The organism is Streptomyces sp. NA02950 (genome assembly GCF_013364155.1).
Classification (GTDB): domain Bacteria; phylum Actinomycetota; class Actinomycetes; order Streptomycetales; family Streptomycetaceae; genus Streptomyces.
Genome location: NZ_CP054916.1, coordinates 1087535 through 1313130, shown reverse-complemented (window position 1 = coordinate 1313130; position 225596 = coordinate 1087535). Strand labels below are relative to the sequence as shown.

213 protein-coding genes, 6 pseudogenes and 1 riboswitch (2 of these 220 running past the window's edge) are annotated in these 225596 nt (G+C 71.9%); of the genes and pseudogenes, 92 read left to right on the top strand and 127 right to left on the bottom strand.

Annotated features, from left to right (window positions below; translation table 11 throughout):
- The 3 genes in view from HUT19_RS05415 to HUT19_RS05405 are tightly spaced (at most 44 nt apart) and all read right to left on the bottom strand, a layout consistent with a single transcriptional unit that may run on beyond the window.
- Positions 1-825: the 5' portion of a serine hydrolase gene (locus HUT19_RS05415; protein WP_254885451.1), read on the bottom strand. 540 nt of this gene lie to the left of the window's left edge; 825 of the gene's 1365 nt are visible here — the first part of the coding sequence; its start codon is at positions 823-825; the stop codon falls past the left edge of the window.
- A gap of 44 nt (positions 826-869) precedes the next feature.
- The gene (locus tag HUT19_RS05410) at positions 870-2090 is read right to left on the bottom strand and encodes a copper amine oxidase (RefSeq protein WP_254885450.1); all 1221 of its coding nucleotides are present in this window, start codon (positions 2088-2090) and stop codon (positions 870-872) included.
- A gap of 14 nt (positions 2091-2104) precedes the next feature.
- Positions 2105-2824, bottom strand: coding sequence for a Tat pathway signal sequence domain protein (locus tag HUT19_RS05405; RefSeq protein ID WP_176179341.1), 720 nt, complete (start codon positions 2822-2824; stop codon positions 2105-2107).
- Positions 2825-3450: 626 nt separating this feature from the next.
- Here HUT19_RS05405 and HUT19_RS05400 point away from each other — a divergent pair.
- The 6 genes from HUT19_RS05400 (at position 3451) to HUT19_RS05375 (ending at position 7279) form a co-directional block, all read left to right on the top strand.
- Positions 3451-3741, top strand: a complete 291-nt coding sequence (locus tag HUT19_RS05400; RefSeq protein ID WP_176179340.1) for a helix-hairpin-helix domain-containing protein — start codon at positions 3451-3453, stop codon at positions 3739-3741.
- 128 nt (positions 3742-3869) lie between these two features.
- The gene (locus HUT19_RS05395) at positions 3870-4184 is read left to right on the top strand and encodes a hypothetical protein (RefSeq protein WP_176179339.1); all 315 of its coding nucleotides are present in this window, start codon (positions 3870-3872) and stop codon (positions 4182-4184) included.
- A gap of 90 nt (positions 4185-4274) precedes the next feature.
- A complete protein-coding gene (locus HUT19_RS05390) occupies positions 4275-5138 on the top strand; it encodes a helix-turn-helix transcriptional regulator (RefSeq protein ID WP_176179338.1) in 864 nt (287 codons plus the stop codon).
- Positions 5135-5566, top strand: coding sequence for a VOC family protein (locus tag HUT19_RS05385; RefSeq protein WP_176179337.1), 432 nt, complete (start codon positions 5135-5137; stop codon positions 5564-5566). Before HUT19_RS05390 ends, HUT19_RS05385 begins: the two co-directional genes overlap by 4 nt.
- 402 nt (positions 5567-5968) lie before the next feature.
- Complete coding sequence (locus HUT19_RS05380; RefSeq protein WP_176179336.1) at positions 5969-6592, top strand: flavin reductase family protein; 624 nt, start codon at positions 5969-5971, stop codon at positions 6590-6592.
- A 48-nt stretch (positions 6593-6640) separates the two neighbouring features.
- Entirely contained in the window at positions 6641-7279 is a 639-nt protein-coding gene (locus HUT19_RS05375; protein ID WP_176179335.1) for an HAD family hydrolase, read from the top strand.
- Positions 7280-7617: 338 nt separating this feature from the next.
- Here HUT19_RS05375 and HUT19_RS05370 read toward each other — a convergent pair whose 3' ends face one another.
- Entirely contained in the window at positions 7618-8490 is an 873-nt protein-coding gene (locus HUT19_RS05370) for an undecaprenyl-diphosphate phosphatase (protein ID WP_176179334.1), read from the bottom strand.
- 258 nt (positions 8491-8748) lie between these two features.
- On the opposite strand from HUT19_RS05370, the pseudogene HUT19_RS05365 reads away from it, so the two are divergent.
- Positions 8749-10265: pseudogene (locus HUT19_RS05365) on the top strand (MFS transporter).
- 24 nt (positions 10266-10289) lie between these two features.
- Here HUT19_RS05365 and HUT19_RS05360 read toward each other — a convergent pair.
- Positions 10290-11024, bottom strand: coding sequence for a TVP38/TMEM64 family protein (locus HUT19_RS05360; RefSeq protein WP_176179333.1), 735 nt, complete (start codon positions 11022-11024; stop codon positions 10290-10292).
- 233 nt (positions 11025-11257) lie between these two features.
- Between HUT19_RS05360 and HUT19_RS05355 the strand changes: the two genes are divergently transcribed.
- The 4 genes from HUT19_RS05355 (at position 11258) to HUT19_RS05340 (ending at position 15122) form a co-directional block, all read left to right on the top strand.
- Positions 11258-11434, top strand: a complete 177-nt coding sequence (locus tag HUT19_RS05355; protein WP_176179332.1) for a hypothetical protein — start codon at positions 11258-11260, stop codon at positions 11432-11434.
- A gap of 96 nt (positions 11435-11530) precedes the next feature.
- Positions 11531-12712: an elongation factor Tu gene (tuf, locus tag HUT19_RS05350; RefSeq protein ID WP_176179331.1), complete on the top strand. Its 1182-nt coding sequence runs from the start codon at positions 11531-11533 to the stop codon at positions 12710-12712.
- 177 nt (positions 12713-12889) lie between these two features.
- Entirely contained in the window at positions 12890-13735 is an 846-nt protein-coding gene (locus tag HUT19_RS05345) for a spermidine synthase (protein WP_176179330.1), read from the top strand.
- Positions 13736-13943: 208 nt separating this feature from the next.
- Positions 13944-15122 carry an abortive phage infection protein gene (locus HUT19_RS05340; protein WP_176179329.1) on the top strand — a complete coding sequence of 393 codons (1179 nt, stop codon included), beginning with the start codon at positions 13944-13946 and terminating at the stop codon, positions 15120-15122.
- On the opposite strand, the gene HUT19_RS05335 is transcribed toward HUT19_RS05340, so the two are convergent.
- Together HUT19_RS05335 and HUT19_RS05330 are read right to left on the bottom strand one after the other, a co-directional pair.
- Positions 15101-16516, bottom strand: a complete 1416-nt coding sequence (locus tag HUT19_RS05335) for an MFS transporter (protein ID WP_176179328.1) — start codon at positions 16514-16516, stop codon at positions 15101-15103. The genes HUT19_RS05340 and HUT19_RS05335 overlap by 22 nt on opposite strands.
- A 56-nt stretch (positions 16517-16572) precedes the next feature.
- The gene (locus tag HUT19_RS05330) at positions 16573-17649 is read right to left on the bottom strand and encodes a hypothetical protein (protein WP_176179327.1); all 1077 of its coding nucleotides are present in this window, start codon (positions 17647-17649) and stop codon (positions 16573-16575) included.
- An 84-nt stretch (positions 17650-17733) separates the two neighbouring features.
- On the opposite strand from HUT19_RS05330, the gene HUT19_RS05325 reads away from it, so the two are divergent.
- Together HUT19_RS05325 and HUT19_RS05320 are read left to right on the top strand one after the other, a co-directional pair.
- Entirely contained in the window at positions 17734-18186 is a 453-nt protein-coding gene (locus HUT19_RS05325) for a DUF4442 domain-containing protein (RefSeq protein WP_176179326.1), read from the top strand.
- 147 nt (positions 18187-18333) lie between these two features.
- Entirely contained in the window at positions 18334-19014 is a 681-nt protein-coding gene (locus tag HUT19_RS05320; protein ID WP_176179325.1) for a DedA family protein, read from the top strand.
- 37 nt (positions 19015-19051) lie between these two features.
- On the opposite strand, the gene HUT19_RS05315 is transcribed toward HUT19_RS05320, so the two are convergent.
- On the bottom strand, positions 19052-19609 hold the full coding sequence (locus tag HUT19_RS05315) for a gamma carbonic anhydrase family protein (protein WP_176179324.1): 558 nt from the start codon (positions 19607-19609) through the stop codon (positions 19052-19054).
- A gap of 49 nt (positions 19610-19658) precedes the next feature.
- Between HUT19_RS05315 and HUT19_RS05310 the strand changes: the two genes are divergently transcribed.
- Positions 19659-20495 (top strand): alpha/beta hydrolase, encoded by an 837-nt coding sequence (locus tag HUT19_RS05310; protein ID WP_254885449.1) that lies wholly within the window; start codon positions 19659-19661, stop codon positions 20493-20495.
- A gap of 83 nt (positions 20496-20578) precedes the next feature.
- Here the strand turns inward: HUT19_RS05310 and HUT19_RS05305 are convergent, their stop codons facing one another.
- Positions 20579-21445, bottom strand: coding sequence for an EamA family transporter (locus tag HUT19_RS05305; protein ID WP_176179323.1), 867 nt, complete (start codon positions 21443-21445; stop codon positions 20579-20581).
- Between the two features lie 102 nt (positions 21446-21547).
- Here HUT19_RS05305 and HUT19_RS05300 point away from each other — a divergent pair, with 102 nt between their 5' ends.
- Positions 21548-22120 (top strand): helix-turn-helix domain-containing protein, encoded by a 573-nt coding sequence (locus HUT19_RS05300; protein WP_176179322.1) that lies wholly within the window; start codon positions 21548-21550, stop codon positions 22118-22120.
- Positions 22121-22231: 111 nt separating this feature from the next.
- Positions 22232-22786 (top strand): YbaK/EbsC family protein, encoded by a 555-nt coding sequence (locus HUT19_RS05295; RefSeq protein WP_176179321.1) that lies wholly within the window; start codon positions 22232-22234, stop codon positions 22784-22786.
- Positions 22787-22837: 51 nt separating this feature from the next.
- On the opposite strand, the gene HUT19_RS05290 is transcribed toward HUT19_RS05295, so the two are convergent.
- Positions 22838-23245, bottom strand: coding sequence for a CoA-binding protein (locus HUT19_RS05290; RefSeq protein ID WP_176179320.1), 408 nt, complete (start codon positions 23243-23245; stop codon positions 22838-22840).
- 190 nt (positions 23246-23435) lie between these two features.
- On the opposite strand from HUT19_RS05290, the gene HUT19_RS05285 reads away from it, so the two are divergent.
- Together HUT19_RS05285 and HUT19_RS05280 are read left to right on the top strand one after the other, a co-directional pair.
- Positions 23436-24062 carry a YigZ family protein gene (locus tag HUT19_RS05285; protein ID WP_176179319.1) on the top strand — a complete coding sequence of 209 codons (627 nt, stop codon included), beginning with the start codon at positions 23436-23438 and terminating at the stop codon, positions 24060-24062.
- A gap of 176 nt (positions 24063-24238) precedes the next feature.
- A complete protein-coding gene (locus tag HUT19_RS05280) occupies positions 24239-25069 on the top strand; it encodes a DUF899 domain-containing protein (RefSeq protein WP_176179318.1) in 831 nt (276 codons plus the stop codon).
- Here the strand turns inward: HUT19_RS05280 and HUT19_RS05275 are convergent.
- Together HUT19_RS05275 and HUT19_RS05270 are read right to left on the bottom strand one after the other, a co-directional pair.
- Positions 25066-26565: a HAMP domain-containing sensor histidine kinase gene (locus HUT19_RS05275; protein WP_176179317.1), complete on the bottom strand. Its 1500-nt coding sequence runs from the start codon at positions 26563-26565 to the stop codon at positions 25066-25068. The genes HUT19_RS05280 and HUT19_RS05275 overlap by 4 nt on opposite strands.
- A complete protein-coding gene (locus HUT19_RS05270; RefSeq protein ID WP_176179316.1) occupies positions 26562-27329 on the bottom strand; it encodes a response regulator transcription factor in 768 nt (255 codons plus the stop codon). The genes HUT19_RS05275 and HUT19_RS05270 overlap by 4 nt, the downstream gene beginning before the upstream one ends.
- 313 nt (positions 27330-27642) lie before the next feature.
- Between HUT19_RS05270 and HUT19_RS05265 the strand changes: the two genes are divergently transcribed.
- Together HUT19_RS05265 and HUT19_RS05260 are read left to right on the top strand one after the other, a co-directional pair.
- Positions 27643-28854: an exonuclease SbcCD subunit D gene (locus HUT19_RS05265; protein ID WP_176179315.1), complete on the top strand. Its 1212-nt coding sequence runs from the start codon at positions 27643-27645 to the stop codon at positions 28852-28854.
- Positions 28851-32420 (top strand): AAA family ATPase, encoded by a 3570-nt coding sequence (locus tag HUT19_RS05260; RefSeq protein WP_176179314.1) that lies wholly within the window; start codon positions 28851-28853, stop codon positions 32418-32420. The genes HUT19_RS05265 and HUT19_RS05260 overlap by 4 nt, the downstream gene beginning before the upstream one ends.
- 144 nt (positions 32421-32564) lie before the next feature.
- Here the strand turns inward: HUT19_RS05260 and HUT19_RS05255 are convergent, their stop codons facing one another.
- Together HUT19_RS05255 and HUT19_RS05250 are read right to left on the bottom strand one after the other, a co-directional pair.
- On the bottom strand, positions 32565-34247 hold the full coding sequence (locus HUT19_RS05255) for a DUF885 domain-containing protein (protein ID WP_176179313.1): 1683 nt from the start codon (positions 34245-34247) through the stop codon (positions 32565-32567).
- Positions 34248-34539: 292 nt separating this feature from the next.
- Positions 34540-35034, bottom strand: coding sequence for an Lrp/AsnC family transcriptional regulator (locus HUT19_RS05250; protein ID WP_176179312.1), 495 nt, complete (start codon positions 35032-35034; stop codon positions 34540-34542).
- A gap of 59 nt (positions 35035-35093) precedes the next feature.
- On the opposite strand from HUT19_RS05250, the gene HUT19_RS05245 reads away from it, so the two are divergent.
- Positions 35094-36311 carry a PLP-dependent aspartate aminotransferase family protein gene (locus HUT19_RS05245; protein WP_176179311.1) on the top strand — a complete coding sequence of 406 codons (1218 nt, stop codon included), beginning with the start codon at positions 35094-35096 and terminating at the stop codon, positions 36309-36311.
- On the opposite strand, the gene HUT19_RS05240 is transcribed toward HUT19_RS05245, so the two are convergent.
- From HUT19_RS05240 to HUT19_RS05225, 4 genes are all read right to left on the bottom strand, one after another.
- On the bottom strand, positions 36241-37656 hold the full coding sequence (locus HUT19_RS05240; protein WP_176179310.1) for a GNAT family N-acetyltransferase: 1416 nt from the start codon (positions 37654-37656) through the stop codon (positions 36241-36243). The two genes, HUT19_RS05245 and HUT19_RS05240, sit on opposite strands and share 71 nt — an antisense overlap.
- A 125-nt stretch (positions 37657-37781) precedes the next feature.
- Positions 37782-38264 carry a DUF1990 family protein gene (locus HUT19_RS05235; RefSeq protein WP_254885448.1) on the bottom strand — a complete coding sequence of 161 codons (483 nt, stop codon included), beginning with the start codon at positions 38262-38264 and terminating at the stop codon, positions 37782-37784.
- 169 nt (positions 38265-38433) lie between these two features.
- A complete protein-coding gene (locus tag HUT19_RS05230) occupies positions 38434-40008 on the bottom strand; it encodes an alkaline phosphatase (protein ID WP_176179308.1) in 1575 nt (524 codons plus the stop codon).
- Between the two features lie 195 nt (positions 40009-40203).
- On the bottom strand, positions 40204-41034 hold the full coding sequence (locus HUT19_RS05225) for an alpha/beta fold hydrolase (RefSeq protein WP_176179307.1): 831 nt from the start codon (positions 41032-41034) through the stop codon (positions 40204-40206).
- 147 nt (positions 41035-41181) lie between these two features.
- Between HUT19_RS05225 and HUT19_RS05220 the strand changes: the two genes are divergently transcribed.
- A complete protein-coding gene (locus HUT19_RS05220; RefSeq protein WP_176179306.1) occupies positions 41182-42063 on the top strand; it encodes an RNA polymerase sigma-70 factor in 882 nt (293 codons plus the stop codon).
- A 51-nt stretch (positions 42064-42114) separates the two neighbouring features.
- On the opposite strand, the gene HUT19_RS05215 is transcribed toward HUT19_RS05220, so the two are convergent.
- Positions 42115-42861, bottom strand: a complete 747-nt coding sequence (locus tag HUT19_RS05215; RefSeq protein WP_176179305.1) for an SDR family oxidoreductase — start codon at positions 42859-42861, stop codon at positions 42115-42117.
- Between the two features lie 194 nt (positions 42862-43055).
- Between HUT19_RS05215 and HUT19_RS05210 the strand changes: the two genes are divergently transcribed.
- The gene (locus HUT19_RS05210) at positions 43056-43802 is read left to right on the top strand and encodes a GntR family transcriptional regulator (RefSeq protein ID WP_176179304.1); all 747 of its coding nucleotides are present in this window, start codon (positions 43056-43058) and stop codon (positions 43800-43802) included.
- 21 nt (positions 43803-43823) lie between these two features.
- Here the strand turns inward: HUT19_RS05210 and HUT19_RS05205 are convergent, their stop codons facing one another.
- Positions 43824-45026, bottom strand: a complete 1203-nt coding sequence (locus HUT19_RS05205; RefSeq protein ID WP_176179303.1) for an ROK family protein — start codon at positions 45024-45026, stop codon at positions 43824-43826.
- A 228-nt stretch (positions 45027-45254) separates the two neighbouring features.
- On the opposite strand from HUT19_RS05205, the gene HUT19_RS05200 reads away from it, so the two are divergent.
- A complete protein-coding gene (locus tag HUT19_RS05200) occupies positions 45255-45701 on the top strand; it encodes a hypothetical protein (RefSeq protein ID WP_176179302.1) in 447 nt (148 codons plus the stop codon).
- On the opposite strand, the gene mug is transcribed toward HUT19_RS05200, so the two are convergent.
- The 3 genes from mug to HUT19_RS05185 are packed head-to-tail and all read right to left on the bottom strand — an operon-like array spanning position 45698 to position 48537.
- Positions 45698-46234: a G/U mismatch-specific DNA glycosylase gene (mug, locus tag HUT19_RS05195; protein WP_176186506.1), complete on the bottom strand. Its 537-nt coding sequence runs from the start codon at positions 46232-46234 to the stop codon at positions 45698-45700. The two genes, HUT19_RS05200 and mug, sit on opposite strands and share 4 nt — an antisense overlap.
- Before the next feature lie 28 nt (positions 46235-46262).
- On the bottom strand, positions 46263-47696 hold the full coding sequence (purB, locus tag HUT19_RS05190; RefSeq protein WP_176179301.1) for an adenylosuccinate lyase: 1434 nt from the start codon (positions 47694-47696) through the stop codon (positions 46263-46265).
- A gap of 58 nt (positions 47697-47754) precedes the next feature.
- Positions 47755-48537 (bottom strand): SGNH/GDSL hydrolase family protein, encoded by a 783-nt coding sequence (locus tag HUT19_RS05185; RefSeq protein WP_176179300.1) that lies wholly within the window; start codon positions 48535-48537, stop codon positions 47755-47757.
- Between the two features lie 113 nt (positions 48538-48650).
- On the opposite strand from HUT19_RS05185, the gene HUT19_RS05180 reads away from it, so the two are divergent.
- A complete protein-coding gene (locus HUT19_RS05180; protein ID WP_254885447.1) occupies positions 48651-48869 on the top strand; it encodes a hypothetical protein in 219 nt (72 codons plus the stop codon).
- Positions 48870-48957: 88 nt separating this feature from the next.
- Positions 48958-49182, top strand: a complete 225-nt coding sequence (locus tag HUT19_RS05175; protein ID WP_176186502.1) for a hypothetical protein — start codon at positions 48958-48960, stop codon at positions 49180-49182.
- A 42-nt stretch (positions 49183-49224) separates the two neighbouring features.
- On the opposite strand, the gene HUT19_RS05170 is transcribed toward HUT19_RS05175, so the two are convergent.
- The 5 genes from HUT19_RS05170 to HUT19_RS05150 all read right to left on the bottom strand — a co-directional run bounded on the left by HUT19_RS05170 (position 49225) and on the right by HUT19_RS05150 (position 54185).
- The gene (locus tag HUT19_RS05170) at positions 49225-50229 is read right to left on the bottom strand and encodes a hemolysin family protein (protein ID WP_176179299.1); all 1005 of its coding nucleotides are present in this window, start codon (positions 50227-50229) and stop codon (positions 49225-49227) included.
- Positions 50226-51647 carry a hemolysin family protein gene (locus tag HUT19_RS05165; protein ID WP_176179298.1) on the bottom strand — a complete coding sequence of 474 codons (1422 nt, stop codon included), beginning with the start codon at positions 51645-51647 and terminating at the stop codon, positions 50226-50228. Before HUT19_RS05165 ends, HUT19_RS05170 begins: the two co-directional genes overlap by 4 nt.
- A 231-nt stretch (positions 51648-51878) precedes the next feature.
- On the bottom strand, positions 51879-52370 hold the full coding sequence (locus HUT19_RS05160; protein ID WP_303332569.1) for a GNAT family N-acetyltransferase: 492 nt from the start codon (positions 52368-52370) through the stop codon (positions 51879-51881).
- A 23-nt stretch (positions 52371-52393) separates the two neighbouring features.
- Entirely contained in the window at positions 52394-53293 is a 900-nt protein-coding gene (locus HUT19_RS05155) for an LLM class F420-dependent oxidoreductase (protein WP_176179296.1), read from the bottom strand.
- An 82-nt stretch (positions 53294-53375) separates the two neighbouring features.
- Entirely contained in the window at positions 53376-54185 is an 810-nt protein-coding gene (locus tag HUT19_RS05150) for an ABC transporter ATP-binding protein (protein WP_176179295.1), read from the bottom strand.
- Between the two features lie 101 nt (positions 54186-54286).
- Between HUT19_RS05150 and HUT19_RS05145 the strand changes: the two genes are divergently transcribed.
- Both HUT19_RS05145 and HUT19_RS05140 read left to right on the top strand, forming a co-directional pair.
- Positions 54287-54526, top strand: coding sequence for an antitoxin (locus tag HUT19_RS05145; RefSeq protein ID WP_176179294.1), 240 nt, complete (start codon positions 54287-54289; stop codon positions 54524-54526).
- Positions 54523-54894, top strand: a complete 372-nt coding sequence (locus HUT19_RS05140) for a fic family toxin-antitoxin system, toxin component (protein WP_176179293.1) — start codon at positions 54523-54525, stop codon at positions 54892-54894. Before HUT19_RS05145 ends, HUT19_RS05140 begins: the two co-directional genes overlap by 4 nt.
- A gap of 29 nt (positions 54895-54923) precedes the next feature.
- Here HUT19_RS05140 and HUT19_RS05135 read toward each other — a convergent pair whose 3' ends face one another.
- The 4 genes from HUT19_RS05135 to bioB form a co-directional block, all read right to left on the bottom strand.
- Complete coding sequence (locus HUT19_RS05135; RefSeq protein ID WP_176179292.1) at positions 54924-55622, bottom strand: class I SAM-dependent methyltransferase; 699 nt, start codon at positions 55620-55622, stop codon at positions 54924-54926.
- Between the two features lie 84 nt (positions 55623-55706).
- The gene (gene bioD / locus HUT19_RS05130) at positions 55707-56411 is read right to left on the bottom strand and encodes a dethiobiotin synthase (protein WP_176179291.1); all 705 of its coding nucleotides are present in this window, start codon (positions 56409-56411) and stop codon (positions 55707-55709) included.
- Between the two features lie 81 nt (positions 56412-56492).
- Positions 56493-57809, bottom strand: a complete 1317-nt coding sequence (locus HUT19_RS05125) for an adenosylmethionine--8-amino-7-oxononanoate transaminase (protein WP_176179290.1) — start codon at positions 57807-57809, stop codon at positions 56493-56495.
- The gene (bioB, locus tag HUT19_RS05120) at positions 57802-59022 is read right to left on the bottom strand and encodes a biotin synthase BioB (protein ID WP_176179289.1); all 1221 of its coding nucleotides are present in this window, start codon (positions 59020-59022) and stop codon (positions 57802-57804) included. Before bioB ends, HUT19_RS05125 begins: the two co-directional genes overlap by 8 nt.
- A 160-nt stretch (positions 59023-59182) precedes the next feature.
- Here bioB and HUT19_RS05115 point away from each other — a divergent pair, with 160 nt between their 5' ends.
- Positions 59183-60361, top strand: a complete 1179-nt coding sequence (locus HUT19_RS05115) for an 8-amino-7-oxononanoate synthase (protein WP_176179288.1) — start codon at positions 59183-59185, stop codon at positions 60359-60361.
- A gap of 4 nt (positions 60362-60365) precedes the next feature.
- Here HUT19_RS05115 and HUT19_RS05110 read toward each other — a convergent pair whose 3' ends face one another.
- Both HUT19_RS05110 and HUT19_RS05105 read right to left on the bottom strand, forming a co-directional pair.
- Positions 60366-60605, bottom strand: a complete 240-nt coding sequence (locus tag HUT19_RS05110; protein WP_176186500.1) for a DUF397 domain-containing protein — start codon at positions 60603-60605, stop codon at positions 60366-60368.
- A 36-nt stretch (positions 60606-60641) separates the two neighbouring features.
- The gene (locus HUT19_RS05105; protein WP_176179287.1) at positions 60642-61511 is read right to left on the bottom strand and encodes a helix-turn-helix transcriptional regulator; all 870 of its coding nucleotides are present in this window, start codon (positions 61509-61511) and stop codon (positions 60642-60644) included.
- A gap of 261 nt (positions 61512-61772) precedes the next feature.
- Here HUT19_RS05105 and HUT19_RS05100 point away from each other — a divergent pair, with 261 nt between their 5' ends.
- Positions 61773-62201, top strand: coding sequence for an ATP-binding protein (locus tag HUT19_RS05100; RefSeq protein WP_176179286.1), 429 nt, complete (start codon positions 61773-61775; stop codon positions 62199-62201).
- A 31-nt stretch (positions 62202-62232) separates the two neighbouring features.
- On the opposite strand, the gene HUT19_RS05095 is transcribed toward HUT19_RS05100, so the two are convergent.
- Positions 62233-63438 (bottom strand): hypothetical protein, encoded by a 1206-nt coding sequence (locus HUT19_RS05095; protein ID WP_254885446.1) that lies wholly within the window; start codon positions 63436-63438, stop codon positions 62233-62235.
- 522 nt (positions 63439-63960) lie between these two features.
- Between HUT19_RS05095 and HUT19_RS05090 the strand changes: the two are divergent.
- Positions 63961-65002, top strand: a pseudogene (locus tag HUT19_RS05090) (IS30 family transposase).
- 38 nt (positions 65003-65040) lie between these two features.
- On the opposite strand, the gene HUT19_RS05085 reads toward HUT19_RS05090, so the two are convergent.
- The 4 genes from HUT19_RS05085 to HUT19_RS05070 form a co-directional block, all read right to left on the bottom strand.
- The gene (locus HUT19_RS05085; protein WP_176179284.1) at positions 65041-65430 is read right to left on the bottom strand and encodes a VOC family protein; all 390 of its coding nucleotides are present in this window, start codon (positions 65428-65430) and stop codon (positions 65041-65043) included.
- 76 nt (positions 65431-65506) lie between these two features.
- The gene (locus HUT19_RS05080) at positions 65507-65980 is read right to left on the bottom strand and encodes a C40 family peptidase (protein ID WP_176179283.1); all 474 of its coding nucleotides are present in this window, start codon (positions 65978-65980) and stop codon (positions 65507-65509) included.
- A gap of 270 nt (positions 65981-66250) precedes the next feature.
- Positions 66251-66559: a hypothetical protein gene (locus tag HUT19_RS05075; RefSeq protein ID WP_176179282.1), complete on the bottom strand. Its 309-nt coding sequence runs from the start codon at positions 66557-66559 to the stop codon at positions 66251-66253.
- A gap of 6 nt (positions 66560-66565) precedes the next feature.
- On the bottom strand, positions 66566-67201 hold the full coding sequence (locus HUT19_RS05070; protein WP_176179281.1) for an ATP-dependent Clp protease proteolytic subunit: 636 nt from the start codon (positions 67199-67201) through the stop codon (positions 66566-66568).
- A gap of 75 nt (positions 67202-67276) precedes the next feature.
- Here HUT19_RS05070 and HUT19_RS05065 point away from each other — a divergent pair, with 75 nt between their 5' ends.
- Positions 67277-67579, top strand: coding sequence for a type II toxin-antitoxin system Phd/YefM family antitoxin (locus tag HUT19_RS05065; protein ID WP_176179280.1), 303 nt, complete (start codon positions 67277-67279; stop codon positions 67577-67579).
- Between the two features lie 36 nt (positions 67580-67615).
- Here HUT19_RS05065 and HUT19_RS05060 read toward each other — a convergent pair whose 3' ends face one another.
- Entirely contained in the window at positions 67616-68575 is a 960-nt protein-coding gene (locus tag HUT19_RS05060; protein WP_176179279.1) for a M28 family metallopeptidase, read from the bottom strand.
- Positions 68576-68960: 385 nt separating this feature from the next.
- On the opposite strand from HUT19_RS05060, the gene HUT19_RS05055 reads away from it, so the two are divergent.
- Positions 68961-70568 (top strand): alpha/beta hydrolase, encoded by a 1608-nt coding sequence (locus HUT19_RS05055; RefSeq protein ID WP_176186498.1) that lies wholly within the window; start codon positions 68961-68963, stop codon positions 70566-70568.
- A gap of 66 nt (positions 70569-70634) precedes the next feature.
- On the opposite strand, the gene HUT19_RS05050 is transcribed toward HUT19_RS05055, so the two are convergent.
- Together HUT19_RS05050 and HUT19_RS05045 are read right to left on the bottom strand one after the other, a co-directional pair.
- Positions 70635-71690, bottom strand: coding sequence for an NAD(P)-dependent oxidoreductase (locus tag HUT19_RS05050; RefSeq protein WP_176179278.1), 1056 nt, complete (start codon positions 71688-71690; stop codon positions 70635-70637).
- Between the two features lie 63 nt (positions 71691-71753).
- Positions 71754-72455, bottom strand: coding sequence for a 1-acyl-sn-glycerol-3-phosphate acyltransferase (locus HUT19_RS05045; RefSeq protein ID WP_176186495.1), 702 nt, complete (start codon positions 72453-72455; stop codon positions 71754-71756).
- A 302-nt stretch (positions 72456-72757) separates the two neighbouring features.
- Here HUT19_RS05045 and HUT19_RS05040 point away from each other — a divergent pair, with 302 nt between their 5' ends.
- From HUT19_RS05040 to HUT19_RS05020, 5 genes are all read left to right on the top strand, one after another.
- Positions 72758-74299 (top strand): ATP-binding protein, encoded by a 1542-nt coding sequence (locus HUT19_RS05040; RefSeq protein ID WP_176179277.1) that lies wholly within the window; start codon positions 72758-72760, stop codon positions 74297-74299.
- On the top strand, positions 74292-74708 hold the full coding sequence (locus HUT19_RS05035; RefSeq protein ID WP_176179276.1) for a roadblock/LC7 domain-containing protein: 417 nt from the start codon (positions 74292-74294) through the stop codon (positions 74706-74708). The genes HUT19_RS05040 and HUT19_RS05035 overlap by 8 nt, the downstream gene beginning before the upstream one ends.
- Entirely contained in the window at positions 74705-75079 is a 375-nt protein-coding gene (locus HUT19_RS05030; protein ID WP_176179275.1) for a DUF742 domain-containing protein, read from the top strand. The genes HUT19_RS05035 and HUT19_RS05030 overlap by 4 nt, the downstream gene beginning before the upstream one ends.
- Positions 75060-75719, top strand: a complete 660-nt coding sequence (locus HUT19_RS05025) for an ATP/GTP-binding protein (RefSeq protein WP_254885445.1) — start codon at positions 75060-75062, stop codon at positions 75717-75719. Before HUT19_RS05030 ends, HUT19_RS05025 begins: the two co-directional genes overlap by 20 nt.
- A gap of 77 nt (positions 75720-75796) precedes the next feature.
- The gene (locus HUT19_RS05020) at positions 75797-77233 is read left to right on the top strand and encodes a cytochrome P450 (protein WP_254886120.1); all 1437 of its coding nucleotides are present in this window, start codon (positions 75797-75799) and stop codon (positions 77231-77233) included.
- A 21-nt stretch (positions 77234-77254) separates the two neighbouring features.
- On the opposite strand, the gene HUT19_RS05015 is transcribed toward HUT19_RS05020, so the two are convergent.
- From HUT19_RS05015 to HUT19_RS04995, 5 genes are all read right to left on the bottom strand, one after another.
- Complete coding sequence (locus HUT19_RS05015) at positions 77255-77410, bottom strand: hypothetical protein (protein ID WP_176179273.1); 156 nt, start codon at positions 77408-77410, stop codon at positions 77255-77257.
- A 227-nt stretch (positions 77411-77637) separates the two neighbouring features.
- Positions 77638-78588: a cytochrome c oxidase assembly protein gene (locus tag HUT19_RS05010; RefSeq protein WP_176179272.1), complete on the bottom strand. Its 951-nt coding sequence runs from the start codon at positions 78586-78588 to the stop codon at positions 77638-77640.
- 71 nt (positions 78589-78659) lie between these two features.
- Positions 78660-79685, bottom strand: coding sequence for a 6-phosphofructokinase (locus HUT19_RS05005; protein WP_176179271.1), 1026 nt, complete (start codon positions 79683-79685; stop codon positions 78660-78662).
- 307 nt (positions 79686-79992) lie between these two features.
- A complete protein-coding gene (locus HUT19_RS05000; protein ID WP_176179270.1) occupies positions 79993-80730 on the bottom strand; it encodes a type 1 glutamine amidotransferase in 738 nt (245 codons plus the stop codon).
- 22 nt (positions 80731-80752) lie between these two features.
- A complete protein-coding gene (locus HUT19_RS04995; protein WP_176179269.1) occupies positions 80753-81991 on the bottom strand; it encodes a MurT ligase domain-containing protein in 1239 nt (412 codons plus the stop codon).
- A 185-nt stretch (positions 81992-82176) separates the two neighbouring features.
- Between HUT19_RS04995 and def (HUT19_RS04990) the strand changes: the two genes are divergently transcribed.
- Positions 82177-82725 (top strand): peptide deformylase, encoded by a 549-nt coding sequence (gene def, locus HUT19_RS04990; protein WP_176179268.1) that lies wholly within the window; start codon positions 82177-82179, stop codon positions 82723-82725.
- A gap of 40 nt (positions 82726-82765) precedes the next feature.
- Here def (HUT19_RS04990) and HUT19_RS04985 read toward each other — a convergent pair whose 3' ends face one another.
- Positions 82766-83419, bottom strand: a complete 654-nt coding sequence (locus tag HUT19_RS04985) for a TetR family transcriptional regulator (RefSeq protein ID WP_176179267.1) — start codon at positions 83417-83419, stop codon at positions 82766-82768.
- A 169-nt stretch (positions 83420-83588) separates the two neighbouring features.
- Between HUT19_RS04985 and HUT19_RS04980 the strand changes: the two genes are divergently transcribed.
- Complete coding sequence (locus tag HUT19_RS04980) at positions 83589-84815, top strand: acyl-CoA dehydrogenase family protein (RefSeq protein ID WP_176179266.1); 1227 nt, start codon at positions 83589-83591, stop codon at positions 84813-84815.
- A 46-nt stretch (positions 84816-84861) separates the two neighbouring features.
- Here the strand turns inward: HUT19_RS04980 and uppS are convergent, their stop codons facing one another.
- The 5 genes from uppS to HUT19_RS04955 form a co-directional block, all read right to left on the bottom strand.
- A complete protein-coding gene (gene uppS, locus HUT19_RS04975) occupies positions 84862-85689 on the bottom strand; it encodes a polyprenyl diphosphate synthase (RefSeq protein ID WP_176179265.1) in 828 nt (275 codons plus the stop codon).
- A 136-nt stretch (positions 85690-85825) separates the two neighbouring features.
- The gene (locus HUT19_RS04970; protein ID WP_176179264.1) at positions 85826-86638 is read right to left on the bottom strand and encodes an SAM-dependent methyltransferase; all 813 of its coding nucleotides are present in this window, start codon (positions 86636-86638) and stop codon (positions 85826-85828) included.
- A 64-nt stretch (positions 86639-86702) separates the two neighbouring features.
- Positions 86703-87296, bottom strand: a complete 594-nt coding sequence (locus HUT19_RS04965; RefSeq protein WP_176179263.1) for a hypothetical protein — start codon at positions 87294-87296, stop codon at positions 86703-86705.
- Between the two features lie 190 nt (positions 87297-87486).
- Positions 87487-87726: a DUF397 domain-containing protein gene (locus HUT19_RS04960; RefSeq protein ID WP_176179262.1), complete on the bottom strand. Its 240-nt coding sequence runs from the start codon at positions 87724-87726 to the stop codon at positions 87487-87489.
- A 1-nt stretch (position 87727) separates the two neighbouring features.
- Positions 87728-88594: a helix-turn-helix transcriptional regulator gene (locus HUT19_RS04955; protein WP_176179261.1), complete on the bottom strand. Its 867-nt coding sequence runs from the start codon at positions 88592-88594 to the stop codon at positions 87728-87730.
- 276 nt (positions 88595-88870) lie between these two features.
- On the opposite strand from HUT19_RS04955, the gene HUT19_RS04950 reads away from it, so the two are divergent.
- On the top strand, positions 88871-90274 hold the full coding sequence (locus HUT19_RS04950; protein WP_176179260.1) for a hypothetical protein: 1404 nt from the start codon (positions 88871-88873) through the stop codon (positions 90272-90274).
- Between the two features lie 120 nt (positions 90275-90394).
- On the opposite strand, the gene HUT19_RS04945 is transcribed toward HUT19_RS04950, so the two are convergent.
- Entirely contained in the window at positions 90395-91210 is an 816-nt protein-coding gene (locus tag HUT19_RS04945; protein ID WP_176186491.1) for an SDR family NAD(P)-dependent oxidoreductase, read from the bottom strand.
- Between the two features lie 538 nt (positions 91211-91748).
- On the opposite strand from HUT19_RS04945, the gene HUT19_RS42805 reads away from it, so the two are divergent.
- Together HUT19_RS42805 and HUT19_RS04935 are read left to right on the top strand one after the other, a co-directional pair.
- On the top strand, positions 91749-92174 hold the full coding sequence (locus HUT19_RS42805) for an ATP-binding protein (protein WP_254885444.1): 426 nt from the start codon (positions 91749-91751) through the stop codon (positions 92172-92174).
- On the top strand, positions 92171-92683 hold the full coding sequence (locus HUT19_RS04935; RefSeq protein WP_176179258.1) for a hypothetical protein: 513 nt from the start codon (positions 92171-92173) through the stop codon (positions 92681-92683). Before HUT19_RS42805 ends, HUT19_RS04935 begins: the two co-directional genes overlap by 4 nt.
- A gap of 28 nt (positions 92684-92711) precedes the next feature.
- On the opposite strand, the gene HUT19_RS04930 is transcribed toward HUT19_RS04935, so the two are convergent.
- A complete protein-coding gene (locus HUT19_RS04930) occupies positions 92712-93533 on the bottom strand; it encodes a uracil-DNA glycosylase family protein (protein WP_176179257.1) in 822 nt (273 codons plus the stop codon).
- A gap of 153 nt (positions 93534-93686) precedes the next feature.
- Here HUT19_RS04930 and HUT19_RS04925 point away from each other — a divergent pair, with 153 nt between their 5' ends.
- The 3 genes from HUT19_RS04925 to HUT19_RS04915 all read left to right on the top strand — a co-directional run bounded on the left by HUT19_RS04925 (position 93687) and on the right by HUT19_RS04915 (position 98426).
- On the top strand, positions 93687-95330 hold the full coding sequence (locus HUT19_RS04925) for an amidohydrolase family protein (RefSeq protein ID WP_176179256.1): 1644 nt from the start codon (positions 93687-93689) through the stop codon (positions 95328-95330).
- 28 nt (positions 95331-95358) lie between these two features.
- Positions 95359-96213, top strand: a complete 855-nt coding sequence (locus HUT19_RS04920) for a caspase family protein (RefSeq protein WP_176179255.1) — start codon at positions 95359-95361, stop codon at positions 96211-96213.
- A gap of 86 nt (positions 96214-96299) precedes the next feature.
- A complete protein-coding gene (locus HUT19_RS04915; protein ID WP_176179254.1) occupies positions 96300-98426 on the top strand; it encodes a SpoIIE family protein phosphatase in 2127 nt (708 codons plus the stop codon).
- Here HUT19_RS04915 and HUT19_RS04910 read toward each other — a convergent pair.
- Positions 98390-99391 carry a GlxA family transcriptional regulator gene (locus tag HUT19_RS04910; protein WP_176179253.1) on the bottom strand — a complete coding sequence of 334 codons (1002 nt, stop codon included), beginning with the start codon at positions 99389-99391 and terminating at the stop codon, positions 98390-98392. The genes HUT19_RS04915 and HUT19_RS04910 overlap by 37 nt on opposite strands.
- 47 nt (positions 99392-99438) lie before the next feature.
- A complete protein-coding gene (gene ligD, locus HUT19_RS04905; protein WP_176179252.1) occupies positions 99439-100449 on the bottom strand; it encodes a non-homologous end-joining DNA ligase in 1011 nt (336 codons plus the stop codon).
- A gap of 80 nt (positions 100450-100529) precedes the next feature.
- Between ligD and HUT19_RS04900 the strand changes: the two genes are divergently transcribed.
- Positions 100530-101597, top strand: coding sequence for an ATP-dependent DNA ligase (locus HUT19_RS04900; protein ID WP_176179251.1), 1068 nt, complete (start codon positions 100530-100532; stop codon positions 101595-101597).
- Positions 101598-101612: 15 nt separating this feature from the next.
- On the opposite strand, the gene HUT19_RS04895 is transcribed toward HUT19_RS04900, so the two are convergent.
- Complete coding sequence (locus tag HUT19_RS04895; protein ID WP_176179250.1) at positions 101613-102281, bottom strand: dienelactone hydrolase family protein; 669 nt, start codon at positions 102279-102281, stop codon at positions 101613-101615.
- Between the two features lie 34 nt (positions 102282-102315).
- The gene (locus HUT19_RS04890; protein ID WP_176179249.1) at positions 102316-103101 is read right to left on the bottom strand and encodes a SigB/SigF/SigG family RNA polymerase sigma factor; all 786 of its coding nucleotides are present in this window, start codon (positions 103099-103101) and stop codon (positions 102316-102318) included.
- 161 nt (positions 103102-103262) lie between these two features.
- Between HUT19_RS04890 and HUT19_RS04885 the strand changes: the two genes are divergently transcribed.
- Positions 103263-103850, top strand: a complete 588-nt coding sequence (locus tag HUT19_RS04885) for an HhH-GPD-type base excision DNA repair protein (RefSeq protein ID WP_176179248.1) — start codon at positions 103263-103265, stop codon at positions 103848-103850.
- A 15-nt stretch (positions 103851-103865) separates the two neighbouring features.
- Here HUT19_RS04885 and HUT19_RS04880 read toward each other — a convergent pair whose 3' ends face one another.
- Positions 103866-104849: an alpha/beta hydrolase gene (locus HUT19_RS04880; protein ID WP_254885443.1), complete on the bottom strand. Its 984-nt coding sequence runs from the start codon at positions 104847-104849 to the stop codon at positions 103866-103868.
- Positions 104850-104897: 48 nt separating this feature from the next.
- Positions 104898-105191: pseudogene (locus tag HUT19_RS04875) on the bottom strand (DUF1348 family protein); the annotation flags it as partial.
- Positions 105192-105982: 791 nt separating this feature from the next.
- On the opposite strand from HUT19_RS04875, the gene HUT19_RS04870 reads away from it, so the two are divergent.
- Entirely contained in the window at positions 105983-106543 is a 561-nt protein-coding gene (locus HUT19_RS04870; RefSeq protein WP_176179247.1) for a hypothetical protein, read from the top strand.
- Positions 106544-106595: 52 nt separating this feature from the next.
- Complete coding sequence (locus HUT19_RS04865; RefSeq protein ID WP_176179246.1) at positions 106596-107405, top strand: endonuclease I family protein; 810 nt, start codon at positions 106596-106598, stop codon at positions 107403-107405.
- Positions 107406-107414: 9 nt separating this feature from the next.
- Here HUT19_RS04865 and HUT19_RS04860 read toward each other — a convergent pair whose 3' ends face one another.
- Entirely contained in the window at positions 107415-108107 is a 693-nt protein-coding gene (locus HUT19_RS04860) for a ScbR family autoregulator-binding transcription factor (protein WP_254885442.1), read from the bottom strand.
- Between the two features lie 91 nt (positions 108108-108198).
- On the opposite strand from HUT19_RS04860, the gene HUT19_RS04855 reads away from it, so the two are divergent.
- A complete protein-coding gene (locus HUT19_RS04855) occupies positions 108199-109131 on the top strand; it encodes a ScbA/BarX family gamma-butyrolactone biosynthesis protein (RefSeq protein ID WP_176179245.1) in 933 nt (310 codons plus the stop codon).
- Positions 109132-109453: 322 nt separating this feature from the next.
- On the top strand, positions 109454-110131 hold the full coding sequence (locus tag HUT19_RS04850; protein WP_176179244.1) for an HAD family phosphatase: 678 nt from the start codon (positions 109454-109456) through the stop codon (positions 110129-110131).
- Positions 110132-110169: 38 nt separating this feature from the next.
- On the opposite strand, the gene HUT19_RS04845 is transcribed toward HUT19_RS04850, so the two are convergent.
- The 4 genes from HUT19_RS04845 to HUT19_RS04830 form a co-directional block, all read right to left on the bottom strand.
- Positions 110170-110700, bottom strand: coding sequence for a hypothetical protein (locus HUT19_RS04845; protein ID WP_176179243.1), 531 nt, complete (start codon positions 110698-110700; stop codon positions 110170-110172).
- 84 nt (positions 110701-110784) lie between these two features.
- Positions 110785-111780, bottom strand: coding sequence for an SCO0930 family lipoprotein (locus tag HUT19_RS04840; RefSeq protein WP_176179242.1), 996 nt, complete (start codon positions 111778-111780; stop codon positions 110785-110787).
- Between the two features lie 198 nt (positions 111781-111978).
- Entirely contained in the window at positions 111979-113490 is a 1512-nt protein-coding gene (locus HUT19_RS04835) for an NADH-quinone oxidoreductase subunit NuoF family protein (protein ID WP_176179241.1), read from the bottom strand.
- Positions 113487-114200, bottom strand: coding sequence for a hypothetical protein (locus HUT19_RS04830; protein ID WP_254885441.1), 714 nt, complete (start codon positions 114198-114200; stop codon positions 113487-113489). The genes HUT19_RS04835 and HUT19_RS04830 overlap by 4 nt, the downstream gene beginning before the upstream one ends.
- 561 nt (positions 114201-114761) lie before the next feature.
- On the opposite strand from HUT19_RS04830, the gene HUT19_RS04825 reads away from it, so the two are divergent.
- On the top strand, positions 114762-115943 hold the full coding sequence (locus HUT19_RS04825) for a CdaR family transcriptional regulator (protein ID WP_176179240.1): 1182 nt from the start codon (positions 114762-114764) through the stop codon (positions 115941-115943).
- 102 nt (positions 115944-116045) lie between these two features.
- Here the strand turns inward: HUT19_RS04825 and HUT19_RS04820 are convergent, their stop codons facing one another.
- The 4 genes from HUT19_RS04820 to HUT19_RS04805 form a co-directional block, all read right to left on the bottom strand.
- Positions 116046-116960, bottom strand: coding sequence for an RNA polymerase sigma factor (locus tag HUT19_RS04820; protein WP_176179239.1), 915 nt, complete (start codon positions 116958-116960; stop codon positions 116046-116048).
- Positions 116960-118486 (bottom strand): DUF1996 domain-containing protein, encoded by a 1527-nt coding sequence (locus HUT19_RS04815; RefSeq protein WP_176179238.1) that lies wholly within the window; start codon positions 118484-118486, stop codon positions 116960-116962. Before HUT19_RS04815 ends, HUT19_RS04820 begins: the two co-directional genes overlap by 1 nt.
- Positions 118487-118499: 13 nt before the next feature.
- Positions 118500-119150, bottom strand: coding sequence for a DUF4142 domain-containing protein (locus HUT19_RS04810; RefSeq protein WP_254885440.1), 651 nt, complete (start codon positions 119148-119150; stop codon positions 118500-118502).
- A gap of 328 nt (positions 119151-119478) precedes the next feature.
- Complete coding sequence (locus HUT19_RS04805; RefSeq protein WP_254885439.1) at positions 119479-122460, bottom strand: BTAD domain-containing putative transcriptional regulator; 2982 nt, start codon at positions 122458-122460, stop codon at positions 119479-119481.
- 222 nt (positions 122461-122682) lie between these two features.
- Here HUT19_RS04805 and HUT19_RS04800 point away from each other — a divergent pair, with 222 nt between their 5' ends.
- Together HUT19_RS04800 and HUT19_RS04795 are read left to right on the top strand one after the other, a co-directional pair.
- Positions 122683-123255 carry a sigma-70 family RNA polymerase sigma factor gene (locus HUT19_RS04800; protein ID WP_176179236.1) on the top strand — a complete coding sequence of 191 codons (573 nt, stop codon included), beginning with the start codon at positions 122683-122685 and terminating at the stop codon, positions 123253-123255.
- A 336-nt stretch (positions 123256-123591) separates the two neighbouring features.
- Positions 123592-125058: a DNA-3-methyladenine glycosylase 2 family protein gene (locus HUT19_RS04795; RefSeq protein ID WP_176186479.1), complete on the top strand. Its 1467-nt coding sequence runs from the start codon at positions 123592-123594 to the stop codon at positions 125056-125058.
- Positions 125059-125076: 18 nt separating this feature from the next.
- Here HUT19_RS04795 and HUT19_RS04790 read toward each other — a convergent pair whose 3' ends face one another.
- Positions 125077-125586 (bottom strand): hypothetical protein, encoded by a 510-nt coding sequence (locus tag HUT19_RS04790; RefSeq protein WP_176179235.1) that lies wholly within the window; start codon positions 125584-125586, stop codon positions 125077-125079.
- Between the two features lie 237 nt (positions 125587-125823).
- On the opposite strand from HUT19_RS04790, the gene paaI reads away from it, so the two are divergent.
- The 5 genes from paaI to HUT19_RS04765 all read left to right on the top strand — a co-directional run bounded on the left by paaI (position 125824) and on the right by HUT19_RS04765 (position 129715).
- Complete coding sequence (gene paaI / locus HUT19_RS04785; RefSeq protein ID WP_176186477.1) at positions 125824-126249, top strand: hydroxyphenylacetyl-CoA thioesterase PaaI; 426 nt, start codon at positions 125824-125826, stop codon at positions 126247-126249.
- A 44-nt stretch (positions 126250-126293) separates the two neighbouring features.
- A complete protein-coding gene (paaK, locus tag HUT19_RS04780; RefSeq protein WP_176186475.1) occupies positions 126294-127553 on the top strand; it encodes a phenylacetate--CoA ligase PaaK in 1260 nt (419 codons plus the stop codon).
- Positions 127554-127672: 119 nt separating this feature from the next.
- A complete protein-coding gene (locus HUT19_RS04775) occupies positions 127673-128254 on the top strand; it encodes a TetR/AcrR family transcriptional regulator (RefSeq protein ID WP_176179234.1) in 582 nt (193 codons plus the stop codon).
- A 121-nt stretch (positions 128255-128375) separates the two neighbouring features.
- Positions 128376-129365: a pirin family protein gene (locus tag HUT19_RS04770; protein WP_176179233.1), complete on the top strand. Its 990-nt coding sequence runs from the start codon at positions 128376-128378 to the stop codon at positions 129363-129365.
- Positions 129362-129715 carry a M48 family metallopeptidase gene (locus HUT19_RS04765; RefSeq protein ID WP_176179232.1) on the top strand — a complete coding sequence of 118 codons (354 nt, stop codon included), beginning with the start codon at positions 129362-129364 and terminating at the stop codon, positions 129713-129715. The genes HUT19_RS04770 and HUT19_RS04765 overlap by 4 nt, the downstream gene beginning before the upstream one ends.
- A gap of 101 nt (positions 129716-129816) precedes the next feature.
- Here the strand turns inward: HUT19_RS04765 and HUT19_RS04760 are convergent, their stop codons facing one another.
- The 6 genes from HUT19_RS04760 to HUT19_RS04735 form a co-directional block, all read right to left on the bottom strand.
- Positions 129817-130647 carry a 1-acyl-sn-glycerol-3-phosphate acyltransferase gene (locus tag HUT19_RS04760; protein WP_176179231.1) on the bottom strand — a complete coding sequence of 277 codons (831 nt, stop codon included), beginning with the start codon at positions 130645-130647 and terminating at the stop codon, positions 129817-129819.
- Positions 130644-131402 (bottom strand): GNAT family N-acetyltransferase, encoded by a 759-nt coding sequence (locus HUT19_RS04755; RefSeq protein ID WP_176179230.1) that lies wholly within the window; start codon positions 131400-131402, stop codon positions 130644-130646. Before HUT19_RS04755 ends, HUT19_RS04760 begins: the two co-directional genes overlap by 4 nt.
- Before the next feature lie 258 nt (positions 131403-131660).
- On the bottom strand, positions 131661-132308 hold the full coding sequence (def, locus tag HUT19_RS04750; protein ID WP_176179229.1) for a peptide deformylase: 648 nt from the start codon (positions 132306-132308) through the stop codon (positions 131661-131663).
- 261 nt (positions 132309-132569) lie between these two features.
- Positions 132570-133094, bottom strand: coding sequence for a GNAT family N-acetyltransferase (locus HUT19_RS04745; RefSeq protein ID WP_176179228.1), 525 nt, complete (start codon positions 133092-133094; stop codon positions 132570-132572).
- A 46-nt stretch (positions 133095-133140) separates the two neighbouring features.
- The gene (locus HUT19_RS04740) at positions 133141-133629 is read right to left on the bottom strand and encodes a DUF2267 domain-containing protein (RefSeq protein ID WP_176179227.1); all 489 of its coding nucleotides are present in this window, start codon (positions 133627-133629) and stop codon (positions 133141-133143) included.
- Positions 133630-133777: 148 nt separating this feature from the next.
- A complete protein-coding gene (locus HUT19_RS04735; protein ID WP_176179226.1) occupies positions 133778-134293 on the bottom strand; it encodes a helix-turn-helix domain-containing protein in 516 nt (171 codons plus the stop codon).
- Between the two features lie 109 nt (positions 134294-134402).
- Between HUT19_RS04735 and HUT19_RS04730 the strand changes: the two genes are divergently transcribed.
- The 3 genes from HUT19_RS04730 to HUT19_RS04720 all read left to right on the top strand — a co-directional run bounded on the left by HUT19_RS04730 (position 134403) and on the right by HUT19_RS04720 (position 137506).
- Positions 134403-135173 (top strand): bifunctional 2-polyprenyl-6-hydroxyphenol methylase/3-demethylubiquinol 3-O-methyltransferase UbiG, encoded by a 771-nt coding sequence (locus HUT19_RS04730; protein WP_176179225.1) that lies wholly within the window; start codon positions 134403-134405, stop codon positions 135171-135173.
- A 69-nt stretch (positions 135174-135242) separates the two neighbouring features.
- Positions 135243-135734, top strand: a complete 492-nt coding sequence (locus HUT19_RS04725) for an NUDIX domain-containing protein (RefSeq protein WP_176179224.1) — start codon at positions 135243-135245, stop codon at positions 135732-135734.
- 59 nt (positions 135735-135793) lie between these two features.
- On the top strand, positions 135794-137506 hold the full coding sequence (locus tag HUT19_RS04720; protein ID WP_176186473.1) for a GAF domain-containing protein: 1713 nt from the start codon (positions 135794-135796) through the stop codon (positions 137504-137506).
- A 69-nt stretch (positions 137507-137575) separates the two neighbouring features.
- On the opposite strand, the gene HUT19_RS04715 is transcribed toward HUT19_RS04720, so the two are convergent.
- Both HUT19_RS04715 and HUT19_RS04710 read right to left on the bottom strand, forming a co-directional pair.
- Positions 137576-138574, bottom strand: a complete 999-nt coding sequence (locus HUT19_RS04715) for a hypothetical protein (protein ID WP_176179223.1) — start codon at positions 138572-138574, stop codon at positions 137576-137578.
- Positions 138575-138694: 120 nt separating this feature from the next.
- Positions 138695-139432, bottom strand: coding sequence for a response regulator transcription factor (locus HUT19_RS04710; protein ID WP_176179222.1), 738 nt, complete (start codon positions 139430-139432; stop codon positions 138695-138697).
- Between the two features lie 217 nt (positions 139433-139649).
- On the opposite strand from HUT19_RS04710, the gene HUT19_RS04705 reads away from it, so the two are divergent.
- Positions 139650-140228, top strand: a complete 579-nt coding sequence (locus HUT19_RS04705) for a hypothetical protein (RefSeq protein WP_176179221.1) — start codon at positions 139650-139652, stop codon at positions 140226-140228.
- A gap of 104 nt (positions 140229-140332) precedes the next feature.
- Here the strand turns inward: HUT19_RS04705 and HUT19_RS04700 are convergent, their stop codons facing one another.
- The 9 genes from HUT19_RS04700 to HUT19_RS04660 form a co-directional block, all read right to left on the bottom strand.
- Complete coding sequence (locus HUT19_RS04700) at positions 140333-140998, bottom strand: CBS domain-containing protein (protein ID WP_176179220.1); 666 nt, start codon at positions 140996-140998, stop codon at positions 140333-140335.
- Between the two features lie 73 nt (positions 140999-141071).
- Positions 141072-141530, bottom strand: a complete 459-nt coding sequence (locus tag HUT19_RS04695; RefSeq protein ID WP_176179219.1) for a cyclic nucleotide-binding domain-containing protein — start codon at positions 141528-141530, stop codon at positions 141072-141074.
- Positions 141531-141594: 64 nt separating this feature from the next.
- Positions 141595-143067 (bottom strand): nicotinate phosphoribosyltransferase, encoded by a 1473-nt coding sequence (locus HUT19_RS04690; RefSeq protein ID WP_176179218.1) that lies wholly within the window; start codon positions 143065-143067, stop codon positions 141595-141597.
- 22 nt (positions 143068-143089) lie between these two features.
- Positions 143090-143971 (bottom strand): universal stress protein, encoded by an 882-nt coding sequence (locus HUT19_RS04685; RefSeq protein ID WP_254885438.1) that lies wholly within the window; start codon positions 143969-143971, stop codon positions 143090-143092.
- A gap of 50 nt (positions 143972-144021) precedes the next feature.
- Positions 144022-144705: a pyridoxamine 5'-phosphate oxidase family protein gene (locus HUT19_RS04680; RefSeq protein ID WP_176179217.1), complete on the bottom strand. Its 684-nt coding sequence runs from the start codon at positions 144703-144705 to the stop codon at positions 144022-144024.
- Between the two features lie 6 nt (positions 144706-144711).
- A complete protein-coding gene (locus tag HUT19_RS04675) occupies positions 144712-145779 on the bottom strand; it encodes an alcohol dehydrogenase catalytic domain-containing protein (protein ID WP_176179216.1) in 1068 nt (355 codons plus the stop codon).
- 55 nt (positions 145780-145834) lie between these two features.
- Entirely contained in the window at positions 145835-146689 is an 855-nt protein-coding gene (locus HUT19_RS04670; protein WP_176179215.1) for a universal stress protein, read from the bottom strand.
- A gap of 829 nt (positions 146690-147518) precedes the next feature.
- A complete protein-coding gene (locus tag HUT19_RS04665) occupies positions 147519-148421 on the bottom strand; it encodes a universal stress protein (RefSeq protein ID WP_176179214.1) in 903 nt (300 codons plus the stop codon).
- Positions 148418-149089 carry a CBS domain-containing protein gene (locus tag HUT19_RS04660; RefSeq protein WP_176179213.1) on the bottom strand — a complete coding sequence of 224 codons (672 nt, stop codon included), beginning with the start codon at positions 149087-149089 and terminating at the stop codon, positions 148418-148420. The genes HUT19_RS04665 and HUT19_RS04660 overlap by 4 nt, the downstream gene beginning before the upstream one ends.
- A gap of 212 nt (positions 149090-149301) precedes the next feature.
- Between HUT19_RS04660 and HUT19_RS04655 the strand changes: the two genes are divergently transcribed.
- From HUT19_RS04655 to HUT19_RS04625, 7 genes are all read left to right on the top strand, one after another.
- Positions 149302-150351: a universal stress protein gene (locus HUT19_RS04655; RefSeq protein WP_176179212.1), complete on the top strand. Its 1050-nt coding sequence runs from the start codon at positions 149302-149304 to the stop codon at positions 150349-150351.
- Positions 150305-152689 (top strand): phosphoketolase, encoded by a 2385-nt coding sequence (locus HUT19_RS04650; protein WP_176179211.1) that lies wholly within the window; start codon positions 150305-150307, stop codon positions 152687-152689. Before HUT19_RS04655 ends, HUT19_RS04650 begins: the two co-directional genes overlap by 47 nt.
- A 106-nt stretch (positions 152690-152795) precedes the next feature.
- A complete protein-coding gene (locus HUT19_RS04645; protein ID WP_176179210.1) occupies positions 152796-153644 on the top strand; it encodes an MIP/aquaporin family protein in 849 nt (282 codons plus the stop codon).
- Positions 153645-153680: 36 nt separating this feature from the next.
- Positions 153681-155198 (top strand): glycerol kinase GlpK, encoded by a 1518-nt coding sequence (glpK, locus tag HUT19_RS04640; RefSeq protein ID WP_176179209.1) that lies wholly within the window; start codon positions 153681-153683, stop codon positions 155196-155198.
- Between the two features lie 78 nt (positions 155199-155276).
- Positions 155277-156422, top strand: coding sequence for a glutathione-independent formaldehyde dehydrogenase (locus tag HUT19_RS04635; protein ID WP_176179208.1), 1146 nt, complete (start codon positions 155277-155279; stop codon positions 156420-156422).
- Positions 156423-156539: 117 nt separating this feature from the next.
- Positions 156540-157121, top strand: a complete 582-nt coding sequence (locus HUT19_RS04630) for a hypothetical protein (protein ID WP_176179207.1) — start codon at positions 156540-156542, stop codon at positions 157119-157121.
- Between the two features lie 6 nt (positions 157122-157127).
- Positions 157128-158126 (top strand): SRPBCC family protein, encoded by a 999-nt coding sequence (locus HUT19_RS04625; protein WP_176179206.1) that lies wholly within the window; start codon positions 157128-157130, stop codon positions 158124-158126.
- A gap of 41 nt (positions 158127-158167) precedes the next feature.
- Here the strand turns inward: HUT19_RS04625 and HUT19_RS04620 are convergent, their stop codons facing one another.
- Entirely contained in the window at positions 158168-158689 is a 522-nt protein-coding gene (locus tag HUT19_RS04620; protein ID WP_176179205.1) for a GNAT family N-acetyltransferase, read from the bottom strand.
- Positions 158690-159022: 333 nt separating this feature from the next.
- Positions 159023-160603 carry a fatty acyl-CoA synthetase gene (locus HUT19_RS04615; protein ID WP_254885437.1) on the bottom strand — a complete coding sequence of 527 codons (1581 nt, stop codon included), beginning with the start codon at positions 160601-160603 and terminating at the stop codon, positions 159023-159025.
- A gap of 359 nt (positions 160604-160962) precedes the next feature.
- Between HUT19_RS04615 and HUT19_RS04610 the strand changes: the two genes are divergently transcribed.
- Together HUT19_RS04610 and HUT19_RS04605 are read left to right on the top strand one after the other, a co-directional pair.
- A complete protein-coding gene (locus HUT19_RS04610) occupies positions 160963-161418 on the top strand; it encodes a lamin tail domain-containing protein (RefSeq protein WP_176179203.1) in 456 nt (151 codons plus the stop codon).
- A gap of 119 nt (positions 161419-161537) precedes the next feature.
- Positions 161538-163946, top strand: coding sequence for a glycoside hydrolase family 65 protein (locus tag HUT19_RS04605; protein WP_176179202.1), 2409 nt, complete (start codon positions 161538-161540; stop codon positions 163944-163946).
- Between the two features lie 33 nt (positions 163947-163979).
- On the opposite strand, the gene recQ is transcribed toward HUT19_RS04605, so the two are convergent.
- Positions 163980-165845, bottom strand: a complete 1866-nt coding sequence (gene recQ / locus HUT19_RS04600; RefSeq protein WP_176179201.1) for a DNA helicase RecQ — start codon at positions 165843-165845, stop codon at positions 163980-163982.
- An 86-nt stretch (positions 165846-165931) separates the two neighbouring features.
- The gene (locus HUT19_RS04595) at positions 165932-166480 is read right to left on the bottom strand and encodes a YceI family protein (RefSeq protein ID WP_176179200.1); all 549 of its coding nucleotides are present in this window, start codon (positions 166478-166480) and stop codon (positions 165932-165934) included.
- A 286-nt stretch (positions 166481-166766) separates the two neighbouring features.
- Here HUT19_RS04595 and HUT19_RS04590 point away from each other — a divergent pair, with 286 nt between their 5' ends.
- Positions 166767-167321, top strand: a complete 555-nt coding sequence (locus HUT19_RS04590) for a snapalysin family zinc-dependent metalloprotease (protein WP_176179199.1) — start codon at positions 166767-166769, stop codon at positions 167319-167321.
- Positions 167322-167404: 83 nt separating this feature from the next.
- On the opposite strand, the gene HUT19_RS04585 is transcribed toward HUT19_RS04590, so the two are convergent.
- The 8 genes from HUT19_RS04585 to HUT19_RS04550 form a co-directional block, all read right to left on the bottom strand.
- The gene (locus HUT19_RS04585) at positions 167405-168781 is read right to left on the bottom strand and encodes an NAD(P)/FAD-dependent oxidoreductase (RefSeq protein ID WP_176179198.1); all 1377 of its coding nucleotides are present in this window, start codon (positions 168779-168781) and stop codon (positions 167405-167407) included.
- A gap of 122 nt (positions 168782-168903) precedes the next feature.
- Positions 168904-169893, bottom strand: a complete 990-nt coding sequence (locus tag HUT19_RS04580) for a zinc-dependent alcohol dehydrogenase family protein (protein WP_176179197.1) — start codon at positions 169891-169893, stop codon at positions 168904-168906.
- Positions 169890-170768: a carbohydrate ABC transporter permease gene (locus tag HUT19_RS04575; RefSeq protein WP_176179196.1), complete on the bottom strand. Its 879-nt coding sequence runs from the start codon at positions 170766-170768 to the stop codon at positions 169890-169892. Before HUT19_RS04575 ends, HUT19_RS04580 begins: the two co-directional genes overlap by 4 nt.
- On the bottom strand, positions 170765-171730 hold the full coding sequence (locus tag HUT19_RS04570; RefSeq protein WP_176179195.1) for a carbohydrate ABC transporter permease: 966 nt from the start codon (positions 171728-171730) through the stop codon (positions 170765-170767). Before HUT19_RS04570 ends, HUT19_RS04575 begins: the two co-directional genes overlap by 4 nt.
- On the bottom strand, positions 171723-173078 hold the full coding sequence (locus tag HUT19_RS04565; protein ID WP_176179194.1) for a sugar ABC transporter substrate-binding protein: 1356 nt from the start codon (positions 173076-173078) through the stop codon (positions 171723-171725). The genes HUT19_RS04570 and HUT19_RS04565 overlap by 8 nt, the downstream gene beginning before the upstream one ends.
- 76 nt (positions 173079-173154) lie before the next feature.
- Positions 173155-173916, bottom strand: a complete 762-nt coding sequence (locus HUT19_RS04560; RefSeq protein ID WP_176179193.1) for a DeoR/GlpR family DNA-binding transcription regulator — start codon at positions 173914-173916, stop codon at positions 173155-173157.
- A gap of 453 nt (positions 173917-174369) precedes the next feature.
- A complete protein-coding gene (locus HUT19_RS04555) occupies positions 174370-175746 on the bottom strand; it encodes a 6-phospho-beta-glucosidase (RefSeq protein WP_176179192.1) in 1377 nt (458 codons plus the stop codon).
- Positions 175743-176504, bottom strand: a complete 762-nt coding sequence (locus HUT19_RS04550; RefSeq protein ID WP_176179191.1) for a DeoR/GlpR family DNA-binding transcription regulator — start codon at positions 176502-176504, stop codon at positions 175743-175745. Before HUT19_RS04550 ends, HUT19_RS04555 begins: the two co-directional genes overlap by 4 nt.
- Positions 176505-176732: 228 nt before the next feature.
- Between HUT19_RS04550 and HUT19_RS04545 the strand changes: the two genes are divergently transcribed.
- Genes HUT19_RS04545 through HUT19_RS04530 form a run of 4 tightly spaced genes read left to right on the top strand, consistent with a single transcriptional unit; the run spans position 176733 to position 181056 of the window.
- Positions 176733-177815 (top strand): carbohydrate kinase family protein, encoded by a 1083-nt coding sequence (locus tag HUT19_RS04545; protein WP_176186471.1) that lies wholly within the window; start codon positions 176733-176735, stop codon positions 177813-177815.
- A gap of 42 nt (positions 177816-177857) precedes the next feature.
- Entirely contained in the window at positions 177858-179288 is a 1431-nt protein-coding gene (locus tag HUT19_RS04540) for an extracellular solute-binding protein (protein WP_176179190.1), read from the top strand.
- The gene (locus HUT19_RS04535) at positions 179285-180235 is read left to right on the top strand and encodes a carbohydrate ABC transporter permease (RefSeq protein ID WP_217712240.1); all 951 of its coding nucleotides are present in this window, start codon (positions 179285-179287) and stop codon (positions 180233-180235) included. Before HUT19_RS04540 ends, HUT19_RS04535 begins: the two co-directional genes overlap by 4 nt.
- The gene (locus tag HUT19_RS04530) at positions 180232-181056 is read left to right on the top strand and encodes a carbohydrate ABC transporter permease (RefSeq protein ID WP_176179189.1); all 825 of its coding nucleotides are present in this window, start codon (positions 180232-180234) and stop codon (positions 181054-181056) included. The genes HUT19_RS04535 and HUT19_RS04530 overlap by 4 nt, the downstream gene beginning before the upstream one ends.
- 6 nt (positions 181057-181062) lie before the next feature.
- Here HUT19_RS04530 and HUT19_RS04525 read toward each other — a convergent pair whose 3' ends face one another.
- Both HUT19_RS04525 and HUT19_RS04520 read right to left on the bottom strand, forming a co-directional pair.
- Positions 181063-181833 (bottom strand): DUF72 domain-containing protein, encoded by a 771-nt coding sequence (locus HUT19_RS04525; RefSeq protein WP_176179188.1) that lies wholly within the window; start codon positions 181831-181833, stop codon positions 181063-181065.
- Positions 181830-182069 carry a hypothetical protein gene (locus tag HUT19_RS04520; protein WP_176179187.1) on the bottom strand — a complete coding sequence of 80 codons (240 nt, stop codon included), beginning with the start codon at positions 182067-182069 and terminating at the stop codon, positions 181830-181832. Before HUT19_RS04520 ends, HUT19_RS04525 begins: the two co-directional genes overlap by 4 nt.
- A 145-nt stretch (positions 182070-182214) precedes the next feature.
- On the opposite strand from HUT19_RS04520, the pseudogene HUT19_RS04515 reads away from it, so the two are divergent.
- A pseudogene (locus tag HUT19_RS04515) lies at positions 182215-182841 on the top strand (phosphoribosyltransferase); the annotation flags it as partial.
- Between the two features lie 53 nt (positions 182842-182894).
- Entirely contained in the window at positions 182895-183164 is a 270-nt protein-coding gene (locus HUT19_RS04510) for a DUF1876 domain-containing protein (protein ID WP_176179185.1), read from the top strand.
- Positions 183165-183282: 118 nt separating this feature from the next.
- Here the strand turns inward: HUT19_RS04510 and HUT19_RS04505 are convergent, their stop codons facing one another.
- Entirely contained in the window at positions 183283-184446 is a 1164-nt protein-coding gene (locus HUT19_RS04505) for a transglycosylase family protein (RefSeq protein WP_176179184.1), read from the bottom strand.
- Positions 184447-184451: 5 nt separating this feature from the next.
- Positions 184452-184630: riboswitch (cyclic di-AMP (ydaO/yuaA leader) on the bottom strand.
- Between the two features lie 492 nt (positions 184631-185122).
- Between HUT19_RS04505 and HUT19_RS04500 the strand changes: the two genes are divergently transcribed.
- The 3 genes from HUT19_RS04500 to HUT19_RS04490 all read left to right on the top strand — a co-directional run bounded on the left by HUT19_RS04500 (position 185123) and on the right by HUT19_RS04490 (position 188042).
- The gene (locus HUT19_RS04500; RefSeq protein ID WP_176179183.1) at positions 185123-185818 is read left to right on the top strand and encodes a DUF4232 domain-containing protein; all 696 of its coding nucleotides are present in this window, start codon (positions 185123-185125) and stop codon (positions 185816-185818) included.
- 171 nt (positions 185819-185989) lie between these two features.
- The gene (locus HUT19_RS04495) at positions 185990-186181 is read left to right on the top strand and encodes a hypothetical protein (protein ID WP_176179182.1); all 192 of its coding nucleotides are present in this window, start codon (positions 185990-185992) and stop codon (positions 186179-186181) included.
- A 34-nt stretch (positions 186182-186215) separates the two neighbouring features.
- Positions 186216-188042: an HEXXH motif domain-containing protein gene (locus HUT19_RS04490; protein ID WP_176179181.1), complete on the top strand. Its 1827-nt coding sequence runs from the start codon at positions 186216-186218 to the stop codon at positions 188040-188042.
- 19 nt (positions 188043-188061) lie between these two features.
- Here HUT19_RS04490 and fxsT read toward each other — a convergent pair whose 3' ends face one another.
- From fxsT to HUT19_RS04445, 9 genes are all read right to left on the bottom strand, one after another.
- A complete protein-coding gene (fxsT, locus tag HUT19_RS04485) occupies positions 188062-192468 on the bottom strand; it encodes an FxSxx-COOH system tetratricopeptide repeat protein (RefSeq protein WP_176179180.1) in 4407 nt (1468 codons plus the stop codon).
- Positions 192465-193643, bottom strand: a complete 1179-nt coding sequence (locus HUT19_RS04480; protein ID WP_176179179.1) for a MoxR family ATPase — start codon at positions 193641-193643, stop codon at positions 192465-192467. The genes fxsT and HUT19_RS04480 overlap by 4 nt, the downstream gene beginning before the upstream one ends.
- Positions 193640-195130, bottom strand: coding sequence for a hypothetical protein (locus tag HUT19_RS04475; protein WP_176179178.1), 1491 nt, complete (start codon positions 195128-195130; stop codon positions 193640-193642). Before HUT19_RS04475 ends, HUT19_RS04480 begins: the two co-directional genes overlap by 4 nt.
- 182 nt (positions 195131-195312) lie before the next feature.
- Complete coding sequence (locus HUT19_RS04470; RefSeq protein WP_176179177.1) at positions 195313-196437, bottom strand: hypothetical protein; 1125 nt, start codon at positions 196435-196437, stop codon at positions 195313-195315.
- Between the two features lie 102 nt (positions 196438-196539).
- The gene (locus HUT19_RS04465) at positions 196540-197097 is read right to left on the bottom strand and encodes a hypothetical protein (RefSeq protein ID WP_176179176.1); all 558 of its coding nucleotides are present in this window, start codon (positions 197095-197097) and stop codon (positions 196540-196542) included.
- Between the two features lie 112 nt (positions 197098-197209).
- Positions 197210-198025, bottom strand: a complete 816-nt coding sequence (locus tag HUT19_RS04460; protein WP_176179175.1) for an ABC transporter permease — start codon at positions 198023-198025, stop codon at positions 197210-197212.
- Between the two features lie 25 nt (positions 198026-198050).
- On the bottom strand, positions 198051-198935 hold the full coding sequence (locus HUT19_RS04455; protein WP_176179174.1) for an ABC transporter permease: 885 nt from the start codon (positions 198933-198935) through the stop codon (positions 198051-198053).
- Between the two features lie 7 nt (positions 198936-198942).
- Positions 198943-200130 carry an ABC transporter substrate-binding protein gene (locus HUT19_RS04450; RefSeq protein ID WP_176186467.1) on the bottom strand — a complete coding sequence of 396 codons (1188 nt, stop codon included), beginning with the start codon at positions 200128-200130 and terminating at the stop codon, positions 198943-198945.
- An 80-nt stretch (positions 200131-200210) separates the two neighbouring features.
- Positions 200211-201248 carry an ABC transporter ATP-binding protein gene (locus tag HUT19_RS04445; protein ID WP_176179173.1) on the bottom strand — a complete coding sequence of 346 codons (1038 nt, stop codon included), beginning with the start codon at positions 201246-201248 and terminating at the stop codon, positions 200211-200213.
- Between the two features lie 116 nt (positions 201249-201364).
- On the opposite strand from HUT19_RS04445, the gene HUT19_RS04440 reads away from it, so the two are divergent.
- The 3 genes from HUT19_RS04440 (at position 201365) to HUT19_RS04430 (ending at position 203512) form a co-directional block, all read left to right on the top strand.
- Positions 201365-202141 (top strand): FadR/GntR family transcriptional regulator, encoded by a 777-nt coding sequence (locus tag HUT19_RS04440; RefSeq protein WP_176179172.1) that lies wholly within the window; start codon positions 201365-201367, stop codon positions 202139-202141.
- On the top strand, positions 202134-202940 hold the full coding sequence (locus HUT19_RS04435) for a cache domain-containing protein (protein ID WP_176179171.1): 807 nt from the start codon (positions 202134-202136) through the stop codon (positions 202938-202940). Before HUT19_RS04440 ends, HUT19_RS04435 begins: the two co-directional genes overlap by 8 nt.
- A gap of 86 nt (positions 202941-203026) precedes the next feature.
- Positions 203027-203512 carry a glutathione peroxidase gene (locus HUT19_RS04430; RefSeq protein ID WP_176179170.1) on the top strand — a complete coding sequence of 162 codons (486 nt, stop codon included), beginning with the start codon at positions 203027-203029 and terminating at the stop codon, positions 203510-203512.
- A 233-nt stretch (positions 203513-203745) separates the two neighbouring features.
- On the opposite strand, the gene HUT19_RS04425 is transcribed toward HUT19_RS04430, so the two are convergent.
- Positions 203746-205578, bottom strand: coding sequence for a glycoside hydrolase family 9 protein (locus HUT19_RS04425; protein WP_176179169.1), 1833 nt, complete (start codon positions 205576-205578; stop codon positions 203746-203748).
- Between the two features lie 225 nt (positions 205579-205803).
- Here HUT19_RS04425 and HUT19_RS04420 point away from each other — a divergent pair.
- Positions 205804-206683: pseudogene (locus HUT19_RS04420) on the top strand (sigma-70 family RNA polymerase sigma factor); the annotation flags it as partial.
- Between the two features lie 91 nt (positions 206684-206774).
- Here the strand turns inward: HUT19_RS04420 and HUT19_RS04415 are convergent.
- The 6 genes and pseudogenes from HUT19_RS04415 to HUT19_RS42800 form a co-directional block, all read right to left on the bottom strand.
- Positions 206775-208286, bottom strand: a complete 1512-nt coding sequence (locus HUT19_RS04415; protein ID WP_176179168.1) for an MFS transporter — start codon at positions 208284-208286, stop codon at positions 206775-206777.
- Positions 208287-208444: 158 nt separating this feature from the next.
- The gene (locus HUT19_RS04410; RefSeq protein ID WP_176179167.1) at positions 208445-209506 is read right to left on the bottom strand and encodes an alcohol dehydrogenase catalytic domain-containing protein; all 1062 of its coding nucleotides are present in this window, start codon (positions 209504-209506) and stop codon (positions 208445-208447) included.
- Between the two features lie 63 nt (positions 209507-209569).
- Entirely contained in the window at positions 209570-210361 is a 792-nt protein-coding gene (locus HUT19_RS04405; protein ID WP_176179166.1) for an SDR family oxidoreductase, read from the bottom strand.
- 186 nt (positions 210362-210547) lie between these two features.
- Positions 210548-211717 carry an amidohydrolase family protein gene (locus tag HUT19_RS04400; protein ID WP_176179165.1) on the bottom strand — a complete coding sequence of 390 codons (1170 nt, stop codon included), beginning with the start codon at positions 211715-211717 and terminating at the stop codon, positions 210548-210550.
- Between the two features lie 3 nt (positions 211718-211720).
- Positions 211721-213079 carry a glutamine synthetase family protein gene (locus HUT19_RS04395; protein WP_176179164.1) on the bottom strand — a complete coding sequence of 453 codons (1359 nt, stop codon included), beginning with the start codon at positions 213077-213079 and terminating at the stop codon, positions 211721-211723.
- Between the two features lie 100 nt (positions 213080-213179).
- Positions 213180-213557 (bottom strand): annotated as a pseudogene (locus tag HUT19_RS42800) (hypothetical protein); the annotation flags it as partial.
- A gap of 325 nt (positions 213558-213882) precedes the next feature.
- Between HUT19_RS42800 and HUT19_RS04390 the strand changes: the two are divergent.
- Complete coding sequence (locus tag HUT19_RS04390; protein ID WP_176186465.1) at positions 213883-215367, top strand: SDR family NAD(P)-dependent oxidoreductase; 1485 nt, start codon at positions 213883-213885, stop codon at positions 215365-215367.
- A 40-nt stretch (positions 215368-215407) separates the two neighbouring features.
- Here the strand turns inward: HUT19_RS04390 and HUT19_RS04385 are convergent, their stop codons facing one another.
- Positions 215408-216661: a glycosyltransferase family 4 protein gene (locus tag HUT19_RS04385; RefSeq protein ID WP_176179163.1), complete on the bottom strand. Its 1254-nt coding sequence runs from the start codon at positions 216659-216661 to the stop codon at positions 215408-215410.
- Between the two features lie 175 nt (positions 216662-216836).
- On the opposite strand from HUT19_RS04385, the gene HUT19_RS04380 reads away from it, so the two are divergent.
- Both HUT19_RS04380 and HUT19_RS04375 read left to right on the top strand, forming a co-directional pair.
- The gene (locus HUT19_RS04380; RefSeq protein ID WP_176186463.1) at positions 216837-217538 is read left to right on the top strand and encodes a response regulator transcription factor; all 702 of its coding nucleotides are present in this window, start codon (positions 216837-216839) and stop codon (positions 217536-217538) included.
- Between the two features lie 4 nt (positions 217539-217542).
- Complete coding sequence (locus HUT19_RS04375) at positions 217543-218967, top strand: HAMP domain-containing sensor histidine kinase (RefSeq protein WP_176179162.1); 1425 nt, start codon at positions 217543-217545, stop codon at positions 218965-218967.
- 138 nt (positions 218968-219105) lie between these two features.
- Here HUT19_RS04375 and HUT19_RS04370 read toward each other — a convergent pair whose 3' ends face one another.
- From HUT19_RS04370 to HUT19_RS04355, 4 genes are read right to left on the bottom strand one after another with little or no spacing between them, the layout of a single operon-like run.
- Positions 219106-219894, bottom strand: coding sequence for an SAM-dependent methyltransferase (locus HUT19_RS04370; RefSeq protein ID WP_176179161.1), 789 nt, complete (start codon positions 219892-219894; stop codon positions 219106-219108).
- Entirely contained in the window at positions 219891-220100 is a 210-nt protein-coding gene (locus tag HUT19_RS04365; protein ID WP_176179160.1) for an SAM-dependent methyltransferase, read from the bottom strand. Before HUT19_RS04365 ends, HUT19_RS04370 begins: the two co-directional genes overlap by 4 nt.
- 46 nt (positions 220101-220146) lie before the next feature.
- On the bottom strand, positions 220147-220419 hold the full coding sequence (locus tag HUT19_RS04360) for a DUF397 domain-containing protein (protein WP_176186461.1): 273 nt from the start codon (positions 220417-220419) through the stop codon (positions 220147-220149).
- Between the two features lie 32 nt (positions 220420-220451).
- Positions 220452-221309 carry a helix-turn-helix transcriptional regulator gene (locus HUT19_RS04355; RefSeq protein ID WP_176179159.1) on the bottom strand — a complete coding sequence of 286 codons (858 nt, stop codon included), beginning with the start codon at positions 221307-221309 and terminating at the stop codon, positions 220452-220454.
- Positions 221310-221549: 240 nt separating this feature from the next.
- On the opposite strand from HUT19_RS04355, the gene HUT19_RS04350 reads away from it, so the two are divergent.
- Positions 221550-221984 carry an ATP-binding protein gene (locus tag HUT19_RS04350; protein ID WP_254885436.1) on the top strand — a complete coding sequence of 145 codons (435 nt, stop codon included), beginning with the start codon at positions 221550-221552 and terminating at the stop codon, positions 221982-221984.
- Between the two features lie 342 nt (positions 221985-222326).
- A complete protein-coding gene (locus tag HUT19_RS04345) occupies positions 222327-223262 on the top strand; it encodes a TAXI family TRAP transporter solute-binding subunit (RefSeq protein WP_176179157.1) in 936 nt (311 codons plus the stop codon).
- Here the strand turns inward: HUT19_RS04345 and HUT19_RS04340 are convergent.
- From HUT19_RS04340 to HUT19_RS04330, 3 genes are all read right to left on the bottom strand, one after another.
- Positions 223253-223534: a hypothetical protein gene (locus tag HUT19_RS04340; RefSeq protein WP_176179156.1), complete on the bottom strand. Its 282-nt coding sequence runs from the start codon at positions 223532-223534 to the stop codon at positions 223253-223255. The genes HUT19_RS04345 and HUT19_RS04340 overlap by 10 nt on opposite strands.
- A gap of 152 nt (positions 223535-223686) precedes the next feature.
- Positions 223687-225075 (bottom strand): HAMP domain-containing sensor histidine kinase, encoded by a 1389-nt coding sequence (locus tag HUT19_RS04335; RefSeq protein ID WP_176179155.1) that lies wholly within the window; start codon positions 225073-225075, stop codon positions 223687-223689.
- Positions 225057-225596 carry the 3' portion of a response regulator transcription factor gene (locus HUT19_RS04330; protein ID WP_176179154.1) on the bottom strand. Its footprint extends 141 nt past the window's final position, so the window shows 540 of its 681 coding nt (coding positions 142-681); its start codon lies off the right edge, out of view; it ends in the stop codon at positions 225057-225059. The genes HUT19_RS04335 and HUT19_RS04330 overlap by 19 nt, the downstream gene beginning before the upstream one ends.

Sequence of the window (225596 nt, the reverse complement as noted above, 5' to 3'; positions counted from 1 at the left end):
CACCGGACGGCGCACCCGCGCCGCCAGCTCCGGAGGCAGCAGCCCCGGCGGACCGTCGCCGGTGTGCACCCGGGCCAGCGCCACCAGATCGAGGGCACTGGCCGCGAGGGCCCCGGCCGCGGCCTCCGCCGGGGCGAGGTTCTGGCGCACCGGCCGGGTTCTGCCCGTGGCCGTGTTGCCCGCGTGGCCGAGCGCCACCGGACGGCGCGCGGTGCCGGTGGCGCCGACGAAGCACGGCACGGTGCCCAGCGGTTCCAGCAGGACCGACCGTATGGCCTCCGCCCAGCTCATCCCGGTGACCGTCTCGATGAGCCGGCCCGCCGCCACATACCCGGCGTTGGAGTAGGAGAAGTCGGTGCCGGGCGCCATCACCAGGCTCCGGTCGGTGCAGTGGTCCAGCAGATAGCGCGACGCGGTCAGCGCGGCCACCTGGTCGGAGTCGGGGCCGGACGGCAGCCCGGCGGTGTGGCTGAGCACCTGGCGCACCGTGCACGGCGGTCCGGCCCGCCGCAGCTCCGGTACGTGGTCGCCGAGCTGGTCGTCGAGCTCCACGTCGCCGTCGGCCACCAGCAGCATCACCACCGTCGCGGTGTAGCACTTGGTGATCGAGCCGATGGGCACCGCCGCCCCGGCGGTGAACGGCTCCGCGGTGTCCGTGTCCAGCACACCGGTCTCCACGGCGAGTGTGAACCCGCCGTCGTACACGGCGAGTTGGGCGCCCGGCACCCGGTGGGCGCGGGCCAGGGCGGCCAGACGGTCTTCGAGGAGACGGCGCTCCTTGGGGCGCCGCTCGTCTCTGGGGAGGGTGTCGGAGCGGTGCAGCACGGTGTACTCCTTGGCACACGAGGGGACGGACGGTCTGCCGGGGGTCACGGCAGCCGGCTGGTGGCGGTCACATCGCGGGGGACGATCCGGAAGCCCTGCCAGTGCGTGGGCATGGGGTCCTGGTCCTCGTCCCGGGGTACGTGGTGGAAGTCGACACTGACCCAGGCCACCGGGTCGGTGAGCTTCTCACCGTTGACGAACCTGTCCACCGAGGCGGCGCAGCCGGACGCGGTGGTGCCGTAGGAGTTCGCGGCGTTGCCGTACGCCAGCCGCTCGCACGCCCGGTAGCGGGTGAAGTACATGTCGTGGTGGGTGAAGTCCTCGGTGTGGTCCGGCCCCCGGTACTGGTCGCTCTCGTGGTTGTCGATCTCCCACGACTTCGGGTGGCCGTCGGCGTTCTCGGCGGTCGGGTTCACCACCCGCCAGAAGCGGGTCGGTGCGAGGTCGGCGGCCGTCTCACGGGAGAGCACGGTGCGTTCGGTGGTGCGCTTCGCGGCGCCGCCGCCGGGGAAGTCGTACTGCTCGACGGCGTTCTTCCGCTCCCCGTCGACATCGAAGTCCAGCCGCCAGAAGATGTTGTGCGTGTGGTTCTCGCTGAACCGGGTGGAGCCGACCCCGGTCGGCCAGCCACTGGTCGCGTCGGAGAACTGGAACGGCGACAGGGAGCCGGTGGCGCCCGCCCTCGGGGTGATCGAGCCGTCGTCGGCGAAGCGCCACTCGACGATGTAGTCGTACCAGCCGATCTCCGATACCGAGAAGACGGTGAGATCGCTGCCGTGCAGCACCCCCTTCTCCACCGCGCTCTTGTACGCGAAGGGCCGCGGCTGCTCCTCGCTGCACAGCACGGCGGTGTCCCGGAAGCTCCCGAGCCGCCCCGTGGGGCAGTCCTTCTTCGTCAGCCGGGTGAGGGTGCCCTGCTCCAGGTCGCCGAAGCCGATGGAGGACACGTCGTAGAAACGCGGCTGCCCACTGTCGTAGGGCACATGCACCTCGGCCAGCGACGCGCTCTTCAGCACCCGGGTCGGAGTGCCGCGCAGGGGGGTGTACGTCACATCGCTCAGCACCACACCGGTGTTGCGGTCGACATCCCAGCACATCTGCCAACGGGCGCCGTTCTTCAGGGTCTTGTCGACGCGGTTGGCCGCGGGGCAGTCGGCGGCCGCCGAGGGTTCCCGGGGGGCGGCGGACGCCGGCCCCGGCATCCCCAGCACCAGCAGAACCGCGGCGGCCACGAGCATCCGGGCACGCCAAAGGACACGGAACACGAACGGGGCTCCCCTCAGAGGCCGATGACGGCGGCGCGCCGGGCCGACAGATCGATGACGATGCGGCTGGTGTCGATCCACTTGCCACCCGGAACGCGTACGAAGAGCTGGATACATCGGTGGGCGCCGCACCGGGACACCTGCCGGGCTCCCTCGACGCCGTCGGCGCGGGCGGCCAGGAACGCCATGCCCTGGAGCTTGAGTTGGGCAGGCGAGGTCAGCTTCTTCTTTGTCGCGGACGCGTACGACGCGCGCATCCCCGGACCCAGGCGGCGGTCGGCGAGGACGATCTTCACGGCCTGCCGGGCCTCCGCGAGACTGGGCGGCGGCTGCACACCGTGGCGGCGTTCCGTGGCCAGCACCTTCCCGGAGCGCAGATCGACCCGGCGGGTGATCAGGCTGTCCGAGGCGTAGTCGTAGAGCTGGACCTCGGCCTCACCGTCCGGCGCCGCGGCCTTCGACGTGGCCCGCGGCGGGCGGTGGGTGTCCAGCAGCTCGGCCCCGGCCGCGCCCGCGGCGTTCTCCTCACGGCCGTTGCCGGTGGCCTTTCGGCCCGAGGTGGCCTGCTCGATGGCGATCCGGGCGGCCTTGCGGGACTCCTCCGAGGTCAGCGGAGCGTTGTGGGAGGCGATCACGGCGGCGGGGGCGGGGGTGTGCCCGGGCGCGGAGGACCCGGTGGCCTTCACCGCCGCGGTGCCCCCGGCGGCCAGCAGCGCCGTCAGCCCCAGGGCCACGGGTATTCGCCATCGTCGTGCCCGGCCGCCTTTCGCACCGGCCGCACCGTTGTGAGTGGCGTTGTTTCTCATCACCCAGCCGTTCCCGTTGTCGGTCGGTCGAGCCCGGGTGGGGCTCGGGAGGACAGCACGGCGATCGCCGTCCCGGGCCGCGGGGTTATGAGTCCGGAGGCGGGTGTCCGCTGTCCGCATGGGAACCGCCGTCCGCGTGAGATCCGCTCACGTCCGGGCTTACGTCGCCGGTGCCCGTGGCGTCGGCACTCCCGGTACCGGCGCGTTTCGAGACGCTTCCGACGGCTCGCCCGGACACCCCCGAGGCTCTCCGCTGTCCACTGTCCGCTCACGCTTTCACCACTCCGGGCGGCGTAACAGTTGCTTTTGTAATCAAGCGACTGTGAGAAACGCATGTTCCGGTCGGAATGCGGTGCGGGCGGGGGAGACTGAAAGCGACTACGCAGAAAGCCCGTTGCCACACCGTCTGCCATCATGCACAGATGAGCCATTGGATCATCATTCGATGTGACATCTGTGGCGCCACTCATTCATCTCGCGCGGCCGACAGCGTGAGCGCGGTACGGGAGGCCATGGTCCTCATGAGCTGGGCCAGAGCGCGACAGGATGGCCGGATGATCGATGTGTGCTCCGCGTGCACCACCACCCGGCAGAACACGCCCAAGTCCCCCGGTGGGAAGTCCCGATGTTCCTGCGAGGGCGGTGAACTCTTCGACGCGCTCGGCCACGACAGAATCGGGCACCGCCTCGCCAATACCCTGTTGCGGGCCGGCGTCGACAATCTCGAACTCCTGTCCAGTTTATCGGCGCGGCAACTCCTCAGCCTGGACGGGATCGGCACCGCCGGGGCCCATCACGCACTCAGCCGGCTGCATCCGGAACCGGAACGGGACGGGCCGAGTTGAGGCGTTTTCTCGAAGCACATCCACGATGCCCACCCCGCCCACGACACCCGTCCACGACGCTCGCGCGGTGTTCCCGCGCGCGGTGTTCCGGCCCGGGCGCGTGGGCCCCGACGGCCGAGAGGTGGCCCATGACCGACGTTCCCGCCCGCACGACCGCACCCTTCTACGCCACCCGCCGGAGCCGGGTGCTGTGGGTGCTGGGCGTGGTGTTCTCCGCCGGACTGCTCGGTCCGCCGCTGTTCGTCGCCGCCGCCCGGAAGGGTGTCGTCCGCCCGTCCGTCCCCGCGGTGTACGCGGCGGTCGTCTACCCGGTCGCGCTGGGCCGGACGTGGCTGCCCAACCCCGGCAACTGGATCCCCTGGGTGCTCGCGGCGGCGGTGCTGACGGCGGCGGCACACGCCGCGCTGCTGGACACGGCGGAGCGCCGGGACCCGCGGGTGTGACGAGCCGGGCCGTGGTCCGTACGCCACGACCCGGCCACCAGCCGCACCGGGGCCGGACCCCGCGGCCGAGCGGTGGCCCATACTGGGTCCATGAGCACCCGCGAGTTCGTGCGGGCCACTCCAGGGCTCGACGGCATGGTCGTGTCCGCGGTCGGCTACCGCTCCGCCGGGGTCCTCCCGGCGCTGCACCGCGGGCTGCCCTCGCCGTATCTCACGCTGATCTTCTCCCTCGAGGGCCCGGTCGTCACCGGCCGCACCCCGGAGCATGCGTACGGCACCGACGCCGCGCGGACCGACATCGTGGTCGCCGGGCTGCACCAGGACCCGGCCTATGTGGTCCAGGACAGCCACGAGGCGGGTGTCCAACTGGCGCTGCATCCCCTGGCCGCCCGTGCGCTCCTCGGGCTGCCCGCCGGTGAACTCACCTCCCAGCTGGTGGTCTCCGGGACGGATCTGCTCGGCGCACAGGCCGCCGAGGTGCGTGAGCGGATGTGCGCCGAGGACCGCTGGGACGAACGCTTCGCCACCCTCGCCACCTATCTGCGGCAGCGCGCGGAGGCGACCCGGCACACCGCGGTGCGCCCCGAGGTCGCCGAGGCATGGGCCTGGCTGGCCCGCCACCGCGGTACCGGCACCCTGTCCGGTCTCGCGGACCATGTGGCGCTCAGCCCGCGCCGGCTGACCACCCTGTTCCGCGCCGAAACGGGGCTGGGCCCCAAGCAGGCCGCCCGGCTGATGCGCTTCCAGCACGCCAGGTCCGCGGTGGCCCGCGCCGCCGCCCACCGCCCGCCGGAGCTGTCCCGTATCGCCGCCGAGTGCGGCTACTACGACCACTCCCACCTCGTCCGCGACTTCCGCCGGTACACCGGCGTCAGCCCGACGGCCTGGCTTGCCGAAGAGTGCCGGAATATCCAAGCCGGGGCCCATGGCGGCGGCGAAGACTGGGGCCCATGAACACTACGCACACCACCGAGAAGCCTCAGCTCCGAGCCCCCGATGTCTGGCCCACCTTCCAGGCGCACGACGCCCCCGCCCTGATCGACTTCCTGGTCGACACGGTCGGCTTCCAGCGCACGGCCGTCTACCGGGACGGCGACCGCGTCGCCCACGCCCAGCTCGACTGGCCCGAGGGCGGCGGGATCATGCTCGGCTCCTACGACCCGTCCGGCGAGAAGGGATGCCTCCAGCCGGGCACCTCCGGTGCCTACATCGTCACCGCACACGTCGACGCGCTCCACGCGCGGCTCACCGCGGCCGGGGTGACGCTCGTCCGCGAGATCGAGGACCAGCCCTACGGAAGCCGGGAGTTCGCGATAGCGGACCCGGAGGGCAACACCTGGTCCTTCGGCACCTACCCCGGCGAACCCCGCGGCCAGGACTGACGGGTGGGTGACGCCTTCCCGGCCCCCGGTGCCGGGAAGGCGTCATTGTCGACAAGGCGTCAAGACCGCGGCCCACCGCGTCGGGACTACTGGAGGGGGCCGGTCCAGTGGGGGTCTTCGGCGAGGATGTCCGAGTCCTCGCTCATGCGGGTGACGCTGACGAGCATCTGGGTCCCGTACTGCTTGTCGAGAACATGCTTGTCGAGAACACCGTCGGGGTGGTGGTGACGCGGCCGTTCCTATGGCCCCTCAGGTTGACTCCGACATGTGAAGGACTTGTGAGGGGCTGGAATGGTTGCACGCTAAATAAAATCGTCTCCGCGGTGGAGACGGGACGTGGCTGGGGAGCGCAGGAGCGGCCCGTGGTTGGGCTCCCCGGCGTGGGCGCGGATACTGGGCGGCATGCGTATCGACTTTGATCCCGAGGCCATGGACCGGACCCCCTTCTACAAGCTGCTGACCTCAGTCGTGGTGCCCCGGCCGATCGCCTGGGTGTCGACGGTGTCGGGGGGCGGGACGGCCAATCTGGCGCCGCACTCGTTCTACTCCGTCTCGTGTGTGTCCCCGCCGATCGTGCAGTTCACCTCCGTCGGGCGGAAGGATTCGCTGCGCAATGTCGAGGAGACCGGCGAGTTCGTGGTGAACTTCGCCCCCGAGCAGCTCTTCGAGCAGGTCAACGCGACTGCGACGGACTTTCCGCACGGGGTCAGCGAGTTCGAGGAGGTGGGGATCGAGCAGGAGACGAGTCTGCGGGTGAAGCCGCCGCGGGTGGCGGCGTCGCCGGTGGCGCTCGAGTGTGTGCTGCACGGCACGCTGGGGCTGGGGGACTCCACGGTGGTCTTCGGGCGGGTGGTGCACGCCGTGGTCGACGAGGCCGTCATGACCGACGGGCACCCCGGGATCGACCGGCTCAAGCCGCTGGCCCGGCTGGGCAGGAACGAGTGGGGGACAACGGGCGAGGTGCTGGACCGCGCCCGGATCCGGTACGCGGACTGGCCGGCCGGCCGGGGTGAAGGCAAGGGCTGACGGAGCGCCCGCGGGGCGGGAGGGCCGTGGGGTCGTAGGGTGCTGCCGGTGATGGAGACCTTCGTGTTCGACGTCGGCTCGACCCTCATCCGCGAGGACCGCCACTGGGCCGCGTGGGCCGACTGGCTCGGTGTCCCGCGGCACACTCTTTCCGCCCTGGTGGGAGCCGTCGTCGCGCAGGGGCGCGCGGACGCGGACGCGCTCCGTCTGCTGAAGCCGGGGATCGACATCGCCGCCGAGTGGCGGGCGCGCGAGGCGGCCGGGCGCGGGGAGCGGCTGGCCGAGGCCGATCTGTATCCGGACGTCCGGAGCGCGCTCGGTCGGCTGCGGGGGACCGGCGCGCGCGTCGTGGTGGCCGGGAACCAGACGGTCCGCATGGGCGAGCTGCTGCGGGCGCTGGAGCTGCCGGCCGACGCCGTCGCCACCTCGGGCACATGGGGCGTCGCCAAGCCCGAGGCCGGATTCTTCCACCGGGTGCTGGAGCTCGCGGGCAGCGCGCCGGACCGCACCGTGTACGTGGGGGACTGTCCGGCGTTCGACATCCGCCCGGCGAAGGCCGCCGGGCTGAGGGCCGCGCATGTCCGGCGCGGGCCATGGGGGCATCTGTGGGCCGGGACGGCCGACGCGGCCCTGGCGGACTGGCGGATCGACTCGCTGGACGAGCTGGTCGGCATCGCCGCCGGATGAGCGTGCGGGTGCCGTCGGACGGGCATGAGGAGAGACGCGCGTCATGAGGAGAGACGCGCGTGACGAGGGCCACGCGTGAGGAAGAAGAGAAAGTGCGCAGCTAGGGGCAGGGACTCACGGTGTGTGATCTATTCACACCCCGTGTGGCGAGAGTGCTTGCATATATCTACCGCACACCCTTCCCGGCCCGCACCACGGGACGGTTGACTCTTCCCATGCCGCTCAGGGGGCGCCAGACCTGGGCGAAGGGGCCGCCGGACTCCTCCCTCCTCGGCCGGCGGCCCATCTCCCTGCCCGTGTCACGGGTCTCCCCGCCGATGCCACGGGGGTCAGGAACGTCAGCCTGCCGACTCGGCCGCGTGCGCGCTCAGCACACCGAAGCCGATCAGGGCGAAGAGGACCAGACCCAGCAGGATCCGGTAGATCACGAACGGCATGAAGCTCTTGGTGGAGATGAACTTCATGAACCAAGCAATAACCGCATATCCAACAACAAAGGCGATAACGGTTGCGAAGATGGTGGGGCCCCAGGAGGTGTGCCCCTCGGACGCGTCCTTCAGCTCGAAGAGCCCGGACGCCAGGACCGCCGGTACGGCGAGGAGAAAGGAGTAGCGGGCGGCGGCCTCGCGGGTGTAACCCATCAGCAGACCGCCGCTGATGGTCGCTCCCGACCGGGAGACGCCCGGGATCAGAGCCATCGCCTGGCAGGCGCCGAATATGAGCCCGTCCTTGACCCCGAGTTCCTCGAGCGTCTTGCGCTGCTTGGCGACCCGGTGCCGCCCGCCCGATTCGTCGCGCGCCGCCCGCCGGTCGGCGAAGCCCAGCACCACACCCATGACCACGAGGGTGGTGGCGATCAGCCGCAGATCACGGAACGGGCCCTCGATCTGGTCCTGGAGCGTGATGCCGAGCACACCGATGGGTATGGATCCGACGATCACCAGCCAGCCCATCTGGGCGTCGTGGTCGGAACGCCGTTCCTTGCTGTAGAGCGAGCGGAACCAGGCCGAGACGATACGGGCGATGTCTTTCCGGAAGTAGATGAGCACCGCGAGCTCGGTGCCGATCTGGGTGATCGCGGTGAAGGCGGGCCCCGGGTCGTTCCAACCCGCGAAGGCGGCCGTGAGCCGCAGATGGGCACTGGAAGAAATCGGAAGGAACTCGGTCAGCCCCTGGACAAGCCCGAGAATGAAAGATTCAAACCACGACATTGCGTCTACGCTATCCAAAGGCTGATCATGCCCTGGCCGGTGCGTGACGGGGCACGACCGGGTCAGGCGGGGTGGCCGACGGGAAGAAGCCGGTGGTCGACGATCAACCACCGGGTTCGTGGGGCAGCGTAGCGTCCCCGGGTAAGAGACGGCCAAGGGCCCGGTCCGCTCACCCGTTAATCGCTTTGATCATGGGGTACCCGGCGCCTCGGCACACCGCGTTCGCGGTGCCGAGGACCTGCCGAGGAGCCGAGCCGTATGACCGTGACCGGGCATGGATCATCAGGGGACGAGTACGCCCGCGCGGCGGCGGGGACCGTCACGACCGAAGTTCCGGCGCGGCTGGACCGGCTGCCCTGGTCCCGCTGGCACTGGATGATCGTCATCGGGCTGGGCACCGTATGGATCCTCGACGGCCTGGAAGTGACCGTCGTCGGCAACATCGCCAGCCGGCTCTCCGAGCCCGGCAGCGGTCTGCCCATCACCGATGCCCAGGTCACGGGCATGGCCGCGGCCCTCTATGTCGCCGGAGCGTGCTGCGGAGCCCTGTTCTTCGGCTGGACCGGTACGGCCGGAAGAAGCTGTTCATGATCACGCTCGTGGTCTATCTCGCGGCCACGGCCCTGACCGCCGTCTCCTTCTCCGTCTGGTGGTTCTTCCTCTGCCGCTTCATCACCGGCCTGGGCATCGGAGGGGAGTACGCGGCCATCAACTCCGCGATCGACGAACTGATCCCCAGCCGGTACCGGGGCCGCGTCGACCTGATCATCAACGGCAGTTTCTGGCTGGGCGCGATGGGCGGCTCGCTGCTGTCCGTCCTGATGCTGAACACCGACTTCTTCCCGCAGAACATCGGATGGCGGCTCACCTTCGCCCTCGGGGTGGTCCTGGGACTGGTGATCCTCCTGGTGCGCCGCCATGTCCCGGAGAGCCCGCGCTGGATGTTCATCCACGGCAGGTCGGAGGGGGCCGAGCAACTGGTCGCGGACGTCGAACGGCGCGTCGAGGACGAGACCGGCCGCCGCCTCCCCGAACCGGCCCGGTCCATCACCATCCGGACCCGCAAGAGCACCGGCTTCGTCGACATCGGCCGGACGCTCTTCAGCTCCTACCCCCGGCGCGCGGTCCTGGGCCTCGCCCTCTTCATCGGGCAGGCGTTCCTCTACAACGCGATCACCTTCGGCTTCGGCTCGATCCTGGTGAGGTTCTTCTCCGTGTCCAGCGGTGTCACCGGCTACTTCTTCGCGGTCATCGCCTTCGGCAACTTCCTCGGTCCGCTGCTGCTCGGCAAGCTCTTCGACACGGTCGGCCGCAGGCCGATGATCGCGGGGACCTATGTCCTCTCCGGAGCGCTGCTGTTCGTCACTGCCTGGCTCTTCGGCCAGGGCCGGCTCACCGCGACGACGATGACCGCCTGCTGGTGCGTGGTCCTCTTCTTCGCCTCGGCCGGGGCCAGCTCCGCCTATCTGACGGTGAGCGAGGTCTTCCCGATGGAGACGCGCGCACTGGCCATCGCCTTCTTCTATGCGATCGGTACCGCGGCGGGAGGGATCACCGGCCCGCTGATCTTCGCGGATCTCACGGCGAGTGGTGTGGTCGCCGACACCGTACTGGCCTTCTGCATCGGGGCGTCGCTGATGATGGTGGCCGGGCTGATCGCCGCGTTCCTGGCCGTTCCGGCGGAACGCCGCTCCCTCGAGGACATCGCCGAGCCGTTGTCCGCGCGGGCCGCGGCGGCGCCCCCGGCCGCGGGGACGGGCGCCACCGGCGGCTGACCCTCCGGCTCGGCGGGACGCGCGTCAGACGGGCGGCGTACTGCTCCCGGCGGCGCGCGGGGCCCGCGGCCTGCCGCGTTTGCGCCAGGCCACCACCACCCCGGCCAGCGCGGGAACGGCGACGCACGCCATCGCGATGAGGAAGACGGGCGAGGTGGGGGTGGTCGCATGGCTGCCCGCCACGACGTACGCGGCGGTGTTCGGCAGGCTGCCGAGCCCGGTCGCCAGCAGGAACGACGGCCACCCCATCCGGGACACGGCGGCACAGTAGTTCGCGGCGGCGAACGGTACGCCGGGGAAGAGCCGGATCGCGAGCATCGACCGGAAGCCATGACGGCTCAGCTGCCGGTCGGCCGACGTCAGCCAGCGGCCCCGCAGCAACGGGCGCAGTGCGTCCTGCCCGAGCAGACGGCCCAGACCGAAGGAGATTCCGGCACCGAGCACCGTACCGGCGACCGCCGCGGCCAGTCCGGCCTGCCAGCCGAAGAGCGCGCCCGCCGCCAGATTCAGCAGCGGCCGCGGCACCAGCGCGGCGGTGCACAGCCCGTACGCGACCGTGAACAGCACCATGGCCGCCGGACCGGACAGCTGAGGGAGCCAGCCATGGGCCAGCAGCCGGTGCGGCTGCCACACCCAGACCGAGGTCGCCGAGCCCACCAGCAGCGCGGCGAGCAGCACCAGCCGCGACCACGGCGACAGCAGCACCGCGCGGGCGCGGCGCACGGCCGGTTTCGGGGAGGGGACGGCGACATCGAGCATCGGTGGAGCGTAACCGACCGGACGTGGCGGTCGCTGTGACGTTGTCCTCTCGTCGTACGACTGTCGGTCGATCGTCGGCTGGTCGAAAAGTTGTCGGCGACTGGCGACTGGCGACTGGCGACCGGCGACCGGCGGCCGGTCGCACAACGGCCTCCGCGGCACCACGGGTTACTTCCCGGCACACCGTCCCCACCTGCCCCGAAAACCATTCGACGCGGATCGTACGGTGCGCAATGATCAACGACATGTTCCGGTTCGCCTTCCTCCCGCCGACGTCCGCCTTCGCGGACGCGCCGAAGGCTGCCGCCGTTCCCCCGCCCGTGATCACGGCCACTGCCGCGACGGCCGACGCCGCGACGGCCATGGCCGTCGTCACGACTCCCGCCTGCCTCGACGGCACCCGAAGCTGACCCTCCTCGGACAACTCCGACGGATCCCGCAAGGGGAGGGTCGGACAGGCCCTGGGGTCCGCGCTTCCACCGCTGTTCCGAGGAGGAACCGTCCGCATGTCCAAGCAGATGTACGTGCGCACCAAGCCGCATCTCAACATCGGCACCATGGGCCACGTCGACCACGGCAAGACCACCCTGACCGCCGCCATCACCAAGGTGCTCAGCGAGCGCGGCTCCGGCGGCACCTACGTGCCCTTCGACCGCATCGACCGGGCGCCGGAGGAGGCCGAGCGCGGTATCACCATCAACATCGCCCACGTCGAGTACGAGACCGACACCCGGCACTACGCCCACGTCGACATGCCCGGCCACGCCGACTTCATCAAGAACATGGTGACCGGCGCGGCCCAACTCGACGGTGCGATCCTCGTGGTCTCCGCGCTCGACGGTGTCATGCCGCAGACCGCCGAGCACGTCCTGCTCGCCCGCCAGGTCGGCGTCGACCACATCGTGGTCGCACTCAACAAGGCCGACGCGGGCGACCCCGAGCTCACCGACCTGGTCGAGCTGGAGGTGCGCGAGCTGCTGTCGGCACACGGCTACCCCGGTGAGAGCACGCCGGTCGTACGGGTCTCCGGGCTGCGGGCACTGAACGGCGACCCGCGCTGGACCGGCGCGATCGAGGCGCTCCTGGATGCCGTGGACTTCTATGTGCCGACGCCGGTGCGCTACACGGACGCCCCGTTCCTGCTCCCGGTGGAGAACGTGCTGACCATCACCGGGCGCGGCACGGTGGTCACGGGTGCCATCGAGCGCGGCAGGGTACGCGTCGGCGACCGGGTCGAGGTGCTCGGCGCGGACGTGGCGACCGTCGTCACGGGTGTCGAGACCTTCGGCAAACCGATGGAGGTCGCGGAGGCGGGCGACAACGTCGCGCTGCTGCTGCGCGGGGTGCCGCGCGACGCGGTGCGCCGTGGCCACGTGGTCGCGGAGCCCGGCAGCGTGGTGCCCCGGCGGCACTTCACCGCGCGGGTCTACGTGCTGTCGACGGCCGAGGGCGGGCGGCGTACGCCGGTCTCCACCGGCTACCGGCCGCAGTTCTACATCCGTACGGCGGATGTGGTCGGCGATGTCGACCTCGGGCTCACCGGGGTGGCGCGCCCCGGCGACACCGTCACCATGGCGGTCGAGCTGGGCCGCGCCCTGCCGCTGGAGCCGGGGCTCGGCTTCGCGGTCCGCGAGGGCGGCCGCACGGTGGGCGCGGGGACGGTGACCACCGTGTCCGACCGGCCGTGACACACCGCTGAACGATCCGCCCGCGCCCCGCGCGAATCCGGGGCGCGGGCGGATCAGCAACGGACAGGGGCGTACGGGAACGGACGGGAACGGTCGGGAACGGACCAGGGTGGACAGGAAGGGCGAGGCGGTGGGCGTCGGGCCGCGAGAGGGCATCCGGCCCGGCACAATGAGAGCGTGGACGAGCCCATACCCGTGATCCGCGCCGTGGACGGCGGCACCGCCAAGCTGATGCCGGACCTCGACCGGCCACATGCCTGGCTGCTCACGGTGGACGACGCCCCTCAGTCGTACGTCGACCTGGACGACCCCACCTATCTGGAGTTCGAGTACGCACAGCGGCTCGCGCACGTCCTCGACGAGACCGCCGAACCGGGTGCCCCCCTCGATGTCCTGCACCTCGGCGGCGGGGCGCTCACCCTGCCGCGCTATCTGGCCGCGACCCGGCCCGGCTCGTGTCAGGAAGTGATCGAGGCCGACCGCGGGCTGCTGGAACTGGTCGACGAGCATCTGCCGCTGCCGCCCGCGTCGGGGATCACCGTGCGCCGCGCGGACGCGCGGACCGCCCTGGAGGCCGCGCCCGACGCTTCCGCCGACATCCTCATCGCCGATGTCTTCGGCGGTTCACGGGTGCCCGCGCATCTCACCTCGGTCGAGTACGCGCGCGCCGCCGCCCGTGTGCTGCGGCCGGGCGGCCGGTACACGGCGAATCTGGCCGACGGCGCGCCGTTCGCCTTCCTCCGCTCCCAACTCGCCTCGCTGCGGGCGGCTTTCGCGTATCTGTGCCTGATCGCCGAGCCCGCGGTGCTGCGCGGCCGACGCTTCGGCAACACCGTGCTGGTGGCCTCGCACAGCGAACTGCCGGTCGCCGTGCTGGCCCGCCGCGCCGCGGCCGACGCCTTCCCGGCCCGTGTCGAGTACGGGGAGGCGCTGGTGCGCTTCACGGGCGGGGCGGCGCCGGTCACGGACGCCGACGCGGTGCCGTCGCCCGAACCGCCGGGCGGTGCCTTCAGTGTGGGCTGACCCTCCGTCGGCCGGAGCACCCTGACCTGAGTCGCTATCTGGTCGCTACCCAGGTCGTGTTCCGTGGCGGCGGGTTCATACCTCGGTCGCCGAGGCGCAGACCTTCGGCCGACGACAGCGCGCACTGTCGCTTGCCAGAGTGGAGTCACGTCGTGGTGCCGAGGATGCCGCGGCGGATGGACGACATGAACGGCACAGCGGGGGAGACATGGCAAGCAACAAGGAGATCAGCCGGGCCGGATTTCTGGCCAGGGCGGGGGCGGTCGGTGTCGCGGGAGCGATGGGGCCGTTGCTGACGGGAGGCGGGGCGCGGGCGGCCGGGGCGCCTGGAGGGGCCGGGTCACCGGTCTCGGAACCGGCGCCGGGCAGGACGGGCGGTCGGCGCGGGCTGACGTATCGCGGGGTGTCCTATGAGCTCATCGACGGGGAGACCCCGTTCACCGGGTGGGATGCCACGCGGATGCGCCACGACATGCGAGCGATCAAGGACGAGCTCCACGCCGACTCGGTCTCGGTCTTCGGCACCGGTGTCGAGCGCCTTGCGGCCACCTCGACGGAGGCGGCCGAGCGTGGGTTGCATGTGTGGCTCCAGCCGCGGCTGGCGGATGTTCCACAGCCGGAGATCCTTGACCATCTCGCCGAAACGGGCAGGCATGCCGAGCGATTGCGGCGCCAGGGGGCCGAGGTCCATCTCAGCGTCGGCGCCGAGTTCATGCTCTTCGTGCCGGGCATCGTGCCCGGCGCCAATGCCGTGGAGCGCATCAAGAACCTGACGAGCGGGCACTACGACCCGAAGACGTTGGTGCGGGAGCTGCGTTCGTTCACCGTGCGGGCCGCGAAGGCCGCCAGGTCCGTCTTCCACGGCAAGGTGACCTATGGCGCGGCGCAGGACGAACAGGTGGACTGGAAGCTCTTCGACCTGGTCAGCGTCAACTACTACGCGTCCTTCGCGCGGCGGGCCGAGCATGTCCGGGCCCTGTCGAAGTTCCGGAGGTGGGGCAAACCGGTGGTGGTCTCCGAGTTCGGCACCTGCACCTTCCGGGGAGCCCCGGAGCGGGGCGGGATGGGCTGGGACGTGGTCGACTACGACAGGGAGCCCCCTGAGATCATCGGCGAACTGGTCCGTAGTGAGCGCACCCAGGCCGCCTATCTCACCGACCTGGTCGACGTCTTCGAGTCGATGGATCTGTACGCGGCTCTGGTGTACCAATTCGTCACCCCCGACGCCCCGCACCGGCATCGGCCGCGCTACGACCTCGACATGGCGAGCTACAGCCTGGTGAAGCCCATCTGGAAGACGCCCGAGGAGCCGACAGCCCACTGGCACTGGGAGCCGAAGGAGGCGTTCCACGCACTGGCACGGCACTACGGCAGGGCGCGGTGCTGACCCTCGGCCGCCGCCGGATCGGGGTCGACCGGTCCTTCAGCGACGATGACCGGTCCTTCGACGACAGGCCCCGCGGTGACGGCTCCCGTGGTGACGGCTCCCTCAGTGAGGGTGCCCAGGCCCGCTCCCTCGGCGACCGGTCCCTTGGCGACGGGACCCGGTTCACGCCGCCGCAGCCGGCGGACGTCCGGCACGGTCAGCACCGCCAGGGTCAGCAGCAGGATCAGTGCCGAGCAGCCCCACAGCGAGGCCGTCCGGCCGACGGCGCTCTCCACCGGGCCCGCCAGGGACATGGCCATGGGGAGGAAGGCGATCGAGCCCAGCATGTCGTAGGCCAAGACCCGAGAGAGCTTGTCCTCGGGGATCTCCTGGTGCAGCGCGGTCATCCAGGACACACCGAACACCTCGATCGACGCCCCGCTGACAAACATGACCACGGCCAGCACCGGCACCGGAAGCGGAATGGCGAGCGCGGCCGACGGCATGGCGAAGGGCAGTACGCACAGGGTGCCCGCGAGCAGCAGACGGCGTGGACGCCAGCGCATCATCAGCACCCCGCCGAGGACGGTGCCCGCGCCGAACGCCGCCAGGGCGAAGCCCCAGGGCCGGGCCCCGCCCAGATGCTCTTCGGCGACCAGCGGACCGTAGACGGCCTCGGCCGCGCCCACCACGGCGTTGACGACGGAGAATTGCAGCACGATGCTCCACAGCCAGGGCCGGGTGGCGAACTCACGCCATCCGTCGCGCAGATCGGCCGGCATGCCGCCCCCGGACTCCCGCGGGGGGACTCCGCTGACGTCGAGGAAGGCGCGCAGCGAGCCCGCGAGGGCGAAGGCGGCGGCGTCCACGGCCAGCATCCACCCGGGGCCCACGATCGCGATGAGCGCGCCGCCGAGCGCGGCGCCGCCGATCTGCGCGCCGTTCACCCCCATCCGGAAGAACGCGAAGGCACGGCCCGCCTGTTCGCTGGTGACGCTGGACAGCAGCATGCCCTCGGCGGCGGGGGAGAAGAAGGCATGCCCGGTGCCGCCGATCGCGGAGAGCAGGGCCATCTGCCACAGCTGGGCCCCGCCGGACAGCACAAGCGCCGCGAAAGCCGCCTGCGACAGGCAGTTGAGGGCGTTGGCCGCGACCATCACCCGATGCCGGGGCAGCCGGTCTGCCAGCGCCCCGCCGATCAGCAGGAACACCACGAGCGGCACGGTGCGGGCCGCGGCCACCAGACCGACGTCGCCACCGTCCCCGCCCGCGTCGAGCACCGCGAACGCCGCAGCGATGAGGGCCCCGGCGTTTCCGAGGCCCGTCGCCACGGCGGCGGCGGTCAGCAGTGTGTAGTTGCGTCCAGCCCACTCGGGGCGGCGTGGTCGGGAGCGCGGGGCCGGGGGAGTGGTCACGAGCGGACTATCCCTGGGGCGGGCCCCGGCGTCCAACTGGATTTCGGCCAGGGCGATCAGAAGCCGGTGTCGGACTTCAGCGGACGCAGGCTGCTCATGATCTTCTTGATGGTCGCGTCCGGGACCTCGTTCTTGGTGCCCTTGACGGAGTAGAAGACCCAGGTCGCGAAATCGCCGTTGGTGTCGGTGTAGGAGACCGTCACCGACTTTCCGTCCGTGGAGCACTTGTCGGTCTTCTTGACCCCGGTGACGGTGGCCGAGGCGGTGTACCCCTTGAGCCCGTGGTCACTGCTGAACTTCTTGGCCTGGCCGACCTTGAGCTTGCCGGTCTTCTTCTGGTCGAAGGCGGCGAAGGCCCAGTTGCCCGCCTCGATCCGAGCGGCGGACGCCTCGCTCTTGGCTCCCTGGGCGCCCTTGGACCCCGCCGCGGCGGCGTCGCTCTTGTTCTCGTAGCCGCCCTCTTCCTTGGTCGTGCAGTAGTCCTTCTTGAAGATCCCCGTGGCGGACATCATGACGAGCGGCTTGCCCTTGTCGTCCTCGAAGCCGACGCCCAGACCGGACGGCTCGACCACCCAGTTCGCGGGCACATCGAAGGCGTTGTGCCGCTTGGCGCTGACCACCGTCTTCCAGCCGGGTATGACGGGCTCGACCTTGTCCCCGTCACGCGGGTTGTTGTCCTCCCGGCCGCCACCCGACGGATCCTCGCCGGGTGCGGAGGAGGCCGTGGCGGGCGAGGAGGCGGCGGGCTTCTTACCGCTCGACTCGTCGTTCTTGCTGTCGTCCTTGTTCAGCACCAGCACCGCGCCGACCGCGGCGGCCGCCACGACCGCCACCGCCGTGACGATCGCGATGGTGGCCGTGCGCTTCTTGCGGGGAGGCTCCGGGGCCCCGGGCGGTGCGGTGGGGCTGCCCCACGCCTGCGGCTGCTGGTGGTGGGGCCCGCCGTAGCCCGGCTGATGCTGTGGCTGACCGGACTTGCCCGGCTGCGGCTGCTGCGGCGGTTGCTGATACGGATTCGGCTGTTGATAGCCCGGCTGCTGATACGGGTTGGGCTGGTGGTACCCCGGCTGCTGATACGGGTTCTGGTCGTTCGGGTTCTGCTCGCCCCCGGGCGACTGCTGTCCTGGCCACATGGCCAGTAACCCTAAAGGTGGGTGCCGACAGGGGCTACGGCTGCCCCTTCCCTCTCTTTGCTACTGGGTGGTAACTTCCGGGGTATGTCACAGACCATGCCGTCCATCGGCGAGATGCTCGCTGCCACCGTGCCCATGGTGCGCACCCTGAACCTGGAGATCGTCGAGGCGACGGCCGACAGCGCCGTACTGCGTCTGCCGGACCAGTCCGACTTCCACAACCATGTCGGTGGGCCGCATGCCGGTGCGATGTTCACCCTCGCCGAGTCCGCGAGCGGTGCGATCGTGCTGGCCGCGTTCGGTGACCAGTTGGCCCGCGCCGTACCGCTGGCCGTGCGTTCCGAGATCGCCTTCAAGAAGCTGGCGATGGGACCCGTCACCGCGACGGCCCGGCTCGGCCGCCCGGTCGCCGATGTGATCGCCGAGCTGGACGCCGGAGAGCGTCCTGAATTCCCGGTGAACATCGAGATCACCCGCGAGGACGGGGCGGTGACCGGCGAGATGTCGATCACGTGGACCCTGCGGCCGCAGTCCTGACGCCCCTCATCAGCGGTACGCCGACGCGCTCCGGACCACGACCTGGGGATGATGGCGACCGCGCGCTGATTGAGTAGGCTTCCCCGGGCGTGCGCCGAAACCAGTGCGCGCGCCCGGGATGGATCGGCACACGGGGAGGAACCGGAGTTGCATATCGAGGAGTGGCTCGAGAGCGTACCCGCGGTCAGCGTCTATCTTCTCGTGGGCCTTGTCATCGGCCTGGAGAGCCTGGGCATTCCGCTTCCCGGAGAGATCATCCTCGTCAGCGCGACGCTGCTGGCGGCCTCGCAGGACCACATCAATCCCTACATCCTCGGAGCCTGCGCCATCGCGGGCGCCGTGATCGGCGACTCCATCGGCTATCTGATCGGCCGGAAGGGCGGAGAACCACTCCTGGCGTGGCTGGGGCGCAAATTCCCCAAGCACTTCAGTGCCGAGCATGTGGCGACCGCCGAACGATCCTTCCAGAAATGGGGGATGTGGGCGGTTTTTGTCGGCCGCTTCATCGCCCTGCTGCGGATCTTCGCGGGCCCGCTCGCCGGTGTGCTGCGCATGCCGTATTGGAAGTTCCTGATCGCCAATGTGCTCGGCGGCATCGTCTGGGCGGGTGGCACCACCGCCGTCATCTACTCCGTCGGCAAGGTCGCCGAGGACTGGCTCAAGCGTTTCTCCTGGCTCGGCCTCGTTGTCGCCCTGCTCTTCGGTCTCGGCTCGATGCTCGTCATGAACTGGCGGTCGAAGAAGTCGAGGGCGACAGCCGTCACCGGGACCGGGACCGAGACCGGGACCGAGGCGGCCGAGCCGGAGCCCGTCCCGGCCGCCGACTGAGGCCAGGCGGCTGACGGCCGCCTGGCCCCGGCGCCGCTCAGTCGCGCGGGCCTTCCTGTCGCGCCCGCTCCTCCGCGGCCGCGCGGTGCTGGTGGGCCAGCTCGACATAGCCCGTCGCGTTGAACCGGATCGACTCGCGCTCCTCCCCGGTCAGCTCCCGCCGGACCTTTGCCGGAACGCCCGCCACCAGCGAGTTCGGCGGCACCCGCATCCCCTGCGGCACCAGCGCCTGAGCCGCCACCAGTGAGCCCGCCCCGATGTGTGCGCCGTTGAGGACGGTCGCGCCCATGCCGATCAGTACATCGTCCTCGACCGTGCAGCCGTGCAGCACCGCGTTGTGGCCCACCGACACCCGCTCACCGACGCTGGCCGGGAAGCCGGGGTCGGCGTGCACGGTGCAGTTGTCCTGGATGTTGCTCTGCGCTCCCACGCTGATCGCCGCGGTGTCCCCGCGGAGCACGGCGTGGTACCAGACGCTCGCCTCGGCGCCCACCGACACCTCACCGATCACCACGGACGTCGGGGCGGTGAACGCCTCCGGGTCGACCTTCGGCTCCCTGTCGCCCACACCAGCGATCAACGCCCGCTCCGTCACAGCAAGTCTCCCTTGGTCCGTCTGGGCATGTCCCCGGCACGGTACCCCCGTGCCGAACCACCGGAACCAGCGGAACCAGAGCAATCGATCATGCGTCCTGCTCTCCGTGGAGATACCGGGAGCGGAAGCACAGGGACAGGACGTACGGCAGACACCCGAGCGGGACGACCGCCGCCGACCGCGGCGCTTCTTCCTGGAGGGTGACGGCGAGAGGCTCGGCTGCGCCGCCTTCGACCCCACCGCACCGGCGGTGGGTGCCACCGCGGTGGTGCTGCACGGCGCCGGGACCAGCGACAAGGAGCGGATGCTCGGCCTGATGCGGGACCTGGCGGCCCATGGCCACCACGCGGTGGCCTGCGATTTCTCCGGACATGGCGAAAGCTCCGGTGAACTGGGTGACTTGAGCCTGAAGCGGCGGTTCGGCCAGGCCCGGGCCCTGATCGACCAGGGGGTGCCCGCCTCCGACGAGCTGGTCCTCATCGGGTTCAGCATGAGCGGCCAGACGGTCGCCGATCTGCTGGCCCACTACGGTCCGCGGGTGACGACGATCGGACTGTGCGCCCCGGCCCTCTATCCGCGCGACGCCTGGGCGGCGCCGTTCCGCGCCGGGTCCGGCTTCACCGAGACCATCCATACCCCGGGCGGCTGGCGTTCCTCCGTCGCCCTCGACACCTTCCGTGCGTATCGAGCGCGGGCGGTCCTCGCGGTGCCCGCGCGGGACGAGGTCATCCCTCCGGAGGTGACCGAGGCCGTCGCGGGCGCGCTGGCCGAGGGCTCCGACCTCACCCACCTCGTGCTGCCCGAGGCCGAGCACTGGCTCGGTGCCTGGTTCCGTGACCACCCCGAGGACCGCGGCCGGTTCGTCCGGGCGGTAGTGGGCGAGTGAGCCCCGGCGGGCTGGTGGAAGGGCAGGCCGCGGGCGCCGGTGGACGGGTGCCCCCCGGGGGCCGGCTCGGGTGAACCCCGGATTCAGCCCGTCGCCAGCAGCAGGCTGCCGACCAGGGCCAGTCCGGCGCCACTGGCCTGCACGGCACGCAGCCGCTCGTTGAGCAGCCCGCGGGCCGCGAGCGCCGTCACCACGGGGTAGAGGGAGGCGAGCACGGCGGCCACGGCGACCGGGCCGTGGTGGGCGGCCAGGTTGTAGGTGCCGTTCGCGGCGACATCGGCCAGGCCCACGAAGGCGAGCGCCGGAAGCGACGTCCACACCACACCGAAACCCCCCTCCGGCAGTGCCGGGTTTCCGCGCCGGAGGGCGGCGTACAGTGCGGCGCCACCGACCATGACATTGCACACCCGCTGTACGAACAGGGCGAGGAAGAGCCCGGTGAGCGTGGAGGACGCCTCCGCGATCAGCGCCATCACCGACCCGAAGCCGAGCGCGGCGACCAGCGTGAGCAGCAGGGTCTGCCGCTGCACGGGGGCCCCGCCGGTCTGCGGTCCGCTCGCCAGGACAACACCCGCCACCGCCACCACGATCCCCGCGACCTGGAGCACCCCCGGCCGCTCGCCGAGCACCAGCGCCACTCCGAGGGGTACCGCCACTCCGCCCAGCGCCCCGAGCGGGGAGACGACGCCCATCGGGCCGAGCGCGAGGGCCCGGTAGAAGCAGAGCATCGCGGCCGGTCCGACCACACCCGCCGCAGCCGCGAACCACAGCTGCGGACCGGCCTCGGACCAGCCGCCCGTGGCCACCACGATGGCGCCGAGGACGGCCACCGCGATGGTCTGCGAGACGACGACCACGGTGAGCGCGGGGGTACGTCGGGTGAGCAGCCCTCCGCCGAAGTCGGCCAGCCCCCACAGCAGGCTGGTGGCAAGAGCGAAGAGTGCGGACATGGTGAAACCTCGCCGTACAGTGTGATGGACGTGGGAGTACACCCCACCGTAGTTCAATGTGCTCGACTATGCCATTCAGAATATTGGACGGACATCCGGACCGTGACGGACCTCGATCAGCTCACACAGTCGCTCGCCCGCAACCTCAAGCGCTGGCGCAATGAACGCGGCTACACCCTTGACGCCCTCGCGGCCCGCGCCGGGGTCAGCCGAGGCATGATCATCCAGATTGAGCAGGCCCGCACCAACCCCAGTGTCGGCACCACCGTGAAGCTGGCCGACGCCCTAGGGGTGAGCATCACCACCCTGCTCGACTACGAGCAGGGTCCCCAGGTGCGCCTCGTCCCCGCCGACCAGGCGGTGCGGATGTGGTCCACCGAGGGGGGCAGCTACACGGCTCTGCTCGTCGGCACCGAGGCGCAGGGACCGCTGGAGATGTGGGAGTGGCGGCTGATGCCCGGCGAGGGCAGCGACTCCGATCCGCACCCCGCGGGCACCTTCGAACTGCTGCATGTGACGGCGGGGGAACTGACCCTGGTGGCGGGCGGCGAGGAGCACACCGTACCGGCCGGGACCTCGGCGGCCTTCGAGGCGAACACCCCCCACTCCTACCGCAATGACGGCGAGGTCCCCGTGGCGATGACCATGGCGGTGTCGGTCCCGCCGGCCCGCTGAGACCGCGCCCCCGGGGCCACGCCGCCCGCCGGGTCCGCGCCGCGCGTCGAGGCTGTGCCGCCCGCCGGGACCGCGCGGCCCGGCACCGTCCCCGGCTGCTAGCTTGACCGCATGAGCACCCCGATGGATGCCTTCGACGACGTCCGCCCCGCCGTCGAGTGCCTGGACCTGCTGGCCGCCCCCGTCGCCGCCGCCCTGAGCGACTGGCGCGGCACCGAGCCGGTGGAGCAGGTCCGCTACGTGGACACGGACCCTGACTGGGCCGACACCGCCGTACTCGTCGAGCACTACGGCTCGTGGCTGCTGGAGCAGTCCGCCAACTGCGTGGTCGTCGCGGGCAAACGGGGCGGTGCCGTCACCCTCGCCGCGTGTCTGGTGCTGGCCCACACCCGTGCGGACGTCAACGGAGTGGTCCGCCGTCATCTCGGTGCGCGGAAGGCCTCGTTCGCCCCCATCGAGACGGCGACCGGCGAGAGCGGGATGGAGTTCGGCGGTATCACCCCCATCGGTCTGCCCGAGGGCTGGCCGCTGCTGGTGGACGCCGCCGTCGCCGACAGCCCCTATGCCCTCATCGGCAGCGGCAGCCGCCGCGGCAAGCTCATCGTGCCGGGCAAGCTGCTCGCCGGGCTGCCGGGTGCGGTGGTCCTGGAGGGACTCGGTGTCTGAGGCCGCGGCCCGGCGTCCGAGCCGCCGGGCCGGTGCGCCGTTCACCCGGGTTCAGCCGAGCCGGGGGATCTCGATGGCCGGGCAGCGGTCCATGACCATGTCCAGCCCGGCGGCCCGGGTGCGTCCGTACGCGGCCGGATCGATCACGCCCAGCTGGAACCAGACGGCCTTGGACCCGATGGCCACCGCCTCGTCCGCGATGCCGCCCGCCCTCCCGGAGTTCACGAACACATCGACCACGTCGACCGGGAAGGGGATCTCGGCGAGCGAGGTGTAGCCCCGCTCGCCGTGCACCGTCTCGGCCTTGGGGTGCACCGGCACGATCCGCTTGCCGAAGCGCTGGAGCACGCTCGCGACCCCGTAGGCCGCGCGCTCCCGGTTGGCGGAGAGTCCCACCACGGCCCAGGTGTCACCCAGCTCCGTGAGGATCCTGCGGACCGTCGCCGGGTCGCCGTACATCGGTGCCTCCTGGGGTGGGGTGCGGGGAACGGGCTGTTCCGCGGCTCTTCGGGTTCTTCGGGTTCGTCGGCTTCTCCGCACGACAACGGCCATCGGCGTCCGGAGATTCCCCAGCGAGCGGTCAGGAGCGGTGGCCGGCGGCGGAGGGCGGCCTCCGCGCGGCGATCCCCGGGGCGCATAGGGTGGACGGATGCAGGAGCGGTACCGGACGGTCGCCCGCGCGGGCGTGCACGAGATCGAGATCAACAAGTCGCGCTTCATCTGCTCGCTCGCGCCCGCCGCGACCGAGCAGGAGGCGCAGGACGTCATCCAGCGCGTCCGGAAGGAGCACCCCACCGCCACGCACAACTGCTTCGCCTACGTCATCGGCGCCGACGGCGGGGTGCAGAAGGCGAGCGACGACGGGGAGCCGGGCGGTACGGCGGGTGTCCCGATGCTCCAGATGCTGGTGCGCCGGGAGGTGCGCTACGTGGTGGCCGTCGTCACCCGCTACTACGGCGGCGTGAAGCTGGGTGCGGGCGGGCTGATCCGTGCCTACGGCGGAGCGGTGGGCGAGACCCTGGACGCGCTGGGCACCGTGGTCCGCCGGCGCTTCCGGCTGGTCACCGTCACCGTCGACCACCAGCGGGCCGGAAAGCTGGAGAACGATCTGCGCGCCACCGGGCGGGCGGTGCGCGATGTGCGCTACGCCGAGGACGTGACGATCGAGGTGGGGCTGCCCGAGGCGGACGTGGACGCGTTCCGCGCGTGGCTGGCGGACACCACCGCCGGAACCGCCGTGCTGGTGCTGGGCGGCGAGGCGTACCAGGACGCGTAGGGACGCGTAGGGAGCCGTAGGGGCTTCGCGGCACCGTGGGTGACGTCCGACCCGACGGGCCGCGTGTCAGGGCGCGCCCTGCCGCGATGAGTTCCGGCCGGGGCGCGAGTCTGTTCCGGTGAGCGTCGTGGGACCTCGTACGACGCTGCCCGGCACGCGACCCCACGGAGGACACCATGGCGACCACGCCCGGCAACCCGAGCAGCGACCTCCCCGGCAAGCCGCCGGTCGTCGACCTGGCCACCTGGCAGGCGGCGCGCGAGGAGCTGCTGGTCCGCGAGAAGGCGCACACCCGTGAGGGCGACGCGATCGCCGCGGCCCGGCGGCGGCTGCCGATGGTCGAGCTCGACGGGGCGGTCGAGGTCGTCGGACCTGACGGCCCGGTCCCGTTCCTCGACCTGTTCCAGGGCCGCGACGAGCTCGTGGTCTACAAGCACATGTGGTACGACGGCGCGCCGCACCAGGGGCAGTGCGAGGGCTGCACCACCACGGCCTGGCATGTGAAGGACGCCGTCTACCTCAACGCCCGCGGCGTCTCGTTCGCCGTCCTGACCACGGGCCGGTGGGAGGAGGTGGCCTCGTACGTCGAGTTCATGGGGTACACCCAGCCCTGGTACTCGGTGCGCGGTGTGGACGGGCCGGTCGGCGGCAGCATGGGTTACCTCACCTGCTTCCTGCGCGACGGCGACCGCGTGTTCCTCACCTACTCCACGACGGGCCGTGGCAACGAGCCGGTCAACGGGTCCCTCGCCCTGCTCGATATGACGCCCTACGGCCGCGGCGAGGCGTGGGAGGACAACCCCGAGGGCCGGCCCGTGATCGGCGATGTCCGCGAGGGGCACCCGTCCGTGGGCCGCCAGGCCTGCTGGTACTGGCGCTCGGACGCCGACGGCGTCGCCACATGGGGCCCGACCAGCCGGCCCGTGCCGCAGTGGACCCGCCCCGGCGCGACCCCCGTGGAGACCCTCGGCCGGCACGGCCGATGCCACCCGGAGGAGGGCGACTAGGCGGAGCCGCGGGCCGAGGACTCCGCGTCCGCCGGTTTGCGGCCGAGGCCGATCCTGGCCGGGCGGCCCGCACCGGTGCGGGTCACCGGCCGTAGCCGGACCGCGGCGTCCAGGCCACCGCCGGGCGCTGCGGTCAACGTGGCCTCACCACCGCTCACATGGGCGAGCCGCTGGACCAGTGAGAGGCCCAGACCGGTGCCGCCCTTGGGGGCGTCAGGGGCGCGCCAGAAGCGGTCGAAGGCGCGGCGGCGCTGCTCCGCGGTCATCCCCGGCCCCTCGTCGATCACATGCACCTCGACCCAGGACGGCTGGGTCTGGTGGCCGGGCAGATGGAGATGGCGCCGGTCGGAGGCGGAGAGCCGCGGGACGAGGGTGACGGTGCCGCCCGCCGGAATCGCCCGCAGCGCGTTGGAGAGCAGATTGTCCAGGATCTGTTCGACGGCTCCGGGCGCCGCGAGCGCATGGCCGACCCGGCCGCCGATCAGTACCAGGCGGGCGTCCTCGCGCTCGAACAGCGGGGCCCAGGTGAGGAGCCGCTGGGTGCACACCTGGTCGATGTCGACCGGTTCGGGGACGACGGCACCCTCCTCCAGACGTGCCATGTCCAGCAGCCCTTCCACCATCCGGGCCAGCCGGTCCGTCTCCGTCATCGCCGCCGTGAGACTGTCGCGGGCATGTCCGGACACATCGGGTTCCAGGTTGTCCAGGCGCAGCCGCAGCGCCGCGAGGGGCGTCTTGAGCTGGTGGGACGCCTCGGCGGCGAAGGCGCGCTGGGAGGTCAGCAGATGTTCCAGACGGGCGGCGGTCTGGTTGAAGGTCACCGCGAGGCTGCGCACCTCGGGGGGACCGCAGGTCGCGGGGGCTGGGGTGGCCCGTTCGCCGTCGGCCAACCGGTGGGCGGCGCGCTCGAGTTCGCGGATCGGGCGGCTGGTCCAGCGGGCGAAGACCAGCGCCGCGACGGCGACGGCGACGAGGATCGCGGACCCGGCGAGGGCCAGGATCAGCCATACCCGGTGGACCCGCCCCTCCACCGCGTCGGTGGGGACGGTGAGCCACACCGCGCCCTGCGGCCGGTCGCCGTGGCCGATGGGGGCGGCGACGGAGAGATTGCGCACCCCGCCGATGGTGGAGGTCCGTACCTCGAACGCGTCGTGGCCGTTGAGCGCGGCCGTCAGCTCCGGCCGTGCCGCCGCGTTCCGTTGCTGCTCGGCCGACAGCGGCCGCGAGGTGGCGAGCACCTGGCCGCGTGCCCCGACGATGAGCACCGTGCCCCCGATGCGCTCGGCGCAGTGCGTGACCCTCCGCCGCAGCCGTCCCTCCCGGCCCGCGGTGATGGACAGCGAGGCGAACGCCGCCACGGACTCGGCCTCGTCCTCGGCGGCGGTGATGATCCGCTCCCGTTCGGCCCGGCTGTAGACGTACCCCAGCGGTATCTCGAGGCTCAGCAGCACCAGGGCCGCCAGGGTCAGATAGCCGAGCAGCAGACGGCGGATCACGGCCGGGCGGCCTCGGGGACATGGACGTGCCCGGCGAGCCGGAAGCCGACCCCGCGCAGGGTCTGGATCCAGGCCGGATCCCCCAGCTTGCGGCGCAGGGTGGCGACATGGACGTCCAGTGTCTTGGTCGGTCCTTCGAAGTGGGGGTCCCATACGCGGTCGAGGATCTGCTGACGGGAGTAGACGGCGCCGGGGTCCTCGCTGAGCAGGGCCAGCAGTTCGAACTCCTTGGGAGTGAGGACGACGGGAGTGCCGTCCACCCACACCTGCCGGGTCCGCCGGTCCACGATCAGGGGCTCGGTGACGGGGCCCTGGACGTCGGCGACGCGGGGCTGGTGCCGTGCCGGTCCCTGATGAGCCGCGCCGGACGGGACCGGCGCCGGAGCCGGGCTCGTTCCCGAGGTGGTGGGCCGGGTGCGGCGGGTGACGGCCCGGATCCGGGCGATCAGCTCCCTCATGCTGAACGGTTTCGCCAGATAGTCGTCCGCGCCCAGTTCCAGCCCGAGCACACGGTCGGCCTCCTCGCCCCGCGCGGTGAGCATGATGATCGGCACCTCGGATGTCTGGCGGATGCCGCGGCAGACGTCGATGCCGTCCATGTCCGGCAGCCCCAGATCGAGCAGCACGATGTCCCCGTACGGCCCCTTCAGCCCCTCGGCCCCCGTGCGGACATGGTGGACCGTCAGTCCGTAGCGCCCCAGACCCTCGACAAGGGGTTCGGCGATGGTCTCGTCGTCCTCGATGAGCAGTGCGCGCACGGTCATGCGGTCTGTCTATCTCAGCGCACACACCGCTGCCGGTTTTTGTAATCTTCCGAGCGCGGCCCGGAACAGGGGAATGCGGGAGCAGCGTAAAAGCGTCGGTCGGCAATTGCCCCGGTCATTTTTTCCGCCCCCTTCGACGGTTTCGTCGGTGACACGGGCGACACGGCCGGGGGAAAGGGGAGACCCCGTGACGGACGGGGCGCCGATCGCGGATACGGTGGTCGATGCCCGCACCGCCTACCCGGCGCGGGCGCGATCGTGACCGGGGCCAATGGGGCGGGAGAAGGACAAACGTGCGGGTCGGGGATGAACGGTGAGAATTCTGCACACCTCCGACTGGCATCTCGGGCGGTCCTTTCACCGGGTGAACCTGCTCACCGCACAGCGCGAGTTCATCGACCACCTGGTCGCCACCGTACGGGAGCGGCAGGTCGACGCCGTTCTTGTCGCGGGGGACCTCTACGACCGCGCGGTGCCGCCGCTCGCCGCCGTCGAGCTGTTCGACGACGCCCTGCACCGGCTCGCGGAACTCGGTGTGCCCACCGTCATGATCTCCGGCAACCACGACTCCGCCCGCCGGCTCGGCGTCGGCGCGGGGCTGATCGAGCGCGCCGGGGTCCATCTGCGGACCGACCCCGCCGGCTGCGCCACCCCCGTTGTGCTCGGCGACGACCACGGCGAGGTGGCCTTCTACGGTCTGCCCTATCTGGAACCCCGCCTGGTGCGCGAGGCATTGGACGCCCCGGCCGCCGGGCACACGGCGGTGCTGGACGCCGCCATGCGGCGGGTGCGGGCCGATCTCGCCACCCGGCCGTCCGGCACCCGCTCCGTTGTCCTCGCCCACGCCTTCGTCACCGGCGGCGCGGTCAGCGACAGCGAACGGGACATCACGGTCGGGGGTGTCGCCTCCGTCCCCGCCGAGGTCTTCGACGGCGTGGACTACGTGGCGCTCGGGCATCTGCACGGCTGCCAGACCATCACGGAGCGGATCCGCTACTCGGGCTCACCGCTCGCGTACTCCTTCTCCGAGGCCACCCACCGCAAGTCCATGTGGCTGGTGGAGCTGGGAGCGGCGGCCGCGGGCGGCGCCGCACTGTCCGCCGAGCGCGTGGACTGCCCCGTACCCCGGCCGCTGGCCCGGATCCGCGGCCGCATCGAGGACCTGCTCGCCGACCCCGGCCTCACCCGGCACGAGGACGCCTGGGTCGAGGCGACCCTCACCGACGCCGTCCGTCCGCAGGAGCCGATGGCCCGGCTGACGCGGCGCTTCCCGCACCTCCTCACCCTGGCGTTCGACCCCGAGCGGCCCCCCGAGGACCCGCTCGCCTCCTACGCCCAGCGGCTGCGCGGCCGCGACGACCAGCAGATCGCCGAGGACTTCGTGGCCCATGTGCGCGGCGGTCGCGGCCCGGACGCGGCGGAGCGCACGGTACTCGGGGACGCCCTCGAAGCCGTACGGACCGAGGAGAGCGGCGCCGGGCGGGGAACCGGGCGCGGTGTCGGCGGCGCGGAGGTGACGCGATGAGGCTGCACCGGCTGTCCGTAACCGCCTTCGGGCCCTTCGGCGGCACCCAGGAGGTCGACTTCGGTGAACTGTCCGCCGCCGGGCTCTTCCTGCTCCACGGACCGACCGGCGCGGGCAAGACCTCCGTCCTCGACGCGGTCTGCTACGCCCTGTACGGGCAGGTGCCCGGGGCCCGGCAGGGCAGCGGGCCGTCCCTGCGCAGCGACCACGCCGATCCGTTCACCCCGACCGAGGTGGTCCTCGAACTCACCGTCGGCGAACGGCGCCTGGAGATCACCCGGAGCCCCGAGCAGCCCCGTCCCAAGAAGCGGGGCACCGGTACGACGCGGGAGAAGGCGCAGAGCCTGCTGCGCGAATTCGTTCCCGGGACGGGGACCGGCCTTGGCAGGGGAACGGGGGAGTGGAAGGCGCTCAGCCGCTCGCACCAGGAGATCGGCGAGGAGATCGGGCAGCTGCTCGGGATGAGCCGGGAGCAGTTCTGCCAGGTGGTGCTGTTGCCGCAGGGCGAGTTCGCGCGCTTTCTGCGCGCGGACGAGATGGCGCGCGGCAAGCTGCTGGGCAGGCTGTTCGACACCGGTCGCTTCGCCGCCGTCGAGGAGCGGCTCGCGGAGCTGCGGCGGGCCGCCGAGAAACGGGTGGTCGGCGGTGACGAGCGGCTTCTCGCGCTCGCCCACCGGATGGCCCAGGCGGCGGGACCGGCCCCCGACCTCGCGATCCTGCCCCTCCCCGAACTCGCCCCCGGCGAACCGGGGCTGGCCGACGCCGTTCTGGAGTGGGCCGCCGTAGCCCGCACCGGCGCGCGCGAGCAGCGCGACATCGCGCTCGCCGCGGTGCGCGCCGCCGAGGCAGCCCATGACGCGGCCCGGCGCGCGGCCGACGCCGAACGCGAACGGGCCCAGTTGCAGCACCGCCACACCGAGGCCCGGCGCCGCGCGGACCACCTCGAACGGCAGCGGGCCGAGCACGACATGGTGCGCCGACGGCTGGAGCGCGCCCGCGCGGCCGATGCGGTCGTCCCCGCCCTCGAACTGCGCGCCTCCGCCGAGCACGAACACCGCGCCGCCGTCTCCGCCGAGCGCGCTGCCCGCGCCCACCTCGCCGCCGAACCGGACCTCGACGCCCTGACCGCCACGCTCCGCCGCCCGGCGCCGCGGCCCGCCGACCCGGGAAGGCCCGACATCCCGGGCCAACGCCCGCCGGGCGAGGGCGAGTTCCCCGCTCGGTCCGTGGCCGCCGCGGACGGAGCGCAGCGCAGCGCCGGTGCGCCGTGCGAGGGCGTACGGGACGGTCGGGCCGATGCGCGTCCGTCGAACGGAACGCCGAACGGCGGTGGGGACGCTGCCGGGGCGCCGCAAGAGCCGGCGTCCGCGGCGAGGTCCGGGGACGACCCGCCCCCGGACGGCGGAGACCAACGGTCCGGTGGCGCCACGGCGGCTGACGCGCCGGTGTCGACGGACGTGCCTGCTCAGGGAGCGCATCTCCGTGGACAGGGCTCGACCTCCGCTGACAGGGCGACCGGCGGGTCCGGCTCGTCCGACGCGCGGCGGCACGGGGAAGCCGCGGAGCCGCGGGTGCCGGGCCCCGCGCCCCACGGACCGACGGCATCCGCCGTCGACGGCGACCGTGGCCCTTCCCCCCTCTCCGAGGCGGACGCCGCCTCCTTGGCGCGCGTGGAGCGATGGCTGCGGGAGGAACTCGGCTCCCTGGCCGCCGCGCGACGCGGTGAGCGGCAGGCCGAGGCCCTGGCCGAGGAGATCGCCGGTCTCGACCGGGAGGCGCGCGCCGACGACGACACGCACGCCGAGGCCGCCGACTGGCTCGCCGGGTGGGAGACGGTCCGCGCGGCACACCAGCGACGGATCGAGACCGCCCAGGAAGCCGCCACCCGGGCCGAACAGCTCGCCGGCCGGATCGAGTCCGCCGGCCGGCGGCTCGACGCGGCCCGGCTGCGGGACCGGCTGGCCGGGGAGACCGAGGAGGCGCGGGAGAACCGGCTCCGGTGCCGGGAGGACGCCGCCGCCGCGCAACGGACCTGGCTGGACCTCAAGGAGCGGCGGCTGCGCGGGATCGCCGCCGAACTCGCCGCCGGGCTGCGGGCGGGTGAGCCGTGTGCGGTGTGCGGGTCGGCCGAACACCCGGACCCGGCGCGCCCCGACGCCGGACATGTCGACCGGGCCGCCGAGGAAACCGCACTGGAGGAGTACCAGCGGGCCGAGGCGCGGCGGGAGGAGGCCGAACGCGTCCTGCACGGGCTGCGCGAAGCCCTCGCGGGTGCCGAGGCCACCGCGGAGGGTGGCGACGCCGGTGAACTCGCCCGCGCCGTGGCCGAGGTGCGGTCCGCGTTCGCCGAGGCCCGCGACGCGGCGGCGGACGCCCACCCCGCCCGGGAGGCCCTGGACCGGGCCGAGCGCGAGTACGAGCGGCGGCTCGCCCAGCGGCAGGAGGCCGAGCGCCGGGCCTCCGGGCGCACGTCGCGCCGCGAGGTGCTGCTCCGCGAACGCACCTCGCTGCTCACCGAGTTGGAGCAGGCCCGTGGCGGGGCCGCCACCGTGGCGGAGCGCGCCGGGCGGCTGGAGCGGCAGGCCGGCCTGCTGGCCCGGGCAGCCGAGGCCGCGCTCGCGGCCGAGTCCGCCGCGGGGAGGCTGAAGGAAGCCGACGCCCGGCTCGCCGACGCCGCCTACCGCGCGGGTTTCGACACCCCCCAGGCCGCCTCCGGCGCCGTCCTGCCGCCCGAGCGGCAGCGCGAGGCGCGGCTGCGCATCGAGCGGTGGCAGACGGAGTCTGCCGCCGTCGCGGCGGAACTGGCCGACGCACACGTACTGGCCGCCGCGCAGGCGCCGCCCGCCGACCCGGAGGCGGCGCATGCCGCCGCCGAGGCGGCCACCCGCGCGCTGCGCGACGCTTCGGCCGCGGACGCCGCGGCCCGCGCCCGCTGCGCGGACCTGGACGCGCTGTCGGAGCAGGCGGTCGCCGACGCGCGCCGGATCGCCCCGCTGCGCGAGGAGTACGACCGGGTCGCCCGGCTCGCCACGCTCACGGCGGGCACCGCCGCCGACAACGAGCGCAAGATGCGGCTCGAGGCGTATGTGCTCGCCGCCCGCCTGGAGCAGGTCGCGGCGGCGGCGAGCGTGCGCCTGGCGCGGATGTCCTGCGGGCGCTACACCCTGGTGCACTCCGACGCCCGCTCCAGCGGCCGCGGCCGCTCCGGCCTCGGACTGCACGTCATCGACGCCTGGACCGGCCGGGAACGCGACACCGCCACCCTCTCGGGCGGCGAGACCTTCTTCGCCTCGCTCGCGCTGGCGCTGGGGCTGTCCGACGTGGTCACGGACGAGGCGGGCGGGGTCCGTCTGGACACCCTCTTCATCGACGAGGGCTTCGGCAGCCTGGACGAGCAGACCCTCGACGAGGTCCTGGACGTCCTGGACTCGCTGCGCGAGCGCGACCGCACGGTCGCCATCGTGAGCCACGTCGCGGATCTGCGCCAGCGGATCCCGGCGCGGCTGGAGGTCGTCAAGACCCGCCGCGGCTCAACCCTGCACCACCACACGACGGCGGGTGCCTGAGAACGAGGCCGCTCACCCGGGCGCCCTCGAGAAGAGGAAGACGGGGCCCATGGGGCGGACCCTAGGAGGGGGCGGCCGGGCCACAAGTCCGTTCCCCGGCCGGGCCGCCCCTCCCGCGCTACGCGTGCGCGCCCCGTTCGGACGTCACAGCGCCGACAGTTCCTCGACCAGGTCGTCGAGCCCCAGCGACCCCTGCGACAGGGCCGCCATGTGCCACTTCTTGGCGTCGAAGGCGTCGCCGTGGGCCTTGCGGGCGGCCTCGCGGCCCGTCAGCCAGGCGCGCTCGCCCAGCTTGTAGCCGATGGCCTGCCCCGGCATCCCGAGGTAGCGGACCAGCTCGCTGTCCAGGAATTCGGCGGGGCGGCCGCAGTGCATGCCGAAGAACTCCCGTGCCAGCTCCGGCGTCCAGCCCTCGCCGGGGTGGAACGGGGAGTCGGCGGGGATCTCCATCTCCAGATGCATCCCGATGTCGACGATCACCCGCAGCGCCCGCATCATCTGCGCGTCCAGATAGCCCAGCCGCCGCTCCGCGTCGGAGAGGAAGCCCAGTTCGTCCATCAGCCGCTCCGCGTACAGCGCCCAGCCCTCGGCATTGGCGCTGACCATGCCGACGGTCGCCTGGTAGCGGGAGAGCTGGTCGGCGACGTGGGTCCACTGGGCGAGCTGGAGGTGGTGGCCCGGGACGCCCTCGTGGTACCAGGTGGAGACCAGGTCGTAGACCGGGAAGCGGGTTTCGCCCATGGTGGGCAGCCAGGTCCGGCCGGGGCGGGAGAAGTCCACCGACGGCTGGGTGTAGTACGGCGCCGCGGCGCTGCCGGGCGGGGCGATCATCGACTCGACCCGCTTGACGCGCTCGGCCAGGTCGAAGTGGGTGCCGTCCAGCTTCTCGATGGCCTCGTCCATCAGCTCCTGGAGCCAGACCCGGGTCTCCTCGACGCCCTCGATATGGGTGCCGTGCTGGTCGAGGTGGCGCAGCGCCTCCCACGGGGTGGCACCGGGGAGGATCTTCTCGGCCTCGGTGCGCATCTCGGCGTGGATGCGGTGGAACTCCGACCAGCCGTAGGCGTACGCCTCGTCCAGGTCGAGGTCGGTGCCGTTCCACATCCGGACCCAGCGGCGGTAGCGCTCACGCCCGACGACGTCCGGGGCACCCTCGACGGCCGGGCCGTAATCGTCGCGCAGCCAGTCGCGGAGGGCGACCAGCGCGCCGGTGGCCACCGCTGCCGCCTCGTCCAGCTCCTCGCGCAGTGCCTCCGGGCCGTTCGCGGTGAAGTCCGCGAACCAGCCGCGGTCGGTGCCGATCCACTCGTCAAGCTGCTCGAGCACGGTGGTCACCTGGCGGGGGCCGGCGGGCAGCTCCCGGCGCAGCCCCTCGGCGAGTGAGGCGCGGTAACCCTCGAGCGCCGCCGGTACGGCGCGCAGCCGGGCCGCGACGGCCGCCCAGTCGTCCTCGGTCTCGGTGGGCATCACGGTGAAGATGCCGCGCACCGAGTGGAGCGGGGAGTGCAGATTGCTGACGGCGCGCAGCCCCTCGTGGGCGTCGTGCACGGCGAGCTCCGCGGTCAGCCGCTCCCGCAGCAGCCGGGCGCAGCGCCGCTCGGCGTCGCTGTCGGCGCCGGGCCGCGCCTCGGCCTCGGCCAGCCGGTCCAGGGTGGTGCGGGCCAGGTCGGCGAGGGTCTCGGCACCGGCCGGGGAGTAGTCCGGGAGACGGCGGGAGCTCTCGGGAACGCCCAGGTAGGTGCCGGTGATCGGGTCGAGGTCGATGAGGGCGTCGACGTAGGCGTCGGCGACGTCACGGGGCAGCGGAGCGTTCTTGGTGTCGGACATGCGGCCATCCTCGTACGAACGGGGCCACGGCGTCAGCAGCATTACCTGTGACATACCTGAACCCGGTGGTCGCGGTGGTCCGGTGGCCGGATGCGCCCCCAGGGGGTGTCCGTAACGTCGCGTCGGGTGAGCCCGCGGCGTCTGGTGCAGGGGGCACCTCCCAGCGGTAGCTGGGGGAGGATCGCAAGGCGGAGGGTCGCCGTCGTCGTGGGCCTCCTCGGGTGATCCCGACAACGCAGCGAGCGTGCGTGCCAGCGTCGCGGGCCCGGCGGGACTTCGCGGACACCCCCTACTAGGTGTCCGATGTGCCGCCGTGGGCCGGGGGCAGCATCGGCCCGCACTCCCACTGCTGGAATATCAGCCGGGTCTCCACCCGGGCCACCTCACGGCGTGAGGTGAACTCGTCCAGAACCAGCCGCTGGAGATCGGCGGTGTCGGCGACCGCGACATGCACCAGATAGTCGTCGGGTCCGGCGAGGTGGAACAGCGCCCGGGACTCGGGCAGTGTCCGGATCCGTTCGACGAACGGTCCGACCAGCTCACGGCGGTGCGGCCGGAGCTGGACCGAGAGCAGCGCCTGTAGACCGCGCCCCAGCTTGGCCGGGTCGAGACGGAGCTCATGGCCGAGAATGACTCCCGAGCGGCGCAGCCGGGCGACCCGGTCGAGGCAGGTCGACGGGGCGACGCCCACCTGGGCCGCGAGATCGCGATAGGTGGTCCGGGCGTCGTTCTGCAAGAGCCGCAGAATCTGGAGATCCACCGGATCGAGAGCGACAGTTTCGGCCATCGGCCGAACGTAGCACGAACATCAGTCGGATTGAATCGGCGCTTGTTCACCCTTCACCCATGGACTTCACGGAGACCACGGAGAGCACGCGGACCGGTGGGAGCCACGCACTCGCCACCGAGGCCGTCCACGCCGGCCGCGAGGACCTCGCGGCCATGGGACTGCACGCCGTGCCACTGGACCTGTCGACGACCTACCCCTCGTACGACAGCCGCCAGGAGGCCGCCCGGATCGACGACTTCGCCACCACCGGCGCCCGGCCCGACGGCCCGCCCGTCTACGCCCGCCTCGACAACCCGACCGTCGGCCGTTTCGAGACCGCCCTCGCCCGGTTGGAGGGCACCGAGAGCGCGGTCGCGTTCGCCAGCGGGATGGCGGCGCTCAGCGCCTGTCTGCTGGTGCGGGTGGCCCAAGGGCTGCGGCATGTGGTCGCGGTCCGTCCGCTGTACGGATGCAGTGACCATCTGCTGGACGCCGGACTGCTGGGCACCGAGGTGACCTGGGTGGATCCGGCCGGGGTTGCGGAGGCCATCCGCCCGGACACCGGTCTGGTGGTGGTCGAGTCCCCGGCCAACCCGACCCTGCGCGAGCTCGATCTGCGGGCCATCGCCCACTCCTGCGGCACCGTGCCGCTGCTCGCCGACAACACCTTCGCCACCCCGGTCCTCCAGCGTCCGGCCGAACAGGGCGCGAGCGTGGTCCTGCACAGTGCGACGAAGTACCTCGGCGGGCACGGCGATGTGCTGGGCGGGGTCGTCGCCTGTGACGAAAAGTTCGCGCGGGCGCTGCGCCAGGTGCGGTTCGCGACCGGCGGGGTGCTCCATCCGCTCGCGGGCTATCTGCTGCTACGCGGTCTGTCCACCCTGCCGGTGCGGATGCGCGCCGCCTCGGCGACCGCGGCGGAGTTGGCCCGGCGGCTGGCCGCCGACCCGCGGGTGGAGCGGGTCCACTATCCGCGGATGGGCGGCGCGATGGTGGCCTTCGAGACCCACGGCGACTCGCACGAGGTGATCGCCGGGGTCCGGCTGATCACCCCGGCGGTCAGCCTCGGCAGCGTCGACACCCTGATCCAGCATCCGGCCTCCATCAGCCACCGCATCGTGGCCGAGGGCGACCGGCACTCCCACGGGATCAGCGATCGGCTGCTGCGGATGTCGGTCGGCCTGGAGGACGTCGAGGATCTGTGGGGCGATCTGGACCGGGCGCTCAGTGCCCGTGCGGCCGCGCGGGTGCCGGAAGCGGCGTCGGAGCCGGAGCGGACGCCGGTGCCGGGCTGAGCCGGGCGGTGATCACCAGGGTGCCCTGCTCGATCTGGTAGTCCAGCGGCAGTTCCAGGGAGCGCATGGCCGCCACCATCCCGGTGTTGGCCGACTGGGTGACGGCGTAGACGCTGTCGCAGCCGGTCTCGGCGGCCATCGCCACCAGCCGCCGCAGCAGTTGGCCGCCGACACCGCGCCGCTGCCAGTCGTCCTCGACGACCAGCGCGACCTCGGTCTCGTCCCCGTCCCACAGCAGATGGCCGAGGGCCACCAGCCGTCCGGACGCGGTGTAGGCGGCCAGGGTCCGGCCGAAGCGGGGGCTGAGCAGATGGCCCAGGTAGCGGTCGGCGTCACCGATCGGGCCGTGGTAACGCAGGCCGAGCGTCTCGGGGGAGCAGCGGCCGTGCATCGCGCTGGCGGCGGGCAGATCGCCGGTGTCCGCGCGGCGCACGGTGATCGCATTGCCCTCGGGCAGGGTCAGCACATCGCTGCGGTGCGGGATGCGCGGGCCCAGCCGGGCGTCCAGCTCCACCAGGGCGCGGGCCCGGGCGAATTCGGTCGGGGTGAACGGCAGATGCGGCCGCTCGATGATGATCGCGCCGCCGGACGGGTCGCGCAGCCGCATCACCGTCTCCTCCAGCACCCCCTCGACCGGCGGGGTGCCGTCGAGGCTGCGCCCGGTGAGGGACTTGGCGGGCAGCGAGTGGATGGTGCAGCGGCCCAGCAACTGCCGCAGCGCCAGCGGGAGTTCGGCGCCGTCCAGCGCGGTGCGGGTGGCCAGGGTCAGCACCCGGGTGGGGGCGTCCACCAGGTCGTGGGTGTCGGCCCGCTCGATCCAGGTGTCGCTGCCGCCCGCGGCCGCGACCGCGCGGGTCAGCTCGGCGGCGGGCAGGGTCTCGGGGGAGCGGATCAGGAACTCGTCCACCGTGCCGTCGGCGAGCGGATGGGTCTGGAGTGCGAGGATGTCGACCCGGTGCCCGGCCAGCGCCGCGCACAGCGCGGCCAGGGTGCCGGGCTCGTCCCGAACGGTGGTGCGCATCCGCCACAGCGCGGTGTCTTCGGGTTGTTCGGTCTCCGGGGCGCCCGCGGGGGCGGCGGTCCGCGCGCCGTCCGCGGGCGAGGGTGAGTCGCCCGGTGGCGTACGGCCGTGGCGTCGTGGCCACCATATGTGGAAGGCGGTCGTGCCGAGCAGTGCCACGGCGGACGCGATGAGCAGCACCGGTCCGTCCGGACCGTGGACCACCGTGTTGGCCGCGGTGTCGGCGACCGCCACCGCGGTGAACAGGGCGGCCAGTTCGACCAGTTCCCGCCGCCAGTGGCGGCGGTGGCGGGAGGGGTGTGGGCAGTTCGCGCGAGAGGTCATGGATAACACCTTCGCGCAAGGGTGTTGCCTGATCACAAACACCATGTGTCCAGAGGGTTAAGTGATGGTTTGATGGGAAGATTCTGTTTTGTCCGGAATCCAACCATTGAAGGTGGAAGTTCCGTTTACTCGGTGGTCAGTCGCCGCAGCACCCGGCCGCAGCGCCGTGCGTAGGCCCGCTGGAAGAAGGGCACCAGCGGCCCCGCCATCAGCGTGTACCACGTTGCCGGGCGGCTGAACGCCGTCACCGTCAACACCACGGAATCGTCCGATTCCCTACCCACCACGAACGACTCCTCGCCGCGTTCCGGATGGCCCGGCAGCGTGCCGTAGCCGAAGCCGGTACGGGTTCCGTCCGCGACCGTCCACACCACCTCGCACGGCGCCCGCAGCCGCAGTGGCCCCATGCCCAGCCCCACCACGACCGGCCGCCCCGGGGTGGCGACCGGCTCCCCGGAGCGGATGGAGACCCCGACCGCCCGGTGCATCCGCCAGTCCAGCACCGCCTGTCCGGCCCGCTCGAAGACCGCGGGCCCGTGGCCGATGGCGGTGCGCACCCGCAGATGGTGGTAGCCGTCCGGCAGCGGCCACCGCCGGGTGGCGCCCACCTCCGGATAGGTGAGGCGGAACGCGGAACCACGAGCGCCAGGAGTGCCAGGGGCGCCAGAAGCGCCGGGAGGGTCAGGAGCGCCGGGAGGCCCCGGGCCGCCGGTGGACGTCATGGCCGTACCGTACGCCGCGCGGCGGGCGCACCGCGCGGCGTACCGCGGCGGACGGCTACTGGCCGACCAGCCCCGGCCGCAGCACCTTGGTGAACAGCACCTTTCCGCCGTCCTCGCGCAGCCGGACGGTCATCTCACCGCTGTCCCCGTCGATGTCCACCTCGCCGTAGAACTGGAAGCCCTCGGCGGGCGACACATTCGCCCGGGTCGGCGCCTTGACGAAGGGCTGCTCGGGCCCGAAGGTGCCGTCCAGCTTCACCGCGGGGAAGGCGCCCGCGTTCAGCGGTCCGGAGACGAACTCCCAGAACGGCGCGAAGTCCTTGAACGCCGCCCGCGAGGGGTCGTAGTGCTGCGCCGAGGTGTAGTGCACATCGGCCGTCAGCCACACGGTGCCGGTGATCTTGCGGTGCTTGATGTGGCGCAGCAGTTCGGCCAGCTGGAGTTCACGGCCCAGCGGTGCGCCCGGGTCGCCCTGTGCCACCGCCTCGATGTCGGTGCTGCCGTCCGGCACCACCAGGCCCAGCGGCATATCGCAGGCGATCACCTTCCACACCGCCCGCGACCGCGACAGTTCCCGCTTGAGCCAGGTCAGCTGCTCCGCGCCCAGGATGCCCTGGGTGTCCTCCGGCTGGCGGCCGGGCGAGTTGGCGTTGCGGTAGGTGCGGCAGTCCAGGACGAAGACGTCCAGCAGCGGGCCGTGGCGCAGTACCCGGTAGACCCGTCCCTGGGCGTCGGGGCGCAGGGTGCCGATGGGGAAGTACTCGGCGAACGCCCGCCGCGCGCGGGCCGCCAGCACATCCACGTTCTTCTCGGTGTAGCGGGCGTCGGTCAGGATCTCGCCCGGGTACCAGTTGTTGAGCACCTCGTGGTCGTCCCACTGGGTGATGGTCGGCACCTGGGCGTGGAACCGGCGCAGGGGGGCGTCCAGCAGGTTGTAGCGGAAGGCGCCGCGGAACTCGTCGAGGGTTTCGGCCACCTTGGTCTTCTCCGGGGTGACCACGTTCCGCCAGGTGGAACCGTCCGGCAGGGTGACGCTCTCGGGCAATACGCCGTCGGCGTAGATGTTGTCACCGCTGCACAGGAAGAAGTCAGGGTCGCGGCGCCGCATCTCCTCGAAGATGCGGAAGCCGCCGTGGTCGGGGTTGATGCCCCAGCCCTGACCGGCCAGATCGCCGGACCAGACAAAGCGTACCCCCTCGCGGCGGCGGGCGGAGACGGTGCGGAACGTGCCGTACACCGGCTCTCCGGTGCGGCGCGGATCGTCGGGGTCGGCGAGCAGCACCCGGTAGTGCACCTGACTGCCGGACGGCAGTCCGCTCAGCGCGGTACGGCCGGTGAAGTCGGTGCCGGGGCCCACCAGCGGCCCCTGCCGGCGATGGGGCCGGGTGAAGGACTCGGTCGCGGAGGTCTCGACGATCATCCGGGCGGGGCGGTCGGAGCGCACCCACACCAGCCCGGAGGACATCGTCACATCGCCCACCTGGACGCCCCATCGGGCGCTCGGCCGCCCGGACAGCGCCTGGGCGGGCGCGGCCGGTGCCATGGCGGGGAGGGTGAGTGCCGCCGAGGCGGCCGCCGAACCCCGCAGTACCGCCCGCCGCCCCATCCGCCTGTCGGAATCCCGCGCCATGTGGAACCTCCCGTGTGATCGAAGAACCGCTGTGCCGTGCGTTGCCGCTTGCCGCTGTCGTTGCTATCGGTGCGAGATGCCCCATGCTCGAACGGACAGTGAACAACCGGCCCCCGTGCCGGGGGAAGTGGGCGGCGCCGGGCGATCCCCCCGACCACCGGACACCCGCCGTCCGGGGCCGGGGGCGGCCGTCGGTCAGCGGCTGCCGTCCAGGATCACGCGTGCCACCAGCGCCGGATCGTCGTTCATCGGGACATGGCCGCAGCCGGGCAGCCGCACCAGCCGCGCCCCGGGGATCACGCGCTTGGCGCGCACCCCCTGACGGCGCAGCAGCACCCGGTCGCGCGATCCCCAGCCGATGGTGACCGGCACATCGGGTACGTCCTCGGTGAACAGCCCGGTGCCCCCGGCGGCGAGCGTCGCCTCGAAGCCCACCGCCTCGCGCATCGCCCGGGTCTCGGCCACCACCGCCTCCGGTGAACGCCGCCCGGGGCGGGCGTAGATGGTCCCGGTGAGTGCCGCCCGCCCGGCCGCGCTCCGGGCCAGCCGCTCCACCAGCGGCGGTGGCAGCGTCCGCGCGCCCAGCCGCATCGCGTTCAGCACCCCGAAGGCGTAGCGGCGCTCGGTCTCGTTCCAGAACCGGGCCGGGGCGAGCGCGGTGACGGAGCGTACGAGACCGACCCGGCCCAGTTCCAGGGCGAGCAGTCCGCCGAGCGAGTTCCCGACGACATCGGGGCGGTCGAGGTCCAGCGCGCCGAAGAGCGCCCCGAGCACCGGCACCACGCCCTCCAGGTTGTACGGAACGCCGTCCGGCAGCGCGGGCGAGGCACCGAAGCCGGGCAGGTCGACGGCGATGACATCGCGTTCCACCGCGAGGATGTCCAGCACCGGTTCCCAGGCCTGCCAGTGATGGCCGATGCCGTGCAGCAGCACCAGCGGGCGCCCCGCGCCGCGCCGCTCGTGGACCACCCGGGCGGTGCGGGGGCCGCCGGGGGTGTCGACGGGGAAGGAGATGGTCGAGGCCATGGGAGGGCTCCTCGGGTCGGCTCGTCGTGATCTGCCGGTCAGGCGTATGAGACAGCATGTCAGCAGGAGTTACCGTCGGGTAGTCCCGAGCGGATGCGGTGGCGGATCCGCCTGGACAACCTCCGTCGCGTCGGGTGGGATGGGGGCGTGGCCACCGACACCGCGACCGACGTCTTCGAAGCGCACCGTTCCGTTCTGACCGGAGTGGCCTACCGCATGCTCGGCCGGGTCGCGGACGCCGAGGACGTCGTCCAGGAGACCTGGCTGCGCTGGTCCGGCACCGACCGTGAGCAGGTGCGCGATCCGCGCGCCTTCCTGATGCGGGTCACCACCCGGCTCGCCATCGACCGGCTGCGCCAGATCACCTCCCGCCGGGAGTCCTACGTCGGCCCCTGGCTGCCCGAGCCGATGGCCACCGACCTCGGCCGGACCACCCCGGACGCCGCCGAGCGCGCCCTGCTCGCCGAGACCGTCTCGCTGGCGGTGCTGGTCGTCCTGGAGTCGCTGTCGCCGCTGGAGCGCGCGGTGTTCGTGCTGCGCGAGGCGTTCGGCTTTCCGTACGGTGAGATCGCCGAGACGCTGGACCGCAGCGAGGCGGCGGTACGGCAGCTCTCCGGCCGGGCCCGGCGCCATGTGGAGGAGCGCAAACCGCGCTTCGAGGTGGACCCGCGGCAGCGGCAGGAGCTGACCGAGAAGTTCCTCGCCGCCTCCACCAGCGGGGACATCGAGCAGCTCCTCGCACTGCTCGCCCCCGATGCCCGGCTGGTCGGCGACAGCGGTGGCAAGGCCAAGGCGCCGCTGCGGGTGCTGGAGACGGCCGACAAGGTCGGACGCTTCCTGCTCGGCGTGGCACAGCGGCCCATCGAGGAGCCGGAGTTGGTCATCACGGAGATCAACGGCGGGCCGGGTCTGGTGATTTTCTCGCGCGGTGTGCCGGACGCGGTGATGAGCCTCGATGTGGCGGACGGCCGGGTCCAGTCGGTCTACATCGTGCACAACCCTGACAAGCTGGCCGCGTTCGCGCGCTGAGCGGCATCGCCGGCCGGAACCGCGCCGGAACCAGCGGCCGGAGTCGCCGGATCAGAGCCCGCCCGCGACCCGCAGCACCGCGCCGGTGGTGTACGACGCCTCCGGCGAGAGCAGCCACGCCACCGCGCCCGCGATCTCCTCCGGCTCACCGGGCCGCCCCATCGGCACCCGGCCCGCGCCCTTCCACGGCCGCTCCGGGTCGCCCATCTGGGCATGGATGTCGGTCACCGTCATCCCGGGCTGCACCGAGTTGACCCGGATGCCCTCCTCGGCCAGTTCCTTGGACAGCCCCACCGTCATGGCGTCCACGGCCGCCTTGCTGGCCGCGTAGTGGACGTACTCCCCGGGGCTGCCCGTGGTCGCCGCGCCCGAGGAGATGTTGACTATGGCGCCGCCCCGGCCGCCGTGGCGGGTGGACATCTCGCGCGCCGCCCGCCGCGCGCACAGCAGCGCGCCGGTCACGTTCACGTCCACCACCCGGCGCATCACCTCGGGCGTGGTCTCGGTGAACCGGCCGAGACGCCCGGTGATCCCGGCGTTGTTGACCAGTCCGGTGATCGGGCCCAGCTCCTCCCGAGCGGTGTCGAACAGCGCCTCGACCTGGTCCTCGACGCTGGTGTCCAGCTGGACGGCCACCGCAAAGACCCCTTCGGCGCGCACCGCCGCCGCGCTGCGCTCGGCGGCGTCCCGTGCGCGCTCGTAGCCGATGGCGATGTGGTGCCCGGCGCGGGCGAGCCGTACGGCCACCGCCGCCCCGATGCCGCGGCTGCCGCCGGTGACCACCGTGACCTGGTCCATCGCTCCGCTCCCGCCCCCGTACCGTCCCTGCGCCGACGATCGGCTCAGTGATCACCGACGATAGCTGATCGTGGATTGGTCTTGACCAAGTACGTACGTCGCCTTATGGTCGCATTGATACTGCAACAACCTTTAATAAAGAAGCACGCATAACCGGTGAGCACCACGACCGGTGCGGAGAACAGGGGGACAGGGTGGGGACCACGGAGCTGGAATCGGTGCCGGAGCCCAAGTACTGGCACCTGAAGACCGTGCTCAGCGACGCACTCGACACCGAGTTCGCGGTCGGGGAGATCCTGCCCAACGAGCGTGAGCTCGCGGCCCGCTTCGGTGTCGCCCGCGCCACCCTCCGGCAGGCCCTGGAACAGCTCGAGCTGGAGGGCAGGCTCCAGCGGCGCCGCGGCGTCGGCACCACCGTCGCCCCGCCCCGCGTCGGCGTGGCCGTCGGCGACTCCACCCACGGCTGGACCGACGGCGGCGGCGACGCCTGGCAGTCCGTCGACAGCGCCGAGGTGGTGCCCCCGGCCGCCGTCGCCCGGCTGCTCGAGACCGACCCCGGCACCCCCGTGCACCGCGTCCGCCGCACCCGGATCAGCCAGGGACTGCCGCTCGCCGCCGAGCTGCTCTACGTCCCGGCCGAGTCGGTGCCCGGCCTCACCGCCATCGACACCCCCGGCGGGCTGTCCCGCGCCCGCGCCGTGCTGCGCGAGCTGCGCCGCCTGGAGCTGGAGGGCCGGGAGCGGTCCGTCGAACTCGGCTCGGCCCGCGCGGACGACGCCAAGGAGCTGGACCGGCTGCCCGGCGCCCCCGTGCTCGTGGTCACCACCCGCTATGTCGCGGCCGGACGCACCGCCGCCGTCGCCGTGGCCACCTACCGGGCCGACGCCTGCCGTCTCACCTTCGGCGATCCGCAGGACGAGGAAGAACTGCTGGCGGGCTGAGGCCCCGGCGTCCGCCGCCGGTCAGCGGTGCGCGCGGCGGGCCGTGACCGTGCCCTCGACCGCGAACAGCTCCGCCTCCACATGGTCCAGGGCCAGCCGCAGCGCGCCCATGCTCACCGCCGCCTCGCCCAGCAGCGACAGCGCCACCTGCGGCGGCCGCAGACAGTAGCGGGCCAGCTCCTCCCGCAGCGGCTCCAGCATCCCGTCGAGGCCGGCGGCCCAGCCGCCCACCACCACGACCTCGGGATCCAGGGCCAGCACCAGCGCCGCCACATCGTGCACCAGGCGCCGGACGAACCGGTCCACGGCGGCCCGCGCCCGCGTGTCCCCCCGCCGGGCCAGCGCGAAGACCCGTGCCACCTGCTCCTCGTCCAGCGGACTCAACGGCTCACCGGTGGTGGACAGCACCTCCTCCGGGGTCGCCTCCCGGCCCAGCAGATGCAGCGCCCCGATCTCCCCGGCCGCGCCCCCGAACCCCCGGTGCAGCCGCCCCCCGATCAGCGATCCGGCGCCCGGGCTCAGCCCGGCCAGCACGAACACCACATCGTCCGAGCCCAGCGCCGCGCCCTTCCAGTGCTCGGCCACCGCGGCCGTGTTGGCGTCGTTCTCGACCAGTACCGGACAGCGGAAGGACCGCCCCAGCCGCTCACCGAGCCGCAGTCCGGTCCAGCCGGGCAGGGCTGTGCACAGGTGCACCGAGCCGTCGTCCTCCACCACCCCCGGGCTGCCCACCCCGACCGCGCGCAGCGAATCGCGCGCCACCCCGGCCCGCCGCAGCAGATCAGCGACGGTGCCGCGCACCCGCTCCAGCCGCTCGTCCGCCGACGCCTTCTCGGACACCTCGCGCACCGTCGAACCCAGCGCCCGCCCGTCGAGGTCCGACAGCAGCGCGGCGACCCGGTGCGCCCCTATCTCGACGCCCAGCAGATGTCCGGCCTCGGCCCGGAAGCGGAACCGGCGTGCGGGGCGGCCCTGGCGGCGCACCTCGCCTTCCTCGGCGGGCACGTCCACCGCGAGCCCGCTGCCGATCAGCCCGTCGATGACGCCCTCGACGGTGGGCCGGGACAGCCCGGTGACCCGGGTGAGATCGGTGAGGGTCGCGGACCCGGGGGTACGGGGGGCGTCCCCGGACCCGGCCGCCGTCGCGGCGCGCAGCGCGTGCAGCACCACCGAGGAGTTGATGCGCCGCAGCAGGGACGGATCCCCGCCGGTGAGCCGCCCCACGTCGTCGGCCTCCCTCGCTGTCCGTGTCTGCCGGATCGTATCCGCTGGCGGCGGACGCGGCGAGTGCCCCTGTCCCCGGCCGTACCGGGGTCCCCTCCGGCTCCTCTCCCGGCCCCTCCCTGACCTCCCGGACCGGCGTCGTCAGAGCGGCGGGGGCGCGGGGGCGCGGAGGGAGGCCGGACACCTGACGGGCGGCCATATGTCCGACCCGGGTTGTTTACTGACACCATGACCAGCAGCACCACCGCCCGGTATCTGGCCGCCATCGACCGGCTGCGCGCCGACGCCCTGCCCGCGCAGCGCGGTTGGGGGTGCCGTGTCGCCGATCTCCGGGTGAGCGAGGAGTTCTGGGAGGCGGACGCGGTCCGGGTGCGGGAGGCGGAGGAGGAGTTCGAGGCCGAGCTGCGCGCGCTCGTCCAAGTGCTGTCCTTACGGTGGGGAGACCCCGAGGTGCTGGACCTCACCGGGCATCTGGAGCGTTCGGCCACGGGCGAGCCGGTGCCGCCCCCGCTGGACGTCCTGTGCGGCTATGTGCCCGAGCTGCTCGTGTGGCGGGCGGACGGGCGGTGGGTCGCGCTGGGGGTGGGCCAGGCGGGTCCGGAGCTGCCGCTTCAGCTGGTGGTGGCCATAGCGGAGGATCCGGACCTCGGGGCGGACCCGCCGGACAGGGCCTAGTCCTCCGCCGCGGTCCGCAGCCGGCCGAACTCCTCGGCCATCGTCGCCAGTGTCCAGTGCGCGTTGAGCCCGCTCGGATTGGGCAGGGCCCAGATCCGGGTCTCGCCGATGGTCCTGGTCTGCGGGCCTATTGCCGCGCGCTTGTCCCCGAAGGCGATCCGGTAGGCGGTCACCCCGGCCACCGCCAGCCACCGCGGCCGGAGTCGCAGCACCTTCTCCTCCAGGATCCGGCCGCCCTCCCGGTACTCCTCGTCGCTCAGCTCGTCCGCCCGCGCGCTGGCCCGGGAAACGACATTGGTGATCCCGAGCCCGTAGCGCACCAGCTCCCCCTGCTCGGAGGGGTCCAGACGGCGCGGAGTGAACCCCGAGGCATGGAGGACGGGCCAGAAACGATTGCCGGGACGGGCGAAGTGGTGGCCCGTCGCGGCCGTCATCAGCCCCGGGTTGATACCGCAGAAGAGCACCCGCAGACCGTCCGCGACCACATCCGGTACCAGCCGGTCGCGGGCGGCCTCCAGCTCCTCGGGCGTCAGCGAGGGAGACACCGGCTCGCCGCCGGGCTCAGAGAATCGACCCGGGCGTGTACGCCGCGGCCTCGGGGTGCCGCTTGGCGATCTCCTCGATCCGGGCCACCACCGCGCCGACCTGGCCGGCGGCGGCGCCGGTGAAGGACAGCTTGTCCGCCATCAGCTCCTCCAGCGCGGCCCGGTCCAGCGGAATCCGCTCATCGGCGGCGAGGGAGTCCAGCAGCTCATTGCGCTCGGCGCCGCGCTCGCGCATCGCCAGTGCCGCGGCGACCGCGTGCTCCTTGATCGCCTCGTGCGCCACCTCCCGGCCCACCCCGGCCCGCACCGCGCCCATCAGCACCTTGGTCGTCGCGAGGAACGGCAGATAGCGGTCCAGCTCACGGGCGACCACGGCGGGGAAGGCACCGAACTCGTCGAGCACCGTCAGGAAGGTCTCCAGCAGCCCGTCGAAGGCGAAGAACGCGTCCGGCAGCGCGACCCGGCGCACCACCGAGCAGGACACATCACCCTCGTTCCACTGGTCGCCCGCCAGCTCCCCGGCCATCGAGGCATAGCCGCGCAGGATCACCGCGAGGCCGTTGACGCGCTCGCAGGAGCGGGTGTTCATCTTGTGCGGCATCGCGGACGAGCCGACCTGGCCGGGCTTGAAGCCCTCCGTCACCAGCTCGTGCCCGGCCATCAGCCGGATCGTCTTGGCCAGCGAGGACGGGGCCGCGGCCAGCTGCACCAGCGTGGTGACCACGTCGTAGTCCAGCGAACGCGGATAGACCTGGCCGACCGAGGTGAACGCCTGCCCGAAGCCCAGGTGACCGGCGATCCGCCGCTCCAGCTCGGCCAGCTTGGCAGCGTCTCCGCCCAGCAGGTCGAGCATGTCCTGGGCGGTGCCCACCGGGCCCTTGATACCGCGCAGCGGATAGCGGCCGAGCAGCTCCTCCAGCCGTCCGTAGGCCACCAGCAGCTCGTCCGCCGCGGTAGCGAACCGCTTGCCGAGCGTCGTGGCCTGCGCCGCGACATTGTGCGAACGGCCCGCCATCACCAGCTCGGCGTGATCGGCGGCCAGCTTCCCCAGCCGGACCAGCACGGCCACCGCGCGGTCCCGCGCCAGCTCCAGGGAGAGCCGGATCTGGAGCTGCTCCACGTTCTCGGTGAGGTCGCGGGAGGTCATGCCCTTGTGTACGTGCTCATGACCGGCGAGGGCGTTGAACTCCTCGATCCGGGCCTTCACATCGTGGCGGGTGACCTTCTCGCGCTCGGCGATCGAGACCAGGTCCACGTTCTCCAGGACCCGCTCGTAGTCGGCGAGGGCGGCGTCCGGCACCTCGATCCCGAGGTCCTTCTGGGCGCGGAGCACGGCGAGCCACAGCCGCCGCTCCAGCGTCACCTTGTACTCGGGGGACCACAGGACGGCCAGCTCCGCCGAGGCGTAGCGGCCGGCCAGGACGTTCGGGATACGCGGCTTAGCAGTCACGTGCACAGAGTCTACTGGCCGAACGCGCAGGCCAGACCGGCCCCCGTCGGCGCCGGACTCAGCCCTCGCCCGGCGCCCGGTACGGCAGCAGCTCGGCCCGCTTGGGAACGCGTCCGTCGCCCGAGGAACGGCCCGTCAGCCGCCGCACGATCCAGGGCCCGAGGTGTTCCCGGGCGAACCGCGCGTCCGAGGTGCGCCGGGCGACCCAGCCGGGCCGTACCGGGGGCGGCAGCGGGGCGTTCCAGTCGGCCTCCGGCTCGTGCCCCAGCGCCTGCCACACCGCCTCGGCGACCCGGCGGTGCCCCTCGGCGTTCAGATGCAGCCGGTCGTCGGCCCACAGCCGGGGGTCGCCCAGCGCCTCGGAGGCGTACAGGTCCACCACCGTCGCGTCATGCCGCCCGGCCAGCTCGTCGATGAAGGAGAACAGCTGCTCCATACGCGGCTGGAACCGCGCCAGCACCGGCCCGCGCCGTCCCGGGCTGCGCATCAGCACCAGCTGTTTGCAGCTCGGCGCCAGCCGCTCCGCCGCCTCCTCCAGCAGCGCGCACACCCGGCCCACGTCGCACTTCGGCCGCAGGACGTCGTTCAGCCCGCCGACCAGCGTCACCAGATCGGCGCCCATCGCGGCCGCCGGACCGGTCTGCTCGTCGACGATCTGGCCGATCAGCTTGCCGCGCACCGCGAGGTTGGCATAGCGGAAGCCGGGGGTGCGGGCGGCGAGCCGCCCGGCGAGGAGGTCCGCCCAGCCGCGGTAGCCGCCGCCCGGGAGCTCGTCGGACATGCCTTCGGTGAAGGAGTCGCCCAGCGCGGCGAAACTGGTGTAGGTGATGTTCGTCTGCATGGCGCGGACGATCCTATCCGGGGCGCCAGACCGACCGGTAGGTACCCACCCCGCGCAGGTGTTCCCGTACCGGTGTGCTGCGCGGGTCGCCGGTGGCGAGCATGATGAGCCGCATGGCGATGACCCACATCTACTTCGAGGGCGGGGCGCGGAACGGGACGACCGTCAGCTGGAATCTGGAGCCCGGCGCTGACATCTTCGACGACAACATCTTCCGGCCACCCGAGCTCTACCGGCGCACGAACAGGGTCAAGGTGCTCGGCCGGATCGAGTACGTCGTCTTCCGCTACGACCCGTCCGCCACCCGGCCGGGGCCGCGTCCCCAGGGGTGATACCCCGGTTGGACCGCGCCGGGTTCCGCCCGGGGTCCGGCGGGGCAGTGTGCTCGGCGTGGATGCCTTTGAATGCGACCGTACGACCATGGCCATCGTCGCCGCCGCGCTCGCCGACGACGGAGAGGGCGCGGCGGCCCTGCTGGAGCCGCTGGAGACGCGCGATGTGTGCCGGGTCGCGGTGCGGCTCGCCGCGATGGCCGCAGACGCGCTGCTGGCCGTCGCCGAGGAGAGCGGCGGCGGCCGGGCCGAGGCACTGGCGCACTGGCAGGCGTGCATCATCGCCCATGAGTCCAGACGCGCCGAGGAGTGAGGGGCGGGGTCGCGGTCCCCGGGCCGGGGCATATCTCCGGGCTCAGGCGACCAGCTCGCGCAGCACGTCCTCCATGGTCACCAGCCCCTCCAGCCGGCCCGCCGCGCCGATCACCGCGGCGAGGTGGGTGCCGCTGTCGCGCATCGCGGTGAGCACGTCGTCCAGCGGTGTCTGGGACCGCACCCGGGGGATCGGCCGCAGCTGGTCGGGGCGGAACGGCACCTCACGCGGCCGGGCGTCCAGCGCGTCCTTCACATGCAGATAGCCCACGATCCGCCCGGAGCCGTCGACCACCGGGAACCGGGAGAAGCCCGACCGGGCCGACAGCTCCTCCAGCTCCTCGGGGGTCACCCCGAGCCGGGCGGAGACCACCCGCTCCATGGGCAGCACCACATCCCGCACCCGGCGGCGGCCCAGCTCCAGGGCCTCCCGCAGCCGCTCGGTGGCCCGGTCGTCCAGCAGCCCGGCCTCGCTGGAGTCCGAGACCATACGGGCCAGTTCGTCGTCCGAGAAGGTGGCCGCCACCTCGCCCTTGGGCTCCACCCGCAACAGCTTCAGCAGACCGTTGGCGAAGGCGTTGACGGTGAAGATCACCGGACGCAGCGCACGGGCGAGCCCGACCAGCGGCGGGCCGAGCAGCAGGGCGGTGCGCACCGGCTCGGCCAGCGCCACGTTCTTCGGCACCATCTCGCCGAAGAGCATGTGCAGATAGGTCGCCAGGCTCAGCGCGATCACGAACGACACGGGGTGGACCAGGCCCAGGGGCAGCCCCACCGCGTGGAAGACCGGCTCCATCAGATGCGCGATGGCCGGTTCCGCCACGGCGCCCAGCACCAGCGTGCACAGCGTGATGCCCAGCTGGGCCGCGGCCAGCAGCGCGGAGACGTGCTCCAGGCCCCACAGCACCGCGCGGGCCCGCCGGTCCCCCTGGTCGGCATGGGGCTCGATCTGGCTGCGCCGGACCGAGATCAGGGCGAACTCGGCCCCGACGAAGAACGCGTTGACGAACAGTGTCAGCAGACCGATCATCAGCTGGACCGCGGTCATCGGCCCGCCCCCTTGTCACCCTTGGCGCGGGCGGACCCCTTGCGGCCCCGGCCGCCTGCCCCCCTGCCGTCACCGCCGCCGTCCCCGGCCGTCCCGGCGCCCCCGCCCGCACCGGGCAGCGGGGCCCGCAGCCGGACCCGGGCGGCCCGGTGACCCCCCGCGTTCAGCACCTCGAACCACCAGCCCGCGAGCTCGACGGTGTCGCCGTCGGCCGGGATACGGCCCAGCTCGGTCGCGATCAGCCCGGCCAGCGTCTCGTACGGGCCCGGGGGCACCCGCAGCCCGACCTGCTCCAGCTGATCGACGCGGACCGAGCCGTCCGCGTCGTACAGCGCACGGCCCTCCGGGTCCTCGCCCGCCGGGGCCAGATCGGGGGTCTCCTGCGGATCGTGCTCATCGCGGACCTCGCCGACCACCTCCTCGACGATGTCCTCCAGGGTGACCACACCGGCCGTGCCGCCGTACTCGTCGATGACCACGGCCATGCTGCGCTTGGCGGACAGCCGGTCCAGCAGCCGGTCCACGGTGAGCGACTCGGGGACGAAGAGCGGTTCGCGCACCAGCCCGGACACCAGGTGGCGCAGCCGCTCGTCGGCGGGGATCGTCAGGACGTCCTTGATGTGGACGACGCCGACGACGGTGTCCAGGCTGCCGCGGTAGACGGGGAAGCGGGACAGTCCGGTGGCGCGGGTCGCGTTGGCCACGTCCTCCGCGGTGGCCCGCTCGTCCAGCGTGATGACCTGCACCCGCGGGGTCATCACGTTCTGCGCGGTGAGCTCCGCCAGACTGAGGGTGCGCACGAACAGCTCGGCGGTGCCCTCCTCCAGCGCCCCTTCCTTCGCGGAGTGCCGGGCGAGCGCGACCAGCTCCTGCGGTCCGCGCGCGGAGGCGAGCTCCTCGGCGGGCTCCAGGCCCATCCGGCGCACGGTGCGGTTCGCGGTGTTGTTGAGATGGGTGATCAACGGGCGGAAGACGGCGCTGAAGACCCGCTGCGGGGTGGCGACGGCCTTGGCGACCGGCAGCGGCCGGGAGATCGCCCAGTTCTTCGGGACCAGCTCACCGACCACCATCAGCACCACGGTGGACAGGGCGGTTCCGGTCACCAGGGCGACCGAATGGACGGCGGAATCCGGGATGCCGATGGCGGTGAGCGGAGCGGCCAGCAGGGCGGCCACCGACGGTTCGGCGAGCATACCGACGATCAGGTTGGTGACGGTGATGCCGAGCTGCGCCCCGGAGAGCTGGTAGGTCAGGCTGCGCGCGGCCTTCAGGGCACCGGCCGCGCCCCGCTCCCCGCGCTCCGCCGCCCGCTCGAGCTCGCTGCGCTCGACCGTGGTCAGCGAGAACTCCGCCGCGACGAAGGCGCCACAGGCGAGCGCCAGCAGGAGTGCCACGACCAGGAGGAGGACTTCGGTCATCGGTTCACCTCCGTCCCATGATCCGGCAGGGACGGAAGGAACGCGCGATGTCGGCTCCGGGGACTACTGGGAGGCTCGCCCATGGGCGGACGCTCACACCTTTCGGCTGGAGGGTCGGCGGACCGCGGCGCAACGAGGCGCCGTGTCCCGCGTCCATGGTAAAGGATCGGCAAAGTGCCGAGGGCCGGGCGGACGTGGGCAGGCTTGGGCGGGCCCGAGAGGGCGGGGCATTCAGGAGCCGAGCGGTTTGACCCACCGGCTCCACTGCGGCTGGGGGGCATAGCCCGCCGCGCTCCAGGCGTGATGGGCGAGCGCGTTCTCCTTGAGCACCATGGCGTCGCCGCGGCGCCCGCCCAGCGCGACGAACCGTTCCTCGGCCGCCCTCAGCAGCGCGGACGCCACGCCCCGGCGCCGCTGGCCGGGGTGGACGGCCAGCCGGTACAGATGGCAGCGCCAGCCGTCGAAGCCCGCGATCAGGGTTCCGGCGAGATCGCCGTCCCGCTCGGCCAGCAGCAGCGACTCCGGGTCCCGGGAGAGCAGCCGGGCCACCCCGTCCCGGTCGTCGCTGATGCTCGTCCCCTCGGCCGCCCGCTTCCAGAAGGCGAGCACAGCATCGAGGTCGTCGGGGGTCGCGGCCCGTATTCGGAGATCGTTCACAGCTGGCATCCCATCATCGGACCGGCTCCGGCGTCGACGGACATTCCCCGAGGGGTCGGTCGCGATCGGTCGCGGGCCCGTCCCGTCCGTCAACTGCCGTGCAGTTCCTGGATCACCGGGGCGAACACCTCCATGTTCGGCTCCAGCACGGTGAAGTACGACAAACCGAACCGCTCGCGGTGCGCCCGGAGCTGTTCCGCCATCTCCTGGGGACGGCCCAGCAGCAGGGCGGGGTGGGCCAGCAACGCGTCCTCGCTGAGCTCCGGTCCGTAGCGGCCCAGTTCGCGGGCGGTGGCGCGGCGGTCGCCGCTGTCCGCGACCACCTGGACCAGATAGTTGAGCTCGGCGCCGTCGGCGGGCCGGCCCGCGTCGGCGGCGAAGCCGCGGTAGGCCGCCACCCGTTCCTCCAGCGCCTCAGGGCTGATCAGGTGCATGGTGCCGGGCGGCTGTCCGGGCGCCTGCGCCGCGCCGGTGAAGGCCGCGATGTCCGCGTGGCGGGCGGCCAGCCGCAGCAGCCGGTTGCCGTTGCCGCCGAGCAGCAGCGGCGGGCGCGGGGTCTGCGCGGGGCGCGGCTGCTGCTCGGGGTCGCCGAACAGCCGCGCCAACTCGCCCACCGTGTGCTCCAGATGGTCCACCCGCTCCTTCGGTGAGCCGAACGGCAGCCCGGCGCCGTCGTGTTCGGCCTTGACGTAGCCGGTGCCCAGCCCCAGCTCCAGCCGCCCGCCGGTGAGCGCGTCACAGGTGGCCACCTCACGGGCGAGCAGCGTGGGATTCCAGAACCCCAGGTTGAGCACGAAGGTGCCGAGCCGCGGACGCTTCGTGACCTCGGCGGCGGCCACCAGGGCCGGGAACGGCGCGGGCATGCCGAGGTGGTCGGGCACCATCAGCACGTCGTAGCCCAGCCGTTCGGCCCGGCGGCACTTCTCCCGCCATGCCTCGCCCGACTCCAGCGCGAGCAGATTGACACCAAAGCGGAATGGCCTGGTCATGAAGCCCCCTCCGGATCGTGATGGTGATCAACGTATCGGAGACAAGCTCCGGTTGGCGCGGAGCGGGGCCCTGCCGGTGATCTCAGCCCAGCGGATCCGGCCCGGCCCCGGAGGTGTACGACTGGGTGAAGATCTGCATCCGCTCCAGCACCGCTTCGGCCGTGGGCCGCTCCATCCGGTCCACGATCCGGCCGTCGCTGAGGTAGATCACCAGATCGGAGTGGGCGGCCGCGCTCGGGTCATGGGTCACCATCACGACCGTCTGCCCCAGTTCGTCGACCGCCTCCCGCAGGAAGCCCAGCACATCGAGGCCCGACCGCGAGTCCAGATTGCCGGTCGGCTCGTCCGCGAAGATCAGGTCGGGGCGGGAGGCCAGGGCCCGGGCGCAGGCCACCCGCTGCTGCTGGCCGCCGGACAGCTGAGCGGGCCGGTGCTTCAGACGGTCGCGCAGGCCGAGGGCGTCGATGACCCGGTCCACCCAGGCGGGGTCGGGCTTCTGGCCCGCGATGTCCATCGGCAGCGTGATGTTCTCGGCCGCGTTCAGCGTGGGCAGCAGATTGAACGACTGGAACACAAAGCCCACCCGGTCCCGGCGCACCTGGGTCAGCTGCCGGTCGTCGAGCCCCGTGATCTCGGTGTCACCCAGCCACACCTGACCCGAGGAGACCGTGTCGAGCCCCGCCAGACAGTGCATCAGAGTGGACTTGCCGGACCCGGACGGGCCCATCACCGCCGTGAATCTGCCCCGTTCGATCTCCACGTCCACCGCGTCCAGGGCGATCACGGCCGTCTCGCCGGTGCCGTACGCCTTGGTGAGGGATCGGGCGCGGGCCGCCGTGCGGGCTCCGCCCTCCGCGTATCCGTCCGTCTTGGTCGCCGCCGGTGTGGACACCCTGCCTCCCCGTGTCGGAACGGTTCAGACCTCGATGGTAGGGATCCGGCCGCGTTTGCGCGCCCTTGCTGACGCTAGCAAATATGCGCTAGCGTGGCCGTGTGGCGAAGACACAGCTGAACGTGCGGGTCGACGAGGCCACCGCCGAGGTGGCCCGGGAGCGTGCCCTCCAGCGGGGGCTCAGCATGAACCGCTATATCGAGGAGCTGGTCCGGCAGGACGCGGGCGAGGCGGGCCACACCTTCGTGGAGGCCGCCGCCGACTTCATGAAGCAGTACCGCTCCGTCTTCGACGAGGAGTTCGGCAAGGAGTTCGGCAAGGAGGGCGAGACCCGCCCTTGACCGTGCGTATCGATCTCGCCTGGCTGTTGATGACCGCCGAACACCACACCCCCGGGGATCCGCGCGTCACCGACTACGGTGCGCTGGTGGCCGCGGTGAGCCGCCACGAGGCGGAGATATTCGGCACCCCCGTCTACACCGATCCGCAGGAGCGGGCCGCCGCGCTGCTGCAACTGCTGCTCCTGGTCCCGGCGCTGGAGCGGGCCAACGCCCTGTTCGCCTCCGCCGTCGCCTACGCCTATCTCGTGGCGAGCGGGCTGAAGATCACCACCTCGCCGGAGCGGGTGCGGGATCTGGCCCGGCTGATCAAGGACGGCACCGCCGATGTCCGCACCATCGCCGATGAACTGCGCAGCTGGAGCGTTTAGATCCGGTCCGGTAATCCACCGGACCGGACCTAGTGGATCCGGTCCGGTGCGGTGCCCGGAAGCTCCGGGCGGCGGACCGTCCCCAGCAGACAGAGCGAGGTCGGCGTGGGCACACCCCGGTCCGGGACCCGCAGCCGCCGGTACTCGGCCGGTTCAAAACCCGCCACGGCCAGCTCCGCCCGCACCTCCCGCGCGCTGTGGCAGCCGCCGAACAGCAGCGGCCACACCGTACGGTCCAGCACCCGCTGCGTCGTGGCCATCACCCGGCCGTCCGCCCGGCTGTGCTCCAGGAAGCGCAGCTCGCCGCCGGGCTTGAGCACCCGCATCAGCTCGGCCAGGGCGCGCTGCACATCGCGTACGGAGCACAGCACCAGACACGTCACCGCCGCGTCGAACGCCTCGCTCTTGACCGGCAGCGCCTCCGCCACTCCCGGCACCACATCCACCGGGACCGCCGCCCGCAGCCCCGCCCGCGCCGCCAGCCGCCTCAGATGGCGCTCCGGTTCGATGGCGACGACCTCGGAGACGGTCTCCGGGTAGTGCGGGAAGTTCCGGCCGTTGCCCGCCCCGATCTCGATGACCCGGCCGGACAGCCCGGACAGCAGTTCGCTCCGCAGCTCCGCCACTCCGCCCCGCTCGTCGGCCACGGCACTGAGCCGGTCCCAGTAGCGGGCGAAGATCGGGTGATGCACGGCGTCGGGCGGGGCTGTATGGCGGTGTACGGGCATGAGGACCCCCATTTTTCGAGCAGACTTCTGCGAGCCGAGCGGTCGAGGACCGGTACCGGCATTCTGCCCAGGACGGGGGTGAGGCTACGCCGGGAACAGCGCAGGGTGCCAGGAGCCGTTGAGGTCCGGTGCCAGCCAGCCGGGCGCCGCGGCGCGGAAGTCGGCGGGGTCCAGCGCGGCGGCCCGCTCCGGGAGGGCGCCCAGCAGCGGTACGCCCGCCGACGCGGGCAGGTCGGTCACATTGCAGCGGGAGGCGAGATCCGGGTCGGCGGGCCAGCTGCCGATGACGATCCCCGGGCAGTCCAGCCCCCGGGCGGTCAGTGCCTCGGTGGTCAGCGTGGCCGTATTGAGGGTGCCCAGCCCCGGATGCGCCACGACCAGGACCGGGGCGGCCAGCAGCCGGGCCGCGTCCGCGAGCGTCGAACCCTCCTCGTCGAAACGTACGAGCAGCCCGCCCGCGCCCTCGACGAGGACCAGATCGTGCTCGGTGGCCAGCTTCTCGGCCGCCTCCGCCACCTCGTGGGGACGGACCGTCGGCAGCCCGGAGCGGCGGGCCGCGGTGTCCGGGGCCAGCGGCTCGGGGTAGCGGGCGAGTTCGAGGGTGGTGACCGGGCCCGCGAGCCGGGCCACCTCGGCCACGTCGCCCCGCTCGTCCCCGGCGACCCCGGTCTGCGCGGGCTTGAGCACCGCGACCGACCGGCCGCGCGCCAGGGCCGCGGCGGCGACGGCCGCCGTGGTGACGGTCTTGCCGATCTCGGTGCCGGTGCCCGAGACGACCAGTACTGACATGTTCTTCCGTGCCTTTCGCTGGTTCCGCGCACGACCGCCCGGAGGGGAACCGCCGGGCGGCGGTGCGCGGCCGTCCCTGTCTCAGCCCGCCGCGACCGCGGCCGCCCGTACCGCGGCGCAGATCCGAGCCAGGTCGTCGTCGCCGGTGATGTACGGCGGCATGGTGTACAGCAGATCGCGGAACGGCCGCAGCCAGACGCCCTCGCGGACCGCGGCCCGGGACGCCGCGGCCATGCCCGCCGCGTCGAGCGGACGGTCCAGCTGCACCACGCCGATGGCGCCGAGCACCCGTACGTCCTGGACGCCCGGCAGTTCGAGCGCGTCCGCGAGACCGTCGCGCAGCCCCGTCTCGATCCGCTTGACCTCCTGCCGCCAGTCGTGGCCCAGCAGCAGATCGATCGAGGCGTTCGCGACGGCGGCGGCCAGCGGATTGCCCATGAAGGTCGGGCCGTGGGCCAGCACCGGCACCTCGCCGCGCGAGATGCCGTCCGCCACCCGCGAGGTGCACAAGGTGGCCGCCATGGTGAGATAACCACCGGTCAGCGCCTTGCCCAGACACATGACATCGGGGCTTGTCCCCGCGTGGCCGGCCGCGAAGAGCTCGCCCGATCGGCCGAAGCCGGTGGCGATCTCGTCGAACACCAGAAGGACGTCGTGCTCGTCGCACACCTCGCGCAGCAGCCGCAGCAGCGCGGGGGAGTGGAAGCGCATTCCGCCCGCGCCCTGGACCACCGGCTCCACGATCACCCCGGCCAGCTCATGGGCGTGCCGGGCCACCAGATCGCGCAGCCCCGCCTCGTAGGTCGGGTCGGGCGCGGCGTCGAAACCGGGCGGCGGGGCGTCCGCGAAGACCTGCTCGGGCAGCACCCCCGACCACAGCCGGTGCATCCCGCCGTCCGGATCGCAGACCGCCATCGGCTGCCAGGTGTCGCCGTGGTAACCGCCGCGCCAGGTCAGCATCCGCCGCTTCTCCGGACGGTTGAGCGACCGCCAGTACTGGAGGCACATCTTGAGCGCGACCTCGACCGACACCGAACCGGAGTCGGCCAGGAAGACATGGCGCAGTGGCTCGGGGGTGATCTCCACCAGCCGGGTGGCCAGCCGGACGGCGGGCTCGTGGGTGAGCCCGCCGAACATCACATGGCTCATCCGCCCCAGCTGACCGCGCGCGGCCTCGTTGAGCACCGGGTGGTTGTAGCCGTGGATGGCGGACCACCACGACGACATCCCGTCCACCAGCTCCCGGACGCCTTCGACCGGTTCGGCCAGCCGCAGCCGGACTCCGGCCGCGGACTCCACTATCAGCGGGTCCTCGCGGCCGGGCATCGGGCCGTAGGGGTGCCAGACGTGCTGTCGGTCCAGCTCCCGCAGCTCACCGGCGGACAGCGGCTCAGGCATTGGGCGGCAGATCCGTACCGACGCCCCGGCGGCGCACCGCGACCAGATCGGCGTGGGACTCCTCGCGTACTCCCACCGCGGCGGGCTCGGGTGCGGTCGCACCATCGCCGCACGGACCGCACCCGCCGCCCTCGGCGCCGTGCGAACCGCAGCCCCCGGCCGCCTCGGCGTGCGAGCCGCAGCCTCCGGCGGCCGCCGCGAGCGCGTCGGCACGGTGCCGGGGCAGGGTGGTGGTGTCGGTGCCCTCCACCTCGAAGCCCGCGTCGGCGATCATCGCCAGGTCTTCCTTGCCGGCCTGGCCCTCGGTGGTCAGATAGTCGCCGAGGAAGATCGAGTTCGCCAGGTTCAGCGCCAGCGGCTGGAGGCTGCGCAGATGGATCTCGCGTCCGCCCGCGAGCCGCACCTCCACGTCCGGGCAGACGAACCGCACCATGGCCAGGATCCGCAGACAGCGCTGCGGGCTGAGGTTCCAGTCCCCGGCCAGCGGGGTGCCCTCGATGGGGATCAGGAAGTTGACCGGCACCGAGTCCGGGTCCAGCTCGCGCAGCGAGAAGACCACGTCGACCAGGTCCTCGTCCGTCTCGCCCATGCCCGCGATCAGCCCGGAGCAGGCGGACATGCCGGCCGCCTGGGCCTGCTGCACCGTCGAGACCCGGTCGGCGTAGGTGTGGGTGGTGGTGATGTCGCCGTAGGTGGCCTCGGAGGTGTTGAGGTTGTGGTTGTAGGCGTTGGCACCGGCGTCCCGCAGCCGCTCCGCCTGGCCGTCGGACAGCAGCCCGAGACAGGCGCAGATCTCCACGTCCTGGTGCTGCTCCTTGATGGCGGCGATGGTCTGCGAGACCCGGTCCACATCCCGGTCCGTCGGCCCGCGTCCGCTGGCGACCAGGCACACCCGCTTGGCGCCGCCCGCGACCCCCGCGGTCGCCGCGGCGGCCGCCTGGTCCGGCTTCAGCCAGGTGTACTTGAGGATTTCCGAGGTCGAGCCGAGCCGCTGCGAACAGTACGAGCAGTCCTCGGGGCACAGGCCCGACTTGAGGTTGACCAGATAGTTGAGCTTCACCCGCCGCCCGAACCAGTGGCGGCGCACCTTGCCCGCGGCGGCCACCACATCGAGCACATCGTCATCGGAGGTCGCCAGTACGGCGAGCGCCTCTTCGCGGGTCGGCGATTCGCGCCGCAGCCCCTTGTCCACCAGCGTGTTCAGCAGGTCCATGGCGCCGATCCTGTCCTACGCCACGGCCTGCGGCAAAGGAGGAACCGTACAAGACCGCGCGTTGGGGGTGTGGGTATTGCCACACCCTGACCACGCATGGCGAGGACTACGTTCTATCCGGACCCCACAGTTGGTGCCCCGTGGAAGGCGAGGACAGCGCATGGCCGAGGACCGGCAGGACGACCCGTTCGAGTGGATCGACGCGCAAGCCGAGCGGCGCGCCCGCGCCGGACTGGTCCGCCGTCTGAGCCCCCGGCCCGCCGACTCCCCGCTGCTGGACCTGGCGAGCAACGACTATCTGGGGCTCGCCCGGCATCCGCAGGTCACGGCCGCCGCGGCGGAGGCGGCGCGGCACTGGGGCGCGGGGGCCACCGGGTCCCGGCTGGTCACCGGCTCCACCGAGCTGCACGCGGCGCTGGAGCAGGAACTCGCGGCGTTCTGCGGCTTCGAGGCGGCTTTGGTCTTCTCGTCCGGTTATGCCGCGAACCTGGCCGTTGTCTCCGCGCTCGGCGACCGTGACGCGCTGGTCGTCTCCGACGCGGGCAACCACGCGTCGCTCATCGACGGCTGTCGGCTCTCCCGCGCCGAGGTCGAGGTGGTGCCGCACGCCGACCCCGCCGCCGTACGCAAGGTCCTGGATGCCGAGGGGCGCGAGCCCGCAGGGGGACGGGGCCGCCGGGCGCTGGTGGTCACCGACTCGGTCTTCTCGGTCGACGGCGACGCCGCGCCACTGCCCGCGCTGGCCGCGGCCTGCCGCTCGCACGGCGCGGCACTGGTGGTGGACGACGCCCACGGGCTGGGGGTGCTCGGCGAGGGCGGCCGCGGCGCGGTGCACGCGGCCGGACTCGCGGGCGCGCCGCAGGTGGTGGTCACCGCCACCCTGTCGAAGTCGCTGGGCAGCCAGGGCGGCGTCGTCCTCGGGCCCGCCCGGGTGATCGAGCACCTGGTCAACGCCGCCCGCACCTTCATCTTCGACACCGGTCTGAACCCGGCCGCGGTGGGCGCGGCGCTGGCGAGTCTGCGGCTGCTGGCCCGGGAGCCGGAGCGGGCGGCCCGCGCGCGGACCGTCGCCACGGCGCTGCACGGCCGGCTGACCGCGGCGGGGCTGGCCGCCGTGCGGCCGGACGCCGCGGTGGTGTCGGTGCGGGCCCCGTCGCCGGAGCAGGCGGTGCGCTGGGCCGCGGACTGCCGGGCGGCCGGGCTGCTGGTGGGCTGTTTCCGCCCGCCGTCCGTCCCCGACGGCATCTCCCGGCTGCGGCTGACCGCACGCGCGGATCTGACGGACGAGCAGATCGAGCAGGCGGTCGGCGTGATCGTGGAGACCGCGCCGACCGCCTGACGGGTCAGCTCCCGGCGGCGTGGGAAGGGCCGGAGCCGAAACCGCCGCCGGACAGGCCCTCGAGGAACGAGGTCCAGCTCGACGGCGTGAACAGCAGGGCGGGGCCTGCCGTGTTCTTCGAGTCGCGCACGGCGAGCAGTCCGGAACCGAGCCGGGCCGTCTCGACGCAGTTGTTCATGCCGACGCTGTAGCTGCTGCGCAGCCAGCCGCCGGCCTCGACGGACGGGGTGGAAAGAGCGGACATGGTGGATGTGGCGGACAGTGCGGACATGGAGCCCCCTCAGGCGCCTCCCCCGATTTTGCTGATGAAGGTCAATGAGTCCTCAGGTGCCAGGGCGTGGGTGCGCAGCACGTCGAACGCGGCGCTGTACGCCCTGAGGTCTTCTTTCCGCTCCAGATAGAGGCTACTCGTCAGATGGTCGAGAACCACCACGTCGAGGTCAGTAATGTGCGGAAAAGAGAAGATAATGAACGGACTGGTAATGCCAATGGGCATTCCAGCGGAATATGGCAGTACCTGCAATCGCACCTGAGGCAGTTCTCCCAGCGCGGCCAGATGCCGGAGCTGAGCCGCCATCACCTCCGGCCCGCCGACCGCGCGGCGCAGCACCGCCTCGTCCAGCACCGCGTGCAGCCGCAGCGGTTCGCTGCCGTACAGCACCGACTGGCGGGCGATCCGCACTTCCACCAGCGCGTCCACCTGCGGCTGCGGCAGATTCGCCAGCGCCGCGCGGGTGACCGTCCGGGCGTAGTCCGGGGTCTGGAGCAGCCCGGGCACCACCGTGGTCTCCAGGGTGCACGCCTGGGACGCCTCCGCCTCCAGGCTGATGAAGTCCCGGTAGGCGGGCGGCAGCAGATCGCGGTAGGCGTACCACCAGCCGCGCCGTGACCCCTCCGGATCCGAGGCGCCCCCGCCGCACAGCGCCTCCAGCAGTGCCCGCAGATCGGGGTCGGCGACCCCGTACAGATCCAGCAGCCGTGCCACGTCAGCGGCCTTCGCTCCGCTGCGGCCGGTCTCGATCCGGCTCACCTTCGACTGATGCCAGCCCAGCAGCCGCGCGGCCTCACCACTGGTGAGCCCGGCCAGGTCGCGCTGGCGGCGAAGCTCCGCGCCCAGCTTGCGGCGGCGCACCGCCGGGCCGTACCGCATGAGTTCTACCTCCGTCCGCACCCAATGCGCGCCCTGTACCGCCCTCCGCTCCCCAGTCTGCCGCCCAAATCCGGTCTTCCGTAGCAGAGTTCACCGCTTCGGGCGACAGATATATGCATAACCCGGTGGATCGCCACCGTTACGGAGGGCATCGATGGCACTCTGACGCGTAAGCCCGCCGAGGCCGCTCAGGACACCCCTGACTTCGCGGCACCACCCGACGCGTCCGCGCCGCGCCCCCGGCGGAAAGGACAGGCCGCCATGGCAGATCACCAGGAAGCATCCGTCACTCTGCCGAGCGCCCCGGCCTCGGTCCCCGCGGCCCGCGCCTATGTGACGGACGTGCTGGCCGAATGGGGGCTCGGGGCGGGCGCTGAGGCCGCGGACACCGTGCGGCTCATCGTCTCCGAACTGGCCACCAACGCGGTCCAGCACACCGTGGGCCGGTCACCCACCTTCACCGTCGACCTCCGGCTGGACCACACCCGGCGGCTGGAGATCGGCGTCACCGACAGCCATCCCCGGTGGCCGAGACGGCTGCCCGCCGCCACCCAGCAGGACCACGGACGCGGCCTGGTCATCATCCGCTCCCTGGCCGCCGAATCGGGCGGCGACGTCTTCGTCACCCCCACCGCCGAGGGCGGCAAGACCGTGTGGATCGCGCTGCCCTGGACCGCGGCGGTCAACTGACGCACGCCTTCCGCACCGTGCCGCGGCCCCGTCACAGCACCCGCTCGACCCGCCCGGTTCCCGAACGCGCCTCGGCCAGCTCCCGGATCCGGGTGAAGACCCGGCCCGCGGCCGGGCCGATCAGATAGTGCGGCATGTCGCCGCGCTCGATCACCCCGTACGGACTCGCGCCCATGAGGTACGAGGAGTACAGGATCAGCCCGTCCGGGCGGCCCATGTCGATCCCGAGCGCCGAGAACCCCGGGAAGCCGTCCGTCTGGTAGACCCGCAAGCCGTCCGCCTCCACGCCGTAGCGCTCCTTGAACCGGCCGAACCGCTCCAGCGAATCCTTGATCTTCCGCGCCATGTCCTCCTCGTACTGGCGCGCCAGTGTGTCCGCCGCCTCCGAGGACGGGTCCAGCAGATAACAGCGGTAGGTGCCGCCGCGGCCCAACAGCCCCAGCACCGCGTCCCGGTAGCGGGCCGGGCGCTCGGTGGTCACCAGACGGCTGGAGGAGGTGCGCAGCGCGGTCCCCATGTCGAGGACCTCCTCCGACGCCGCGTCCAGCAGCCGCGCCTTCTCCTGCGAACTCGGCCGCTCGGGATACGCGTGCACCGGGGTGCCGTCGGCCAGCCCCCGGCCCGCCAGCCACGCCTTGGCCGCCGCGCCCGGCCCGCCGTCGCCCGCCATCAGATAGACGTGCTTGCCCTCATGGCTTCCCACCGGCGCGAACAGCTCCGCGAACGGACCGGCGGTGCGGTACACATCCTCCGACACCGCCAGACAGTCCGGCGGGGTCACCTTCTCCAGATGCGCCGCGAGATTGATGTCGGGGGAGTGGATCGCACCCGTCCGGCCCTCGCCGGTGTGCCGGATCACCCCCTTGTGCACCGCCATCCGCACATGCAGCTCACCGTCCACCCCGGCCTGGGCGAACTCGTCCCGCAGATGGCGCAGATCGAGGGTGAGAAAGGTCCGTGCCGCCTCCAGCGCCACATCGCGGGCCACGCTCTCGCTCTCGTCGTGGACCGCGAAGAACCCGCCGTCACCGCGCCAGCTCCACACATCACTGCGCGCGCAGCGGTACTGGGCGGAGAGCTGGGCGATCCGCCCCCGCATCCGCTCACGCAGCAGATCGAAGCCGTGGGCGGCCCGGTCCCTGGGGTTGGTGCGGACGATCGTCGAATACCCGGAGGTGTCGACGAAGACGAGATACACCTGGTCGTAGGTCCGGTCCGGCTGGAACTGCTCGGTCACCACGCTCCCCCTCCCGGTGCCGGCCGGCCCCCTGCCGGCACCGGTTTCACGCTAGCGCCTCGCCCCCACCCGCTCCAGGTGGCGAAAGACCCGGGCCCCTGCCCGGGGAAAGCTCCCCTTGGGTTCTAACGGTCCTCGCAACACCCGCGATCTGTGGGAGTTGCGAGGACCGTGGCCGTTGGACGGGATGATCTTGCGGGGTTGAGGGAGCGTTTCCTTGCGCGGCTGGATGCCGTGGGGAACGTGACCGTGGTGGCGCGTGAGCTGGGGGTGAACCGGAACACTGCCTTCGGCTGGGCCCGAAAGGCCGGACGGACCTCGGTGCGCCTGCCTCGGCGGCACCCCGGGCGCGACGAGTACGAGCGGCTTCGGGCCGCCGGTGTCGCACCTCGGGTGGCGGCCCTGCAGGTCGGGGTGAACGAGCGCACGGCCAAGGACTGGGACTGGGGCGTCAAGAAGACCGGCACCACGCGCACTTACGCTGACGGCCGCCGTGTCGACTACAGCACCGGGACCGTCACGATGTGCGGTGTGACCACGGCACCGGTGGGCCTGACGGCCCTGGAGAAGCAGCTTCACCCGCGGTTCCTAGCGCTCGCCGAGCGCGAGAAGATCCGCGATCTGCGCGCGGCGGGGCAGTCGCTGAGGGCGATCGGACGGGTCCTGGGACGGCCGGCGAGCACCATCAAGCGGGAGATCGACGCGAACTCGGGCAGCGAGGGCTACCAGCCCTACGCCGCCCACCGGGCAGCGGCAGCGCGCAGACCCCGGCCCAAGGAGCGCAAACTTGCTGCGCGAGGGACGGCTGCGCCGCTTCGTCCGGGACGGACTGCGCCAGCGGTGGTCACCGGCACAGATCTGCCACGCTCTACGGAGAGAGCATCCCGACGACGAGAGCATGCGGGTGAGCGTGGAGACGGTCTACCAGGCACTGTATTTCCAGGCCCGCGGCGGCCTGAAGCGGGAAGTGCAGGCCGCCATCCGTTCCGGCCGGACCCGCCGCAAACCGCGCCGGGACTCCCAGCGGCGCACGCCCCGGTTCATCGACCCGATGGTGATGATCAGCGACCGTCCCGCCGACGTCGAGGACCGGGCCGTGCCCGGTCACTGGGAAGGCGACCTGATCATCGGCGCGGGCGGGCGCTCCGCGATCGCCACCCTGGTCGAGCGCAGCACCCGTTACACCCTGCTGGTCCATCTGCCGGGCGGGGCCCACGACGCCGAGACCGTCCGCGACGGCCTCGTTGCCACGATCCAGACCCTGCCCGCCCACCTGCGCGGCTCCCTCACCTGGGACCAGGGCAGCGAGATGGCACGCCACAAGCAGTTCAGCATGGCCACCGGCATGCCCGTCTACTTCTGCGACCCCGCCAGCCCCTGGCAACGCGGCTCGAACGAGAACACCAACGGCCTCCTGCGCCAGTACTTCCCGAAAGGCACCGACCTCAGCGTCCACAGTCCCGAAGACCTCGAACACGTCGCCCAGGAACTCAACGGCCGCCCACGCAAGACGCTCGGCTGGGATACCCCAGCCGAGCGTCTACGTGATCTACTCACCACCTGAAACCAAGTGGTGTTGCGACGACCCCTTGAATCCAAGCCCTAGGCCAGCCCGCGCTCCACCGCGCTGCGCTCCACACAGAATTCATTGCCCTCGAGATCGGACATCACCACCCAGCCCAGCCCGTCCTCCGTGCGCCGGTCGTCGACGATCTTCGCGCCGAACCCGATGAGCCGGTCCACCTCGGCGTCCCGCGTGCCCGAAGGCGGCTGGATGTCGAGGTGGACACGGTTCTTGACGGTCTTGGCGTCCGGGACCCGCAGGAACAGCAGGCCGGGGACGCCGGGTTGGTCCGACACGATCAGCACCTCGTCATCGCCCGGGTCCGAGTCCTCCAGCGCGTAGCCGGTCAGCTGTGACCAGAACTGCGCCAGCCGGTACGGATCATGGGCGTCGAAGGTGATGTGCCGGACCGGGTTGAGGGAGGACATGCAGGTCTCCGAAGGTCGGGGCGGTGGTTCCGCGGCCCCGTCAACCTACTCCCGGCCACCGACAGCGCGGCCCGGATCAGCGCACCTCGCCGTACGAGACCTGCCGGGTCCAGATCCGCTCCAGCCGCACCACGGTGCCCGTCTTGGGCGCGTGCCAGATCCGGCCGTCGCCCGCGTACAGGCCGACGTGGTAAACACCGCCGCTGCCGTGGAAGAACACCAGGTCACCACGGGCGCGCGAGGAGGCCGTTATACGGCGCGTCCGGTTGTACTGCGCCGCCGCGGTACGCGGCAGCCGCTTCCCGGCCCGCTTGTACGCGTACTGCGTCAGCCCCGAGCAGTCGAAGCGGTGCGGTCCCGCCGCGCCGAGCACATAGGGCGCGCCCTTCTTCGACGCGGCGATCTGGAGCGCCCTGGCCGCGACGGTCGCCGCTTCCGCCTCCGGCGGCGACCCCGGCGCCGCGACGGTGCTGCCGACCGCGGCGAGGGTGAGGGCGGAGACGGCACTCGCCCGGGAGACCATCCTGGGGATCCGAATGTGCGCAGTCATCGCGCACCCCCTTCATGAACCGACCCCGCCCCGGATACTGCGGCGGGGTCTTGTCGTCCCAGGGATCGTCACGCATCCCGGCGGCCGGTTCCGCGTCAGCACGCCCAGATGTGACGGTGCTCACGGCTGGCCCGTTCGGGTGACTGCCCCTCCTCATCCCCACGGCCCTGACCAGGGGTGATCTCTGCTTCATCGCCATGCGGCGGCACTGGGCGCAAGTGGGCGGCGGTCGCTTCCCCGAATTCCGGCTACGCCGATCGGGCGACCCTTTCAGTTCCCCTGGGCCGGGGGCAGGGTGACCCGCCCGGCCCGCCGCTCCCCGTCCAGCACCCGCAGCGCCCGCGCCAGGGTGGCGGTGTGCAGGGCGCTCTCCCCGCGCTGGTGCATCAGCTCCAGCGCGTCACGCAGTGCGACGGCCCGGCCGACCAGCGCCTGGGCGGCGCGCAGACCGGCGTAGGTGTCCCCGGTGCGGGCCGGGTTCACCCGGCCGAGCAGGTCGACCGTCTCCAGATAGGCGTCGACCAGGCTCCCCTCCGCGCGGGTCAGCGCGGGCAGCGGGGGCAGCTCCGGCGGAAGCATCCCCGCTCACCTGGCCCCGTCGGCCGCGTCCGGCCCGCCGCGGCTCTCGGTGAGCCGGTCCACCAGCCCGTACGCCACCGCGGCCGGGGCGTCGAAGATCCGGTCGCGGTCGATATCGGCGCGGATCTCCTCGACGCTCCGGCCGGTGTGGCGGGCCAGCAGCTCCTCCAGCAGCGCCTGGCTGCGCAGCAACTCCGCGGCCTGGATCGCCAGATCGGAGGTGCTGCCCTGGACCGGCTCGCCGAAGGCGGCCTGGTGGAGCAGGACCCGGGCGCCGGGGAGCGCCAGGCGTTTGCCCGGCGTCCCCGCGGCGAGCAGCACCGCGGCGGAGGAGGCGGCCTGGCCCAGGCAGACCGTCTGGATGTCGCAGCGGACGAACCGCAGGGTGTCGTAGATCGCCGTCATGGCGGCGAACGAGCCGCCGGGGGAGTTGATGTACAGCGAGATGTCCTGGTCGGGGGCGGTGTGCTCGAGGTGGACAAGCTGGGCGATCACATCGTTGGCCGAGGTGTCGTCGACCGGGGTGCCGAGGAAGACGATGCGCTCGGCGAGGAGCTTGGCGTACGGATCCATGGTGCGGGCGCCCGAGCTGGTGCGTTCGGTGAACTCGGGCAGGACATGGCGCGCGGTCGGTCGTTCCATGGCGTCACCTCTCGGCGGCTCGCAAGGCGCTCTCTATAAAATGTACAGGACGTACATTTCGTTATCATGGTGAGCATGGCTTATGAGATTCCGGTGACGCAAGCCCGTGCTGAGCTCGCTGAGCTGATCAACCGCGTGGTGTACGGCGGGGAGAGGGTGGTCGTCACCCGCCACGGGAAGCCGCTCGTCGCCCTGGTCTCCGCCGCTGACCTGGAGCGACTCGAGGAGAACGGGACGGAGGCGGAGGAGTCGGTGATTCGTACCGTCTCCAGCGTGCGGTCCGCGTCGTCCGCTCAGGGCGAACGACGCCGCTTCGGCATCGCCGCCGAACACCGCGGCCCGGCCGCCGGGGATCGGCGACCGGGCCAGGAGAAGTGAGCTACGAGGCCGGCACCCGGCCGGCCCCACCAGGGCCTAGGAGCTGAGCGTCCAGATCGCGTTGGCGATCGCGTCGCTGTTCAGGTCCAGGGCCTTGTCGTCGATGTTCGACGTCTTGTCGCACGCGGAGTGGTAGCACGGGTCGAACGCCTCGCCCGCCTTGCCGCCCCACTTGTCCGCCTGCTCCTGGCTCTTGGTGGCCTCGGCGCCGGTGAACAGACCGCCGACCCGCACGCCCGCGTCCTTGAACGGCGCGTGGTCCGAGCGGCCGTCGCCCTCGGTCTCCGGGTCGGTCTTGATGTCCTTGGCCGCGAACCAGTCCGTGAAGACCTTCTCCAGCTCGGTGTCGTCGTCGTAGACGAAGTACCCCGGGTTGGGGGAGCCGAGCATGTCGAAGTTCAGATACGAGTCGATCTTCGACTTGTCGCCGGACGCCAGCTTCTCCACGTAGTGGGTGGAGCCGACCATGCCGTCCTCCTCGTCGCCCCACCAGGCGAACCGCAGGTGCTTGGCGGGCTTGAGGTCGGCCTTGGCCGCGGCGAGCGCGACCTCCAGGATCGCGGCGGAGCCCGATCCGTTGTCGTTGATTCCCGGGCCATCGGGGACCGAGTCCAGATGCGACCCGGCCATGACGACCTTGTCCTCGCTGCCGCCCGGCCAGTCGGCGATGAGGTTGTAGCCCTTCGCCCCGCCGTTGTCGAACTCCTGGATGGCGGTCTTGAACCCGGCGTCGTCCAGCTTCTTCTTGATGAAGTCCACGGACGCCTTGTAGCCGGGCTTGCCGTGGGCGCGGTTGCCGCCGTTGGCGTCCGCGATGGCCTGAAGTTCCTTCAGGTCTCCCTTGACGGCCTCGACATCAATGTCGGGCGCCGCCGCGGCGGTGGGGTCGGAGATGGTGGCCTGGGCCATCGACGCGCCGGACAGCAGGGCGCCGGCGAGGGCGGCACTGGCTCCGGCCGCGAGCACGCCACGGCGGATGGGCACTATTCGCTTCACTGTTGGGCTCCGTAGTGATGTGGGGGGATGGTGCGGAGCGGTGGATCATTTGTGCGCACATGAGAATCGACGCTCAACGGGCCCTCCGTCAAGGGCAGATATCGGACGGGCTGCACCGCCGAGCGGAGTGCCCCGCCCGACCTGCGACAACGCACCGCCTCACCGGCGTTGACACCGATCGAACGCCGTGCGACGGGAGGGGTGGTGCCCCTGGGCTGATGTTCACGTGTTGATAAAGAAACGGTGGTTTGCCCTGTACTCGGTGGTAAGCCAGACACAAGATTCCTCCTGACACTCTGTGATCATCGCCGCCACAAGCGGCGCAACCATGCAGGGGGATAACTACGTGAGACGCACAGCACTCTTCGGCGTAGCCGGTGGTGTGATGACCGGTGCGCTGATAACCGGGGCGCTGGCCGCCCCCATCGCGGGTGCCTCCGAGCGGACGCCGGGCGGCGCCGCCGAGGCACGCGGTGTTGCCATCGCCGCGGCCAAGGCCGCGAAGAAGGGTATCGACTGGAAGGACTGTCCGGCCGACTGGGGCCTGGCCAAGCCCATCCAGTGCGGCTACGTCACCGTGCCGCTGGACTATGCCAAGCCCAATGGCCGCAAGATCAAGATCGCGGTGGACCGTATCGGCAACACCGGTTCGGCCTCCGAGCGCCAGGGCTCGCTGGTCTACAACCCGGGCGGTCCGGGCGGCTCGGGCATGCGCTTCCCGACCCGGGTCACCAACAAGAACCCGCTGTGGGCGAAGGCATCGAAGGCGTACGACTTCGTCGGCTTCGACCCCCGCGGTGTCGGCCACTCCGCCCCCATCTCCTGTGTGGACCCGCAGGAGTTCGTGAAGGCGCCCAAGCTGGACCCGGTGCCCGACAGCGAGGCGGACAAGCGCGTCCAGCGCAAGCTGGCCAAGGAGTACGCGCAGGGCTGCAAGGAGCGCAGCGGCTGGATGCTGCCCCAGATGACGACGCCGAACACCGCGCGTGACATCGACGTCATCCGGGCCGCGCTCGGCGACAAGAAGCTCAACTACCTGGGCGTGTCCTACGGCACGTACATCGGCGGGGTCTACGCGACGCTGTTCCCGGACCATGTGCGTCGGCTGATCGTCGACAGCGTGGTCAACCCCTCGCGGGAGAAGATCTGGTACCAGGCCAACCTGGACCAGGACGTCGCCTTCGAGATGCGCTGGAACGACTGGAAGGCGTGGGTCGCCAAGAACGACGCCGCCTACCACATCGGCAACACCTCGGCCAAGGTCCAGAAGCAGTGGGACACACTGCGCGCGACCGCCAAGAAGAGCCCCATCGGCGGGGTCGTGGGCCCGGCCGAACTGCTCGGCTTCTTCCAGAGCGCGCCGTACTACGACTCCTCGTGGACCCAGGTCGCCCAGGTGTGGAGCGCCTACCTCGCCGGTGACAACAAGCCGCTGATCGAGGCCGCGGGCCCGGACATGTCCGACACCGCGGGCAACATCTCCGCGGAGAACGGCAACGCCGTCTACACCGCGGTGGAGTGCGCCGACACCAAGTGGCCGACCAGCTGGGCCAAGTGGGACCGGGACAACACCCGGCTGCACCGGGACTACCCCTTCCTGACCTGGTCCAACGCCTGGATGAACCTGCCGTGCGCCACCTGGGGTGCCAAGCAGCACACCCCGCTGGAGGTGGGTGCGGCCAAGGGCCTGCCCAAGACCCTCATCGTGCAGAGCACCCGCGACGCCGCGACCCCGTACGACGGCGCCGTGGAGCTGCACAAGCGGCTCAAGGGCTCGCGCCTGATCACCGAGAAGGACGCCGGTTCGCACGGTGTCACCGGTCTGGTCAACGCGTGCATCAATGACCGGGTGGACGCCTACCTGCTCAAGGGCACGGTGGACGCCAAGGACGTGACGTGCGGTCCGCACGCCACGCCGGTGCCCGCGACGTCCGGCTCGGCCGCCAGGGCGGCCCGGGCGGCGAAGGCCGCGAAGGCCACCGCCGTCAAGTGACGGCCTCCGGGTTCGGTTCCGTACGTGTCGGCGCGTACGGAACCGGGCCCGGTCCCGTTCCGGTGGTCAGACGGCTCGGCCGTGCGTGCCCAGCCACGCGTCCTCGGCCGCGTAGTCGAACAGATCGACCTTCGGCCCGTAGACCGCGGCCATCTCCGGGAACGCGGCGGGCCACCCCCCGCGGTCCGTGAGCCGCCGGGCCAGCCACTCCACCGTCTCCGGCAGCGACTCGGCGTATCCGGTCACCGGGCGGTAGCCCAACTCCCGCTCCGCCGCCGTCATGTCGTAGATCACCGGGTGGGGGGTGCTCCACGGGGTGATGCCCACCTGCGGGCTCGGCGGTTCGCCGTCGATCAGCACCAGCTCACTGCGCGCCCCCATCACGGCGTCCACCGCGGCGGCGATGTCGGCCACCGTCGGCGCCTGCGGATCACCCGCGTTGAGCACCCGCGACCCGGGCCGCTGGGCGGCCAGCCGCACCAGCTCCGCGAGATTGTCCACGTGCACCGGGTGGAACCGGCTGCGGCCGCCGTACGCCAGGACGCGCACCGGCCGTCCGTCGAGCACCCGCTTGACGAAGTACAGCTCCCGCGGGGTACGGCAGTGCGGACCGTGGATCGCCCCCGCCCGCAGCAGCGTGACCGGCAGCCGGTCGCCCGCGGCCAGCAACTCCCGCTCCAGGGCGATCTTGCGGGTCCCGGCGGTGTCCCCCGGGGGCACGGTGCGCTGGGACTCGGGGATCGGCACCGGGTAGACCGGGGCACCGTCCGGCCGGCCCATTGTCCCGAAGCCGCGCCCCCGGTCGTCCTCGTACACCGCGCCGCTGGAGATCACCACAGCTGAACCGATCCGGTCCGCGAGGCCCAGCAACTGCCGAGCGTGCGCCCGGTCGTAGGCGACACAGTCCAGCAGCACATCGCAGCCGTCCCCGACCAGCGCGGCCACCGCCGCGTCGTCCTCCCGGTCCAGGGCCACGCTCACCACGTCCTCGGGCCAGCGTTCGTCACGGCCCCCGCCGCGGGAGGCGGCCCGCACCCGCAGGCCCTCGGCGGCCAGCGCCCGCACCGCCGCCCGTCCGATCTGCCCCGTCGCCCCGATCACACATATCTCTCCTGTGGTCATGCCGGGACGCTACGGTCCGCCGGGCGGTGCGGCCAGGGCACTTCGCCGGTGGCAGATTCGCCGTCAGCGCAGTGTGCGAGGGTGCCGCCGGGACCGTTCGGCCTTGACGTCCGAGGCGTAGGCGTCGACGTACTCCTGTCCGGACAGCCGCAGGATCTCGTACATGATCTCGTCGGTGACGGCCCGCAGTACGGTGCGCTCGTCCTCCAGCCCGGCGTAGCGCGAGAACTCCAGCGGTGCACCGAACCGGATGGTCACCCGGCGGATACGGGGCACCAGACGCCCCGGTGGCTGGATCTCGAAGGTGCCCACCATGGCACACGGGATCACCGGCGCTCCGGCGGTGAGCGCCATCGCCGCCACCCCGGTTCGCCCCTTGTAGAGCCGTCCGTCGTGCGAGCGGGTGCCCTCCGGATAGATCCCCAGCAACCGGCCCTTGCGCAGCACCGCGAGCCCCGAGCGCAGCGCCGCCTCGGCCGCCTTGCCACCGGTGCGGTCCACCGGGATCTGACCGGCGCCGCGGAAGAACGCCGCCGTCAGCCGCCCCTTGAGGCCCCGCCCGGTGAAGTACTCCGCCTTGGCGAGGAAGGTGATGCGGCGCGGCACGATCGCGGGCATCAGAAAATGATCGGAGAACGACAGGTGATTCCCGGCGACGATGGCGGCGCCCTCGGCCGGGATGTGCTCGATCCCCTCCACCCGGGGCCGGAAGAGAAGCCTCAGCAACGGCCCCAACAGCACGTATTTGAGCATCTGGTAGAACACGGCGACCGCCCTCCACACCTTTGTGGCCAACCGACCGACTCTACAACCCGGGTACCCCCTCGGGGAGTCACGCCGCAATGTCCGTAATCATCGGGAATGAACCGCCTTTTACGGGTGTGGGGTTTCGAGGCGCAGAGGAAGCTGAATGAATCTGATCGATTCTTCGCGCTGACTGAATTCGCTCTCCAGTGCAATTCCGAGAAAAAAGCATCTTCGTCTTGATGTCCGATGAAAGCGCTATGCTCCAGGGCCCATAGCGAGCTCCTCGCACGCATTTTCTTCCGCTCTTATTAAGGAAGCCAATGGTTTTCGCTGGCGCCTCACCCGGAGGCCGACGGCCCGCCTCCGCGCTCCTGTGGGTCCTTCCTCCCGCCGCGACGGCGGCCTGCACGGCCCTCGCCGTGGCCGCGGTTCCGGCCGGGGCACGTACGGCGGTCGCCTGGTGCGGGGTGGTGGCGACGCTGGTGGTGGCCGTGGCGGCGGCCGAGTCGATGCGCCGTGGCCGTCTCATCGCCACCCTGCGCGAACGCTTCGCCGCCCAGGAGGACGGACTCCGCCGCCGGCTGGTGGAACAGGAGGAGGAGACCCGGCGGCTGGCCCGCGATCTGCTGCCCGCCGCGGTGGCCCGGTTGCAGCGCGGCAGCATGGTCGACGAGGTCATGAAGGACATCGACCACGCGCCCGACCTCGACCCCGACTTCGAATCCGCTCACCGGGCCCTGCTGCGCGCGGTGCTGGAGACCGTGCGGGCCGAGGAGGACCTGCGGGACGCCGCACAGCGGGCGTTCGTCAACATCGCCCGCCGGGTGCAGGCCATCGTCCACCAACAGGCCCAGGACCTGCGGGAGCTGGAGGACAAGCACGGCGCGGACCCCGAGGTCTTCGAGGACCTGCTCCATATCGACCACGGCAACGCCCTGGTCGGCAGGCTGGCGGACAGTATCGCGGTGCTGGGCGGCTCCCGCCCGGGGCGCCAGTGGCAGAAGGAGGTGCCGCTGTTCAATGTGCTCCGCGGTGCCATGTCGCGCATCCTCGAGTACCAGCGGGTGGATCTGCACTCGGTCGCGGACGTCGCCATCGTCGGACCCTCGGTGGAGCCGCTGATCCACGCTCTGGCCGAACTGCTGGACAACGCCACCCGCTACTCACCGCCCAAGACCCGGGTGCATCTCACCGCCATCGAGGTCCAGTCGGGCATCGCCATCGAGATCGAGGACGCCGGGGTCGGGCTGTCCGCCGAAGCGCGCCGCCGCACCGAACTGGTGCTGGCCCAGGCGTCGACCGGACTGGACCTCAACGACCTGGGCGAGACACCCCGGCTGGGCCTCGCCGTGGTCGGGCGGCTCGCGCTGAAGTACCGGTTCCAGATCTCCCTGCGGCCCTCGGCGTACGGCGGGGTGCGCGCCGTGCTGGTGGTACCGCAGGACATCACCTGCCCCACCCCCGCGCCCGGCGGAGCCATCGCCCGCGCCGCCAAGCTGCCGCCGCCCAAGCCGGTCAAACGCGCGACGCCGACACCGATGCCCGCGCGGGCCGCCAAACCCGCCCCGGACCACCCCGGGTTCCGCCAGAACGGCGCCGGACTGCCGCAGCGCCGCCGCCGGATGCCGGTCGTGACGCCCCCCATCCGGGTCGACGCACCGCCCGCGGCCTCCGCGCCCGCCGCCGCCCGGCCCGCCGCACCGGCCACGCCGCGGGTGCAGCCGGGGATGTGGCTGGCCGCGTTCCACAAGGGCCTCTCCGGTGAGCCCGCGGACTCCGCCGGCGACACGGACACCACGTCGCCCCCCTCGGGCCCCTGCGGTTCCTCAGACCCCTCAGCCCCCTCGAACAAGGATGAATAGCCAAGTGAGGCAAGCGCGGTTCAACATGGACTGGATGCTCCGGGACCTGGCGTCCAGCGTTCCCCAGACCCGCCACGTGGTCCTGCTCTCCTCGGACGGCCTGTGCATGGCGCAGGTCGGGACCGACGACGACACCGCCGACCGGCTGGCCGCCGCCTGCGCGGGACTGCAGAGCCTGTCGACCGCCATCGCCGCCGAATTCCCCGAAGGCGACGGGCGGATGCGGCTGGTGGTCATCGAGGTCGGCGGCGGGTTCTTCTATCTGATGGCCGCCGGAGTCAGCTCGTACCTCGCGGTGCTCGCCGAGGAGAGTGTGGACGCGGGGCTGATGGGCCAGTGCATGAGAGACCTGGTCGCCCGGCTCGGAGAACATCTGAGCAGCCCGCCCCGTGTCGACGGGCTGACATGACCGGGCCGGACAGGGGCGGGCCGGACAAGGGATGGGACGAGGGCGGCCCCGAGCGGCTGTACACCGTCACCCGTGGCCGTGCGCACCAGCCCGACCGGACCACCGTCGAACTGGTCAGCCTGATCGTGGCGCGGGTCGAACCGGAACCCGGGATGCAGCCCGAGATCGCCGCGGTGCTGAGGATGTGTCAGTTCCCGCTCTCCGTGGCGGAGATCTCCGCGTATCTGGTGCTGCCCGTCTCCACCGTCTCCGTGATCCTCGCGGGACTGCTCAGGGACCACCAGGTGGAAGCGCGGGCGCCGGTCCCCGCCGCCGTGCTGCCCGACCCCGAACTGCTCCAGGCGGTGATGCATGGACTACAAAATCTCTGACGGAAGCGGCAACATCGGGGGAAGCGGCGGCATCGGCGGGATCGTCGGGCCGCGCAGCGAGGACACCCTCCCCGCCTCCGCGGCGGCGGCCGTCAAGGTGGTGATCGTCGGAGGGTTCGGCGTCGGCAAGACGACCATGGTCGGCTCGGTGAGCGAGATCCGCCCGCTGACCACCGAGGAGACCATGACCCAGGCCGGGGTCGGCGTCGACGACCTCGCCGGGGTGGAGCGCAAGACCGAGACCACCGTGGCCATGGACTTCGGCCGGATCAGCCTCAACGAACGGCTGGTGCTCTATCTCTTCGGCACCCCCGGCCAGGAACGCTTCTGGTTCCTGTGGAACGGCCTCTTCGAGGGCGCGCTCGGCGCCGTGGTCCTCCTCGACACCCGCAGGCTCGAGGTCAGCTTTGACGTGGTCGGCCGGCTCGAGGAGCGCGGAGTGCCGTTCGTGGTGGCGGTCAACGCCTTCCCCGAGGCGCCCGTGTACCCCATGACGGAGCTGCGCGCGGCCCTGGACCTGTCCGACGACGTCCCGATGATCGACTGCGATGCCCGCGACCGCGGCTCCAGCCGCGACACCCTCATCACCCTCGTGAGCTATCTGCAAGCCCTCACCACCATGACCCCGGAGACACCGTGACCCTTCCCGCCGATCACCCCGGCACCGGCACCGCGCACCCGGCCGCGCCACCCGTCGAATGCCCCGCCCACGCCCTGATGTCCGAGGGCGCCACGACGGATCTCTTCGGGCCGGAGAACGCGAAGGACCCCATGGGCCTGTACGAGCGGCTGCGCACCGAGTACGGGGCGGTGGCACCTGTCCGGCTCGACGGCGACGTACCGGCCTGGCTGCTGCTCGGCTACCGCGAGAACCTGGAGGTCACCCGCACCCCCTCCCGCTTCTCCCGCGACTCCCGGCACTGGTACGCCTGGAAGGAGGGGATGCTGCCGCCCGACTCCCCGCTGCTGCCCGTGGTCGGCTGGCAGCCCATGTGCACCTTCGCCGACGGTGACGAGCACGAGCGGCTGCGGGCGGCGCTCACCGAATCCATGGGCCGCCTCGACCGCCGCGGGATCCGCCGCCACATCACCCGCTTTACCCACCAACTGGTCAACGACTTCTGCGCGGACGGCGAGGCCGACCTGGTGGCGGGCTTCGCCCAGCAGTTGCCCATGCTGGTCCTCACCCATCTGCTCGGGATGCCCGACGAGTACGGCCCGCGGCTGGTCGCCGCCACCCGGGACCTGATGCAGGGCACCGACACCGCGCTGCGCAGCGACGCGTACGTCACCGAGGCCATCCAGAGCCTGGTGGACCGCAGACGGGCCGCGCCCGCCGAGGACCTGGCGTCCTGGCTGCTGGCCCACCCCTCGGACCTCACCGAGGAGGAGGTGGTCCAGCATCTGCGGCTGGTGCTGCTCACCGGGAACGAGACCACCACCAATCTGATGGCCAACACCCTGCGCATGGTCCTCACCGACCCGCGCTTCCGCGCCTCGCTGGCCGGTGGCCATATGACCCTGCCGGACGCCATCGAGCACGTGCTGTGGAACGAACCGCCGCTCACGGTCATCCCCGGCCGCTGGGCCACCGGGGACACCGAACTGGGCGGTCAGCACATCAAGTCGGGGGACATGCTGCTGCTGGGGCTGGCCGCCGGGAACGTCGACCCGGCCATCCGCCCCGACCTCGGCGCCCCCATGTACGGCAACCGCTCCCATCTGTCCTTCAGCGGCGGCCCGCACGAGTGCCCCGGACAGGACATCGGCCGTGCCATCACCGACACCGCCATCGACACCCTGCTGCTGCGGCTGCCCGATGTCCGGCTGGCCGTACCGGAGTCCGAGTTGAGCTGGCACGCCACCTGGATCTCCCGGCGGCTGGAGACACTGCCCGCCGAGTTCACCCCGCGCCGCGCCCGGCCCGACATCATGGAGGACACCTCGGGCACCACGCTCTCGCCCGAGATCCGGGCGCGCTGGCTGCGCGAGGAAGAACCGCCCGCGGCCCCGCGGCCGCCGGTGGCGGAACCGGAGACACCGCCTTCCGTGCCGTGGTGGCGCTCGCTGTGGCGGCGGCTGCTGGGCCGTCCCGCGGCTTCGGCGCCGTCCGCGGATGCGGCCCGTTCCGTGGACTTTGGCGGCCGGGGCTGACGGCTGGGGGACGCCGTCCGCTCAGGTCCGCGCCAGCACCACCCCCACGGTCAGCAGGCCGAGCACCACCCAGCCGAACCAGAGCCAGCCATTGCTGCCCAGGGCCACGGTGTAGGCCGTCACCAGCACCAGGCCCCCCACCGTGCACACCGTCATCGCCTTCGTGGATCCGGGCATCCCCGACCTCCTCACGGTGGTTCCGACGACCCATCGTCGGGACCACGGCCGCCACGGGCCGGGACATATCGTCTCGCGGCCGGGACCGGGCCGCCAGCGGCCTGAGCTGCCTCGCTCAGGTCCGGTGCGGTTCGGTTGCGCTCCGAAGGGGCGCGGGGAGCCGCGCCACCAGCCACAACGCGGCCGCAGACGAACGACGGCGCCTCGCGGTACGTCCCGCGGAGCGCTCAGCGGCCGCGGCCCTGGAGCGAGGCGAGATAGGCGTTGTACGCCGCGAGCTCCTGATCGCCGTTCCGGTCCGCGGTACGGTCCGCCCGCCGCGCCTGGCGCTGCTCGGACTTGTACCACTGGTAGACCAGCGCCACCAGGACGATCACCGACGGGATCTCGCTGAACGCCCAGGCGATGCCGCCCGCCGCGTTCTGGTCCGACAGCGCGTCGATGCCCAGCGAGGCGGGCGGGTGCTCATAGGTGCCGATCATGGGCTCGGTCGCCATCATCAGCGCGATCCCGAAGAACGCGTGGAACGGCATGCCCGCGAACAGCTCCAGCATCCGCATCACATAACCCGGCCGGTGCGGACCCGGGTCCACGCCCATGATCGGCCAGAAGAAGACCAGGCCCACCGCGAGGAAGTGGGCCATCATCGCCAGATGTCCGGCCTTGCTCTCCATGAGGAAGTCGAAGAGCGGGGTGAAGTAGAGCGCGTACAGGCTCGCGATGAACAGCGGGATCGTGAACACCGGGTGCGTGATGACCCGCATGTAGCGGCTGTGCAGCAGGGTCACCAGCAGCTCACGTGGCCCCTTGCGGCCGCGTCCGGCCGCGGGCAGGGCGCGCAGCGCCAGCGTCACCGGCGCGCCCAGCAGCAGCAGGATCGGGGAGACCATGCTGATGATCATGTGCTGCACCATATGGACGCTGAACATGACCATGCCGTAGTCGTTCAGCCCGGTGCACATCGCGATCACGATGGTCAGCACACCGAGGGTGAACGAGATCAGCCGCCCCACCGGCCAGGCGTCACCGCGCCGCCACAGCCGCGCGGCCCCCCAGCCGTACAGCCCGAGCGCCAGCACAGAGCCCACCAGGAAGAACGGATCGCCGCCGAACTCCAGCCCACGCGACAAGGTGAACGGCGGTAGATCCATGGTCATGCCGTGTCCGCCGTGATCCATTGATGCTCCCCGGCCTTCCCTGTTCTCCCGCTGTGCACCGATGTGCCCGCACCAGCGTAGAACCGGTCAGTTCAGAGCACGCACTCGGCCTCGGCGTAGCGCTCGTCCGGGACGGTCTTGAGCCGCTCCACGGCCTCCGCCAGCGGCACCAGCGTGATGTCCGTGCCGCGCAGCGCCGTGATCCGGCCGAAGTCGCCGCGGTGCGCGGCCTCGACCGCGTGCCAGCCGAAGCGGGTGGCCAGCACCCGGTCGTACGCCGTGGGCGTGCCACCGCGCTGTACATGGCCCAGGATCACCGGCCGCGCCTCCTTGCCGAGCCGGTGCTCCAGCTCGACGGAGAGCTGACGGGCGATACCGGCGAACCGCTCATGGCCGTAGACGTCCTTGCCGCCCGACTCGTAGTCCATCGTGCCCTCGACCGGCTTGGCGCCCTCCGCCGCCACCACGATCGCGAACTTCTTGCCCGCCTCGAAGCGCTGCCCGACGGTCCGCGTCAGCTCGTCGATGTGGAACGGACGCTCCGGCACCACGATCGCGTGGGCGCCCGCCGCCATTCCCGAGTGCAGCGCGATCCAGCCGGTGTGGCGGCCCATGACCTCGACGATCAGCACCCGCTGATGCGATTCGGCGGTGGTCTTCAGCCGGTCCAGGGCCTCGGTGGCGACCCCGACCGCGGTGTCGAAGCCGAAGGTCACATCGGTCGAGGCGATGTCGTTGTCGATGGTCTTCGGCACCCCGACGATCGGCAGCCCGGCGTCCGAGAGCAGCCGCGCCGCCTTGAGGGTGCCCTCCCCGCCGATCGGGATGACCGCGTCCAGGCCCAGATCGGCGACATGGCCCTTGGCCCGCTCCACACCGTCGCGCAGATGCGCGGGCTGCACCCGGGTGGAGCCCAGGATGGTGCCGCCGCGGGCCAGGATGCCGCCGACGGCGTCCAGGTCCAGCTTGCGGTAGTCGCCCTCCAGCAGACCCTTCCACCCGTCGTGGAAGCCGATCACTTCATCGCCGTGGTCGACGACGGCGCGGTGGACGACGGACCTGATGACGGCGTTCAGACCGGGACAGTCGCCACCGGACGTGAGCACACCAATGCGCATGGCACGGATTCCTCTGTTTGCGAGGGGGCCGAGGACCGGACCGCGCTGTCCGGCGGAAGACCCCGCCACCCTACAAGCGCGAGGGTGGCGGGGTCGCGGCCGTCCGCCATGTGTCCAGCATTCGGGCGGGCTGCACCCTTTTTGTGGCCCGGTTCGCCGCCGGGGCACTGGAGCCCCTGTCGACGGTCGACCGTGCGCGGCCCCTCCACGCGGCGGAGCCGCATACCGATCGCAGCCTCGGAACCTCCGCGCGCTCTCCGTTTCGACAGGGCCGCGCCCCTTCGGCTCACTCGCCCGGTGAGGTCGGTCACGCGGGCTGGGTGGCCGCCGCGATCCGCTCGTTGCGCAGCGCCTCGTACCACTGGTCGTCGACCGGCGGCAGCGCGTTCACATCCAGCGCCAGCTTCAGCAGCAGATCGGCGATGTGCGGATTGCGCGCCATCACCGGGCCGTGCATATACGTGCCGAAGACGGTCTCGTTGTACGCGCCCTCGAAGCCGTCGCCGGTGCCGTTGCCGTTGCCGAAGCGGACCCGGGCGAACGGGCGCGCGGTCGGGCCCAGATGGGTCACGCCCTGGTGGTTCTCGAAACCGGTCAGCGGCGGCAGCCCCAGCCGCTCGTCGATGTCGGCCAGCACGTCCCCGACGCAGCGCGCGCCCTCGCCACGGGTGCTGATCACGTCCAGCAGCCCCAGGCCGGGCTGACGCTGCCCGAGGTCGTTGATGAACTCGTGGCCCAGGATCTGGTAGCCCGCGCACACCGAGAAGACGATCGCCCCGTTGGAGACCGCGCGGTTCAGCCCGCCGTCCCGGATCAGCCGTTCGGCGGCGAGCCGCTGCGGACGGTCCTCACCGCCGCCGATCAGGTAGATGTCCCCGGAGGTGGGGATCTGCTGGTCGGAACGGACGTCCAGCCGGGAGACGTCCAGCCCGCGCTGGCGCGCCCGGCGCTCCACCACCAGGGCGTTGCCCTGGTCGCCGTACGTGCTCAGCAGGTCGGGGTAGACCCACACCAGGCGCAGGCCGTTCTGGCTCGTGCTACGCATGTCTTGTGCCTCTCGTACGGGGTCAGTTGCCCACGCGGCGGCGCAGGTCCTGGAACGCGGTGTAGTTGGCGATGGTCTCGATCCGGCCCGGAGGCGCGATCCGCACCGCCTCGTCCACATCGGCGCAGACCCGGAAGTCCAGTCCGGCGACCTCCAGCCGGACCGCCAGGTCCAGCTTGCGGTCACCGATCACACAGATCGGGTGCCCGGCAAGCCGGGTGTAGTCCACGTCCCACAGCCAGGAGGTGTCGGTGCCGTCCGCGCCGCGCGCGTTCACCGAGAGGATCACCGGGGTGGGCGGCGGGTCGATCAGCGAGAAGGTCTCCAGCCATCCGGCCGGGTTCTTCGCCAGCAGCAGCCGCATCTGGCGCTCCTGGAAGGTGACCACGTCATACCGTCCGGCGACCGCCTGGACCTGGTACATCCGCTCCAGCGCGACCTGCGGGGGCACCCCGAACGTCGCCGCGACCGCGGCCGAGGTGGCCGCGTTGGCCTTGTTCGCGCGGCCGGGCAGCTGGAGGTGGATCGGCCAGGCGGCGCCGTGCGGGTCGAGGACGTAGTCGCCGTTCAGCGCCCAGCTGGGCACCGGACGGCGGAAGCCGCACTCGGCGCAGACCCAGTCGTCACCGGGGCGCTGGAGGACCCCGCCGCAGGACGGGCAGGACCAGGCGTCGTCCTTCCACTCCTGGCCCGCAGCGACCCACACCACATTGGGGCTGGAGGAGGCGGCCCAGACGATCAGCGGATCGTCGGCGTTGGCGATCACCACGGCCTTGGTGCCGGTCAGCCCCTCCCGCCACTTCTCCGCGAGCATGCGGGTCTCGGCGGCGCGGTCGAGCTGGTCGCGCGAGAGGTTCAGCAGCGCGATGGCCTTGGGCTCGGTGTCCCTGGCCACACCGGCGAGGTACTTCTCGTCGACCTCGATGACCCCGTAGCGGGCGTCCGAGCCGCCCGCCAGGGCCGAGGTGATACCGGCCGGCATATTGGCGCCCAGCGCGTTCGAGACGACCGGTCCGGCCGCCCGCAGCGCCTCCGCGATCAGCCGGGTGGTGGTGGTCTTGCCGTTGGTCGCCGACACCAGGATCACGTCCAGGTGCTGTGCCAGCCTGCCCAGCAGGTCGGGGTCGAGCCGCAGGGCCACCTTGCCGCCGATCACCGAGCCGCTGCCGCGGCCCGCCGCCCGCGACACCGCCGCCGCGGCCTTGCCCGCCGTCACGGCCAGTTTGGCCCGCGGCGACAGCGGATCCGAGTTGCCTGCCATCGTCCTAGATCCTCCTCGCATACCGGCGCCGCTCCTGCCCCCCGAGCACCGGTGGTACGCCCCCTCCGAGCCGAATCTCCAGCCGGGAGGCCACGGTCGGGGATCAGCCTATCGAGATCCGGCCGTCGGCCCGAATCCCGTGGCCCGCACAAGCGCCAACCGGGTGGCCCGTACGCTTGGCTCCCATGCGAAGCGGCGTGATCCCCGGCAGCAGTGGAGCGGTACGGCCGATGCGGCTGTTCGGCGATCCGGTGCTCGGTGCGCCCTGCGCGGAGGTCACCGAGTTCGGCGCGGAGCTCGCCCGGTTGGTCGAGGACATGTACGCCACCATGTACGCCGCGCACGGGGTCGGTCTCGCCGCCAACCAGATCGGAGCGGCCCGCCGGGTCTTCGTCTACGACTGCCCCGACGACGAGGACCGTCGCCATCTGGGCCATGTGGTCAATCCCCGGCTGGTGGAGGCCGACGGGGTGGTGGTGCGCGGCCCGGAGGGCTGTCTGTCGCTGCCGGGCATCGAGGCGGGCACCCCGCGCCACGACCGTGCGGTGGTGGAGGGGGTGACCGTGACCGGGGAGCCGGTGCGGATCGAGGGCACCGGCTTCTTCGCGCGCTGTCTCCAGCATGAATGCGATCACCTGGACGGGGAGCTGTTCACCGACCGGCTCGGCGGGCTGCGGCGGCGTCGGGCGCTGCGCGCGGCCCGGCGGGCGCCCTGGGCCCGCGGCGAGGTGTGACACGGCCACTCCGCCGGGCGAGGGGCCCGCTCGGAAGGTCTCAGAAGGTGGGGCCGCCGGTACGGTCGTCCGCCACCGCCAGCCGTCCCCACATCAGCTCGGCGAGATGGCGCACCAACTGCTCGCGTGAACAGGGGCGTTCCCGCAGCCACCAGTCGCCGGCGGCATGCATCATGCCGACGATCCCATGGCCCCAGACCCGCGCCTGCTCCTCGCCGTCGGGCCCCAGCTCGACCCGCTCGGCGATCACCTTCGCCAGCTCCTCGCCGAGGCGGCGCAGCAGCGGTGCGGAGTGGTGGCCGACGTCGAAGCCCTGCTCCTGCTGCTCGCCCTGGTCGGCGGGGTGCATCAGAAAGCGGTACACCTGGGGCGCGGCCTCGATCGCGGTCAGATAGGTGTCGAGGGTCGCCTCCACACGGTGCCGCCGGTCGGGGGCGGGGGCGTCGAGGGCGGCCCGCAGCGAGGACAGCAGCGCGTCGGTGTGGCGCTTGGCGAGCGCGCGGTAGAGCCCTCCCTTGTCGCCGAAGTGGCGGTACAGGATGGGCTTGGTGATGCCCGCCTCGGCGGCGATGGCGTTCATCGAGGCCTCGGGGCCGTCCCGGAGCACCACGCGGTCGGCGGCCTCGAGCAGCTCTCTGCGCCTCCGCTCGGCCGCTTGCCGCTGATCTTCCCGTTGACTGGTCCCGGTCTCCATCTCGCTGCCTCCCCGCCCCCTGACGTCCGCGCACGTCCTGGCCCGTGTGTTCTCTGCGCAACGTAACACTCGTGTGGTGCGTCCGGTGCGGGTGGATAGGGGAGTTGACATCGTCTACTCGTGAGTAACACACTCTTGTTACCGCAGGTAATAAGCAGGTGGAGGGGTCATGGCGGAGTTCTCGTTCGAACTCGACGACGAGCAGAAAGCGGTACGGGACTGGATTCACGGCTTCGCCGCTGATGTGATGCGCCCGGCCGCCGCGGAATGGGACGAGCGCGAGGAGACCCCCTGGCCGATTATTCAGGAGGCCGCCAAGATAGGGCTCTACTCGCTGGATTTCTACGCCCAGCAGTACTTCGACCCGACCGGTCTCGGCATCCCCATGACCATGGAGGAGCTGTTCTGGGGCGACGCGGGGATCGCGCTGTCCATCGTCGGCACGGGTCTGGCCGCCGTCGGCGTCCTCGCCAACGGCACCGAGGAGCAGATCGGCACCTGGGTCCCGCAGATGTACGGCGACATGAACGACGTGAAGGTCGCCGCCTTCTGCTCCTCCGAGCCCGACGCGGGCTCCGACGTGGCCTCGATGCGCACCCGCGCCGTCTACGACGAGGCCAAGGACGAGTGGGTCATCAACGGCACCAAGACCTGGGCCACCAACGGCGGGATCGCGAACGTCCACGTGGTGGTCGCGTCGGTCGACCCCGGCCTCGGCTCCAAGGGCCACGCCTCGTTCATCGTCCCGCCGGGCACCCCCGGCCTCTCCCAGGGACAGAAGTTCAAGAAGCACGGCATCCGCGCCTCGCACACCGCCGAGGTGGTCCTGGACCAGGTGCGGGTCCCCGGCAGCTGCCTGCTCGGCGGCAAGGAGAAGCTGGACGAACGCCTCGCGCGCGCCCATGAGAAGGCCAAGGAGGGCGGGGAGCGGCTGAAGAACGCCGCGATGGCCACCTTCGAGGCGTCCCGACCGGCCGTCGGCGCCATGGCGGTCGGCACCGCCCGCGCCGCGTACGAGGTCGCGCTCGACTACGCGAAGACCCGGCGGCAGTTCGGCCGCCCCATCATCGACAACCAGGGCGTCGCCTTCCAGCTCGCCGACATGCGTACGCGGATCGACGCGGCGCGGCTGATGGTGTGGCGCGCGTCGTGGATGGCCGTGAGCGGCAAGCCCTTCGACGCGGCCGAAGGCTCCATGTCCAAGCTGTTCGCCAGCGAGACCGCCAAGAAGGTCACCGCCCAGGCCGTGCAGATCCTCGGCGGCAACGGCTTCACCCGCGAGTACCCGGTCGAGCGGATGCACCGCGACGCCGCGATCTACACCATCTTCGAGGGCACCAGCGAGATCCAGCGGCTGGTGATCGCGCGCACCCTGTCGGGAATGCCGATCCGCTGAACCCGCCGCGCCGTACCGGTGGCCCGTCCCGCGCCCCAGGGGCGGGTCACCCCACGCCCGTGCCGAAACGTCGTTTGCGGGTCGCGAACGCGGCGAGCAGCGCGCGGAGTTCGTCACCGGTGAAGTCGGGCCACAGCGTGTCGACGAAGAACAGCTCGGCGTAGGCCGCCCGCCAGAGCATGAAGTTGGAGATGCGCTGCTCCCCGGAGGTGCGCACCAGCATGTCCAGGTCCGGCAGATCGGGGTGCGGCAGATGACGGGTGAACAGGGCCTCGTCGATCAGCCCGGGGTCCAGTGCGCCGTTCGCCGAGGCGCGGGCCAGGGAGGTCGCCGTCCGGGCGATCTCCTCCCGGCCGCCGTGGTTGAAGCAGAACGCCAGCGTCATGGCGCGGTTGCCACGGGTCTCGGCCTCCGCCCGGCGCAGGGCGGCGAGCGTGGACGGGGGCAGCCGTGCCTCCGAGCCCAGCCAGCGCAACCGCACCCCGCGTTCGCCGTAGCCCCGGAAGACATCGGCGAGCTGGGCCGTCAGCCGCATCAGCGCGGCCACCTCGCCGCGCGGCCGGTTCCAGTTCTCGGTGGAGAAGAAGAACAGCGACAGATGCTCGATGCCCTCCTCCAGCGCGGTGTCCACCACGCGGGGGAGGGCCCGGATCCCGGCCTCGTGGCCCCGGGTGCGGGACAGTCCGCGCGAGGCGGCCCATCGCCCGTTGCCGTCCATGATGATCCCCACATGACGGGGCCGGGGCGGGCCGTACTCCTCCTCCCGCGGACCGCGGCGCTGCCGTACGACGGCGGGTGCCTCACCGGGCGCACGCTCCACCCCGCGCAGCAGACGCTTGACCGAGGGCACTCTCCAGGCTCCGACCTCGAACACCCTGCGTCCCTCCGCCCTCGCCCTCGGCATTCCGGCGCTGTGTCTGACGAGGCGGCGGGGGCGGGGGTTACCTGCCCGGTGGCCGAACCATTCGTTATGGCTACCGCCAGTCGGGGCAGTGGGCGTCGCGTGAGCGTCAGGGTTTGCGCGCCACACCGCCGTGGACATCGGTGGTCTCGATGGCGGTCTCGGTGGGACCGGGCCGCCACAGCGGACAGGACACGATACCGGGTTCGATCACCTCCAGTCCCTCGTAGAGACGGGTGATCTGCTCGTAGCTGCGCAGCACATACGGCACCGCGCCGGTGTCGTCGTAGCCCTGCTGGGCTTCCTTGAGCGCCTGGTCGGTGTCGGTGCTGTCGTAGTGCACAAAGTAGCTGCCCGACGGCAGGGCGTCCTGGAGCCGGTGGGTGATCGATACCGCCTCCTCGAAGTCCTGGATGTGGCCCAGGATCCCCATCAGCATCAGGGCGATGGGCTTGTCGAAGTCCAGGGTCTTGGCCGCGGCCGCCAGGATCCGGTCCGGATCGTGCAGATCGGCGTCGATGTAGTCGGTCACCCCCTCGGGGGTGCTGGTCAGCAGGGCCTGGGCGTGCCGCAGCACCAGGGGGTCGTTGTCGACGTAGACGATGCGGGCCTCGGGCGCGACCCGCTGGGCGACCTGGTGGGTGTTGTCGTAGGTGGGCAGCCCGGTGCCGATGTCCAGGAACTGGCGGATCCCGCACTCGCCCGCCACATGGGTGACGGTGCGGATCAGGTAGGCACGTGAGGCGCGCGCCATGACCTCGATGTTCGGGGCGATCTCGCGGTACTCGTCCCCGGCCACCCGGTCGACCTCGTAGTTGTCCTTGCCGCCCATCCAGTAGTTCCAGATCCGGGCCGAGTGCGGTACGGAGGTGTCGATCTTCGTTAAGGCCTGCTGGCCGGGGGTGGACGATGCGTCTGCCATGGGGAGGTTCTCCTGCCGTGCGACTGCCTGTGGGGGCACCAACGTAGCGTCGGCGCCCGGGAGTTCAGCGAGGTTGGACGACGAGGGGGACGGGGGAGCGGATCCGCGGCAGTCGCCGGGTCAGTGAGCTCACCGGAGTTGCGACGGCGCGGTCGGACGCTCCGGTGCCGGGGCCGGTCAGCGGATTCTCGTCGACCGTGACCACCGGGGCGTGCTGGGCGAGGGTGCGGAACGCGCTCTCGAAGGCGGGCACCGCGGCGGCGATCTCCGGGAGGTCCGCCGCCGGGCCGCCGCGTGCGGCCATCCGGTCCTCGAGCACCGCGACCGGCGCCCTGACGTGGACGAAGACGCCGTGGCGCTCGGCCAGCGCGTCGGCGAAGTCGAACGCCTGGATCCAGGTGACCCGGGAGTGGCCGCGCCGCAGCGGCCCGTAGACCAACTCCCCGACCAGATGGGCGTCCACCGCGAGCGCCCCGCCCTGCTGGAGGATCTCGCGGTAGGGCCGCACCGGGTCGATATGCGGCAGCTCCCGGGGCGCGCGGCCGATGGCGTAGCCGTGGCTCTCGGCCAGTCCGGTCAGCAGGCGGTCTCTGAGCACCCCGTCACAGCCCTCGACGACGAGCGTACGGCGCTGTGCGGTCAGCTGGTGAAGGTTCATCCCGTCGTCCCGTCGTCCCGTCGTCCCATGTGTCCCGTACTCGGTTCAGGGGGACGACACCGCCGCCCGCCACGGCTCCTCCAGTGTGCGTGGCGCGAGGCCAGGGGCGGGAGTGAGCTGCGGGGTTGTTCGGTTGTGCGGGCGTAGTGGTTTTCCGGGGGACGGCCCCAACGCACGCGTACCGGGGCGGCTAGGCGATGAGGAAGTCGGCTTCGCCCGCCTTTGCCGCGTCCAGGAAGGAGGCGACCTCGGAGCGGGTGTATATCAGCGCGGGGCCGGACGGATCGGTGGACTGGCGCAGTGCCACCCGGCCGTCAGGAAGCCGCTTCGCCTCGATGCAGGTGCCGCCGTTGGTGCCGCTCCAGGGCTTCTCCCAGCCCTCCGCGCCCAGATCCGTGGCCGGCATACCGCTGTAGACGGGATCGGTCATCTCAGAACTCCTTACCCAGTTCGGCCAGGACGGTGCCGGTGTCGGCGATGGGTTCGGCCTGGACCGCCATCCGGTCCAGGACCTCCAGATAGGCGACCACCTCGGCGGGCCGGTCCACATAGACCGCACCGGTGAGGCTCTCGGTGTAGACCACGTCCGGGAGTTCGGAGAACCCGAAGCGGAAGTAGTGGAAGGGGCCGAAGGCCCCGGGGTGCGGTCCCGCGGCGAACCGCATGACCTGGAGCCGGACCTTGGGCCAGTCCAGCGCGGCGGTCAGATGGTCGATCTGCTCGCGCATCACCTGGTGGCCGCCGACCGGGCGCCGCAGCACCGTCTCGTCGAGGATGGCCCATATGGTCGGCGCGTCCGGTTTGGTGAGCAGGCTCTGCCGCTGGACGCGCAGGGCGATCCGGCGGTCCAGCTCCTCCTCGCTGTCGTTGGGGAAACCGATGCGCAGTACCGCTCGGGCGTAGTCCTCGGTCTGGAGCAGTCCGGGGACGTAGTGCGGCTCGTACGCGCGGATGACCGTCGCCTCGCTCTCCAGGCTGACGTACGCGCTGAACCAGTCGGGCAGGACATCCCGGAACTGATGCCACCAGCCCGGCTGGTTGGCCTCCCGGGCCAGGGCGAGGAAGTCCTCGATCTCCGGACCCCGAACCCCGTAATTGCGCAACAGCTCCTTGACGTACGGGATCTTGAGGCCGACCTCCGCCTTTTCCATCCGGCGGACGGTCAGCGGGGTGACCTCGATGGCCTGGGCGGCCTCCTCGAAGGAGACCTTGGCCCGCTCGCGCAACTGGCGCAGGCGTTTGCCCAGCACCCTGCGCAATACGGTGGGGGCGGCTCCGGCCGGCCGTGCCTCGCTCACGTCCCGCCTCCCGAACTGGCCGTCATATGCCCGCACAGTGTGCCACGTGTTCCGGCGACATATACAGCACGAGCGGATCGGTTTGAAATTATCAGAACGACGCTTGCGGGGTGAGTGTGTCACCACCCATAGTGAGCACGTGACCCATCTCACCCTCCATGGCGAGGGCTCCCAACCACCCCTGCCCACAACGTCGTTGAGGTGCCCGGCTGTCCGGTCGGCGCCCCGCGGCGGGGATCCCGCAGATCGCCGTGGCCCGAGCTCGGGACGGTCACGGTGACGCACGACGCACAGCCCACGGGCGTACGCCAGAACGCCGCCGTCAACAGCGCGTTGGCCACCGCCCTCAAGGAATCCGGATGCTCCTACGCCGCGTTGGCCCACCGGGTCAACGAGCTGGGCCGTCGGCAGGGATGCCAGTCGAACTACGACAAGGCCTCCGTCACCCGCTGGCTCCAGGGCGGACAGCCGCGCGGCAGCACCCCGGAGCTGATCGCCGCCGTGCTCTCCCACCGGCTCGGCAGGCCCGTCGGCCCCGCCGAGCTCGGCTTCATAGCCGACCGACAGCGCCCGGTGGTCGCCAGGGCGCTGGCCTACCGGGAGGACGTAAGCGAAACCTTGCACACGCTCGCCGAACTCGGCTCCACCGATATCTCCCGCCGCAGCCTGCTGGGTGCGGTGCCCTTCGTCGCCGGCGCGCTGGTGACCCCACAGCGCGAATGGCTGCTGTGGCTGGTCGAGAACCAGGACTCCGCCCGTCTGGCCGCCGTGGCCGACGGCGGCCGCGTCGAGCAGGTCCACGCGGCCATCAGCATGTTCGACGAGATGGACAACCGGTTCGGCGGCGGCCAGGTCCGCGCCAGCATCGTGCTCTATCTGTCGACCGAGGTCGTCCCCATGCTCCAGCAGCGCGGCGCGCCCCCGCACGAGCGGCGCCAGCTGTTCACCGCGGCCGCCAAACTGGCCGCCATGGCCGGCTGGAGCAGCTATGACAACGCCGAATACGGCCTGGCCCAGCGCTATATGACACAGGCGCTGCGGCTGTGCGCGGAAGGCGGCGACCGGGTGCTCGGCGGTCAGATCCTCGCCGGGCTCTCCCATCTGTCCACCAACCTGGGTCAGCCCGAGGCGGGGGTCGAGCTGGCCCGGGTGGGGGTGGCCACCGCGAAGCACGCGGGCAGTCCGCTCGGTCTGATGCGGCTGCACGCCATGGCAGCCCGCGGATACGCCGCCCTCGACCAGCCCCGGGAGGCGTCCAAGTCGCTGCGCGCGGCCGACGCCCAGCTGGAGGCCAGCCGCGGCGCCGAGCAGGAGTCGCCGTGGGTGCGCTTCCTCGACCACCACTACCTGGCGGCCGAGGCCGCGCTGTGCTTCCGTGACCTGGGCAACTCCGCGGAGGCCGAACACGCGGCCGCAGAGTCGGTCCGTGCCAACGCCGACCGGCGCCGCCGCCAGGCCATCAGCCGGTCCGTGCTGGCCACCGCCTACCTCCAGCAGAACCGGCTGGACGAGGCGCTCGGGGCCGCGGGCGAGGCGCTGGACACCCTCAGCGGGGTGCACAGCGAGCGCTCGGTCCAGGCGCTGCGCGACTTCCGGGCACGGCTGCGGCCGCGCCAGAAGGAGCCTCTGGTCAGGGAGTTCGAGCGACGGTCGCGAACCGTGCTCGGCACCGCCGCCTGACCGGTGGCGCCCGGCAACGCCCCTTCGGGGGAGCGCCGGGTGGCAGCCGGCCCCGTCCGGTGGATCTTCGAGGAGCAGCCCGGTGCCAGGTGTCGCGGGCTGAGATCCGCCGGACGGGGCCTAGTAGCCCCCCGGCGTAGGGGCGTTCTGGGCGCGGTCGACGGGCAGGTGAGCGCCGGAGACACCGCTCGAGGCATCCGAGAGCAGGAACGCGACGACTCGGGCGACCTCTTGCGGCGCCACCAGCTCGCCGTGGGGGAACTCCGCCGTGAACCGGGCGAACGCCTCGGGCTCCTCGGCGCGCATCCGGTCCCAGCGCTTCCCGGGGATGAGCATCGACCCCGGTGAGACGGCGTTGACCCGGATGCCGTCCGGCCCCAGTTCGCGGGCGAGCGAGCCCGCCAGATGGATCTGGGCCGCCTTGGCGGCTCCGTACTGGGCCTGCGGCCCCGGCTTCCATCCGGAGATGGAGGCGATCACCACCACCGAACCGCCGCCCGCCCGCCGCAGCTGTGGCACCGCGGCCTTCACCAGCCGCGCGGTGTGACCGACGTTCATCTCCCAGGTCAGGGACCAGTCCCGGGCGTCGGCCTCCTCGAGCCCCCGCCCCTGTGCCCCGCCCGCGCAGGCCACCACGCCGTCCAGTCCGCTGAAACGTTCCGCCGCGGCAACGACGAACTCCTCCAGCCGGTCCGGCTCGGTGATGTCCAGGGCGCGGGTGAACAGCGGGCCGTATCCCTCGGCGGCCAGTGACGTCGTAAGTCCCCGCAGGTCACCCGCTGTCCGCGCACAGGTGGCCACCCGTGCGCCGTCCGCGGCCAGCAGTCGCACGATCTGTTCGCCCAGCCCCCGGGTGCCCCCGGTGACCAGAACCCGCTTGCCTTCCACACCGGACCGGACCCCCGGGCGGAGCTGCCCGTTCCTGTTCCCCTTCATGCGTGCCACGCCGGGACCGTACAGCCCGAACCACTACGCCCGTACAACCGGACAACCCCCATGCCCTCTCGCCCGCCGGTCGGTCCAACCGTTTGTCTACATGAACGGCGGCCGTTGACGCTGTGCGCTGCCTTCGAAGGAGGAATCATGCCGGTATCCGGCACTCACCGCGACCGGGCCCTCTCCGCCCATGGCAGCCGGTCCAGGCGGGTCGGGCAGGGCGCGCCCCCCACCCGCCACCAGCACGGATGCGGCGTGGTCGGTCGCCAGAATGCGCTTACCCGCTCCCCAGGACATCAACCACGCCATGTGTACGTATGCCCTCAGAGCCGACAGACCGAAGAGGACCGTGAGGACCGACACCGTGAGCCGTTCCTTTCCAGGGCCGCCGAAGCGGCCGGCGTCGGCCGATGAGGGAGGTGAGCCGACCATGTCCACCTTGTCCACGACCACCGCACTCGCGCCGTCCGCGAGCCGACCCCGCGCCGAGCCGGCCGGCGGGCAGCACACCGTCCCCCGTCGGCGAGGGGGGACCCCGATGACGTCCGTGGACACCTGCCGGCTCTTCCGCGCCGAATTCCCCGCGCTGGCGGACCGGGCCTCCGCGGTGCGCCGTATGGTCACCGGCCATCTGCGCGAATGGCGGCTCGACGCGCTGGTGGACTCTGCCGTCATCGCCACCAACGAACTGTTCGCCAACGCCGTGGAGCACGGCAGCCGCGGCCCCGCCGACACCGTCATCATCACCGTCTCGCTCGAGAACCGCGGCCATGAGCTGCGGGTCGAGGTGGCCGACGGCTCGCCCGTCGTCCCCCGGTTCCGTGAGGCGGCCCCGACCGCCGAGTCCGGACGGGGGCTGGCCATCGTGGACGGCCTGGCCGCGGACTGGGGCACCGCGCCCCCCGACCCCGGGAGCGCGGGCAAGAAGGTGTGGTTCACGCTGCCGCTCGAGAGCCGGTCATGAGGGCGGGGGAGCGGCGGGCGCGGCTGAGCGCGGAGGTCGACGCCGCCGACTGGCTGCTGTCCGGCAGCGAGGACCCCGGCCGGGTACGGCTCCAGTGGGCCAGTGGCAGCGGTCTCGCCGATCTTCCGGTGGGCCCGCTCTTCGACCTGGTCAGAATGGCCGACGACATCGGCGCCGCGGTGATCCAGGCCCTCCAGCGGCGGGACGCGGCCACCGGCCCGGTGATGCTGGCCACCGCCAGCCATGTGCTCTCGTTCCTGGTGCCGCCCGGCTCCGCCGCCGAGTGGAAGACGTGGCTGGCCGGAACGGCGTACGCCCGTCGGCGCTCGGTGGCCGCGGCCGGACCGGGCCGGATCCTGCGCTGCCCCCGGCCGGGGTGCGTACGGCAGGGCCATGTGTGGCTGATCCGCCCCGGCGGTGGACTGACCGACAGCCGCACCCTGCGCGCCGCGCTGGAGGAGGCCACCGACCGGCCCGTCGACCGGCTCGCGGGCGCGCTGTTCCGCTGAGCGCTCCGCGGGAAGCGCCGCGACGCGCTCAGAACGGGCGCAGGCTCTCCGGGACCTCCACCACGATCGTGGCCCGCTTCTCCCCGGCTGTGACGCCTTCCCGTCTGGCCCAGGGCTCGGCGGAGCGCATCCACGCGGGCAGCCCCGCGGGCAGATCCGCCTCGGGGATGGCCGCGAGATCGGCCGGGGTGAAGCCGGTGCTGCCGTACGGGGCCAGGGGCCGTGCGTGGTCGGGGCGGACGATCGCGCCGTGCAGGGCCTCCAGAGCGGTGTTCCAGTCGGCCAGCAGCTTCGCCATCGCCGTGGCCAGCGGGGTGCTACCGGAGGAGGACGCGCTCTCGGGGTAGGTGGGGTGCAGCATGTGCTGGTAGGCGCCCCGGTAGCGGCGTCCGGTCGGGGTCGCCTGCCAGGTGCGGAACGCGGTGTCGGCCAGTCCGCCGAAGGCGATGACCGCCTCCACCGGGTTGTGCTCCATCAGGGCGTCCAGCCAGGCGTGGCGGTAGTCGGCGATGGCCGGGTCATGGGCGTGGGCGGTGCCGCCGCTCTGCCCGTACACGCTGTAGAGAAACGTGTTGACCATGACATAGCCGGTGTCGATGCCCAGTTTGACCAGGAATCCCTGGACGCGGCGGCCCGCCGCGCCCACCAGGATCCGGCGGGTGACCGCTTCGTGCGCGGCCGGATCCTGTCCGATGACCAGGATCCTGGCGCTTCCGTCGAGCCGTCCCCGGTGGAAGACCGGTCCCCACTCGACGCGGAAGTCCGCCGGTGGATACACCTCGGGGCCGGGATGGGAGCGGACCAGGGTGGCGTAGGGCTCATGGGCGTACCCGGGATCGAAGTCGTGCACCGCGGACTCCTCCTCCGTGGGGGCTTACCGGTCTCTCCTCCGGATGGGCCGAAGAACAGGGCATAACTGGATAAGTCACATCATCATCGCTTAATGGGGCGGCGGTCGCCCGTGGACGGCCGCCGGTCTGGAAGCGAGGTGAAGGGACGCGCCATGCCACCTCCGGTGGACACCGAGGAGGACCCGCGGTTCGCGCTGCGGGGCCGGATCGTCACCATGGACCCGCATGGCACCGTGCTGGACGACGGTGTGCTCTACATCGGCCGGGGCCTCATCGACGCGGTGCTGCCCGCGGGCGCGCCCAGGCCGCCGGGCCATGAGGACACCCCGGTCGTCCGCACCGGCGGCACCGTCTACCCCGGTCTGATCGAACTGCACAACCACCTGCCCTACGACGTGCTCCCGCTGTGGCGGATCCCCGAGCGCTACGGCAACCGCTCCGACTGGGGCGGCCGGGTCAATCCGGCCTACCGCACCCTGGTCACCGGGCCGATGACGGTGCTCGGCGAGGACCCCGGACTGATGCCCGCCGTGGTGCGCTACGTGGAGGCCAAGGCCCTGGTCAACGGCACCACCACCAGCCAGGGCATCGCGCTGTTCAGCAACACCGGCTCCCGCCGGATGTACCGCGGCATCGTCCGCAACGTCGAGGCCACCGACGACCCCGCACTGCCCGAGGCCGCCTCCCGGATCGCCGATGTCGAGGCGGTGGACGCCCACCGGTTCCTCACCCGGCTCCAGCAGCCCCACCGGCTGCTGCTGCACCTGGCCGAAGGCACCGACGAGGAGGCGCGCCGCCACTTCCAGGACCTGGAGTTCGAGACCGGCCGGTGGGCGATCACCGACAACCTCGTCGGCATCCACTGCACCGCGCTCAGCCCCGAGGACTTCACCGTGCTGGCCGGGCACGGCGGCTCCATGGTGTGGTCCCCGCTGTCGAATCTGCTGCTGTACGGCCGCACCGCGGACATCGCCGCCGCCCGCCGCACCGGCATGCTCATCGGGCTCGGCTCGGACTGGTCGGTCTCCGGCAGCAAGGGGCTGCTGGGCGAGCTCAAGGCGGCCCGGCTGGCCTCCGCCGCCGCGGACGGGGTGCTCAGCGACCGTGACCTGGTCGCCATGGCCACCCGGGACGCGGCCGCCATCCTGCGCTGGGAGCGCACCCTGGGCTCGCTGCGACCCGGGATGCGCGTTGATCTGATCGCCGTCGCCGGAGCCGACGGCAATCCGTACACCGCCCTGATCGACGCCCGCGACCGGGACATCACCCTCGTCGTCATCGACGGCACACCCCGCTACGGCACCACCGCCCTGATGCGGAAGCTCACCCCCGACCCGGCCGAACTGGAGCCGCTCATCGACGGGGCGCCCGCCGGCCGCAGCGTCCGGCTCCGCCAGACCGCCGCCGATCCGGTGGTCGGCGGTCTGACCCTCACCGAGGCCGCCGAACGGCTCAGCCACGCCCTCGCCGATCTGCCCGGCCATGCCGAACGGGCCGCGCGGCGGGCCCCGCCCCGGGCGGAGGAGGGCCCGCGGTGGCGGCTGGCCCTGGACGAGATCGAGCCCAACGGCACCGAGCTGCGCCCCCGGCTGGCGCCGCGCGGAGCGGCCCGGCGGGCCCGGCCGGGCCCCGGCGGCCCCGAGATCGCTCCGCTCGACGTTGACCCGGCGGCGCTGACCGCCCTGGCTCTGGACGGCCTGACGGCCGGGGCCGACCCCGGATTCCTGGCCAGCCTGGCCGCCGAACCCAATCTGCCCCCGGACTACGCCGCCGAACTGTCCGACCTGCTGACCTGACCGTTCCCGACGCACCCCAGGAGCCCCCATGGCAACCGGCATCTCCGTCCACATCGGACTCAACCAGGTCGACCCCGCGGCCTACGACGGCTGGAGCGGTGAGCTGAACGCCTGCGAGCAGGACGCCACGGACATGGCCGGGCTCGCCGACAACGCGGGGTTCGACGTCACCGATCCGCTGATGAGCCCCGCCGCCACCGCCGAGGCGGTCATCTCCGCGCTGGAGGCCGCGGCCGGGCGGCTGGTGCGCGGCGACATCCTCTTCCTGACCTACTCGGGCCACGGCGGCCAGGTGCCCGACCTCAACCACGACGAGACCGGCGACCGGCTGGACGAGACCTGGGTGCTGTACGACCGGCAGCTGGTCGACGACGAACTCTTCGATCTGTTCGGCAAGTTCGCCAAGGGGGTGCGGATCTGGATGCTCTCCGACAGCTGCCACAGCGGCACCGTGGCCCGCGAACTGCCGGAGATCCTCAGCGCCCGCGAACTGGACCGCCGGTTCAACACCGGCGACCCCGACGAGATCGGCCGGAAGATCAGGGCCATGCCCCAGACGGTGCAGTCCACGGTCTACCGGCGCGACCGCGAGATCTACGACCGCATCCAGAAGGCCCGCACCGCCAAGGACCTCGCCAGGATCGAGGCCAGCGTGCTCCAGATCTCCGGCTGCCAGGACAACCAGACCTCCGCCGACGGCATCGTCAACGGCCTGTTCACCGGTACCCTGCTGGAGGTCTGGCGCGGCGGCGCCTTCGCGGGCAGCTACCGGGCGCTGCACCGGGAGATCGTCAAGCGGATGCCCCCGGACCAGAGCCCCAACCTGTTCCTGGCCGGAGCGTCGAACCCGCCCTTCGCCCGACAGCGCCCCTTCACCATCTGATGGCACGGGCGTATCCCACTGGTGTGCGGGGGTACGCCCGGCGAGGTATGACAGAAGAAGCGCACACGAGCCGGTGAGGTGCCGGTATGACGAGGCATGACCGTCTTGACCAGGGCGGCGAGGCGGGCATGAGCGGCCTGACCGCCGCCCCGGGAGGCGTACTCGACCTGTTGCGGGTCGCCGCCGTGGTGCTGGACGGCGACGGCCGCATCGTGCTGTGGAGCCCCGAGGCGGAACAGCTGTTCGGTTACCGTGCCGCCGATGCGCTGGGCTGCCGTGCGGACCGGCTGCTGGTCCACCCCGAGGACCGCCGGTCGGCCGTGGAGCTCTTCGCACGGGTGCGGGCGGGCGACACCTGGGCGGGCGTCTTCCCGGTGCGCCACCAGGACGGTCGTACCCTTCAGGTCGAATTCCGCACCATGGGCCTGCGCGATGTGCACGGCGACGCCTACGCCCTGGGGCTCGCCGCCGACGAGGGGACCGTCCGGCGGCTGGAGACCGACCTGGCCGTCTCCGGCTTCCTCATCAAACAGTCGCCCGTGGGACTGGCGGTCTTCGACACCGAGCTGCGCTGGGTACGCGCCAATCCGTCCCTCCAGCAGATGAACGGGCTGACCGAGCACGAGGTGCGCGGCCGCCGGATCGCCGAGGTGCTGCCGGGGCTGGACGTCGCGGCCATGGAGACCGCCATGCGGCACGTCCTGGAATCCGGCGAGGCGCTGCTGGACCAGCAGAGCGTCGGCCGCACCCCCGCCGACCCCGACCACGACCACGCCTGGTCGGACTCCTACTACCGGCTGGAGGACCCCAGCGGGCGCATCCTCGGCGTCGCCGTCTCGGTCATCGACGTCTCCAAGCGCCACCGGGCGGCCAGCGAGATCGCCGAGGCGCGGGAGCGGCTGGCCGTCATCGCCGATGCCGGGGTCCGTATCGGCACCACCCTGGACCTGCGGCAGACCGCCCAGGAACTGGCCGATGTGACCGTGCCCCGGCTCGCCGACCTCGCGGCGGTCGATGTGCTCGACGCCGTGGTGCACCGCGAGGCCATGGCCCGGGTGCGCACCGACGGCTCGGCCCGCTTCCGGGCGCTGGCCGTGGCCGCGGGCTATCCCACCGAGGCGGTGCACGCGGCCGACCCGGTCGGCGAGATCGCCCGCTACGACCCCACCCGCCTGATCACCAAATGTGTGCGCGACGCCCAGCCGATCTTCGTGCCGAACGTCACCGAGCAGGACGTCCGCCGGATCGCACGTGACGAGGCCGCCGCCGCGGTCCTCCACAAGGAGGGCGTCCACTCCTATCTCGCGGCCCCGCTGATCGCCCGCGGCAGTGTGCTGGGCACCCTCAGCCTGCACCGCACGGTCAACCCCCGGCCGTTCGACGAACAGGACCTCACCCTCGCCTGCGAACTGGCCATCCGCGCCGCGCTGTGCATCGACAACGCCCGGCTCTACGGGCGGGAACGCGACGCGGCGCTCACCCTCCAGCGCAGTCTGCTGTCCCAGCAGCCCCGGGACCTGGACGGACTGGAGATCGCCTCCCGCTATCTGCCGGCGGTCAGCGCCGCGGGCGGCGACTGGTTCGACGTACTGCCGCTCCAGGACGGCCGCGTCGGCCTGGTGGTCGGGGACGTCATGGGCAAGGGCATCCACGCCGCGGCCATCATGGGCCAACTGCGCACCGCCACCCGGGCCTTCTCCCAGCTCGACCTGGACCCGGTGGACCTGCTGCGGCACCTCGACGAGATCACCCTCAGCCTCGGCGAATCCATCGCCACCTGCCTCTACGCGGTCTGCGACCCGCGCACCGGCCGGTGCGAGCTGTCCACCGCCGGCCATCTGCCCCCGGTCCTGGTGCACCCCGGCGGTGATGCCGAGCTGATCGAGATCCCCACCGGCGCACCGCTGGGCGTGGGCGGCGTCCCCTTCGCCGCGGTCGACTGCGAACTGGCCGAGGGCGCGCTGCTGGCCCTGTTCACCGACGGCCTGGTGGAAAAGCGCCATCAGTCGCTGGACGTCGGACTGCACACCCTGGTCCAGCTGCTGCGCCGGCACCACGGTTCCCTGGAGCGGATCTGCGACCAGGTGCTGGCCGCGCTGCACGGCGCGCCGGACGACGATGTGGCGCTGCTGCTGGCCCGGCTGCGCGCGCCGTCGGGGCCCGACGGCGACGGCGGTCACGGCGCCGGGGTGCCGCGGAAGGTGGACCGGTAGGCGCTGGGGGAGACCCCGAGCGCGGTGTGCAGGTGCCGGCGCAGCGACGCGGCCGTGCCGAACCCCGCGTCCGCCGCGATCCGGTCCACCGGCAGATCGGTCTCCTCCAGCAGCTGCCGGGCGCGCTCCACCCGGGCGTGCGTCAGCCACTGCACCGGGGTCATCCCGACCTCCTCCCGGAACCGCCGGGAGAAGGTCCGTACGCTCATCGACTCCCGTTCGGCCAGCTCCCGCAGGCTCACCGGCCGGTCCAGCCGGGTCAGCGCCCAGGCGCGGGCCGCGCCGGTGGACGAGCCGCGCCGCTCGGGGACCGGCCGCCGGATGAACTGGGCCTGGCCGCCGTCCCGGTGCGGGGCCACCACCGCGCCGCGGGCGACCTCGCCGGCCACCGCCGATCCGTGGTCGCACCGGATCATATGGAGGATCAGATCGATACCGGAGGCGTCCCCGGCCGAGGTGAGCACGGACCCCTCGTCGGCGTAGAGCACGTCCGGGTCCAGCTCGACGGCGGGGAACAGCTCCCGGAAGCGGTCGGCCGCCTGCCAGTGGGTGGTCGCCCGGCGGCCGTCGAGCAGCCCGGCGGCCGCCAGGACGAAGGCACCGGTGCAGATCGAGGCGATCCGGGTGCCGGGGCGGACCCTCGCGAAGGCATCGCCGAGCGTGGCGCCGAGACGGCCCTCGGTCTGCGGTGGGTCCATCTCGTTGGCGGCCGGGACGATCACGGTGTCGGCCTCGGCCAGCGTCTCGGGCCCGTGGCGGACGTTCATGCTGACATCGGAGTCGGTACGGACCTCACCGGGGACCAGGGCGCAGGTCACCACCTCGTACAGCGGCTCGCCCGCGGCCGACACGGCTCGCCCGAACAGCCGGTGCACCATGCCCAGCTCGAACGGCAGCAGGCCGTGCCGGACCAGCACCGCGACCCGGTGGCGGCCGGTGTGCGCGACATACGGAACGCCAGGCATGGCGCGATTCTTTCACAGCACGCCGATCCGGCCATGACGCTGGTGGTTCAGCCCTCGGCCTTCGCCCGGCTCGGCTGCACCCGCTTCGGCTCGCCCTTCATCTTGGGGTGCTCCGGCGGGTAGGGCAGATCGCCCAGACCGTGCTCCCGCTCGTCCCGGTCGGCCAGCTCCAGCGCCCTCTCCAGCCGGAAGGCGTGCTCGTCCATGTCGGCGTGCACATCGCCCAGTTCCCGGAAGCGCACCGGCATGGTCGCCAGATCGAAGTCCTGCGGCCGGGCGTCGGGCACCTCCTCCCAGCGCAGCGGCGCGGAGACCGGGGCGTCCGGCCGGGGGCGGACGGAATAGGCGCTGGCGATGGTGCGGTCCCGGGCGGTCTGGTTGTAGTCCACGAAGATCTTGCTCCCGCGCTCCTCCTTCCACCACGCGGTGGTGATCCGCTCCGGCGCCCGCCGCTCCAGCTCCCGCGCGACGGCGATAGCGGACCGCCGCACCTGGGTGAAGGTCCACCGCGGCTCGATGGGAACGAACACATGCAGCCCCCGCCCGCCCGAGGTCTTGGGCCAGCCGCGCAGCCCCAGCCCGTCCAGCACCTCGCGCAGCTGGTCCGCCGCGCGCACCGCGTCCCGGTAGTCGGTGCCCGGCTGCGGATCGAGGTCGATCCGCAGCTCGTCGGGGTGCTCGGTGTCCTCGCGCCGCACCGGCCACGGGTGGAACGTCAGACAGCCCAGGTTGGCCGCCCACACCACCGCCGCCACCTCGGTCGGGCAGATCTCGTCCGCGTACCGCCCGCTGGGGAAGGAGATCCGGCCGGTGGGGATCCAGTCGGGCAGGTTCTTCGGCGCCCGCTTCTGGAAGAACGACTCCCCCTCTACGCCGTCCGGGTAGCGCTCCAGCGTCGTCGGCCGGTTCCGCAGCGCCCGCAGCACACCGTCGCCCACCGCCAGGTAGTAGCGGGCGAGGTCCAGCTTGGTGAAGCCGCGCCCGGGGAAGTACACCTTCCCGGGGTTGGACAGCCGCACCGTACGCTCACCGACCGTGAGCTCCACCGTCTCTCCCATACCGTCACGCTAGGCCCGCCCGCCCAAGGTCACCTCCCGGCGGGCGCCCGGCCCGCGCCCGACGGACAATCGGACACATCATGGACCTTCCGGTAATGCCCCCCGTCGCGCCGATGCTGGCCAAGTCCGCGGCCGCCATCCCGGCCGGGATGCGCTACGAGGCCAAGTGGGACGGCTTCCGGGCCATCGTCTTCCGTGACGGCGACGAGCTGGAGATCGGCAGCCGCACCGGCAAACCGCTCACCCGCTACTTCCCCGAACTGGCCGAGGCCCTGCTCGCCCAGCTGCCGCCACGCTGTGTGCTGGACGGCGAGATCGTCATCGTGCGCGGCGGGCGGCTGGACTTCGACGCCCTGCTGGAGCGCATCCACCCCGCCGCCTCCCGGGTCCGGATGCTGGCCGGAACCACCCCCGCCTCGTTCGTCGCCTTCGACCTCCTCGCCCTCGGTGACGCGTCGCTGATGGACACCCCGCTCCGCGAGCGCCGGGAGGCCCTGACCGCGGCGCTGCACGAGGCCGTCGACCCGGTCTTCACCGCCCCCTGGACCGACGACCAGCAGGTGGCCCGGCAGTGGTTCGAGAGTTACGAGGGGGCGGGGCTGGACGGCGTCGTCGCCAAACCCTTCGGCCTCGGCTACCGGCCGGGCGAACGCGTCATGGTCAAGGTCAAGCACGAGCGCACCGCCGACTGCGTCGTCGCCGGGCTGCGCCACCACAAGTCCGGGCCGGTCGTGGGCTCGCTGCTGCTCGGTCTCCACGACGCCACCGGCCGTCTCCAGCACGTCGGGGTGTGCGCCGCCTTTCCCATGCGCCGCCGCCAGGAGCTGATGACCGAACTGGAGCCGCTGCGCATGTCCACGGTCGAGGGCCACCCGTGGGCGGACTGGGCCCGCGAGGAGGCGCACGCCCAGGCGCGGATGCCGGGCGCGCCCAGCCGCTGGACCGGGGTCAAGGACCTGTCCTGGGTACCGCTGCGCCCGGAGCGGGTCTGCGAGGTGGCGTACGACCATATGCAGGGCGACCGCTTCCGGCACACCGCCCGGTTCCGCCGCTGGCGGCCCGACCGCGAACCGGACGACTGCACCTACGCCCAGCTGGAGGAGCCGGTCTCCTACGATCTGCGGCAGGTGCTGGGCAGCCGCCCGTGACACGCGGGGTCCAGGTCACCGCCGGGCGCCGCGGCTCGGGCGGCGGGCCATCCGGGCGAACCAGTCGCGCGCCGCCTCGGCCGCCTGCTCCAGCGTTCCGGGTTCCTCGAACAGATGGGTCGCGCCGGGCACCACATGGACCTCGTGCGGTGCGGCGAGCATGGCGGCTGCCTGCTCGTTCAGCCGCAGCACCTCGTGGTCGTCACCGCCCACCACCAGCAGCACCGGAGCGCTCACCCGGTTCAGCACCCCGCCCGCGAGATCCGGGCGCCCGCCGCGCGAGACCACGGCACCCACCCGGTCCGGGCGCTCGGCCGCGGCCGTCAGCGCCGCCGCGGCGCCGGTGCTGGCACCGAAGAGGCCGACCGGCAGCCCGGTGGTGGCCGGATGCCCGGCGAGCCAGTCCACCGCCCCCACCAGCCGCCGCCCCAGCAGCGGAATGTCGAAGCGGTGCTCGGCGGTGATCGCGTCCACCCGCTCCTCCGCCTCGGTGAGCAGATCGAACAGCAGGGTGGCGAGGTCCGCCCGCTGGAGCACCTGGGCCACCGCGCGATTGCGCGGGCTGTGCCGGGAACTGCCGCTGCCGTGCGCGAAGGCCACCACGCCGACGGGGTGTTCGGGCATGGCGAGATCTCCCACCAGCAGGGCGTCGTCCACGGCGATACGGGCGGTCTCGGAGCGCATCGGCACCTCCTGCCGGGGGTCGGGACGGTGGCCGTCAGGCATAGGCCATGAGCCCTTGGCGCAGCTCGCTGTAGAGCCGGGAGAGCCTTCGGGATATGTGCATCTGCGAGAAGCCGAGGATCTCGCCGATCTGGCTCTGCGAGAGCCCGGCGAAGAACCGCAGGTACAGCACATAGCGGTCCTGTTCCGAGAGGTGCGAGATCAGTACCCGCAGCGCCTCCCGGTTGACGACGCGCTCGATCGCGGCGTCGTCCGCACCCACCGTCTCGGCGAGCAGCCGCTCCTCGGCGCCCTGCACCGCGGCGTTGAGGGACAGCGGGGTGCAGGAGGCGCTGGCCTCCAGACCGGCCTTCACATCCTCCTGCGGCATCCCGGTGCGCAGACAGATCTCGGTGACGGTGGGGGCACGGCCGCCCAGCTCCTGTTCCAGCGCGTCGCGTGCGGACCGGGTGCGGGAGCGCACCTCCTGGATGTTGCGGGGGATGTGCAGTGTCCACAGGTAGTCACGGAAGTGCCGCTTGAGCTCACCGGTGATGACCGGGATCGCATAGGAGGGAAAGGCGTGCCCGAGATCCGGGTCGTAGCGGTCGACTGCCTTCACCAGGGCCAGCGAGGCCACCTGGGTGAGGTCCTCCATGTTCTCGCCCTTGTTGCGGAAGCGCAGCGCCAGCCGCTTCGCGACCGGCAGCCAGGCGCAGATGATGGCCTCGCGCAGCGCGTCGCGCTCGGGTCCGGAGGGCAGTCGCGACAGACGCTGGAAGGCACCGCCGGTGTCGGGAGTGTCGTCATGGCGCCGTCGGCGAGTCGCGGTTGCTGACATGGTCACTCGCCTCCGTGGTCCGATGTCACGGCGGTCCCCACCACAGTCGCATGATCCTTAACCCCTCGCAATTCGGCCATATTGGTAGATGTTTATGCGCTTTTGGGAGAATGCGGAGGGTGCGGGGTTCGGGGCCGTGGCCCCGGGGGTACACACCGGGGATGCACGCCACCCTTCGACTCGCCCAGCAGCCCGAGGCCGACGCCTTGCTCGGGCGCAGCCCGCTGGCCCTCATGATCGGGATGCTGCTCGATCAGCAGGTCCCCATGGAGTGGGCGTTCGCCGGTCCGTACACCATCGCGCAGCGCATGGGGTCGGACGAGCTGGACGCCCAGGAGATCGCCGCCCAGGACCCCGAGCGGTTTGTGGAGCTGCTGTCGCAGAAGCCCGCCGTGCACCGCTACCCCGGGGCGATGGCCAAGCGGATCCAGCAGCTGTGCCAGTACCTCGTCGAGCACTACGACGGTGACGCGGAGGCGGTGTGGCGCGATGCGGACAGCGGCGCCGAGCTGCTCAAGCGGCTGAACGCACTGCCCGGGTACGGCAAGCAGAAGGCCCAGATCTTCCTGGCGCTCGTCGGCAAGCGGCTGGGGGCCGGACCCGAGGGATGGCGCGAGGCCGCCGGTGGCTACGGCGAGGAGGGCGCCTACCGCTCGGTGGCCGACATCACCGGTCCCGAGTCGCTGGACAAGGTCCGCGCCCACAAGCAGGAGGCCAAGCGGCAGGCGAAGCGCTCCGCCGGGAAGTGAGCTCCCCGCGCCGGCTCACGCGGGGTGCAGCGCGTTGCGCAGGGTGTCCACGGCCAGTGCGAGCGCGGCCCGCGCGGCGTTGGTGTCACGGAGCGCGTCGAGCATGAGGAAGTCGTGGATGATGCCCTGCATCCGTACGGCGGTGACCGGCACCCCGGCCGCGCGCAGCCTGGCCGCGTACGCCTCTCCCTCGTCCCGCAGCACGTCGGCCTCGCCGGTGATCACCAGGGCCGGGGGCAGCCCGGCGAGCTGGGCGGGGTCGGCGCGCAGCGGGGAGGCGGTGATCTCGGCGCGCTGGGCCGGGTCGGTCGTGTACTGGTCCCAGAACCACCGCATCCCCTCGCGGGTGAGGTAGTAGCCGTCGGCGAACTGCTCGTAGGAGCCGGTGTCGAAGGCCGCGTCGGTGACGGGATAGAGCAGTACCTGCTGGACCAGGGAGAGATCACCGCGCTCCTTGGCCAGCAGGGTGAGGGCGGCGGACATGTTGCCGCCCACCGAGTCGCCGGTCACCGCGATCCGTGCGGGGTCGAGGCCCGCCCCCTCGCCATGGGCCACGATCCACTGTCCGACCGCGTAGTTCTGCTCCAGTGCCACCGGGTAGTGCACCTCGGGGGAGAGGTCGTACTCGGGGAAGACCACCGCGGCGCCGACCCGCACGGCCAGCTCCCGGACCAGCCGGTCATGGGTGTGGGCGTTGCCGAACACCCAGCCCGCGCCGTGGATGTAGAGGATCACCGGCAGGGTGCCGCCCACCCCCGGCGGACGTAGGATCCGGGCCTTGACGCCGCCCTCCGGGATGCCCGTGACGCTGATCCACTCCTCGTCCACCTCCGGTTTGGGTACCGGACCGGACTGCGCCTCGTCAACCGCCCTGCGGCCCTCGGCGGGCGACATCTGGTACAGGAACGGCGGCTTGGCGCTGGCTTCGGCGAGCTCGGCGGCGGCGGGCTCCAGTACGGGCCGGGCCGGGGCGGTGCCGTGGGACATCTGCTTCTCCATTGCCTCTCCTCGCCATCCGGTCGCAGGCCGCCGCCCGCCCCGCTTCCGTCACACCGCGATGCGGCGCTCCTCGGCGGTGATGGGCAGGTCGTTGATGCTGGCGTAGCGCTTGCGCATCAGCCCGTTCTCGTCGAACTCCCAGTTCTCGTTGCCGTAGGCGCGGAACCACCGGCCCGCGGCGTCGTGGTGCTCGTACTCGAAGCGGACGGCTATCCGGTTGCCGGCCCAGGCCCACAGCTCCTTGCGCAGCCGGTAGCCGAGTTCGCGCCGCCACTTCGCGGTCAGGAATTCGACGATCTCACTCCGGCCGCGCAGGAACACATCGCGGTTACGCCACTCGGAGTACGATCGTTCTGACGCTGGCCACCACCGTAGGAGAACGATGGTTCTCGCGCAATCGCGCGCCGGAGCGAAGCGCCGCGCCCCGCGGTGCGATCAGGGCACGGCGGGGCGCGGCGCGGGGGCGGGCGGGTATGGGTCCTGTCCGGTGGATCTTTGAGGATCAGCCCGCGGCGTCTGGTGCAGGGGGCGCCTCCCCGCGGTGGCTGGGGGCGCGGTGCCAGACGCCGCGGGCTCGACAAGATCCACCGGACAGGGTCTGGGTGAGCGGCCCCGGGGCCGGTGACGGATCCGGGACCGGGTCGGGGCCCGGCGGTTTGGGCACCGGATCCGGGGACGGGCCCGGCGGTGGCCCCGGTGTGGGGCTCGGCGGCGGGCTGGGCGGGGGAGTGGGCACCGGGTCGGGCGGCGGTCCCGGCGGCGGGCCGGGCACCGGTCCCGGTGCGGGACCCGGCTCCGGACCGCCCGGGCCGGGTGACGGAGTGGGCGACGGTGGCCCGGGGTCACGCAGTGCCGGGGGCGGAGAAAACGGGTCGGTCTGCCGTGCCACGGTGTCCTCCAAGGTTCGTACGACAGTGGCTACGTCATCTGTGGGGCGAGTGCCCAGCCCTCCCCGGTCCACGCCCGGCCCCAGGCCGTACGCGGGAAAAAATCACCGCGCGAAGGCCCCGGGCGTCGTTGGCATCGCCTTCGCCATGCGACGCTTCCCCGATCCGGATCCCGGACGTCCGGACCGGCGCTCCCCCTCATCCTATCTGTTATGACGTGCCGCTGATCAGCGAAATTCTCTTGTTATGGGTGTCCTGTACGGCATTGTCCGTGTGCTGTCCCAGACGCTGGTGCCCGACGGAGCGATCCAGGCCGCCGCGGGCATCCTGCGCGACCGCGCCGCCCTCACCACCCGGCTCGGCGCCTCCGACCGCGCGGCCCAGCGCATCACGCGGGCGTGGCCGACCTCTCCCAGCTCGGCGCCGCGCTCGCCGAGACAGCGGCTGCGCGAACAGCAGGCCGAACCGACCGGCCGAGCGGTCGACTTCGTCAGCGGACTGCGGGGGCTCCGCGGCATCGGCGGCGAGGCCGCCGCCCAGGGGCCGCACGCCCAACTCCTCGCCGACAGCCACGACCGCGGCCCTCGGGCGCACTGGTCGAGGACACCAGTCACGGGGGGCGGATCACCGAACTGGGCCCGCACGAGGAGCTGGTGCGTCGGCAGGGGCCTGCGCCGCGCTCTGGGCGTCCTGGCACGGCCGGTCCTGATCGGTGGCGCGAAGGGCGCCGTTGACCACTCCCGATTGGTCATGGCCCTGACACAGAACCTCTGCGGGTTGTTCACCATCGTACGATCATGTGTCTGACACGCTTTCGGGGATCGAACAACGGTCGTAAATCGGGGAAAGGACACCACCTGTGCACGTCACCCGTGTCAACCGCTGGAAATCCCTGGCCCTGCTGGCCGGCGTCGCCACCCTCGCCGTCACCGCACCGGCCCCGGCGACCGCCGAGGTCACGGCCACATCCACGCCGTACGACGACACCTACTACAAGGACGCGATCGGCAAGACCGGCGACCCCTTGAAGGACGCGCTGCACACGATCATCAGCACCGACGTCACCAGGCTGTCGTATGACGAGGTCTGGGACGCCCTCAAGAAGACCGACGAGGACCCGGACAACTCCGCCCATGTGATCCTGCTCTACACCGGGACTTCACAGAGCAAAAACGCGAACGGTTCCGGACCCGACCAGTGGAACCGTGAGCACGTCTGGGCCAAGTCGCACGGCGACTTCGGCACCGCGACCGGCCCCGGGACCGATGTCCACCATCTGCGTCCGGCCAATGTGACGGTCAACAGCATCCGGGGGAACAAGGACTTCGACGCGGGCGGGTCCGAGGTCGAGGGAGCGCCCGGCAACCGTACCGACGACGACTCCTTCGAGCCGCGGGACCAGGTCAAGGGCGATGTGGCCCGGATGGTGCTCTACATGTCGGTGCGTTACGAGGGTGACGACGACTTCCCCGACCTGGAGGTCAACGACACGGCGGGCAACGGCAGTAGGCCCAACCTCGGGCGGCTGTCCGTGCTGAAGAAGTGGAACGACGAGGACCCGCCGGACACCTTCGAGAAGCACCGCAACGATGTCATTTACGACACCATCCAGCACAACCGCAACCCGTTCGTCGACCATCCCGAGTGGGTCGGCGAGATCTGGAAGTAGGCCGCCGCTTCACATCTCGTCCGTGCCGACGGCCTCGTCGTCGGCGCGCAGCGGTACCGGGTCCGTGCCCCGGGCCGCCGCCAGCAGTTCGGCGGTGGCGCCGGGGCGGGCCTGGAGCGAGGGGAGCAGCAGCGTCCACAGATCGGTGAGATGGTCCTCGACCAGCCGTCGTCCGTCGAGCGCCTCCGAGACGGTGTGCAGACCGAAGAAGGCGCACACCACGGTCCGGGCCGCGGCCTGCGGATCGACATGCGGGGCGAGCTCGCCGTCGGCCTGAGCCTGCTCCAGCATCTTTCCCACCGCGTCGATCCAGCCCACGAAGGGCGGCGGCAGCGGTGCCTCGATCAGGGTGCGCTCCGTCCACAGCCGGGCCCCCGCCCGCACCACGATGTCATCGCGGAAGGCACGGGCCACCGCGAAGCTGAGCCGCACGAGTTGCTCCAGGGCGGGGGCGTCGATGGCGGTGTGCTGCTCGATCAGCGCCGGCCAGGTGGCGAAGTGCTCCTCCACCACGGCGAGCGCGAGTCTTTCCTTGCTCGTGTAGTGGAAATACATGGCGCCGCTGGTGTGCCCGGACCGGTGGGTGATGTCACTGATGCTCGTTCCGGCGTATCCCCGTTCGTCGAAAAGGGATGCGGCCGCCTCCAGAAGGGATCGGCGCGTTTGCTCGGCCCGCTCTTGCACGTGTTCGCCGTCCTTCATCAGCAGTTTTGTGTGTCGGAGCGAACTTAGCGGAATTCCGCCCCGTCATGGAGATGAGGCGAGACAGGTCAAACATTATTAGTATTTTAAGGTGATCGTTCGTGAGGCGTGCGGGCTTTCGGAACCGTCCGGTCCCACCGGGCGGCCGCTCAGCTGGTCCCGCACGGTGGAACGCGAGGCCGTGCACCGGGTCTCGGTGGCCGAGGTGCTGCTCACCGACGTCCGTACGCTGGGTGACGACCGCTTCGAGGCCGCCGCCCAGTGGCCCCGTTCGCATCCGACCTTCCCGCACGGCGGGGACGGCAGACACCATCCGCTGATGATCGCGGAAACCCTGCGTGAACTGGGGATCTACCTTCCCACCCGGTACTACGCGGTGCCCGCGGGCGCACACTTCCTGATCCGCGACCTGTTCTACCGGCTCGACCCCGAGGCCGAGCCGCGCGCGCCGCACGGCGCCACCGACATCACCTGCCACGCCGCCGTGACGGACCTCCGCACCACACCCTCCGGGCGCTTTGTGTCCGGGATGCGGCTCGACATCGCCCTCTCGGCGAGCGGCAGACGGTTCGCCTGGGCCGGGGGCACCGCGCGCTTCCTCGACGGCACCTCCTACGCGGAGACCCGCTCGGCCGCCTCGGGACAGACCGCACGGCGCAGACTGCGCGCCGCGGTCCGGCCGTCCCCGGGTCAACTGGCCGTTCCCGCCGCCCGGGACGTGCTGGTGGTACGGGACGGGGGAGTGGTGTACCTGGATCCCGCCGACCCCCGCCACCCGTTCTTCTACGACCACTGGAGCGACCATGTCCCGGGCCTGGTGCTGCTGGAGAGCGCCCGGCAGGCCGCCGCGCTGGCCACCGACGGGACGCTGACCCGGCCCGTCGCCTGCCGGCTGAAGGCGATCCGCTTCACCGAGTCGTATCCGCCCGCCGTGGTCGAGTGCACCTCCCACGGCAGGACCTGTGTCTTCCGGCTGCGCCAGGCGGAGATGTGCACCGCGGTCGGGGTGCTCCAGTACCTCTGACCGTACTTCTGTCCGTCAAACAGTCCGTACGGCGAACGCGTTGAGCGGCGAACGCGCGGGACCGCGAACAAATCGCCGACGTTCGGTGATCCCTTGCTTACTCCGGGTCATCCAATTAACGTAGTGATCGTTATGTTTCGGGCAGGCGGATTCTCCGTCTGTACGGCCCCCCATGTCGCGTACGTCGAAAAGGCGTTCGCGCATCGGGCAGCAGCGGTGAACGCATTCGCGCACCGAGCCGCCAGGAAATCCACTGCGCTGCTCCCCGCAGGTACAGGCGCCCCTGCGTCGATTCCTCCACCTCCCATGGAACGGCAGGCAGATGACAGCCGAAAAGCTCCTCGCATGGACCCCAGCCGCCATCGTCTTCGACTGCGACGGCACCCTCATGGATTCCGAACGGCACTGGGAGGAGGCGCGTGACATGGTGCTCAGAGAGCATGGCACCGCCCCCACCGAAGAGTTCGCCCGGCGCACCAAGGGACTCCACTACAGCGAATGCGGCCGTATGCTGGCCGAATTCGCCGGGCACCCCGAACTCGCCGGGCAGATGACCGGGCAACTGCTCGACGCCTTCCGCACCCTGGTGGCCGAGCACCCGGTCACCATGCCCGGGGCGCCGGAACTGGTGGAGAAGGCCGCGGCGTTCGCGCCGCTGGCCATCGCGAGCAACTGCCCGCGTGACGTGGTCGAGGACGGGCTCGCCAAGGCGGGACTGCTGCGCCACTTCGGCCATGTGCTGGTCCCCGAGGGCGAGATGCGGCCCAAACCGTATCCGGACGTCTATCTGGAGGCCGCCCGGCTGTGCGGTGCGGCCCCCGGCGACGCCCTGGCGGTGGAGGACTCCCACTGCGGGTTTCTCTCCGCCTCACGCGCCGGGCTGAGAGTCCTCGGTGTCGGCCCGCGGAAACCGGCGGACGAACGCCCCCCGGTGGACCTGTGGGTGGACACCCTCGCCGACCCCGATCTGGTCAGGTGGGCCGAAACCAGGGTCGCATGACCAGCTGAAACGCTTCGCCACCTGGTCGGCGGCGCGGTTCACATGCCGTCCATCCCGTCGTGCGATGTCGAGCCGTCGTGCGAGCCGGAGCCGCCCTTCGAACCGGAGCCTTCGTGCGAGCCGCCGGAGCCGCCGTGGGACATGGACATCCCGTGCTCGATGTCCCCGCCGATCTTCTCCCGCAGGGACGAGAGCGAGCCGGTGGACAGACCGGTCACCGACCAGCGCTTGCCGACCAGGTAGGTGCCCCCGTAGTCCTTGGACACCGACAGCCAGTCGTGCTGGCCCTGCTCGGTGGCGAAGGTGAGCATCGTGTACCGGTTCTTGCCGGAGGTGCAGGAACCCTGCCGCAGCTCATCCACCTCGGTGATGACCTTCGCCTTGCAGCCGATGGCGTCGGCGATCCCGGCCAGCGGGGCGGGCTTGCCGGCTTTGCCGAACTCCTTGGCGGAAGGAGCCGCCTTCTCCCGCGGATGCTTCGTGGCGTCGTGCGCCGTGCTGTTCCCGGCGCAGCCGCTCAGGAACAGCAAAGCCGCGCAGAGCGCGGTGGCACGGAGTGCGGGTGACACTACAACCTCCCGTTGAGGGTCCGGCGGGGGAGGCCCGGGTGCTCTGCGGCCTCGGGCCCCCCGCTGTGGTGACCGTGTTTCTGTCTACTGCGCCGCGGCGACGCCCGCCTTCTTGCCCTTGTCGGTGACCGCGAACCACTGGCCCGCCTTGCCCTGGCCGTTGGTGTCGCCGGGCTTGGTGTCACCGGTGAAGGTGTAGAGCAGCCAGCAGTCGAACGCGGCCTGCTTCTTGCCGTCGGGACGGGTGAAGGAGGTGACCTTCGAGGCGTCCAGACCGGCGACCTTGGAGGTGTTCACGGCCTTGACGGGCTTCCAGGTGTCCAGGCAGGCGCCGAGGCAGCCGGTCTTCATCGGCCAGGCGCTGTCCTTGTTGAACCGGTAGACCGTCATGCCCTTGCCATCCACGATGATCTTGCCGAGTTCGGCGTTGTTGTTCAGCATCAGCTGGAGGCTCTCGTCGGCACCGGTGGCCTTCTTGCCGGCCGGCTTGCCGTTGGGCGCCAGCGCGTTCCAGGTGCCGCCCACGCCATGGCCCTTGGTGTCGCCCGCCTTGGTGTCACCCGCGTAACGGTAGACCGGCCAGCCCTCGAGTGTCAGCTGCTTGGTGCCGTCGGAGCGGGTGACCGAGCCGAGCTTGGACTTGTCGATACCGGTACCGGCGGTGGCGTCGTCGGCGGGCACCGGCGGCCACTTGGTGGCGCAGGCGTCGTTGCAGTTGGACTTGGCGGGCTTGGGGGTGTCCTCGTCGAACCGGTAGAGGGTCCAGCCCTTGGCGTCGGTCACGATCTCGCCCAGCTTGGGGTCCTTCTTGGCGGTCACTTCCTTGGCCGCGCCGGACTGGCCGGTGTCGCCGGAGCCCGCAGCCGCGCCGGTGTCGCCGCCCGCCTGGTAGCCGCCGGCCGCACCGGAGCCGGCAGCCGCGCCGGGGGTCGAGCCCGATCCCACGTTCTGGGCACCGCCGGCGGGCTGGACGTTGGAGCTCTGACCGGAGGAGTTGTCCTTGCTGCTGCCACACGCCGCTGTCAGCAGAACCATCGCGACGGACACTCCGGCGAATGCGATCTGACGCCGCTTCTCCATGACCATTCCTCTGCAATCTCTCTCGGTCCGGCGGTGTTTGCGCCGACGCCATGTGCATACGGAGCCGGTGCCGAGCGACGTTCAGCGGTCCCGAAATTTGTCATCGGACGCACAAAACGCCGGATCGTTGAGCGCACAGCGGTCGACGGCCGTCTCTGACGGCCGTCGAAGGGTGGCGCCGGGGGGCGCGGGCGGCGGCTACTCCTCGATGCGCAGCGCCAGCGCCGGACAGCGCCGGACCGCACGGACCGCCTGGGCCCGGAACTGGCGCGGCACATCCATCTTCGCCGAGGCGGGGTAGCCGTCCATGCCCAGTTCGAGCACATCGGGGATGATGTCCGCGCAGAGCCCGTGACCCTGGCACAGCGACCAGTCCACGATGAGCTGCTCCATGCGCCCCCGCGGTTCCCGTTCGCGCCGGGGATCGGCCGCGGACGGACCCGGGGGCAGCGCCAGTGGCTTGGAGTCCTCGGGCAGCGGCAGTACCCCGAGGGTCGGCCGGCCGCAGCCCATGCCCAGCGCATGGGACTCGATCTCCTCCGGGAAGGCGTCCAGCGCGGTGGTCACAAAACCGGCCGTACCGTCGGGGTGGCTACAGGCCCCGCGCTTCTTCACCGAGTTGATGAAGGCGCGCACACTGTCGATGGCGGTCTGGCCGCCACCGCGCTCCACCTGGCCCAGCGCGTCCGCGAGTGCGGGCAGCCCGATGAAGCAGGGCCCGCACTGACCGGCCGTCTCCGCGGCCAGCCAGCGGGCCACCCGGGCGGTCTCGCCCAGCGGGCAGGTGTCCTCGGGGATCGGCAGCACGGCCCCGGCGCCCAGCCGGGCGCCGTACTTCTTCATGGAATCGCGGGAGATGGTGGTGGCGTGGATGCTGTTCGGGTCCAGCCACTTGCCGTGGTACCCCCCGACCAGAACGCCCTGGCCGGGGGTGAGGTTGCACAGCTCCAGGATGTAGGTCAGCGGAACCCCGGTGGGGGTCTCCATGACGAACTTGCCCGCCACCGTCAGCAGGGTGGTGCCCGGCTCGGTGGGCAGCCCCACCGAGCGGTACGGCAGGGCGCCCATCCGAGCCGCCACGGCGAGCTGGGCGAAGGTCTCGGTGTTGGACAGCAGGGTGGGAAGGCCCCCGAGCCCGCTGTCACTGGTCCGGATCTTCCGGCCGTTGGGGATGGCCGGCGCGCCGCTGATGCCGTTGATGACGGCACCGCCCTCACCGGCCACGAAGCGGTCCGGGGTGCGGGAGACCCGCAGCCGGGGCCCGCTCGGGGCGCGTTCGGCGATGGCGGTGGCGAGCGACTCCTCGACATCCGGCCGGTGCACCGCGATGCACACGTCCTCCGCGCCGAGCGCCTCGGCCGCCAGCATGGCACCGTCGATGACCAGGTGCGGAGTGTGCAGCAGGAGTGCGGTGTCCTTCAGACAGCTGGGCTCGCCCTCGCTGCCGTTGACCACCACGGCGCAACGGCCGTCCCGTCGCGCCGCCGACTCGATGACGGACGTGAGCTTCTTGGCGAACGGGAAACCCGCGCCGCCACGACCGCGCAGGTCGATGTTCTCCGCGAGGGCCACCAGCTCATCGGCGCGCAGGGCGGGCATCTGCCCGTGCACCGTCAGATGGCCGACGCGGTCCAGCCGGTACGCCTCGTCCAGCCCGGCCAGCAGCCGGGGCGGATCGATGCAGGCCAGCCTGGGCTTTGCTGTGATCACCGGCCCCACCCGCGGGAGGCGCCGAGCGGCTCATTGTTCTGCCGGTCGGGCTCCGCGGAACGCGGACGGGGCACGCGCGGCGCGGCGCGTCCGGTCCGGCCTTCCTGCCGACCGAGAGCGGGGGGATTCCTCACCTCGATGCCGTCCGTCCTCTCACCGTGCCGGGCCCGCCGGGAAGCGAGCCGGATCCACAACGCGACCGCCACACCAGCCAGGGCCATGACATATCCGATGGTGGCCCAGTCCTTGGCCGCGCGGCCTGCCTTGAGGCCGTGGATCAGTGCGGCGCACCACGCCGGATACGCGGCCACATGCAGCGCCCGCCACCAACGGTACCGCCAGCGGGACTTGCCGGCGGAGGCAAAGGCACTGCGCACCGCCCCGGTCACCGCCGCCATGGTGAAGAGGTAGGCGGCGATGGTTCCAAGGCCGATGAGCACAGGCCGATTTGCGTCAGCGAACGGTATCACGATGGTCGCCGCGGTCGTGTGGCTCTCCGCCACCTTCACCCAGACATGGAGGGCGAGGAAGCACAAACCCCCGATGGCGGCGGCCCGGTGGACCCCCTGGGCGATCAGCCGGTGGTTCGGTTGCAGCAGCAGTTGGTCGGTGGCCGCGAGCCCCCACAGCACCGCCGCGGTGAGCGAGACCAGTGCCAGCACTCCGGCTCCGAAGTCCAGAAATGCCTGGGTCTTGGTGAATGCGCCCACGTTATTCGCGACAACGAGGGACAACACCACCGCCGCGCCGATAGCGTAGAGACGGAGGTGCCGGGACTGGCCGCTGCCGGGCCGGGCCCGTGTCCGAGGCCGGCGGGCGGCTCGTCGGCCGCCGGGTGCTCCGAGGTCTCCCGCGGGAACCGATCCGGTGTGACGTCCCCTGCGGCGCGGCCCCTGAGAACGGGGAGTCGGCATCTGGGACATGGACATGGAGCCTCCCGATCGCGCGAATTCGCGCGGGTGACGAGATACGTCAAAGTCGTCTTGGGATCAGCAGCTTCTCGGAACTACACGTGATCTCCATAAGATTTGTCGTAACGTGACAACTTCTTGTGGAGAAACCGTGCCCACACCGTCTCCGGCCGATCCGGTGCCATCTCGATGGCAAAGAAACGGCAAAATGCCGGGACCGGTGGGGGCGTGGATCCTCTATGACGTAGCGGAGGACCCTCGACTCCCTTTCCGGACTGGACGAACCGGAGACGGAGGCAACCTCCACGGGCCTGACCGACCCCCCAACGGCCAGGCCCTCCCCCCGGCAAGAACGAGGTAATGATGGGCGAACTCGTGAACCGCATGTGGTCCCGCCCCCGTGGCGAGTGGACCCGCGTTCTGCGCAATGAACTCCCGTCCCTGGCCGATGAGGTGGTTGAGACCCTTCGGCGCAGACTCCCGGGATTCTCCGAACTCCTGGAGGACTCTGAGCGAGAGAAGGTCCGATGGGGAGTCGAGCAGGCTCTCCTGACCGCACTGGGCTACCGGAAGCCGGGCGAGGAAGGGGCCGGGGAACCGGTCGCCTCCCCGCCGGCCCGCTCCGGTGACGAACGGATGGCGGAGGTGCCGCCCGAGCGGGCCCGCCGCGAGCTGTTCGAGGCCCTCACCGGCGAAGTGGCGGTCTCCGAACGGACCCTGGCGGAACTTTCGCGGGCCGCCCGCTGGCCCCTTCCCGAAACCGTCCAGGCCATCGCCCTGCCCACCCCGGGCGAGGCGCCGCAACTGGCCGCCGTGCTGGGGGACACCCTCATCGGCGCGGTCGGCGACGAGCTGTGCCTGCTGATCCCGGACCCCGACGCGGACACCGACCCCGCGCCGGAGGCAGCAGCCGACCGGGCCCCGGACGGCGAGCGGGACCCGGCCGCGGAACCGCCCGTGGACGCCGGTACCCGTGGCGCGCTGGAAACCGCGCTGCGCGGCCGCACCGCCGCGGTCGGCCATGTGGTGCCGCTCAACGACGCGGCATCCTCGGTGCGCTGGGCCCGACGGCTGCTGACGATGGCCCCCGCGCGCAGCGGCCCCGAGGCCCGGGTGCTCTTCGTCGACGACCACCTGTCGATGCTGCTGCTGCTCCAGGACGAGTCGCTGGTCAGGGCGCTGGCCTCCCGGTGGCTCAAACCGCTGGTCGGGCTGACACCCCGGCAGAGCGAACGGCTCCAGATGACGCTGCTCGCATGGCTCGAGGGCGGTGGCGCGCCCGAAGCGGCCAAGGCGCTCAAGGTGCATCCGCAGACCGTGCGGTACCGGCTGCGCCAGATAGAGAAGCTCTTCGGGCCGGGGCTGCGGGATCCGCGCATACGCTTCGAGCTGGAGATGGCGCTGCGCGGACGGCGGCTGATGGCACAGATGGACCGGATACGCCGCCACGCGTCCCGGGTGAGCCGCAGGACCCGTACCGCAACGGCCCCCGGGATCCGGCCGCTCGGGATCGCCAGGGAGGCCCGCGTCAACGGACTGTGAGCCGGGTGGGCGCCCCGCGCCGACCACGCACGGAACTGCCGGCCGCGTCACGCGGTCGGCAGTTTTGTGTGTGGTGGCGCGGGTTGCGGGGATACGGCCGGGTCAGCGCCCGGCGCCGACGGGCGCCTGGTCCGGTGCGGCGGTGCGCATCGCGGCGTTGAGTCCGAGCAGTTCGCTGTAGGCGTGGGCGCAGAACGCACAGGCCGCCAGGTGGCGCGCGAGCGCCTGGCCACGGACTCCGCCACGCCGCACCGAGGCGCCGATCATGGCGCTGAAGTGGCTGCACCGGTCGTCCCGCGCGGACTCCAGATGTGCCTGGAGGTAGGACTCGCGCAGCCCCTCCCTGGCCCGGAAGGCGAGCGAGGTCACGCCACTGGGGGAAATCCCCAGGACACCGGCCACCTGCTGCGGGGGATCGTCCTCGACGAGGGTCAGCCACAGCACGGTCTGCCAGCGTTCGGGCAGTCTGCGGAAACTGCGGATGAGCAGCTGCCGGGTCTCCCTGGCCACCAGGTGCTGCTGGGGGTCGGCGGAGGGTGCGAGCTGCCGCCAGGACTCGAAGTCGGCCGTGAGCAGGACCTGCCGTTCCCCGGCGCCCCACTCGACCGCGGTGTGGCGCACCACGGTCAGCAGATACGGCCGCCAGGGCCCGCGCGGACCGCCACCGGCCCGTACCGCCTGGAAGGTGCGGATGAACGCCTCGGAGGCCAGGTCCTCCGCGTCGTGGAGGGCGCGGCAGCAGGTCCGGGCGTACGAGAGGGTGGCCGCGTGGTGGCGGCGGTAGAGGATCTCGCCCGCGGCCGGGCTGGTGGTGCCCGAGTGGTAGGCCGCCAGGAGCAACCGGGTCAGTTCCGGGTCCGAGAGGGAGCGGACCGGTCGGTCGGTATGCCCGGGGTCCACCACTTCGGGATGTTCCGCGGCGGGAGGGCCGGAGGGCTCGTCGGCCGTCTCGTGGGAAGTGTCAGCGCGGCGCGCGCCGGCCTCATGGCCGACGCGCGCCTGGTGGGTCTCGTTCATCAATTGCACTTTTGGCCGCTGTTGATGCAGTCCACCGCCTTGTTCATCAGGTCCTCCGGCATGACGTTGATGAAGTCGTCATGGTCGGTGATGGGCTTGTGCAACTGCTCCGGGAAGCCGTCCACGGCGAACGGGGTGTTGGCCGGCACATCGTAGGTGAGCGTGTTCACCAGCTTGGGGATGGCCTTGAAGCCGTCGGGGCAGGAGCCGTCCTCGTTGGCGAAGGCCACGTGGTCACGGTGGTTGGCGCTGTCGATGTTCTGGCCGTCCCAGCAGCTCTGGAAGTCGAAGGTGCGCGTCACCGAGCTGCCCTCGGGGCAGAGCGGGTACTTGTCGGTCAGCTGCCGGTCCTCGAAACCGGTGCAGCTCCAGGAGGCGTTGGCGTTCTTGTCGCCGTTGGTGAACGCCTTGGCGTCACCGGTGATGATGCGCAGGAACTTCGGCATCGCCACAACGTCGCTCTGCGGGTTGCCCTGGAACTCGATCTTGGAGCTCTTGGGCGTCAGGATGGTGCCGACGTTGCCTTCCTGGCCACCACCGAGGTCGTTGGCGTCCGCTTCGTCCTTGCCGTCCTGGGAGCGCAGCACCGGCCAGTAGTAGGTCGACTTGTCGCCGTTGTCGCAGGAGGTTCCCGCCTGCTCGAAGGTCTGGTTGTCGGCGAAGGCGTCGTTGCTGTCGTTGCCCACGTAGTCGTGTGTGTGATGGGCGCCGTTGCCGACACCGGGGGCGACGATCACGTTGTCGCTGTTGCGCAGCTGCGGGTCGCCGACACCGCACTCCGAGGTGAAGGTACCGGTCGAGCCGCCCTGCTGGTCTCCCTGGTCGTTGTTGTCCTGGGCGTTCGGCTGCACCTGGGTGATGTCGACGAAGTCGTCCTGCGACGGGCCGTTGCCCGCCTGGCCGCCGGCGTTGCCGGGTACGTCATTGGCGCCCTCGCCCCCCTGCTGCTGGCCGTCGCCCTGCTGCTGGTCGCCACCTTGCTGCTGGTCGTCGCCCTGCTGCTGGTCGCCACCTTGCTGCTGGTCGCCACCTTGCTGCTGGTCGTCGCCCTGTTGCTGGTCGTTCTGGTCACCACCGGCGTTGGTGTCGGCCTGCTGCATCTCGCAGGAGCTCATCTGGTCGAGCCCGTCGGGGCGCTGCCCCGACTCGTCTATCGCGTCACCGATCTGGCCGATGGTCTCCCCGCGCTGCCGCTCCAGGGAGTTCAGCACCGAGTCGTTGGACACGCCTCCGTCGGACATCCGCTGGTACGCCTTGGCCACCTGGGAGTCGAGTTCGGCGAGGTTCTTGTCGACCTCGGGCTGCGCCTGGCGCGGAACGGACGACAGCTCCTGGCCCACATCGGGGCAGCGGATGGTCCAGGACCCGGCGGACACCGTGCGGTTCTCACCGGAGTCGTTGTTGTCGCCGCTGGCGGACGCGTTCGCCGCGATGATCGCGGCCCCGCCGCCACCGAGCGCCAAGGCGGCGACGATGGCGATGGTTTTGTTGGTGAACCTGCCCCGTTTGTGGGTTTGTTGCCTCATGAGATCACTTCACTTATGTGTTGAGGGCGTCGAAGTCGACGAGCCCGGTGTCCTCGAGGACCGTGATGTGGTCGAGAACGATGGCGTTGGCTCGGGTGGCCAGTGATCGCACCATGGAGTTCCGGCTCTGCGCCCGGATCGTGGCGACGAGCGCGAACACCTTCCCGTGTGCCGCACGGAGCCGGTTGGCGAAGACACGCTCGAACTCGGCGCTGCTGGACGCGTTGTTCATCTCATTGAGCCAGCCCTGCTGCTGGTCGTTGGGCTGAGTGGGCAAATCGACCCCCAGCGCCCGGCCCACCTCGTTCACCCGGCGGTCGAGCTCGGTGTGGCCCTCGATGAGGTGTTCACCCGCGGTCTTCACGGAGTCCTTGGTGCCCCGCTCCTGGGCTTCCCGTCCCGAGGGAAGCTCCCAGAGTCCGGCGAGCTTCACCTTGCGGACGAAGTCCCGGTCCAGGGCGGTCAGCGGCCCGTACTGGGTGCTGACCGTGCCCTTGCCGTCGTCTGTGACGCCGGGGGGCAGCGACGACGCGGCGCTGCTCTCGCCGAACAGCTGCACAGGGATGAGGATCGCCGCGAGGGTCATGGCGAGTGCCCCGATGATGAGGCCGGTGCCGATGGTACGGCTGGATGCGATGGATCTGCTGACGATTGTTGATCGCACAGCGCCCTCCTTGCTTCGGAGTGACACCGGACGCTAGTACCTGGTGTGGCCCGGACGTGGAGACCTCATCACTAACGAATAAAGCCGGGACAACGGTCGTTACTGGCTGGTACCCTGCGCGGCCCGCTTCGGCCGCCACCTCCGCGGCGGCGGCCAGAAGTTTTTCTCCTCCGCGTTGAGCACATCTCCGGTGCCGTCCGTACGACAGGGAGAACGCGTCCCCGTTCGAAGGGCATCTGTGATGCGAACAGCGGCATGGATCTCCGAACCGTTACCGCCACAGGTCGGGGCCCGCTCCGCCCCGGCCCGCCGGACTCGTCCGCCGCTGTCAGCCCCCCGGGCCGACAGCGGGTTCCGGGTCCGGAACCGGTGATGACTGATGGCGCCGCAGCTTCTCGCCGAGGGGCCGCGCGTCCGGATGGTTGAGCTTCTCGAGGACGGCCAGAGCCTGTCGCCAGGTGTCCAGGGCGGACTCCCGCTCGCCCAGGGCGTACTGGCTGTCCCCTATATGTGTCAGCGTGTCGGCTTCCAGATACCGGTCGCTGATCTCGCGGTAGACGGCGAGGGCCTGCCGGTAACAGCTGAGGGCGTGTTCGTAGCGGCCGAGGTGGTGGCAGGCGTAGCCGAGACTGTCCAGCGCGGCGCCTTCACCATTGGCGTCACCGATGGTCCGGTGCAGTTCGACCGCCTGATGGCACTGGGCGAGGGCGTGTTCGTACTCGCCCAGCAGGATATGGGTCCAGCCGGTCTCGTTGAGCACGCTGGCCTGGCCGCTGAGGTTGCCGGAGGACCGGTAGTGCGCGAGCGCGGGCCGGTAGTGGGCCAGCGCCCGCTGGTGAAAGCCCTGGCAGTTGGCGAGAAAGGCGAGGGAACGGTGGCTCCGGGCATGACCGTCGAACTCCCCGACCGCGGCGAACAGCTCCAGGGCGCGTTCCAGATGGCGTTCCGCCTCCCCGTACCGGCCGAGCCGGCCGCGGGCGAAGCCGAGGGTGCGGTGGGCATGGGCCTCGCCGAGCCGATCGGACAGTGCGCGGGCCGACTCCAGCGCGGTGTGCTGGATGGCGGCCTGCTCCTGCCAGTGTCCGCGCCGGTCGAGGAAGAGCTCGAGCGTCACGGCCAACCGCCAGGCGTGTCCGGGGAATCCGGTGCGGGCGGCGTGGCCGACGGCCGCCAGCAGGACCGGCCGCTCGGTGGCGAGCCAGGACTCGGCGCGCTCCTGGCTGTTGAGCTGTTCCGGTGCCGCGTCGGAGCGGACCCTTGATAAGGGGATGCGCTCGACACTCCGCGGGGCGAGCAGGGTGGCCGCGGTGCGGGCCGTGTGCAGATAGTGGTCGTACATACGGTGGCCGGCGTCCCGGCGGATCCCGTCCGGGTCGTGGTCGTGGGCGAGTTCCACGGCGTAGGCGTGCAGCAGATCGTGGAAGGAGTAGCGGCCCGGTGCGTGCTCGAACAGCAGGTGGGCGCGGGTCAGTCCGGCCAGCAGCGCCCGCGTCCTGCGGATCGGAAGACCGGCCAGGCTCGCCGCGGCCGCGGTGGAGATCTCCGGCCCCGGATGCAGGGCGAGCAGCCGGAACAGCCGGGCGGCCTCCGGATGCAGGGCGCGGTAGGACCAGGAGAAGACGGTACGGGGATCGGTGCTCGGATCACCGCCCGCGAACGCGTCCAGATTCCCCTGGCTCTCCCGCAGTTCCGCGGCGACAGAAGAAAGGGGAAAGGCGGGGCGGGTGGCGGCACGAGCCGCCACCACGGCCAGGGCCAGCGGCAGCCGGCCGCACAGCCTGATAATGGTGGCCACGGCCTCCGGCTCCGCGGCCACCCGGTCCGCACCGAGCCGGGCGACCAGTGTCTCCCGGGATTCGGCCGTGGACAGCGGACCCAGGGTCAGCGGCCTGGCCCCGTCGGCGGCGATCAGACCGTGGAGCTGATTGCGGCTGGTGACGATGACCAGACAGCCGGGCGCCCCCGGCAGCAGCGGCCGGACGTGCTGTGAATCCACCACGTTGTCCAGCAGGATCAGCACCCGTCGCCCTGCCAGCAGACTGCGGTACAGGGCGGTCTGTGCGTCCAGCCCGGCCGGGACCCGGCTCGGCGGAACACCGAGGGCATGGAGGAACGCGCGCAGCGCCTCGTCCGGTGGCATCACCGAACCGGTCGGGTCGAAACCGCGCAGATTGGCGTAGAGCTGACCGTCGGGGAAGCGGTGCGCGATCCGATGGGCCCAGTGCACGGCCAGGGTGGTCTTGCCGATGCCCGCCATGCCGTCGATCGCGCTGATCACCACCGGGGCGGGTGGTCCGGCGTCGGGGTCCTCGGGCAACAGGGCGGCGGTGTGGGCCAGTTCGGTACGTCTGCCACTGAAGGCAGGCAGATCGGGCGGAAGCTGTGCGGGCCGGACAGCCGGTGGCTCCGGTTCCCGCGGCTGCGGGGGAGCCGCGGGAACCGGTGACGGCGGACCGTGGGCGGGCTCCGCGCCCAGCGGGGAGCCACCGGCGGAACTCCCGGTCGGCCGGGCCCCGCCACCGGTCCGCGCCTTCGGTGTGGCATCGGCCGGGATCGGCGCGGGCCGGGGGAGCACCCGACGGCGCGCGGCGCGCAGCTCCGGGCCGGGCTCGACCCCCAACTGCTCGTCCAGCCGCGCCCCCACCGTGCTGTACAGCTCCAGCGCCTCGGCCCGGCGGCCGGTGGCGGCCAGCACCAGGATCAGCCTGGCCTGCAAGGTCTCGTCCAGCGGATGGTGGGCGGCGAACCGCTGGAGGGTGGTCAGCAGCCGCTCGGGGACGGTGGAGTCCAGGGCCGCCCGCGCGGCGTCCTTCGACGCGGTGAGCAGTTCGCGGTCGACGGCGGAGAACACCGGGTGCGTCTGTATGTCCGGGGGTATCCCGGTGGCGGTCGGCCCCTGCCACGGGGCGAGGGCGCGGACGAACAGCTCCACGGCCTCGTCCGGTGCGTCCATCTCGGCGGAGCGGCGGGCCTGTTCGCTCAGCTCACGGAACTCCACCAGATCCAGCGTGTCCGTCTCGGTGTTCAGCCGGTATCCGCCCGAACTGCGCACCAGGCGGCTGCCCGCGGCCTTGGCCGGGAGGCCCGGCTCCAGCATCCGGCGCACGGCGCCCACATGGCGCTGCACCACATTCACCGCGCTGCTCGGCGGATCCTGGGCCCACAGCACATCGACGATCTCGCCGAGCGCCACCGGCTGCCCCGCCCGCACCAGCAACAGCGCCAGCAGAGCGCGCTGTTTGGGCGGGCCCAGTTCCAGTTCGTCGGCGCCTCGCCATGCCCTGACCGGGCCTAACACCGTAAATCGCACAAGTGCGGAGTGTAGTCGAGCGGTGTCCGTGGGCAGCGCCCTTCCAGCCGTCCGCGCCACTGCGCCGCCGGTGGCCGTCAGTGTTTCGGCACGGAATCGGTATCGGGGCCGACCTACGCTCCGGGCACTGACACAGACCGCGTCCGGCGCCCCTGGTGTCCGCAACCGACCTCATATCCGCGCGGCACCGGGGCGACCGGCAGCCCGGGGGGAAACCGGACGATGTACATCAGCGCATCAGGTGTGGCGATCGGGGCGGCACCGGAGGAACGGGACGCACAGAGCGAACAGGCCGAGAACTTTCTGCGCCTTCTCTACGAACGGCACGGCTCCGTACTGCTGCGCTTCGCGGTGCGGCTGCTCGACGGGGACTGGCACCGTGCCGAGGACATCGTGCAGGAGGCGGCGATCCGCGCCTGGCGGCACGCCGGCACCGTCGAACCCGAGGACGGTGCGGCCCGCCCCTGGCTGTTCACCGTCGTCCGGCGGCTGGTGATCGACGGCCACCGCGCCCAGGCGGCACGTCCTCCGGAGAGCGGGGAAGCGGATCCGGCCTCGATGGTGGCGCCGGACATCGTCGACCGGACCCTCACCGCCCAGGTGGTGACGGAGGCCATGGCGGATCTCGCCCCCTACCAAAGAGAGGTGCTGCTGCATCTGTACTACCTCGGCCACACCGTCCGGCAGACCGCGCGGGCCATCGGAGTGCCTTCCGGAACCGTCAAGTCGCGGACGTACTACGCGATGCGGGCACTTCGCGGCGCCCTGGCCGCCCGCGGTGTCACCACCCCCTGACCTGGTGTCTCCCCGTTCGATACGGAGGTAGCCTGTGCCGCGCAGATGCGGCCGCGGGGCGGTGCACAACCGGGAGGAGCACCGCATGGCCGGGGGCGCACCGGGCGGGGCCGTCTCGGAGCGGAAACAGCGGGTGCGCTCGTCTTCTTCACCCTGATGGTGACGGTGCTGCTGCTGATGCTCCGTAAGGGCCTGCGCAGACAGCGCGAGCGGGAGGAGCGGGCCGCCCGGCTGTCCGAACGGTCCTGACCCGCGGAAGCGGGCGGGGGAGCGGCGAACGCCATGTCCGTTTTCCGCCGGTGCCACGGCCCGGGCAGGGGCACAGTGGACACCGTGATGACGGATGACGGCAGGTACGAGGCGGTGCGTGGCCGGGACGCGCGGTTCGACGGTGAGTTCTTCTTCGCCGTGGCCACGACCGGTATCTACTGCCGTCCGAGCTGTCCGGCGACCACACCCCGGCGGAAGAACGTGCGGTTCTTCCCCACGGCCGCGGCCGCCCAGGGCGGGGGCTTCCGGGCGTGCCGCCGCTGCCGTCCCGACGCCGTGCCCGGCTCGGCCGCGTGGAACACCCGCGCCGATGTGGTCGGCCGTGCCATGCGGATGATCGGGGACGGGGTGGTGGACCGCGAGGGCGTGGCGGGGCTGGCACGACGGCTGGGCTACAGCCCGCGCCAGGTGCAGCGGCAGCTCAACGCCGAACTGGGCGCCGGACCCATCGCACTCGCCCGCGCCCAGCGCGCCCACACCGCCCGTATCCTCCTCCAGACCACCGGGATGCAGGCCACGGAGGTCGCGTTCGCCGCCGGATTCTCCAGCGTGCGGCAGTTCAACGACACCATCAAGGAGATCTACGCCAGCACGCCGACCGGGCTGCGCGACGCCCGGCCCGGCCGCTCCTCGCGCTTCGGTCCGGTCGCTCCGCGTTCGTTCTACGGCGGGGTGCCGCTGCGACTGGCCTATCGCGGACCGTACGCCGCGGCGGAGCTGTTCGACCAGCTCGCCCTCCACACCGTCCCCGGTGTGGAGGAGATGGTCGGCGAGCGCGGAGCGCGCACCTACCGGCGCACCCTGCGGCTGCCGCACGGCCACGGCGTCGCCGAGGTCGACGAGCGGCTCGGCGCGGGCGGCTGGCTGGAATGCCGGCTGTGCCTGGGCGAACCGCGCGATCTGACCACCGCCACCCAGCGGATGCGGCGGCTGTTCGACCTCGACGCCGATCCGTACGCGGTCGCCGAACACCTCGGTGCCGACCCGCTGCTGGCGCCCCTGGTGGCCGCGCGGCCGGGGCTGCGCTCCCCGGGCGCCGCCGATCCGCAGGAACTGGCCGTCCGCGCCGTCCTCGGCAGGCGGCTTCCGCCCGACGAGGCGCGGGCCCGGGGCGCCGCACTGGTCAGCGCGTACGGTCAGCCGCTGACGACCCCGAGCGGCAGCCTCACCCATCTCTTCCCCGACGCCGACACCCTGGCCGGGGACTCGCTGGACCGGCTGGAGCTGCCCGGGCCGCGGCGTACCGCGCTGCGTGCGCTGACCGCCGCGCTCGCCGACGGCATCGTGCCGCTGGATGCCGGGGCCGACCGGGACCAGGCGGAGAAGGAACTGCTCAACCTCGACGGCATCGGGCCACGGACCGCCGGATACATCCGGATGCGCGCGCTGGGCGATCCCGATGTGCTGCTCCTTGCATCCGGGATATCCGGGATATCCGGGATATCCGGAGCATCCGTAGCGCCGGAGGTGGCCGAGGGGTGGCGGCCCTGGCGCTCGTACGCCACCCACCATCTGTGGGCCGCCGCAGGCTGAGCGGCGCCACCGGGCGATTCAGCGCTCCCGGGGGGTCTCGCCATGCGAGGAGGTGGTGTCCTCGATGGTGCCGCCGAACTGTTTGCGCAGCTCGTCCATGTTCTTGCGCGGGGACGCCGACAGCACCCAGCGATTGCCGATCAGATACACCCCGCCGTACATCCGCGCCGTCTCCAGCCAGTCGCGCTGCCCCTTGGCCCTGGCGAAGTCCAGGAGGAGGAACTTGCCCCGGGAGGTGGTGCACACCGCCTGGCGGTAGTCGTCGACATCCACGGTGAAGCGGGGCTTGCAGCCGACTGCCGAGGCCAGTTGCTCCACTGTCGCCGGTCTGGGCGTGGGCTTCGCGCCGGCGCTCGGCCGGTCGGTGCCACTCCGTCCGGTCTCCGCCGTGGCGTCCCCCGTACCGCCGCCTCCGCAGCCCGCGACCGTGAGCAGTCCGCACACCGCCGCCACCGCCGGGGCTAGCCGCGGACCGCGGCGGGGCGGGGTGCGCCCGGCGGTGGGGACGGGGTGGGGAGAAGCGTCCATGGGGGCCCTCTCGTGGCGTGTCCGGATGGCGGCTGCGTGTAGGACACCCACGGATACGGACGTCCGGGGCGGATTGTTCACCCCTGGGCGGCGCCCGTCCGGCCACCTGCGCACAAGGGAGTGGCACGGTGTGCGAACCCTTGACAGCCAGGGCGGATGCTGGATTACTGGACGGCACTCTGACGTAAACCGAATGTTCGGTCGGTACCCGAGGGGTGGAAACACGTGGCAGGCTCCATGAACGCGGCCGCTGGTCCGGCGGAGGAGATGTTCGCCGCGGACCAGGCGTCACGCGGCCTCGGCATCGAGCTGCTGAAGACAGGGGACGGCTCGGCGGTGCTCCGGATGGCCGTGACGGCCTCGATGGTGAACGGACACGGGATCGCCCACGGCGGCTTTGTCTTCCTGCTCGCGGACACGGCGTTCGCCTGTGCGTGCAACAGCAGCGGACCGGTGACCCTCGCCGCCGGTGCCGACATCACCTTCGTCGCCCCCGCCCGGGAGGGCGATCTGCTGGAGGCCACCGCCGAGGAGCGGACCCGGTACGGACGCAGTGGTGTCTACGACGTGACCGTACGCCGCGGCGACGAGGTGATAGCGGAGTTCCGCGGCCGCAGCCGCACCCTCGCCCGCCGTGCCGCCGAGCCGGTGGAGGGGTCGTGACCGGCACACCACCACCCCCGGAACTGCTGGACCGCGCCGAGCGGATGAGCCGGGACGAGATGATGGACCTTCAGCTGACCAGGCTGCGCGCCACCTTGCGCCACGCGTACGACAACGTGGAGCTGTACCGCAAGAAGTTCCGCGAGGCCGGAGTGGTCCCGGAGGACTGCCGCACCCTGGCGGACCTGGCCCGGTTCCCCTTCACCACCAAGGCCGACCTGCGGGACACCTATCCCTTCGGGATGTTCGCGGTGGACCGGAGCGAGGTGCGGCGCCTCCACGCCTCCAGCGGAACCACCGGCAGGCCCACCGTCGTGGGCTACACCGGGAACGACCTGTCGATGTGGGCGGACGTGGTGGCCCGTTCGCTGCGTGCGGCGGGCGGCCGCCCCGGCCACAAGGTCCATGTCTCCTACGGCTACGGCCTGTTCACCGGCGGTCTCGGTGCCCACTACGGGGCCGAGCGGCTCGGCTGCACCGTCATTCCCGCCTCCGGTGGTATGACCGCGCGTCAGGTGCAGATCATCCAGGACTTCAAGCCCGAGATCATCATGATCACGCCCTCCTACATGCTCACGCTCCTCGACGAGTTCGAGCGCCAGGGCATCGATCCACGGACCACCTCCCTCCAGGTCGGTGTCTTCGGCGCCGAGCCGTGGACCGAGGAGATGCGCCGCGAGATCGAGGACCGCATGGACATCCACGCGGTGGACATATACGGGCTCTCGGAGGTGATCGGGCCCGGGGTGGCGCAGGAGTGCGTGGAGACCAAGGACGGACTGCACGTGTGGGAGGACCACTTCTACCCGGAGGTCGTGGACCCGTTCGCCGACGCGGTGATGCCCGACGGCGAGGAGGGTGAACTCGCCTTCACCACGCTCACCAAGGAGGCGCTGCCCGTCATCCGCTACCGCACCCGGGATCTGACCCGGCTGCTGCCCGGCACCGCCCGTCCCGCGTTCCGCCGTATCCAGAAGATCACCGGTCGCTGCGACGACATGCTCATCGTGCGCGGGGTGAATGTCTTCCCGAGCCAGATCGAGGAGATCGTACTGCGGGTTCCGGCGGTCGCGCCGCACTTCCAGGTGGAGTTGACCCGGGCCGGCCGGATGGATCGTATGACGGTCCGTGTCGAGGCCCGCCCCGGAGCCGCCGTCGGGCAGCGCGAGGCCGCCGCGGCGACGATCGCCCGGGGGATCAAGGACGGGGTGGGGATCACGGCCGGGGTGGTGGTCGTCGATCCGGAGACCCTGGAGCGCTCGGTGGGCAAGATCCGCCGGGTCAGGGACCTGCGCGAGGGGTGAGCGGGGCCGGGGGAGAGGGGTGGGGGGCCGCCGGGCGCGGGGGGTGCGCGCCAGGCGGTCCGTTCCGGGGTGCGCGGTACCGTATGAGAACGATTGTTCTCAGGTGAGGGTGACCCGTGATGGACCAGGAACCGATCAGGACCCGTGTGCTCGACGCCGCGGAGGGGCTGTTCTACGGCCGCGGGGTACAGACCGTGGGCATGGATGAGATCCGCACCGCCTCACAGGTTTCCCTCAAACGCCTCTACCAGCTCTTTCCGTCCAAGGGCGAGCTGGTCGAGGCGTATCTGGAACGGCGCGACATCCGGTGGAGGGCGGCGCTGGCCCGCCATGTGGAGGGCGAGGAGGACCCCGAGGCGCGCCTCCTGGCGGTCTTCGACCGGCTGCACGGCTGGTTCGCCGAACCGGATTTCCGGGGGTGCGGATTCATCAACTCCTTCGGTGAGCTGGGGGCCACCACCCCCGCGGTGGCGGAGGCCGCCCGTGCGCACAAGGAGGCGTTCCGGGCGTATCTGGGCGGGCTGGTGGCCGACGCCGGACGGCCCGCCGCGCTCGCCGGACAGCTGGCGCTGCTCGCCGAGGGGGCCATGACCACGGCCGCCATCTCCGGGTCGGCCGAGCCCGCCCGGCAGGCCCGGGACGCCGCGCGGGTGCTGCTGGAGGCGTCGGCCGGGGCCTCCCGGGCCGCCTCCTCGGGGTGATTCCGGCGTCCCCGGGGTGATTCCGGCGGGGCGGGAATGAAGGCAGGTAGTTCACTGTTCAACTAGATGCCTTCCGAGTCGGCCGCCCTGGCCGGCCGCCGTCCGCAAGGAGGAGAGCGTCATGCCCGCCGTGACCGTCGACAGCACGCTGGAACTGCCCCGCGTCCCCGCCCCCGATCCGCAGACCGCCCCGGCGCGCCCGGTCCGCTCGGTGACCGGCGCCCCGCAGGGGTTCGAGGGCGAGGGCTTCCCGGTGTACCGGGCCTTCGCGGGCGCCTCGCTGCGCGATCTCGACCCCTTCATCCACATGGATCAGATGGGCGAGGTCGACTATGCCCCGGGTGAGCCCAAGGGCACCCCCTGGCATCCCCACCGCGGCTTCGAGACCGTCACCTACATGATCGACGGCAAGATGGCGCACCAGGACTCCAACGGCGGCGGTGGTCTGATCACCGACGGCGCCACCCAGTGGATGACCGCCGGTGGCGGCATCCTGCACATCGAGACGCCGCCGGAGCACCTGGTGATGTCCGGCGGGCTGTTCCACGGCATCCAGCTGTGGGTGAACCTCCCGCGCGCCAACAAGTGGAATCCACCGAAGTACCAGAGCATCGAGGGTTCGCAGGCCGCGCTGCTGTCCTCGACCGACGGCGGCGCGCTGGTGCGGCTCATCGCGGGTGAGATCGCGGGCCACCACGGGCCGGGCGGCACCTTCACCCCGATCACCATGATCCACGCGACGCTCAGCCCCGGGGCCCGGCTCGACCTGCCCTGGCGCCCCGACTTCAACGCGCTGGTCTACGCCCTGTCCGGACGGGGCACCGTCGGCGAGGAGAACCGTCCGCTGGACGCCCACCAGCTCGCCGTCCTCGGGCACGGCGGCGCCCTGAGCGTCGCCGCCACCGGCCGTCCGGACGCCCGCACCCCCGATCTCGATGTGCTGATCCTCGGCGGGCGGCCGATCCGCGAGCCCGTCGCGCACTACGGCCCCTTCGTGATGAACACCAAGGCGGAGATCGCCCAGGCCGTCGACGACTTCCGCAGCGGCCGGCTCGGCGTCGTCCCCGCCGAGCGCCTGCCGCACACGGCACCCGGAGAGGAGACCGCATGACCGCCTGTGTCCCCCAGGAGACCCTGGCCGAGCGCTGGGAGCGCGCCGGGCTCTTCTTCGAGGCGAAGGACTACGCCGAGGCCGCCCGCATCCCCGCCACCGTCGTCGAGCACGAGCCGGGGCGGATCGCCCCGCGGCTGCTGCCGGCCCGCGCCTACCACCACTCCGCACAGCTGTGGCGCGCCGAGCAGGAACTGCGCGAGGAGATCGCCCGCGATCCGGTCGAGGGGTACGCCCATCCGATGCTGGGCCGCACCCTGCAACGCCAGGGGCGGGACCGGGAAGCGGCCGGTACGCTGCGGGTCGCGGACGCGCTCCGCGGGGAGTTCGCCGCGACCGCGGCGGACTGACCGCCCGGCGCCACCCCGCGCGCACCCCGCCATGACACCACTCCGCCGGCCCCGGGACACCGCACCCGGGGCCGGCGGAGTGGTGTCCGCGGTCGGTGGTGTCAGCCGTGCAGGGGCAGCCGGGCCCCGCACACGGTGGCCTGAGCCCGCGCCGCGAGCGTACGGCGGTCGTCCCTCCCCGGTACGGACGGCAGCGGCCGGTGGTTGCGCACCCGGATGGTCAGTCCGTCGGCGCGCAGCACCCGGCGCAGCGAACTACCGAAGTCGTCCTCTCCGACGAAGGCCGCCACCGTGGTCGGGGCGCCGTGCTGGAGGTACTCCAGGGCCACCGGGCGCACCGGCGCACCCGCGTCGATCGCCGCCTGGAACGTCGCCCGCCGGAAACGTCCTCCCGTTCCGGCGCACCAGGTGATGCCCTGCGGGAAGACCACCACCGACCGGCCGTCGCGCAGCAGCGCCGACATCTCCCGTACGGTGTCGGGCAGTTGGCGCAGACTGGCCCGGTCGATGAACATCGTCCCGGCCCGTTTCGCCAGCGGGCCGACCACCGGCCAGCCGCCCACCTCCCGCTTCGCCAGCATGACCACCGGTTCGACGGCCAGCAGCGCCACGATGTCCAGCCAGGAGATGTGATTGGCGACGACGAGGGTGCCGGTGGCGCCCGGCGCGCTGAGCGCGGTGTCGCCCGCCACCTCCAGCCGGATGCCCAGCGCGGTCAGCAGTCCCGCGGCATGGGAGCGCAGCGTCTCCGGCTCGGCGATCCGCTCGCCCCGTGCCAGCGCGCCGACCAGCGCGCGGCCGAAGGCGGCCGAGCGCCGCAGGGTGCGGGTGGCGGGAATCCGGTCGGCGGCGTGGGTGACACAGCCCGGGTCGCACGGCGACCACGCGGCCCATGCGTGCACCGGCGGATTCACGGGCGTCGATACGGTCACCTGGCCTCGCCCAGGAAGTAGCGGCGGTAGCGGTCGTTCATCCGCTCGGTGTCCAGCAGGACGAAGAAGTCGGCGTCGTCGAAGCTCCGGTCGTGCTGCGGGGAGCCGCACATCCAGGCGCCGACCCGCAGATAGCCGCGGAGCAGCGGCGGCAGTTCGGCATAGCTGGGCTCGGCGTCCAGCGTCCGGGTCGGTATCCACGGGTCGAGCGGATGCACCCGCAGGTCAAAGGGGGCGGCGTGCCGGGTGGTGCCCAGCAGCCAGGCGTTGGCCGCGGCCTGTCCGCCGTCGGCCAGCGGAACCGAGGCGCAGCCCGCGAGATAGCGGTGGCCGGACAGCAGGACGTAGCGGGCCAGTCCGGCCCACATCAGATTGATCACCGCGCCCGAGCGGTGGTCGGGGTGCACACACGCCCGTCCCGCCTCGACCATCGACGAACGGACCTGCTCCGGAAGGCCGCGCAGATCGAACTCGGTGTCCGAGTAGAGCCGTTCGCTGCGGCCCGGGGGCAGCAGCCGGTAGGTGCCGACCACGGTGCCGGTCGCCGTGTCCGTGACGATCAGGTGGTCCATCAGCTCGTCGAACTCGTCCACATCACGCCCGGCGAAGGGCGAGGACAGCTTGCCTCCCCGCTCCTCGCCGAACACCTGGTAGCGCAGCCGCTGCGCGGCGTGGACCTGCTCCTCGGTGTGGGCGATGGAGGTGACATACGAGCTGGTGGACGCCGGTACCGGGGACGTCGTGAGCACGGACATTCCTGTTCTCCGTTCGGGGGGAAGTCAGGAGCGGCGGGGACGGGGAGAGGCGGGCGGGGGAGACGTTCCCGCTCGCCGGCGCGGTGCGCGGAAGCGGTACGCACCGCTTGCGTTCACCCCAGTCTTGCCATGGCGACGAACGCCACAGTGTCCGCGTGGTGTTTCGGCGACTGCCAGTCGATGACAAACGCATGCCGTGGTGTGCGGGCGGTCAGCCCGCTGTCACGGAACGCCGCGACGACGGCGCGCGCCCCGGGGTCAGGGTGCGCCGGTGCCGTGCGTCGGGAAGCCGAGGACCCGGGCCGCGGCGGCGGGTGTGGGCTGGGACCAGTAGTCGGTGACGGCCTGCGCGGAGGACAGCGAGCGGGTCTCGGCACGGTCCAGATAGAGCACACCGTCGAGATGGTCGGTCTCGTGCTGGACGATCCGGGCGGGCCAGCCGGTGAACTCCTCGTCCAGCTCCCGCCCCGTCTCGTCCTGTCCGCGCAGCCGGATCCGCTCGGGCCGGCTGACCACGGCCTGCCAGCCGGGGATGCTCAGGCACCCCTCGAAGAACCCCGCCCGACCGTCGCCCACGGGTTCGTACGACGGGTTGACCAGGACGCGGTACGGCTGCGGCACCCGGCCGCGCGCCTGGGCCACTTCGGCCGTCACCTCCGCCGGATCCTCGATCACCGCCAGCCGCAGCGGCACGCCGATCTGGGGGGCGGCCAGGCCCACACCGGGCGCGGCGTGCATGGTGTCCCGCATCGCCCGCAGCAGCCGGTCGAGCTGGTCCTGGGACAGCTGGCCCTCGTAGGGGAGGGCCGGCTGCCGCAGGACCGGGACGCCCGCGGAGATGATCGGCAGCGGGTGGGTGCCGGAGAGCAGTTCGTCGACGAGTTCGGACAGGCTGGAGGTCGGCATAGAGGACAGCCTGGCAAGCCGGTCAGGCCGCGGCAATCCGTGGGAGGGGGCGGCTGCCCGGAGCCGGGCGGGATCACATCCGCCTCCGGTGAACGGGATGCGGATGTGATCCGTACTCACTCATGAGCCGCCGGGGAATCCCACGCCCCCAGGCTCACCCGGGTCCTCCCGACTCGGGACGCCGCCGCTCCGCGGTGCTCTCCCCGTTGTGCACGCGGGGCGGCGGCTCCTTCGGTCCGGGAGGCGGAGGGGGACGGTGCGCTACGGGGCGGCCGTCTCCCGGGCGGCCGCCTCCCGGACGTCGGTCAGATCGCGGACGTACGCCATCCCGGGCCGGTGGCCCAGGGTGAACTCGTCCCCGGTCGGCACGAAGCCGGTGCGGGCCAGTACGGCGCGCGACCCGGCGTTGTCGAGCGTGGTCTTGGCGCGCAGCGCGGTCAGCCCGTACTCGGTGGCGGCCAGGACGCAGATCTGCCGGACGGCGCTGGTGGCGAGGCCCTGGCGGGCGGCCCGCTCGGCGATCCGGTAGCCCAGCTCGGCCGTGCCGTCCTCCACACCGACCAGGTTGACCCGCCCCAGCACCGCGCCGACGGCGTCCACGATCAGGTGCAGGTGGTGAAGTCCGGCGTCCTGTTCGGCGAGCAGCTCGGAGTGGCGCGCGTCGAAGTCGGTGAAGTAGTCGTCACCGCGGTCGGGAATCGTCTGCGCGAAGTAGGCGCGGTTCTCCCGCTCGAAGGCGAGCAGGGCTACGGCGTGATCGCGCCGGAGTCGCTGGAGTTCGGGCATGGCAGCACGGTACGCCGTGACGCACCGGGATGATCAATGAGTTTCGCTATCCGCCGCTCCGGCGGCCGCCCGCGCCACCGCCGCGCCCGCTCCGGCCCCCGTCGTCGATCTCGGCCCGCGCCTCCGGGAGCAGGGCGCGGATGTCGCTCGGCAGCACCCCGTACACCTTCTCCATCAGCTCCGGGTCCACCGCGGCGTCCAGCACCTCGAAGAAGGCGCTCGCCTCCCGCAGCGCCTCCTCCTCGGTGTGCTCGGTGCGCCAGGCGATCCGGCCCGCGAAACCGGTGAGGTCGAACCGCTCGCCGTGGTCGCGCCGGTACGCCCGCTCCTCGGGTGAGCCCCGGTGGGAGGCGGCCACCCGGCGCATCGGCTCGGCGGCCTCGGTCGGCAGCTGGGCCGCCAGATGGTCCGCCAGCCCGTCGGGGATCCGCTCGGCGAGAGTTTCGAGGGTCGCCCGGACCGCCCGCTCGGCCGACCGCCGGTCCGGCAGCCGGGCCCGCGCCCGGACCTGGTCCGTCAGTTCGTCGTAGCGCATCGTGGATCAGCGCTCCCTGGTCGATGCCCGCGCTCTTGCCCCGAGTGCCCAGCGCCACCGCCCCGAAGCGTCCGCCCCGGCCCGCCCGGCCCGAAGCGTCCGCCCCGGCCCGGATCGGCGGTGGCCGGTTCGGGGCCGCCTGAGCCGGTCAGCCCTCCCGGTCCGGCTCGCGGGCGGCGATCAGCGGCCCCAGCACCCGGGTGCCCGGTCCGACGCGTCCGCCGGGGCCGGGCAGTTGGGTGGTGTTCCCGGCCGTGAGGGGCTCGCCGCAGTGCGCGCACGCGCACACCGCCGTGGTGTCCTGGCCGCAGCTCAGATGGTGGATCCGGGCCGGGGGCCCGGCGGTGCCGGAGTACCAGCGGTCGCCCCAGTTCATCAGGGCCAGCAGCACCGGATACAGCTCCTCGCCCTTGGCGGTGGCGCGGTAGTGCTCGCGCGGCGGCCGCTCCTGGTAGCGCTCGCGGATCAGTACCCCCTCCTCGACCAGCCGGGACAGCCGGGCGGCCAGCACCTTGCGGGAGATACCGAGGTCATGGGCGAGATCGTCGAAGCGGGTCACCCCGGTCAGCACATCCCGCATGATCAGCGCCGTCCACGCGTCGCCGAACAGATCGGTGGCGCGGGCGATCGAACAGGCCACCTCGCCGAGCGGAGTACGGGTCATGCCCCGACCCTAGCCGAGGTCGAGTTTCCCGAGGGAACCCGAAGATGCTAGGTTTCCTCAGGGAACTCGACCGGACGGAACGCGGAAGCGGGATCGGAGGGGGACGGCCATGCCCGGTGCCCCGCGTATCGAGCTGGACTCACGCGCGCCGGAGGCGGTCGACGGCCGTCAGATCCGGGCCGTCGCCTTCCAGGAAGCGCGACTGGCCTATGTACGGACAGCCCTCACGGGGGTGGGGCTGTGCGCGTCCGGGAGCCGGGCCCTGGTGGTGGGAAGCGGTCGCGGGCTGCTGGCCCGCGGTCTCGCCGGGCTCGGCTTCGAGGTCGTGGCCGCCGATCCGTCCGCCGCCGCCACCGAACTGGCCCGTGAGGCACATGGGCCCGAACGTCCCGGGATCGTGTATCTGACCGCCCCCGCCGAGGAACTCGGCCTCGTCGACGCCTCGTTCGACCTCGTCTACTGCGCGGACACCTTCGAGATCACGTCCCGGCTCGACCGGGTGCTGGCGGAGGCCGCCCGGGTACTGCGGCCCGGCGGGGCGCTGGTCTACGACACCGTGAACCGCACCCCGCTGTCCCGGCTGATCTACCTCGGCGCCTTCCAGCGATTCCCGACGACGCGGATCATGCCCGCCGGACGCTATGCGGCGGACCGGCTGCGCACCCCTGCCGAACTGGCCGCGGCGCTGGACCGGCACGGACTGCGCCAGGAGGACGTCTGCGACTTCCGTCCAAAGGATCCCGTCCGTCTGGTCCGGGCCACCGTGGCCCGCCGCCGCGGCCGGATCACCGACGAGCGGATCCCGTCCCTGGTCGAGGTGGTGCTCGCGCCGGGCGCCCGGCCGCTGGTCACCTACCTCGGCTACGCCCGCAGGGTCTGACGGCGTCCGGCGGCGCGGTACGTCCGAAACGAGACGCGGCGCGGCGGCTCCGGCCGCACACTGGGCACTGTGACGGAGAACCGCACGGAGAAGCGCAGCGCCGGAATCCTGCTGTTCCGGGGCACGGGAGTGGCCACCGAGGTGCTGCTCGGCCATATGGGAGGCCCGTTCTGGGCCGCCAAGGACGAGCGCGCGTGGTCCGTGCCCAAGGGCGAGTACACCGAGGAGGAGCCCCCCGAGGCCGCCGCGCGCCGGGAGTTCGAGGAGGAGCTCGGACTGCCGCCGCCCGGCGGTGAGCTGCTGCCGCTCGGCTCGGTCCGGCAGACCGGCGGGAAGCTGGTGGCGGTCTGGGCCCTGGCGGGTGATCTCGATCCGGAGGAGGTCACCCCCGGCACCTTCACCATGGAGTGGCCCCGGGGATCCGGCCGGATGCGGGAGTTCCCCGAGATCGACCGGGTGGAGTGGCTGGATCTCGAACGGGCCCGTACGAAGATCGTGGCCAAGCAGGGGCTCTTCCTGGACCGGCTCGACGCGCTGGTCAACGGGGCGCCGCTACCGTGAAGAGGAAGACCGTGCAGGACGCGGCCGGGCGCGCTGAAGCCGACGGAGGCACGGTGGGCATGGAGAGCGCGAGGAATCCGGAGGACCTGCCCCGCCTGCGGCTGGACGAGCTGCTGGAAGAGCTGCAGGTCCGCATCGACGCGGTGCGCGGCACCCAGGACCGGGTGTACAGCCTGCTGGAAGCCGTGCTCTCGGTCGGCCGTGAGCTCGATCTGTCCCACGTACTGCGGCGGATCGTGGAGGCCGCGGTGATCCTGGTGGACGCCGAGTACGGGGCGCTCGGCGTCATCGGCGAGGACCAGCGGCTCGCGGAGTTCCTGCCGGTGGGCGTCGACAAGGAGCGGATCGAGACGATCGGGGGCCTGCCCTCCGGCCACGGCATCCTCGGCGAGCTGATCCGCCACCCCGAGCCGCTGCGGCTGGCCGAGCTCTCGGAGCACCCCGCCTCGTACGGCTTTCCGCCGGGCCATCCGCCGATGCGCTCCTTCCTGGGGGTGCCCATCCGGGTGCGGGACGAGGTCTTCGGAAATCTCTATCTGACCGAGAAGCGCGGCGGGCAGGAGTTCGACGGGGAGGACGAGACGGTGCTGTCCACCCTGGCCGTGGCCGCGGGCGTGGCCATCGAGAACGCCCGGCTCTACGAGGAGGCCCAGCACCGCCAGCACTGGCTGGAGGCGAACGCGGAGGTCACCAACAGCCTGCTGTCCGGCGTGGACGAGACCAGTGTGCTGGAGCTGATCGTCGACCACGCCCGCCGGATCCTCTCCGCCGATCTCGGGGTGCTGATGCTGCCCGTCGCCGGAAGCGACGATCTGGAGGTGGCACTCGCGGCGGGTATCGACGCCGAGGCGCACCGCGGTCTGGTGCTGCCCTGCCGGGGCACCTTCGCCGGTGCCGCCTTCACCGCCTCCGAGCCGGTCACCAGCACCGACGTCGGGAACGATCCGCGGATCACGGTGGGCCCCCGGCGCTGGGAGGGACTCGGCCCGGCCGTCGCGGTGCCGATGCGCACCAGCGACGGAGTGGGCGGGGTGCTGTCGCTGGCCCGCGCGGCGCACAGCGCGCCCTTCACCCAGATCGAGACCGACACCCTGCTCGGCTTCGCGGGCCAGGCGGCGATCGCCATGAAACTGGCCGAGCGGCGGCGCGACGCCGAACAGCTCGCCCTGCTCGAGGACCGCGACCGGATCGCCCGCGATCTGCACGACCTGGCCATCCAGCGGCTGTTCGCCGCCGGGATGACGCTCCAGAGCACCCTGCGCTTCGTCCAGCACCCCGAGGGCTCCGAACGGCTGCTGCGGGTGGTGGACGACCTCGACGACACCATCAAGATCATTCGGTCGACGATCTTCGGGCTGCGGTCCCATGAGGCGGGTCCCGCCGTCCAGGGGCTGCGCGTCCGTACGGCCAAGACCATCGAGGAGGCCGTGCCCGCGCTCGGCTTCACCCCCTCGCTGCGCACCGAGGGCCTGGTCGACACCGATGTGCCGCGCCCCGTCGCGGACGACATGGTCGCGGTCCTCGCCGAGTCGCTGTCGAACACCGCCCGGCACGCGCGGGCCGACGCCGCGGAGGTCTCCCTCGTCGTCGCCGCCGGGCGGCTCACCCTGACCGTCACCGACAACGGGATCGGCATCCCGGAGGGCGGGCGGCGCAGCGGACTGCGCAACCTGGCGGAGCGCGCCGAGAAGTACGGCGGTGAGCTGGTCCTCCAGGTGCCACCGGGCGGCGGGGCCCGGCTGGTCTGGGGCGTACCGCTGCGCAGCCCCTGAGCCCGGCGCCCTCGCGGGACGGCTCACGGCCGGTGCCCCGCGCGAAACGGCGGCCCGCGGCCGGTGGCCTCAGTAGCTCGTCAGATCGCCCGGGTCGCCGTCGAGTACGTCATGCACCCCGCTGCGCGGAGTGGCCGGCCCCGTCGGCCCGTACCCGAGCCGGATCAGCATCTGCACATGGCCCGGCGCCCGGCGGCCGTCGCTCAGCGCCCACCGCAGATCCGACCACTCCAGCGCCTGGTGCAGCAGCGAGGCCCGTACCGCGCGCGAGGTCGCGAGCAGCAGGACGTGCTCCAGCGCCTGCCCGGCCCGCAGCCAGTCCGCCCGCCGGTCGTGGCCGGTGGTCAGCACCGCGATCGTGGGACGGCTCTCGAACACCGCCGTCGGCTTTCGGCCGTCCGTCCCGACGCCGCGGAAGTCCCGCACCGGCAGCCGCCGGGCGCTGTCCTGGGGGCCGAGGGCCGCCGTGGGGATCCCGTACGGACCGCTCTCGCGGACCCACTCCCGGCTCTCGGCGGCCCGCCGCTGGTCATGGGTGTTGCGCTGCTCCGCCTCGGCGGTCAGCCGCAGCAGATGGGAGGCCTCCTCCGGGCCCGCGAGATACAGGGTGGCCCCGTCCTCGTGGGCGGCCTCGGCCAGCTGGTACAGCAGTTGACGCGGCAGACGGCGGCCCGAGTAGGGCAGCCTGCTGCTGTGCCGCCGCCAGATCACGTCGTACAGCTCGTCGTGCCCGGGGTGCGCCCGGCCGCGGGGTGACGCGGCCAGCCGCACCGTTGCCAGCAGATCCGGCTGGGAGCGGTGCGGCAGCAGCCGGACCACCGGTTCCCAGCCGAAGTGGGCCACGGCCACGCGCAGATTGAACACGGCGGCCCCGGCGGAGACGCTCAGGGCCCGTCCCATCGGGTCGGCCTGGCGCAGGGCGCGCTCCGGGGCGGCCCGGACCTCCAGCGTGACGGTGTCGGGGTTCAGCCGGTACCGCCACGGCTGGGTGTTGTGCATCGACGGAGCGGCCACGGCAGCGGAGATCAGTTTCTCCAGGATGGCCGCGTCGAGTGCTGCGGGCTGCATGGTGTTCTCCTCGCCGGTGGGCGCGGGCGGTTCCCCGCGCAGTCAGCGTGCGGCGCGGGAAACCGGGAGGGGCAGGGGCCGTTGGTCCCGGAGGTGGGACCGGTTGGTACGCGGCTGCCCTCAGCGGTGGGGCGCATGGGGCGCCTGGGGCGCGGAGCGCGCCGGGTGCTCGTCGGGGGACGGCGGGGAGGAGTGGGTCGCCAGCACCGCCGCCTGGATGCGGCGCTCGACGCCCAGCTTGGCCAGCAGCCGGGAGATGTGGTTCTTGACCGTCTTCTCGGAGAGGAAGAGCCGCTTGCCGATCTGCCGGTTGGTCAGCCCCTCGCCGATCAGCACCAGGATCTCCCGCTCCCGTGGCGACAGCCCGGCCAGCACCTCGTCCTTCGGCTCCTGCGGGGTGGTGTCCCCGCGCAGGGTGCGCATCAGCCGGGCGGTGGTCGCCGGATCGAGCATCGACTGCCCGGAGGCGACCGTACGGACCGCGGAGACCAGATCGGAGCCCTTGATCTGCTTGAGGACATAGCCCGCGGCCCCGGCCATGATCGCGTCCAGCAGGGCATCGTCGTCGTCGAACGAGGTGAGCATCAGACAGGCCAGAGCCGGCATCCGGGAGCGCAGCTCACGGCAGACCGTGATGCCGTCCCCGTCCGGCAGCCGGACGTCCAGGATGGCCACGTCCGGCCGGAGCGCGGGGCCCCGCGCCAGCGCGTGGTCGACGGTCCCGGCGTCCCCGACCACCTCGATGTCGGGCTCGGCGTCCAGCAGGTCGTGCAGCCCGCGCCGGACCACCTCGTGGTCGTCGAGCAGGAACACCCTGATGGGGTGCGGTGTCGGCGGGGATTCCCGTGTCTCGGTCATGGCGCTCCTCGCACCGCTGGTCCGTGTCCGCCCGTTGTCCGAATCCGCCCGCTGCGTGGGCTCACCCGTCCCCCTCGCTGAAGATCGTGGCGCATCCGCCGAGGGCCGCACCAGGGCCGAACGGGCCCCCGCGGGGCGGCGACGGGACCGAAAGGCCCCCGGCACAGGGGTCTGCCCGGCCCTCGTCCCGGGCTCCCGCGCATGCGACGGTCGCGGCATGGGCACGAACGTGCGGGGGCGGTGGCTGTGGCGCTGGCGGCGCAGTCCGCTCAGACGCCGCTCCGACGTGGCCGAGGCGTGGGTCGTGCTGGTGACCGCCCTGGTGATGGCGGTCGGCGGCCCGGCGGCGGGCGTGGTCGCGGGCAGTGCCGTGGACGAGGTGCTGCGTCAGGAGCGGGCCGAGCGGTACCGGGTGCCCGCGGTGCTGCTGGAGCAGGCTCCCCCCGCGCCGCCCACGGGCGACGGCACCGACACCGACCAGGTGCGCACCCCCGTGCGGTGGACCGCTCCGGACGGTGCCGTGCACACCGGCTCCGCCCTGGTCCACGAGGGGCGGCGGGCCGGTACCACTACGCCGGTGTGGGTCGACGGCCGCGGCCGACTGGTCCCCGCGCCGCCCACCGCTGAGCAGATCGCGACCCGGGCCTCGCTGGCCGGTGCGTCGGCGGCGGCGGGGGTGGCCGCGGTGGCGCTGGCCGGGCGCGGGGTGGTGCGGTGGCGGATGGACCGCAGCCGGGCCCGGGAGTGGGAGCGTGCCTGGGCCGAGGTCGAGCCGCGCTGGAGCCGTCACCTCTGAGAGCGGCCGAGGTCGAGCCGCGCTGGAGCCGTCACCTCTGAGAGCGGATGGCTCCGGCTCTTACGCTCTACGACCTCTGCGCTCTGCGACCTCCTCTACGGCCTCTACGACCGCTGTGCCGCGGGCGGAGCCGTCGTGAGCTGGTTGTCGAAGTCCACCACGCCCTCGACCGCCCGGATCAGCCGGGCCGCCGCTGGAACGAGAACGGCGTCCCTGATCCGGCCGGTGAGGGTGACCACGCCCTCGCTGACGCTGACCTGGACCGTCTGTCCCGGGCTCGGGAAGAGATGGGCCACCACCTCGCGGCGCACCTCCTCCTCGATGTCCTCGTCCGGCCGCAGAAAGACCTTCAGCAGATCGGCACGGCTGACGATGCCCTCCAGACGGCCTTCTTCGTCGACCACCGGCAGCCGCTTGACGCGCTTGTGCGTCATGATGCGCGCGGCCTCCGCCAGCGTCGCGCTCGCGTGCACCGTGATGGCCGGGGAGGTCATCAGCTCCTCGGCGGTCAGCGCGCCCGCCTTGGCCGCGTCCGGCAGATCGCGCAGCTGGGACACCCGGGCCGGATCGCTGTCCCGGAACTCCTCCTTGGGCAGCAGATCCGCCTCGGAGACCACACCGATGACCCGGCCCTCGCCCTCCAGCACCGGCAGTGCGCTGACCCGCCACTGCTCCAGCGTCCGGACGATCTCCTTGAACGGCGCCTCGCGGCCGACGGCCACCACCGTATGCGTCATCACATCGCTGACGATGTGCGAGGTCCGTTGCACGGGTCTTCCTCCGTTCAGGTCGGTTCAGGTCCGCTCAGCCTTCAGCCCTTCAGCCCTTCAGCCCCTCAGCCCTTCAGCTCCGGAAGCCGCTGCCGTAGGGCCCGTAGAGGTCCAGCAGCCGGTTGCGGGTCGACCGCAGCCGTCGCCCGACCACACCCGCCACATACGTGGCCAGGGCGCTGCCCAGCACCGGGTCCTTGAGGCACAGCGCACGCACCATGGCCGCGTCGAACTCCTCGGCGCGCACCAAGCTGACGGCCTCCGCGCCCAGATGCCACCGGCACGGCGGGATCAGCCATGACCAGCCCAGCAGATCGCCGGGGCCGAGCGTGTCCACGGTGGGTGCCCGCCGGCCCGGCACATGCACATCGAGGGCCACTCCGCCGCTGCTGATGATCCAGAAGCGGTCGGCCGGGCCCCCCTCTTCGAAGATGCGGGTGCCGATCGGAAAGGACACCTCATGGGCGAGACGGACGAACTGGTCACGGTGGTCCGGCGGTACGGCGGCCACTACTCCGTTTCTGGTGATCATCAAGGGCCCCTTCTCCCCAGGCGCACGGTCCACTGGCGGCGGGCATCGGGCGTCGCCGACGCCGTCAACTCCATCGTGCGGGTGCGCCACCCGCGTGAGGCAGGGGCCGAGCGGCCCCCGGCCTGGTCCGCTCGGCACCGGGGTCCGGCCGTTCGGCTCCTTGGTCCGGCCGTTCGGCTCTTAGGTCCGGCCGTTCGGCCTCGTGTTCCCCGGCGAGGATCCGGTGCTCGATCCGGTGGCGCACCCGGCCCGCCAGCCGGGCCAGCGCGGGCGAGGTCGCCGCACGGGGCGGCATGGGCTCCCGGATCCGCCGGGCCTGCGGCGGCAGTCCGGCCAGATCGGCGGTGAGGCGTTCGCGCGCCCGGCCCAGGGTGTCGGGTTCCCGGGTCCGGCGGCCGCCCCGCATCACCGTCTCCAGCAGCGGGGTGCCACCGCGCGGCGGCAGTTCGTCCCGCTCGCCGATGACATCGGCGAATCCGGGCCGCCGCCACACCTGCTTGGCACCCGGCGCCGTGGCCTTCGCCGAGGACAGTTTCATCACCGGCCTGCCGTCGTAGGCGACCAGCTTGTACGCGGAGTCGAGATACGCCGAGTCGGCCGAGACCCCGACCCGGGTGCCCACGGCGAACACATCGATCGGCGCCCGCGCGCGCACCAGGTCCGCCACGGCGTACTCGTCCAGACCGCCGCTGGCCACGATCCGCACCTGCGGCAGCCCCGCCTCGTCGAGGATCCGCCGCGCCCGCACCGCGAGCGCGCCCAGGTCCCCGCTGTCCAGCCGGATGGCACAGCCGGTGCCCAGGCCCAGATCGCGCAGCACCCGCGCCGCGGCGGCCACACCCGTCACCGTGTCGTAGGTGTCCACCAGGAAGGTCACCGGACCGGGGTGGGTGCGGGCGAACGCCCGGAACGCGGTCTCCTCGTCCGCGAACGCCTCGATGTACGAATGCGCCATGGTGCCGCTGGCAGGGAGCCCGTACGTGGTCGCCGCCTCGACATTGCTCGTCCCCGTGAACCCGGCCAGGGCGCCCAGCCGGGCCGCCTGCATCCCGGCCTGCGGACCGTGGGTGCGGCGCAGGGAGAAATCCAGCACCGGGTGGCCGTCGGCGGCCAGCACACACCGCACGGCCTTGGAGGCGATGGTGGTCTGGTGGCTGAGCTGCCCCAGCAGATACGTCTCGACCAACTGGGCCTGCGGCATGGGCGCCGTCAGCTCCAGCAGCGGTTCCCCGGCCAGGACGATCCGGCCCTCGGGCACCGCCCGCACCTCGCCCTCGAACCCCAGGCCCAGCAGGGGTTCCAGATCGTCGTAGGAGCGGTGCAGCGCGGTGGCGAACGCCTCGACGTCGTCCGGCCCGACCCGGAAGCCGGACAGATAGTCCAGCGCCGGTTCCAGGCCCGCGGCGACCAGGAAGCCGCGCTCGGGCGGAAGGTCGCGGACGTACAGGTCGAAGGTGGCCGGGGCGGTCATACCCTCCCGCAGGTACGACAGGGCCATGGTCGCCTCGTAGAGATCGGTGGTCATCGCTTTCGACATCGTCGTCTCCCTGTGTCCTCCCTCAACTCGCGGTGGATCGCGGTGGGTTGGCTGATGTGGCTGATGAGTCGATGTCTGTCGTCCGGGTCAGCCGGACGGCACGACCGCCACCGGACACGGCGCGTGGTGCACCGCGGCGTGGGTCACGGGGCCCATCCGCGGTACGCCACCGGGCTCGGCCCCGTCGCGGCCCGGTACGAGCAGCCCGGAGCCGGCGGCGGCGCGCACCAGACCGCGCCCGGGGCGCTCGGCGGTGACGTCCTCGGCCACCGGCACCCCCGGGTACTTCTCCCGCCACGGCCGCAGCGCCGCGCTCAGCGCCGCCCTGCTGTCGGCGTCCGCCCGCGTGCACCGCGCGCAGTGAACCGCCGCGCCGCGCGGCCGCGTCGAAGGCGAACCCGAGTACGTCGTCCGGCGGCCGCCGCGGACCGGGACCCACGGCCACGTCCGCGCTCCGGTCGGCGTCGTCCGCGTGCAGCAGCACCATCGGCCGCACACCGCGCGCGAGGACCTCGCGCCCCGTGGAGCCGAGCAGAAAGCCGCCGAGCGCGCCGCGCCCGCGCGAGCCGAGCACCAGCATCTCGGCGGCCCCGCCCGCGGCCAGCAGCGCGGGCACCGTCTCCTGCGGCACCGGCTCGGCGGTGACGTTCAACCCCGGAGGGGCCTCGCGCAACGCGCCCACCGTGTCGCTCAGCAGCCGCCGCGCCCAGTAGGCCTGGTCGTTCCCGCACGGGAGGTCCCCCTCGGGCGGCGGGTCCGGGTCCGTGGGCGCCAGCAGGACCCAGGCGTGGACGAGCCGCAGCGGCAGATCGCGCGGCAGCGCCTCGCGTGCCGCCCAGGGCGCGGCGTGCGGACTCTCGGGGAAACCGTCGATGCCGACGGTGATGCGCGGTCGCACAACCATCACCTCCGCAACTCCTCCGGCTGTGTGGTGCTGTGTTCCGCTGTGCCGGGTCAGCGCGCCCGGATCCGGCGGCCGGTGACGCTGGTGGGTTCGATACGCAGCCACAGATCGCGGCTGCCGCCCGGCCAGGGGGCCGAGTACGCCTCGGCGGCCAGCCGCCGGACCGCCGCCGGATCGGTGACCCGCTGTGCGCGTCCGACGACGAGCACGCTCCAGCCCTCGCTGAGCGCCTCGTCGATGTGGTCCACCTCGAAGGCGACCTCGGTGCCCGCGGCCGCCGCTGGGGTGGCGTCGGGCGCGGTCCGGAAGACCACCGCGTCGTCCACCACGCTGTAGTTGACCGGGATGACGGCGGGGCCGCGTGCGGTGGCCACCGAGATCCGGCCGACCCCGTGGGTGGCGAGCAGGTCCCGGCACTCCCCGGGGCCCAGTTCCAGCAGCTCGGGGTGGGCCGCCGCACGTCCGATACCGGGCGGCCGCTCGGCGCCGCCGCCGTGCAGCGCGGCCGCGGTGGTGTCCAGCGCCGCCGCGATCCGCAGCAGCGCTCCGGATCCCGGATCGGCCGGATACTCCTCGAGATAGCGCACATAGCCGGATGAGGTGCCCGCCCGGGCCGCCAGTTCCTCCCGCGAGAGCCCGAGCCGGGCGCGGCGCTCGGCCACCCGGCGCCCGATGTCGCCGCCGCCGGTGACCGGCCGCGCGGCCGCCGGGTCCGGCCGTACCGCCCCGGACATCACCGCTCACCCCTCCCGGGTCGCCAGGGGCCTGGTGGGGCCCCCGAGCGCGATCTTGATCGCGCCGGTGTCGGCGGGCTGCGAGAAGACCTCGTACGCCTCCTCCATCTGGTCCAGCTCGAAGAGATGGGTGATGAGCGTGGACGCGGGCAGCCGTCCGGCGGCCAGCATGGACAGCAGCGTGGGTGTGGAGTACGTGTCGACCAGCCCGGTGGTGATCGTCACGTTCTTGATCCACAGCTCTTCCAGGTGCAGGGTGGCGGGCCTGGCGTGCACCCCGACATTGGCGATCCGGCCACCGGGCCGCACCATGCGGGTGCATGCCTCGAAGCTCTGCGGTGTGCCCACCGCCTCGATCACCACATCGGCGCCCAGTCCCTCGGTGAGGTCGTCGACCAGCCGCTCCGGATCCTCGTCCGCGGCGGCCACCGCGTCGGCGCCGACCCGCTTGGCCGCGTCCAGCCGCGCGGTGGCGTAGTCGACGGCGATGATCCGACCGGGGGAGAAGAACTCCGCGGTCGCGATCGCGGCCAGCCCGATCGGCCCGGCCCCCACCACCGCGACGGTGTCCCCGGGGCCCACCCGGCCGTTGAGGACCCCCACCTCGTAGGCGGTCGGGAAGATGTCCGCCAGCAGCACCGCGTCCTGGCCCTCGGCAGAGCCGGGCAGCGGATGCACCGACAGATCGGCGAACGGCACCCGGACGTACTCCGCCTGCGTTCCGTTGATCGAACGCCCCAGGACCCAGCCCCCGCCCCCGCGGCACTGCCCGTACGCACGCTCCCGGCAGAACCGGCAGTGGCCGCACGCCGAGATGCACGAGATCAGCACGCGGTCCCCGGGGCGTACGCTCCGTACGTCCTCCCCGGTCTCCACCACCTCGCCCACGGCCTCGTGGCCGAGGACCGTACCGGGCCTGACATCCGGTACGTCGCCGTTCAGGATGTGCAGGTCGGTGCCGCAGATGGTGACCGTGTCGATCCGCACGATCGCGTCGGTGATCTCCAAGAGGTCGGGGTCGGGCACCTGCTCCCAGGAGATCCGCCCCGGCCCGTGGAAGACGAGTGCTTTCATGGCCGTTTCCTCTCCTCTCCTCGGCTCGTGGCTGCGGCCGGTGGCATGCGTGGTGTCAGCCCTGGGGTACGACGGCGACCGGACAGGCGGCGTGGTGCGCCACGGCCTGGGCGACCGGCCCGAGCCGCGGCCCGAGGCCCGAACTGCGCGGCCCGCGCCCCACGACCATCAGCGCTGCCCCCGCCGCGGCTGCCACCAGCCGCCGGGCCGGACTGTCCGACGCGATCTCCTCGACGACCCGCACCCCGGCGAACTTGTCCCGCCACGGCGCCATCGCCTCGGCCAGCGTCTTCTCCGCCTCCTCGCGGGCATCGGTCAGCCCGACGTCCACGACCCAGGGCGCGGAGTCCCGGATCGCCGGAACCCTGCTGGCGTACACGCACAGCAGCCCCGCTCCGCGCCGGGCCGCGGCGTCGAACGCGAACTCCAGCACGTCGTCGCACGACGCGTGCACGTCCACCCCCGCCACCACATCGGCGTTCCGTGTCTCGCGGGTGTCCGCCCGCACCAGTGCGACGGGGACGGCGGCGCGGGCGGCCAGCTCCAGACCGACGGAGCCCAGGAAGAATCCGGCGACCACCCCGAGCGAACGGGACCCGACAACCAGCAGCTCGGACCGCTCCGCTTCGGCCAGCAGCACGGGACCCGGATATCCGGGGACCTGATCGGTCAGGATCGCCATCTCCGGGTGTTCGGCGTCCAGTTCGGCCCGCGCCGAACGCAGCGCGCGCTCGGCCCAGTAGTGCCAGGCGGCCTCCCGGCCCGGGGTCAGTTCCAACTGCTCGGGGCCCGGCCAGGCGTTGACCAGCCGCAGCGGAGCGTCGCGCAGCATCGCCTCGTGCGCCGCCCAGTCGGCGGCGGCCAGACTCTCGGGGGACCCGTCCAGTCCCGCGGTGACGGGGCGCACCATCGCTGCCTCCTCTCCGGCACGGCGCGGGGGAGTGGCTGCCGGGACTCCCGCGGCTGCAACGGCCCCGGGGACGCCTGCCGGAATATGTCCTTGTCGATCGTGTGCCGACGGGGCGATACGGCCCGTTCGGGCCCCGTCCTGCCGGCCGCCGCCGCGGCACACCCGCGGCGCCGGGGGCCGCCCGCTTCTCGCGGGCCCTGATTGCGCGGTGCGCGGTCATCGGTCACACGCTTCACCGGCGGTCACCGGTCCGCTTCTCCGCGTCTGCTGGATGCCCCCGGTGCCACTTTCCAGGGCACCACGTCGGACGGCCCAACGCCAGGGCCGACCGGCCCCGGGCCACCCTCCGCCCCCAGGACAACCGGCCCATCCACCCCGCGCCCCCGCTCGGGCGGGATCCAGCGGGCTGCCGGGCGTCGCGCCGGACTCGCGTGGGCAGTCCGCCCACGCGAAGCCGTGCTCTCGCGGTCCGCCCGTCCGCTCCGCGTCCCGCGGCCCCGCGTGCTCGGCCGTCTGTCGGGCCTGCGGCGCCCGGGCAGCGCGCGGACGCGTGCCGCGTCCGGTCGCCGGCCGGGCTCGTATGGCCCGGCGACACAGGCGCCGGTGAGCCCGTTGCACCGCAGCGCCGTCAGCCTCGCCCGGTGGCGGGAGCGCGTCGCCTTCTCGCCGGGACCGAGCGGGCGGGCATCTGCCCCGCGGCCCTCCATCGCGCGCCGGGACGCGCCCGCGCCCGGCGGGCCCCGGCCGTCGTCCGGCCCGCCGCCCCACAGCCCTGGCACGGCCCCACGGCCCAGGGCCGTTCGTCCGCTCGGCGCGGGATCGGGGGGCGTCAGCCGATCGGGACCAGGACCACCGGGCAGTGGGCGTGGTGGAGGACCGCGTGGGTGACGGGGCCGAGCTGGAGGCCCAGACGGGCGGTGCGGCGGTGGACGGCCAGGACCAGGACGTCCGCCGCGCGCGACGCCTCCACCAGGGCCTGGGCGGGGGCGCTGTGGACCGTGTCCTCCCGGACGCCCACCTCCTCGAACTCCTTGCGCAGCGCGGCCACCACGCGGTACGTCTCCTCCTGCGCGCGCTCCGCCCGCAGGGCCACGACCTCCCGCGAGGGCAGGGTGTGGTCGCCGCCGAAGGTCCGGGGGTGCGTCCACGCGTACAGCACACGCAGCCGCGCCCCGCGCCGGATCGCCTCCTCGAAGCCGAACCGGGCCGCCGCCTCGTCCGCGCCGCCCTCGATCCCGACCAGCACCTTGCCGTGGCCCTCGGGCCCGTACGCGGCGGGGATGTCGCCGCGTACCACCAGCAGCGGGCGGTGGGTGTGGGCGGCCAGCCGCAGTCCGACCGAGCCCAGCAGCAGACCGGTGAAGCCGCCCAGCCCGCGCGTGCCGATGACGATGAGCGAGGCGTCCTGGCCGATCCGCAGCAGTTCGGGCACCGCGTCCTGCGCGGTGAGGGTGGGCACGATCCGCAGCTCCGGGTCCTTCTCGGCGGCCCGTGCCACGGCCAGCCGCAGCACCGTGCGGGCCACCTCGACGGGGGGTCGCTGGGGTTCGCTGTCCGTGTCGAAGGCGAGCGGATCGGTACGGGCCCACGGCCAGGCGTGCACGATCTCCAGCGTGGCACCGCGCCGCCGGGCCTCGGCGACGGCCCGGTCCAGCGCGCTCCAGGCGCTGTCGGAGCCATCGAGGCCCACCACGACCCGGCCGTCGTGGGCCGGCTTGCCGGGGGTCGTCATGGCGCGGCACCTCCCTGGCCGCGGGAGTCGTCGATGCGATACGTGAGCCGGTCGACCACCGCCACCACCCCGTCCACCTGGCCGGCCATCCGGACCGCGATGGGGATCTCGCTGTGCCGGTCGAGCCGGCCCTCCAGCCGTACCACCCCGTCGGTCACGGTGACCGTGACGGTCTGCGGCGGCAGCCACAGGGAGCGCACCAGCACCTCGTCGATCACCTCGGCGCGGATCTCGTCGTCCGGGCGGAGGAAGACGCGCAGCAGGTCACGGCGGGTCACGATGCCGATCAGCCGGTCCTCCTCGTCCACGACGGGGAGCCGTTCGATGCGGTGGCGGGCCATGGAGCGCGCGGCGTCCACGATGGTGTCCTGGGGGTGCACGGTGACGGCGGGCCGTGACATCAGCTGCCGGGCGGTGCGTCCGTCGGCGGACTGCCGCGGCACCGGGTCGGTCCGTTCGCCGCCCTGGCGGCCGGAGCCCTGGTGGTCCGTCAGCTCGCTGAGGTCGGTACCGGTGATCACGCCGATCACCTTGTCGTCCTCGTCCACCACCGGCAGACCGTTGATGCGGTGCCGCGCCAGCAACTGGCTGACCTCCTCGAACGAGGCCTCGTGGCCCACCCGGACGACATCGTCGGTCATCACGTTGCCGATCTTGCGGTGCTTCATCCCTGCCTCCCCGGATCCTTCCTCCAGCCTCCGGCGGCACCCCCTCGGCCCTCTTGGGCTGCCCGGGGTCCGGTCGGGTCCGACCGGCCCGCCCCGGGCGTCTGGGCCGAACGACCCCCGCCAGGGCCGAATCGCCCCTCGCGCCCCGGGCCGGACGGCGGGAAGGTGGGGGCGTCGGACGGCGAAGGCCACGGTGAAGGGTGGTGGGTACGGTGGCGCTTCCCCTGGTCGTGGGTGTCGACGGCTCACAGTCCAGCCTCAACGCGGTGGACTGGGCGGTGGACGCGGCGTCCCGGCACCGGGTGCCACTGCGCCTGGTCCACGGCTCCCTGTGGGAGCGCTACGAGGGCATCAGGCCCGTCACCGACCCCGAGCACCCCTGGGACCGGGTCATGGCCGACCAGATCACCGGCACCGCGGCCGACCGCGCGCGGCGGCGCGGCCCCGATGTGAAGATCTCCACCGAGGTGTTTCCGGAGGACCCGGTGTCCCTGCTGCTGCGCGCGGGCGAGGAGGCGTACGGCGTGGTCACCGGCGCGCGCGGCCGGGGCGAACTCTCCGGACTGCTCCTCGGATCGGTCGCCCTGACAGTCGCCGCCCGTGCCTCCTGCCCGGTGACCGTGGTACGGGGCGGACTGCCCAACCGCCGTGGCTCCTTCGGCCGGGTCGTGCTCGGCGTGGACGAGCCCGCCGACCGGGCGGCGCCCGCCCTGCGGTACGCCTTCAGCGAGGCCGAAGCGGGCGGCCGTGAGCTGACCGCCGTACGGTCCTGGCGCTGCCCGGCCGGTAAGGTCACGGACGACCTGATGATCTACGGCGATCCGGTCCGCGCCCACTGGGCCCGCGCCGAGCGCGTCCTCGACGACGCCCTGCGGGTCCCCGAGCGGGACCACCCCAAGGTCGTCGTCAACCGCGAGACCGTCGAGGGACCGGCCCGCAAGGCGCTGCTGCACGCGGCGGCCACCGCCGATCTGCTGGTCCTCGGCGCCCGCCGGCGCCACGGCCACCTCGCGGGGCTCCAACTCGGCCGGGTCGTCCACACGGCGCTGCACCACGCACCGTGTCCGGTGGCGGTCGTCCCCGAGCGGGATGAGGACCCCGCGCGCATGGAACGGAAACGAAGGGCACACCCGGGCCGCGGGACCAGCGGCGGCCCGGTACCGGGTACCCGTCCGGACGGCTGTGAGCCGGACACCCTACGAGGGAGAGAGGTCCATGCCAGACGCACCGACCCCGGCGACCAGCGGGCTCGCCGACGATGAACTCCACGCCCTGGACGCCCACTGGCGGGCCGCGAACTACCTCGCGGCCGGCCAGATCTACCTGCTGACGAACCCGTTGCTGACCGAGCCGCTGCGCCCCGACCACATCAAGCCCCGGCTGCTGGGCCACTGGGGCACCTCACCCGGGCTCAACCTCGTGCACACCCATCTCAACCGGGTCATCAAGGCCCGCGACCTGGACGCCATCTGCGTCTGGGGCCCCGGCCACGGCGGCCCGGCGGTGCTCGCGGGCTCCTGGCTGGACGGCAGCTACTCCGCCGTCTACCCCGACGTCAGCCGGGACGCGGCGGGCATGGGGCGGCTCTTCCGCCAGTTCTCCTTCCCCGGCGGGGTGCCCAGCCATGTCGCCCCCGAGACCCCCGGCTCCATCCACGAGGGCGGTGAGCTCGGCTACTCGCTCGCCCACGCCTACGGCGCGGCCCTGGACAACCCCGGCCTCCTCGTCGCCTGTGTCATCGGCGACGGGGAAGCCGAGACCGGACCACTGGCCGCCTCCTGGCACGCGAACAAGTTCCTCGACCCGGTCCACGACGGCGCCGTGCTGCCCATCCTCCACCTCAACGGCTACAAGATCGCCAACCCCACGGTCCTCGCCCGCCTCCCCGAGCCCGAACTCGACGACCTGCTGCGCGGATACGGCCATGAGCCGATCCAGGTGAGCGGCGACGAACCGCTCCAGGTCCACCGGGACCTGGCCCGGGCCATGGACCAGGCCCTCGACCGGATCGCCCTGCTCCAGCGCACCGCCCGCGAGGAGGGCGTCGGCGAACGCCCGCGCTGGCCGGTGATCGTGCTGCGCACCCCCAAGGGCTGGACCGGGCCCGCCGAGGTCGACGGCGTCCCCGTCGAGGGCACCTGGCGCTCCCACCAGGTCCCGCTGCCGGGCGTCCGGGAGAACCCGGAGCATCTGCGGCAGCTGGAGCGGTGGCTGCGCTCCTACCGGCCCGAGGAACTGTTCGACGGCGACGGGCGCCCCCGGCCGCAGGTGCTGGCATGTGTCCCCGAGGGACAGCGGCGGCTGGGTGCCAATCCGCACACCAACGGCGGACTGCTGGTGCGCGATCTGCCGATGCCCGCGCTGGACCGGTACGCGGTCCCCGTCGACAAGCCCGGGGTGACGCTGCACGAGCCCACCCGGGTGCTCGGCGACCTCCTGGAGCGGGTCATGGAGGACACCGGCGACCGCCGTGACTTCCGGGTCGTCGGCCCCGACGAGACCGCGTCCAACCGGCTCCAGGCCCTCTTCCAGGCCACCGGGAAGGCGTGGCAGGAAGAGACCCTGAGCACCGACGAGCATCTGAACCGGCACGGCCGGGTGATGGAGATCCTCTCCGAACATGTCTGCCAGGGCTGGCTGGAGGGCTATCTGCTCACCGGACGGCACGGGCTGTTCTCCTGTTACGAGGCGTTCGTCCACATCGTCGACTCCATGGTCAACCAGCACATCAAATGGCTGAAGGTGTCCCGCGCGCTGCCGTGGCGGCGCCCCGTGGCCTCCCTCAACTACCTGCTGACCTCCCATGTCTGGCGGCAGGACCACAACGGCTTCTCGCACCAGGACCCCGGCTTCGTGGACCACGTGCTCAACAAGAGCCCCGAGGTGGTGCGGGTCTATCTGCCGCCGGACGCCAACACCCTGCTCTGCGTGGCCGACCACGTGCTGCGCAGCCGGGACTACGTCAACGTCGTCGTCGCGGGCAAACAGCCCTGCTTCGACTGGCTCGACCTCGACCAGGCCCGCGCCCACTGCGCCCGCGGCGCCGGAAGCTGGGACTGGGCGGGCACCGAGAACGGCACCGGCGAACCCGATGTGGTGCTGGCCGCCGCGGGCGACGTCCCCACCCAGGAGGTCCTGGCGGCCGCCGGGATCCTCCGCCGCCACCTTCCCGATGTGGCGGTACGCGTCGTCAACGTCGTCGACATGACCCGGCTGCTGCCCCAGAAGGAACATCCGCACGGGATGCCGGACGCCGAGTTCGACGCCCTGTTCACCCGCGACCGGCCCGTCATCTTCGCTTACCACGGCTATCCGTGGCTGGTGCACCGGCTGGCCTACCGCCGGGCCGTTCACCCGGGGCTGCATGTGCGCGGCTATGTGGAGTCGGGCACCACCACCACGCCCTTCGACATGGTCGTCCGCAACGACCTGGACCGCTACCGGCTGGTGATGGACGTCATCGACCGCACCCCGGGCCTCGCGGTGCGCGCCGCCGCCGTACGCCAGCGGATGCAGGACGCGCGCGCCCGCCACCGCGCGTGGATCCGCGAGCACGGCACCGACATGCCCGAAGTGGCGGAGTGGTCCTGGGGCGGCTGAGCCACCGAGCAGGGGGCACCGGGAGCCGCTCCGGCCCCGGTGCCCCCTGACCCGTACGGACCAGCAGGACAGGGCGTCCCGCCCGCGCCGCGCACACCATGGGCCCATGACGGAGGAGAAGCGGGAAGGCCGGCGCTCGGGACTCATCGGCGAACTCTCCGCGGAGTTCGCCGGGACGATGGTGCTCATCCTCTTCGGATGCGGTGTGGTCGCACAGGTGGTGGCGGGCGGCGCGCTCACCGACCCGCCCGGCGCGCTCGGCGACCACGACTCCATCGCCTGGGCCTGGGGACTCGGCGTCACCCTGGGCGTCTACGTCGCCGCACGGCTCAGCGGTGCGCACATCAATCCGGCGGTCACCCTCTCCCTGGCGGCCTTCAAGGGCTTCCCCTGGAGCAAGGTGCTGCCCTACACCCTGGCCCAGACGCTCGGTGCGTTCGTGGCCGCCCTGCTGGTGCGCTGGAACTACACCGAGGTGCTGGCGGGCGCCGACCCGAAGCACACCTTCAAAACCCAGTTCGTGTTCTCCACCCTCCCGGGCAACGGCTCGCTCCCGGTGAGCGAATGGGGCGCGCTGCGCGACCAGATCATCGGCACCGCCATCCTGGTGCTGCTCATCTTCGCCGTCACCGATCTGCTGAACACGCCCCCGCAGGCCAATCTTGGCCCGTTCATCATCGGCCTCATCGTGGTCGCGATCGGCATGGCGTGGGGCGCCGACGCCGGATACGCCATCAACCCGGCCCGTGACTTCGGCCCCCGGCTGGCCAGTTTCCTCACCGGGTACGACACCGCCTGGCGGGACCAGTACGGGAATCTCTACTTCTGGGTGCCCATCGTCGGACCGCTGGTCGGCGGACTGGTCGGCGCGGCCCTGTACAAGGTCCTGATCAGCCGCTTCCTCCCGGTCGCCGGGCAGCAGGAAGTGGGACGCACCCCCGCTCCGGAGAGCTGAGCCGGGCCGGACCCATCCACGAGAGGCGGCGGAAGGATGCCGGAATTCGTCGGAGCGGTGGATCAGGGGACCACCAGCACCCGCTTCATGATCTTCGACCACGACGGCAGCGAAGTGGCGAGGTACCAGCTGGAGCACCACCAGATCCTGCCGCGCTCGGGGTGGGTCGAGCACGACCCGGTGGAGATCTGGGAACGCACCAACTCCGTGATGCAGAACGCCATCCGCACCGGCGGGCTCTCACCCGCCGACCTGGCCGCCATCGGCATCACCAACCAGCGCGAGACCACCGTCATCTGGGATCCGCGCAACGGCCAGCCGTACCACAACGCCATCGTCTGGCAGGACACCCGCACCGACGCCATCGCCGCCGCCCTCGAACGGGACGGCCACGGCGAGGTCATCCGCCGCAAGGCCGGACTGCCGCCCGCCACCTACTTCTCCGGCGGCAAGATCAAGTGGATTCTGGACAACGTCGAGGGTGTCCGCGAGGCAGCCGAACGCGGCCACGCGATCTTCGGCAACACCGACGCCTGGGTGCTGTGGAACCTCACCGGCGGCCCCGGCGGCGGTATCCACGCCACCGATGTCACCAACGCCAGCCGCACCATGCTGATGAACCTGGAGACGCTGGACTGGGACGACGAACTGCTGGAGATCTTCGGCATTCCGCGCTCCATGCTGCCGACGATCAACCCTTCCTCCCACGCCGAGGCGTACGGTCAGGCCCGCACCACCCGCCCGCTGCGCACCGCGACCCCCATCACCGGTGTCCTCGGCGACCAGCAGGCGGCCACCGTCGGGCAGGTGTGCTTCCGCCCCGGCGAGGCCAAGAACACCTACGGCACCGGCAACTTCCTGGTCCTCAACACCGGTGCGGAGCTGGTGCGTTCGACCAGCGGGCTGCTCACCACCGTGGCGTACCAGTTCGACGGCAGCCCCGCCGTCTACGCCCTGGAGGGCTCCATCGCGGTGACCGGCTCGGCCGTCCAGTGGCTGCGCGACCAGATGAAGATCATCGAGGACGCTCCGGCCAGCGAGCGGCTGGCCCGTTCCGTCGAGGACAACGGCGGGGTCTACTTCGTCCCTGCGTTCTCCGGTCTGTTCGCCCCGTACTGGCGCTCCGACGCCCGTGGCGCGATCGTCGGCCTCACCCGCTACAACACGGGAGGCCATCTCGCCCGCGCCACCCTGGAGGCCATCTGCTACCAGAGCCGGGACGTGGTCGAGGCCATGGAGAAGGACGCCGGAACCCATCTCGATGTGCTCCGGGTGGACGGCGGTGTCACCGACAACGACCTGTGCATGCAGATCCAGGCCGATGTGCTGGGGGTGCCGGTCAGCCGGCCGGTGGTGGCCGAGACCACCGCCCTCGGTGCCGCCTACGCCGCCGGTCTCGCCACCGGCTTCTGGCGGGACACCGATGAGCTGCGCTCCCACTGGAGCGAGTCCAAGCGCTGGGAGCCGCAGTGGAGCGATGAGCGGCGCGAAGAGGGCTACGCGGGCTGGCGGAAGGCCGTGCAGCGCACCCTGGACTGGGTGAAGGTTTCCTAGCGTCCGTGGCGCGCGGTTGCGGCGGTCACCGGGCGGCGTTTACCTGGGAACGTACCCGGCGACGCGGAGGTGGCCGAGGTGAGAGCCGTCGTCTACGAGAAACCCTTCACCGTGGCCGTGAGGGATGTCGACGACCCCCGGATCGACCACCCGAACGATGCGATCGTACGGGTCACGTCCAGCGCGATCTGCGGCGCCGACCTGCATATGTACGAGGGCCGTACGGCGGCCCGGCCGGGCATCGTCTTCGGGCACGAGAACATGGGCATCATCGAGGAAACCGGCTCGGGCGTCACCTCGCTGTCCAAAGGGGACCGCGTGGTCGTACCGTTCAACGTGGCCTGCGGATTCTGCAAGAACTGCCTCGCGGGCTACACCGGCTTCTGTCTGACGGTCAACCCCGGCTTCGCGGGTGGCGCCTACGGCTATGTGGCGATGGGCCCATACACCGGTGGCCAAGCCGAGCGGCTGCGAGTGCCCTTCGCCGACTTCAACTGTCTGAAGCTGCCCGAGGGCGATGAGTTCGAGACCGACTTCGTCCTGCTCGCGGATATCTTCCCGACCGGCTATCACGGATGTGAGCTGGCACAGGTCTCCCCGGGCGAGAGCGTGGTGGTCTACGGCGCGGGACCGGTGGGGCTGATGGCCGCCTACTCGGCCCTGCTGCGCGGCGCCGCCAAGGTGTTCTCGGTGGACCGGGTGCCCGAGCGGCTCGCCAAGGCCGACGAGATCGGGGCGGTCGCCATCGACTTCACCAAGGGCGACCCGGCGGAGCAGATCAAGGACCGGACCGGTGGCGAGGGCACCGACAAGGGTGTGGACGCGGTGGGCTACCAGGCCCGGTCCCGCGACGCCGGCCACGAGGAGCCGGCGGTCGTCCTCAACGAGCTCGTCGACACCGTGCGGCCGACCGGGATGCTCGGGGTGCCGGGCCTGTACGTGCCGTCCGACCCCGGCGCCCCCGATGAGCACGCCAAACACGGCCAGCTCCTCCTCTCCATCGGCCGGATGTTCGAGAAGGGGCAGTGGATCGGCACCGGCCAGTGCAACGTCAAGCGGTACAACCGCCAGCTGCGCGACATGATCATCGCCCGTCGGGCCAAGCCCAGTTTCGTGGTCTCGTACGAACTCCCGCTGGACCAGGCGCCGTCGGCGTACGAGAAGTTCGATCAGCGGATCGAGGGCTACACCAAAGTGGTGCTGCACCCGGCGCTCGCGGCCTGATCGCACCGTTCCCAGAAAATCACCAAATGGGGTGAATGCGACATAATCGAAACTGAGGCCCGTGTGTGGGCTCTCCGGGTGATGGCCGTGTTCCGGCGGCGGTGAGGAGGACCGATCATGAAGAGCGAGGCGGCGCTGGCCTTCGCCAGCGGTTACCTCTTCGGACGCCGCCGCAGGATGCGGTGGGCCGTCGCCCTCGCCGGTATGGCGGCGGGCAAGCGTCTCGCGTCCGGCCGCGTCCCGGTGGGCACCGACGCACTGCCCACCTCCGAGATCGGCAAGGTGGGCCGTGATGTGCGCGGCAAGGTGGCGTCGGCGGGGCGGTCGGCCGTCGTGTCGGTGGCCAGTAACCGTATGAACGCCCTGAGTGACCGGCTGGAGCGCCGGGCGAACACACTGCGCCCCGGCGGGGACACCTCCGAGAAGCCGGACGGGTCCGAGCGGCAGGAGACCTCCGAGGAGCGGGACGCCTCCGAGCAGCGGGGCACCTCCGGGAAGCGGGAGGCGAAGGGCAAGGCGCGGGAGCGCAAGGACGCTTCCGCCGCGCGGTCCGGCGGGCGGAGCCGGAGCGAGGAGCGCACGCGCGGCGGGGAGCGGAGCCGGAGCGAGGACCGGCGGCGGAAACCGGCCGCCGACCGCCCGGCGAAGACCCGGAAGCGGAGCGAGTCCGGTGGGTCCGGACGACGGAGTCAGGGGTGAGGGTCCATGGCGCAGAAGGCGGATGAACGAGGCTCGGGAGGGCTCGGCGCCCTCGCCGAGGAGCTGCCCACCGATCGTCTGAAGAAGGAGGCGCGGAACCTCCTCGGAGCCCTGGGTCAGAAGGCCGTGTCATCGGTGACCCAGCGTGGCAAGAAGGCCGTCGGCAAGACCGGAGACGGTCTGGACCTGCCGATGAAGCCGCTGGTGAAGGCGGGGTTGGAGACGGTCAAGGACAAGGCGGTGGACAAGGCCGAGGAAGTGATCCCGGGTCTGGGCGGTGGCAAGGGGGGTGACCGGGACAAGAAGCTGAAGGTCACCAATATCGTCGAGCAGATCGACGTCGGGGCCCCCGTCTCGCTCACCTACGATCTGTGGACCCAGTTCGAGGACTTCCCCAGCTATATGAAGAAGGTCGAAGACGTCTCGCAGGAGTCCGACACCGAGCTGGACTGGAAGGCCCAGGTCTTCTGGTCGCACCGCAAGTGGCACTCCGAGATCGTCGAGCAGGTGCCGGACAAGCGCATCATCTGGACCTCACGCGCCGAGAAGGGCCATGTCAACGGCGCGGTCACGTTCCACGAGATCGCACCTGAGCTCACCCGGATCCTGCTGGTCCTCCAGTACTACCCGCAGGGCTTCTTCGAGCGCACCGGAAACATCTGGCGGGCCCAGGGCCGCCGGGCGCGGCTGGAATTGAAGCACTTCCGCCGCCATCTGATGGCCGAAGTCCTGCTCGAGCCCGACGAGATCGAAGGCTGGCGCGGCGAGATCCGCGAGGGCGAGGTCGTCGACGGAGAAGACGAAGACAGAGAAGACGAAGACAGAGAAGACGAAGACGAAGACGAAGACGAAGAAATCGAAGACGCATACGAAGAGGACGAAGAGGACGAAGAGGACGAGGGCCGCGAGGGCGGAGAAGACGCATACGACGAAGACGAAGACGCGTACGAGCAGGAGCCCGACGAGGACGAGGAGGAGGCGCCCCGGCGCTCACGCCGCCGCTGACCGTCCCCTCGCCCCGCCACGCCGTCCGCCCCCGTACTCGTTCACCGGTCCGGTGTGACGAGGGATTTCTCGAAGGGCAGCGGGCCGATGGTCTCCGGGTCGGCGCTGAGGTCGAACAGCGGGGTGTATCCGGTGGCGAGATAGAGCCCGCGTGCTTCCGGCTGCCGTGGCCCGGTGGTCAGGTAGAGGCGTTGGTACCCGCGCTCGGCCGCGGCCCGCTCCAGCTCGGCCAGCACCCTGCGGGCGAGCCCGCGCCGCCGGTGGCCGGAGTGGGTCCAGATCCGCTTGAGTTCGGCGGTGCGCGCGTCGTAGCGGCGGAACGCGCCCCCAGCCACCGGCTCGCCGTCCTCCAGCAGCAGGAGCAGCAGTCCGTGCGGCGGTGCGAACTCCTCGGCCGGATAGCGGCTGATCTCGCCGTGGGCGTCCTTGCCGTAACGGCGGGAGTACTCGTCCCCCAGCTCGCGCAGCAGCGGCTCCACCAGCGGATCGTCCACGGTGACAGGGACCACCGCGAACCGTGCCGGAGGTTCGGCGACGGAGGCGGAAACGAACTCCACAGCCATGGAAGGGCCTTTCGCAACAGGGATGTGCGCAGGGGAACGCGCAACGGGACGAGGGAGGAACGGGAGGGAGCGGCCGGGCGCCGCGCCGCGGACGCGGATGCCCGGGGCACCGCAACGGGCGGAGCGCCGGTGTCAGACGCCGGGGGAGGGGCGGCGGGGCCGCGACGGGGGATCGGCCGGTGGAACGGCCCGCTGCCGGGTCAGAACGGACACGACGCCGACCACACCCGACCGAAGTCGATGTGGTCGCGGGTGACCAGGGGCAGCGCACTCCTCACGCGCATCATTGAGCACCGCGCCGATCCCGTCCGTCAACCGTGGTCCACATGATGGTCAGACGTCACCCAAGTGTGCGTAGGCCGTGCGGAGTTGACGCTTGAGAATCTTGCCGCTCGGGTTCTTCGGCAACGACTCGGCCAGCGCCACGTACTTGGGCACCTTGTAGCCCGCGAGCCGGGAGCGGCAGTGGTCCAGGATGTCCTGGACGTCCACCGTCTCACCCGGCCGCGGCACCACCACCGCCGTCACCGCCTCGATCCAGTACGGATGCGGCACCCCGAACACCGCGGCCTCGGTGACCGCCGGGTGGGTGTGGATGACCTCCTCCACCTCGCGTCCGGACACGTTCTCCCCGCCGCTGTTCACCATGTCCTTCTTGCGGTCGACGACGGTCAGATACCCCTCGTTGTCCATCACCCCCAGATCGCCGCTGTGGAACCAGCCGCCCCGGAACGTCTCCGCGGTGCGCTCGGGGTCCCGCCAGTAGCCGAGCATGGTGTGCGGGCCCCGGTGCACGATCTCGCCGACCGTGCCCGGCGGCACCGGGCGGTCGTCCTCGTCCACCACCAGCGTCTCGACGTTGAGCGCGGCCCGCCCCGCGGAACCGGCCTTGCGCTCCTGGTCGTCCGGGCCCAGCACGGTGGCGATCGGGGACATCTCGGTCTGGCCGTAGAGGTTGTACAGCGCCAGCCCCGGCAGCCGGTGGCGCAGCTCGGCCAGCACGGCCACCGGCATGGACGCCGCGCCGTAGTAGCCCTTGCGCAGCGACGACAGGTCGCGGGTGCCGAACTCCGGATGGCGCAGCAGCGCGATCCAGACCGTCGGTGGTGCGAACAGCTTGGTCACCCGCTCCGCCTCGATGGTGGCCAGCAGGGTCGCCGGATCCGGGCTGGGCAGCACCAGGGAGGTGGCGCCGAGATAGACGTCCGGGGTGAGACAGGCGTGCAGCTGGGCGCAGTGGTACAGCGGCAGCGCGTGGATCTCCACGTCATCGGCCGACATGTCGCCGACCACGATCGCCGTCAGATACTGGGAGATCAGGTTGCGGCTGGTCATGATGGCGCCCTTGGGCCGGGACTCGGTCCCCGAGGTGTACATCAGCTGCACCGGATCGTCGTCGGCCAGGGCGGGGTCGGGCACCGGGTGGCCGTCCTCCTCGCCCAGCGCGGCCAGGTCCTCCCACTCCCCGCGCCCGCCGCCGATCGCCGCGCGCACCACGAGGCGCGGTGGCGCCGCCTCCGCCAGCGCCGCGTCGGCCGCGTCGAGCAGATCGGCGCCCGCGACGATGCCCACCGCTCCCGAATGGTCCAGCACATAGGCGACTTCGGGCGGGGTCAGCATGAAGTTGACCGGGACCGACACCGCGCCCAGCCGGGCGAGCGCGAAGTAGGCGACCACAAAACCGTGGGCGTTGCGCGCGTACAGCACCACCCGGTCGCCCCGGGCCACTCCCCGCGCGGCCAGCGCACCCGCGGTCCGGTCCACCACCGCGTCGAGTTCGGCGAACGTCTGCCGCAGCGGACCGTCGACCACGGCGGTCTTGTGCGGCAGCCGCAGCGCGGTGCGCGACAGCAGATCGGCGATGCCGTGGCGGCGGGCGCGCACGATGTCCACGGGCAGGGAGGATGCGGTCACCGGTGTCTCCCGAGGTGGCGGAGGGCGGATGGACGGATCGCCACGCTGGCACGGCCGGGGTCGGGCTTCAAGGGTGACTGCGCCGGCGGACCGGCACGGCATGCTGCCGGACCGTTTTGCCGGCGCCCCGGCCGCACCCCGCCGGACAAGGGCCGGACGGCCCCGGATCGAGGGCCGCGCAGCCCTGCCGCCGGGACCCGCGGCGGGCCACTCTGGTGGCCCACACAAAGTGGGGGGAAGACGGACGGGCGGCCGCACCGAAGGAGTCATCTCGCCGACTCCAAACCATCTTCGGGCGCGGCCGCCCGTCCGTCCTGTGCAACCACGCTCATCACGCACCACACGCAAGGGGGAGACGTATGTCCCGAACTGCCGCCCGCACCGGCGCCCTGCTCGCCGCCGGCTGCGCCGCCGCACTGCTGTACCCCGCGGCGCCCGCCGGAGCCGCGGGCTCGGTCCACCTGTCCAAGATCTATTACGACTCTCCCGGCAGCGACAACCGCAGCAACACCAGCCTCAACGCCGAGTATGTGCAGATCAAGAACTCCACCTCGCGCGGGGTCAGCCTCAGGGGCTGGGTGCTGGTGGACGCCAGTAACCACAAGTACACCTTCCCGAGCTACACCCTCGGCGCGGGCCGGACCGTGACCGTGCGCACCGGCACCGGCTCGGACACCTCCGCCACCAAGTACCAGGACCGCCGGGCCTACGTCTGGAACAACACCAGCGACAAGGCGACGCTGCGCAAGAGCAGCGGATCCACCGTCGACACCTGTTCGTACAACAGCAGCCGCGTGGACTACAAGATCTGCTGACCATCCCGGAGGTCCCCCTCCGGGCCCACCGGCCACTCCGGTGGCGCGGCACAACCGGTGAACCGCTCCGCTCCCGAGGACAATGGGGGAGGTCGAGGAGCGAGAGCCGGTGAGCGGCGGTGTCGGACTGGGTGTGGGAGTACGAGGGCTACGTGCCCGCTGAGGAGCGGCTGCGGGAGTCGCTGTGCACCCTGGGCAACGGCTACATCGCCACCCGGGGCGCGGCCTCCGAGACCGCCGCCGACGCGGTGCACTACCCGGGCACCTATGCCGCGGGCTGCTACAACCGGCTGGTGTCGGAGGTCGCCGGACGGCAGGTCGAGAACGAGGACCTGGTCAACCTGCCGGACTGGCTTCCGCTGCGCTACCGGCTCGCCGAGCCGGACCCCGCCGCACCCGGCCCCGGCCCCTGGCTCACGCCCGACGGCGCGGAGCTGACCGGCTACCGGCAGATCCTCGACATGCGGCACGGCACGCTCACCCGGCGGCTGCGGTTCACCGACCGCCACCGCCGGGTGCTCGCCGTGGAGCAGCGGCGGCTGGTCCACATGGGCGATCCCCATCTGGCGGCACAGCGGACCACCTTCACCGCCGAGGGCTGGTCGGGCACGCTCGAGATCGAGTCCGCGCTCGACGGTGCCGTGGCCAACGCGGGGGTGGCCCGCTACCGCGATCTGGCCGGGCACCATCTGACCGAGCTGCGCACCGGGGCCGCCGACCCCGGCACGGTGTGGCTGAGCTGCCGTACCTCCGCCTCCGACGTACGGGTGGCCATGGCCGCGCGCACCCGGCTGACCGAGGGCGCTGCCGCCACCACCGGACAGCGCCTCACCGGGACCGGAGCCGTCCGGGGGCTGACCGTGCCGATCACTTCCGGGGCACCCGTGACCGTGGAGAAGACCGTGGCGGTGCACACCTCCAGGGACGCGGCGATCGCCGATCCGCTGTGCGCCGCCGTCGACCGGGTGGAGCGCGCCCCGGACTACGCCGGACTGCTGGTCACCCACCACACCGCCTGGGAACACCTGTGGCGCGAGGGCGCGTTGGATGTGCCGGGCGAGGCGGGCCGCATCCTGCGGCTGCATCTGTTCCACGTGCTCCAGACGCTCTCCCCGCACACCGCGGAGCTGGACGTGGGCGTACCGGCGCGCGGACTGCACGGCGAGGCGTACCGCGGCCATGTGTTCTGGGACGAGCTGTTCGTCCTGCCGTATCTGAACCTGCACTTCCCCGAGGTGTCCCGGGCGCTGCTGCACTACCGGCACCGCCGGCTGCCCCAGGCGTGCCGCGCGGCGGCGGACGCCGGGCGGGCCGGGGCGATGTACCCGTGGCAGAGCGGCAGCGACGGCCGCGAGGAGACCCAGGTCCTGCATCTGAACCCGCGCTCGGGCCGCTGGCTGCCCGACTACACGCGGTTGCAGGCGCACGTCGGCTCGGCCGTGGCGTACAACGTGTGGCAGTACTGCCAGGCCACCGGGGACACCGACTTCCTGCACACCAAGGGCGCGGAGATGCTGGTGCAGATCGCCCGGTTCTGGGCGGACGCCGCCGTCCTCGACCCGGACCACGGGCGCTACCGGATCCGCGGGGTGGTCGGTCCCGACGAGTACCACGACGGCTACCCCGGCGCCCAGCGGCCCGGCCTCGACGACAACGCGTACACCAATGTCACCGCCGCCTGGGTGCTCACCCGTGCCCTGGAGCTGGCCCGCACCCTGCCCGAGCCGCGGCGGCGTGAACTGTTCGAGCGCATCGGCCTGGACCGCGCCGAACCGGAGCGCTGGGAGGACGTCTCCCGGAGGCTGCGCATCCCCTTCCACCGGGGCGTCATCAGCCAGTTCGACGGCTATCAGGACCTGGCCGAACTGGACTGGGACGGCTATCGCGCACGCTACGGCGACATCCGCCGCCTGGACCGGATCCTGGAGTCGGAGGGCGACACCGTCAACCGCTACCAGGCGTCCAAACAGGCCGACGCGCTGATGCTCGGCTACCTCTTCTCACCCGCCGAACTGGCCGAGCTCTTCCGGCAGCTCGGCTACGGTCTCGACGACGACACCTGGCGCGCCACGGTCGCGTACTACCTGCACCGCACCAGCCACGGTTCGACCCTCAGCGGACTGGTGCACGGCTGGGTGCTGGCGCGGGCACGGCGCGCCGACGCATGGCGTTTCTGCCAGGAGGCGCTGGCCGGTGATGTCGCCGACATCCAGGGCGGCACCACGGGCGAGGGCATCCACCTCGGCGCCATGGGCGGCACCCTCGATCTGGTGCAGCGCGGTCTCACCGGTCTTGAGACCCGTGAGGAGGCCCTGTGGCTGGACCCGGTGCCGCTGCCGGAACTCTCGGAGTACGGAGTGTCCGTGCGCTACCGCGGCCACTGGGGGATCACGCTGCGGCTGCGCTCCGGGCGGCTGTGGATCAGGGTGCCGGACTCCGAGGAGCCGCCCGTCGAGGTGCGGCTCGCCGACCGCACCCTGACCATCGAGCCCGGCGAGTCCGTCTGGCTGCCGCTGCCGTCGGGCTGAGCGCCGCCGCACCGCCGCGGCGGCCCCGGCCCGCTACTCCGCCAGTGTGTCCAGGATCTGCTGCCCGTACTTCGCCAGCTTGTTCTCACCGACACCGCTCACCGTGCCCAGCGCCTCCAGCGTGGCGGGCTGCTCGGTGGCGATCTGCCGCAGCGTGGCGTCGTGGAAGATCACATACGCGGGGACGCCCTGCTCCTTCGCGGAGGCGGCGCGCCAGGCGCGCAGCCGCTCGAAGACCGGCACCGCCTCCTCGGGCAGTTCGGCGGACGCCTCCGCGCCCTTGGACTTGGACGCCTTGCCGGTCTTGGCCGCGCGGGCGGCCTTCTCCGGCTCCCGCCGCAGCCTGACCTCACGCTCCCGGTTCAGCACCGCGGCGCTGCTCTCGGTGAGCACCAGCGTGCCGTAGTCGCCCTCGACACCGATCAGCCCCTGCGCCAGCAACTGCCGTACCACACCGCGCCATTCGGCCTCGCGCAGCTCGGTGCCGATGCCGAACACCGACAGGGCGTCATGGTCGAACTGGATGACCTTCGCCGTCTTCTTGCCGAGCAGGATGTCGATGATCTGGCCCGCGCCGAACTTCTGGTGGCGCTCCCGTTTCAGCCGGACCACCGTGGACAGCAGCTTCTGCGCGGGGATGGTGCCGTCCCAGGACTCCGGCGGGGTCAGACAGGTGTCGCAGTTGCCGCAGGGACCGCTCTGCTGGCCGAAGTAGGCCAGCAGCCGGACCCGGCGGCACTCGACGGTCTCGCACAGCGCCAGCATGGCGTCCAGATGGGCGCCCAGCCGCCGCCGGTGGGCGTCGTCCCCCTCCGAGGTGTCGATCATCTTCCGCTGCTGGACGACGTCCTGGAGCCCGTACGCCAGCCAGGCGGTGGACGGCAGCCCGTCCCGCCCCGCGCGGCCCGTCTCCTGGTAGTAGCCCTCGACGGACTTGGGCAGGTCCAGATGGGCCACGAACCGCACATCCGGTTTGTCGATGCCCATGCCGAAGGCGATGGTCGCCACCACCACCAGACCGTCCTCGCGCAGGAAGCGCGCCTGGTGCTCGGCGCGGGTCCGCGCGTCCAGCCCCGCGTGGTACGGCAGTGCCTCGATCCCGTGGGCCACCAGGAAATCGGCGGTCTTCTCCACCGACGAGCGGGACAGGCAGTAGACGATGCCCGCGTCGCCCGTGTGCTCGGTGCGCAGCAGTTCCAGCAGCTGCCGCTTGGGGTCGTTCTTGGCGGCGATCCGGTACTGGATGTTGGGGCGGTCGAAGCTGGCCACGTAGTGGTGGGCGTCCTGGAGCTTCAGCCGCGAGGCGATCTCGGAGTGGGTGGCCTCGGTGGCGGTCGCCGTCAGCGCGATCCGGGGCACGCTCGGCCAGCGCTCGTGCAGCTCGGACAGGGCCAGGTAGTCGGGCCGGAAGTCGTGTCCCCACTGGGCCACGCAGTGCGCCTCGTCGATGGCGAACAGCGACACCGTGCCCCGGTCCAGCAGCCGCAGCGTGGACTCCACGCGCAGCCGCTCCGGCGCCAGGTACAGCAGGTCCAGCTCGCCCGCGAGGAACTCGGCCTCGACCAGCCGCCGCTCGTCCAGGTCCTGGGTGGAGTTGAGGAAACCGGCCCGCACCCCGAGGTTGCGCAGGGCGTCCACCTGGTCCTGCATCAGCGCGATGAGCGGTGAGACGACCACCCCCACGCCCTTCCGGACCAGCGCGGGGATCTGGTAGCACAGCGACTTGCCGCCGCCGGTCGGCATCAGGACCAGCGCGTCACCACCGGCCACCACATGCTCGATGATCTCCTGCTGACCTCCCCGGAACGCGTCGTAGCCGAAGACGCGGTGCAGTACGCGCTCCGCCTCGCTGCCGTCGGGGCCGTTGCCGGGTTCGGGACCGTTCTCCGGGAGAGCCATCCGGCGATTCTAGAGGTCCGCGCCGGGGCCCACGAAACGTGTGGGCCCCGGCCGCGGGCGTGGGCGACGGGCGGGTGCCCGGGCCGCTAATGCCGGGTGAACCGGGCGACGACGGACACGGTGGCCGCGCCCGTCATCATGCCGCCGGGGTTCGCGGTCATCCCGAAGTCCTCGCGGTCGATCACGACCTCCGCGGTGAGCGTGACGGCGTCCTTGGCCGCCTCGTCGAGCCGGGCGGTGAACGTCATCGGGTGGCTGTGGCCGATGACGGTCAGCACGCCGTTGACCCGCACCGCGCCGCTGCCCTCGGGGGACGCGTCGGTCACGGTGAAGACCATCCGCGGATGGTTGGCCACGTCGAAGAAGTCCGGGCCGCGCAGATGGGTGTCGCGTTTGCGGATGCCGGTGTCCAGCGAGGCGGCGTCGATGGCCAGGTTGCCGTGGGCGGAGCCGTCGGGCCTCACCTCGCCGTCGCCCTCCACCCGGGTGAAGGCGCCCTTGACATTGACCAGCCCCCACATGCCCCGGTGCCGGAGACGGACCGAGGACCGGTCGGCGTCCAGGCGCCAGTGGCCGACGGCGGGGGAGGCGGGGGAGACGGGGGAGGTGGGGGTGGTGTCGGCGGTGTCCGCCATGGCGTTCACGTCCTTCGCAGCCGGCGTATGTCCCTCTGCAGGCTAAACAGCGCGCGGGGATCCGGCGCGGTGACGTTCCCCCGCCCGGCGGCACCGCGCGGTGGTGGCCTCGCCGGCGGGCGGGGGCGCGCCTGGGCCGAACGGGTGGATCCCGCCGGACAGAACGGAGGCTGGGAACGCCGGTTGGATGGAGCCCGGGCTGGGCATGGTGGCCGGTGAGCATGGCGGCTCGCCATGCTCACGTCCAGAAGGTCAGTAGGTTCCTTCCCCCACAAGGAGGCCGATCGTGACATCCAGCAGGCTTGTGCGTGCCTTACCAGCCGCCGTGGCGGCGGTTCTCGCCCTCGCGGGCGGACAGGCCGTGGCCGCCCCCGCCCCGACCGAGCGCGCCGCCGCCCGTGTGGTGACGTACGACGCCTCCGGGGCGGCCGAGTTCAAGGACGCCGTGGCCAAGGGCGTGGCGGTGTGGAACGAGAGCGTGGCCAACGTCCAGCTCAAGCCCGCCACCTCCGGTCAGCGGGCCAACGTGCGTGTCGTCGCGGACGACGGCTGGCCGCGCGCCGCGGTCACCGGCCTGGGAAGCGGCACCGTCTACTTCGGCCGCCAGGCCGTCGACCAGGGCTACAACACCGTGCGGATCTCCTCCCACGAGCTCGGCCACATCCTGGGGCTGCCCGACAAGAAGCCCGGCCCGTGCTCCAGCCTGATGTCCGGCTCCACGGCCGGGACGTCCTGCACCAACCCCTATCCCGACGCCTCCGAGAAGTCCGAGGTGGAGGGCAACTTCGGCGTCACGGCGGCGACTTCGGGCACGGCACGGACCACCGTCCACGCGGACTGATCCGGCGCACCGGACCGGCCTGACCGGCCGGCCCGAGCGCTCGGCGGGGCGGGCCTGAGATCCCCCACGGCCCGCCCCCGGCACTACCGGGCCACGCCCTCCACCCGCAGGGGCGGCGTCGGAAGCCCCCCACGGCGCGGCAGCAGCACCGTCCGCAGCGCGACGGCGGGGGAGAGCAGCCGCGACGGGGGCGCGGCCAGATGCGTGATGTCGCGGAAGGCCGCGCCGACCACCGGATCGATGGTCGCCCGCGCCACCAGGCGGCCGAAGTACCAGGTCTGCAATCGCTCGGCGGTCCCGGGCGGGGTCGCGTCGTCCCCCGTCGCGTACGGGCGGTCCGCGCCCACGGCGGTCAGCCAGGCGGTGTCACTGGCCCGGGCCACCGCGCGCTGCGCCACGGCGGCCAGACCCGGCCGCAGACCGCCCTCGGTGAGGCACCGGCGCAGCGCGAGACCGCTGAGGGCGGCGACGGACATGCCCTGCCCGTAGATGGGGTTGAAGGTGCAGGCGGCGTCCGATACCGCGATGAAGCCCTCGGGCACGCCGCCCTGGGCGTGGTAGTAGCGGCGGCGGTTGGCGGTGTCACGATAGCCGTACGGCGGGGACACCGGTTCGCAGCCGCGCAGATGCTCGTGCAGATGAGGTTCGTCGAGCGACGCCACGAAGTCCAGCACCTCCGAGCCGTCGGTGGGTGGATGGTGGCCGCGCACTCCGGACATCGTCAGCAGCCAGTTGCCGTTCTCCACCGGGCACCACGCGGCGCCGCGCGGGCAGTTGGGCCGGGGCTCGACGACCATCGACATCTCGAGCGGTTCGGCGGGGCGCAACATCTGGGTTACGTAGCCGATCCCGGCATCGACCACCTCCTCGCGCGGTGCCGGACGGCCGAGTTGCTCGAACCACTGGGGAGCGCGCGAGGAGCGCCCGGAGGCATCGATGACCAGATCGGCGTGGATCTCGCGCTCGGCGCGCCCCGCGTCGCGCGAACGCACCCGTACACCGGTCACCCGCTCCGCCGTGCCGAGCAGCCCGACGGCCTCGGTCGCCTCCAGCACCTCCACCCGGGTGCCGGAGCGGTCCGCCTCGGCGAGCACCCGGGCCCGTACGGTGGCGTCGAACAGCGGACGGGTGCAGCTGAGCAGGGCATGCTTGCCCTCGTGGTAGCGGCGCTGCCAGCCGGTGGAGGTCCTGGTGATCACATCGCGCGGCGCCTCCATGCGGTGTGCGCCCGCCGCCTCCAACTCCGCGAGCGTGCCCGCCAGAAGCGTGTCCAGGGCCCGCTGGCCGCCGCTGAGGAAGACATGGAGATGGCGCCCCTGCGGGACGCCCTTGCGGAACATCGGATCCTCGGGATAGCGGTCCCGTTCGATCACGGTGACCGTGCCGACATGCCCGATCAGAGCGCCTAACGCCAGCGTGCCCGCCAGCCCTCCGCCCACCACTACCGCCGTGCCGTTCATCCCGTACCCTCCTGGCCCAAGATCGCTTCGGCCCAAGCCTGGAGCCCGGGACAGGGTGCGTCAACACGGCCGGTGGGGAGGGCGGAGCGCTCCTCCCCACCGGTGCGCCGGGTGCGCCGGGCTCAAGGCACCACCACGATCTTCCGGCCCTCGCCCGACCGGAACCGGTCCAGCGCCGCGGGGTACTCCTCGAGCGGCAGCCGGTGGCTGATGAAGACCTCCGGGTCCAGGACGCCCGAGGCGAACAGTCCGGCGGCTCGTTCGTAGCTGTGCAGCACGGCCATCGAACCGGTGATGGTGATCTCCTGGTTGTAGATCTTGTACGGCTCGATGGTGGCCCGTGTCGCGTAGTCGGAGACACCGAACTGAAGAAACGTTCCGGCCTTGGCCACGCGGCCCAGCCCGTCCTGAATGGCGGCCTGGTTGCCGGTCGCGTCGATGACCACGTCCCAGCCGCGCGGCTGCTCCAGCTCCGCCGCCGAGGCGGCGGACCGGGAGCAGCCCAGGGTGCCCGCGGTGGACAGCCGGTCGGCGTTGATGTCCACCACGTCCACGCTGGTGGCCCCGGTCCGCTTGGCCAGCTCCAGCATCATCAGGCCCATGGTGCCCGAGCCGTAGATCAGCACCTCCGCGCCCAGATTGCCGTGCAGCACGTCATAACCGCGCACCGCGCAGGACAGCGGCTCGATGAGGGCCGCGTCCGCCATCTCCACATGCTCCGGCAGCTTGACGCAGTTGGCCACCGGGGCGACGGCGAACTCGGCGGCACCGCCGGGCACACTGACCCCGATGGCGTTCCAGTTGTCGCAGAGATTGCCCCGTCCGATCCGGCAGTAGCGACACTCATGGCAGTGCAGGGAGGGATCCACCGCGACCCGGTCGCCCACCGCCAGCTCGGTGACACCGCTGCCGATGCCCACCACCTGTCCGGCGAACTCGTGCCCGGGGATGATCGGCAGCGTGGGGGCGAACTCGCCCTGGAGAATGTGCAGATCGGTGCCGCACAGGCCGCACGCCGCCACATCGACCACCACCTCGCGGGGTCCCGGCGTGGGGTCCGGAACGGTCTCGACGGTGACCTTGCCGGGGGCTTCGATGACCGCGGCCCTCATTTGACGGCTCCTAGCGACAGGCCCTGGACCAGCTTGTCCTGGGCGGCGAAACCGGCGGCCAGCACCGGCAGGGAAATGACGACCGACGCGGCACACACCTGGGCGAGGAACAGGCCCTGGCTGGTGACGAAGCCGGTCAGGAACGCCGGCGCGGTCTGGGCGACCACACCGGTGAGCACCTGGGCGAAGAGCATTTCGTTCCAGCTGAAGATGAAGCAGATCAGCGAGGTGGCGGCGATCCCCGGACCGGCGATCGGGGCGATCACCCGCACCAGGACGGTCGGCAGCCGCGCGCCGTCCATCTGCGCCGCCTCGATCACGGACACCGGGATGTCGGCGAGGAAGGACTGCATCATCCACACCGCGATCGGCAGGTTCATCGAGGTGTAGAGGATGACCAGCAGCCAGATGTTGTCCAGGAAGCCGGTGTCCTTGGCGAACAGGAACACCGGGAGCAGACCGGCCACCACCGGCAGCATCTTCGTGGACAGGAAGAAGAACATCACATCCGTCCACTTGCGCACCCGCCGGATGGACAGCGCGTACGCCGCCGGAAGCGCCAGCACCAGCACGAAGAGGGTGGAGAACACGCTCGCGCCCAGCGAGTTGAGCAGCGGCGGCCACGGGCTGGCCCCACCGCCCGCCCCGAAGAACTCGCGGTAGCCGTCCAGGGTGAGGGGCGCTGCCACCGACGGCGGATTGGTGGCGGCGTCCGGCTCGGAGTGGAAGGAGGTCAGCACCATCCACAGCACCGGCAGGACGAACACGATCCCGGTGAACCAGGCGAGCAGGCCGAGCGCGGCACCGCGGCGCCTGGCCCGGCGGGCGGACGGGGGAACGGCGGTGGTGGCCGCCGGGGCGGTCGACGCGGTCATGCGCGGGACACCTCCTCACGGAACAGGGACGACACCACACGCAGCGCGAAGGTGGCGATGACGATCGTGCCGATCACCACCAGCACGCCCGCCGCGGATGCCAGCCCGTACTCATGGGCGTTGTAGAAGGTCTCGTAGATGGTGTAGGGGAGGTTGGCGGTGTCCAGGCCGCCACGGGTCAGGGTGAACACCGCGTCGAAGTTCTGCACGATGTAGATCGACCCGAGCAGGGTGCCCAGCTCCAGATAGCGGCGCAGATGCGGCAGGGTGAGATAACGGAAGATCTGCCAGTTGCCCGCACCGTCCAGCCGGGCGGCCTCGATCATGTCCAGGGGGCGGCTCTGGAGCCCGGCCAGCAGGATCAGCATCATGAACGGTGTCCACTGCCACACCAGGGACATCTCCACGGCCAGCAGGGGCATATCGGAGATCCAGTCCGGCTGGGGCCCACCCAGCCAGGTGAGTACCCCGTTGAACAGCCCGTACTCAGGGTTGTACAGCGCATGCTTCCACAGCAGCGCGGAGGCCACCGGGACCAGCAGGAACGGTGCGATGAGCATGGTGCGCACCAGTCCGCGGCCACGGAACCTGCGGTCCAGCAGCAGCGCCAGCAGCAGTCCCAGCACCACACTGACGATCACCACGGTGGCGGTCAGCAGCACGGTGGTCAGGATGGACTCGCGCAGGCCCTCGTCACTGGCGACGGTCCGGTAGTTGTCCAGACCGGTGAACTCACGGCGCTCGGGCCGGAAGGCGTTCCAGTCGAAGAAGGAGATCACCAGTGTGGCCGCGAACGGCAGCTGGGTGACCACGATCAGGAAGATCAGCGCGGGCATCAGCGGAGCCCGCGTGGCCCACTCGCGGGCGCGGTTGCGGGGGATCTCGGGGGAGCGCCGGGTGGCGGTGGCCGCGGCCGGCGGGCGCGGGCCGCGGACGGGGGCGGCAGTCGTGGGATTACTCATCTCGGTACTCCTCGCCGACCCTCTCGGCCAGCTTCTGCGACTTCTTCAACGCCTCGTCGACGGACTGCTTTCCGGCGATCGCGGCACTGATCTCCTGGGCGACCTTGGTGCCGAGGTCGGAGAACTCGGGGATGTCGACGAACTGGATCCCGATGGTCGGCCGTTGTTGCACACCCGGGTCACGTGGCCGGGCGCTGGTGATGGCCTTGCGGGTGACCTCCGAGAAGGTGCCGGCGGCCTTGCGGTAGTCGGGGTCGGCGTAGGTGGACGCCCGTTTGCCCGCCGGGACATTGGCCCAGCCGAACGTCTTGCCCACCAGGGTCTCGTACTTCTTGCTGGAGGCCCAGCGGACGAACTTCCACGCGTTGTCGGGGGTGCGGGTCGCCTTCTGGATCCCCCAGGCCCAGGTGTAGAGCCAGCCCGAGCTCTTGGTCTTCACCACCGGCGCCTGGACATAGCCGATCTTGCCCTTGACGGGCGAGTCGGCGGCCTCCAGCGATCCGGCGGCCGAGGTGGCGTCGTACCACATGGCGCTCTTGCCCTGGGTGAGGTTGTTGAGGCATTCGGCGAACCCGGACTGGGCGGCGCCCGCCTCGCCGTGCTTGCGCACCAGGTCGACATAGAACTTCGTCGCCTTGGCGAACCCGGGGGAGGTGAGCTGCGCCTTCCAGTCCTTGCTGAACCAGGTGCCGCCGAAGGTGTTGGCGACCGTGGTGAGCGGCGCCATCAGCTCGCCCCAGCCGGGCAGTCCGCGCAGACAGATGCCCTTCATCCCGTTGCGGGCGCCATCGGCCTTGGCCGCCAGGTCGGCCACCTGCTGCCAGGTGGGCCGCTCGGGCATGGTCAGATGCTTCTCGGCGAACACGTCCTTGCGGTACATCAGGAACGACGACTCACCGTAGAACGGCTGGGCGTACAGCCGGCCGTCGTCGGCGGTCAGCGACTGGCGCATCGGGGGCAGGATGTCCTTCTGGTCGAAGGCCCGGTCCTTCGCCACCCGGTCGTCCAGCGGCAGCAGCCAGTCGTTCCTGGCGTAGAACGGCACCTCGAAGTTGCTGATGGTGGCCACGTCGTACTGACCGGCCTGATTGGCGAAGTCCTGACTGATCTTGTCGCGGACGTCGTTCTCCGGCAGCACCGTGAAGTTCACCCTGATGCCGGTTTCCTTGGTGAAGTGCTTCGCGGTGAGCTTCTGCAAGTCCATCATCTGGGGGTTGTTGACCATCAGCACATTGATGGTCTTGCCGCCGGACCCACCGCCCCCCATGCCGGCGCACCCGGCGAGGAGCGCTCCCGCGGTCAGGGCCACCAGCGGTATCCGGGCAGCACGAAGTGTCAGGACGGGCATGACAGGTCCAATCGAAGGGACGTGTGGGAGGAAGGGGGGAGTAACCGCGCTGCGCAGCATACGGCGTGACGGCGTGTCAGGCGCGGATGATCTGCGGGCCCAGCAGGGAGTAGCGGTGTGCCTCGGTGAGCGGGAGTCCGGTGTCGGTCACGATGGCCTCGAAGTCGGACACTTCCGCGAACCGGCAGAAGCTGACGGCGCCGAACTTGGTGTGCACCCCGGAGAAGATCTTCCGCCGGGAGACCCGGACCACCTGCGCCTTGACCTCACTGACCGCCGGATCGGGCGTGGTGAGGCCGTACTGCCGGGAGATGCCGTTGGCGCCGATGAAGGCCAGGTCGATGACAAAGCCGGAGAGCATATGGGTCGCCCAGTGGTCCACGGTGGCCATGGTGCCGCCGCGCACCCGGCCGCCGAGCAGCAGCACGGTGGTGTTCTCCCGCCCTGCGAGACCGCCCGCGGTGGCGAGCGACGCGGTGATCACGGTGAGCGGACGGTCCCGGGGCAGGGCCTCCGCGATCAGCTGCGGGGTGAACCCCTCGTCCACGAAGACCGTCTCGGCGTCGCCCAGCAGCGCGGCCGCCGCCTCCGCGATCCGGGACTTCTCCGGGACGTGCATGGTGGTGCGGAAGGCCAGGGTCGTCTCGAACCCCGCGCTCTCCACGGGATAGGCACCGCCGTGGGTGCGGCGCACCAGACCGTGTTCCTCCAGCACCCTCAGGTCGCGGCGCACGGTCTCCTTGGAGACGCCGAGGTCCGCGGCGAGTTTGCCGACGTCGACGACCCCGGCACGGCGGGCCGTGTCGAGGATCTCCCGACGGCGTTCCTCCGCCTCCATCCCGCGCCTCCCTGCGTCACTCTCCTGGCTTGCGTGGAAGTTTTACAAGCGCGCCATCACGTGGCCAGCCTTGACGCCGAGGAGATCGTGACCGTATGTGCCCGTTTCCTGAACGTTATCTCAGCAGGTCAGTGGCTGTGAAGTGGACAGGGATACGGATCGGGGATGCCTGGCTGCCCGCCCGGTGTGCCCGTTTGCCGCCCGTTTGCTGGACGGGGGCGGACCGCGGGGCCCGACCGGGCGGGGCCGACGACTGGAGTGTGCCCGTTCGGACAGCTCCCAGGGGGCTCCTAGGGGGTGTCCGCAAAGTCCCGCCGGGCCCGCGACGCCTGGTACGCACGCTCGCTGCGTTGCCGGGATCACCCGGGCAGGCCCCCTACGAGCGCGAAGCTCAGCCTTGCGATCGCACGCCAGACGCCGCGGGCTCACCCGGCGCGACTTCACGGACACGCCCTAGGAGCGGGGCGGCTCGTGGGTCAGCGCCCCCGAGGCATCGAGGATCCGGGCCGCCACATTCACCGAGTCCACCAGCGGATGGAGGGCGAGAGCCCGCAGGGCCGCACCGCGGGCGCCGCCCGCGCGGGCGCCCGCCCCGGTCGCCGCCGAGGCGGCCGCCGCCTCGATCGTCGAGCGCTCCACCGCCTTCAGCGAGAGCATCAGCCCGAGCTGGTCCGGGGCCACCGCCCCGGCCGCCAGCGGGCGCGCCCCGCCCGCGTCCACCAGACACGGCACCTCCACCACGGCATCGGCGTCGAGACCCGGGACCGCGGAGCCGTTGCGGACGTTGAGGATCAGGGTGGCGCGCTCATTGCGGGCGATGGCCCGCATGAGGGCCAGCGCGATCCGGTCGTAGCCGCCGCCGTCGAGGTCACAGGTGTCGCGCTGCCATCCGCCGGTGGCCTCGCGGCTCTCCGCCATGTACGTGGCCTCGCGCTCCAGCCGGGTCCGCTCCCAGACCTCCAGCGCCCCCGCGCCCTCGGCGGCGGCCGAGGTGTAGAAACGGGCCTGCTGCTCCCGGAGGAACTCGCCGCGGGTGGCCGGCGCCTGCCGGATCGAGGCCACCGCCTCGCGGTTGAAGTAGTAGTAGTGCAGATACTCATTGGGCAGGGCGCCCAGCGCCCGCAGCCATTCGGCGCCGAACAGCTTGCCCTCCTCGAAGGACTCCAACAGGCCGGTGTCCGCGAGGAGTTCGGGCATCCGGTCCCGGCCGTCCACGACCAGCCGGCGCAGCCAGCCGAGATGGTTGAGCCCGACGTAGTCGTAGGAGGTCCGGTCCGGGTCGGCGCCCAGCGCCCGCGCCGCCCGGCGGCACAGCCCCACCGGTGAGTCGCAGATGCCGATCACGCGGTCGCCCAGCACCCGCTGCATCGCCTCGGTGACCATGCCCGCGGGGTTGGTGAAGTTGATGACCCAGGCGTCCGGGGCCACCGCCGCGATCCGCTCGGCGATCCGGACCGCCACCGGCAGGGTGCGCAGCCCGTAGAGCACCCCGCCCGCCCCGACGGTCTCCTGGCCGAGCACCCCCTCGGCCAGCGGGAGCCGCTCGTCGTGCGCACGCCCCTCCAGACCGCCGACGCGGATGGCGGAGAACACGAAGTCGGCACCGCGCAGCGCGTCGTCGAGGTCGGTGGTGGCCCGTACGGCGGGGGCGGTGGCACGGCCCGCCGCCTGCTCGGCCAGGACCGCGCCGATGGCGTCGAGCCGGGTCCGGTCGGTGTCGTACAGCACCAGCTCGGTGCAGCGCCCCGCCGCGTCCCCGGTGTCGTCCAGCAGCGCCCGGTACACCAGGGGCATACGGAAACCGCCGCCGCCCAGCACAGTCAGCCTCATACGGTCAGTACCTCCACATCGGCCTCGCGGAACACGGCGAGCGTCGCCGGATCGGATGTTGTGTTGGTGATCAGGGTGTCGATCCGCCGGGGTCCGCAGATCCGGGCGAGACCGGTCTCACCGGGGAACTTGCCCGCGGTGACCAGCAGCACCACCTCGCGGGTCGCCTCGAGCATGGCCCGCTTCACCGGCACCTCCACATGGGTGCTGTCCAGCACACTGCCGTCCGGCAGCACCCCGCTGGCGCCGAGGAAGAGCCGGCCGACGTGCAGCTGCCGGATGTTGGACTCGGTGAGGAAACCCACCACCGACCGGTAGTTGGCGCGTACCTGCCCGCCGAGCAGGATCAGTGTCACCTGCGGGTCGTCGCGCAGTTCGTCGTAGACCGCGAGATTGCTGGTCACGATGGTGACCGGCCGTCCGCGCAGCTGCTTGGCGAGCTGGAGCGTGGTGGTGCCGATGTCCAGCAGCAGGACATCGCCGTCCGCGACCAGCTCCGCGGCCCGGCGGGCGACGGCCTGCTTCTCGGCCAGGTCGTCGACCTCCACCTCGCCGAACGGGCGCTCCTCGTCCGGCCTGGGGGCGGCCACCGCGCCGCCGTAGACCCGGGTGAGTCGCCCGGCCCGGCCCAGCTCGGTGATGTCCCGCCGGGCGGTGGCCTCGCTGATGCCCAGACGCGTGGCGATCTCCCCGATGGGGAGCACCCCCTCCTCGCCGAGGATGCTCAGCAGCTTCTCGTGGCGGGTCTCTCGCAGCATGGGGGAAACCTACTCCACCTGAGCGACTCTGCGCGAGTGTGACTGACCTCTTGCATTAATCGTCAGGCGGGTGCAGGGTGTCGCTCACGCCCACGACACCCCGTTCTCCCGGTGCCATGGCGCACCCGTCGCACCGAGGAAGAGTCCCACGGAGCAGAGAAAGGCGCGTTGGTGAGCTTCACGGCCGGAAGACCCGATCCGATCCACTCGATCCACTCGATCCACTCGATCCACCCGATCGATCCGCTCGCGGCGCTGCGCGCTCCCGCGGACCCCGTGCACGACGTCTATCTGACCGGCACCGTGTTCCTGGACATCATCTTCACCGGACTCGACCACGCCCCCGTGCGCGGCACCGAGAGCTGGGCGCGCGGCATGGGTTCGAGCCCCGGCGGCATCGCCAACATGGCCACCGCGCTGGCCCGGCTCGGACTCCACACCACCCTGGCCGCGGCGTTCGGCGCCGACGTCTACGGCGACTACTGCTGGGAGAGCCTGGAGAACGGCGAGGGCGTCGACCTCACCCCCTCCCGTCGGGTCCCCGGCTGGCACTCCCCGGTCACGGTCTCCATGGCGTACGAGGGCGAACGCACCATGGTGACCCACGAGCATCCGGCCCCGCCGCCCGCCGTCCCCGGCACCCCGCCCCGCACCCGCGCCTGCGTGGCCTCCTTCGAACCAGGACGGCCGGAGGAGTGGGTGGGCCTGGCACACGCCCAGGGCAGCAAGGTCTTCGCCGACGTCGGCTGGGACGACAGCGGACGCTGGGACCTCGCCGCCCTCCCCGATCTGCCCCACGCCCACGCCTTTCTGCCCAACGCGGCCGAGGCCCAGCGCTACACCGGCACCGACAGCCCCGAGCGGGCGGTGCGCGCCCTGGCCGAACGGGTGCCCATCGCCGTGGTCACCAAGGGCCCCGAGGGCGCGGTGGCCGTCGACTCGGTCAGCGGGGAGAGCGCCGAGGTGCCGGGGCTCGCCGTGGACGCGCTCGACCCCACCGGCGCCGGTGATGTGTTCGTGGCCGGATTCATGACCGGGACGCTCGCCGGATGGCCGCTCACCGACCGGCTCGCCTTCGCCAACCTCACCGCCGCCCTGTCCGTCCAGCACTTCGGCGGTTCGCTGGCCGCGCCCGGCTGGCCGGAGGTGGCCGGGTGGTGGAACCGCGCCGAACGCTCCGCCCGCGGCGGGGCCGCGGACGCCCGCGACCTGGCACACCGCTACGGATTCCTCTCCGGTCTGATACCGCCCGGAGTGCGCGACTGGCCACGGCTGAGGGCGCTGCCCACCATCGGCTTCCGGGGCGCCTGACACCGCCCGCGGGTCCTGCTCACCGCATGAAGGAGATCTGGCATGGGAATCCCCGGTACCGGGGCGCGCCGACGGCACACCAGAGCCGCGCCCACCGTGCTCAGCGCCGCCCTCGTCCTGCTCGCCGCGGGCTGTGTGCCCGGGACCGACGGCTCGGGGGCCGCCGGTCCCGGCACCGGGGCCGCCACCGCCGTACCGGATCCGGCGAAGGCCGGAAAGGTCACGCTGACCGTGTGGGACCAGGAGATCCGCGGTGGCACCAACGGTGAACTGGAGCAGCTCAACAAGGAGTTCCAGCGGAAGTACCCCAATGTGCGGATCAAGCGGGTGGCGCGCGGCTTCACCGATCTGAAGACCACGCTCAAACTGGCCGTCTCCGGCAACCACCCGCCGGACGTCATCCAGGCCAACCAGGGCTACCCCGATATGGTCTCCTTCGTCCGCGCCGGACTGCTCGCCCCGCTCGACAACCAGGCCGGGATCTACGACTGGAACACCCGCTACCCGAACACGCTGCTCAACCTCAACCGGGTCTCCGCCGACGGCACCGACTTCGGCACCGGGCGGCTGTACGGCATATCCCAGACCGGTGAGTACATCGGTCTCTACTACAACAAGGACCTGCTGAAGAAGGCGGGCCTGGAACCCCCGGAGACCTGGCGGGACTTCACCGACGGCCTGGCGAAGCTCAAGGGCCGCGGCGAACTGCCCGTCCAGTTCGGCAACCTGGACAAGTACCCGGCCATCCACACCTTCGGGGTGCTCCAGGGCCAGGTGGACGGCGCCGGTACCCGGGACACCGTCCTCGGCCGCGGTGACGGCTTCGACACCGCCGCCACCAAGGACGCCGCGGCCACCCTCACCGACTGGACGAAGCGCGGCTACCTGCCCAAGGGCGCCAACGGCCTCGGCTACGACGACGCGGCCAAGAAGTTCGCCTCCGGCGACGGCGCCTATCTGCTCACCGGCACCTGGCAGCTGGCCGATCTGAAGAAGACCATGGGCGACAAGCTGGGCCTGATGCCGCCGCCGCCCGCGAAGGCCGGTGGCGATCCCGTCACCACCGGCGGCCAGGGCCTGGCCTGGTCCATCACCTCCCGCTCCCGCCACCCCGAAGTGGCCGCCGCCTACCTGGACTTCATCACCAACGCCCACGCGGCCGACGTCATGACCCGCCACGGTGTGCTGCCCGCCGTACCCGGCAGGGCAGCCGCCGAGGTCGCGCCGGACACCGTCGACGGCCAGATGGTCGATGGCTGGAAGCGGCTCAGTGCCGCCGACGGGCTCGTCCCGTACCTGGACTACTCCACGCCCACGTTCTACGACACCCTCTCGGCCGCCCTCCAGGGCGTCGTCAGCGGCAAGACCTCGCCGGAGAAGCTGGCCACCACGCTCCAGAAGGACTACGGCGCCTTCATGGCGCAACAGCGTGAACGCCACACGGCGAAGCCGGACCCGGCGGGCACCGAATGAACGGCCGGACGAAGGGCCCGACGGCGGACCGCACGGAGGGCCGCCTCACCGCGCTGAGGAGCGGCTACCGGCGGCAGGCACCCGGTGAGCCCCGTGCCGTCGGCTATCTCTACATCCTGCCCGCCCTCGCGGTGTACGCCGTCTTCCTGCTCTACCCCTTCGGCCAGTCGGTGTGGCTGTCGTTCGTGCACTGGGACGGGCTCACCGTGGCCACCCCGGCCGGGTTCGACAACTACCGCGATCTGTTCAGTGATCCTTCGCTGCGTGCCCCGTTCGCCCACGCCCTGCTGCTGCTCGTCTTCTACTCGGCGCTGCCGGTGGCGATCGGACTGCTGCTGGCCGCGGTGATGTCCCGGGTCCGGGTCCGCGGTATGACCTTCTTCCGCACCGTGCTGTTCCTGCCCCAGGTGCTGGCGCTGATCGTGGTCGGGGTGGCCTGGCGCTCCATCCTCGCCCCGGACGGGCTGCTCAACGACACCCTCCGGGCGGTCGGCCTCGGCTCACTGGCACGCCCGTGGCTCGGCGACTACACCTGGGCGCTGCCCGCCGTCGGTGTGGTCGGCACCTGGGTCGGCACCGGACTGTGCATGATCCTCTTCCTCGCCGGGGCCCAGCGGATCCCGCGCGAGCTGTACGAGGCGGCGCGGATCGACGGCGCCGGGCCGGTACGGGAGTTCCGCACCGTCACCCTGCCCGGCCTCCGGCCGCAGATCGCGGTGGCGCTGACGCTGACCATCATCGCGGGGCTGCGCAACTTCGACCTCATCTACATCACCACCAGCGGCGGCCCCGGGAACGCCACCTCCGTACCCGCCTACGAGGTCTACCACCGGGCCTTCGAGACCAACCAGGTCGGCTCGGCCGCCGCCGTCGGGGTGGCCCTCACGGTGCTGATCTTCGTCCTGACCGTCACGGTCTCCCGGCTCGTCGAAGGGCGGCGGTCATGACCACACGTCTGGAACGCACGGTCACCTACGGCATCCTGGCCCTGTTCGCCGTCATCGCGCTCACCCCGGTGATCGGCATCCTCTCCACGGCCTTCGGTTCCCAGGACTCCCTGGACACCGGGTTCTCGCTGCCCGAGGGCGGACCGCACTGGAGCAACTTCACCGACGCCTGGAGCCGCGGCCACTTCGGCACCTACCTCGGCAACTCGGTGCTGGTCACCGCGGTCGTCGTCGCGGCCACCACCGTGCTGGCCGTGCCGGCGGCGTACGCCTTCGGCGTGATGCGCTTCCCCGGCTCCACCGTCCTGTTCTACCTGTTCGTCATCGGGCTCACGCTCCCCCAGGAGGCCCTGGTCGTCCCGCTCTACTTCGATCTGCGCTGGGCCGGGCTCACCGACACCTACTGGGCGCTGATCCTGCCGCAGACCGCGCAGTCCCTGGCTTTCGGTGTGTTCTGGATGCGCACCTACTTCCGGAGCAGCGCCCGGGCCGTGATCGAGGCGGCCCGGATCGACGGCGCGGACACCTGGACCACGCTGTGGCGGGTGCTGGTCCCCATGGGCCGCCCGGCGATCTCCACCCTGGTGGTCATCACCTTCATGTGGACCTGGAACGAGTTCCTGATGGCACTGGTGATGGTCAGCGACGAGGCCCATCGCACCGTCCCGCTGGGCCTGGCCTTCTTCCAGGGCCGGCACAGCTCCGACGCGGCCCTGCTCGCGGCGGCCTCGGTGCTCATCGCCCTGCCGGTGGTCGTCGTCTACGTGGCGCTCCAGCGCCGCTTCGTCGAAGGGATGCTCGGCGGAGCGGTCAAGGAGTGAGCCCGGCTATCCCACCGGCAGCCGGGAGGGCGTACGGCTGACCTCCTGGCCCAGCCGGGACAGCGCCCGGGCGAAGGCGGCGGCGTCGTGCACCGCCGCCCCGCCCGTGTCGTTGTTGAAGTACGCGTACACCTCGGCACCGCCCGGCCAGGTCTCGTCCACCCGGTGCGCCCAGGTGGCCAGCGCCTGGGCGCCGTAGCGCGGGGCCGGCCGGGCGCGGCCCCCGTGGAAGCGCAGATAGCCCCACCCGGCGGTGCGCCACAGCGGGGCGGCCGGGCGCGATCCGGAGTCCGCCCAGCACAGCGCGGCGCCGTGCCGCTCCAGCACCGCGCGCACCTCATCGGTCCACCAGGAGGTGTGGCGCGGTTCGACGGCCACCCGGGTCCCGGCGGGGAAGCAGCCCAGACAGGTGTCCAGCAGCGCGGCGTCGGCGCGCAGGGTGGGCGGGAGCTGGAGCAGGACGGGGCCGAGCCGGTCACCGAGGCCCCGAGCGTGCGCCATCAGCCGTTCCACCGGCTCCTGGGGGTCGCGCAGCCGCTTGATGTGGGTGAGATAGCGGCTGGCCTTGAGCGCCATCACAAAGCCGCCGGGAGTGCGCTCCCGCCAGGTGGCGAACTGGTCGTGCTCGGGCAGCCGGTAGAAGGCGTTGTTGCTCTCGACCGTGGCGAAGGCACGCGCGTACTCCTCCAGCCACAGCCGCTGCGGGCAGTCGGCCGGATAGAGATCGCCCCGCCAGTCCTTGTACTGCCAGCCCGACGTGCCGACCAGGACGGTCATGCCTCGCCCGGGTGCCAGGCGGGCCACTGCCCCGGCCGGTCGGCCCAGTGGACCTGCTCCGGATCGTCGAAGTCGATGTCCGGGAAGGCCCGGCGGATCCGCGGTTCGAACTCCTCCCGCTCGAGGGGTTCACAGCCGAGGCCCCGCAGCCGCACCAGCCGGTAGCGGCTGTCCTCGTCGAAGGGCTCGACGAAGACGGGGTACCCGGACTCGACCGGATTCGTCGTGTTCGTCATACCTCCAGGGTGCCTCCGCGTCGGCGGAGGCGCCCGGATTCACGCGCGGTCGTCCCCGCCGGGCCGCCCCGCGGGACCGGCCCGTTTGCGACCCGGAGGATTGTCGGCTTGATTCGAAGGAGAGCCTGTGTGCCGGGGGTGAGCGATGATCTTCAACGACCGCGTGGACGCCGGGCGGCGCCTCGCCGAGGCGCTGCGGCCGCTGCGCGACGAGCGGCCCGTGGTGCTGGGGCTGCCCCGGGGCGGGGTGCCGGTGGCCTTCGAGGTCGCCCGGGACCTCCGGGCACCGCTGGACGTGATCATCGTCCGTAAGCTCGGTGTCCCCTACCACCGGGAGCTGGGCTTCGGCGCCATCGGCGAGGGCGGTGTGCGGGTGGTGCACCAGGCGATCGTCCGGATGAGCCGGGCCGACGAGGGGGACCTCCAGGAGGTGGAGCGGACCGAGCAGGCGGAACTGGTCCGCCAGGCGCGGCGGTTCCGCCGGGGACGGCCGAGGATGGCGATCGAGGACCGGACGGTGATCGTCGTGGACGACGGGATCGCGACCGGCGCCACCGCACGCGCCGCCTGCCGGGTCGCGCGGGCCCAGGGGGCGGCCCGGGTCGTCCTGGCAGTGCCGGTGGCGCCGCCGGACGCGGTCACCTCGCTGCGCGAGGACGCGGACGAGGTGGTGTGCCTGTCCTCGCCGCCGGAGTTCTCCGCGGTCGGCGAGTGGTACCGGGACTTCTCCCAGACCGGGGACGCCGAGGTGGTGGAGTTGCTGTCCCGGTCGACTGGAGAGGCGGGGGAGGCGCATCCTGGAAGGTGAGGCAGGAGGTGATCGCGATGGAGACGATCGTGGGATGCGACATACAGATGGAATTCCGTGAGGTCGGCCCGCTCACCGAAGCGGTGGTCCGGCTGAGGATGCACGACGGCACCGAAATGCTGGCCCAGGGCCGTGCCAACCGCAACCCCGACGACCCGGCACAGCCGAGGGTCGGCGAGGAGATCGCGGCGGCGAGGGCACTGAGCAATCTCGCCCACCGGCTGATCGGCAAGGCGGGCGGCGACATCGAGGAAGTCACTCACTCCAAGGCACATCTGACGATGTAGCGAGGTCGCGAAGAGCGGCGTCTGCCGTGGCATGAGGGTGCCGCGGCGGACGCACCGGGCTGCCCGGACGGTGTTCGTCCGGGCAGCCCGGTGCGATCTCAGGCCGCTCGGGTGGCGCTCAGATGGACACGCCCTTCGAGCGCAGATAGCTCAGCGGATTCACGTCAGAACCGTAGTCGGGCCCGGTGCGCACCTCGAAGTGCACATGCGGTCCCGTGCTGTTGCCGGTCGAACCGGAGTTGCCTATCTGCTGGCCCCCCTTGACCGACTGGCCGACGTGGACGGAGAGCGACGACATGTGCGCGTACTGGCTGTACATGCCGTCGGAGTGGCGCAGGACGACCTGGTAGCCGTACGCCCCGCCCCAGCCCGCCGCGACCACCTCGGCCGGGCCCACCGCCCGCACCCGGGTGCCCACCGGCACGGGGAAGTCGGTGCCGGTGTGGTGGCCGCTGGACCAGTTGCTGCCGGGCACCCCGTAGGCGGTGCCCACCTTGGTGCTGGCGACCGGTGTGGTGAAGGAGGAGGCTGCGGAGTCCTGCCCTCCCTGTGCGGTGCTGACCTTCGGCTTCGGTGTGGCCTTGGGCTTGGCCTGTGGGGCCCGCTCCCGTCCGCCCCCGGCGTGGGTGTCGAGGGTGAGCCGCTGACCGGGCATGATCAGGTTCGGGTCGTCGCCGATGGTCCGGCGGTTGGCGTCGTAGAGCGCCTCCCATCCGCCGTCGACGTGCTCGGCACCGGCGATCCGGGAGAGGGTGTCACCCCCGGCCACGGTGTACGAGGCCGACTGCGGAACGGCCTTGGTGGTGGCCTTGGGAGCGGCCTTCGGGGCCGCCTTGGGGGTGGACTTCGGCGCCGCCTCCGGGGTCCGCGCACCGGAGCCGGTCGAGACGTCCGGGGCCGGGCCGCCGCGCGTCAGACCGGCCTTCACCGAGCAGACGGGCCAGGCGGTGGGGCCCTGGCTCGCGAGTACCTTCTCGGCCACCGTGATCTGCTCGCCCTTGGTGGCCAGGTCGGCCCGTGCGGCGTAGGAGCCGCCGCCGTACGCCTGCCAGGTGCTCTGAGAGAACTGGAGGCCACCGTAGTAGCCGTTGCCGGTGTTGATGCTCCAGTTGTTGCCGGATTCGCACTCCGCGACCTTGTCCCAGGTGTCGACGGAGGCGGCGTTCGCCTGGCCGACACCGATGAGCGGCAGGGCCACCCCGGCGCCGCCCGCGGTGAACGCGAGATGGGCGCGGGAGACGCGGCGAGGCTTAGGCCGGCGGTGACGTCCGCGTGCAGCCATTGAGCTCTTCCTCTCCTACGCCTGCGAGGTGAGCTGTCGGGTTCGGGCTGGAGTTGCCCGGCCGCACGGCACACGGCGCCTTGGCTCCGTGGTGCGTCTTCACCCCAAGCCGTACCGCGCGGATCGCACGGTACGGCGCCTACCTGGTTCCCCCGCTCCTGCCGTGACAGGTCGTCGTTGTCACCCCTCAGCCGACGGCAGGACTCGGCGCTCCGGCGAAGGAGGCCCGCGCATGGAATGCGACGAGAGCCGCACAGTAAACACATCGTTTTGGTCACGACAAGGTATCGGGGTCTTGATCAAGGCCCTGGCTTCCGGGCTCACCGCCTGGTGTCACTCTGTGCTCCGGCTCTCCTCCGGAGAGCGAGAGGGATTCTTGCCGAATGACCGTCAGAAACGTTACGCCACAAAGGAATCCACTGCCGATCGATGATCTCGGCCTGGAAATCGATCAGTTGGTGGATTTCTTTGTGACCTGCATCACCACCTTCCGATTCGACCGATTACGGTGAAGTGCTCCATATCTGGAATTGCTGCCGGAATGCGGTTGATTGCTCCAGGTGACATAAGGGCGTCAAAGCGGGGAAGGGGAGCCAAGGGGGATGGACAGGAAGCATCGGGGCACCCGCCCTCGCGGCCGGTGCCCCGGCCGATGGCTGACCTGGGGAGGTCGCTCATGGTGCAACGGCACGGCACGGCGTTACGGCGCACAGCAGCAGCCCGCTCCCGGCCGCTGGTCCTATCCGCGCTGCTCATCGGCGCGCTGGCCACGGCCACCGGATGCGGCACCGACGCCGGGGACGGGGCGTGGACGCGTTCCGATTCCTCCGGCGCCGCCCGATCCTCGAACGCGGTGGGCGCGGCCAGGGATGCCGCCGCCCCGCGTGACCACTCCGCCCCGTCCGGTCCGCGGTCCGCGGCGGATTCCGCCTCGGCCGCCGCTTCCGCCGCCCCGGCCGTACGCCGCGTCTGCTCCACGGAGCAGCTGAAGCTGTCGGTCGGCCGCAAGGACGTGGGCGCGGGCAATGTGTATCTGCCGCTGGCCTTCACCAACACCTCGACCACGGCCTGCACCCTCACCGGATTCCCGGGGGTGTCCCTGCTCGACGCCGACGGCGCCCTGATAGGCGACCCCGCCACGCGGCGGGGCCCCTCGCACTCCACCGTCTCGCTGCCCCCGCGCGGCAGTGCCTCCGCGGTCCTGCACACCCTCAACGAGGGCGTGACCGACACCCCGTGCTGGAAGTCCGCCGCGAGCATCCGGGCCTATCCGCCGGACTCCTTCCGGGCCATGAAGGTCGCCGCACACTCCTTCCGCGTCTGCGGAGGGGTCTTCGATGTCGAGGCGGTCCGTTCCGGAGTGGGCGGCTGACATCTGACAGCGGCATAGCGGCCCGATGTCACCTCGCGTAGATGTGTCCGAAAATCTTGACAAGCCAGGCGCCGACTGGCTGTGTTCACCCTTTCGCAATCAAAATGGGTAGGTCACCATGAGGGGTGCCTCACGCGAGCCGGTGTAGAGCGTCCGGAGGGGGACGGTGTCATGGAGCGAGCCTCGACCGGGGTCGAGACGGAGCTGCTGGACCTTTCGGGAGCGACCCTCGAAGACCTCGACCGGGACGACGGGCTTTCTTCGGTGGCCCAGCGGCTGCTCGACGCCGTGCAATTTCCGCCGACGCTGGTGAACGCCGCCTCTTCCGGACAGAATTGCGTAAGCGAGGGAACTCCAGAATAGTGCCGCATCCCTCGCTTCTCGGAACAAGGTGGCCATGACGGCTGAATGTTCCTTCCATCGCCTTTCGGAGCAGTGCTTCACCGAGTTGGGCCGGGGTTCGGGCGGTGCGTCGTCGGTGGCCGAGCTGCGATCAGGGCAGCGCAGCCGGACCATGCTCCTGCTGCGCGCCCTGGTCGGCATCGCCTCCGGACACCCCGCGTTACCGGGCCCGCTCCCGGATGTCCGGGAGCCGTGGCGGCTGCTGATCCGGGCGGAGCGCACGGCCCCGGCCGCCGTGGAGCGCATTCTGCTGCACCCGCAGGCGGGCGCCTGGCTCAACCGCTGTCTGCGCAGGCTGCGCGGCCGGGAATCGGTGAAAACGCCACTATGGGCCGAGACCGGCTATCTGTATGCCATGGCCGCTTCGGCCGCACTTCTCGCGGGAATCGACTTCCGTATCACGGTAGCGGTGCGCGAGGGCGGGGTGATGCTCCCCGCCCTCGGTTTCGCCCGCCTTCCGGACCGGACGGCGGAAACCGCCGAGGTCGTCCGCACCCCGGAAGGGAAGACCACGGTGACCGCCGGACGGCATACGGTCCCGCTGCCATTCGACCTCACCGGGAATGCGCCGGGCTGGTACGGCCTCCGGCGATTGCGCGGCGAACACCAGGGGCTCATCTGCGCGCCCTTCCTCGACGATGTCGACCCCTATCGCGATTTCCTCCGCACCACCCCGCCGGAAAGGCTCGACGACGACGAGTGGAAGCACTGGCGGACGTGTTTCGACGCCGCCTGGCGGCTGGTCGCGGAACAGGCGCAGGTCGATCCGCGCGGGATCGCGGCCTGTCTGGGATCCCTCGTCCCCGTGCCGTACACCGCCCACCCCGATCTGTTCAGTGCCTCGTCCCCGGAAGCCCATGGATGTGTACTGCTCGGCCGCCCCGCGGACCCGCTCACCCTGGCCGCGTCGCTGGTCCACGAGGCCCAGCACACCAAGCTCAGCGCCCTGATGGATCTGGTGCCCCTGATCGAAGGGGGCCTGGAGGAGATCCACTACGCACCCTGGAGGCTGGACCCCAGACCGCTGCGCGGGCTGCTGCACGGGGTGTACGCGTTCCTGGGTGTCACCGGATTCTGGCAGGACCGATGGCACCGCGCCGAGGCCGGACCCGCCCGGGACACCGCCGCGTTCGAGTTCGCCCTGCGCCGTGCGCAGACCGCCCGGGGGCTGCGTACGCTCCTCGCGCACGCCCGGCTCACCCCACTCGGTGAAAGGTTCCTTCGGCTCGCCGGGGAGCGCCTGGCCGGATGGCTGGCCGAACCCGTACCGCCGCTGCCGCGGCGATGGGCGGCGGATGTGCTCCTCGACGCCGAACTTGTCTACCGGCTGCGCCACCTCCAACCCGACTCCGTACAGATCCGCCACTGGGCCCGCGCCCGGCGGCTGGGCACGGCCCCGCCGCGGGCCCTGCCCGTGACCTCGGTCCGCGCGGCCCCCACCGCGACCCCGCCGCGCCCCGCGCTGGTCCGCCACCGGCTCATGGAACCGGTGATGTTCACCCGCCTCCACAGGGACCGGGACGCACTGCTCCCCGACGGCACCGCGCCGGACGCAGCCGATCTCGACTGGGCCGCGGACCGGCCCGGGGCCGCGCTCGACGGCTACCGGGCCCGGCTGGAGAAGTCCCCGGACGATCTCTCCGCATGGGCGGGGCTCGCGCTCAGCATGCCGGACGGCACCGCGCGGCAGGCGTTGCTGAGCCGTCCCGAGCTGGTGCTCGCCGTCCACCGGGCGCTACGCGACACGGGGACGGCGCACCCCGGCCCGGGCCCCGATCCGCTGGCCCTCGCGGAGTGGATCGGCACCCATGCTCCTCCGTGAGCCCGTTCCCGCGGGTGGCTCAGAAGGCGATGGCCTCCACATCGCAGTCCGCGCGGATGCCCCGGGCCGCCGCCACCGTGGCCGGGTGGCCGGTGGACAGCACCCGCCGCATCCGGGCGAGCGCGTCGTGGTGCAGCTCCTCCGCCGATCTGCCCTCGCCCAGCGCCCGCAGGTCACCGGAGAGATTGAGGGCGCAGGCGAGGGTGGTGGGGTGGTCCTCGCCCAGCCGTGACCGGCAGGCCGCCAGGGTGTCGGTGTCCAGTCGCCGGGCCTCCTCGTAGTCCGCCATCGTGAAGTGGTCGCTGGCCAGGTTGATCGCGCCGGCCAGGGACACCGGATGGTCGGCGTCCAATTGCTCGACGAGCTGCGGCAGGGTCTTGGTGTTCAGCCGGAGCGCCTCCTCCGTCTCACCCAGCAGCCGCAGGGTGACGGCGAGGTCGATCGCCGCGCTCAGGGTCACCGGATGGCGTGGCCCCAGGGCGGACCGCATGTCCTCCAGGCACGTCCGGCCGAGCTCCCGGGCGCCGTCCAGATCCGCCGTCTGCCGCAGATCCATCGAGAGGTTGAGCGAGGTCGTGGTGATGTTGAGATTGGGCTCGGTGTAGCGCAGCCGGTAGCGCTCCAGGACCTCCCGGCTGATCTCGAGAGCCCCCTCGTGGTCGCCCGCCTTGCGGCGCGCCACGGCGAGATTGCGCAGCGCGAAGACCCCGATGGGCGCGTTCTGCGGCAGCACTCTGCGGATCCGCGCGCAGGTCTGCTCCAGCATGGCGCGGGCGGCCAGGTAGTCACCGCATTCGCGGACGTCGATGCTGACGTTGGTCTCCAGCAGGATGGTCAGCAGATTGTCCTCGCCGAGGATGATCTCCGCGATGCCGTGGGCCCGCTCGTCCACCTCCCGCGCGCGGGGGTAGTCCCCGGCCGAACGCAGCCCCAGGGCGTAGTCGTTGGCCGCGGCGATGGTGTACGGATCCTCCTCGCCGAAGATCCTGAGGGTCCTGCTCCAGCGGTCCCGCTCCAGCTCCAGCGAGCGCGCGAAGTCGCCCTGGAAGCGTGCGTCGCTGGTCACCGCGCCCAGGGTGACGAGGGTGTTCTCGTGGTCGTCGCCCTCGGTGGCGCGCTGGAGCTCCAAGGTGCGGCTGTTGAGCTCCCGCGCCTGTTCGAAGTGGCCCAGCACGGTGAGGACATGGCCCAGGGTCCGGGACACGGCGAGCGACTCGGGGCTGTCCTCGCCGAGGGTCTCGACCCACTTCTCCCGTACCTGACGGCCGAGTTCGAGCGCGCCCTCGTGGTCTCCCCAGACATAGAGGAAGCGCACGAGGTTCCGCACCATCTGCCGCACCCATTTGTCGTCGCAGTCCATCGCCCGGGAGGCCCGGACGTGCGACAGCAGATCGGCGTACCGTCCCCAGTTGGGCGGCGCCACGTCATTGGGGTCCCCGTAGGCCAGCAGCACATGGGCGCTGTGCTTCATGTCCGCCTGCTGCTGCGGGGACATCTGGCCGATCAGCACCGCCTGCACCAGTCGGTGCATCTCGATGGTGTTGCTGCGGTGATTGATCTTGATCAGCGCATAGCGGTTGATCTCCCGGATGGCGTGGCCCAGTTTGATGGGGTCCTGGAGCACCTCCGACAGTTCGGGGGAGAGCGAGACGCCGCGGACACCGGAGAACAGCCGCCGGGAGATCGGCTCGGGCGCGAAGAAGGAGCACATCTGGAGCAGTTGCAGTGCGCCGGGGTGGGTTTCGGCCAGTCGGCGCAGCGACATGTTCCAGGCGGCGGCGACCGGTTCGGGGTAGTCGACCGGCACGCCCGCGGCGAGCAGTTCGCTGCGGCGGGTGGAGACATCGGCCCGCTCGTCCTCGAACACCTGGAGGTACTCGTCGACCGGCATGCCCGTCTCGGTCAGCCAGGCCGCCGCCTGCTCGATGGCCAGCGGCAGGTCCCCGAGCGCATCGGCCACCCGGTCCGCGTGATCGCGCGGCAGTTCGGGCCCCCGGCGCAGCAGCAGCTCGATGCTCTCCTCGCGCTCGAAGACATCCACCTCGACGGTGCGGGCGGCCCGCGACCACTGGGCGTTCCTCGAGGTGACCAGGATGCGGCCGGGCCCGCCCGCCGGGAAGAACGGCCGGACCGTCTCCAGCTCCTCGGCATTGTCGAAGACCAGCAGCCAGTTGCGGCAGGGCCGCCCGGTGCGCAGCGCGTCCAGCACGGTCGGCACGGCCGTGTTGGCCTCCATACCCGCCTGGAGGCCGAGCCGGTCGGCGAGCTGGACCAGCGCCTGACGGATCTGCTCGGTGCGCTCCGCCGGGATCCACCACACCGCGTCGTAGTCCGCGGCGTGCTGATGGACGTACTCCAGAGCGATCTGCGACTTGCCGACACCGCCGAGCCCGTGCAGCGCCTCCGGCAGCACGGCCGCCGTGCCCTCGCTGCGCAGTCGCTCGTGAAGCGTGTCGAGCAGCGTCTGCCGACCGGTGAAGTTGTTGTTCCGGGGCGGCACATTGCCCCAGATGGCCGGAGGGTCCCCGGCACGGCGCTCCTCCACGGTGGGCAGGGACCGGGCAGCGGTCACGGACACGAAACTTCCTCTCAGATGCTCTTCCGCCGAGCCCGGTGCGCGGTGCGCCGGCGGGGTGGGGGGTTCGTCGGCATGGGAATGCGCGGTGGATCGGGGAGTGATGGAGTCAGGCACGGCAACCGCCTCAGCCGCTTCGGGGACCACATTTTTTCCCCTACCGGACATGTCTTCAACTGGATCCGGGGGGTGTTCGCCCGTAGGGGCGACCGTCTGATGGGCGAGGACAAGAGCGCGAAAGGAGCGCGCACCTTCGAGGTACGGCCCCGACAGCGCCTGGTAGACCTGTTCCTGGAGCCTGAGGTACGGCAGCAGCCGCTCGGTGGTGGGCAGGTCCCGTACCGGCCCCGTGGGGTGGTTGAGCAGATCGCGCAGCAGATGCAGCGGTTTCCAGCGCTTTCCCAGCCGGTCCAGGACGCTGCGCAGAATGTACAGCGACTCGTCCCGCATCCCCGCCGACAGCAGCAGTTCCCGCACTCCGCTGTGGAATTCGTAGCCGATCCCGGTCTCGTCCAGCGGGTCGGCCGTCCCCACCTTGCGCAGCAGCCCGCCCAGCAGGATCTCCGCCAGATCGCCGGGACTGCCGTCCGGCTGGTGAATCCCCTGCACGAACTCCATCACCGGAATGTTCAACGGGGCGGCCGCCAGCCGGGACGCCAGCCGGAAGGCGCTGGGGGAGGCCGAGGCGCGGAACCGGAAGACCCGGTCCAGGGCGCTCGGTTCCGGTTCGCGCTCCCAGCGCTCGGCCGGAGCCCCGGGCAGCAGGGCCAGCGTCTCCTGCCCCCGGGCCGAGGGCCGGGCCACCAGCTGCGCCCATCCGGCCATCCACCGCGCGTCCAGCTCCAGCACCGGCACCGGTGGCTCGCCTCCCGGCCAGGAGCCGCCGTCGGCGGGGCGCCAGGTGCCATTGGGGGCGCCCGGCCCGGGGACGCGCACCCGCACCCGCTCCGGTGACACTCCGGTGTGCGCCCAGCGGCCCTGGCGCAGCACATGCAGTACGGCCACCGACGCACACCGCGCCCACCGCGCCAGGGCGCGCTGCGCGCTGTCGTCGGCCCAGGCCGCGCCGATGCCGTCGGTCAGCACCAGCACCGCCCGTCTGGCCCGCGGCGCCATTCCGGCCACCGGCGAACCGCGCCAGTGCGGCTCACCGGGCCCGGCCGGGCCCTCTTCGCCGTCGCCGGGTAACGCGTGGTCGCTGTCGAGCCGGTGCACCCGTACGTCCCGGAAGGCGCCGGTGCGTTGCAACACGGTGACCAGCCGGGCCGCCGTCTGCCGCCACACCACCATCGAACTTCCGCAGTCGAGTACCAGGACCGCGTCCATCCAGCGCTCCCGCACCGGTACGCACTCGGGCACCCACAGCCCCTCGCGTGCCGCCCGCTCGGCCGTCGCCTCCTCGTCGACCTCCAGCGCGACCGGGGACGGCGCGGTGCGCTTGAGCGGACGCAGCGCCCGGGACAGGGCGCGCTCGGCGATCATCGGCGCGGTGGCGGAGAGCCGGGGGGAGGGGATGACCACGTCGGTGGCAAGCGCCGGTTCCGTCTCCGCGGCCGGATCGTCCCCGGCGCCGACCAGTTCGGTGGGCCGTAGCGTGGCGGCGGTCAGATCGGGCTCGGGCGCCCGCTCCTCGTCCGTCTCGCGCTCCGGCAGCGGTTCACCGGACGGGCCGTCACCGGGCGGCGGTGCGTCCGCCTCCGGGGTCTCGGGAAGCGGCCCGGGACCGGCCCGGTCCGGTCCGCGGTCCGTCTCGGCCCGGCAGACGGCCAGCCATACGGCATCGGCGATCTGCTGCCAGTCCAGGCCCCGCGGGCCGTGCCCGGGGGACCCGCCGCCTGGGTCGTGTGTCATGTCGAGCCTGCTGCATCCAGCCGGTGCCAGACGGCGTGCAGTAGCTCCTCCCACTCGGGTCCCGGTACCTGCGACTGGGACGTCACCAGATACACCGCGTTGAGCAACTGGTCGGCGGCGAGCCCTCCTTCGAGCTCACTGCGCTCCAGGAACATCTGGATGAGCTCCTGGGCGCGTGGATCGTCCGCCCGGCCCAGATGGGCTGCCACGATCGCGGCGAGCCGGTCGGCGTCCGGGTCGGGCAGCCGCAGCTGGAGACAGCGGCGCAGGAACGCGGGCGGGAACTCCCGCTCACCGTTGCTGGTGATGACCACGACCGGGAAGGCGCGGCAGCGCACCCGGCCCGAGGCGATGACGGTGCTGCGGCCGGGGTCGTCGGTGAGGACCGATACGGCCGGCCGGCGGCGGCGGACGCGCACCAGCTCGGGGACGGCGTACTCACCGGCTTCGAAGATGTCGAGCAGGTCATTGGGAAGATCGATATCGCTCTTGTCGAATTCGTCGATAAGCAGCACACGGGGGAGGCGGTACGGCAGCATGGCCGTGCCCAGTGGCCCGAGTTGGAGGAAGTCCCCGATGTCCTCCGGCCCCGGCTCCGATGTGTCCCCCTCCGCCGCCTGTCCGGCCGCGGCCGCGTGCACCCGGCCGACTGCGTCGTAGCCGTACAGCCCGGACCGCAGGGTGGTACGGGTGGTGATCGGCCAGCGCAGCACCCGGCCGAGCCCCAGTTCACGGCTGATGCGGTAGGCCAGGGTGGACTTGCCCGTGCCGGGGCGCCCGGTCACCAGGAGCGGACGCCGCAGGATCAGCGCCGCGTTGACGACGTCGGCCTCCTCGGCACCGGCCCGCAGGCCCAGCGGGGTGGCGCCCAGCCGCCGGGCCGCGTCCTGCTCTTCCTCCAAAGGCGGCGGGGGCTCGGTCGGAGCCCCGTCCGGGTCGGATAACGCCGTCCCGGGGGCGCCACCGTCCGGAGGGCAGGCCGAGACCCCGCCGAAGGTGCGCCAGGGAGGCGGTGGCGGAAGGATGTCCTCCAGGTCGACGTCGTGCAGCGGTCGGCCGGTGCCCTGGTAGATCCACCAGGGGCGTGGAATGCCGGACGGCAGGGGACTCGCGGTGGATTCCGGGTCGTTGTGGACCCGTCCGTTGTGCCGTCGCGCGGACTCCGCGTCGCTCATCGGCTCCCCACCCCCTCGTCCGGTCCCGTCAACCGCCCCACCGGCTCCACGGGGCGGGTCGGGTCGTCCCAGACGAGCATCACATGCTGCCCCGGGTGATGCTCCCGCTCCGCGGAGTCGATCGTATGGGCGTCCAGACGCAACTCTGTCACGGCTTCACGGAGCCGTGCCAGGTTCCCGCTGGCCTCGGCCGGTTTTTGTCTCAGCCGGTGGACCAGGTCGGGGGCCCGGGTGTGGCGGCGGTCCCAGGTCACCACCGGGATGCCCGCCCGCCACGCCGCCAGCGCCTCGTACGTGCCTTCGGGGGTGGTGCCCGGGGGCGAGTTCAGGACGAGCGCGACCACATACGGATCGGCCTTGAGCCGGGCCAGCAGCCCGCCGGGGTCCCCCGAGCGCGGACTGTCCGGGTCCGGGCCGTCGATGACCAGCTGCTTGGAACGCTGGGGCTGGTCGGCGAAGATCTGCCAGCGCTGCTTCCACGACCGGTGCCAGCGCCGGGTCTGGCAGCGCTCCAGGCTCCGGATCACCACGGGGAAGTCCATGTACAGCGGCGTGGCCAGATCGCTGTCCAGCTCCTGCCGCCACAGATGGACCGGAAGGTTCAGGTCATCGGGGCCCAGCATGAACTCCACATGGATGCACCGGGCGTCGTCCCACTCCTCCGCCGCGGCGTACACCAGGTCCTGGACGGCCCGCTCGGCGGTGGCCGCGGTGACCTGGGTGACCGGGCCGCGGGCCGGATGCCAGCCGGTGGGGTCGTACTGGTGCCAGGACGAGAGTTCGTAGCGGCCCGGCTCCTCCTGCGGCAGCAGCCGGATCACCAGATAGGCGTCGACCGGCTCGGCCGGGGCGGCATGGCCCACCTGCTGGCGCAGCGATCTCAGCTGCGAGGTCAGGGACAGCTCCCGGGCCCGCTCATCGGCCCACGCCCGCAGCGCGTCGGCCTTCCGCAGCGGCTGTGCCGACGCGGCCAGATACTCCACCAGGGCGAGCCCCGGCGGCAGACTGCCCGGCTGGGCGTTCATCCGGCTCAGGACCTCGAAGGCGTGCCAGGGGCCGGTGACCGGCGGCACGTCCTGGAGCGGGCCCGCCGCCGCCCGGCACAGCTGCGCCAGATGTCCGATCTCCAGCTCCTCCAGCAGCGACCGCAGCTCCGCCGTGGCGGGCACGGGCAGCGCCGGACGGGCCGTCATCTGGTCCATGACCGCGTCGAGCTGCTTCATCGCGCTCGCGTCCGAGACCATCACCGCGAGCGAAGCGCGCAGTGCCCGCATCATCCGCACATTGTCCAGACACTCCCGGGCCAGTTCGACCAGGAAGTAGTCGGTCACCCGGTGGCTGCGGACCGGTACGGCCGATTCCAACTCCATGGCGACCAGTTCCAGACACAGCGCACGGGAGTCCGGATCCGTCAGACAGCGGAATTCCTTGAGCGCCGTGACCAGGTTGTTGACCGATGCCAGGCCGCCTTCCCCCATGGCCGCCATGCCGTGCCCTCCCCCGAGCCCGTATCACCGGTCCCCGCCGCCGGTGATCCCCCGCCGGAGACCCTGCCATATCGCGGGCGCCGCCCGCCTGGACTCCGGACAACTTGTATGCCCCGTACGTCCCTGGCGACACTCCCCGGTGCCCCCGGGTGCGCGCCCAGAGACGCCCGCCGGGCGCCCGGTCACCCCCGGCCCAGTTCCGCCACCCGCCGGGCCAGTTCGGCCGTCGCCGGGGTGTCCGGCGCGAGTACGGACACCACCTCCACCAGCTCCGTCAGCGCACCGTGCGCCTCACAGGTCCGCAGCAGGGCCAGCGCCTCCGCCCGGCTCGCCGACTGGCGGTTGACCGCGGTGCCGACGGTGGGCAGCTCATCGAGCAACTGCTGCCAGTGGGCGGGCGAGGTCATACCCGGAATGTCGAGCAAGGCATCGGCCAGTGCGCCGAGTTGATGAATCGTCAGCTTGGCTGGGCGGCGTGAGGACGGTGCGACGGCGTGCGCCGTCACGTGCGCCGCGGGCGCGGGGTGGACCGCCGCGGGCAGCCGTCCGATCAGCTCGAACGCGAAGGCGGCCGCATGCCGGGACGCCACGGGCTGCCAGCGCTCGTCATGCGCCTCGCCCTTGTCGCCCAGCAGATCGGAGATCCCCCGGATCACCAGGGCGTCCTGATGCTGATTGAGATACGCCCCGGCCAGGAAGCCAAAGCCCTCCATGTCCACCGCGACCGCGTCCCCCGCTGCCGCCGTCAGCCTGCGGCCGGTGTCCGACCGGTGGTGGGCCACCACCCGCCCGCCCGCCGCGATCGGTTTGACATGGGCGCGGGGGAGCGGTGTGCCGTCCGCCGGGCGGATCCGCCGCTGCCAGGTGTCGCCCGCGGTGACGACCCGGGCCAGCTGCACCAGGCCGTAGGCCGACTGATGGGTTTTCTGCCGGGGCAGAAATCCCTGCTCGGTGTCCTTGCCGGTCTCGTAGTCGTACACCGCGTCGGCGGCCACCACATCCCCGAGTGCCACGTCCTTGCGCCCGCCCGCCACCCCGACGAACAGCAGCGCGCGGGGCGCGAAGAGCGCCGCGGCCCGCTCGACCGCGGCCGCCGCGCCCGGATTGCCCGGCCCGGTCATATGCGTCGCCACCCGCCGCTCGACGGACCCCTCCCGGAACGTGCCCACCTCGAACAGGGCACCCCGCTCCGACTGGACCGGATGCAACTCCTCCAGATGGGCGCGCACCGCCCGGTACTCCACCTCCAGCGCGGTGAGCACCACCACATCCGCCCGCGCGGGCCCCCCGTTGTCGCCAGCCGTCACCGTTTCCCCCTCGGCACCGTTTTGACCCGAACCCACCATGGTGCGCCACCGCGGGCCCGGAGTCGATGACTCCGGCCCCAGGACCCGATACGTGTGCCGACGTCATGGGCGGCGCAGATCCGCGTAGCGCACGATCTGCACCGTGACCACGGCGACCAGCGCCACTTCGGCCACCGACACCGTCAGCAGCCACGCCGGCAGGGGCTCCGCGGACCAGCACACGATCAGGGCGGCGATCGGCGCCACCGAGAACAGCAGCAGATCGGCCGCGAGCTGGAGCCGCTTCCGGGAGACCCTGCGGTGGTCGTCGCGATGGGCCGTCTCCCAGCCGAACACCCGCGTGGCCCCCGGCGCCAGCGCCGCCAGCCGTGGTCCCAGATCCCCGCGCACATAGCGCCCGATGGCCGAGATCTTTTCGTCGTTGACCAGATATGCCCAGCCCAGCACCACCGATGCGGGCGGCAGCAGCAGAAGCAGTTCCGGCTGGCCGCCGTTCTGGAAGGAGAAGGTGATGATGGCCGCCATCGAGGCGAGTGTGGCGTAGAGCAGATTGTCCCGGAACCCGATCCGCGCCCGCTGCTCCTCCTTCACCTGCTCGTACTCCACGATGAGCAGCCTGTTCGTCAGATTCTCCGGATCGCCGTTGCCGTCCCGCGCCACCCCGTCCCCCTCCGTGCTCCGTCACGAACGATATTCCGTTCGCGTGCCCCGCGGTGGCGGTTGCGGTGGGGCTGTCTCATACGGCGACCCCGCAATTCCTCGTGACAGCCCCTCAGATCCTGCCGCCCGTCGCGGTGTCCGACGACAGCCGCTGGGCGAGGTAGATGGGGACGACCGACAGCAGGACGAGGACGGCGGCGACCACGTTGACCACCGGGGCCTGCTGGGGGCGGGCCATATTGGAGAAGATCCAGATCGGCAGGGTCTGGATGCCGGGGCCCGCGGTGAAGGTCGTCACCACGATCTCGTCGAAGGACAGCGCGAAGGCGAGCAGTCCGCCCGCCACCAGGGCCGAGCGCACCAGCGGGAAGGTGATGTCGACAAAGGCCCGGAAGGTGTTCGCGCCCAGGTCCATGGCGGCCTGCTCATAGGATCCGGCCATCCGGCGCAGCCGGGCGATCACATTGTTGAAGACGACCACGATGCAGAAGGTGGCGTGGCCGACGACCACGGTGAACATGCCCAGGCCCACCCCGAGCGGTTCGAGGACCGTACGGAAGGCGGTGTTGAGGGCGACGCCGGTGATGATACCGGGCAGCGCGATGGGCAGGACGACCAGGAAGGAGAGGGTCTCCCGGCCGAAGAAGCGGAAGCGCTGGACGGCGAAGGCGATGAGGGTGCCGAGGACCAGGGCGATCGCGGTGGCGCCGAGACCGGCCTTGACCGAGGTCCACAGGGCGTCGCGGGCGCCGGTGCTGTGCCAGGCGTCGGCCCACCAGTGGACGGTGAGTCCGGGCGGTGGCCACCCCGAACTGCGGTCCGGATTGAGCGAGTTGACCAGGACCAGCAGCAGCGGCACATAGATGACCGCGAAGCCGAGCCCGGCGGCGATGCGCAGCGTGATGCGCGCGGGGCGGGAGAGATTCATCGAAGCGCCTTCGGTGTGCGGGCTGTCAGAGGCTGCTGAGGGCTCCGGTGCGGCGCACCGCGAGCAGATAGCCCACGATGATCATCACCGGTACGGTGCCCAGGGCCGCGGCGAGCGGCAGATCGAGGGTGATGTTGGAGTAGATGACGTTGCCGATCAGCTGGGTCTTGCCCCCGACGATCTGGACCGCGATGTAGTCGCCGAGGCTGAGCGAGAAGGTGAAGACCGACCCGGCCGCGATGGACGGCAGCAGCATCGGCAGCACCACCGAACGGAAGGTCCGGCCGGTGCGGGCCCCGAGGTCGGCGGAGGCGTCCAGCAGAGTGTCCGGGAGCTGTTCCAGCCCCGCGTGGATCGGCAGGATCATGTACGGCAGCCACAGATACGTCAGCACCAGGACGGTGGCGGTCAGCCCGTAGCCGGGACCGTCGAGCCCGAGCGGGCCGAGCAGCCAGTCCAGCAGACCGCCCTCGGCGAGGATGAGCCGCCAGGCGTACGCCTTGACCAGATAGCTGGCCCACAGCGGGGTGAGGATCGCCACCACCAGCAGCGGCCGCCGGCGGGGCCGCGCGATCCGGGCGGTGTAGAAGGCGATCGGGAACGCGATCACGGCGCACAGCGCGGTGACCGCGAGGGCGACGCCGACGCTGCGCAGGGCGACCTGGCGGTAGACGTCGCTGGTGAACAGGGTGGTGAAGTTGTCGGTGTTCCAGACCTTCACCACGCTCGAGGTGAAGCTGTCCGTCGTCCAGAACGCGGACAGGAACAGCGCGCTGAGCGAGCCGAGGTACGCGAGGACAAGCCAGGTCAGCGGTGCGGTGAGCAGCAGGGACAGCTGGAGCCGGGGACGGCGGTGCAGGGTCCCGGCGAGCCGCCGGACGAATCCGGCGGCCGGCGCGGTCTTGGTCATATCAGGCTCAGCCCTTGATCTCGGTCCATGCCTGGACCCACTTGGCGTAGGGCACGCACTTGGCGTCCTTGCGGCCGTCGAGGCACTGGGCGACCGGTGTGGTCCAGAAGTGGACCTTCTTCCAGTACGGTTCGTCCGCCGCGTGGAAGGTGTCGCAGTGGTTCTTGGCCGCGGTCAGGGCACAGGCCTTGGAGTTGGCCGGGGCCTCGCCGAAGTACTCGGCCACCTGGGCGTTGACCTCCGGGGAGATGATCCAGTTCATCCACTTGTAGGCGCAGTTGGGGTGCTTGGCCTTGGCGGAGATCATCCAGGTGTCGGACCAGCCGGTGGCGCCCTCCTTCGGCAGCACCGCCTTGACCGGGGCCTTCTCGGCCTGGGCGGCGTTGACGATCACCTGCCAGGAGGTGCCGACCACCGAGTTGCCGCTTTTGAAGGCGGAGATCTCCTTGAGGTAGTCGCTCCAGTACTCGCCGATGTTGCGGTTCTGGTCCTTGAGCAGATCGACGGCGGCGTCGAACTGCTTCTGGTCCAGGGCGTAGGGGTTCTTGATGCCCAGCGACGGCTTGCTCTTCATCAGGTAGAGCGCGGCGTCGGCGATGTAGATCGGTGAGTCGTACGCGGTGACCTTGCCCTTGTGGGCGGACGCCCGGTCGAAGACGGCGGACCAGGAGTCGGGGGCCGGGGAGACCTTCTCGGTGTTGTACATCAGGAGGTTGGCGCCGCGGCCGTGCGGGATGCCGTAGGGGACCCCGTCCACCGAGTTCCAGTCCTTCTTCTTCAGGCCCTCGAAGACGTCCTTGTAGTGCGGGACCAGTGTGGTGTTGACGGGTTCGGCGTCACCGGAGGCGATCAGCCGGAGCGAGGCGTCACCGGAGGCGGAGACCGCGTCGTACTGACCGGTCTTCATCAGGCTGACCATCTCGTCGGAGCTGGCCGCGGTCTTGGAGCTGACCTGGCAGCCGGTCTGCTGCTCGAAGTCGCTGACCCAGTCGACCTTCGGGTCGTTGCTGCCGTCCTCGACGTACCCGGCCCAGGCGATCAGATTCACCTTGCCCTCGGTCTTGCCGAGCTGCTTGCGCGGCTTGAGGTCCGGCGGGTCGAAGCCGCCTGCCGACGAGGACGTACCGGACGAGCCGCAGGCGGTGGCGAGGAGCAGGACTCCGGCCGCCGCGGCGGCCTTCAGCGAATAGAGCATGCACACGACAAATCTCCACAACGGGGACGCAGGGACACGGGGGTGGCGAGGGGGTGGGACGGGGACCGGGCGGCAGGGGGCTACGGCGCGTCCGGCACCCGGACGGAGTGGCGGGGCTGCCACTGGAGCCTGACCCGTGAGCCGCGGTAGGCCGCGACGTCCTCGGAGGAGGTCTCCAGATTCTGCTGGAGGGCGGTGAGCCGTCCCCCGGCGTCGAGGTCGACCAGGAAACGGGTCGCGTCCCCGAGGTAGACGACCTCGGCGACGGTGCCGATGGCGCTGGAGCAGTCCGGCGTCCCGCTGTCCCGGTCCTCCTTCAGCACCCGGATCTTCTCCGGGCGGATGCTGAAGGTGCCGGTCTCACCCACCACCTGCTCCGCGGCCGGGCCGGTGAGCAGGTTGGAGGTGCCGACAAAACCGGCGACGAAGGGGGTGGCGGGCCGTTCGTAGATCTCGGCGGGGGTGCCCACCTGTTCCACCCGGCCCCGGTTGAAGACCGCGATGCGCTCGCTCATGGTCAGCGCCTCGTCCTGGTCGTGGGTGACGAAGACGAAGGTGATGCCGACCTCGCGCTGGAGCTCCTTGAGTTCGATCTGCATCTGCTCGCGCAGCTTGAGGTCGAGGGCGCCCAGCGGTTCGTCGAGCAGCAGCACCCTGGGGCGGCCGACCAGGGCCCGGGCCAGGGCCACCCGCTGCCGCTGGCCCCCGGAGAGCTGGGAGGGCCTGCGGTCGCCGAGTCCTTCGAGCCGGACGTCGGCGAGGGCCTCATGGGCCCGGCGCAGCCGTTCGGCCCTGGGAACCTTCTGGATCTTCAGTCCGTAGGCGACGTTCTGCTCGATCGTCATATGCGGGAAGAGCGCGTAGTCCTGGAAGACGGTGTGCACATCCCGCTCGAACGGGGCGAGCCGGGTGACGTCCCGCCCGGCCAGTTCGATGGTGCCGCCGGTGGGCGGCTCGAAGCCCGCGATCATCCGGAGCACCGTGGTCTTGCCGGATCCGGAGGGGCCCAGCATCGAGAAGAACTCGCCGTCCGATATCTCCAGGTCGACTCCGGCGACCGCCTCCGTCTTTCCGAAGGACTTGCGCAGGCTCTCCAGTCGGATGGCTTTCCCCTCCATGGGCGGGAACCTTTCTGATGCTGCCGGACGTTGGTCCGTAAAACTATGAAGCCATAGGTCTCATTACAAGACCCCGTTAAGGTAAAGCCTGAGTCAATGAACAGGGGGTGAGTGCCGTGACGCGAGACTTCGGTGGTGCCCGGCAGGGTGTCTTCGCGCCCGTCGACAGCCAGGCCAGGGTGGACGCCGTGGTGCGGCGACTGGGAGACGCCATAGAGCTCGGGCTGCTGACGGACGGGGAGCAGTTGCCCGGCGAGTCCGATCTCGCGGCGCGGCTCGGTGTCTCCACCGTCACCCTGCGTGAGGCTCTTATGGCCCTGCGTCAGCAGGGGTTGGTTACCACCCGCAGGGGCCGGGGCGGGGGCAGCTTCGTCACCGTCCCCGAAGGCCCCGCCGAGGAGCGGCTGCGCGGTCTGCTCATCGGCTGGAGCACCGAGGAACTCCGGGACCTCGGCGACCACTGGGCCGCCGTCTCCGGAGCCGCCGCGCGGCTGGCCGCCCACCGCACCGAGCCCGGCGATCTGCTCCAACTCGGCAGGTCCGTCGACCAGTTGGCCGAGGCGCCGGACCCCCCGGCGCGCAGCCGGGTGCACGGCCGCTTCCATGTGGAGCTGGCCGCCGCCGCCCAGTCCGCACGGCTGACCCGCGAGGAGATGGCCATCCAGACGGAAGTGGGCGCGCTGCTCTCCCTGGTGCTCGCGGACGACGAGTATCTGAAGGACGTGTGCGATCGTCACCGCGCTGTGATCTGCGCCCTGCACGATGATGCGGACGAGCAGGCCAGGGCCCTGGCCGAGGCGTGCGTCCAGCTGTGCATGGCGCGCTTGGTCGAACTCCGCCTCGCCACGCCCGGCGCCGACGGACCCCCTCCCCAGGAGAACACCTATGGGTAGCAGTCCCCGTCCCGCGGGTGCCGGGGCGGACCTCCTCGGTGAGGTGACCGCCGCCGATGTGGCGGCCCGCGTCCGCGACACCCTGGAGGGCGTGTTCGACGCCGTCCGCGAGATCCGTGACGACGCCGCGGCACTGCTCACCGCCGTCTCGGCAAGCGGGCGGCAGCCCGTCACCACCGATCTCGCCGAGCTCCGCCCCGGGCTGCACACCCGGCTCACCCGGCTCGAACTGGTCTCCGGCGCGGGGTTCGTGGCCGCCCCGGCGCTGCTCGCCGATGTACCGGCCTGGCTGGAGTGGTGGCAGATCGGCGCGGGCGGCGAGGTGCGCCCGCTCCTGCTGGACCTGGACCCGGCGCACTCGGCGTACTCCGACTACACCCACTGGGACTGGTTCGCGCTGGCCCGCGACACCGGCCGCCGCGCGGTCGCCGGACCGTATGTGGACTACCTCTGCTCCGACGAGTACAGCCTCACCCTCTCCGTGCCGGTGACCGTCGACGGCCGTTTCATGGGCGTGGCGGCCGCCGATGTGTACCTCTCGCACTTCGAGGCCGCGGTGATGCCGGTGATGCAGCGGCTGCCCGCCCCCGCCCTCCTCGTCAACGCACGCGGCCGGGTCGCCGCCTCGACCTGCGCCGACCACCTCACCGGCGCCCTCTTCAAGGGCCCGGACTTCGGGGCCGTCCCGGCCGGTCCCGCGGACGGTGTCGAGTACGGCGGACGGCGGCTGCGGCCCTGCGGGGACACCCCCCTCATCCTGGTCACCACCCCCGGTGACGAGGGCCACCCCGGGGCATGACCGCCACGGCGGCACCGGGCGCCCGGTCCCGGCCGCGGAGCACATAGATTGTGCCTACCGGAGGAACGACAAAGGTGGTTGACCCGATGAGCCTGTACGACATTCCGCTGCGCACCCTGTCCGGCGAGCCCACCACGCTCGCCGCACACCAGGACTCCGCGGTGCTGCTGGTCAACGTGGCGTCCAAGTGCGGCCTCACCCCGCAGTACGAGGGTCTGGAGCGGTTGCAGCAGCGCTACGCCGGGCGCGGTTTCACCGTGCTGGGCGTGCCCTGCAACCAGTTCGCGGGACAGGAGCCCGGGACGAGCGAGGAGATCCGCACGTTCTGCTCCACGACCTACGGCGTCACCTTCCCGCTGCTGGAGAAGGCCGATGTCAACGGCGAGCGGCGGCACCCGCTCTACACCGAGCTGACGAAGGTGGCGGACGCCGCCGGGGAGGCCGGGGACGTGCAGTGGAACTTCGAGAAGTTCCTGATCTCGCCGCGCGGTGAGGTCGTCGGCCGGTTCCGGCCGCGCACCGAGCCGGAGGCGCCGGAGCTGGTCGCCGCGATCGAGGCCCAGCTGTCCTAGGGCCCGTCTTCACAGGGGCTCCCGCTCCCGACGCCTGGCACGGCCCTCGCCGCGTTGTCGCCAGTCGCCCGAGTACGCCCAGTACGAGGGTGATGCTCCGCCGTGCGGTGTACCGCACCAGACGCCGCTCGCGGCCGGACGCCCCCCTTTGAAGACGGATCCCAGAGGTGCCGGCTGCCTGGACGGCCGGACGGGGTGGGGGCCGCACCGGCCCCCACCCCGTCCCGTGGGTGTCAGCCCCGCTCGGCGGCGAAGGCGGCCAGCCACGCCAGCGCCGCGTTCCAGTTGATGGCCACTTCGTTGGTGGAGTACGAGCCGATGTCGTCGACATAGCAGCGGGCGGGCGCACAGCCCCGGAGCTTCTCCCGCGCCACCGGATCCTCCAGGGACTGATTGGCGCCGCCCGCGAGCGTACCGGCGGGCGGCTCCGGCAGCGCGGCGTCGTAGGAGTGCGCCCAGAAGCGGTGGTGCTGGTGGTGCGAGGCCCGGGTGCCGTGGCCGGTGATGAACGACTGGCCGAGCGCGTTGCGGCCGAGCAGATAGTCGAGTGCTTCGAGCGCCCCGGTGCGATAGCGCCGCTCCCCGGTCAGCGCGTACGCCACGGCGATGACGGTCGCGTTGTTGGCCACCTGGCCGTTGGAACCCCAGACATAGCCGTCCGCGGGCAGCGGGACGGCATAGCCCTGGCGGTCCATCGCCGCCAGATATCCGTCGGCGGCGGTGACCAACGAGCCGCGGAGACGCGTGAGGTCGGTGGCCGGCAGCCCGGTGGGGACGGTGGCCAGGGTGATCCGGCCGAGGGCCGCGGTGTCCTGCCAGGAGAAGCCGACCGGGAGGAAGACCTCGTCGTCCGCGGTGTGGAAGGGTGAGGCGGTGACCGTGTCCCGGTACTCCGCCTCACCGGTGGTGGCGTACAGCTCGGCGGCCGCCCAGTAGAACTCGTCGCCGACCTCGGTGTCGTCGTACGGCCCGCCGCCGGTGCTGTCCGAAACCGGCGCCAGCAGCCCGGGGTTGGCCCGCGCGGCATGCCACGCGCGGCGCGCGGAGTCCAGGCAGCGGGTGGCGAAGACCGCGTCGTACGGCGCGAAGACACGGGCGCACTGCGCGGCCGTCGCCGCCAGGTTGAGGGTGGCCGCGGTCGACGGCGCGTGCAGCTCCCGCGGCTCGGCGTCCTGGTCGGGCCGGGTCGGCAGCGCGGTCCAGGCGGCGTCATGAATCTTGTGGAAGGCCATGCCGGCACGTGGCTCACCGTCCGGGATCTGCATCCGCATCAGGAACTCCAGCTCCCAGCGGGCCTCGTCGAGCACATCGGGCACTCCGTTGCCGCGCTCGGGCAGCCGCAGGGTGCTGTCACCCAGCGCCGCCTGATGGCCCGCTCGCTGTGCGCGGTCGAAGGAGTTCACCAGCTGCCAGGTGGCGATACCGCCGTTGACCACGTACTTGCCCTGGTCTCCGGCGTCGTACCAGCCGCCGCGCACATCCCGGACACCCTCGCACTCTCCGCTGGGGCACGGTACGGCGGTGTCACCGGCGTTGGGGGCGACCCCGAGGTGGCCGGCGGGCCGCGCGTGGGCCGATCCGGTCAGCGACGCCTCGATGGGGATCCCGCTGCGCTGCTGGTGGAAGAAGGACATCGCGTCCGCGCGCAGCGGGTCGTAGAGGTCGGCGCGGATGGCGAACGGCGGGCTGGTCCGCCCTTCGACGGTGAGGGTGTAGCCGGAGCCCGTTCCCCGGTACGAGGAGAAGTCCACCACATGCGTCGGGTCGCCGGAGGCGGGGTCGGTGCCGTGTGCGGTGGTGGTGCCCGAGGCGGACAACACACCGTTGGGGTTGCGCAGTTGCCAGGTCAGTCCGGTCTCGCTCGCGCTCACGACGGTGGCGCGCTTGGGGCCGTCGGGCAGATAGCCGAGCTGGTTGACATGGACGGCGGACGGGGAGACGGCCGCGCCCCGGGCGGACGGCGCGGCGGGGATCGCGGGGGCCGCCGGGGTGGCGGCCAGGGCCAGCGCGCCGGTGAGCACGACGGCGGCGGTCCGCGCACCGCGCGGCCGGGGGGAGTGGGACATGGGGACCCTTCTGTCGCGGTCGTGGCGGACGCGCGCACCGCTCGTGGGGACACAACGGGTGCTGGGAGCGCTCCCACGTTATGGCTGAGCGACGGCGCTGGATAGCGCCGTCCGGGCGAACACGGTGCCGGCCCCCGGTTGTCACATTCGGGCGGCGGCATCCGTCAGGGAGGTGACGGCGCGCGACACATTCGCGGCGGCATCCGTGACGAGGAGACATGACCGATGGACCGGCATCACGTTCTGGCGGAGAGCTTCGAGATCCACCGCGGCCATCTGCGGGCGGTGGCCTACCGCATGCTCGGCCCGCTGAGCGAGGCGGACGACGCGGTCCAGGAGGCGTGGCTCCGGCTGAGCCAGTCGGACGCCGCCGAGGTGCGGAACCTGGGCGGCTGGCTGACCACGGTGGTCGGCCGGGTCCGTCCGGACATGCTGCGCTCGCGCGGTGCCCGGTGCGCGGCGCGAGGGGTCGCTGGAGGTGCGGGTACCGGATCCGATCCTCAGCGGGGAGCGCGGGGCCGACCCGGAGGACCAGGCGCTGCTCGCCGACGCGGTCGGCCTCGCCCTGCTCGTCGACCTGGAGACGCTCGCCCCGGCCGAGCGGCTGGCCTTTGTGCTGCACGATCTGTTCGGGGTGCCGTTCGACGAGATCGCGCCGCTCGTCGACCGCACCCCGGCGGCGGCCCGTCAGCTCGGCGGCCGGGCCCGCCGCCGGGTCCGGGGGCGGCCCCGGCGCCCGACCCGGACCGCACCCGGCAGCGCGAGGTCGTCGACGCGTTTCTCGCCGCCGCGGGGGCGACTGCGAGGGACTGATCGCCCTGCTCGACCATGAGGTGGTGCTGCGTGCCGACTACGGCGCGGCGTCCGTCCTGGCCCCGCGCGAGGTGCGCGGCGGTGCCACGGCGGTGGCGAACCAGGCGCTCACCTTCTCGCGCCTGGGCGGATCGGACGCGGTGTCCCGGCCCGCCCTGGTGAACGGGGCGGTGGGGTGGTCAGTTCACGTGCCGGCCGGCCGTTCTCGGTGCTGGGCTTCACCGTCACCGGCGGGCGGATCGCGGCGATCGACATCCTGGCCGACCCCGAGCGCCTGAGCACCCTCGATCTGACCGTTCTGGACTGGGGACTGAGGACTGAGGCAAGGACTGAGGACTGCGGGGCGGCGGGGACCGGCGGGGCGTCGGTGTGGCCCTACCGGCTCACACCGGTACGGCCACCGGAGTGTCGGCGTCCTTCCCGGTCCGGCCCTTGCGGTACAGGGCCGCCGTGAGCAGTACGCCCGCGACGAAGAAGCCCGCCGACCACCAGTAGGCGACCTCGTAGCTGTGCAACTGGGCCCGGACCGCGGTGACCGGGCCCGGCCCGTGTGCCGCCAGGTAGTCGGCCGAGGCCTCGGCGGCCAGGGTGTTGAGCAGGGCGGTGCCGATGGAACCGCCGATCTGCTGCATGGTGTTGACGGCCGCGGAGGCGACCCCGGCGTCGTCCGAGCCGATCCGGTCGGTGGCCATGGCCATCGCCGGGGGCATCACCAGGCCGAGCCCGATCCCGGAAGCCAGCAGCGGCGGCAGCACGGCCACGGCGTAGCCGCTGTCCAGGTCGAGGCCGGTCAGCCACACCATGGCGATGGCGGTCAGCCCCATCCCGAGCGGCACCACCGCCTTGGGGCCGAGACGGGGGACCAGGATGCCGGTGGAGAACTGCGCGGTGACCATCAGTCCGCCGATCATCGGGAGGAACGCCAGCCCGGTCTGGACGGGGCTGAACCGCAGACCGCCCTGGAGGTAGTAGGTCAGGAAGAGGAAGACGCCGAACATGCCCGCGCCGGAGAGCCCGATGGCCAGGAAGGAGGCGCCGCGGTCGCGGTCCAGCAGCACCCGGGGCGGCAGCAGCGGATGGGCCGTACGCGTCTGCCAGCGGGCGAAGGCGATCAGCAGTACGGTCCCGGCGGTCAGGAATCCCCAGGTGAGCGGGGAGGACCAGGAGTGGCTCTCGGCGTTGGAGAAGCCGTAGACCAGGCCGAAGAGGCCCGCGGAGACCAGCACGGTGCCCGGGAGGTCGAGCCGGGGCCGGTCCGCGGGTGCGCCGCGCCGGAGGAACGCCACTCCGCCGGCCAGGGCGAGGGCGGCGAAGCCGAGGTTGACGTAGAGGGTCCACCGCCAGCTCAGATGCTCGGTGAGCAGCCCGCCCAGCAGCAGCCCGATACCGCCGCCCGACACGGCGATCGCCCCGTACGCGCCGAACGCCTTCGCCCGCTCCCTGGGGTCGGTGAAGGTGGTGTTGAGCAGGGACAGCGCGGCGGGGGCGAGCAGTGCGGCGAAAAGGCCTTGCAGGGCACGGCCGGTGACCAGCAGTCCGAAGCCGCCCGCCGCTCCCGCGAGCGCCGAGGCCGCGGCGAACCCGGCCACGCCGATGAGGAAGACCGCCCTGCGGCCGAAGAGGTCGGCCAGCCGCCCGCCGAGGAGCAGCAGACTGCCGAAGCAGAGGGAGTAGGCGGTGACGATCCACTGGCGGTCGCCGTCGGAGAAGCCGAGGTCCCGCTGTGCCGAGGGCAGGGCGATGTTCACGACGGTGGCGTCGAGGACCGCCATCAACTGGGCGATGCCGATGGCGGCGAGGATCCACCAGCGGTGCCGGACCGCGTCGGCCGGCGGGGAGGTCGGAGTGGTCGGGCCGGTCGAGGTGCCGGTGGTGCCGGGGGTGGTCTGGCGCATGGCGGTGCCCTCCGGGCTGGAGGCTGAACGATTCCGCAGGGAAACGAAACCGTTTCGTACACCGTGAACGTAGCCGCCACCTCATCGAAACGCAAAAGTTTCGGTTACGCGTGTCGAGCGCGGGCATCCGGGCTAACACGCCGCCGTCAGCGCCGCCGTCAGCGCCTCAGGGGCGGGCGGCCCGGTTCGATGACGGTGACCCCGCCCTTGGCCCCCGCCGCCATCGTGGACAGCGCATCGGGCACCTCGTCCAGTCCGATGACATCGGTGACCAGCAGATCGGGCCGCAGCGATCCGGCCTCGACCATCTCCATCATCGGCCGGTAGGCGTGGGCGGCCATGCCGTGGCTGCCCAGCAGTTGCAGTTCGAGCGCGATCACCTGGTCCATGGGGAGCATCGGGCTCCCGGCGGCCGGGGGCAGCAACCCCACCTGGACATGGCGGCCATGGCGGCGGAGGGACTTGATGGACGCCGCGCAGGTGCGCGGGGAGCCCAGCGCGTCCAGCGAGACATGGGCCCCGCCGCCCGTCGCGTCCGCGACCGCCTCCGCCACCGAGCCCAGGGTGGACGCCACGTCCACGCACACCTCCGCCCCGAACCGCGCGGCCAGCGCGAGCGCCCGGGGGGAGATGTCCACCGCCACCACCCGCGCCCCGGCCGCCGCGGCGATCATGACCGCGGACAGCCCCACCCCGCCGCAGCCGTGCACCGCGACCCATTCGCCCGGGGCGACCCGGCCCTGCGCCACCACGGCACGGAACGCGGCGGCGAAGCGGCAGCCGAGACCGGCGGCCGTGGTGAACGACAGCTCGCTGCGGATGCCGACCAGATTCACATCGGCGTTCTCGATCGCCACGAACTCGGCGAACGATCCCCAGTGGGTGAACCCCGGCTGGGTCTGCCGCTCGCACACCTGCTGGGCGCCCTCCGCGCAGGCGGCACAGCGCCCGCAGGCACAGACGAAGGGGACGGTGACCCGGTGTCCCGGACTCCAGTTGAGGACGTCCGGGCCCACCTCCTCCACCACGCCCGCCAGTTCATGGCCGGGGACATGCGGCAGCCGTATCTCCGGGTCGTGGCCCATCCAGCCGTGCCAGTCGCTGCGGCACAGCCCGGTCGCCTCGACCCGGATGACCGCACCGCTCCGGGAGGGGGCCGGGTCGTCGACGACCCGGACCTCGGGCCTGTGCCCGAAGTCATCGAACACCACAGCACGCATCGACCCGCTCCTCGCTCGAACACCCGGTGGGGGCGCTCGAACCTACACCACAACCGGCGGGTATCAGCGCTTGTCGCGCTGCCCGTCCGAGAGTTGGGCCGCGGTCCTGCCGGCCCCGGCCTGCCGCTGAACCCGCTCGGACAGGCTCGGGAAGAGTCCGCCGAGTGCGCTGCCGAAGCGCAGCTCCACCGGGGCGACGTTCACCTCGGCCCGGTTGCGTTCGATGGCGCGGATGGTCGCCACCGCCACCTGGCGGGTGGACACGGTCCGCACCCCGGCGGGCGGCGTGGCGCCGGAGTCGGCGAACATCCCGGCGTCGCCCACGAATCCGGGCTGCACCAGCGAGACCCCGACGCCCGTGCCGTGCAGGTCCTGCCGCAGTCCCAGGGTGAAGCCGCGCAGCCCGAACTTGGACGCGTTGTAGAGCGCGGCACCGGGGGAGGCGGTACGGCCCGAGAGCGAGCCGATCATCACCAGATGGCCGGAGCCCTCGGCCACCATCTTCGGGGCCATCAGCCGGGACAGCAGCAGCGGAGCGCGCAGATTGACGTCGAGGGCGCGGTCGAGCTGGTCGGTGCGGTAGTCGAGCACCTGCCCGCTGGAGGGCAGCGCGGCGTTGGCGATGAGGATACGGGCGTCCGATGCCTCCTCGGCGAGCCGCTCCAGATCCGACCGGTCGGCCAGATCGGCCACCAGCGCCCGTGCGCCCAGACGGTCGGCCAGCGGCCGCAGCACCTCCTCGCGCCGCCCGGTGAGCAGGAGTGTGGCGCCCTTGGCCGCGAGCGCGCGGGCCAGTGTCTGGCCGATGCCCCCGGTGGCCCCGGTGAGCAGGACGGTCGTACCGCTGATCCGCATGCGATCTCCTCCGGTTACTGACGGGTTCGTTGGGGCACCGTACTGCCCGCACCCGGTACCCGCGCCACCCCGGGGCGGAGGCTCGGTGGAAGTCGGGTGGAGGAGGAGGGGAGCACGCCGGGGAGGGACCCGCGGGGGAGAGGCCCGATCCCTTCGTGGCGGCCGGACCGGGATGCCCGGGGCCGCTCAGATGTCGCGGCCGGACGCGCTGCCCAGCCCGTACACCCGGCGGGCGTTGTCCGCGGCGAGCAGCGCCGCCACCCGGTGGGCGTCCCGCCGCGACCAGGCTCCCTCCGCCACCCAGCCGTTCACCAGCGCGGACAGCCCCTCCCTGAACAGCCGGGCCCCCACCACATACAGCTCGGGCAGCCCGTAGGCGTCGGTCGAGAACAGCACCTTGCCGAAGGGGGCGAGCTCCATCATCTCGGCGAGCACGGCCCCGGCCCGCGCCCCGGTGTGCGTCAGGGCCAGCCCCACATCGGCGTAGACATGGGGGAAGACGGCGGCCAGATAGCCCGCGCCGCGGTGGTACGGATAGCCGTGCAACAGGATCAGCGTGCAGCCGGTGGGCCGTACCGCGCGGATGAAGTCGGTGAGCGCGAGCGGATCGCAGCGGTCCAGCCGCAGATCCGGATCGCCGAACCCGGTGTGCAGTTGGAGCGGCAGCCCGGTGTGCGCGGCCGACCACAGCAGATGGCGCAGCAGTACGGGATCGGTGACCCGGGCCGCGGCCCCGTTGCTCTCGGCCCGGCGGGCGAGCCAGCGCTCGGCCGCGGTGTGCACGTCGGCCGGGGCCGGGGGTTCGGGCGCCAAGTCCAGCCCGTAGCGGTACGCGGCCACCGACTTGAACCCCGCCGCCGTACGGGCCGCCTCGCGCACCCCGTCCGCCAGCCCGGTCAGGAAGTCGTCCGCGGTCAGCGCGGTGTCCGCGGTCCGCTCCGCCAGCTGTTCCAGGCGGACGATCTCATGGGCCGTACCGCCCGCCGCCGCGGCCAGCTCCCGCGGTGTGGTGAGGTCCCCGGGCAGTCCCGTGTCCACCAGGAACTCACCGATGCCGGACGCCGCCAGCAGCCGCCGGGTCACCTCCCGCGCCCCCATCTCGCGCCGCCGGGCGAGGTACCGGGCGGGCGGGCAGTGCGGGTCCAGCCCGAGCAGCGGTGGACACCAGCGCCGTACCGCGAAGCCCAACTGGCTGTCGAAGAACGTGGTGCCGAGCGCCGCGGGCGCGTCGGACTCGGTCAGGAACGCCTCGAACGCGGCCGAGTCCAGCTCGGAGCGGACCACCCCGTGGCAGTGGTGGTCCACCAGGGGCGGCAGCGGAAGCTCGGCCGGGTCCGGCCTCTCGGCGCCGGGCACGGTTCAGTACCGCCCGCGGGTCGCGGTCGCGATCTCCTGGGGGCTCGCCTTCGCGAACAGCTCGGACTCCGCCCGGCGTACCGCCGCGATGGACTCGAAGAGCGGATCGCCCATCGCCTCCCGGAGCACCGCGGAGTCCTCGAACCGCTCCAGTGCCTCCGGCAGCGAGGTGGGCAGCCGCCGCTCCCGCCCCTGGACCACCGGGTCACCGGAGACCGGCGCGGGCAGGGTCAGACCGGCGTCCAGCCCGGCCAGCCCGGCGGCGATGACCGAACCCGTCACCAGATACGGATTGGCCGCCGGGTCGAAGCACTTGACCTCGGCGTTGGCCGCCCCCGGGTCATCCGGTGCGCCGGTGATGAACCGCAGCGCGGCCTCCCGGTTCTCCAGCCCCCAGCACTGGTACGCCCCGGCCCAGCGGGAGGGCTCGAGCCGCAGATAGCTCGCGGGGGAGGGGGCGCCCACCGCGAGCAGGGCGGGCAGCGCGCGCAGTACCCCGGCGAGGAACGCCTCGCTCGTCGCCGTCATGCCGTGGGGGCCGTCGCCGTCCCGGCACAGATTGCGGTCGTCCTGCCACAGGCTCATATGGAGATGGCCGCCGTTGCCCACCCCGCCCGCCCGCACCACCGGGCCGAACAGCGGACGCAGCCCGGCCCGCCCCGACACCGCCCGGATCGTCTCCCGCACCAGCACGGCCAGATCGGCGGCGCCGACCGGATCCGCGGGTGCCACGGACACCTCGAACTGCCCGGGGGAGTACTCCGGGTGGAGTTGGAGCACCTCGATCCGCTGGGTGCGCAGGACGCCGAGCAGATCGGCGAGATAGCCGGAGAGGTCGACCACCCGCGCCATTCCGTACGCAGGGCCCGCGCTGGGGTAGCGCGGTTCGTCGTCCGTCGCCTCGTCCGAGGTGATGACCCACTCCGTCTCGAACCCCATGCGCAGGGTGAGCCCACGCTCCCGGGCCCGCTCCGTCATCCGCCGGGCGAACAGCCGTTGACAGGCGGGGTGTGCCGCCCCCGCCTGGTCGTACCGGTCGGCCGGAGCCCATGCCCAGCCGGGCTGCGCGGCCAGCGGGGTGAGCCGGTCGAGGTCGGGGAAGAGCCGCAGATCGCCGTCGGGGCCGCCGATGTGGGGGCTGGTGGTCATGGAGTCGTCGACCAGATAGACGTCGAAGACCGGGGACATTCCGACACCGCGGCGCGCGGCGTGCGGGAGCCGTGCGGCGGGCACGGCTTTGACCCGGGTGAGGCCCGCGTTGTCCACCCAGGTCAGCGCGACTCCGCTGACCCCGTCCACGGCCAGCCGCTCGGCCTCCTGCCGAGCCCGCTCATATGCCCGTTCGCGATCGCCCGTCCCCATGCACTTCCTCCTCTGTCGCCACCAATGCCCCGAGCGTATTGCCTCGAACCGGTGATGCGGTGACGGAACGTCCCGATCAGGGAGGGAGGGTGACGGGCAGTCACGTAAGGCGACGAGTCGCCTCCGCCGCGACGGCGGCGCCCCTCGGGCGCGCCTTTCGGGACGAGGGCATGGCCGTCACCGGGCACCTGCCGCTCCGCGGCGCGGTGGGCGCGCGCACCGCACGGGTGTGGCTCGTCCGTGGGCCATACCGTCCGCCCGGACCGTCCCGGCTCCGTGACGTGGTCCATGGCCCCCGCGCGGCCGTTCCCGCGCGGCGCGGCCCGTACGGTCGCTGCCGGGGTGCGATCCCGCGCCCGGCGCGGGCGGCGGGGCTGCGCGCGCCGATGGCCGCGCGGTAGTGCTCGGCGGTGCCGCGGGCGGCCTGTTCCCAGGTGAACCGCCGCAGCACCCGCTGGCGTCCGGCCGCGCCGCCCCGGCCTTCGCGGCGCGGCCCCGCCGCGGGCGTCCCGGCTCGGCGCGGTCGGCACCGGCCGTGGCCGGACCGTGCGGCGTCACGTCCATCGTGGCACCGCCCCGCCGCCCCGCCGCCCCGCCGGGACCCGCCGACGCGTCCGCCGGCCGCGGGGGCAGCGTCCCGGCCGAAGCCGGGACGCTGCCCCCCACGACCGGCCCGGGATTGGCGCATCCGGCCCCGCTTTCGTACAGTTCCGCCGTTACCAGGGAAAACGGCGATCCAGAAAGCGGCAGCGGCGATGACGGTGACTGACGAGGGCCGGGCCGGGACGGCGGGCGTCGATCCCATGACAGCGGAGACAGCGGAGACAGCGGACGCGGCGGACGCCGGGTCCGAGGCGCCGGGCATCGACCCCGAGCGGCTGGCGACCTGCCTGAGCGTGCTCGCGGAGCTCGACCGGCTGCCGGTCGACCATCCCGATGCCATCACCGTGCGCCGCGCCACCTCCGGGATCTACCGCACCGTGAAGCAGCGCCGCCGCCAGGAGCGGCGGGCCGCGAAGACCGCCAACGACAAGGCCGTGACCGAGGCCACCGCCACCGGGGCCGCCGACCGGATCGACGACGAGACGCTCGGCCTGGCCCTCACCAGTTCGGTGACCACGGAGATCGCGGGCATCCTGGTGCGCCCCCGCTCCTGCTACGTGTGCAAGACCCGCTATGTCGAGGTGGACGCGTTCTACCACCAGCTCTGTCGCGAGTGCGCCGCTGAGAACCGGGCCCGCCGCGACGCCCGTGCCGATCTCACCGGACGGCGTGCGCTGCTCACCGGCGGCCGCGCGAAGATCGGGATGTACATCGCGCTGCGGCTGCTGCGCGACGGGGCGCACACCACCATCACCACCCGCTTCCCCCATGACGCCGTCCGCCGCTTCAAGGCGATGCCCGACAGCGGTGAGTGGCTGCACCGGTTGAAGATCGTCGGCATTGATCTGCGGGACCCCGCCCAGGTCATCGGGCTGGCCGACACGGTGAGCGCCGCGGGCCCGCTGGACATCCTGATCAACAACGCCGCGCAGACGGTCCGTCGCTCGCCTCAGGCGTACGCGGAGCTGATAGCGGGCGAGTCGGCGCCGCTGCCCGCCGGGGAACTGCCCGAGGCCACGGTCCTCGGCGCCTTCGGCAGCGGCTCCCAGACGGCCCTGCCGGGGCCGCGCCGTCCACGGGACGGCGCGCTGACCCCACAGGACCTCACTGCCCTCGCCCTCACCAGCGGCTCCGCCTCACCCGCCCGGATCGAGGCCGGCACCGCGATCGACGCGGGCGGGCTCATACCGGACCTGGACGCGACCAACACCTGGATCCAGCGGGTCCACGAGGTCGATCCCGTCGAGATGCTCGAAGTGCAACTCTGCAACGAGACGGCGCCCTTCATCCTGGTGAGCCGACTGCGTCCGGCGATGGCCGCCGCGCCCGCCCGGCGCAAGTACGTGGTGAACGTGTCCGCGATGGAGGGCAAGTTCGGCCGCGGATACAAGGGTGCCGGGCATCCGCACACCAATATGGCCAAGGCCTCGCTCAACATGCTCACCCGCACCAGCGCACGCGAGATGTTCGAGTCCGACGCCATCCTGATGACCAGCGTCGACACCGGCTGGATCACCGACGAGCGGCCGCACCCCGACAAGATGCGGCTGGCCGCCGAGGGCTTCCACGCCCCGCTCGACCTCGTCGACGGCGCGGCCCGGGTATACGACCCGATCGTCCGGGGTGAGCGGGGCGAGGACCTCTTCGGCTGTTTCCTGAAGGACTACGCGCCGACGACCTGGTAGCAACCACCGGGGTCACCGTCGGTACGCGGCGGCGCGCCCCTCATCCGGCCGCCGCTGTCCTGGGACGGCGGCGGAGGGCCGCAGTGCAGCGCCGCCACAGCCGCCTGGCGCGGGACCGCAGCGCGGCCCAGGTCCGCGCCCGGGCGCGGGCGCCGCGGCTGGCGGCCAGTTCCTCGAAGAGCTGCTCGTAGCGCCAGGCGATCGGCGCCGGGTCGTACGTCCGCGCGGACTCCAGGGCCGCGGCCCCCATGGCCCGTCGGGCCGGGGCGTCGTCGATCAGCTCCAGCAGGGCACCGGCGAGCGCGTGCTTGTCCCCGGTCGGCACCAGCCGCCCGGTGATCCCGTCCTGGATGATCTCGGCCGGGCCCAGCGGGCAGTCGGTGCTCACCACCGGCACCCCGCAGCGCATCGCCTCCACGATCGTCATGCCGAACGACTCGGCGTCCGAGGCCACCGCGACCAGCGACGCCTTGGCGAACTCCGCCTCGATCGGGGAGCGCGGCCCCATCAGTTCGGCGCTGCCGTCCAGCCCCTGCTGGGTGATGCGCTCGCGCAGCCGGTCCTTCTCCGCGCCACCGCCGTAGATCCGCAGCCGCCATTCGGGATGCTTCTCCACGACCTCGGCGAAGGCGTCGATCAGCAGGTCGAAGCGCTTGCCACGGACCAGCCGGCCGGCCGCTGCGATCACCGGCTCGATGCCCTCGGAGGGCGGGACATCCGGTTCCGGGACGCTGTTGGGTATCGCCAGGGTCCGCGTACCCGGCAGCGGCATCCGCTTCCGGTAGACCGCGGTGTCGGCCTCGGTCGTCGTGACCACGGCGTCGAGCGTGCGGTAGTGCGGTGCGAGTTCCGCCCGGAGCCGCTTGCTGTGCGCCTCGTACCGCAGATGTTCCTGGGCGATGCGCAGCGCGCCGCGCGGGGCGAAGCGGGCGACATAGACATTGACCCCCGGCCGGGTGCCCACGATCACATCGGCGCGGCAGCCGCGCAGATACTCCGCCGCCCGCTCGTCGGTCAGCCTGCTGTACTGCTTGTAGCGCTTCTCGTGGACGGGGAAGTCCCGGGCCGGCTCGCCGAGCCGCGGATCCCGCGTATCGGCGCTGTCCGGGCGCGTGTCCACCAGCGGGATCAGCCGGACCCGGGGGTCCACGGTGAACCGCGGCGTCTCGCGGTGCCGTCTCATCGAGACGATCTCCACGTCGTGGCGATCGGCCAGCGCCGCGGCGAGGTTCAGCGTGGTCCGGATCGTTCCGCCGATCCCGTAGGCGTTGTGCAGCAGGAATACGATCTTCATACGGTGATTTTCTCCGGCCGGTGGCATCGCCGGGGCGGGTTTCCCCCGGAACGTGTTCGACACCTTCTCCGGGTTCGGTAAGCCGGTCGCGAGAACGAGGTGAGAGCAGGGTAAGAAGCACTGCCCGGGAGGGGCGGGCGGATCCGGCGCCCGGGGCCTCTTGGCAGACTCGGGGGTGATGAACACCGTGCTGCTCGCCGAGGACGACCGTGCCATCCGCCATGCCCTGGAGCGGGCCCTGACCCTGGAGGGATACCGGGTCACCGCGGTCTCCGACGGCATCGAGGCGCTGGCCGCCGCACACCGCGAGCATCCGGACGTGGTGGTGCTGGACGTGATGATGCCGGGGGTGGACGGGCTCCAGGTGTGCCGGGTGCTGCGCGCCGAGGGGGACCGTACACCCATCCTCATGCTCACCGCGAGGGTGGAGACCGCCGACCGGATCGCGGGCCTGGACGCCGGCGCGGACGACTACGTCGCCAAACCCTTCGAGGTCGAGGAGGTCTTCGCCCGGCTGCGGGCCCTGCTGCGCCGCGCCGCCCCGGTCCCCGCGCAGCCCGGCGAACCGGCCATCGACGGCGTGATCGACGTCGCGGACCTGCGGCTGGACGCCTCGGCGCGGCGGGCCTGGCGCGGCGGTACGGAACTGGAGCTGACCCGCACCGAGTTCGACCTGCTGGAGTTGCTGGCGCGCAACGCGGGCATCGTCCTGGACCACTCCACCATCTACGCCCGCATCTGGGGCTACGACTTCGGCCCCGGATCGAAGAACCTCGCCGTCTACATCGGCTATCTGCGCCGCAAGGTCGACCTGGAGGGCACCGAGCCGCTCATCCACACCGTGCGCGGCGTCGGTTACACCCTGCGGGAGGAGTGAGAACGTGCGTCCCCCCTTCCGGCCCTTCCGGCCCTTCCGGTTCCGCGGTCCGCGGCCCAGTCTGCGGACCACCTTCGCGCTGTCCTTCGCGGCCGTGGCCTCCGTGGTGACCCTGCTGGTCGGCGGCCTCAGCTACGACGCCGCGGCCGGTCTGGTACGGGTCGACCAGCAGTCCGCCTTCGACGACGTGGTCCGCGATCTGCGGACCGAGGTCCGGGGGGAGAAGGTGGTGCTCAGCGAGTATCCCTCCGAGGTGCCGGTCCCCTACGACCTGCGGGGCGATCTGCGCCGGATCAGCCGGATGGACGTCCAGGTGATCAATGGCCGGGGCACCGTCTACGACGCGGGCAAACCCCCGCTGCCGGTCGGCCACGAGGACCGGGCGACCGCCGCGTCCGGTACGGCCGGGGCCGTGGTGCGGCGCAACGTCGGCCTCGGCGGCGAGCAGTACCGGATGGCCACCGTGGCGGTGGGCGACGGCACCGGGGCGATCCAGGTGGCCCAGCAGATCAGCGACACCGAGGATCTGTTGCAAGAACTCCAGAAGCGCACCGCGCTGTTCATCGCCGCCGTCATCGCGGCCGCCGGACTCGCCGGATGGTGGCTCGCGGGGCGGATCACCCGGCGTCTGATGCGGCTGACCCGGGTCGCCGAGAGCGTCGCGGCGACGGGCCGGATGGAGGTTGCGGTACCGGTCGCCGGACAGGACGAAGTGGGCCGTCTGGGCCGGGCGTTCGACGGCATGCTGGGACAGCTCGCCCGTTCCAAGGACGATCAGCGGCGGCTGGTCCAGGACGCCGGACACGAACTGCGCACTCCGCTCACCTCGCTGCGCACCAATGTCTCGCTGCTGCGCCGCTTCGAGGAGCTTCCGCCGTCCGCGCGCGAGGACCTGCTCGCCGATCTGGCGGGGGAGACCCGTGAACTGACCGATCTGGTCAATGAGCTGGTGGAGCTGGCGGCCGGTCAGAAGGACGACGAGCCGCGGGCGCGGGTGTCGCTGGAGGCGGTGGCCACCACCGTCGCGACCCTCGCCGGCCGCCGGACCGGCCGTGAGATCACCGTACGGGCGGAAGGCGACACCCGGGTCGGGGGCGGTCCGGCCGCCCTGCAACGGGCGATCTCCAACCTGGTGGAGAACGCCGCCAAGTTCGACGAGGAAGGCACCGAACCGGTCGAGGTGGTGGTCATCGGCCGCCGGGTGGAAGTCCGCGACCGTGGCCCCGGTATCGCCGAGGAGGACCGCGAACGGGTCTTCGACCGCTTCTACCGGGCCCCCGGCGCCCGCAGTCTGCCCGGCTCCGGACTCGGCCTCGCCATTGTGCGCGAGATCGCCCTCGCCCACGGCGGCACGGTCTTCGCCCGGTCGCGGCCGGGCGGTGGTGCGGTGCTGGGTTTCACGGTCGGCGACCGTCCCGTGAAGCCCTGAACCCGTGCCCGTTCAGATCCCCCGCTGTCCCCGCTGTCCCGCTGTCCCCCGAGTCCCCGTTCCGCCTTCGCCGGTCGGCGTCCTGACCCCCGTGCGGGACGCGCGACGGCGGCAACGGCCCGGCGCCGGCCGCCCGCGTCAGGGCTTGCGGGCCACACCCGCCCAGAACGAGACGTCCGCGCTGCTGAGGGCGGTCACCTCACCGTCCGGCTGCCACCGGTGCGGCTCCTCGACGCCCGGCGCAACGAGCTCCAGCCCCTCGAAGAACCGCTCGACCTCGCCCTTGGACCGCACCTGCGCCGGGATTCCGCCCTGGTGATAGATCTCGACGACCTTCTTCCAGGTCTCCGGGTCGAAGTCCGGGGTGCAGTGCGAGAGCACCAGATAGCTGCCCGAGGGCAGGGCGTCGATGAACTGCCGGACCAGTTCGTACGGCTGGTGCTCGTCCGGGACGAAGTGGAACAGCGCGTTGAACGACAGCGCCAGCGGCTGGTTCAGGTCGAGCGTCTCGTGCAGTTCGGGGGCTTTGAGGATCCGCTCGGGTTCGCGTACGTCGGCCTGGATGTAGGCCGTGCGGCCCTCCGGCGTTCCGTGCAGCAGGGCCTGGGCGTACGCCAGCACGATCGGATCGTTGTCCGCGTACACGATCCGGGCGTCCGGGGCGACGCTCTGCGCGACCTGGTGGAGGTTGGGCTCGGTGGGTATGCCGGTGCCGATGTCGAGGAACTGCCGGATCCCCGCCTCGCCCGCGAGCCAGCGCGTGGCCCGGTGCATGAAGGCCCGGTTGGTCCGCGCACAGGTCTTGATCCCCGGATAGACCGAGAGAACATGGGCCGCGGCCTGCTCGTCGACCTCGTAGTGGTCCTTGCCACCGAGGTAGTAGTCGTACATCCGCGCCGCATGCGGCTTGGTGGTGTCGATATTCATGGCGTGCGTGCCACTCCTGCCCACATCGAAATCTCCGCGCTACGGATGTCCTCCGGGCGCTCGTCGGGGTCGGGCTTCCAGTGATGCGGCTCCGACAGGCCCGGCTCGATGAGCTCCAGACCCTCGAAGAAGCCCGCGACCTCGCTCCGGGAGCGGGTCGTGAAGGAGATGCCGCTCTCCTCGTACACGCCGATCACCTCCGCCACGTCTCCTCGGAGAAGTCGTGGGTGGAGTGCGTCGGGTGGACCGGCGTCATGCGGCCCTCCGTTCCGCGCCGGTCCCGTTCGGCGAGGTCAGGTTCTGCTCCGGCCGCCCCAGCAGGAAGTCCGCGGCCCCGGCCTTGGCCCCCCGGATGAACGTCTCGATCTCATGATGGGTGTAGATCAGGGCGGGCCCGTCGGGGTCGGTCGACTGGCGCAGCGCCACTCGTCCGTCCTTCAGCTTCAGCGCTTCGACGCAGGCCCCGCCGTTGGGGCCGCTCCACGGCTTCCGCCAGCCTTCCGCCCCCAGCTGCCTGGCCGGCATGCCGTTGTACACATTGTCGACGTGATCCACAGTCAGAGCTCCTTGCGCATGTCACGGAGAAAGCCCTCCGTGCGCCGCGCCGGTGTGGCCTGGGTGCCCATACGGTCGAGGGCCTCCAGGTAGGCGGCCACATCCGCGCGTTGGTCGAGATAGCCGGCGCCGGTCAGGGCCTCGGCGTAGACGATGTCCGGCAGTTCCGGGATCTGGAACCGGAAGAGCTGGAAGGGGCCGCCCATGCCCGGGTGCGGGCCCGCGGAGAACGGCACGACCTGAAGGGTGACGTTCGGCATCCGGGTGGCCTCGATGAGCCGGTCGATCTGGGCCCGCATCACCTCCGGCCCGCCGATGCCGAGACGGAGTACCGTCTCGTCGATGACGGCCCACAGATGCGGGCCGTCCGGGCGGGTGAGCAGCTCCTGACGCTCCATCCGCAGGGCGACCCGGCGGTCGATCTCCCGCTCGCCGGCGTTCGGGAAGCCGATGCGCAGCAGCGCACGCGCGTACGCCTCGGTCTGGAGCAGACCGGGCACGAAGTGCGGCTCGTACGCGCGGATACGGCTGGCCGAGCCCTCCAGGCTCACATAGAGGCTGAACCAGTCCGGCAGCACATCGCGGAATCGATGCCACCAGCCGGGTCTGTTGGCGTCCTCGGCGAGCGCCAGGAAGGCGTCGACCTCCTCCTGCTCGGCCCCATAGGTCTGCAACAGCTTCTCGACGTACGGGAGTTTCAGGCCGACCTCGGCCTTTTCCATCCTGCGGATCGTGGTCTGGTTGACGTGCAGCGCCCTGGCGGCTTCCTCATAACTGATGCCGGCCTTCTCGCGAAGGTCCCGCAGCCGCATGCCGAGGACCATCTGCCCGACGGTCGGGGCAGACCGCGCTTCACCCACGTCGTACCTCCTCGGACGGTCCTTGTCGAGAGTCAGTGTGCCATGTGCGGGGTGGGTGGAACAGAGTGCTCAAGCTATTCTGCATTTTGCAGAACGCCTCTTGCCAACTGATGCTCGCAGCCTGGATAGTGGCATAGTGTCCGGGCCAACAGGGTGGCCGGTAAGCGGACTTGCGCTCTTCTGAGCCACCCACAGCGAGACGGAAGGCAAATGGCCGTGGCACTGCGTCAACGCCCGACGATGGCCCCCCTCGTGAGCGCCGAGCGCTATGACGCCGCCCTTCGCCAGGAGATCTTCCGACTGCCCGCCCGCGGCGCCTCCGTCGCCGCCGCCCGCCGCCGGGTCCGCTCCCAACTGCCCGTCTGGGGCTTCTGCGAGGACGTCTGCGACGCCGCCGAGCTCGTGATGTCGGAGCTGTTCACCAACGCGCTGGTGCACACCGGAAGCGAGCAGATCCTGTGCGTGCTGCGTGCCCACGAGCGCCGCTCGCTGTACGTAGAGGTCACCGACCAGGGCGGCGGCCCCCTCGGCCCCACCCCGCGGGACGCGGGTGTGGAGGACGAGTGCGGCCGCGGCCTCGCCCTGGTCCGCGCGCTCACCGACGCCTGGGGCGACCGCCCGGCCGCCGACGGCGGCCGCGTCGTCTGGGCCCAGCTGAGCGCCACCGCCCGCTGAAGCGGTCCCCGCCGCCGGACGGGGCGGGGACCGCGCATGGCCCCGGGCCCTCCCGCCCACCCCGTTGACGGTGGCCACCGCACGGCAGCCCGCCCCGACCTCGTCCCACGCCCCGCGCGTTCCGTGACCACGCGGGTGGTGCGCCGCCGCGCTGGCTCGGGCGTGCGTCCGCCGTGCGGAACGGTGCCCATGCGTCGGCGCCACGGGCCGCGGGCCCGGCGGTGTCGCGGTCTGGCAGGCGCGGTGCCCGTCACGTAGCCACCGGCGCCGGTGCCCCGCGCCTCTCGGCCGCCCCGTCCCCGCCCGTGCGGCGCGCGGTGGCGTGCGGGTTAGCATCGGCGGGTGCAGGCCGTTTCTCGCCGGGTGTTCGTGGCGCTTGCGGCGGTCGGGCTGGTCGGGTGTGAGGAGGCCGAGCCGCCCGGCCGGGTCAGGCTGGCCACCGGGCCGCAGGGCGGGCCGTACGCGATCTTCGGCAGTCGGCTGGCGGACGAGGTGCACCGGGCGCATCCGCAGATCCAGGTCCGGGTACTCACCACAGCGGCGAGTGTGGAGAACCTCCGGATGATCGGCGACGGCCGCGCCGACATGGCGCTCTCCCTCGCCGACAGCGCGGCTGACGCCGCCGCGGGCCGGGGCCCCTTCCGGCGGCCGGTGCCGGTCGCCGCGCTCGCCCGGCTGTACCTCAACTATCTGCATCTGGTGGTGCCAGCGGATTCGTCGATCCGGCGCCCGTCCGACCTCACCGGGCGGACCGTCTCCCTCGGCGCCGCCGAATCCGGTACCTCGGTGACCGCCGCGCGGGTGCTCGAGACGGCCGGGGTGCGCACCGTCGACGCCGTCCGGCTCGGGCTCGGTGAATCCGCCGACGCCCTCGCGGCGGCGGAGGTGGACGCGTTCTTCTGGTCCGGCGGCGCACCGACCCGGACCATCGCCCAGCTCGCCGAGCGGCGGCCGGTGCGGCTGATTCCGCTCGAGGGTCTGGCCGCCGCGCTCCGCCGCCGCCACGGGTCCGTCTACGAGAGCGCGTCCATCCCCGCCGGGATCTACGGACTGCGCGGCCCGACCGCCACCGTGGGCACGCCCAGCTATCTCGTCTGCCGCTCCGGTCTCGCCACCACCACGGCCCGCGCTGTCACCGCGGTGCTCTTCGAGCGGCGGGACCGGCTGCCGGTACCGGACGCGCCCGGCAGCCGTCTCGACGAGCGGTACGCGATCGGCACCGGCACCGTTCCACTGCACCGGGGCGCGGCGGCGTACTACCGCGAGGTCTACGGCTGAGCCGGTGGCAGCATCCGGACCGGCTCGGTACCGGCGTCGTCGTGGCGGCGGGCCCAGTTCTCCAGGGCCACACGGCCGGCGAGGTCGATATGGCGCACCCCGGACGGATCGAGCTCGACGGGGCGGTCGGTGGGCAGACCCTCCAGTTGTTCCCGTGTCCCGGGCAGCCGGAGGAAGCTGGCGTCGCCGGTGAGGGCCACGACCACCCGGCCGTCGCCGGGCTCCCGCACCTCGATCTGGAGCCGGGAGGTCCCCCACGCGGTCTCGCGCACCGCGAGCAGCCCGAGCAGGACCCCTGGGGGAGGTCCGGTCCGGCACGGTGCGCCGGTCAGGCACGCGGACGTTCTCCCGAGGAGCAACGCGGGAATGCAGCGGGGCGGATGGGGATACCCGCCCCAGCCGTGCTGAAATGTGTAAGTTTTTGTTAAAGTGATATTGTTTTTTGATTAGTTGAGTGCTTGACGTCCGGGATCACCAGGCTGGGCAGCAACAGCTCGACCACCAGCCCGTGCGGCTCCGCGGGCCGCAGCGCCAGCGTGCAGCCCGCCGCGCGGGCCAGTTCCGCGGCGATCGCCAGCCCCAGACCGCTGCCGGGGATGTTCCCGTGGCCGGGGGAGCGCCAGAAGCGGCCGGGTGCCGCCGCCAGATGCTCCGGTTCGAGTCCGGGGCCGTCGTCGGCGATCCGGAGCGCCCCGGCGTGCAGGGAGACGGTCACGGTGCCGCCCGGCGGGACGAACTTCGCCGCGTTGTCCAGGGCGATATCGGCGATCCGCCCGGCCGCCGAGGGCAGTGGCGTCTGCTCGCCCGCCGGGTCGCCGTCGATGTCCACCGCCAGCGTCAGCTCCCGTGCCGCGTACACCTCGCGCCAGGTGACCAACCGGGTGGCGAGCGCCGCGGGCGCGATCGGTTCGGGCGCCGCCGCGCCCGCCTCCACCCGGGCCAGCTCCAGCAGGTCCTCCAGCAGTTGGGCCAGCCGGTCGACCTCGGCGAGCGCCTCGGCGAACTCCCCGTCGCCGGTCTTCTTCAGATGCGGTTCCAGGTTCTCCAGTCGCAGCGACAGCACGGTCAGCGGGGTGCGCAGCTCGTGCGAAGCGTCCGCGACGAACGCGCGCTGCCGCTCGAGAGCGGCCGAGACCGCGTCGGCCATGGCGTTGAACCGCCGCTCCAGCAGCCGCAGCTCGGCCGGGCCCCGTCCGCCCGCCGCGACCCGGGCGTCCATCCGGCCCTCGGCGATGGCCCGGGTGGTGACGTCCAGTTCGGTCACCGGGCGCAGAATCCACCGCGCCAGCCGCCGCGCCGCGATCAGGGCGCAGAGCACCGCGACCACCGAGCCCGCCGCCACCACGGCCCAGACCAGCGTGACGTCCCGCCGGGCCGCGGTCGTGGGCACCCGCATCACCACCACCCCGAAGACCTGGGCGTCCCGGCCGACCGGCTCGGCCACCACCGCCGAGCCCGGGCCGAACGGGGTGACCAGCGGCAGACTGCCCGTGGTGCGGCCGGACAGCGCCCGTTCGGCCTGGCCCCGGTCCCAGGCGCCGCGGCCCGCCACCCGTACCCCGTCCCGGTCGCGGATCTCCACGGCCGTGCCGTAGAGCGTGTGGTAGCGGGACACCTCCTGGGCCAGCCCGACGGTGTCGCCCTCACGGATCGCCTGGTCGGCCAGTTCCGCGAGGCGGGTGGCGTCCGCCCGCCGCTCCAGCAGCAGCTTCCCGGTCCGGTGCGAGGAGTACGCCAGGGCGAACGGCACCGCCAGCGCCGTCACCAGGCAGGCGATGAGGACGGTGTAGACGGTCAGGATCCGGAGGTGCATTCGCCGGTCCCCAGCCGGTATCCGGTGCCGCGCAGCGTCTCCACCAGCCCCGGACAGCCGGTCTTGGCGCGGATCCCGGCGATGTGCACATCGAGGGACCGGGACGCGGACAGCAGCAGATCGCCCCACACCTCGTCGAGGATCTCCTCACGGCTGCGGACCACGCCGGGTTCACGGGCCAGCAGGGCCAGGACGTCGAACTCCCGGCGGGTGAGGGTGACCGGTCTGCCGTCCACCTCCAGCCGACGGGCGGCGAGATCGATACGGACACCGCCCGCCGCCACCACCGGGCCCGGGGCGGTGAGCGGCCGGGTACCGCGCCGGATCACGGCCTCCATGCGGGCGATCAGCTCGGCGGTGCGGAACGGTTTGACCAGATAGTCGTCGGCTCCGCCGCGCAGCCCCCGCAGCACATCCCGCTCCTCGGAGCGGGCGGTGACCACGATGACCGGGACGGTGGAGGCACGGCGCAGTCTGCGCAGTGCCTCCAGCCCGTCCATATCGGGCAGTCCCAGGTCGAG

Coding starts and splice junctions, on each gene's coding strand:
- HUT19_RS05065 (WP_176179280.1), top strand. CDS start 67,277: ATGGCTTATGAGATTCCGGTGACGCAAGCCCGTGCTGAGCTCGCTGAG.
- HUT19_RS04765 (WP_176179232.1), top strand. CDS start 129,362: ATGACCGCCTGTGTCCCCCAGGAGACCCTGGCCGAGCGCTGGGAGCGC.
- HUT19_RS04520 (WP_176179187.1), bottom strand. CDS start 182,069: ATGACGAACACGACGAATCCGGTCGAGTCCGGGTACCCCGTCTTCGTC.
- HUT19_RS04650 (WP_176179211.1), top strand. CDS start 150,305: ATGCCAGACGCACCGACCCCGGCGACCAGCGGGCTCGCCGACGATGAA.
- HUT19_RS05225 (WP_176179307.1), bottom strand. CDS start 41,034: ATGGCCTCGACCATCTCCTTCCCCGTCGACACCCCCGGCGGCCCCCGC.
- def (WP_176179268.1), top strand. CDS start 82,177: ATGCGAAGCGGCGTGATCCCCGGCAGCAGTGGAGCGGTACGGCCGATG.
- HUT19_RS04945 (WP_176186491.1), bottom strand. CDS start 91,210: ATGAAGGGGAACAGGAACGGGCAGCTCCGCCCGGGGGTCCGGTCCGGT.
- HUT19_RS04920 (WP_176179255.1), top strand. CDS start 95,359: ATGGCAACCGGCATCTCCGTCCACATCGGACTCAACCAGGTCGACCCC.
- HUT19_RS04570 (WP_176179195.1), bottom strand. CDS start 171,730: ATGAGTAATCCCACGACTGCCGCCCCCGTCCGCGGCCCGCGCCCGCCG.
- HUT19_RS04475 (WP_176179178.1), bottom strand. CDS start 195,130: ATGGCGGCCATGGGGGAAGGCGGCCTGGCATCGGTCAACAACCTGGTC.
- HUT19_RS05360 (WP_176179333.1), bottom strand. CDS start 11,024: ATGCTCGATGTCGCCGTCCCCTCCCCGAAACCGGCCGTGCGCCGCGCC.
- HUT19_RS04555 (WP_176179192.1), bottom strand. CDS start 175,746: ATGAGGCTGACTGTGCTGGGCGGCGGCGGTTTCCGTATGCCCCTGGTG.
- HUT19_RS04510 (WP_176179185.1), top strand. CDS start 182,895: ATGGAGACGATCGTGGGATGCGACATACAGATGGAATTCCGTGAGGTC.
- recQ (WP_176179201.1), bottom strand. CDS start 165,845: ATGGCTCTCCCGGAGAACGGTCCCGAACCCGGCAACGGCCCCGACGGC.
- HUT19_RS05240 (WP_176179310.1), bottom strand. CDS start 37,656: ATGACCTCTCGCGCGAACTGCCCACACCCCTCCCGCCACCGCCGCCAC.
- HUT19_RS05290 (WP_176179320.1), bottom strand. CDS start 23,245: ATGTACGGCGACCCGGCGACGGTCCGCAGGATCCTCACGGAGCTGGGT.
- HUT19_RS05200 (WP_176179302.1), top strand. CDS start 45,255: ATGACCAGCAGCACCACCGCCCGGTATCTGGCCGCCATCGACCGGCTG.
- HUT19_RS04455 (WP_176179174.1), bottom strand. CDS start 198,935: ATGACCAAGACCGCGCCGGCCGCCGGATTCGTCCGGCGGCTCGCCGGG.
- HUT19_RS04435 (WP_176179171.1), top strand. CDS start 202,134: ATGGGTAGCAGTCCCCGTCCCGCGGGTGCCGGGGCGGACCTCCTCGGT.
- HUT19_RS05125 (WP_176179290.1), bottom strand. CDS start 57,809: ATGCCTGAGCCGCTGTCCGCCGGTGAGCTGCGGGAGCTGGACCGACAG.
- HUT19_RS04840 (WP_176179242.1), bottom strand. CDS start 111,780: ATGGAGAAGCGGCGTCAGATCGCATTCGCCGGAGTGTCCGTCGCGATG.
- HUT19_RS04645 (WP_176179210.1), top strand. CDS start 152,796: ATGACGGAGGAGAAGCGGGAAGGCCGGCGCTCGGGACTCATCGGCGAA.
- HUT19_RS05080 (WP_176179283.1), bottom strand. CDS start 65,980: ATGACTGCGCACATTCGGATCCCCAGGATGGTCTCCCGGGCGAGTGCC.
- HUT19_RS05000 (WP_176179270.1), bottom strand. CDS start 80,730: ATGCGTAGCACGAGCCAGAACGGCCTGCGCCTGGTGTGGGTCTACCCC.
- HUT19_RS05230 (WP_176179308.1), bottom strand. CDS start 40,008: ATGGCGCGGGATTCCGACAGGCGGATGGGGCGGCGGGCGGTACTGCGG.
- HUT19_RS04390 (WP_176186465.1), top strand. CDS start 213,883: ATGACAGCGGAGACAGCGGAGACAGCGGACGCGGCGGACGCCGGGTCC.
- HUT19_RS04395 (WP_176179164.1), bottom strand. CDS start 213,079: ATGGGGACGGGCGATCGCGAACGGGCATATGAGCGGGCTCGGCAGGAG.
- HUT19_RS04820 (WP_176179239.1), bottom strand. CDS start 116,960: ATGAACGAGACCCACCAGGCGCGCGTCGGCCATGAGGCCGGCGCGCGC.
- HUT19_RS04755 (WP_176179230.1), bottom strand. CDS start 131,402: ATGTCCGTGCTCACGACGTCCCCGGTACCGGCGTCCACCAGCTCGTAT.
- HUT19_RS04585 (WP_176179198.1), bottom strand. CDS start 168,781: ATGAACGGCACGGCGGTAGTGGTGGGCGGAGGGCTGGCGGGCACGCTG.
- HUT19_RS04825 (WP_176179240.1), top strand. CDS start 114,762: ATGATGGGCGAACTCGTGAACCGCATGTGGTCCCGCCCCCGTGGCGAG.
- HUT19_RS05165 (WP_176179298.1), bottom strand. CDS start 51,647: ATGACCGAAGTCCTCCTCCTGGTCGTGGCACTCCTGCTGGCGCTCGCC.
- HUT19_RS04915 (WP_176179254.1), top strand. CDS start 96,300: ATGACGAGGCATGACCGTCTTGACCAGGGCGGCGAGGCGGGCATGAGC.
- HUT19_RS04675 (WP_176179216.1), bottom strand. CDS start 145,779: ATGAAAGCACTCGTCTTCCACGGGCCGGGGCGGATCTCCTGGGAGCAG.
- fxsT (WP_176179180.1), bottom strand. CDS start 192,468: ATGACACACGACCCAGGCGGCGGGTCCCCCGGGCACGGCCCGCGGGGC.
- tuf (WP_176179331.1), top strand. CDS start 11,531: ATGTCCAAGCAGATGTACGTGCGCACCAAGCCGCATCTCAACATCGGC.
- HUT19_RS04790 (WP_176179235.1), bottom strand. CDS start 125,586: ATGGACGCTTCTCCCCACCCCGTCCCCACCGCCGGGCGCACCCCGCCC.
- bioB (WP_176179289.1), bottom strand. CDS start 59,022: ATGGACCTGCTGAACACGCTGGTGGACAAGGGGCTGCGGCGCGAATCG.
- HUT19_RS04900 (WP_176179251.1), top strand. CDS start 100,530: ATGGACCTTCCGGTAATGCCCCCCGTCGCGCCGATGCTGGCCAAGTCC.
- HUT19_RS05400 (WP_176179340.1), top strand. CDS start 3,451: ATGATCGATGTGTGCTCCGCGTGCACCACCACCCGGCAGAACACGCCC.
- HUT19_RS04800 (WP_176179236.1), top strand. CDS start 122,683: ATGTACATCAGCGCATCAGGTGTGGCGATCGGGGCGGCACCGGAGGAA.
- HUT19_RS05100 (WP_176179286.1), top strand. CDS start 61,773: ATGGCAGATCACCAGGAAGCATCCGTCACTCTGCCGAGCGCCCCGGCC.
- HUT19_RS04925 (WP_176179256.1), top strand. CDS start 93,687: ATGCCACCTCCGGTGGACACCGAGGAGGACCCGCGGTTCGCGCTGCGG.
- HUT19_RS04775 (WP_176179234.1), top strand. CDS start 127,673: ATGGACCAGGAACCGATCAGGACCCGTGTGCTCGACGCCGCGGAGGGG.
- HUT19_RS04660 (WP_176179213.1), bottom strand. CDS start 149,089: ATGAAGCACCGCAAGATCGGCAACGTGATGACCGACGATGTCGTCCGG.
- HUT19_RS04425 (WP_176179169.1), bottom strand. CDS start 205,578: ATGTCCCACTCCCCCCGGCCGCGCGGTGCGCGGACCGCCGCCGTCGTG.
- HUT19_RS05070 (WP_176179281.1), bottom strand. CDS start 67,201: ATGGAACGACCGACCGCGCGCCATGTCCTGCCCGAGTTCACCGAACGC.
- HUT19_RS05380 (WP_176179336.1), top strand. CDS start 5,969: ATGCGTATCGACTTTGATCCCGAGGCCATGGACCGGACCCCCTTCTAC.
- HUT19_RS05245 (WP_176179311.1), top strand. CDS start 35,094: ATGGACTTCACGGAGACCACGGAGAGCACGCGGACCGGTGGGAGCCAC.
- HUT19_RS04535 (WP_217712240.1), top strand. CDS start 179,285: ATGAACGGCCGGACGAAGGGCCCGACGGCGGACCGCACGGAGGGCCGC.
- HUT19_RS04965 (WP_176179263.1), bottom strand. CDS start 87,296: ATGAACCTTCACCAGCTGACCGCACAGCGCCGTACGCTCGTCGTCGAG.
- HUT19_RS04910 (WP_176179253.1), bottom strand. CDS start 99,391: ATGCCTGGCGTTCCGTATGTCGCGCACACCGGCCGCCACCGGGTCGCG.
- HUT19_RS05075 (WP_176179282.1), bottom strand. CDS start 66,559: ATGCTTCCGCCGGAGCTGCCCCCGCTGCCCGCGCTGACCCGCGCGGAG.
- HUT19_RS04880 (WP_254885443.1), bottom strand. CDS start 104,849: ATGGAGAAGCAGATGTCCCACGGCACCGCCCCGGCCCGGCCCGTACTG.
- HUT19_RS04980 (WP_176179266.1), top strand. CDS start 83,589: ATGGCGGAGTTCTCGTTCGAACTCGACGACGAGCAGAAAGCGGTACGG.
- HUT19_RS05250 (WP_176179312.1), bottom strand. CDS start 35,034: ATGGCCGAAACTGTCGCTCTCGATCCGGTGGATCTCCAGATTCTGCGG.
- HUT19_RS04715 (WP_176179223.1), bottom strand. CDS start 138,574: ATGCAGCCCGCAGCACTCGACGCGGCCATCCTGGAGAAACTGATCTCC.
- HUT19_RS05050 (WP_176179278.1), bottom strand. CDS start 71,690: ATGACCACAGGAGAGATATGTGTGATCGGGGCGACGGGGCAGATCGGA.
- HUT19_RS05385 (WP_176179337.1), top strand. CDS start 5,135: ATGAACACTACGCACACCACCGAGAAGCCTCAGCTCCGAGCCCCCGAT.
- HUT19_RS05010 (WP_176179272.1), bottom strand. CDS start 78,588: ATGGATCACGGCGGACACGGCATGACCATGGATCTACCGCCGTTCACC.
- HUT19_RS04895 (WP_176179250.1), bottom strand. CDS start 102,281: ATGCGCTCCGAGACCGCCCGTATCGCCGTGGACGACGCCCTGCTGGTG.
- HUT19_RS04665 (WP_176179214.1), bottom strand. CDS start 148,421: ATGACGACCCCCGGCAAGCCGGCCCACGACGGCCGGGTCGTGGTGGGC.
- HUT19_RS05355 (WP_176179332.1), top strand. CDS start 11,258: ATGATCAACGACATGTTCCGGTTCGCCTTCCTCCCGCCGACGTCCGCC.
- HUT19_RS05020 (WP_254886120.1), top strand. CDS start 75,797: ATGTCCGAGGGCGCCACGACGGATCTCTTCGGGCCGGAGAACGCGAAG.
- HUT19_RS05035 (WP_176179276.1), top strand. CDS start 74,292: ATGAATAGCCAAGTGAGGCAAGCGCGGTTCAACATGGACTGGATGCTC.
- HUT19_RS04575 (WP_176179196.1), bottom strand. CDS start 170,768: ATGACCGCGTCGACCGCCCCGGCGGCCACCACCGCCGTTCCCCCGTCC.
- HUT19_RS04430 (WP_176179170.1), top strand. CDS start 203,027: ATGAGCCTGTACGACATTCCGCTGCGCACCCTGTCCGGCGAGCCCACC.
- HUT19_RS05185 (WP_176179300.1), bottom strand. CDS start 48,537: ATGCAGACGAACATCACCTACACCAGTTTCGCCGCGCTGGGCGACTCC.
- HUT19_RS04985 (WP_176179267.1), bottom strand. CDS start 83,419: ATGGAGACCGGGACCAGTCAACGGGAAGATCAGCGGCAAGCGGCCGAG.
- HUT19_RS05325 (WP_176179326.1), top strand. CDS start 17,734: ATGTCACAGACCATGCCGTCCATCGGCGAGATGCTCGCTGCCACCGTG.
- HUT19_RS04525 (WP_176179188.1), bottom strand. CDS start 181,833: ATGACCGTCCTGGTCGGCACGTCGGGCTGGCAGTACAAGGACTGGCGG.
- HUT19_RS05330 (WP_176179327.1), bottom strand. CDS start 17,649: ATGTGGCCAGGACAGCAGTCGCCCGGGGGCGAGCAGAACCCGAACGAC.
- HUT19_RS04580 (WP_176179197.1), bottom strand. CDS start 169,893: ATGAGGGCCGCGGTCATCGAAGCCCCCGGCAAGGTCACCGTCGAGACC.
- HUT19_RS05155 (WP_176179296.1), bottom strand. CDS start 53,293: ATGACCAGGCCATTCCGCTTTGGTGTCAATCTGCTCGCGCTGGAGTCG.
- paaK (WP_176186475.1), top strand. CDS start 126,294: ATGAGCCGGGACGAGATGATGGACCTTCAGCTGACCAGGCTGCGCGCC.
- HUT19_RS04630 (WP_176179207.1), top strand. CDS start 156,540: ATGAAGAGCGAGGCGGCGCTGGCCTTCGCCAGCGGTTACCTCTTCGGA.
- HUT19_RS05015 (WP_176179273.1), bottom strand. CDS start 77,410: ATGCCCGGATCCACGAAGGCGATGACGGTGTGCACGGTGGGGGGCCTG.
- HUT19_RS04860 (WP_254885442.1), bottom strand. CDS start 108,107: ATGAAGGACGGCGAACACGTGCAAGAGCGGGCCGAGCAAACGCGCCGA.
- HUT19_RS05105 (WP_176179287.1), bottom strand. CDS start 61,511: ATGCGGTACGGCCCGGCGGTGCGCCGCCGCAAGCTGGGCGCGGAGCTT.
- ligD (WP_176179252.1), bottom strand. CDS start 100,449: ATGGGAGAGACGGTGGAGCTCACGGTCGGTGAGCGTACGGTGCGGCTG.
- HUT19_RS04490 (WP_176179181.1), top strand. CDS start 186,216: ATGACGGCTGAATGTTCCTTCCATCGCCTTTCGGAGCAGTGCTTCACC.
- HUT19_RS04480 (WP_176179179.1), bottom strand. CDS start 193,643: ATGAGCGACGCGGAGTCCGCGCGACGGCACAACGGACGGGTCCACAAC.
- HUT19_RS05180 (WP_254885447.1), top strand. CDS start 48,651: ATGGCGATGACCCACATCTACTTCGAGGGCGGGGCGCGGAACGGGACG.
- HUT19_RS05305 (WP_176179323.1), bottom strand. CDS start 21,445: ATGTCCGCACTCTTCGCTCTTGCCACCAGCCTGCTGTGGGGGCTGGCC.
- HUT19_RS04505 (WP_176179184.1), bottom strand. CDS start 184,446: ATGGCTGCACGCGGACGTCACCGCCGGCCTAAGCCTCGCCGCGTCTCC.
- HUT19_RS05260 (WP_176179314.1), top strand. CDS start 28,851: ATGAGGCTGCACCGGCTGTCCGTAACCGCCTTCGGGCCCTTCGGCGGC.
- HUT19_RS04710 (WP_176179222.1), bottom strand. CDS start 139,432: ATGACCGAGACACGGGAATCCCCGCCGACACCGCACCCCATCAGGGTG.
- HUT19_RS05170 (WP_176179299.1), bottom strand. CDS start 50,229: ATGACCGCGGTCCAGCTGATGATCGGTCTGCTGACACTGTTCGTCAAC.
- HUT19_RS04450 (WP_176186467.1), bottom strand. CDS start 200,130: ATGCTCTATTCGCTGAAGGCCGCCGCGGCGGCCGGAGTCCTGCTCCTC.
- HUT19_RS04335 (WP_176179155.1), bottom strand. CDS start 225,075: ATGCACCTCCGGATCCTGACCGTCTACACCGTCCTCATCGCCTGCCTG.
- HUT19_RS04870 (WP_176179247.1), top strand. CDS start 105,983: ATGGGTGTCCTGTACGGCATTGTCCGTGTGCTGTCCCAGACGCTGGTG.
- HUT19_RS04385 (WP_176179163.1), bottom strand. CDS start 216,661: ATGAAGATCGTATTCCTGCTGCACAACGCCTACGGGATCGGCGGAACG.
- HUT19_RS05255 (WP_176179313.1), bottom strand. CDS start 34,247: ATGTCCGACACCAAGAACGCTCCGCTGCCCCGTGACGTCGCCGACGCC.
- HUT19_RS04405 (WP_176179166.1), bottom strand. CDS start 210,361: ATGCGGATCAGCGGTACGACCGTCCTGCTCACCGGGGCCACCGGGGGC.
- HUT19_RS05340 (WP_176179329.1), top strand. CDS start 13,944: ATGGCAAGCAACAAGGAGATCAGCCGGGCCGGATTTCTGGCCAGGGCG.
- bioD (WP_176179291.1), bottom strand. CDS start 56,411: ATGTCAGTACTGGTCGTCTCGGGCACCGGCACCGAGATCGGCAAGACC.
- HUT19_RS05395 (WP_176179339.1), top strand. CDS start 3,870: ATGACCGACGTTCCCGCCCGCACGACCGCACCCTTCTACGCCACCCGC.
- HUT19_RS04530 (WP_176179189.1), top strand. CDS start 180,232: ATGACCACACGTCTGGAACGCACGGTCACCTACGGCATCCTGGCCCTG.
- HUT19_RS05085 (WP_176179284.1), bottom strand. CDS start 65,430: ATGTCCTCCCTCAACCCGGTCCGGCACATCACCTTCGACGCCCATGAT.
- HUT19_RS04735 (WP_176179226.1), bottom strand. CDS start 134,293: ATGACCCGTACTCCGCTCGGCGAGGTGGCCTGTTCGATCGCCCGCGCC.
- HUT19_RS04685 (WP_254885438.1), bottom strand. CDS start 143,971: ATGGTTGTGCGACCGCGCATCACCGTCGGCATCGACGGTTTCCCCGAG.
- HUT19_RS05110 (WP_176186500.1), bottom strand. CDS start 60,605: ATGTCCGCTCTTTCCACCCCGTCCGTCGAGGCCGGCGGCTGGCTGCGC.
- HUT19_RS04770 (WP_176179233.1), top strand. CDS start 128,376: ATGCCCGCCGTGACCGTCGACAGCACGCTGGAACTGCCCCGCGTCCCC.
- HUT19_RS05295 (WP_176179321.1), top strand. CDS start 22,232: ATGAGCACCCCGATGGATGCCTTCGACGACGTCCGCCCCGCCGTCGAG.
- HUT19_RS05025 (WP_254885445.1), top strand. CDS start 75,060: ATGGACTACAAAATCTCTGACGGAAGCGGCAACATCGGGGGAAGCGGC.
- HUT19_RS42805 (WP_254885444.1), top strand. CDS start 91,749: ATGACGTCCGTGGACACCTGCCGGCTCTTCCGCGCCGAATTCCCCGCG.
- HUT19_RS04885 (WP_176179248.1), top strand. CDS start 103,263: ATGCACGCCACCCTTCGACTCGCCCAGCAGCCCGAGGCCGACGCCTTG.
- HUT19_RS05370 (WP_176179334.1), bottom strand. CDS start 8,490: ATGTCGTGGTTTGAATCTTTCATTCTCGGGCTTGTCCAGGGGCTGACC.
- HUT19_RS04620 (WP_176179205.1), bottom strand. CDS start 158,689: ATGGCTGTGGAGTTCGTTTCCGCCTCCGTCGCCGAACCTCCGGCACGG.
- HUT19_RS04815 (WP_176179238.1), bottom strand. CDS start 118,486: ATGAGGCAACAAACCCACAAACGGGGCAGGTTCACCAACAAAACCATC.
- HUT19_RS04495 (WP_176179182.1), top strand. CDS start 185,990: ATGGAGCGAGCCTCGACCGGGGTCGAGACGGAGCTGCTGGACCTTTCG.
- HUT19_RS04690 (WP_176179218.1), bottom strand. CDS start 143,067: ATGTCGAAAGCGATGACCACCGATCTCTACGAGGCGACCATGGCCCTG.
- HUT19_RS05055 (WP_176186498.1), top strand. CDS start 68,961: ATGACCGGTGCGCTGATAACCGGGGCGCTGGCCGCCCCCATCGCGGGT.
- HUT19_RS04795 (WP_176186479.1), top strand. CDS start 123,592: ATGACGGATGACGGCAGGTACGAGGCGGTGCGTGGCCGGGACGCGCGG.
- HUT19_RS05285 (WP_176179319.1), top strand. CDS start 23,436: ATGCAGGAGCGGTACCGGACGGTCGCCCGCGCGGGCGTGCACGAGATC.
- HUT19_RS04625 (WP_176179206.1), top strand. CDS start 157,128: ATGGCGCAGAAGGCGGATGAACGAGGCTCGGGAGGGCTCGGCGCCCTC.
- HUT19_RS04730 (WP_176179225.1), top strand. CDS start 134,403: ATGCCCGGTGCCCCGCGTATCGAGCTGGACTCACGCGCGCCGGAGGCG.
- HUT19_RS04415 (WP_176179168.1), bottom strand. CDS start 208,286: ATGCGCCAGACCACCCCCGGCACCACCGGCACCTCGACCGGCCCGACC.
- HUT19_RS05270 (WP_176179316.1), bottom strand. CDS start 27,329: ATGACCGTGCGCGCACTGCTCATCGAGGACGACGAGACCATCGCCGAA.
- HUT19_RS04370 (WP_176179161.1), bottom strand. CDS start 219,894: ATGAATATCGACACCACCAAGCCGCATGCGGCGCGGATGTACGACTAC.
- HUT19_RS05215 (WP_176179305.1), bottom strand. CDS start 42,861: ATGGACCAGGTCACGGTGGTCACCGGCGGCAGCCGCGGCATCGGGGCG.
- HUT19_RS04970 (WP_176179264.1), bottom strand. CDS start 86,638: ATGGCAGACGCATCGTCCACCCCCGGCCAGCAGGCCTTAACGAAGATC.
- HUT19_RS04745 (WP_176179228.1), bottom strand. CDS start 133,094: ATGCCCGAACTCCAGCGACTCCGGCGCGATCACGCCGTAGCCCTGCTC.
- HUT19_RS04610 (WP_176179203.1), top strand. CDS start 160,963: ATGTCCCGAACTGCCGCCCGCACCGGCGCCCTGCTCGCCGCCGGCTGC.
- HUT19_RS04995 (WP_176179269.1), bottom strand. CDS start 81,991: ATGGCAGGCAACTCGGATCCGCTGTCGCCGCGGGCCAAACTGGCCGTG.
- HUT19_RS05005 (WP_176179271.1), bottom strand. CDS start 79,685: ATGCGCATTGGTGTGCTCACGTCCGGTGGCGACTGTCCCGGTCTGAAC.
- HUT19_RS04695 (WP_176179219.1), bottom strand. CDS start 141,530: ATGATCACCAGAAACGGAGTAGTGGCCGCCGTACCGCCGGACCACCGT.
- HUT19_RS04720 (WP_176186473.1), top strand. CDS start 135,794: ATGGAGAGCGCGAGGAATCCGGAGGACCTGCCCCGCCTGCGGCTGGAC.
- HUT19_RS04445 (WP_176179173.1), bottom strand. CDS start 201,248: ATGGAGGGGAAAGCCATCCGACTGGAGAGCCTGCGCAAGTCCTTCGGA.
- HUT19_RS04560 (WP_176179193.1), bottom strand. CDS start 173,916: ATGGAGGCGGAGGAACGCCGTCGGGAGATCCTCGACACGGCCCGCCGT.
- HUT19_RS04350 (WP_254885436.1), top strand. CDS start 221,550: ATGGCCCCCCTCGTGAGCGCCGAGCGCTATGACGCCGCCCTTCGCCAG.
- HUT19_RS04960 (WP_176179262.1), bottom strand. CDS start 87,726: ATGACCGATCCCGTCTACAGCGGTATGCCGGCCACGGATCTGGGCGCG.
- HUT19_RS04935 (WP_176179258.1), top strand. CDS start 92,171: ATGAGGGCGGGGGAGCGGCGGGCGCGGCTGAGCGCGGAGGTCGACGCC.
- HUT19_RS04360 (WP_176186461.1), bottom strand. CDS start 220,419: ATGCCGGCCAGGCAGCTGGGGGCGGAAGGCTGGCGGAAGCCGTGGAGC.
- def (WP_176179229.1), bottom strand. CDS start 132,308: ATGCCGACCTCCAGCCTGTCCGAACTCGTCGACGAACTGCTCTCCGGC.
- HUT19_RS04890 (WP_176179249.1), bottom strand. CDS start 103,101: ATGTCAGCAACCGCGACTCGCCGACGGCGCCATGACGACACTCCCGAC.
- paaI (WP_176186477.1), top strand. CDS start 125,824: ATGAACGCGGCCGCTGGTCCGGCGGAGGAGATGTTCGCCGCGGACCAG.
- HUT19_RS05115 (WP_176179288.1), top strand. CDS start 59,183: ATGGCCGAGGACCGGCAGGACGACCCGTTCGAGTGGATCGACGCGCAA.
- HUT19_RS05175 (WP_176186502.1), top strand. CDS start 48,958: ATGGCCATCGTCGCCGCCGCGCTCGCCGACGACGGAGAGGGCGCGGCG.
- HUT19_RS04460 (WP_176179175.1), bottom strand. CDS start 198,025: ATGAATCTCTCCCGCCCCGCGCGCATCACGCTGCGCATCGCCGCCGGG.
- HUT19_RS04595 (WP_176179200.1), bottom strand. CDS start 166,480: ATGGCGGACACCGCCGACACCACCCCCACCTCCCCCGTCTCCCCCGCC.
- HUT19_RS05040 (WP_176179277.1), top strand. CDS start 72,758: ATGGTTTTCGCTGGCGCCTCACCCGGAGGCCGACGGCCCGCCTCCGCG.
- HUT19_RS04680 (WP_176179217.1), bottom strand. CDS start 144,705: ATGTCCGGGGCGGTACGGCCGGACCCGGCGGCCGCGCGGCCGGTCACC.
- HUT19_RS04670 (WP_176179215.1), bottom strand. CDS start 146,689: ATGGTGCGCCCCGTCACCGCGGGACTGGACGGGTCCCCCGAGAGTCTG.
- HUT19_RS04850 (WP_176179244.1), top strand. CDS start 109,454: ATGACAGCCGAAAAGCTCCTCGCATGGACCCCAGCCGCCATCGTCTTC.
- HUT19_RS04740 (WP_176179227.1), bottom strand. CDS start 133,629: ATGCGCTACGACGAACTGACGGACCAGGTCCGGGCGCGGGCCCGGCTG.
- HUT19_RS05280 (WP_176179318.1), top strand. CDS start 24,239: ATGGCGACCACGCCCGGCAACCCGAGCAGCGACCTCCCCGGCAAGCCG.
- HUT19_RS04500 (WP_176179183.1), top strand. CDS start 185,123: ATGGTGCAACGGCACGGCACGGCGTTACGGCGCACAGCAGCAGCCCGC.
- HUT19_RS04410 (WP_176179167.1), bottom strand. CDS start 209,506: ATGCGTGCTGTGGTGTTCGATGACTTCGGGCACAGGCCCGAGGTCCGG.
- HUT19_RS04705 (WP_176179221.1), top strand. CDS start 139,650: ATGGGCACGAACGTGCGGGGGCGGTGGCTGTGGCGCTGGCGGCGCAGT.
- HUT19_RS04540 (WP_176179190.1), top strand. CDS start 177,858: ATGGGAATCCCCGGTACCGGGGCGCGCCGACGGCACACCAGAGCCGCG.
- HUT19_RS05030 (WP_176179275.1), top strand. CDS start 74,705: ATGACCGGGCCGGACAGGGGCGGGCCGGACAAGGGATGGGACGAGGGC.
- HUT19_RS04565 (WP_176179194.1), bottom strand. CDS start 173,078: ATGCCCGTCCTGACACTTCGTGCTGCCCGGATACCGCTGGTGGCCCTG.
- HUT19_RS05135 (WP_176179292.1), bottom strand. CDS start 55,622: ATGCCCGTACACCGCCATACAGCCCCGCCCGACGCCGTGCATCACCCG.
- HUT19_RS05390 (WP_176179338.1), top strand. CDS start 4,275: ATGAGCACCCGCGAGTTCGTGCGGGCCACTCCAGGGCTCGACGGCATG.
- glpK (WP_176179209.1), top strand. CDS start 153,681: ATGCCGGAATTCGTCGGAGCGGTGGATCAGGGGACCACCAGCACCCGC.
- HUT19_RS04550 (WP_176179191.1), bottom strand. CDS start 176,504: ATGCTGCGAGAGACCCGCCACGAGAAGCTGCTGAGCATCCTCGGCGAG.